This is a genomic window from Paenibacillus tianjinensis (genome assembly GCF_017086365.1).
GTDB classification, from domain to species: Bacteria; Bacillota; Bacilli; order Paenibacillales; family Paenibacillaceae; genus Paenibacillus_AQ; species Paenibacillus_AQ tianjinensis.
The window spans coordinates 1-230,686 of record NZ_CP070969.1 but is presented as its reverse complement, the minus strand read 5'-3'; the positions used below and the strand labels follow the sequence as shown (position 1 = coordinate 230,686).

Annotated in this window: 195 protein-coding genes, 12 tRNA genes, 9 rRNA genes, 4 other RNA genes, 7 pseudogenes and 4 riboswitches (1 of these 231 cut by a window edge); of the genes and pseudogenes, 37 read left to right on the top strand and 190 right to left on the bottom strand. The window is 49.6% G+C overall.

What is annotated here, in order from left to right; genetic code table 11:
• The 6 genes from JRJ22_RS01120 to JRJ22_RS01095 all read right to left on the bottom strand — a co-directional run.
• Positions 1 to 246, bottom strand: partial view of a glycoside hydrolase family 32 protein gene (locus tag JRJ22_RS01120; RefSeq protein WP_206102768.1) — the start only. Its footprint begins 1,230 nt before the window's first position; only the first 246 of its 1,476 coding nucleotides appear in the window; it begins with the start codon at positions 244 to 246; its stop codon lies beyond the left edge, outside the window.
• 103 nt (positions 247 to 349) lie between these two features.
• Positions 350 to 1,819 carry a sucrose phosphorylase gene (gtfA, locus tag JRJ22_RS01115; RefSeq protein ID WP_206102767.1) on the bottom strand — a complete coding sequence of 490 codons (1,470 nt, stop codon included), beginning with the start codon at positions 1,817 to 1,819 and terminating at the stop codon, positions 350 to 352.
• Complete coding sequence (locus tag JRJ22_RS01110) at positions 1,816 to 2,787, bottom strand: carbohydrate kinase family protein (protein ID WP_206102766.1); 972 nt, start codon at positions 2,785 to 2,787, stop codon at positions 1,816 to 1,818. The genes gtfA and JRJ22_RS01110 overlap by 4 nt, the downstream gene beginning before the upstream one ends.
• 60 nt (positions 2,788 to 2,847) lie before the next feature.
• The gene (locus JRJ22_RS01105; RefSeq protein WP_206102765.1) at positions 2,848 to 3,675 is read right to left on the bottom strand and encodes a carbohydrate ABC transporter permease; all 828 of its coding nucleotides are present in this window, start codon (positions 3,673 to 3,675) and stop codon (positions 2,848 to 2,850) included.
• The gene (locus tag JRJ22_RS01100) at positions 3,675 to 4,559 is read right to left on the bottom strand and encodes a carbohydrate ABC transporter permease (protein WP_206102764.1); all 885 of its coding nucleotides are present in this window, start codon (positions 4,557 to 4,559) and stop codon (positions 3,675 to 3,677) included. Before JRJ22_RS01100 ends, JRJ22_RS01105 begins: the two co-directional genes overlap by 1 nt.
• Before the next feature lie 110 nt (positions 4,560 to 4,669).
• Positions 4,670 to 5,983: an ABC transporter substrate-binding protein gene (locus JRJ22_RS01095; protein WP_206102763.1), complete on the bottom strand. Its 1,314-nt coding sequence runs from the start codon at positions 5,981 to 5,983 to the stop codon at positions 4,670 to 4,672.
• 106 nt (positions 5,984 to 6,089) lie between these two features.
• Here JRJ22_RS01095 and JRJ22_RS29050 point away from each other — a divergent pair.
• Positions 6,090 to 6,333: pseudogene (locus JRJ22_RS29050) on the top strand (transposase); the annotation flags it as partial.
• Between the two features lie 279 nt (positions 6,334 to 6,612).
• On the opposite strand, the gene JRJ22_RS01090 reads toward JRJ22_RS29050, so the two are convergent.
• Both JRJ22_RS01090 and JRJ22_RS01085 read right to left on the bottom strand, forming a co-directional pair.
• Positions 6,613 to 7,590, bottom strand: a complete 978-nt coding sequence (locus JRJ22_RS01090) for a LacI family DNA-binding transcriptional regulator (RefSeq protein ID WP_206102762.1) — start codon at positions 7,588 to 7,590, stop codon at positions 6,613 to 6,615.
• 137 nt (positions 7,591 to 7,727) lie between these two features.
• Positions 7,728 to 7,922, bottom strand: a complete 195-nt coding sequence (locus JRJ22_RS01085) for a hypothetical protein (RefSeq protein ID WP_206102761.1) — start codon at positions 7,920 to 7,922, stop codon at positions 7,728 to 7,730.
• A gap of 231 nt (positions 7,923 to 8,153) precedes the next feature.
• Here JRJ22_RS01085 and JRJ22_RS01080 point away from each other — a divergent pair, with 231 nt between their 5' ends.
• Positions 8,154 to 8,534, top strand: coding sequence for a hypothetical protein (locus JRJ22_RS01080; protein ID WP_206102760.1), 381 nt, complete (start codon positions 8,154 to 8,156; stop codon positions 8,532 to 8,534).
• Positions 8,535 to 8,843: 309 nt separating this feature from the next.
• Entirely contained in the window at positions 8,844 to 9,020 is a 177-nt protein-coding gene (locus JRJ22_RS29610; protein WP_206104928.1) for a helix-turn-helix transcriptional regulator, read from the top strand.
• 136 nt (positions 9,021 to 9,156) lie between these two features.
• On the opposite strand, the gene JRJ22_RS01070 is transcribed toward JRJ22_RS29610, so the two are convergent.
• From JRJ22_RS01070 to JRJ22_RS01060, 3 genes and pseudogenes are all read right to left on the bottom strand, one after another.
• Positions 9,157 to 9,510: a nitrous oxide-stimulated promoter family protein gene (locus JRJ22_RS01070; protein ID WP_206102759.1), complete on the bottom strand. Its 354-nt coding sequence runs from the start codon at positions 9,508 to 9,510 to the stop codon at positions 9,157 to 9,159.
• A gap of 167 nt (positions 9,511 to 9,677) precedes the next feature.
• Positions 9,678 to 10,032: a transfer-messenger RNA gene (ssrA, locus tag JRJ22_RS01065) on the bottom strand.
• Positions 10,003 to 10,353: pseudogene (locus JRJ22_RS01060) on the bottom strand (Rpn family recombination-promoting nuclease/putative transposase); the annotation flags it as partial. The gene ssrA (JRJ22_RS01065) and the pseudogene JRJ22_RS01060, both read right to left, overlap by 30 nt.
• A gap of 75 nt (positions 10,354 to 10,428) precedes the next feature.
• Between JRJ22_RS01060 and JRJ22_RS01055 the strand changes: the two are divergent.
• The 4 genes and pseudogenes from JRJ22_RS01055 to JRJ22_RS01040 all read left to right on the top strand — a co-directional run bounded on the left by JRJ22_RS01055 (position 10,429) and on the right by JRJ22_RS01040 (position 16,445).
• Positions 10,429 to 11,464, top strand: a pseudogene (locus JRJ22_RS01055) (IS630 family transposase).
• An 854-nt stretch (positions 11,465 to 12,318) separates the two neighbouring features.
• Positions 12,319 to 13,398, top strand: coding sequence for a GGDEF domain-containing protein (locus tag JRJ22_RS01050; RefSeq protein WP_206102758.1), 1,080 nt, complete (start codon positions 12,319 to 12,321; stop codon positions 13,396 to 13,398).
• A 97-nt stretch (positions 13,399 to 13,495) separates the two neighbouring features.
• Positions 13,496 to 14,791, top strand: a complete 1,296-nt coding sequence (locus JRJ22_RS01045) for an IS110 family RNA-guided transposase (RefSeq protein WP_054940686.1) — start codon at positions 13,496 to 13,498, stop codon at positions 14,789 to 14,791.
• 1,456 nt (positions 14,792 to 16,247) lie between these two features.
• Entirely contained in the window at positions 16,248 to 16,445 is a 198-nt protein-coding gene (locus JRJ22_RS01040) for a hypothetical protein (protein ID WP_206102757.1), read from the top strand.
• A gap of 791 nt (positions 16,446 to 17,236) precedes the next feature.
• Here the strand turns inward: JRJ22_RS01040 and JRJ22_RS01035 are convergent.
• Positions 17,237 to 18,140, bottom strand: a pseudogene (locus JRJ22_RS01035) (IS256 family transposase); the annotation flags it as partial.
• Between JRJ22_RS01035 and JRJ22_RS29045 the strand changes: the two are divergent.
• From JRJ22_RS29045 to JRJ22_RS29035, 3 genes and pseudogenes are all read left to right on the top strand, one after another.
• Positions 18,108 to 18,782: pseudogene (locus JRJ22_RS29045) on the top strand (recombinase family protein); the annotation flags it as partial. The pseudogenes JRJ22_RS01035 and JRJ22_RS29045 overlap by 33 nt on opposite strands.
• Before the next feature lie 164 nt (positions 18,783 to 18,946).
• Positions 18,947 to 19,036: pseudogene (locus JRJ22_RS29040) on the top strand (hypothetical protein); the annotation flags it as partial.
• A 138-nt stretch (positions 19,037 to 19,174) separates the two neighbouring features.
• Positions 19,175 to 19,603, top strand: coding sequence for a hypothetical protein (locus JRJ22_RS29035; RefSeq protein WP_232381232.1), 429 nt, complete (start codon positions 19,175 to 19,177; stop codon positions 19,601 to 19,603).
• A gap of 227 nt (positions 19,604 to 19,830) precedes the next feature.
• Here JRJ22_RS29035 and ssrA (JRJ22_RS01025) read toward each other — a convergent pair.
• From ssrA (JRJ22_RS01025) to JRJ22_RS00995, 7 genes and pseudogenes are all read right to left on the bottom strand, one after another.
• Positions 19,831 to 20,160, bottom strand: a transfer-messenger RNA (tmRNA) gene (gene ssrA, locus JRJ22_RS01025).
• Positions 20,161 to 20,175: 15 nt separating this feature from the next.
• Positions 20,176 to 21,828: pseudogene (locus JRJ22_RS01020) on the bottom strand (reverse transcriptase domain-containing protein); the annotation flags it as partial.
• Between the two features lie 392 nt (positions 21,829 to 22,220).
• A complete protein-coding gene (locus tag JRJ22_RS01015) occupies positions 22,221 to 23,495 on the bottom strand; it encodes a DUF6602 domain-containing protein (RefSeq protein WP_206102756.1) in 1,275 nt (424 codons plus the stop codon).
• Between the two features lie 27 nt (positions 23,496 to 23,522).
• On the bottom strand, positions 23,523 to 26,504 hold the full coding sequence (locus JRJ22_RS01010) for an AAA family ATPase (protein WP_206102755.1): 2,982 nt from the start codon (positions 26,502 to 26,504) through the stop codon (positions 23,523 to 23,525).
• Between the two features lie 288 nt (positions 26,505 to 26,792).
• Positions 26,793 to 26,936: a hypothetical protein gene (locus tag JRJ22_RS01005; protein ID WP_206102754.1), complete on the bottom strand. Its 144-nt coding sequence runs from the start codon at positions 26,934 to 26,936 to the stop codon at positions 26,793 to 26,795.
• 160 nt (positions 26,937 to 27,096) lie between these two features.
• Positions 27,097 to 28,695 (bottom strand): recombinase family protein, encoded by a 1,599-nt coding sequence (locus tag JRJ22_RS01000; RefSeq protein WP_206102753.1) that lies wholly within the window; start codon positions 28,693 to 28,695, stop codon positions 27,097 to 27,099.
• A 101-nt stretch (positions 28,696 to 28,796) separates the two neighbouring features.
• Positions 28,797 to 29,645, bottom strand: a complete 849-nt coding sequence (locus JRJ22_RS00995) for a recombinase family protein (RefSeq protein ID WP_206102752.1) — start codon at positions 29,643 to 29,645, stop codon at positions 28,797 to 28,799.
• 423 nt (positions 29,646 to 30,068) lie between these two features.
• On the opposite strand from JRJ22_RS00995, the gene JRJ22_RS00990 reads away from it, so the two are divergent.
• Positions 30,069 to 31,136 (top strand): hypothetical protein, encoded by a 1,068-nt coding sequence (locus JRJ22_RS00990; protein ID WP_206102751.1) that lies wholly within the window; start codon positions 30,069 to 30,071, stop codon positions 31,134 to 31,136.
• Between the two features lie 45 nt (positions 31,137 to 31,181).
• Here the strand turns inward: JRJ22_RS00990 and JRJ22_RS00985 are convergent, their stop codons facing one another.
• The 4 genes from JRJ22_RS00985 to JRJ22_RS00970 form a co-directional block, all read right to left on the bottom strand.
• Complete coding sequence (locus tag JRJ22_RS00985) at positions 31,182 to 33,827, bottom strand: ATP-binding protein (protein WP_206102750.1); 2,646 nt, start codon at positions 33,825 to 33,827, stop codon at positions 31,182 to 31,184.
• A 476-nt stretch (positions 33,828 to 34,303) separates the two neighbouring features.
• Positions 34,304 to 34,585: a hypothetical protein gene (locus JRJ22_RS00980; protein ID WP_206102749.1), complete on the bottom strand. Its 282-nt coding sequence runs from the start codon at positions 34,583 to 34,585 to the stop codon at positions 34,304 to 34,306.
• A 27-nt stretch (positions 34,586 to 34,612) separates the two neighbouring features.
• A complete protein-coding gene (locus JRJ22_RS00975; protein WP_206102748.1) occupies positions 34,613 to 34,861 on the bottom strand; it encodes a hypothetical protein in 249 nt (82 codons plus the stop codon).
• A 67-nt stretch (positions 34,862 to 34,928) separates the two neighbouring features.
• On the bottom strand, positions 34,929 to 35,540 hold the full coding sequence (locus JRJ22_RS00970) for a hypothetical protein (protein WP_206102747.1): 612 nt from the start codon (positions 35,538 to 35,540) through the stop codon (positions 34,929 to 34,931).
• Between the two features lie 113 nt (positions 35,541 to 35,653).
• Here JRJ22_RS00970 and JRJ22_RS00965 point away from each other — a divergent pair, with 113 nt between their 5' ends.
• A complete protein-coding gene (locus tag JRJ22_RS00965) occupies positions 35,654 to 35,986 on the top strand; it encodes a helix-turn-helix domain-containing protein (protein WP_206102746.1) in 333 nt (110 codons plus the stop codon).
• A 148-nt stretch (positions 35,987 to 36,134) separates the two neighbouring features.
• On the opposite strand, the gene radC is transcribed toward JRJ22_RS00965, so the two are convergent.
• From radC to JRJ22_RS00905, 12 genes are all read right to left on the bottom strand, one after another.
• Entirely contained in the window at positions 36,135 to 36,743 is a 609-nt protein-coding gene (gene radC / locus JRJ22_RS00960) for a RadC family protein (protein ID WP_206102745.1), read from the bottom strand.
• Between the two features lie 291 nt (positions 36,744 to 37,034).
• Positions 37,035 to 37,253: a hypothetical protein gene (locus tag JRJ22_RS00955; protein WP_206102744.1), complete on the bottom strand. Its 219-nt coding sequence runs from the start codon at positions 37,251 to 37,253 to the stop codon at positions 37,035 to 37,037.
• A 1,098-nt stretch (positions 37,254 to 38,351) separates the two neighbouring features.
• Positions 38,352 to 38,716: a transfer-messenger RNA gene (gene ssrA / locus JRJ22_RS00950) on the bottom strand.
• Positions 38,717 to 38,916: 200 nt separating this feature from the next.
• Positions 38,917 to 39,396, bottom strand: coding sequence for an SsrA-binding protein SmpB (smpB, locus tag JRJ22_RS00945; protein ID WP_206102743.1), 480 nt, complete (start codon positions 39,394 to 39,396; stop codon positions 38,917 to 38,919).
• Between the two features lie 182 nt (positions 39,397 to 39,578).
• Positions 39,579 to 42,479 carry a ribonuclease R gene (gene rnr, locus JRJ22_RS00940; protein ID WP_206104926.1) on the bottom strand — a complete coding sequence of 967 codons (2,901 nt, stop codon included), beginning with the start codon at positions 42,477 to 42,479 and terminating at the stop codon, positions 39,579 to 39,581.
• Positions 42,480 to 42,723: 244 nt separating this feature from the next.
• Positions 42,724 to 42,957: a preprotein translocase subunit SecG gene (secG, locus tag JRJ22_RS00935; RefSeq protein ID WP_206102742.1), complete on the bottom strand. Its 234-nt coding sequence runs from the start codon at positions 42,955 to 42,957 to the stop codon at positions 42,724 to 42,726.
• 213 nt (positions 42,958 to 43,170) lie between these two features.
• Positions 43,171 to 44,457, bottom strand: a complete 1,287-nt coding sequence (eno, locus tag JRJ22_RS00930; RefSeq protein WP_068721706.1) for a phosphopyruvate hydratase — start codon at positions 44,455 to 44,457, stop codon at positions 43,171 to 43,173.
• Between the two features lie 59 nt (positions 44,458 to 44,516).
• Positions 44,517 to 46,061 carry a 2,3-bisphosphoglycerate-independent phosphoglycerate mutase gene (gpmI, locus tag JRJ22_RS00925; protein ID WP_206102741.1) on the bottom strand — a complete coding sequence of 515 codons (1,545 nt, stop codon included), beginning with the start codon at positions 46,059 to 46,061 and terminating at the stop codon, positions 44,517 to 44,519.
• 2 nt (positions 46,062 to 46,063) lie between these two features.
• On the bottom strand, positions 46,064 to 46,819 hold the full coding sequence (gene tpiA, locus JRJ22_RS00920; protein WP_206102740.1) for a triose-phosphate isomerase: 756 nt from the start codon (positions 46,817 to 46,819) through the stop codon (positions 46,064 to 46,066).
• A 28-nt stretch (positions 46,820 to 46,847) separates the two neighbouring features.
• Positions 46,848 to 48,029, bottom strand: a complete 1,182-nt coding sequence (locus JRJ22_RS00915; RefSeq protein ID WP_206102739.1) for a phosphoglycerate kinase — start codon at positions 48,027 to 48,029, stop codon at positions 46,848 to 46,850.
• A 110-nt stretch (positions 48,030 to 48,139) separates the two neighbouring features.
• On the bottom strand, positions 48,140 to 49,150 hold the full coding sequence (gap, locus tag JRJ22_RS00910) for a type I glyceraldehyde-3-phosphate dehydrogenase (protein ID WP_206102738.1): 1,011 nt from the start codon (positions 49,148 to 49,150) through the stop codon (positions 48,140 to 48,142).
• Positions 49,151 to 49,266: 116 nt separating this feature from the next.
• Entirely contained in the window at positions 49,267 to 50,319 is a 1,053-nt protein-coding gene (locus JRJ22_RS00905; RefSeq protein ID WP_206102737.1) for a sugar-binding transcriptional regulator, read from the bottom strand.
• 331 nt (positions 50,320 to 50,650) lie between these two features.
• Between JRJ22_RS00905 and JRJ22_RS00900 the strand changes: the two genes are divergently transcribed.
• Both JRJ22_RS00900 and clpP read left to right on the top strand, forming a co-directional pair.
• Positions 50,651 to 50,725 (top strand) — tRNA-Arg (locus JRJ22_RS00900).
• A gap of 192 nt (positions 50,726 to 50,917) precedes the next feature.
• On the top strand, positions 50,918 to 51,514 hold the full coding sequence (gene clpP / locus JRJ22_RS00895; RefSeq protein WP_036690083.1) for an ATP-dependent Clp endopeptidase proteolytic subunit ClpP: 597 nt from the start codon (positions 50,918 to 50,920) through the stop codon (positions 51,512 to 51,514).
• A 98-nt stretch (positions 51,515 to 51,612) separates the two neighbouring features.
• Here the strand turns inward: clpP and JRJ22_RS00890 are convergent, their stop codons facing one another.
• The 23 genes from JRJ22_RS00890 to JRJ22_RS00780 form a co-directional block, all read right to left on the bottom strand.
• Positions 51,613 to 52,254 (bottom strand): GDSL-type esterase/lipase family protein, encoded by a 642-nt coding sequence (locus JRJ22_RS00890; protein ID WP_206102736.1) that lies wholly within the window; start codon positions 52,252 to 52,254, stop codon positions 51,613 to 51,615.
• 110 nt (positions 52,255 to 52,364) lie between these two features.
• Positions 52,365 to 53,465 (bottom strand): PdaC/SigV domain-containing protein, encoded by a 1,101-nt coding sequence (locus JRJ22_RS00885; RefSeq protein WP_206102735.1) that lies wholly within the window; start codon positions 53,463 to 53,465, stop codon positions 52,365 to 52,367.
• A 288-nt stretch (positions 53,466 to 53,753) separates the two neighbouring features.
• Positions 53,754 to 54,512, bottom strand: coding sequence for an SIMPL domain-containing protein (locus tag JRJ22_RS00880; RefSeq protein ID WP_206102734.1), 759 nt, complete (start codon positions 54,510 to 54,512; stop codon positions 53,754 to 53,756).
• 204 nt (positions 54,513 to 54,716) lie between these two features.
• Positions 54,717 to 54,986, bottom strand: coding sequence for an HPr family phosphocarrier protein (locus JRJ22_RS00875; RefSeq protein WP_019914358.1), 270 nt, complete (start codon positions 54,984 to 54,986; stop codon positions 54,717 to 54,719).
• A 97-nt stretch (positions 54,987 to 55,083) separates the two neighbouring features.
• On the bottom strand, positions 55,084 to 56,013 hold the full coding sequence (gene whiA, locus JRJ22_RS00870; RefSeq protein WP_054943369.1) for a DNA-binding protein WhiA: 930 nt from the start codon (positions 56,011 to 56,013) through the stop codon (positions 55,084 to 55,086).
• 36 nt (positions 56,014 to 56,049) lie between these two features.
• Entirely contained in the window at positions 56,050 to 56,985 is a 936-nt protein-coding gene (locus JRJ22_RS00865) for a gluconeogenesis factor YvcK family protein (RefSeq protein ID WP_206104925.1), read from the bottom strand.
• 57 nt (positions 56,986 to 57,042) lie between these two features.
• Positions 57,043 to 57,942: an RNase adapter RapZ gene (gene rapZ, locus JRJ22_RS00860; RefSeq protein ID WP_206102733.1), complete on the bottom strand. Its 900-nt coding sequence runs from the start codon at positions 57,940 to 57,942 to the stop codon at positions 57,043 to 57,045.
• A 46-nt stretch (positions 57,943 to 57,988) separates the two neighbouring features.
• Positions 57,989 to 58,939, bottom strand: a complete 951-nt coding sequence (locus JRJ22_RS00855) for an ROK family glucokinase (protein WP_206102732.1) — start codon at positions 58,937 to 58,939, stop codon at positions 57,989 to 57,991.
• Between the two features lie 325 nt (positions 58,940 to 59,264).
• On the bottom strand, positions 59,265 to 60,524 hold the full coding sequence (locus JRJ22_RS00850) for a DUF438 domain-containing protein (protein ID WP_206102731.1): 1,260 nt from the start codon (positions 60,522 to 60,524) through the stop codon (positions 59,265 to 59,267).
• Positions 60,525 to 60,554: 30 nt separating this feature from the next.
• Positions 60,555 to 60,782 (bottom strand): DUF1858 domain-containing protein, encoded by a 228-nt coding sequence (locus tag JRJ22_RS00845; protein ID WP_206102730.1) that lies wholly within the window; start codon positions 60,780 to 60,782, stop codon positions 60,555 to 60,557.
• Positions 60,783 to 60,970: 188 nt separating this feature from the next.
• Positions 60,971 to 62,656, bottom strand: a complete 1,686-nt coding sequence (thiC, locus tag JRJ22_RS00840; protein ID WP_206102729.1) for a phosphomethylpyrimidine synthase ThiC — start codon at positions 62,654 to 62,656, stop codon at positions 60,971 to 60,973.
• Positions 62,657 to 62,776: 120 nt separating this feature from the next.
• Positions 62,777 to 62,883, bottom strand: a riboswitch (TPP riboswitch).
• 75 nt (positions 62,884 to 62,958) lie between these two features.
• Positions 62,959 to 63,912: a thioredoxin-disulfide reductase gene (gene trxB / locus JRJ22_RS00835; RefSeq protein ID WP_206102728.1), complete on the bottom strand. Its 954-nt coding sequence runs from the start codon at positions 63,910 to 63,912 to the stop codon at positions 62,959 to 62,961.
• A gap of 171 nt (positions 63,913 to 64,083) precedes the next feature.
• A complete protein-coding gene (locus JRJ22_RS00830; RefSeq protein WP_206102727.1) occupies positions 64,084 to 65,832 on the bottom strand; it encodes a tetratricopeptide repeat protein in 1,749 nt (582 codons plus the stop codon).
• A 247-nt stretch (positions 65,833 to 66,079) separates the two neighbouring features.
• A complete protein-coding gene (locus JRJ22_RS00825; RefSeq protein ID WP_206102726.1) occupies positions 66,080 to 67,030 on the bottom strand; it encodes a ribose-phosphate diphosphokinase in 951 nt (316 codons plus the stop codon).
• A gap of 16 nt (positions 67,031 to 67,046) precedes the next feature.
• Positions 67,047 to 67,880 carry a histidinol-phosphatase HisJ gene (gene hisJ / locus JRJ22_RS00820; protein ID WP_206102725.1) on the bottom strand — a complete coding sequence of 278 codons (834 nt, stop codon included), beginning with the start codon at positions 67,878 to 67,880 and terminating at the stop codon, positions 67,047 to 67,049.
• Positions 67,881 to 67,897: 17 nt separating this feature from the next.
• Complete coding sequence (hisIE, locus tag JRJ22_RS00815) at positions 67,898 to 68,599, bottom strand: bifunctional phosphoribosyl-AMP cyclohydrolase/phosphoribosyl-ATP diphosphatase HisIE (protein ID WP_206102724.1); 702 nt, start codon at positions 68,597 to 68,599, stop codon at positions 67,898 to 67,900.
• The gene (hisF, locus tag JRJ22_RS00810) at positions 68,596 to 69,354 is read right to left on the bottom strand and encodes an imidazole glycerol phosphate synthase subunit HisF (RefSeq protein ID WP_206102723.1); all 759 of its coding nucleotides are present in this window, start codon (positions 69,352 to 69,354) and stop codon (positions 68,596 to 68,598) included. The genes hisIE and hisF overlap by 4 nt, the downstream gene beginning before the upstream one ends.
• A gap of 261 nt (positions 69,355 to 69,615) precedes the next feature.
• Positions 69,616 to 70,353, bottom strand: a complete 738-nt coding sequence (gene hisA, locus JRJ22_RS00805) for a 1-(5-phosphoribosyl)-5-[(5-phosphoribosylamino)methylideneamino]imidazole-4-carboxamide isomerase (RefSeq protein ID WP_206102722.1) — start codon at positions 70,351 to 70,353, stop codon at positions 69,616 to 69,618.
• A 41-nt stretch (positions 70,354 to 70,394) separates the two neighbouring features.
• Positions 70,395 to 71,018 (bottom strand): imidazole glycerol phosphate synthase subunit HisH, encoded by a 624-nt coding sequence (hisH, locus tag JRJ22_RS00800; RefSeq protein ID WP_206102721.1) that lies wholly within the window; start codon positions 71,016 to 71,018, stop codon positions 70,395 to 70,397.
• A 1-nt stretch (position 71,019) separates the two neighbouring features.
• On the bottom strand, positions 71,020 to 71,631 hold the full coding sequence (gene hisB, locus JRJ22_RS00795) for an imidazoleglycerol-phosphate dehydratase HisB (RefSeq protein WP_206102720.1): 612 nt from the start codon (positions 71,629 to 71,631) through the stop codon (positions 71,020 to 71,022).
• Positions 71,621 to 72,931 carry a histidinol dehydrogenase gene (gene hisD, locus JRJ22_RS00790; protein ID WP_206102719.1) on the bottom strand — a complete coding sequence of 437 codons (1,311 nt, stop codon included), beginning with the start codon at positions 72,929 to 72,931 and terminating at the stop codon, positions 71,621 to 71,623. The genes hisB and hisD overlap by 11 nt, the downstream gene beginning before the upstream one ends.
• 47 nt (positions 72,932 to 72,978) lie before the next feature.
• The gene (gene hisG, locus JRJ22_RS00785; RefSeq protein WP_206102718.1) at positions 72,979 to 73,623 is read right to left on the bottom strand and encodes an ATP phosphoribosyltransferase; all 645 of its coding nucleotides are present in this window, start codon (positions 73,621 to 73,623) and stop codon (positions 72,979 to 72,981) included.
• A 103-nt stretch (positions 73,624 to 73,726) separates the two neighbouring features.
• A complete protein-coding gene (locus tag JRJ22_RS00780; RefSeq protein WP_206102717.1) occupies positions 73,727 to 74,944 on the bottom strand; it encodes an ATP phosphoribosyltransferase regulatory subunit in 1,218 nt (405 codons plus the stop codon).
• Positions 74,945 to 75,299: 355 nt separating this feature from the next.
• Here JRJ22_RS00780 and gnd point away from each other — a divergent pair, with 355 nt between their 5' ends.
• The 4 genes from gnd (at position 75,300) to gntK (ending at position 80,093) form a co-directional block, all read left to right on the top strand.
• Complete coding sequence (gene gnd, locus JRJ22_RS00775) at positions 75,300 to 76,199, top strand: phosphogluconate dehydrogenase (NAD(+)-dependent, decarboxylating) (RefSeq protein ID WP_206102716.1); 900 nt, start codon at positions 75,300 to 75,302, stop codon at positions 76,197 to 76,199.
• A gap of 130 nt (positions 76,200 to 76,329) precedes the next feature.
• A complete protein-coding gene (locus JRJ22_RS00770; RefSeq protein ID WP_206104924.1) occupies positions 76,330 to 77,001 on the top strand; it encodes a GntR family transcriptional regulator in 672 nt (223 codons plus the stop codon).
• Between the two features lie 160 nt (positions 77,002 to 77,161).
• A complete protein-coding gene (locus tag JRJ22_RS00765; RefSeq protein WP_206102715.1) occupies positions 77,162 to 78,523 on the top strand; it encodes a GntT/GntP/DsdX family permease in 1,362 nt (453 codons plus the stop codon).
• A gap of 22 nt (positions 78,524 to 78,545) precedes the next feature.
• The gene (gene gntK, locus JRJ22_RS00760) at positions 78,546 to 80,093 is read left to right on the top strand and encodes a gluconokinase (RefSeq protein ID WP_206102714.1); all 1,548 of its coding nucleotides are present in this window, start codon (positions 78,546 to 78,548) and stop codon (positions 80,091 to 80,093) included.
• A gap of 85 nt (positions 80,094 to 80,178) precedes the next feature.
• Here gntK and JRJ22_RS00755 read toward each other — a convergent pair whose 3' ends face one another.
• The 35 genes from JRJ22_RS00755 to rpoE form a co-directional block, all read right to left on the bottom strand.
• Complete coding sequence (locus tag JRJ22_RS00755; RefSeq protein WP_206102713.1) at positions 80,179 to 81,330, bottom strand: acyltransferase; 1,152 nt, start codon at positions 81,328 to 81,330, stop codon at positions 80,179 to 80,181.
• A gap of 287 nt (positions 81,331 to 81,617) precedes the next feature.
• Positions 81,618 to 82,130, bottom strand: a complete 513-nt coding sequence (locus JRJ22_RS00750; RefSeq protein WP_206102712.1) for an acyltransferase — start codon at positions 82,128 to 82,130, stop codon at positions 81,618 to 81,620.
• Positions 82,127 to 82,783: a pyrophosphatase PpaX gene (gene ppaX, locus JRJ22_RS00745; protein WP_206102711.1), complete on the bottom strand. Its 657-nt coding sequence runs from the start codon at positions 82,781 to 82,783 to the stop codon at positions 82,127 to 82,129. The genes JRJ22_RS00750 and ppaX overlap by 4 nt, the downstream gene beginning before the upstream one ends.
• An 8-nt stretch (positions 82,784 to 82,791) precedes the next feature.
• Positions 82,792 to 83,823, bottom strand: coding sequence for a prolipoprotein diacylglyceryl transferase (lgt, locus tag JRJ22_RS00740; RefSeq protein ID WP_206102710.1), 1,032 nt, complete (start codon positions 83,821 to 83,823; stop codon positions 82,792 to 82,794).
• A 12-nt stretch (positions 83,824 to 83,835) separates the two neighbouring features.
• Positions 83,836 to 84,774, bottom strand: a complete 939-nt coding sequence (gene hprK / locus JRJ22_RS00735) for an HPr(Ser) kinase/phosphatase (protein ID WP_206102709.1) — start codon at positions 84,772 to 84,774, stop codon at positions 83,836 to 83,838.
• Positions 84,775 to 84,992: 218 nt separating this feature from the next.
• Positions 84,993 to 86,114 (bottom strand): ABC transporter ATP-binding protein, encoded by a 1,122-nt coding sequence (locus JRJ22_RS00730; protein WP_206102708.1) that lies wholly within the window; start codon positions 86,112 to 86,114, stop codon positions 84,993 to 84,995.
• 109 nt (positions 86,115 to 86,223) lie between these two features.
• A complete protein-coding gene (locus JRJ22_RS00725) occupies positions 86,224 to 87,327 on the bottom strand; it encodes a PucR family transcriptional regulator (RefSeq protein WP_232380999.1) in 1,104 nt (367 codons plus the stop codon).
• 103 nt (positions 87,328 to 87,430) lie between these two features.
• Positions 87,431 to 88,387, bottom strand: coding sequence for an NAD(P)/FAD-dependent oxidoreductase (locus JRJ22_RS00720; RefSeq protein ID WP_206102707.1), 957 nt, complete (start codon positions 88,385 to 88,387; stop codon positions 87,431 to 87,433).
• Between the two features lie 145 nt (positions 88,388 to 88,532).
• Positions 88,533 to 88,605, bottom strand: a tRNA-Lys gene (locus JRJ22_RS00715).
• A gap of 7 nt (positions 88,606 to 88,612) precedes the next feature.
• Positions 88,613 to 88,698 (bottom strand) — tRNA-Tyr (locus JRJ22_RS00710).
• A gap of 3 nt (positions 88,699 to 88,701) precedes the next feature.
• A tRNA-Phe gene (locus tag JRJ22_RS00705) sits at positions 88,702 to 88,777 on the bottom strand.
• Positions 88,778 to 88,801: 24 nt separating this feature from the next.
• Positions 88,802 to 88,879, bottom strand: a tRNA-Asp gene (locus JRJ22_RS00700).
• 16 nt (positions 88,880 to 88,895) lie between these two features.
• A tRNA-Thr gene (locus JRJ22_RS00695) sits at positions 88,896 to 88,971 on the bottom strand.
• A 29-nt stretch (positions 88,972 to 89,000) separates the two neighbouring features.
• Positions 89,001 to 89,076: transfer RNA gene (locus tag JRJ22_RS00690), tRNA-Val, on the bottom strand.
• An 8-nt stretch (positions 89,077 to 89,084) separates the two neighbouring features.
• Positions 89,085 to 89,161 (bottom strand) — tRNA-Met (locus JRJ22_RS00685).
• A 26-nt stretch (positions 89,162 to 89,187) separates the two neighbouring features.
• Positions 89,188 to 89,279: transfer RNA gene (locus JRJ22_RS00680), tRNA-Ser, on the bottom strand.
• Positions 89,280 to 89,362: 83 nt separating this feature from the next.
• Positions 89,363 to 92,288, bottom strand: a 23S ribosomal RNA gene (locus JRJ22_RS00675).
• Positions 92,289 to 92,472: 184 nt separating this feature from the next.
• Positions 92,473 to 92,548: transfer RNA gene (locus tag JRJ22_RS00670), tRNA-Ala, on the bottom strand.
• Positions 92,549 to 92,577: 29 nt separating this feature from the next.
• A tRNA-Ile gene (locus JRJ22_RS00665) sits at positions 92,578 to 92,654 on the bottom strand.
• Between the two features lie 44 nt (positions 92,655 to 92,698).
• Positions 92,699 to 92,815: ribosomal RNA gene (rrf, locus tag JRJ22_RS00660) — 5S ribosomal RNA — on the bottom strand.
• A 114-nt stretch (positions 92,816 to 92,929) separates the two neighbouring features.
• A 16S ribosomal RNA gene (locus JRJ22_RS00655) occupies positions 92,930 to 94,477 on the bottom strand.
• Together the 16S, 23S and 5S rRNA genes with 10 tRNA genes alongside form the textbook arrangement of a ribosomal RNA operon.
• Before the next feature lie 301 nt (positions 94,478 to 94,778).
• Entirely contained in the window at positions 94,779 to 95,045 is a 267-nt protein-coding gene (locus tag JRJ22_RS00650) for a pro-sigmaK processing inhibitor BofA family protein (protein WP_206102706.1), read from the bottom strand.
• Between the two features lie 32 nt (positions 95,046 to 95,077).
• Positions 95,078 to 95,335 (bottom strand): DUF2508 family protein, encoded by a 258-nt coding sequence (locus JRJ22_RS00645; protein WP_206102705.1) that lies wholly within the window; start codon positions 95,333 to 95,335, stop codon positions 95,078 to 95,080.
• 205 nt (positions 95,336 to 95,540) lie between these two features.
• Positions 95,541 to 96,137: a recombination mediator RecR gene (recR, locus tag JRJ22_RS00640; RefSeq protein WP_206102704.1), complete on the bottom strand. Its 597-nt coding sequence runs from the start codon at positions 96,135 to 96,137 to the stop codon at positions 95,541 to 95,543.
• Positions 96,138 to 96,173: 36 nt separating this feature from the next.
• On the bottom strand, positions 96,174 to 96,485 hold the full coding sequence (locus JRJ22_RS00635) for a YbaB/EbfC family nucleoid-associated protein (protein ID WP_054944059.1): 312 nt from the start codon (positions 96,483 to 96,485) through the stop codon (positions 96,174 to 96,176).
• 49 nt (positions 96,486 to 96,534) lie between these two features.
• Positions 96,535 to 98,313, bottom strand: a complete 1,779-nt coding sequence (dnaX, locus tag JRJ22_RS00630) for a DNA polymerase III subunit gamma/tau (RefSeq protein ID WP_206102703.1) — start codon at positions 98,311 to 98,313, stop codon at positions 96,535 to 96,537.
• Positions 98,314 to 98,448: 135 nt separating this feature from the next.
• Positions 98,449 to 98,717, bottom strand: an RNA gene (gene ffs, locus JRJ22_RS00625) — signal recognition particle sRNA large type.
• Between the two features lie 212 nt (positions 98,718 to 98,929).
• Positions 98,930 to 99,127, bottom strand: a complete 198-nt coding sequence (rpmE, locus tag JRJ22_RS00620; RefSeq protein WP_206102702.1) for a 50S ribosomal protein L31 — start codon at positions 99,125 to 99,127, stop codon at positions 98,930 to 98,932.
• 114 nt (positions 99,128 to 99,241) lie between these two features.
• Positions 99,242 to 100,519 carry a radical SAM family protein gene (locus JRJ22_RS00615; protein ID WP_206102701.1) on the bottom strand — a complete coding sequence of 426 codons (1,278 nt, stop codon included), beginning with the start codon at positions 100,517 to 100,519 and terminating at the stop codon, positions 99,242 to 99,244.
• A 25-nt stretch (positions 100,520 to 100,544) separates the two neighbouring features.
• Positions 100,545 to 101,903, bottom strand: coding sequence for a transcription termination factor Rho (gene rho / locus JRJ22_RS00610; protein ID WP_054944063.1), 1,359 nt, complete (start codon positions 101,901 to 101,903; stop codon positions 100,545 to 100,547).
• Between the two features lie 134 nt (positions 101,904 to 102,037).
• Positions 102,038 to 103,291 carry a UDP-N-acetylglucosamine 1-carboxyvinyltransferase gene (locus tag JRJ22_RS00605; protein WP_054944064.1) on the bottom strand — a complete coding sequence of 418 codons (1,254 nt, stop codon included), beginning with the start codon at positions 103,289 to 103,291 and terminating at the stop codon, positions 102,038 to 102,040.
• A gap of 207 nt (positions 103,292 to 103,498) precedes the next feature.
• On the bottom strand, positions 103,499 to 104,353 hold the full coding sequence (gene fba, locus JRJ22_RS00600) for a class II fructose-1,6-bisphosphate aldolase (protein ID WP_206102700.1): 855 nt from the start codon (positions 104,351 to 104,353) through the stop codon (positions 103,499 to 103,501).
• Between the two features lie 208 nt (positions 104,354 to 104,561).
• Positions 104,562 to 104,948, bottom strand: coding sequence for a response regulator (locus JRJ22_RS00595; protein WP_206102699.1), 387 nt, complete (start codon positions 104,946 to 104,948; stop codon positions 104,562 to 104,564).
• Between the two features lie 272 nt (positions 104,949 to 105,220).
• The gene (locus JRJ22_RS00590; RefSeq protein ID WP_206102698.1) at positions 105,221 to 106,828 is read right to left on the bottom strand and encodes a CTP synthase; all 1,608 of its coding nucleotides are present in this window, start codon (positions 106,826 to 106,828) and stop codon (positions 105,221 to 105,223) included.
• A 293-nt stretch (positions 106,829 to 107,121) separates the two neighbouring features.
• Complete coding sequence (gene rpoE / locus JRJ22_RS00585; RefSeq protein ID WP_206102697.1) at positions 107,122 to 107,682, bottom strand: DNA-directed RNA polymerase subunit delta; 561 nt, start codon at positions 107,680 to 107,682, stop codon at positions 107,122 to 107,124.
• A 498-nt stretch (positions 107,683 to 108,180) separates the two neighbouring features.
• Between rpoE and JRJ22_RS00580 the strand changes: the two genes are divergently transcribed.
• The gene (locus JRJ22_RS00580; protein ID WP_206102696.1) at positions 108,181 to 109,356 is read left to right on the top strand and encodes a S8 family peptidase; all 1,176 of its coding nucleotides are present in this window, start codon (positions 108,181 to 108,183) and stop codon (positions 109,354 to 109,356) included.
• A 220-nt stretch (positions 109,357 to 109,576) separates the two neighbouring features.
• On the opposite strand, the gene ltrA (JRJ22_RS00575) is transcribed toward JRJ22_RS00580, so the two are convergent.
• From ltrA (JRJ22_RS00575) to JRJ22_RS00540, 8 genes are all read right to left on the bottom strand, one after another.
• Positions 109,577 to 110,968 (bottom strand): group II intron reverse transcriptase/maturase, encoded by a 1,392-nt coding sequence (gene ltrA / locus JRJ22_RS00575; RefSeq protein WP_206101524.1) that lies wholly within the window; start codon positions 110,966 to 110,968, stop codon positions 109,577 to 109,579.
• Between the two features lie 468 nt (positions 110,969 to 111,436).
• Positions 111,437 to 113,122: an arginine--tRNA ligase gene (gene argS, locus JRJ22_RS00570; protein ID WP_206102695.1), complete on the bottom strand. Its 1,686-nt coding sequence runs from the start codon at positions 113,120 to 113,122 to the stop codon at positions 111,437 to 111,439.
• Entirely contained in the window at positions 113,119 to 113,562 is a 444-nt protein-coding gene (locus JRJ22_RS00565; RefSeq protein ID WP_206102694.1) for a YwiB family protein, read from the bottom strand. Before JRJ22_RS00565 ends, argS begins: the two co-directional genes overlap by 4 nt.
• 142 nt (positions 113,563 to 113,704) lie before the next feature.
• Positions 113,705 to 114,379 (bottom strand): GNAT family N-acetyltransferase, encoded by a 675-nt coding sequence (locus JRJ22_RS00560; protein WP_206102693.1) that lies wholly within the window; start codon positions 114,377 to 114,379, stop codon positions 113,705 to 113,707.
• A gap of 27 nt (positions 114,380 to 114,406) precedes the next feature.
• Positions 114,407 to 115,075, bottom strand: a complete 669-nt coding sequence (locus JRJ22_RS00555) for a GNAT family N-acetyltransferase (protein ID WP_206102692.1) — start codon at positions 115,073 to 115,075, stop codon at positions 114,407 to 114,409.
• A gap of 18 nt (positions 115,076 to 115,093) precedes the next feature.
• The gene (locus tag JRJ22_RS00550; RefSeq protein ID WP_206102691.1) at positions 115,094 to 115,951 is read right to left on the bottom strand and encodes a carbon-nitrogen hydrolase family protein; all 858 of its coding nucleotides are present in this window, start codon (positions 115,949 to 115,951) and stop codon (positions 115,094 to 115,096) included.
• Between the two features lie 333 nt (positions 115,952 to 116,284).
• Complete coding sequence (locus JRJ22_RS00545) at positions 116,285 to 117,607, bottom strand: IS4 family transposase (protein ID WP_206101841.1); 1,323 nt, start codon at positions 117,605 to 117,607, stop codon at positions 116,285 to 116,287.
• Between the two features lie 211 nt (positions 117,608 to 117,818).
• Complete coding sequence (locus tag JRJ22_RS00540) at positions 117,819 to 118,991, bottom strand: beta propeller repeat protein (RefSeq protein ID WP_206102690.1); 1,173 nt, start codon at positions 118,989 to 118,991, stop codon at positions 117,819 to 117,821.
• 273 nt (positions 118,992 to 119,264) lie between these two features.
• Here JRJ22_RS00540 and JRJ22_RS00535 point away from each other — a divergent pair, with 273 nt between their 5' ends.
• From JRJ22_RS00535 to JRJ22_RS00525, 3 genes are all read left to right on the top strand, one after another.
• Positions 119,265 to 121,334 carry a transglycosylase domain-containing protein gene (locus tag JRJ22_RS00535; protein WP_206104922.1) on the top strand — a complete coding sequence of 690 codons (2,070 nt, stop codon included), beginning with the start codon at positions 119,265 to 119,267 and terminating at the stop codon, positions 121,332 to 121,334.
• A gap of 101 nt (positions 121,335 to 121,435) precedes the next feature.
• Entirely contained in the window at positions 121,436 to 122,125 is a 690-nt protein-coding gene (locus JRJ22_RS00530; protein WP_206102689.1) for a DNA-3-methyladenine glycosylase, read from the top strand.
• Between the two features lie 221 nt (positions 122,126 to 122,346).
• Positions 122,347 to 122,811, top strand: a complete 465-nt coding sequence (locus tag JRJ22_RS00525; RefSeq protein WP_206102688.1) for an AbrB/MazE/SpoVT family DNA-binding domain-containing protein — start codon at positions 122,347 to 122,349, stop codon at positions 122,809 to 122,811.
• 111 nt (positions 122,812 to 122,922) lie between these two features.
• On the opposite strand, the gene JRJ22_RS00520 is transcribed toward JRJ22_RS00525, so the two are convergent.
• On the bottom strand, positions 122,923 to 123,429 hold the full coding sequence (locus tag JRJ22_RS00520; protein ID WP_206102687.1) for a YwhD family protein: 507 nt from the start codon (positions 123,427 to 123,429) through the stop codon (positions 122,923 to 122,925).
• A gap of 105 nt (positions 123,430 to 123,534) precedes the next feature.
• Here JRJ22_RS00520 and JRJ22_RS00515 point away from each other — a divergent pair, with 105 nt between their 5' ends.
• The 6 genes from JRJ22_RS00515 to JRJ22_RS00490 all read left to right on the top strand — a co-directional run bounded on the left by JRJ22_RS00515 (position 123,535) and on the right by JRJ22_RS00490 (position 129,522).
• Entirely contained in the window at positions 123,535 to 125,550 is a 2,016-nt protein-coding gene (locus JRJ22_RS00515; RefSeq protein WP_206102686.1) for a M1 family metallopeptidase, read from the top strand.
• Positions 125,551 to 125,594: 44 nt separating this feature from the next.
• Positions 125,595 to 126,392, top strand: a complete 798-nt coding sequence (locus JRJ22_RS00510) for a hypothetical protein (protein WP_206102685.1) — start codon at positions 125,595 to 125,597, stop codon at positions 126,390 to 126,392.
• A 234-nt stretch (positions 126,393 to 126,626) separates the two neighbouring features.
• Positions 126,627 to 126,765, top strand: a riboswitch (cyclic di-AMP (ydaO/yuaA leader).
• Between the two features lie 72 nt (positions 126,766 to 126,837).
• The gene (locus JRJ22_RS00505) at positions 126,838 to 127,266 is read left to right on the top strand and encodes a C40 family peptidase (RefSeq protein WP_206104921.1); all 429 of its coding nucleotides are present in this window, start codon (positions 126,838 to 126,840) and stop codon (positions 127,264 to 127,266) included.
• Between the two features lie 383 nt (positions 127,267 to 127,649).
• A riboswitch (cyclic di-AMP (ydaO/yuaA leader) is annotated at positions 127,650 to 127,794 on the top strand.
• A gap of 5 nt (positions 127,795 to 127,799) precedes the next feature.
• A complete protein-coding gene (locus tag JRJ22_RS00500) occupies positions 127,800 to 128,291 on the top strand; it encodes a C40 family peptidase (protein WP_206102684.1) in 492 nt (163 codons plus the stop codon).
• Between the two features lie 261 nt (positions 128,292 to 128,552).
• On the top strand, positions 128,553 to 129,038 hold the full coding sequence (locus tag JRJ22_RS00495) for a GNAT family N-acetyltransferase (RefSeq protein ID WP_206102683.1): 486 nt from the start codon (positions 128,553 to 128,555) through the stop codon (positions 129,036 to 129,038).
• A 127-nt stretch (positions 129,039 to 129,165) separates the two neighbouring features.
• Complete coding sequence (locus JRJ22_RS00490; RefSeq protein ID WP_206104920.1) at positions 129,166 to 129,522, top strand: c-type cytochrome; 357 nt, start codon at positions 129,166 to 129,168, stop codon at positions 129,520 to 129,522.
• A gap of 88 nt (positions 129,523 to 129,610) precedes the next feature.
• Here the strand turns inward: JRJ22_RS00490 and JRJ22_RS00485 are convergent, their stop codons facing one another.
• Positions 129,611 to 129,898 carry a 4a-hydroxytetrahydrobiopterin dehydratase gene (locus JRJ22_RS00485; RefSeq protein WP_206102682.1) on the bottom strand — a complete coding sequence of 96 codons (288 nt, stop codon included), beginning with the start codon at positions 129,896 to 129,898 and terminating at the stop codon, positions 129,611 to 129,613.
• A gap of 236 nt (positions 129,899 to 130,134) precedes the next feature.
• A complete protein-coding gene (locus JRJ22_RS00480) occupies positions 130,135 to 130,428 on the bottom strand; it encodes a hypothetical protein (protein ID WP_206104919.1) in 294 nt (97 codons plus the stop codon).
• A 206-nt stretch (positions 130,429 to 130,634) separates the two neighbouring features.
• On the opposite strand from JRJ22_RS00480, the gene motA reads away from it, so the two are divergent.
• Together motA and motB are read left to right on the top strand one after the other, a co-directional pair.
• Positions 130,635 to 131,435, top strand: coding sequence for a flagellar motor stator protein MotA (motA, locus tag JRJ22_RS00475; RefSeq protein ID WP_206102681.1), 801 nt, complete (start codon positions 130,635 to 130,637; stop codon positions 131,433 to 131,435).
• A complete protein-coding gene (motB, locus tag JRJ22_RS00470; RefSeq protein WP_206102680.1) occupies positions 131,419 to 132,234 on the top strand; it encodes a flagellar motor protein MotB in 816 nt (271 codons plus the stop codon). Before motA ends, motB begins: the two co-directional genes overlap by 17 nt.
• Positions 132,235 to 132,323: 89 nt before the next feature.
• Here motB and rluF read toward each other — a convergent pair whose 3' ends face one another.
• Both rluF and JRJ22_RS00460 read right to left on the bottom strand, forming a co-directional pair.
• Positions 132,324 to 133,025, bottom strand: a complete 702-nt coding sequence (rluF, locus tag JRJ22_RS00465) for a 23S rRNA pseudouridine(2604) synthase RluF (protein WP_206102679.1) — start codon at positions 133,023 to 133,025, stop codon at positions 132,324 to 132,326.
• A 20-nt stretch (positions 133,026 to 133,045) separates the two neighbouring features.
• Positions 133,046 to 135,343, bottom strand: coding sequence for an ATP-binding protein (locus tag JRJ22_RS00460; RefSeq protein WP_206102678.1), 2,298 nt, complete (start codon positions 135,341 to 135,343; stop codon positions 133,046 to 133,048).
• 323 nt (positions 135,344 to 135,666) lie between these two features.
• On the opposite strand from JRJ22_RS00460, the gene tadA reads away from it, so the two are divergent.
• Positions 135,667 to 136,170 carry a tRNA adenosine(34) deaminase TadA gene (gene tadA / locus JRJ22_RS00455; protein ID WP_332461362.1) on the top strand — a complete coding sequence of 168 codons (504 nt, stop codon included), beginning with the start codon at positions 135,667 to 135,669 and terminating at the stop codon, positions 136,168 to 136,170.
• A gap of 66 nt (positions 136,171 to 136,236) precedes the next feature.
• Complete coding sequence (locus JRJ22_RS00450; protein WP_206102676.1) at positions 136,237 to 136,809, top strand: GNAT family N-acetyltransferase; 573 nt, start codon at positions 136,237 to 136,239, stop codon at positions 136,807 to 136,809.
• Positions 136,810 to 136,874: 65 nt separating this feature from the next.
• Here JRJ22_RS00450 and JRJ22_RS00445 read toward each other — a convergent pair whose 3' ends face one another.
• From JRJ22_RS00445 to spoIIE, 35 genes are all read right to left on the bottom strand, one after another.
• Positions 136,875 to 137,966 (bottom strand): hypothetical protein, encoded by a 1,092-nt coding sequence (locus JRJ22_RS00445; protein ID WP_206102675.1) that lies wholly within the window; start codon positions 137,964 to 137,966, stop codon positions 136,875 to 136,877.
• Positions 137,967 to 138,071: 105 nt separating this feature from the next.
• Positions 138,072 to 138,221 carry a small acid-soluble spore protein P gene (locus JRJ22_RS00440; RefSeq protein WP_206102674.1) on the bottom strand — a complete coding sequence of 50 codons (150 nt, stop codon included), beginning with the start codon at positions 138,219 to 138,221 and terminating at the stop codon, positions 138,072 to 138,074.
• A gap of 13 nt (positions 138,222 to 138,234) precedes the next feature.
• Positions 138,235 to 138,576, bottom strand: a complete 342-nt coding sequence (locus JRJ22_RS00435) for a hypothetical protein (protein WP_206102673.1) — start codon at positions 138,574 to 138,576, stop codon at positions 138,235 to 138,237.
• Between the two features lie 180 nt (positions 138,577 to 138,756).
• A tRNA-Ser gene (locus tag JRJ22_RS00430) sits at positions 138,757 to 138,845 on the bottom strand.
• Positions 138,846 to 138,909: 64 nt separating this feature from the next.
• Entirely contained in the window at positions 138,910 to 140,199 is a 1,290-nt protein-coding gene (gene serS, locus JRJ22_RS00425) for a serine--tRNA ligase (protein ID WP_206102672.1), read from the bottom strand.
• A gap of 84 nt (positions 140,200 to 140,283) precedes the next feature.
• A complete protein-coding gene (pdxT, locus tag JRJ22_RS00420) occupies positions 140,284 to 140,868 on the bottom strand; it encodes a pyridoxal 5'-phosphate synthase glutaminase subunit PdxT (RefSeq protein WP_206102671.1) in 585 nt (194 codons plus the stop codon).
• Between the two features lie 19 nt (positions 140,869 to 140,887).
• Entirely contained in the window at positions 140,888 to 141,769 is an 882-nt protein-coding gene (gene pdxS, locus JRJ22_RS00415) for a pyridoxal 5'-phosphate synthase lyase subunit PdxS (RefSeq protein ID WP_054944095.1), read from the bottom strand.
• A gap of 112 nt (positions 141,770 to 141,881) precedes the next feature.
• Positions 141,882 to 143,282, bottom strand: coding sequence for a D-alanyl-D-alanine carboxypeptidase family protein (locus JRJ22_RS00410; protein WP_408637883.1), 1,401 nt, complete (start codon positions 143,280 to 143,282; stop codon positions 141,882 to 141,884).
• A 120-nt stretch (positions 143,283 to 143,402) separates the two neighbouring features.
• Complete coding sequence (gene guaB, locus JRJ22_RS00405; protein WP_206104918.1) at positions 143,403 to 144,860, bottom strand: IMP dehydrogenase; 1,458 nt, start codon at positions 144,858 to 144,860, stop codon at positions 143,403 to 143,405.
• 356 nt (positions 144,861 to 145,216) lie between these two features.
• Positions 145,217 to 145,333: ribosomal RNA gene (gene rrf / locus JRJ22_RS00400) — 5S ribosomal RNA — on the bottom strand.
• 53 nt (positions 145,334 to 145,386) lie between these two features.
• A 23S ribosomal RNA gene (locus JRJ22_RS00395) occupies positions 145,387 to 148,313 on the bottom strand.
• Positions 148,314 to 148,583: 270 nt separating this feature from the next.
• Positions 148,584 to 150,131, bottom strand: a 16S ribosomal RNA gene (locus JRJ22_RS00390).
• A 385-nt stretch (positions 150,132 to 150,516) separates the two neighbouring features.
• Entirely contained in the window at positions 150,517 to 152,031 is a 1,515-nt protein-coding gene (gene lysS / locus JRJ22_RS00385; protein WP_206102669.1) for a lysine--tRNA ligase, read from the bottom strand.
• A gap of 183 nt (positions 152,032 to 152,214) precedes the next feature.
• Complete coding sequence (greA, locus tag JRJ22_RS00380) at positions 152,215 to 152,694, bottom strand: transcription elongation factor GreA (RefSeq protein WP_020425624.1); 480 nt, start codon at positions 152,692 to 152,694, stop codon at positions 152,215 to 152,217.
• A 226-nt stretch (positions 152,695 to 152,920) separates the two neighbouring features.
• Positions 152,921 to 153,937 (bottom strand): tRNA dihydrouridine synthase DusB, encoded by a 1,017-nt coding sequence (gene dusB / locus JRJ22_RS00375; protein ID WP_206102668.1) that lies wholly within the window; start codon positions 153,935 to 153,937, stop codon positions 152,921 to 152,923.
• Positions 153,938 to 153,982: 45 nt separating this feature from the next.
• Positions 153,983 to 154,177: a helix-turn-helix domain-containing protein gene (locus JRJ22_RS00370; RefSeq protein WP_408637860.1), complete on the bottom strand. Its 195-nt coding sequence runs from the start codon at positions 154,175 to 154,177 to the stop codon at positions 153,983 to 153,985.
• Complete coding sequence (gene folK, locus JRJ22_RS00365; RefSeq protein WP_206102666.1) at positions 154,144 to 154,695, bottom strand: 2-amino-4-hydroxy-6-hydroxymethyldihydropteridine diphosphokinase; 552 nt, start codon at positions 154,693 to 154,695, stop codon at positions 154,144 to 154,146. The genes JRJ22_RS00370 and folK overlap by 34 nt, the downstream gene beginning before the upstream one ends.
• 10 nt (positions 154,696 to 154,705) lie before the next feature.
• Entirely contained in the window at positions 154,706 to 155,068 is a 363-nt protein-coding gene (gene folB / locus JRJ22_RS00360; RefSeq protein WP_206102665.1) for a dihydroneopterin aldolase, read from the bottom strand.
• 51 nt (positions 155,069 to 155,119) lie between these two features.
• Positions 155,120 to 155,977 (bottom strand): dihydropteroate synthase, encoded by an 858-nt coding sequence (gene folP / locus JRJ22_RS00355; protein ID WP_206102664.1) that lies wholly within the window; start codon positions 155,975 to 155,977, stop codon positions 155,120 to 155,122.
• Positions 155,974 to 156,855, bottom strand: coding sequence for an aminotransferase class IV (locus JRJ22_RS00350; RefSeq protein ID WP_206102663.1), 882 nt, complete (start codon positions 156,853 to 156,855; stop codon positions 155,974 to 155,976). The genes folP and JRJ22_RS00350 overlap by 4 nt, the downstream gene beginning before the upstream one ends.
• Positions 156,852 to 157,433, bottom strand: a complete 582-nt coding sequence (gene pabA / locus JRJ22_RS00345) for an aminodeoxychorismate/anthranilate synthase component II (protein WP_206102662.1) — start codon at positions 157,431 to 157,433, stop codon at positions 156,852 to 156,854. The genes JRJ22_RS00350 and pabA overlap by 4 nt, the downstream gene beginning before the upstream one ends.
• The gene (locus tag JRJ22_RS00340) at positions 157,430 to 159,034 is read right to left on the bottom strand and encodes an anthranilate synthase component I family protein (RefSeq protein WP_206102661.1); all 1,605 of its coding nucleotides are present in this window, start codon (positions 159,032 to 159,034) and stop codon (positions 157,430 to 157,432) included. The genes pabA and JRJ22_RS00340 overlap by 4 nt, the downstream gene beginning before the upstream one ends.
• A gap of 384 nt (positions 159,035 to 159,418) precedes the next feature.
• A complete protein-coding gene (gene cysK / locus JRJ22_RS00335; RefSeq protein ID WP_206102660.1) occupies positions 159,419 to 160,357 on the bottom strand; it encodes a cysteine synthase A in 939 nt (312 codons plus the stop codon).
• Positions 160,358 to 160,599: 242 nt separating this feature from the next.
• Entirely contained in the window at positions 160,600 to 161,544 is a 945-nt protein-coding gene (locus JRJ22_RS00330; protein WP_206102659.1) for a peptidylprolyl isomerase, read from the bottom strand.
• Positions 161,545 to 161,552: 8 nt separating this feature from the next.
• Complete coding sequence (gene hslO, locus JRJ22_RS00325; RefSeq protein ID WP_206102658.1) at positions 161,553 to 162,437, bottom strand: Hsp33 family molecular chaperone HslO; 885 nt, start codon at positions 162,435 to 162,437, stop codon at positions 161,553 to 161,555.
• A gap of 49 nt (positions 162,438 to 162,486) precedes the next feature.
• Positions 162,487 to 163,254, bottom strand: coding sequence for a type III pantothenate kinase (locus tag JRJ22_RS00320; protein WP_206102657.1), 768 nt, complete (start codon positions 163,252 to 163,254; stop codon positions 162,487 to 162,489).
• Positions 163,251 to 164,126 carry a carboxylating nicotinate-nucleotide diphosphorylase gene (gene nadC, locus JRJ22_RS00315; RefSeq protein ID WP_206102656.1) on the bottom strand — a complete coding sequence of 292 codons (876 nt, stop codon included), beginning with the start codon at positions 164,124 to 164,126 and terminating at the stop codon, positions 163,251 to 163,253. Before nadC ends, JRJ22_RS00320 begins: the two co-directional genes overlap by 4 nt.
• Positions 164,116 to 165,732, bottom strand: coding sequence for an L-aspartate oxidase (gene nadB, locus JRJ22_RS00310; protein WP_206102655.1), 1,617 nt, complete (start codon positions 165,730 to 165,732; stop codon positions 164,116 to 164,118). Before nadB ends, nadC begins: the two co-directional genes overlap by 11 nt.
• Before the next feature lie 39 nt (positions 165,733 to 165,771).
• Entirely contained in the window at positions 165,772 to 166,710 is a 939-nt protein-coding gene (nadA, locus tag JRJ22_RS00305; RefSeq protein WP_206102654.1) for a quinolinate synthase NadA, read from the bottom strand.
• Positions 166,711 to 167,020: 310 nt separating this feature from the next.
• The gene (gene ftsH, locus JRJ22_RS00300) at positions 167,021 to 169,075 is read right to left on the bottom strand and encodes an ATP-dependent zinc metalloprotease FtsH (protein ID WP_206102653.1); all 2,055 of its coding nucleotides are present in this window, start codon (positions 169,073 to 169,075) and stop codon (positions 167,021 to 167,023) included.
• 110 nt (positions 169,076 to 169,185) lie between these two features.
• Positions 169,186 to 169,725, bottom strand: coding sequence for a hypoxanthine phosphoribosyltransferase (hpt, locus tag JRJ22_RS00295; RefSeq protein ID WP_206102652.1), 540 nt, complete (start codon positions 169,723 to 169,725; stop codon positions 169,186 to 169,188).
• A 45-nt stretch (positions 169,726 to 169,770) separates the two neighbouring features.
• A complete protein-coding gene (tilS, locus tag JRJ22_RS00290) occupies positions 169,771 to 171,213 on the bottom strand; it encodes a tRNA lysidine(34) synthetase TilS (protein ID WP_206102651.1) in 1,443 nt (480 codons plus the stop codon).
• Between the two features lie 82 nt (positions 171,214 to 171,295).
• On the bottom strand, positions 171,296 to 172,234 hold the full coding sequence (locus JRJ22_RS00285; protein WP_206102650.1) for a protein kinase domain-containing protein: 939 nt from the start codon (positions 172,232 to 172,234) through the stop codon (positions 171,296 to 171,298).
• Positions 172,224 to 172,970 carry a vWA domain-containing protein gene (locus JRJ22_RS00280; protein ID WP_206102649.1) on the bottom strand — a complete coding sequence of 249 codons (747 nt, stop codon included), beginning with the start codon at positions 172,968 to 172,970 and terminating at the stop codon, positions 172,224 to 172,226. The genes JRJ22_RS00285 and JRJ22_RS00280 overlap by 11 nt, the downstream gene beginning before the upstream one ends.
• Positions 172,971 to 173,377: 407 nt before the next feature.
• Positions 173,378 to 175,888 carry a stage II sporulation protein E gene (gene spoIIE / locus JRJ22_RS00275; RefSeq protein WP_206102648.1) on the bottom strand — a complete coding sequence of 837 codons (2,511 nt, stop codon included), beginning with the start codon at positions 175,886 to 175,888 and terminating at the stop codon, positions 173,378 to 173,380.
• Between the two features lie 126 nt (positions 175,889 to 176,014).
• On the opposite strand from spoIIE, the gene JRJ22_RS00270 reads away from it, so the two are divergent.
• Positions 176,015 to 176,218: a hypothetical protein gene (locus tag JRJ22_RS00270; RefSeq protein WP_206102647.1), complete on the top strand. Its 204-nt coding sequence runs from the start codon at positions 176,015 to 176,017 to the stop codon at positions 176,216 to 176,218.
• 15 nt (positions 176,219 to 176,233) lie between these two features.
• Here JRJ22_RS00270 and JRJ22_RS00265 read toward each other — a convergent pair whose 3' ends face one another.
• The 13 genes from JRJ22_RS00265 to pth form a co-directional block, all read right to left on the bottom strand.
• A complete protein-coding gene (locus JRJ22_RS00265; RefSeq protein ID WP_206102646.1) occupies positions 176,234 to 176,734 on the bottom strand; it encodes a S1 domain-containing RNA-binding protein in 501 nt (166 codons plus the stop codon).
• A 124-nt stretch (positions 176,735 to 176,858) separates the two neighbouring features.
• Positions 176,859 to 177,194: an FtsB family cell division protein gene (locus tag JRJ22_RS00260; RefSeq protein WP_054944021.1), complete on the bottom strand. Its 336-nt coding sequence runs from the start codon at positions 177,192 to 177,194 to the stop codon at positions 176,859 to 176,861.
• 21 nt (positions 177,195 to 177,215) lie between these two features.
• Complete coding sequence (gene yabQ / locus JRJ22_RS00255) at positions 177,216 to 177,779, bottom strand: spore cortex biosynthesis protein YabQ (RefSeq protein ID WP_206102645.1); 564 nt, start codon at positions 177,777 to 177,779, stop codon at positions 177,216 to 177,218.
• Complete coding sequence (yabP, locus tag JRJ22_RS00250) at positions 177,776 to 178,060, bottom strand: sporulation protein YabP (RefSeq protein WP_054944023.1); 285 nt, start codon at positions 178,058 to 178,060, stop codon at positions 177,776 to 177,778. Before yabP ends, yabQ begins: the two co-directional genes overlap by 4 nt.
• A gap of 191 nt (positions 178,061 to 178,251) precedes the next feature.
• Positions 178,252 to 178,530: an RNA-binding S4 domain-containing protein gene (locus tag JRJ22_RS00245; RefSeq protein ID WP_038584395.1), complete on the bottom strand. Its 279-nt coding sequence runs from the start codon at positions 178,528 to 178,530 to the stop codon at positions 178,252 to 178,254.
• The gene (locus tag JRJ22_RS00240) at positions 178,530 to 178,802 is read right to left on the bottom strand and encodes an HU family DNA-binding protein (RefSeq protein WP_054944024.1); all 273 of its coding nucleotides are present in this window, start codon (positions 178,800 to 178,802) and stop codon (positions 178,530 to 178,532) included. The genes JRJ22_RS00245 and JRJ22_RS00240 overlap by 1 nt, the downstream gene beginning before the upstream one ends.
• 334 nt (positions 178,803 to 179,136) lie before the next feature.
• Positions 179,137 to 180,633, bottom strand: coding sequence for a bifunctional methyltransferase/pyrophosphohydrolase YabN (gene yabN, locus JRJ22_RS00235; protein WP_206102644.1), 1,497 nt, complete (start codon positions 180,631 to 180,633; stop codon positions 179,137 to 179,139).
• A gap of 103 nt (positions 180,634 to 180,736) precedes the next feature.
• The gene (locus JRJ22_RS00230) at positions 180,737 to 182,428 is read right to left on the bottom strand and encodes a putative polysaccharide biosynthesis protein (protein ID WP_206102643.1); all 1,692 of its coding nucleotides are present in this window, start codon (positions 182,426 to 182,428) and stop codon (positions 180,737 to 180,739) included.
• A 137-nt stretch (positions 182,429 to 182,565) separates the two neighbouring features.
• On the bottom strand, positions 182,566 to 183,108 hold the full coding sequence (gene spoVT, locus JRJ22_RS00225; protein ID WP_054944026.1) for a stage V sporulation protein T: 543 nt from the start codon (positions 183,106 to 183,108) through the stop codon (positions 182,566 to 182,568).
• 284 nt (positions 183,109 to 183,392) lie between these two features.
• The gene (locus JRJ22_RS00220) at positions 183,393 to 184,457 is read right to left on the bottom strand and encodes a peptidylprolyl isomerase (RefSeq protein WP_206102642.1); all 1,065 of its coding nucleotides are present in this window, start codon (positions 184,455 to 184,457) and stop codon (positions 183,393 to 183,395) included.
• Entirely contained in the window at positions 184,444 to 187,968 is a 3,525-nt protein-coding gene (gene mfd, locus JRJ22_RS00215; protein ID WP_206102641.1) for a transcription-repair coupling factor, read from the bottom strand. Before mfd ends, JRJ22_RS00220 begins: the two co-directional genes overlap by 14 nt.
• A 134-nt stretch (positions 187,969 to 188,102) precedes the next feature.
• Positions 188,103 to 188,333: an anti-sigma-F factor Fin gene (locus JRJ22_RS00210; protein ID WP_054944028.1), complete on the bottom strand. Its 231-nt coding sequence runs from the start codon at positions 188,331 to 188,333 to the stop codon at positions 188,103 to 188,105.
• A 91-nt stretch (positions 188,334 to 188,424) separates the two neighbouring features.
• Positions 188,425 to 188,985 (bottom strand): aminoacyl-tRNA hydrolase, encoded by a 561-nt coding sequence (gene pth, locus JRJ22_RS00205; protein ID WP_206102640.1) that lies wholly within the window; start codon positions 188,983 to 188,985, stop codon positions 188,425 to 188,427.
• 92 nt (positions 188,986 to 189,077) lie between these two features.
• On the opposite strand from pth, the gene JRJ22_RS00200 reads away from it, so the two are divergent.
• On the top strand, positions 189,078 to 189,278 hold the full coding sequence (locus JRJ22_RS00200; RefSeq protein WP_206102639.1) for a hypothetical protein: 201 nt from the start codon (positions 189,078 to 189,080) through the stop codon (positions 189,276 to 189,278).
• Between the two features lie 113 nt (positions 189,279 to 189,391).
• Here JRJ22_RS00200 and JRJ22_RS00195 read toward each other — a convergent pair whose 3' ends face one another.
• The 13 genes from JRJ22_RS00195 to JRJ22_RS00135 form a co-directional block, all read right to left on the bottom strand.
• Complete coding sequence (locus JRJ22_RS00195; protein WP_206102638.1) at positions 189,392 to 190,345, bottom strand: ribose-phosphate diphosphokinase; 954 nt, start codon at positions 190,343 to 190,345, stop codon at positions 189,392 to 189,394.
• A 99-nt stretch (positions 190,346 to 190,444) separates the two neighbouring features.
• Positions 190,445 to 191,836: a bifunctional UDP-N-acetylglucosamine diphosphorylase/glucosamine-1-phosphate N-acetyltransferase GlmU gene (gene glmU, locus JRJ22_RS00190; protein ID WP_269751864.1), complete on the bottom strand. Its 1,392-nt coding sequence runs from the start codon at positions 191,834 to 191,836 to the stop codon at positions 190,445 to 190,447.
• A 170-nt stretch (positions 191,837 to 192,006) separates the two neighbouring features.
• On the bottom strand, positions 192,007 to 192,294 hold the full coding sequence (spoVG, locus tag JRJ22_RS00185; protein ID WP_020425826.1) for a septation regulator SpoVG: 288 nt from the start codon (positions 192,292 to 192,294) through the stop codon (positions 192,007 to 192,009).
• A gap of 210 nt (positions 192,295 to 192,504) precedes the next feature.
• Positions 192,505 to 193,332 carry a pur operon repressor gene (gene purR, locus JRJ22_RS00180; protein WP_054944033.1) on the bottom strand — a complete coding sequence of 276 codons (828 nt, stop codon included), beginning with the start codon at positions 193,330 to 193,332 and terminating at the stop codon, positions 192,505 to 192,507.
• A 140-nt stretch (positions 193,333 to 193,472) separates the two neighbouring features.
• Positions 193,473 to 194,327, bottom strand: a complete 855-nt coding sequence (ispE, locus tag JRJ22_RS00175; RefSeq protein ID WP_206102637.1) for a 4-(cytidine 5'-diphospho)-2-C-methyl-D-erythritol kinase — start codon at positions 194,325 to 194,327, stop codon at positions 193,473 to 193,475.
• Positions 194,328 to 194,526: 199 nt separating this feature from the next.
• The gene (locus JRJ22_RS00170; RefSeq protein WP_206102636.1) at positions 194,527 to 194,703 is read right to left on the bottom strand and encodes an alpha/beta-type small acid-soluble spore protein; all 177 of its coding nucleotides are present in this window, start codon (positions 194,701 to 194,703) and stop codon (positions 194,527 to 194,529) included.
• Between the two features lie 153 nt (positions 194,704 to 194,856).
• A complete protein-coding gene (gene veg / locus JRJ22_RS00165; protein WP_019914493.1) occupies positions 194,857 to 195,132 on the bottom strand; it encodes a biofilm formation stimulator Veg in 276 nt (91 codons plus the stop codon).
• 268 nt (positions 195,133 to 195,400) lie between these two features.
• Positions 195,401 to 196,300, bottom strand: coding sequence for a sporulation peptidase YabG (yabG, locus tag JRJ22_RS00160; protein WP_206102635.1), 900 nt, complete (start codon positions 196,298 to 196,300; stop codon positions 195,401 to 195,403).
• A 98-nt stretch (positions 196,301 to 196,398) separates the two neighbouring features.
• Positions 196,399 to 197,283 carry a 16S rRNA (adenine(1518)-N(6)/adenine(1519)-N(6))-dimethyltransferase RsmA gene (rsmA, locus tag JRJ22_RS00155; protein WP_206102634.1) on the bottom strand — a complete coding sequence of 295 codons (885 nt, stop codon included), beginning with the start codon at positions 197,281 to 197,283 and terminating at the stop codon, positions 196,399 to 196,401.
• Complete coding sequence (gene rnmV, locus JRJ22_RS00150; RefSeq protein WP_206102633.1) at positions 197,280 to 197,831, bottom strand: ribonuclease M5; 552 nt, start codon at positions 197,829 to 197,831, stop codon at positions 197,280 to 197,282. The genes rsmA and rnmV overlap by 4 nt, the downstream gene beginning before the upstream one ends.
• 150 nt (positions 197,832 to 197,981) lie before the next feature.
• A complete protein-coding gene (locus tag JRJ22_RS00145) occupies positions 197,982 to 199,136 on the bottom strand; it encodes a resuscitation-promoting factor (protein ID WP_206102632.1) in 1,155 nt (384 codons plus the stop codon).
• A gap of 292 nt (positions 199,137 to 199,428) precedes the next feature.
• Positions 199,429 to 199,655, bottom strand: a riboswitch (cyclic di-AMP (ydaO/yuaA leader).
• 198 nt (positions 199,656 to 199,853) lie between these two features.
• On the bottom strand, positions 199,854 to 200,624 hold the full coding sequence (locus JRJ22_RS00140; RefSeq protein WP_206102631.1) for a TatD family hydrolase: 771 nt from the start codon (positions 200,622 to 200,624) through the stop codon (positions 199,854 to 199,856).
• A 54-nt stretch (positions 200,625 to 200,678) separates the two neighbouring features.
• Positions 200,679 to 201,962, bottom strand: coding sequence for an HD domain-containing protein (locus tag JRJ22_RS00135; RefSeq protein WP_206102630.1), 1,284 nt, complete (start codon positions 201,960 to 201,962; stop codon positions 200,679 to 200,681).
• Positions 201,963 to 202,268: 306 nt separating this feature from the next.
• Here JRJ22_RS00135 and JRJ22_RS00130 point away from each other — a divergent pair, with 306 nt between their 5' ends.
• Positions 202,269 to 202,523 (top strand): AbrB/MazE/SpoVT family DNA-binding domain-containing protein, encoded by a 255-nt coding sequence (locus tag JRJ22_RS00130; protein WP_019914502.1) that lies wholly within the window; start codon positions 202,269 to 202,271, stop codon positions 202,521 to 202,523.
• 404 nt (positions 202,524 to 202,927) lie between these two features.
• Here JRJ22_RS00130 and rsmI read toward each other — a convergent pair whose 3' ends face one another.
• The 10 genes from rsmI to JRJ22_RS00080 all read right to left on the bottom strand — a co-directional run bounded on the left by rsmI (position 202,928) and on the right by JRJ22_RS00080 (position 210,563).
• Positions 202,928 to 203,833, bottom strand: a complete 906-nt coding sequence (gene rsmI, locus JRJ22_RS00125) for a 16S rRNA (cytidine(1402)-2'-O)-methyltransferase (protein ID WP_206102629.1) — start codon at positions 203,831 to 203,833, stop codon at positions 202,928 to 202,930.
• A 6-nt stretch (positions 203,834 to 203,839) separates the two neighbouring features.
• Positions 203,840 to 204,607: a tRNA1(Val) (adenine(37)-N6)-methyltransferase gene (locus JRJ22_RS00120; RefSeq protein WP_206102628.1), complete on the bottom strand. Its 768-nt coding sequence runs from the start codon at positions 204,605 to 204,607 to the stop codon at positions 203,840 to 203,842.
• A 71-nt stretch (positions 204,608 to 204,678) separates the two neighbouring features.
• Positions 204,679 to 205,044 carry an initiation-control protein YabA gene (locus tag JRJ22_RS00115; protein WP_054944045.1) on the bottom strand — a complete coding sequence of 122 codons (366 nt, stop codon included), beginning with the start codon at positions 205,042 to 205,044 and terminating at the stop codon, positions 204,679 to 204,681.
• A 30-nt stretch (positions 205,045 to 205,074) separates the two neighbouring features.
• A complete protein-coding gene (locus tag JRJ22_RS00110) occupies positions 205,075 to 205,875 on the bottom strand; it encodes a PSP1 domain-containing protein (RefSeq protein ID WP_054944046.1) in 801 nt (266 codons plus the stop codon).
• A 142-nt stretch (positions 205,876 to 206,017) separates the two neighbouring features.
• The gene (holB, locus tag JRJ22_RS00105) at positions 206,018 to 206,992 is read right to left on the bottom strand and encodes a DNA polymerase III subunit delta' (RefSeq protein ID WP_206102627.1); all 975 of its coding nucleotides are present in this window, start codon (positions 206,990 to 206,992) and stop codon (positions 206,018 to 206,020) included.
• Between the two features lie 18 nt (positions 206,993 to 207,010).
• Positions 207,011 to 207,454, bottom strand: a complete 444-nt coding sequence (locus JRJ22_RS00100; RefSeq protein WP_054944048.1) for a YaaR family protein — start codon at positions 207,452 to 207,454, stop codon at positions 207,011 to 207,013.
• Between the two features lie 35 nt (positions 207,455 to 207,489).
• Positions 207,490 to 207,819 (bottom strand): cyclic di-AMP receptor DarA, encoded by a 330-nt coding sequence (locus JRJ22_RS00095; RefSeq protein ID WP_054944049.1) that lies wholly within the window; start codon positions 207,817 to 207,819, stop codon positions 207,490 to 207,492.
• Positions 207,820 to 207,897: 78 nt separating this feature from the next.
• Complete coding sequence (gene tmk / locus JRJ22_RS00090; RefSeq protein WP_206102626.1) at positions 207,898 to 208,539, bottom strand: dTMP kinase; 642 nt, start codon at positions 208,537 to 208,539, stop codon at positions 207,898 to 207,900.
• Entirely contained in the window at positions 208,540 to 210,165 is a 1,626-nt protein-coding gene (locus tag JRJ22_RS00085) for an aminotransferase class I/II-fold pyridoxal phosphate-dependent enzyme (protein ID WP_206102625.1), read from the bottom strand.
• Between the two features lie 212 nt (positions 210,166 to 210,377).
• Entirely contained in the window at positions 210,378 to 210,563 is a 186-nt protein-coding gene (locus JRJ22_RS00080; RefSeq protein WP_054944052.1) for a sigma factor G inhibitor Gin, read from the bottom strand.
• A gap of 208 nt (positions 210,564 to 210,771) precedes the next feature.
• Here JRJ22_RS00080 and JRJ22_RS00075 point away from each other — a divergent pair, with 208 nt between their 5' ends.
• Entirely contained in the window at positions 210,772 to 211,296 is a 525-nt protein-coding gene (locus JRJ22_RS00075; RefSeq protein WP_206102624.1) for a hypothetical protein, read from the top strand.
• Positions 211,297 to 211,433: 137 nt separating this feature from the next.
• Here JRJ22_RS00075 and ltrA (JRJ22_RS00070) read toward each other — a convergent pair whose 3' ends face one another.
• The 7 genes from ltrA (JRJ22_RS00070) to gyrA form a co-directional block, all read right to left on the bottom strand.
• A complete protein-coding gene (gene ltrA, locus JRJ22_RS00070) occupies positions 211,434 to 212,825 on the bottom strand; it encodes a group II intron reverse transcriptase/maturase (protein WP_206102623.1) in 1,392 nt (463 codons plus the stop codon).
• Between the two features lie 448 nt (positions 212,826 to 213,273).
• Complete coding sequence (locus JRJ22_RS00065; protein ID WP_206102622.1) at positions 213,274 to 213,690, bottom strand: hypothetical protein; 417 nt, start codon at positions 213,688 to 213,690, stop codon at positions 213,274 to 213,276.
• A 263-nt stretch (positions 213,691 to 213,953) separates the two neighbouring features.
• Positions 213,954 to 214,070, bottom strand: a 5S ribosomal RNA gene (gene rrf, locus JRJ22_RS00060).
• A gap of 57 nt (positions 214,071 to 214,127) precedes the next feature.
• Positions 214,128 to 217,054, bottom strand: a 23S ribosomal RNA gene (locus JRJ22_RS00055).
• A gap of 236 nt (positions 217,055 to 217,290) precedes the next feature.
• Positions 217,291 to 218,838: ribosomal RNA gene (locus tag JRJ22_RS00050) — 16S ribosomal RNA — on the bottom strand.
• 384 nt (positions 218,839 to 219,222) lie between these two features.
• Entirely contained in the window at positions 219,223 to 220,323 is a 1,101-nt protein-coding gene (locus tag JRJ22_RS00045) for an HD-GYP domain-containing protein (protein WP_206102621.1), read from the bottom strand.
• A 236-nt stretch (positions 220,324 to 220,559) separates the two neighbouring features.
• Positions 220,560 to 223,106, bottom strand: coding sequence for a DNA gyrase subunit A (gene gyrA / locus JRJ22_RS00040; RefSeq protein ID WP_206102620.1), 2,547 nt, complete (start codon positions 223,104 to 223,106; stop codon positions 220,560 to 220,562).
• A gap of 309 nt (positions 223,107 to 223,415) precedes the next feature.
• Here gyrA and JRJ22_RS00035 point away from each other — a divergent pair, with 309 nt between their 5' ends.
• Complete coding sequence (locus JRJ22_RS00035) at positions 223,416 to 224,291, top strand: YheC/YheD family protein (RefSeq protein WP_206102619.1); 876 nt, start codon at positions 223,416 to 223,418, stop codon at positions 224,289 to 224,291.
• Between the two features lie 67 nt (positions 224,292 to 224,358).
• Here JRJ22_RS00035 and gyrB read toward each other — a convergent pair whose 3' ends face one another.
• The 6 genes from gyrB to dnaA all read right to left on the bottom strand — a co-directional run bounded on the left by gyrB (position 224,359) and on the right by dnaA (position 230,686).
• On the bottom strand, positions 224,359 to 226,269 hold the full coding sequence (gyrB, locus tag JRJ22_RS00030) for a DNA topoisomerase (ATP-hydrolyzing) subunit B (RefSeq protein ID WP_206102618.1): 1,911 nt from the start codon (positions 226,267 to 226,269) through the stop codon (positions 224,359 to 224,361).
• A gap of 46 nt (positions 226,270 to 226,315) precedes the next feature.
• Positions 226,316 to 226,564: an extracellular matrix regulator RemB gene (gene remB / locus JRJ22_RS00025; RefSeq protein WP_206102617.1), complete on the bottom strand. Its 249-nt coding sequence runs from the start codon at positions 226,562 to 226,564 to the stop codon at positions 226,316 to 226,318.
• Between the two features lie 16 nt (positions 226,565 to 226,580).
• Positions 226,581 to 227,699: a DNA replication/repair protein RecF gene (gene recF / locus JRJ22_RS00020; RefSeq protein ID WP_206102616.1), complete on the bottom strand. Its 1,119-nt coding sequence runs from the start codon at positions 227,697 to 227,699 to the stop codon at positions 226,581 to 226,583.
• Between the two features lie 23 nt (positions 227,700 to 227,722).
• Positions 227,723 to 227,950: a S4 domain-containing protein YaaA gene (yaaA, locus tag JRJ22_RS00015; protein ID WP_206102615.1), complete on the bottom strand. Its 228-nt coding sequence runs from the start codon at positions 227,948 to 227,950 to the stop codon at positions 227,723 to 227,725.
• 49 nt (positions 227,951 to 227,999) lie between these two features.
• Positions 228,000 to 229,142 (bottom strand): DNA polymerase III subunit beta, encoded by a 1,143-nt coding sequence (gene dnaN / locus JRJ22_RS00010; protein WP_054942654.1) that lies wholly within the window; start codon positions 229,140 to 229,142, stop codon positions 228,000 to 228,002.
• Between the two features lie 197 nt (positions 229,143 to 229,339).
• Positions 229,340 to 230,686 (bottom strand): chromosomal replication initiator protein DnaA, encoded by a 1,347-nt coding sequence (gene dnaA / locus JRJ22_RS00005; protein WP_054942653.1) that lies wholly within the window; start codon positions 230,684 to 230,686, stop codon positions 229,340 to 229,342.

Genomic DNA, 230,686 nt, shown 5'->3' with positions numbered 1-230,686 from the left:
GGAAAAAATCATTCCATTCTGATCCGGCGCAAGTGCGACCGGAAGATGCTGCCAGTGAACCAGGTCGATACTCACAGCATGCCCCCAGTGCATCGGTCCCCAGGTTGACCCTCCTGGATGATACTGATAGAACAAATGATATTCTCCCTCAAAATACACCATCCCGTTTGGGTCATTCATCCAATTGGCAGGTGGGGTAAAGTGAAATTGCGGCCGATAATGATCGTGATTCATTACGTCTGTCATGCTCTCGCCCCTCCATGGTATTGCCGTACGGCCGGAAACAAAGATAGAGAACTCCAACGAGCCGTTGATGTCCTCTATCTGCTAGGAAACTGCTAGATACACTTTAAATCGTGTAGATTTTCTGATTTCCATTATCATCCACATAGTCGATCATGGTATGGTTGCGAATCAAATCCACGTGTAGCATACACTTCCTGTTCTCTTTGACCCACTCGAGCCGAACCTCTTGTGGCGATGAATCCAGTACGCGGAACTCACCCTGAAAAGCTTCGTATTCGTTACGAAAACGTATCAGTTGGAGCAGCCTCTGTACGACTTCCTGTTGAAGGGACCCTTCGATTTCTTCCAGGCTGTAATTGTGCCGGTTAATCTCGCGGCCCTCCCCCGTCTGTTTGACCCGCTCTTCGTCGTTTTTGCCAGCCAGCAGCCCTACATAATACACTTGAGGAATACCGGGAGTAAAGAACTGGATGGCCCGTGCAGCCAGATAGGCGTCATCGTCCTCGTTAAGCACGGAGTAGTAGGAGCACCGTATCTGATGGACGTCAAAACCATCCTCGCTTTTATGTTCATCCGACAAAATCAGGCTGAGATTGGATCCCCGTTCTGTGCAGATGTCTACTAACTCTTTTGCCTTTTTCGTATCGATCAGTCCGTCGAGATCCGGTTTGACCGGAATTCCGTCATGGCAGTCCAGCATGGTGAACTGCTTTGCCGGCCGATTCTTCAAATAGTCGAGCAGACCTTCGCTGGACTTGTTAACAAGAGTGTCCAGAATACGATAGGGCAGGATAAAGTCATAAATCCAGAAGCCGTGTTCCGCCAGCTTGTTTTGAACACTATGGTGGGAGTGAACTTCTGGCAGAAGCTCAATGCCGAGCGAATCGGCTAGTCCCTTAATCCAGTCGAGGAACTCGTAAATGTCCGGCTCTACAAAGAAGCAACTCGTCCCAAGCTTTTTAATGACATAACCGACCGCGTCAAGCCGGACGATTTTTATATTGTTTTTTTTGAAATTAGTAAAGAAATCGGTTAGCAGCTGCTTGACCTGATCGGATTGAACATCCAGATCAATTTGTTCGGATGGGTCTGTCTTTCCGAAGGTTGTCCAGACCCGTTCAACCTCTCCAGTATCCTTAATGGTAAACGCCGAGTAAGGAAGCGGCCGGCGGAGGAACATTTTCTCAATGTCTGCTTGGACTGGCTCACCATTCTCCCAAAGCTTGTCAAGGGTGATAAATAAATCTGCGTATCGAGATTGGCGGCCCTTTTCCAGAAAATCCTGAAAGTACGCCGACTGCCTGGAAATATGATTCACCATAAGGTCCACGAGGACGTCAAATGTTCCGCCAATCTCTCTAATATCCTCCCAGCTCCCGAATTCCGGCTCGATTTCGAGGTAAGTAAGCGGGGCGAACCCTCTGTCTCCGGAGGAAGGAAACGGGGGAAGGATATGTACCCCGCCTTTAAAAATATCGGTAAAATGTCTGTTCAAAACGTGGTTCAGTGCCTTCAAATCACCGCCCATCGAATCGGGATACGTAATAAGTTGTACTTGATTTTTAACTGTCATTTTCTTGCCTCCTGAATATCGTACAATCGTCCGATTTCCTCAAGTGTCTGCAGGGGGGCAACGGCCCCGGTGAATCTCAATTTATAGGCACTGACGGCAAAACCGAGATGGAGTGACTGACGTATCGTATAGCCCCGAATGAGTGCCGTATAAAAGCCGGACCAGAATGCATCGCCGGCTCCGGTTGTGTCTTTCACTTCCGTGGCCAGTGTATCAAACCTAAGCGTTTCGCTGCCATTCGAGACGAGGGCGCCGTCCGCCCCCAGCGTCATAATGACCAACTTCGCCCCCAACTCCAGGAACTTTTCGATTTGGTTCTCGGGCGAATCCTTGCCGAACAGCCGCTCTGCATCATCCTCGGACGGCTTGATGATGTCTACTTGGCCGACAAACGATTTGACGATTGCAATGCCGTCCTCTCCCCTCTGCCAAATCAACGGATGGTAATTGGGGTCAAAACCGATCAAAACGCCGTTATCCCTGGCTTCGCCGATAACCCGCTCAATCGTGGAGCGGGCTGTCGGAATCGAGATGGGCCAGCATGAAAAATGTACGATCTTCGTGCATTGCAGCGCAGCTCTCAGTGACGGCGAGAAGGTAAGCTCTTGATCGGCCCCCCTATAGAAAATGGGAATCGGGGTGGATCTGCTCTTCGTGACGACGACCATGCTGGTGGACGCATCTGCTTGCTGCAAGAGATCGGTTTCAATCCCCGCCTTTTTCAACTGATTGATCAGAAATGTTCCGAAGCCGTCCCTGCCTACTGCCGCTGCGACTAAAGGACGAATGCCCAGCTGCTTTACATTCATTGCGATATTGGATGGAGAGCCGCCGAAAAACTTCTGATATGCGCCACTTTCGAAGGTGTCATCATACTCTTCCGAGATCATATCGACCAGCATTTCCCCTACCGTCAGGATGTCGCTCCCCCGCTCTTTGAACGCCAAGCGATTTTCGTAATAAAACACAGTATTCCTCCAATGCGCCCATCTCCGGTGCTGCTGTTATTTGGCTTCAGGCATAGCGCCTTATTTGATGGAGCCCTGCATGACTCCTTGAATGATATACCTCTGGGCAAATAAGTAAACCACCATAATAGGCAGAATGGTCAACACAAGACCAGCCATAAGAGGGCCGTAATCTACCGAATAGGTTCCGTAGAAACTAAACGTGGACAACGGTAGCGTCCGGTTTTCTGGACTTATCAGCACCAAGGATGGAAGCAGAAAGTCGTTCCAGATCCAAAGTACGTTAAGAATTGAAATTGTGGCCGTTGTGGGCATGAGCACTGGGAAGACAATTCGAAAGAATGTTTGTGTACGTGTACAGCCATCGATCATCGCAGCTTCCTCCAGTTCAGCCGGTACGCCTTTCACAAAACCATGATAGATGAAGACTGCAAGAGAGCAACCAAATCCAACATACATATAGATCAGCGACCAGACATTATCCAGCATGTCAAGCGAGCCGTATATTTTCACCAGCGGAATCATAATTGCTTGGAACGGTATGATCATAGAAGCGACCATAAGCAGGAATGTATATTGATTGAACTTCGTTTGGTTGCGGACAAAGTAATGCGCAGTCATCGCCGATACCAGTGAAATCAGCAGGACAGCCAACACGGTAATGATTAGGGAATTGGTAAATGAACTAAGGTACCCCATTTTTTCGAACGCCGTGGTATAGTTTTCCATACTGAATTTTTGCGCGAATGCCAATGGGTTTGATGTAATTTCTGTATTTTCTTTAAATGAGTTGATGAGCAAAAAGAGAAAAGGAAAGATGAAAAGAAATAGAAGAACAGTGAGCATTAGCCCTTTTAGCAAGGAAGAAGAAGCTCTTGTACCGACCATTATGCCTCCACCTCCAATTTCTTGCTGAAGTAAACTTGCAGCAGCGTAATAGCGGCAACAAGCAGAAACAGAACCAGCGCCTCGGCTTGACCGAGGCCATAATCACGGGAAAGGAATGCTTTTTCGTACACATGCATCGATACCATCTCCGTGCTTTTAAAGGGGCCGCCCTTCGTGAGGGACAGGTTGACATCATATACCATAAACCCGCGCTGAAGCGTAAGAAAGATGCATACGATAAAGGATGGCACCATGAGCGGCAGTATCATTCGGCTCATACGCGTCCAGCCGCTCGCACCATCGATGCTTGCTGCCTCGAGAATATCGTTCGGTACGCTCATGAGACCGGCGATGTAAATCACCATCATGTAGCCGGCATATTGCCATACTGTGACGATTACCAGACTCCAGAACGCTTTATCCGGGTCGGCAAGCCACGAAGTAGAGAGAATGGGGATCCCTGTCTTTTGGCCGACATACACTAACACATTGGAAAATATGAACTGCCAAATCAGGCCAAGGACGATCCCTCCGACCAGGTTCGGAATAAAGAAACCGGCGCGGAATACATTCTGTCCCTTTATGCCCCTCGAGAGGCTGTAGGCCAAGAGGAACGCGACTGCATTTACGAGAATAACGGTGAATGCGACATACTTGAGTGTCAGACCAAAGGTCTTCCAGAACACAATATCCTTAAAGACCGCTGAATAGTTCTGGAAGCCCACCAGTGAATGGGTCGTCGAGATGCCGTCCCAGTTTGTAAACGTTAAATAGATACCATACAGGAAAGGAACCATCATTACCGTTAGAAAAGCGAACAGGGTTGGACCCGTAAAAAGCAGCCGGGTGCGTATCCGGTTCCATTTCCCCTTTTCCTTAATCATTTAAACCCCTCGCCATCTTGATAGGTTAAGTAATCTGGTGTAACAGAAACAATGGATAAGGCCATTAAGACCTTACCCACTAAATAATAAGGCTGGTTGGACGTCTATCTTTACTTCACACTCTTCCAGTACTCTATAATTTCATTAGTCAACATAGCCCGATCGCCCGATTTGCTCAAATACTTTTGCATCGAGGCACCGACTTTTGCCCAATGGTCAGCCGGCAGCGTACTCATCGATTGTTCGGATTTGCCTTTCGCAATGTAGTCCTGGATCGATTGGCCAAGCGGATCGGCGGCTGGCAACGTAATGTTTTTAAAAGCTGGAATGATGCTGGCCTTGTTGACAAGGAAATCCTGTCCCTTCTGATCGTAAACCATCCAGTTCAGGAAGTTCTTGGCTGCCTCCTGCTGTGCCGGAGTGCTCTTTTCCTTGTCGATAATGATCCGTTTTGATACTGCCGACGAAATTTCCTGGTTCCCGTAATCTGCTGCATTGTTGCTGATCGGTACAGGAAGGAACCCGTAAGTGCCGTTTGCGGTATCAAAGCTCTTAATTTGCGGCCATGCCCAGTTGCCCTGGAACCAAATGCCCACTTCGCCTTTGCCAAGCATCTCTCCGCCGCGCTCATACACGCCGGAAAGCGGGGAGTTTTGGTCGATGTTGTATTTCATCATGACATCGAATGTATCCATCAGGCCGTTAAAAACGTTGTTCGTAGAAAGGTCGGCCGTACCAGCTTTCAGTCCGTCGATAAATTTATTCACTTCCGCCATGTCCTTGTTTTGTCCCGCATAGGCAAGCGGGAGAAAGTGGGCGCCGAGTGACCAGTCCATTGGAGAAATGATCAGCGCCTTTTTACCGGAGGCTTCAATCTGCTTGAACAGATTTTCCATGTCGTCTCTCGTCTTAATTGTAGAAGGATCAAAGTTTCCGCCTGTCGCTTTATCCAGTACCGCTTTGTTATAAATGAAGCCGTAACCTTCTATGGCGAGAGGGAAACCGTAGTTCTTACCATCAAATGTGGTGAGCACAGTCGCGTTCTCAACAGCATCGGCATTCCACTTTTCACCGCTCAGATCCAAGATGCGGTCCTTAAACTTCTCAACATCTCCGGTATCCATAATCAGCATGGTCGGCGGGTTTCCGGAAGCATATAAAGTTGAGGCTCGCTCGAAAGGGGATGTTCCTGCAGGTGCCGCCGTAACCTCGATTGTGATGTTCGGGTTATCATTATGGAATTCCTTGACAGCATCTTCGAGCTGTTGTTGAATTTCACCCTTCGAGTTCAAAAGCGTGATCTTCACTTCTTTTCCTTCCGACCCTTCACCCGGTGTGTTCGCATCCTTACTATTGCCGCATGCGGAAAGCACGAGCGAAAATGCTACCACGGAAAGCAAACCTTTAAACCATTTCTTCTTCATCCCACTTACTCCCCCATAAAAAGTTTTGAAATCGCTTGCATTCACTTGCAAATACGATTATATGTCAAACCTTTGACATATTGAATTTGCAAAAAAAATATTCGTTTCCGAGCGTCAATTGAAGCGGGGAATCCAGCCCAATCTGGCTTACCGCTTATTTCTGGCTGGAATTGACCGACAAGGTTCCGGACCGTACAACCATTAACTGAAACCGTCGAACCCGGTTTAAAGATACGAACCTCTTCCAGAATATCTTCGATGAAATGGTCCTCCAAGCGATTTCGCACTGGGTGGTAAGCGGAAGTGTGCTCATTACCGATTCAACTCATGTTAAAGCTAACGCGAATAAACACCATATACGAAAGAACAGATCCTGCAACATACCAAGATCTACCCTGACGAGCTGAATGCCGCCGTTGGTGAGACTGTGCACGCAGTCACGGAACCACCGAAAGGTGGTGACCTGGCATGCTTGGGAGGAAAGCTAGGGATTGGTACTGCGCAACAACCGGCTCAGCAAGTCCGGTATACTTTATTTGACGGACCTGATTAGCAGAATGCAAAAAAAGAAACCCAAGGTCATAAATGACCTGGGTTTCTCGACACTCTGAGAACCGGACTTGTTCGGTTCACGTCGTTGCGCGTTCAATTAACTCCACGGGCAAAATGTTTTCAAAGGCCACCAGCTCATCATCCATTTGCATGCGAAGGAGCTTGATGGCCATTTTGCCCAAGGCATCAATCGGCTGGCGTATGGTCGTCAGCTCGGGCCGAACCCATCGTGATGCTCCCACATCGTCATAGCCGACGATCCGGATATCCTCTGGAATTCTCTTCCCTGCTTTCAAGCTTTCTTTAATTGCATAGGCACCTAAAATGTCGCTGGTGGCAAAAATGCCGTCAATATCGGGGTGCTCTTGAAGCAATTGTCCCAGCAATTTCTCATACTTGTTCTCGTCAAAAACGTTTAATCCCGTCTCGACGACCAAACGTTCAACGCCATGCTTTATGGTCACGTCAAGAAAAGCATCCGTTCTCTGATTGGACAGCATCTGAAGCTCCAGGTTACCACAAATATGCGCGATCTTTCGGCATCCTTTTGCCACAAGAAGTTCTGCGGCCAGTTGGCCTCCCCGATAATTGTCAGAGCTTATGTAAGGAATATTGTTATGAATTTTCCTGTCGATGGTGACGATAGGCGAATTCAAGCTGCGATATTCCTCGACTTCCAGCGTGTGACTGCCCATGATTATGCCGTCTACCCGATTTCGTTTAAGCATATCGATGTAATCTCTCTCTTTATCTGGATCCATCTGAGAATTGCACAGAAGAACCTTGTATCCCTCGAGATACGCGTAATATTCGACCCGATCCGCAAGTTGACTGAAGAAGGGGTGGGATACATTAGGGATAATAAGACCAAATAAATTTGATTGTTTACGGAGCAGAGAGCGGGCGATTTCGTTCGGCTGGTAACCCAATTCCTCCATCGCGCCGGATACTTTTGTTCGGGTCATTTCACTGATATATCCTCGGTTGTTTAGAACTCTCGAGACGGTTGTGACCGATACACCTGCCTTGAGTGCCACATCATGAATAGTTGCCATTTTCCCACCACTTTTTGGTATCTTGTTTAATCCAACTATAACGAAAGATACATCATTTCACAAGTTAGTATAAAAAAACGCTTGCGAAGAGAACACTCCTGCAGTGAGGAAAGGTCGTTATTAGCTGAAATTCCGAATCACAAGCGAATGGCATCCTGGCACACAAAGAGGCGACCAGTTTTGAGCATTTTTTGATGATCATAAGGTATCTCTGATCTTTGATGCCCATATTCCAAATGATATGTGTGATTGATATTGTCGAAGAAGGGGCCGTAACGCCCCTCAGAACAGAAGAAACCGGGAACCCCTGAAAGATCACTTGGTTCGCTCAAGCGGTTGATGACGTTTTTGCATCCTTATAACGTTCCTGAGCCGGCATGCTTCGATACTCACGTAACCGAATCGCCTTCTCCTCGAAACCACGGTCTCGAAGCAGATGCTCAAAATGATTGGAGCCGGGAAGGACCGGCGTCTATTCCGGTTTGCAATGTCCCCATATTATTCAGGAGTCACTGCAATCCTCCAAGCACAAGCTGCAGACAGTAGATATGGGGGACGATCACATGGCATTTGCCTTATCCGCTCCATTGTCCGAAGAATATGCGAAGAAGCTGCAAGTATCCCAACAGTTAATAGAGCAGTATTTGTCAGTTGGAACAACCGTCGCTTGGGGTAGAATGCTGCCCAGCCTGACCGACATGCATGAGATCTATATGGAGACGTATGAACTGACACAGGAACGGTTCCGGTTCGGACACAGAGCGCTCATCGTGAAAGCATGGCTGCCCGTCACGACCGGAGAACTGTATCATTTGCCTGTGAACAAAGAGCGGCAGATCGCCCAGGCTCTTTCCAAGGGGAATGCGGAACGGTTCTGGAAGTCATACGCTCAGCCGTGGTCAAGCTGCGGGAAATGTCCTATTTTGAATGTAAAATCTAACTGATTACCTTGTTTATGGATATACGCCGGCTCATGCAGGAGCACTCCGGCCAGCCGCTGCCCAGTTCATGGGAGCTGACTTCCATCGAGAAACAGATCATTTAGCAGGAGACGACGGTAAATGTAGTGCCATGGATGGAAGCATTGGTAACCAGGACACTTGAAGACATTGTGACTGCCCGAACAATTAACCGATCCGAACTTGTCCGCAAAAATGCTGGCCGATCATTTGGAATTGTCCGTGAATTATTTCCGCAGTTTATATAAAGCGGAGACAAACTAGTCCATTACGAACAAAATCTAGGAGAAGCGCCTGAATTTCATCTGTCAGGAGTTAATTGCCCCCGATTCTCCTATTGAGCCCATCGTGCAAAATTTCGGATTTTCGTCGCTGAACACTTTTATTCCAGCTCCACAAAAGGTGTATGGAATGACACCGGCCCAATACCGGAGGAAACATCGGAATGGCAATACCATGGAGAAGGTGTAGAGCATCTGGTTTGCGGGAAGTCAAAGCAAGTTATATTACTTGGGCTGCCAGCTACCAAAAAGGGCCTTGGTTGCCGCTTCACAGTTCCATTCCTTTGTGTTACAGACCTGAGGTCTGGAGCAACTCGTTAAGATAACTATCGTGAGCTTGATTTTCTTAACTTATTTGGTATTGGGATATGCCTTATGGACTCAACCGGATGATATAGCAGCATCCACGGACCTGAAAAACGCATAATCCCCTTGATTTTTTGCCGGTAAACCGGTTTATAGCAATGAATAGGACACTTCGCACAAGCTGTCTTCTCTTCACCGAATTTGCAGCGGGAAAGTCTTTTTATAGCATAATCGTTTATGTTCTGACATTCTTCACAGAGCTCAGTTTGATGATGTTTTTTCTTACAATAAATACGAATCATTTTGGCCACAATATCTTTTTCTTTGCGAATCTGGGGACCATCGTTCAGCTGCTGATCTGCTTCTTTTCTCATATAATGAAACCTCCCTGCTTATAAATAATACATAAGGCTTGCTTATCTATTAATATATACTTTTGTGCGTATCATGCCGAGCAGTTGTCGAAGGAGAAAGCAGCAAGTCTGCAGACAGACACTAAATGAAAAAAGGACACCCCTAAAGGTGTCTTTTACATTACTCTATATGGAGCCGAGGGGATTCGAACCCCTGTCCGAAGATAACGGCACATAAGCTTCTACGAGTGTAGTCACAGTTTTGATGTCACCCGAGTATCGCCCCGTAACCGGCTATACGTTGGGTCAGCCTGATTATCTTCTTCCGTTGACCCCAGGCGGAGACCAAGCGGCGTATCCCACTACTAGTTAGCCCCTATCCCTGTCACATGGGCGATGCAGGGTAGAAGCACGCACACAGTTTCTTAGGCTGCGAAAGCGTAGTTTGTTTGTTGTTTGCCGTTTAATAGGCTTTAGCGTTGATAAATCTTCTATCACCAAACAGGCAACATATTAAAGCTTGATAGATTTGATTTCATCCTCACTTAGACCAGTTGCTTTAGCAACAGCCGCATAATCCATTCCCATAACCAACAAGTTCTGAGCAACTTCTATCTTCCCTTTTTTTATACCTGCCATTTCCGCACTACCCAGCATGGAGGCTTCATCATGAAGATATTTCTGTCTAGCTTCATACAGCCGTCTGGCCTCTGAATCCTGACTCAAATATTGCAAAGTATCCATGGCCTTCTGTAGTCCCGGTTCGTTCATCTTCAGCACCTCCCATTGCGATGTATCGGCACCTTTCAGGAACAGTAACCAATTGATTAATCCACCTTCAGACGGAACACTATATTCATCTATATAAGTTGAACTATTTTATCAGACATGAAAATAATGGGTAATTAATTTAGACCATAACCAAAAGAGGTGAGGTCTATGAAAACTCGGAAAACAGAAATTGAATCTCTAATTGAGGCTATGCGAAAGACTCAAAATAAACGATTGTACGAGCGATATCAAGCCGTTTGCCTTCATTTAGAAGGGCGAAAAACAAAAGATATTTGTGCTGTTGTCAAACGTAACCGACAAACGATCGAACGGTACATCCAGGCTTTCAAGCAACATGGAATCTAAGGGTTGGTCCCTGGTTATTCCACAGGAAGGCCCCATAAACTAGGGCCCGATCAAGAGAAGCAGTTGGCTCAAACCATTCAGCAAGCAACCTGTAGATGTTGGATTTGAAGCTCAATATAATTGGACGCTACGTCTGGTGGTTCATTATATTCAGCGGGAATTTGGTCAGAACTTTACGCAACGGGGAGCATCTAAAGTCCATCATTACTTAGGCTTTAGCTATACAAGCCTACGTACACGCTCGCTCGTGCAGATCTAGACAAACAGAGAGCGTTTAAAGAAGAGATTTTCCCCGCTTTAAAAAAAAGTCCTGAATAACGAAATTGATCACCTTTTGTTCGAAGATGAATCGATGATCCGGGATTACCAAGCTCTGCAATACAATTGGTTTCTCAAAGGGAAGCAACGAAAAATAAAAACACATGGACAACATCGAGGAGCCAAGTTGCTCGCTACGCTAAACTATGAAACGGGTCAAATTGTTTGTCATGAAGCCGAAAATTACGATATGTTGACCTTTGAATCTTTTCTAAAGCGTGTACTGCAGACTTATCCCGAAGGTAATATTGTGATGATTTTAGACAATGCTCGTATTCATCATGCGAATCACATTCAATCTTTCCTGAAGGAACATCCACGGCTAACTTTTGTCTTTTTACCGCCATATAGCCCCGAATTAAATATGGTCGAAGGTTTATGGAAATGGCTCTGAAGTGATGTTATTAACAACGTGTTTTTCGGGAAATTTTATTATATCCGTACTCACGTCCGTGAATTTATACAGAGACTAAACCGCTCTTCCCAGGAGGTTATTGATCGATTGTGTGTGCGGTTTTAATCTTTTGTTCAACTTATATAATCACAGCCTCCCCCCATTAAATAATAGAAATAATTGGGACATCTGCATTGATCCTTGGAAACTACTCATTGAGACTAATCGTTATTATGAGATTAAGCCAGAAGATGGCAAGTGAAAAGACTCTACAAAGAAAAGCTTAACTCTATAGTTGATGAAACAAAATCTTATAAAAATGGACATCTTTACAGTTCTGCCTTTTGTACTAAAGATCACATCGATGATATGCATAGAGAAATTGTAAAGAACCTGCAAAGCCAAATTACAACTTATCTAAGCGATCTTCATTTAAACCAAAGGATTGTTGAACAGCAGCTCATTCAATCCGAGAATGGTATAGCGTATAAAAGTTAACATTCATTTTAGAAAAATGGGGAAAAACCTCAAAGTCATGCACAAAGATGGTTAATAAAAACGAAAAAGATTATCGTACTTCTGTTTGTTTTTGGACTGTTGTTTGGTGGGAATGCTAATGCTGCAACCTCAAAAGAACAAAACCTATAGAAGTTTACATGGACGGTGAACGCACACCGTTTGTCTGAGGTTTGTTTCATTGCTGTATTCAACCGTGCAATCTCTTTGGTGCTCATTTTCATCTCCGCCTCGGATTCATGTACAATGTGTTACCCATTTTGGCGACCCTAAAGACTTTCTTAGATTATTAATTACGCTCGATATAGCATTTTGAGTAATCTTTTAACTACCATCGAATACGGATTGTACCATTAAATTAAATAGAAACTCTAATAAAGAACCACTCCATACTCAAGAAGAAATGGTATATTTAATGAAGAGACTAAAGAAATGATGACACCAATGGATTGGATGCGATCCCTTTGACAAAAGGACAAGAACTGTTTGAAGATGTAGGAAAATGGCAGAGAAAAATTATGAACGGCTATTGGATTGTGGTTTTGATTTCCTTAGTCGCAGAGATTGTTGCCCTTATTATTAAGATGAAACTCGAACCGGAGAATGTTCAATATTACTTGATTTATACGATGGTTATTCCTACCTGCGTGCAAGTCACTCTCGTCACGGCAAATGAACTGTTGGAAAGGTACTATAGAAAATCACGCCCCTACACGATTATCTTAACAGGTACCCTAATTGGTGCCGTTCTGATTTACAGCAATACGACGGTGATCGGCATACAGTATGTCATGATGATTCCGATGTTGATCGCAGCCTTTCAGTTTACAAAAAAGCATCTAACCTTCGCTTTTTTGATGGTAATCGCCGAGCTGGCGATTATGTATATTCTGTTTCCATTGATTTGGACCCATATGACGATATTTGAACGGTTTACCCTGTTCTATATTCTGAGCGGAGAGTATTTGATCCTGGTTCAACTGCTCCACAGAGGGAGTGACATGCTGGAAAGACTAATCAGGACTTCGCGTTCTGAACATGACTTGCTGATCAAAAACACCATCATGGAACGGTTAAGCAAAACCGACGCGTTGACAGATCTATACAACCATAGGACCTTTCATGAATATTTAGACCATTTGATTGATTATTGCGCGACAAACACAATACCACTCCAAATTGCAGTTATCGATATCGATAATTTCAAATCTATCAACGATACTTACGGACATACGGTCGGAGACATCATCTTGAAGAGAGTGGCCGACATTCTACAGCAGTCGCTTACTTCGGATGAAATTATCGCCCGATACGGTGGAGAAGAATTCGCCATCATTTTTCCCGCGAAAACCTTGGAGCAAGCCTTCGATATATGTGAACATGCTCGAGAATCTATCAGTCAGATCGATCACATGGAAATGGAAGGACGCCGCGTCACGGTCAGCATCGGATTGTCAGGATACGTTCATGGTATGAGCAAATCCCGTTTTTTCAGTGACGCGGATTCCTTGCTCTATCAAGCCAAAAAGGAGCCATTCCTGTAATGAATTAAATTGAGGTTTGAACAAAAAAAGCGCCTCCTGTATGCTGGGTCTCGAATGCAGTCACATTCATGCCCGAATTAAAAGGAGTACGCTCACTATGAAGTATAAACAATCGAAGAAACAGAATCAACGAATCATTCGAATTTCCGAAAATACCCTTGTGGTCGGCGCAGATATCGCCAAAGAAACCCATGTGGCCCGCGCTATCGATTTTCGCGGGATTGAACTGGGGAAGGATTGTGTGTTCTCCAATACCCGTACCGGGCTAGAGCAACTGGTTCAGTGGATGAAGGAGCTTCAGCGGGAGCATGCCAAGAGCGACGTCCTCTTCGGCATTGAGCCCACCGGACACTACTGGTTTACACTGGCGGAATATTTAGGGCGGCAGGGCATTCCTTTGGTCATTGTGAATCCCCATCACGTACACAAAAGTAAAGAACTTGAAGACAATTCACCCACCAAAAACGACTATAAAGATGCCAAAGTCATTGCTGATTTGGTGCGAAACGGGAAGTACAGCGAACCTAAACTGCCGACGAGCGTTTACGCCGACCTGCGGATTCTCATGAATCTTCGGGAGAAAATCATGGTGAACTTCGGACAGGTGCAAAGGCGGGTGCAGAACTGGCTGGATCGCTTTTTTCCGGAGTACACGCAGGTATTTAAAGACTGGGAAGGCAAGGCTTCACGCATTACGCTTGGCGAGTTTCCAACGCCAGGTGAAGTCGTAGAGATGGGCACAGAGGCCATTGTACAGCGGTGGAAGAAAGACGTGAAACGAGCCGTAGGAGCCAAACGAGCTCAGTACCTCATGGAAACGGCGAGAAGTTCCATCGGTCTAACCGAAGGACTTCCTGCAGCAAAAATAGAGATTAAAATGCTTCTGGAACAGTACGAAATGTTCGCAAGACAACTCGAAGAGATTCTGGCCGAGGTGGAGCGTCTACTTTCTCAAATCCCAGGAACGGAGGAGATGCTCACCGTGCCGGGCGTGGCCGTGGTCACCTTGGCGGGGTTCCTGGCGGAAGTCGGGGATCTGAGCGGTTACGAGCATGGACAGCAGATTATTCGGCTCGCCGGACTGAATCTCAAAGAGAACAGTTCAGGAAAGAAAAAAGGCAAATCCAGCATTACCAAACGTGGACGCGCAAGGCTAAGGGCCCTGCTGTTCCGGGCAGTGATGCCCATGGTAGCAAAGAACGCCGAGTTTAAGGCGCTGCACCAGTACTTCACCAAACGAAGTCAGAATCCACTGAAGAAAAAGCAATCCATTGTGGCGTTGTGTGGGAAACTCATACGTGTCCTGCATACGCTGGGCACCAAGCAAATTCCGTACGATGCAAACGACGTTTTAGGGCCGGTACGTCAGGCCCAGTTACAGATGGCAGCTTAAGAAAAACCGAAATCACGTTTCTCACCGGACTGAAATGACCAAAGACAATGGAAGCACGGAGCAGCCGTAGGTTTTTCACCATAAGGGCAAAGACCCTGTAAAGGAGCAAGAAACGGCGTCCACCTTTTGAGAGGCAGAACGAAGGAATGTAAGGGCAACGACCCCGCGTGACATGGGAGGGTAAGCCGTCAAAAGAAGGTGTGGATATCCAAAGTGCGATCAGTGGAAGTATCCATGGGCTGGGGACAAGGTTCCCCAATCTCTATTCCCGCCACCGGCTCCACCAGAAAATATTGTCATCCTTACATGACTTCTCCAGCCCTCATCAAGTCAATGGCTGAAAATCTAAGAACGAGTGAGTAAACGAGAGAAAATATTAATTTATAGTGGGAGGGAAAAAATAAAACTGTCTATCCGCATGACAAAAAACTTCCCGTTCACTTGGGATTTTAATGGCTATTGGGGTTAGCTACATCTGAATTAGCATATCAAATCATGTTAGATACCGAAGTTATGTTGCTAGTGCTACGCGGAGAGCCGCTTAGCGGACGACAGACCACCCTATCCGAAGGTCCGCTATTCAGGCGGACCTTCAATTCATTTTCCCGAAATAACTGCCGCAGTACTCACGTTGCGAATTTTACATTTTGTCTCACCCTAAATATTGTGATAATTCTGAAATTACTGGACCATTACACTCTAACATAACCAGTCTTACCGTTTATGAGAAGAGAACATTAGAGTTATTGAACACTGGTTCCAGATCCGCTCCTCGTCCGTAACTGCGACATTCCTACCTTATAGTATGGAAATTAGCTTTTTATCGGTTTTCAGCTCTCGTAGACACGTACGTATATGTAAAGGTGAGTGCGAATGTATCGACCAGTAAAAGATTTGTTATAATTCCTTAGAAAAGCGCCGTTACTACATGGATCCAGGTATCAACCTGTAAAAAAGGAATTAGAACAAGTGTTCGGTATCCAGGGAGAATCTCCTGAATACAGGGTCCGTATTTCGCTAAGTGTTACAGTATTCTAGCTTCAATACTCACAAGTAAGGAGCATTATACGCCGCCTATTACTCTTTCAATATAGCCTTCACGTTTAGCTGTTTATCATTTTTCCATCTTATAATACACTTACGTTTACATAAACGTAAGTGTATGTGAATGGTAAAGTTAATAACGGCATCACGGTTGTAAATTGTTATGACAGAGAAGTTCAGAACTTAAGTCTTGAACAAATCGTCCATTTCCCGGTATACCTTAATGAATTCTTTTATGATAATGTTGAACCTCTCAGCACAGTTTTTGGGAGTAAAGGAGTATTATTTGGATAATACCTACTATTTATCACAATCATCGCTCATATAGCTAATCACAACACCTCTCTCTATATACAAATAGTTCCAGATAAGTATAATGAGGTTTATACTTATGCTGAGGGGGTTCGATTGAATGAAGGCATCTTCCGAATTTATAAAGCAGTTGGAGTTATTGTTCGAGCAGTATGAGAAAGAGGTTTTGGAGAAGCAGCAAGACGGTATTCTTGAAGAAAAGACAGCTAAGACATACCTTCTCCACTCTAATAACTTTGTAAGATGGTGTCGAAATGATTTTGTGCCAGGGGCAAGGAAAGCCGGTATCCGTAAATAGAGGAGATGTTCAGATAAATATTGGGCAGTTCTTAGACTTACATCGCTTTGCCATCGAGCAACAGGTTGAAATTCTCGCAGAGTATTAACAACGACTTGCAAATGCGTTGACGAACGATATTGGTGGAAGTGGACTAACTCCATTACAATTTGTGGAACAGCAGAAAAGCGGAATTGACCAGATCTGTGGTTTAATTCTTTAATCAGCGGAGTAAGGTATCTCAACTATTCACCAAGGTTTAGCATGGGCAATGGAGGACCATTAAGCGTGAAATAATTTTACGAATTGCTGACCAAATGTTGACCGTGCAAAAGGAAGCTAACGCTTAGGTAAAGCGACCCCTTTCGTCCTCTTAAGGGGAGACGCAGGGAGAAAGCCCCCTGCAACCCTCACTCGCCGTGCGGCAACCCCAGCATAGTCTGCTGGGGGATTAATGAGAGTGATTCCGACCATCGGATTCATGGTTCATTTTTTTCCGGAGGGCTGGCCCAGCTATGGCCGGAATTGCAGCTCTATTTCATCGTAATATTCAATTACAAAGAAAACAGCCAGCCTCCCTAGTATCTTGACGGGAGAGTTGGCTGTTTTTGATCTTAAAATTGATTTCGATAGAGTAAAGCTCATGTGTTAGGAATAAAGTTTTAGGAACAGCCTATAGAGCGTCCTTGCTGCTTCTCCCCTAGTTACAGTAGACTGAGGATTCAATTGGCTATCCGACGATATTTGGGTCTGTAAAATATATTGTGTAAACTCTTTTAAGCACAGATTTCCCCGAGGAGGAAGTCGCGATTCTAACGCAAGTGTTGACCGACCCGATCGGGGAAAAAGACCGAAAGGACGTCGACGGTGGCCCGATAGAGCATTTTGAGCAAAGCTTCATCCGTGGAAAAGATGCTTTTTCCCTTCGTCACTTTTCGAAGCTGACGTTGGTAACTCTCGATCATATTGGTGGTGTAAATGAGTTTACGGATCTCGGGCGGGTACTTGAAAAAGGTAGCGAGCTCGTCCCAATGGGTCCGCCAAGAATGGATAATGAGGGGGTACTTCGCTCCCCAGACTTCCTCGAAACGGTCGAGTTCAAGCAAGGTGCCCCTCGGTACCTGCCTTGTAAATGGGCTTTAAGTCGGCAGTCACTTTCTTAATGTCCTTGTACGACACGTACCGTGTAGAACTGCGGATTTGGTGAATAATACATTTCTGGATTTCGGTTTGGGGGTAGCAGGCTGCAATCGCTTGAGAGAACCAAGTCAGGTTATCCACGCAGATAATAAGAATGTCCTGAACCCCGCGATTCTTCAGTTCATTCAGCACACTCAGCCAGAACTTGGAGGACTCATTCTCACCAATCCACATGCCCAGCACGTCTTTGTTTCCGTCCAGATCAATGCCAATGACCATGTAGGCAGCTTTGTTGATAATGGCCCCGTCCTGTTTGACCTTGAAGTGGATCGCATCCAAATAGACGACCGCATAGACGCCTTGCAGAGGGCGGTTCTGCCATTCTTTAATGAGAGGAACAATTGTATTCGTGACATTGGAAATGAGCGTAGGCGAGACCTCAATACCATACATCTGCCCTAGATGATCCTGGATTTCCCTTGTGCTGATCCCTTTGGCGTATAGGCCGATGATTTGCTCTTCGATGCCGGTTACATTGGATTGATGCTTCTTGACGACCAAGGGCTCAAATTCACCCTCGATGACCGTGAAGTGTTTCAGAAGATGATTGCCCTTGCCAAGCGCTCTAACCGACCTTTTGACGCTATCCTTGTCCATAAGTTTGACCGATTCTCCCGTAAGCGTGATGATCATGTGTTCTACAAAGCGCTGTTAGCCCAATTGGGTGTAAAAGTTATATCTGTAACGGAGCAAACAGAGGCAGATTCGCCGCAAGACAAGCTGCTAGAGGGAATGCTGGAGGTGATGTCCGAGTTCTTTAATGCCAACCTTGCTGTAGAGGTACGTAAGGGAATGTCGCAGAATGCCAAGCAAGGCTTCAACAATGGCGGTACGCCACCATATGGTTATCGGACAGAACATATAGCGATCAGTAATCAAAAAACTAAAGCAGTATGGGTACATGGTCCACGTGAAGAAGTGGATATAATCCGCTGGATATTCAACCAGTACGCTCATGAGAATATGGGATACAAGAAAATCTCTAGCATGCTGAATGAAAAGAGAGTCCCCACGCAAAAAGGTGGTCAATGGTCTGCAAGCACGATCCGTGCAATCATCTTCAACGAGTCTTATATTGGGCGGCGCTGCTGGAACAAGCAGGATTATCAGACCAGCGGTAAAAAGTGGCGTGACCGTTCAGAGTGGATCATTACGGAGAATGCACATCCAGCTATCATTACCGAGGAGCTTTTCAACTTATGTCAGGACAGAGCTAAAGCGAAGCAAAACGGAGGCGGCGTGACACACCATCCTTTCCAGCTCAAACCTTGTTCTCCCTTCTGGCTACGCAGCTTCTTCTTCTGCGAAAATGCGGTTCCAAAATGTTGGGGCACTCTACTTCAACCACACGCAAGTATGGAGGTCAATGTTACTATGTCTGTGGCGGGTATATGCGGAAAGGGAAACAGTTCTGTGAGTACACAAGCTGGCGTAAGGAAAACATTGAACGCATTATTACAAGCAAGCTACGTACAGCCGTCCTTCGGCTGACACTGGATAACCAGCTTGAGCAGGCAATCCTCAGCTACCATCAGGAGGCAAACAAGCAAATGCTGAGTGCCATATCAACACTGGAAACCGAAATCGAGTTCCTGAGAAAGAAGACAACGGATATGCAAGCAGACATCAATTCAGGGAGGGCCAAACCCTTCTATAAAGACTTGCTGGAGGAGATGAACAGCGAGCTTCAGGTCAAAGAAACCGAGCATACAGAGGCGCTGAGAGGCTATAAACCAATGGTTTTGGAGGTGGGAACACTTCAATTAATACAGCTTGAATTAATGAAACTAATTGAACTTCTGGACGATGAAATGCCTAGTGTAGAGCAGCTGAATATCATGGTTAGTAAGTACGTTCAAAAGCTCATTGTGCAGCGGGAGACTAAGACTGTGCATCTTACATTTCATATTGTGCATGATGGAAACACACTTTATGAGAAGTCTATAGCAGCAGATTGGGACGTTTCTTCCCGTCTGTAGCGACTGTTTGCGGGGCATCAACCACTGTGTTTTTGCCCCCTTATCTCTCGCATATTCATAGCGGTTTATGCAGCACAGAATAAACCTTATGAGAGAGACTCATGCTATTCATAGCCAGCACTGCTCAAAAACCCAGTAGTATCAAGGTATTGTAGTCGCAATGTACCCCTGATTATCTCCTGAAAACATGAAAAAAGAGTACCAATTAAGGTACTCTCTCATACTCCATATGGAGCCGAGGGGAGTCGAACCCCTGTCCGAAGATAACGGCACATAAGCTTCTACGAGTGTAGTCACAGTTTTGATGTCACCCGAGTATCGCCCCGTAACCGGCTATACGTTGGGTCAGCCTGATTATCTTCTTCCGCTCGACCCCAGGCGGAGACCAAGCGGCGTATCCCACTACTAGTTAGCCCCTATCCCTGTCACATGGGCGATGCAGGGTAGAAGCACGCACACAGTTTCTTAGGCTCACTCAGTACTTATTATATTAGCGATTTTCTTTTAGCTAGTCCAATCACTTCAGATATTGGTATCACTTCATTTGGTACGACTCCGTTCATTGTAGCTCCCTTTACAGCAACTGCAATGACTTCACTTGTTTCATTAACAATAGGCCCACCGCTGTTTCCGCCATAAATAGTAGGAGTTATTTCATAACGCCTATGGGTAACTGTTTTATCACTGCTATCAATATGCATCCTGATGCCCCTTACAAAACCATTGTCCACTCTTATTTCTTGACCTCTTCTGTAATCTGGATAACCGACTAATTCAATAAGTTGATCTGTTTGTATGGCTTCACTATAACTAAAACCTTCTTTATTATGATCTAGGCTTTTTGATCTTAGAATCACAATGTCTTTTTCGGTATCAAAACATTCGATTCGCATCATATGAACATTAAAGTCCTTAGAGTTGAATCCCCTCACATAATAGGGTATTGGGATCAGCATCTCAAGTTCAATTGCACTTACTAAGTCTTTTAAAACGTGAGCATTTGTAACCATTCCAATTCCTTTTAATAAAAATCCAGTCCCTTGATTATGGTAGATATGTTCGAATTCAGTACTTTCTTTAGAAACCAACGCTACAACAGGCTTTTCCTGCTCAATCACAAAAGTATAATCTTCATACATTTTCCGTTTGTTAATCTGTTTTTCTACAGACTTAATAACCTTCTGCTCCGGAGATACACTATTAAAACGATTAGCTAATTTCAAATAAACTGGGTCGCTCGTACCTTTCACATGACCTACATGATTAATCATACCTCGCAATACTGAGAACATTTCTGGTTGATTTACTTTCGCTCTCTGTCGAAATGGATATCTACGAATAAAAATTTCTCTAGCAGCATCAAGATCATTATTGTTCTTTTCAATACAATTCAGTATGGAACGAATTCTACGAATATATGTCCTGCTGACATTTAATTTCTCATTCACTACTATTCCAGTTACAGATTGATTACTTTGACGATCTTGTAACCTTATTTTTTGTTCATTCACATTAAACCCATTGTTTTCAATAATTCGTAATAACTTCTCACTTAATACTACATGACTATCCTCATTTAAAAACGCGATATTTCTAGGGAAATCCTTCTTATTTGTAGAGAATGTAATATCATCGGCATATCGTGTGTACTTAACCCCCTTACTTTCAACGGAGAGTTGTTTAAGTTCTTTATCCAAACTCTTAGCAATAATATTGGAAATAATCGGAGACGTCGCCGCCCCTTGAGGCAAAAAACCCTCTGGATGGCTGCATATATTCGCAAGAGTTGTGGCTACTACTCCACTTAACTTAAAGTAAGAAGCAAACATCTTCCTTACCCTAGCAAAAGATATACTTTCAAAAAAGTTCTCCAGGTCTATATTTAATACAAAAGATTTTTTTAAGTGTTCAGAAGCATTAGTGACAATACTTCGCTTTTCTATAAAACCATGTGCTCGGTTATGGGGATTGAACTGTAGAGAGAGGACATAGGCAAGCTTTTTTTGAAGAATTGCTAGGTTTGAGGAAGGAGAATGAATTGTGCGATAGCCACCACTTTTTTTACTTATGGGAAATGATGTATAGTTATTTGGCTTGTCCCTTATAAGAATTTTCCAAAGAAACTCGGTGGGAATTTCCAAAAGTAATGCTACGTCTTCAAAATCAATTAAGTTTTTAAATTTATTCTTTATTTCTTCATCTGAGCATTGTAACGTGGATTGCATTGAAGTACTGATGATAGGTCACCTCTATTAAAGAAGTAGACAAACAAGTGCATTTCTACCTTTCTAAATCACCGCGTAGATACCATGTGAGACAATTGGATCCAACAATGAGAATAGTGCAGAGAGATGTGTAGATACATTAAAATATAAGATAGCGATTATCACCATCAAAAGTTCAAATGCAACTTGTTTGCTTACAATATTATACTATATCTCATATCTCCTGTCTCGTTAATACCTAATTTATATTCAATATATTGGAACGTCATACACCAATATTCTTATACCATGAAGTTAAATATCAGAAAATTTGCCGGACGCTGTGTACAGGAGTTTTATTACAACTCATCAGCTATATTCGAATCAGGTTATTAAGCTGTTCTAAACACTAACTACATTTGCTTCTTAACCCATCTAGCTAAACGACCACTGTTGTTTTCAGCGGCATAAGCCTGTCCCTTTACAATAACTACCGCACACTCATTTGTTGTAAGTTTTAGCAGTCTATCATCTTCTAAATAAGCCAACCTTTTTTCTTTCAAACCCTCAATTACATCATTTATTGTTCTACCCTCGTCATTTAGCCATTTAGTAAAATCAGCTTCATTTATATCAAGTTCTCCCTTATTACAGAGCCAATTTATTATCATATACTCTTGATCGTCTAACGCGGCAGGCTCCCATTCAAAAAAATCTTGAGTAATATTCTCTAGCTTCTCTTTGCTCACAACATAATAAGAATATTCCCATCCAATTTTATCTTCTACAACAACCGCCCTTGCTGATATAAATTTTTTTATAACTTCTGTTTCCAGGTCTTCTCCAAATAAAACATTAGGAACCCCATATTTATATGAAATCCTTGTCCAAAAAAGCTCTAAAAATATTAATAGAGGATTTACACTTGAAGAAGCATATAATTGCCACATGCCATTATCTATTCCCCCAACATAAGGCATTGCATTCATTTTTAAGAGAGATGAACCGTTGGATACGATTAAGTTAGGGAAATTATGCGGCCCAAAGCCCATAGTAGCATTGGATAAATCTTCAGAAACATTTTCAAAAAGATAATTATAAAAAGCATCTCGCAATCCATATTCTGATGAATAACCCTCATAACCAAAAACAATTCTTAATGGTAGGCACTCTTCAACTATTAAAGTATGATATATCATCTGCTCAGTTAAATTTAACTTTTGTAATGCCTCCTTTGATTCGGGGATTTCATGTTGTGTAATTTGCATGTATGCATCACGTACAGCTTTATAGCTTACGTCAACAGGGCCACTTATTTCAAAAATACGCCGCATCTTTTGGTATGAATCGATTAATTCATTCTTATATAAATTCTTTTTGACTTCAAATATCACCAAAACTTGGGAATGGTGATACAAGAAATCTTTTGAATGAGGCAGTTCAACACCTTCTCCGTTCACAATCATACAATCCACTTGATTGCTCAATTCACCTTGATCGTTAGTTATCATTCCGGAAACAACACGTAAATTTAAACTATCAGGTAAAGTCTTTTCAAGTATGGATGTCGTTAATCCTTCATACATATTCCCTATCATGGGACCATGCTTAATAAATTCATATTTTTTTATAATTTCCTGCTCTTTCTGTAACAGATCATTTAAAAGCCCCGCGACATTTTTTATCAAAGCGAGTTCCCCTCTCCATGTATATAATCATGTAATAGATATTATACTTAGACGATGTTGGAGTGTACTACGGATAATGGCCATGTTATCAATAACTTTCCCTGACATTATTTTATTTACTTGCTGAATCTGGTTTTTAAATATATTTTTTCTTTCGGAACAGCCATGATGGCTATTCTGTAAGTCTGCTTCTATTAACTTGAGGGCTTCAGTCAGTTGAACAACCTGTATAATTCCGTAGTGCTGGTCATCAGAATAAGCCTTCTCAAGTTTCTTTATAAGAGGACCTAAAGTATCCCTTGCTAATGATGGAGAACTAGCCCAAATCAAAATATCTTTGAGCTCGTCTTCACACCACTCCCTAGCAGCCGCAACATAGTCTCGTCCTAATTCAATATCCGTACTGTCATCCATCCATCTATTCCACTTCACTTCCAATTGTCCTGTCCAATCCGATAATCTTACTGACTCTCTTTGTGAGGAGATTCCATAGCAATTGATAAAGTTGGCAGCTATAGAATGACTTTGAGAAATATTTTGTAATTCTCGCGGCCATCTTAGGTCGTGTGAGGCTACGATGACCTGTTTTTGATCATCAGCGTTAAAGATTAGTTGTGCAAAATTTCGTTGATGTTCTTGATCTAAAGATGTTAATGGTTCATCAATGACCATAAAATCTAACCAATCCCCGCTGGAATTTGTCGTTCCTACCTTTGCTAAAGAAAATACATAAGACCAAAGCAATGCACGTATCCTTGAAGCATTAAGAATCCCACCTGCTTCAACTAACATATCTTTGAATCCAACCCAGAAGGAAAGAGAGAAATTCCGCCCACTACTTGTTGGGATTATTTTCTTCAGGATTAAGTCTTCTCCTCCATACAGTTTTTTATATGTTTCATACAACTCAGTTTCTACTCTCTTTAGATCCTCAAGTAATAGTTCATTAGATATAGTAGTAAGCCTGGCCAAATCCACACAGGCAGTCTTAGTCCTTGTAGCTACATTGAGTTTAGTATCGACTTCTTTTTTTTGTTGAAATAAATCTAAGACTTTTTGAAGTTGGTCTACGCAAGTTTGAACTGGCTTAGCTGAAATCGCTATATTATTTGCCATTGTAAGCTTACCCAACATACTTGTCTTTACCATACTCTTATAACCTAATGCAAATTCCATATCATCAGTCAACTGCTTTAGATGTTGGGAAGCCCATGAAATCAACAAAATCTTTTTATTATACTCATCAAATTTCTTCTCAAATGCCTCAAATTGTTCTATGACGGCTGGATCATCAATCAATGCGAACTTAAGACTTGAGAATCCAGTCTGAGAATCCAATAATGGCTCCTCAAACACTAATAAATCATTGACTGACTTATAGCCTATATCCCTAACCGATTCTAACTTCCCTTTTAAAAATCGACCAATGTTACTCTCATAACTATTAGTAATAACTTCTTTAATTGTGCTGGCCTTAATGCGTTTAAAAGAATCAGGAAATGATCTGTCCAATTGGATATTTAAAGAATTTAAAATCTCACCGACGCTTTTCAAAGCTAATCCATCAGTTTGCTTTAGTTCGGCCAGTTCCGTTCTCAACGAATGATTGTGATCCAGTTTTTGCTCACACAATGGGCATAAATTAAAATCATCCTCTTTTATAAGTTGTGCCGCTACAATTTTCAATCTAAGATTCTCAGTTTGCTTTAGTTTCAAATACCAGTCGATAGATAGTTGTAAGTTTTGTTTGACGATATCTTGTGTATTACTCCAAGCTGATTCCGCCTCTTCTCCCCAATCTTCTATAGCCCTAAATAATGACTGAACTTCCCCCCACTTTGAGGGGACTGTTGTTTTTAAATTTTCATGGGCAACTAAAATTTCTTTGCCTAAATTAATTAATTGTTGATCTGGTAGTTCTTCTGAGATATTAAAGAGATCTGATAATTGATTGAGACGTAAAACCTCATTATCTTTTAGCCAATCAATTCTACTAACTGCCCTGTTAATTGGATTATCCTCAGTTACAGCAACTTGTTCATAAGCCTCCTTCATATCAAGTGGTAGATTCTCATTGAAGATTCTTGTTTCATCAGTTAACTGTTGTTTTAGATTTTGGGATTCTTGCTGTAATCTATTTATCTGTGTTGTGAGAGATCTCCCCATCCCATTATTACTTGTAAAAACGCCATACTTATTCAGTGCATTCAGTCCGCTTATTTGAAAAAAAAGATTTCCAATTTGTGTATCATTATTTAATTGAATATGATTAACTCTACCAGGCATTAAGAGAGCAAGTTCTATGCTTAAATAGTCCAGTGAATCCATACCTGTGACCGACTCTTTATTTGTACTGTATTCTCTTCTAACTACTACTGGGAGATCTTCTTCGCCATCAGTAAGTTCCAACTCTACCCAACAATATGGTTTTGCTGTGCCAATCGACTCCAATGCGGGTATTGAAACTTGTATGGGCCAATTATTTTTGACAGTCTTAGCAGTATTTGAATCATCTGTGATTTTTATATCTACTCTTTGAGGAACACTCGGCATTGTTCTATCCCATAGTAGATGCCCTGTCAAACACCAGACAATTGCATTCAAAACAGAGGTCTTTCCTGCTCCGTTTACCCCAGTTAATAAATAAGGCTGTGACTTGAAATCATATGTAAAAATAATGCTATTATAGTTTTGAAGACCTCTGAAATTATACGCAGATAATTTCTTTAGTCGTAACGTTCTATGTGGGGAATCTATGGCTTCACCTGAATGTTCAGGTAAATCTAAGACTTCTTGGGATTCAATTATTTTTTGCGAAAAATTAATTAGCTCTAAAGCTTTGTCTTGTCCAATTGGAGGTTCTATTATTTTCTCAGAGAGAGTTCTTATATGCTGCAGGAGTTTTCTTGAAAATTCATCTTCTATTCTGTGATTCTTACCATTAATAGCAACGTTTTTCCCATTGGCTAGATCGTCCAATAGTTTTCTTTCTCGTACAGACTCATTCAAAATAATCTCCCCCATTCAATTATCTTATTCTACTCGCCCTCTATGTTTGCTAATTTATGTCTGACTCACCAACTTAAACTGTGGTATAACAGCATCAAGAACCCCTGCCCACCACAACATCTCACCCTGTCCAAGCACAAGATTGATTTGCTAAAGGAATTCTTCCTATATATTCACGTTGACGAGCGGTAACCGTCTCAAAATAGGATTTACTAACACTTTCAGGGATCCCTTAGTTTGAACCCAGTTTACTCGCAACGATCTGATCAACAATTCGATTATTTTATGCTACAGCTTGCTCAGCATTAAGCAGGATTTCTTCCCAGTCAATATCAAGGCCTGAGATTCGAAGAATACCTTCATATACCGCTGCTCCCACTGCTCTCCATATACATTCTCGTAATAAGCAAAAATATGTTCCGCTTTGTTCACAAGTCGGCCAGATGGGCGGATTCTCGCCTTGAATGCTGATACGAAGCTCGGCCGACAATTGCAACAACTCCTTCAATATATTGGAATGAGATATACCAATATTCCCATACCATGAATTGACTGTCAAAGCATTTTGTCGGCCGCTTCATACAGGACTTTATTAGATTTCTGCAACTATGTTCTTCTCAAATAAAGTCTCATCCACATTTATAAACTGCACTGTCATATGAAGCTTTCCCATCTCCCTGTGCACCGTCACATTCGAAACAAACTTCTTCACCCACTCATTCATCAACTGCGGACTCGGTGTTTCCTCATCCAACAAAGCAATCATCGTCTTAATGTCTTGCTGAAGCGTCTGTAAGCTCTCCTGCGATACATTAAAGGCTTGATTGGCTAATTGGTGATCGGCATGCTCTCTTCGCTTCTCCGTCAATTCTGAAGACATTTCGGCAATCATCTCTGCGTAATACGCCTTACCGCTGCCAGATTGTACTTCCTGCTGCATCTGTTCAATCCGTTTCTCCAAGAAATTAATCTCGGCCTCCATGTTTGCTGCGGATACGATCTGGTGACGATTGGCTTCATCATGACACTTTCGAATCTCTTCCTCCAATTGATTGTCGAATGTAAGCCGCAGTAACGCACTACGAAGCTTGTTGACGACGATCTGTTCAATACGATCTTTCCTCCAGCTTACATAGGGGCAGAACTCTTTGCCCTTCCGCATGTAGCCACCGCAGACATAATATTTCTGGCCCCCGTACTTCTTTGTGGTTGATGTTGAGTTGCCAACCATTCTTGACCCACACTTATCACATGTAAAAATACCTCTGAGCCAAAATGGTGAAGCTGGCTTGATTTGATATGGATTATGAGTCACGCCGCCCCCATTATGCCTCTTCTCGGAACGCTGCTGACAGAGCTTAAATAATTCTTCATTAATAATGGCCGCATGTGCATTCTCCGTAATGATCCATTCAGAGCGATCCCGCCACTTCTTCCCTTTAGTTTGATAGTCCTGCTTGTTCCATATTCTACGGCCTAGGTACGATTCATTATGGATAATGGCTTGAATAGTACTGGCCGACCATTTCCCGCCTTTTTGCGTTGGAACATTACTCTCATTCAGGAGCGAGGCTATTCGCTTGTAGCCCATCTCTTCATAGGCATACTGATTGAATATAAAGCGGACTGTATCAATCTCTTCCCGTGGTCCAAGTACCCATACTGCTTTCGTCTTTTGGTTACCGAGTGCGATATGTTCAGTACGGTAAGCATATGGAGGCGTACCACCGTTGTTGTAACCTTGCTTCGCGTTCTGAGCCATGCCTTTACGGACTTCTACGGCCAGATTAGCATTGAAGAACTCCGAGATCACTTCTAGCATCCCCTCAAGCAGCATATCTTGCGGAGAATCAGCTTCTGTCTGTTCAACAATAGAGATTACCTTAACCCCGTATTGCTTCAGCAGAGCCTTGTAAAGCACATGATCGTCACGATTACGTGAAAATCGATCAAACTTATGGACTAGAATAGCCTCAAAAGAACGATTTGTACGTTTCGCCATTGCAATCATTCGCTGAAACTCTGGACGATCATCTGTCTTGGCTGACTTGCCTTTTTCAATGAATTCATTAACAATAGTCCACCCCTTGCCTTGGCAATATTGCTGCATAGCTTTGAGTTGGGCTGGGATTGATAGTTCCTTCTCTGCTTGACGTTCCGAAGATACTCGTGCATATACGACTACTTTCATTACATTCAATCTCCTTTGTGTGGATTATTTGGACACAAAAAAAGCAGGTACACCGTCAATGCGGCATACCTGCTTGGGGAAAGCTTTCGATTGGGTATTTCTCATTTGAACTTTGTTGGCCTACGAAGCTCCAAAACCGACTGAGCAGCATTCCAGAGCTTATCATCTATGATTGCGGGATGAGCTTCTTTTACAACGATCCATTCAACCTCAGCATTTCTGGTGCCTTCAACGATGCATTTCTTATTCCATATGCGATAACCGCGATAAGCTTGGTTGCTAAGAATGGAAAGAACAGTGGAGGGTGTCCATCGTCTCCCACCAGCACCCATACGATTGAGTTCACGCATAATGCGTTTTCCTCCCCAACCTTCAGCAGCCAACTCAAAAATAGTCCGAACAATTCCAACCTCTTCATTTGGTCCCAGGCAATAAGTGACTTTAACGCCTTCACGCTTCCGGCGATAGCCAAACGGAGCACGACCTCCGCAATGATATCCCTGTACTGCATTCTCTCTCATGCCTTTAAGCGTCTCATGTCTGAGATTGACGTTATAAAACTCGCTGATAACCTCCAGCATCCCTTCCAATAAAACACCATGCGGCGTATCTGGCTCTGTCGGCTCTGATGCGGAAGTTACGATAACGCCTTGTTTCTTCAACAACGCCTTGTAAATGACATGATCTGCACGACTTCGGCTAAAACGGTCAAACTTATGCACTAAGATCATCTGGAAGCCCTTATCGCTTTTCTGGGCAGCGGCAATCATCCTCTGGAACTCTGGACGGGCATCGGTTTTAGCCGATTTGGCTTCGTCAATGTATTCCTCTACAACAGTCCAACCTTTTTCCTCTGCATATTTGAATAATGCTTCTCTCTGTGCTGGAATGGACAGCTCTTTATTGGCCTGTTGCTCACTGGACACTCTCAGATAAGTAACTATATTCATGGTTAATTGGCCTCCTATGACGATGTGGTGTTACGCAGATACCTCCAGAACGCAAAAAAGAGCCAAGGGGTAATCCCTTGACTCAGCTTGTCTTTCTTACACTCTATCTTATTTCAATTTTTTAAAGACTGAATCTCCCTTCGCAGCACCTCGTAGTATCTATATAATCAGCATGAGCTATGCTGGTATTTTAATAGCTGAACTTGATTCATTAACGGGAAGGTATTGGAGCATAAAAACAAAATTCACAAAATAGACACTTCTAAAATGTTGTATATAATGTGGATCAACTCGTAATGGAGAACAAACAACATCTACACAATCACGATATGTTTCCTGTACGATTTCCTCTTGTATTCCTTGCTACGCAAGGGGTTAAAGCATCCAGAGGTTTTACCGAAACCATACTACCTTGAAAGTGAGTTGACCACCATGCTCCACACCTTGCTATTAACCACCCCCTTAATCAATACACTGTATGAAGATGTCGCTTCAGTTCTTAGATTACCTACTACTCCAGGTCGCCATTCTTATCCCTACTTCTCTCAAGCTGGATTCAGGGAGATCACACTGATATATGCTCGTTCTCCCAAAATGAAATACCGAGGCCTAGAGATCAGATTGAATCCACAAGTGCTGCTCTGTCCAGATAGGGTCATTCATTCTACCTCCGCTTCCGAAATCAGCAAGATACCGGACATGTTTGCTATTCAACTTCGTCATCTTCTTGGCCCTCTGAGCGATCATCTACCGCATTTTAACGATTGGACGTGTAAACGGATAGATTACTGCGTCGATATCCGTACAGAGCATGTCAGCGACTATATCCGCCTATTCCAACGTTCCAAAGTTCCGAACCGCTTTTTCCAAGCCAAGAACAAGCTAGACGGAAGTGCATATGCTAAGTCCGGTTCGGTTACTTTGAACTTCTACGATAAAGAAGATGAACTTCGCAAACGAATTTTAAAATCAGATACACGGATTAATGAACAGCATCTTGAGGAAGCCCATCATCTACTACGTATAGAAGTACAATGTGAGTCCCGGAAGACGAACTACCTTAAACAGCGATACAGCTTTTACAACAAAGGCGTGTACAACTTCTTGCATGCTCCTATAGCAGAAGAGTTACTCCTGGGCTATTACGATAAAAGCATTGGAGCGGGTGACTTCTACAGCCTTTATGAAGCTAGGAAGATTATTCGGCAAGCAAATATTCAAGAGAGGACCAAAGAAGCAGCAAGACAAACGCTGGAGCTAATTGCACAGGTAAGAAGCGTAGATGGTGCCAGGAAGCAGTTTATAGATGGAGTTGTTTTAGAGCAATCAGGATTCATTCAAGGCAGCAGCGTAACCTTCAGCCGATATGTGAAGTTACTTCGAGAGTTGGGAATTAATCCAATAACAATACCAAGGGGATGGAAGATTCATCACCTTCCCAATCTGCGGGAGAACATTGTTCAGATACTTCATGAGGAGCTTACCATTTAGAGAAAAGGAAGGCTGGCATGCTTCTATTAGCATCCAGCCTTTATACTACTTGTTATTCAAAAATGTAATATCCAAGCAACCCGGCGGATAGTTGGAGTATATACGTATAATACATTCGTTATCAATTGGCCGGACTCTCCCTAACGCCTGAATCATTTCACTTTCAATCATCCACATGTGTATTTTACGGAACTTTTCGTGGTCAGCTGTCCGAAAATAAAATCTGTATCCACTATTAGAAACCAATTGTCTAGAATATTCGGGTACGGATTCCAATTTATCATTTGGATAAAGGGCATTAACATAAAGAGCATAAGCAAATGAAGGAATGTTGGGTGTGCCAAATACAGCAACATTCTTTCCTTCATGCTCATTCACACTCGTTACACTCCCGTAGTGGAGCGTAGTATCAAACCCCTGAGTATTGAAGAATTCTTCGTATTCGCTAAACGTAACTATTAACGGCTGCTTTGGTTGATATCTTTGTTCAAGTGATCGCGATATGGGATTAAGCCTGTAATCACGAATAAATCGCACAAAGGCTGTTTTCTCCCATAGCTGTTCCCTTTCCTCCATATTCTCTATACTGGTTCTGGAGAATGAGTAATCATGTATCATGGATATGCGGGCTCTTAAACGTGGAAGATCAAACTCAAGAAACCTCACCTTATCTGCTCTGAAGAGTTGCTCATATATTTCTTGATCAGCCGTGGCTGACATTACAAACACTTTGCAAGCGAATGCCGGAAGCTCTCGTTTGCTTACAAAGTTGATAACAGGGATGGTAGCTCTGTTTTCACGTATCCATAGCGTATTCACATACTCCGAAGCAATAAATAAGTGGTCAACAGTCCTGCTGCTAATTGAACCAACCTGCGAATCATTTATTATCTTCAATACTTCTTTCTTTTCACTTTGAGGTTCAAAACGTTCCAGACTACCCAGCTGATTTTTAGATGCTCGAAGAATAGTATCTATTCTTTGAATAACTCGCTGCTTATACCGTGATTGCATATTACCTTCAATCAGACCTTTCAATCTAATAATTTCCTCTCGTTCTACCTGATGTTGCTTTAACATAGCAAATACAATATCTTCATCAACAATGACCACATCAGGTTCTATATGACCGAGACTGAACAACCTGTCGTGAGTCGTAAACACGATCTTTCCCTGAGTATAGTCTTGATCACGTAAGCTATCTGTTACTTGAAGATATCTTTCCAATTGTTGCCTCTCATCGTTAAGCTCTCCGTTGCTTGCCCCAATAATTTCGTTTAAGCGATCTTCCATGAGTCTTCGTGCACGTTTGTATTCCCCGTTGGCGTAATAGCTTTTAATCAATGCATCAAACTCATGCTCAATATTAGGCACCTGCGGTACGTTTATTAATTTGTCTTCAATTGATTCTGCATCAAGAAACTGTGATAACCGCCCAAACACATCATTTTTAGCAACATGGGTCGGAAAGGCGATTAACACTGTTTTATCTTCGGCAATAAAATCAGGTATATGTGCAAGATACAAGCTTGTCTTCCCAGCTCCAACAAAACTCTTATACACTGTGATACCAACATCATCGGAATTCAGATCAGTATTGAACTGTTCTTGCATTTGCTCACGAATTGCTGTGATGCTCTGATTACCAATTCGCCTGTTTCTAAGTGTTATAATTTTATTGGAGGGCTGACGCAGTAAGTCAGTGATATGACCAAACTTGATCTCATTGTTTTGTCTACACTCAACTACTAGGCCACAGAAAGACTTGCAAGCTAATTCGTTTTGGTCATAACCCATCCTTCTGTACCGACTCATTAATCTCCCCATGAGCGTTAATTGTATTGATTCGTAATCACCTGAAAGCTCCATTCTTTCCTTTAAGATCGTTTGAGCACCTTGGACATTGCAAAGTGACTTGGCTATCCCGTTTATTTCGTACATACTAAGGCGTCTGTTTCCAGAGCAGAGATCAGCCAGTAACTGACAAGCAGACGGATCGGCTATTAAGGAATTAATCTCCCTTTCGTCCCACGAAGGGTCAGTTGCATTGTTTACCGTCTTTTCAGGAAATATTCGTTCTCCATTAAGCTGCCTCACCATACCATGGCTATTAATAGCAAAATAGATTTTTACGAATTCATATCCGGTGTCTATTATATATATTAGCGGGTCGGACGAATTCGTGATTTCTTCCTGCGGGTTCATAGATCGTTTCGTAATCTCTATAAACGGGTGGGAATCGATCTCTTGTATGTTAATAGCTTTTAAGAATCCTCTTACTGCGACCGCCCCATTGTTATTCTTTGCCTCGTTATTGATATGAAAGCATGTAACTTCTAATAAATACGCAATATCCAATCTGTCTTCGGTGGCTGAAGATATAGCAATACCTGCTCTCAGATCGTTCAGGGCATCGTACTCAAGCTTCAATTCTTTTTTAAACTGCGACAAATTCTTCCCAGAATGCTCAAACAACTTCTTTAGACACCCTTGGACAGCATAGCTCATTCTGGCATCGTCTAATGGACTTGTTGTCATAAAGACCGCATATGTATTTGATTGCCCGTCGATTCGAGATTTAATAGCTGGAACAATGCCATACAAGTTGCTGATCTCTTCAAAGTGATCCTTGTTGTCTATTCTTACGAAGAAAGTATTCTCCATAATTCCGCTTGCTAAATTATTCTCCATCTAGCGATCCTCTTTTCAAACTGGACTACTTACCTCTATATCAAGTATCGCATAGAGAACATTATCCGGCAGTAGCATGTCTAACATTATTCTTCATGCTTCATTGCTGAGCTTGCAGTTACGTACAGCAAAAAACCGCAATCCATAGGACCGCGGCTCTTCACTCTTATTATGCTGGCTTAATCGTAGAGTACTCTTTGAGCAAGAATGCAGTAGTGTCTTTCTTCATCCTTACTAATTTCCGGTTTGTTACTGGAATAGAAGTAAAGGGCCTTCCGAATTTCCCGTAGTTCCTCCACAGTTAAGTCATCGGATAAGTTTTTAGTCCACATTTGATTTCCTCCTCTCCTATAAAGTATCTATGTAATCAGAAGCTGAATTTCCTCTGCTGATTTATTATTACGTCTTCAACACGTTCATGCACACAGTAAAAAAGCCCTCAACTCAAAAACTCAGTCAAGGGCTTATCTCAGATATCAGAACCAATACACAAAACCAAATCGGACAAGCGGTGCGGCAACAATAACTCCAGGCCCCAGGAAAGCTCCTGCAATAAGGCCAACTGTTGTGCCGCAAATCCAGTTTGTCCAGAATCCTGAAGCTTTCAAATGAGCACGCTTCTTATGCAGCATATACCCAATCCCTATCATTACCAGCTCAGCAAAGAAGTATAGACCGCCAAACGCCAGCATCGCAATACAGATGCCAATATATAGAACAGTGCCTATTACTACGTAACTCTTTAAGAATCCGTTCAAGTTCACCCTCCTTTTCTTGAACTGCTATCATTGCTTTCGACTCAGAACAATGAATATCATTCCGACCACGCCACCGATAATACCGCCTATACCATAACCAGTCATTTTATCGTTTTGCATCTCTTGACGGCCAATTTCAGTCGCGGCTTTGTACTTAGCAGATCCGGTGTTCTCAGCGATCTGAGACATAACAGAAATAGCTACTTGCTTCTGGTCGCTATTCCGTGTACCGATAAGTCCACCAATAAAAGCCCCTAGAACAACACTGACGATCATAATTACGATGTGCCTTCTACTCATAATAGTCATTCTCCTTAATGAGTCCTGTCATATTGAACTCTGTTCAAATCAAACCATCTATATCGGCTCTTGGATCTATCGCCAGATTCTTCGCGTCAGCACTATAATCTGCTAGTAGTTTGTCCGAAAACGGAACGCTCTCCTTTTGTTTATCTAACATTAGAAAGGTTTTTCCGTCCACGCTAACATAGACATTCGTAATGTGTGTTTTATCATGAGATGAAGAGGTTATCTCAAAAACATAATACTTCTGTTCGTTAATCACTTTTAATCTTCGAAGGTCTGTAATAATGGTTGCTTTGTTAAGCATCAGCATTTTTATTTTTGTCTCAAGCATTTCAAGAGCCTTGCCTCTGGATATATCTGTAAAGAAGGCCACTAATAACTCTGGAAGAGATACTCTTACTACTTCTGACTCTCCCGATTTCCCTTCGCTTGTTAAACTCCCATACGCAGATAATAAAAGAAGCAAGCCAGTAACAATCAAAATAACAGCAGCAACAAATGCCATGATCACTTCAGAGTGTACTTGATTTCCGTACATACCTTCAAAATAGGCTTCTTCCTTATATTGATCTGATTTTGTAACCATAATTGCTGCGACTCCCGCCCAAGCTCCAAGCAGTAGAGTGATCCAACCAACAACTTTTTTCATAATAATCCCTCCCAGTTTTTGTGCAATAATTCTAATAGTAGTTCTATATAAGTCTTGTAGTCAATTAATATAATTGCACTATTCCTCTACTGTTTGAGTAGAGGGGATGAATCATGAACTATATCGAATTAGGATTAAAGATTCGGACTGAACGCAACAGAATCGGATTGACTCAGGAGAAACTTTCGGAGCTTGTTGGCATTTCCGAGTCTTATCTTGGACACATTGAACGCGGCGACCGGAAGCTCTCTGTAGAAACACTGATCAGTTTGGCCTCTGTTCTTAATGTAACTATCGACTCCTTGCTCTATGAAGAGATTAGCGAAGAAAGTGACATCTACATCAACCAATTCAAATATCTTACTAACAAGCTTGCTCCCAAGCAAAAACAAATAGTGATTGATGTTGTAAAGACACTTACATCACATCTGGGTGCTGAAGAGTAGGTACTTAACGCTAAAGCCCTTTATACGGAGGGGTCGCCATGATAGGCTGATGCCTTGGTGATGCTGGTTCATAGCATCGCCTTATCGCCGTGTATCGTGGCGACAGAGGCTCCGTATCAAGGGCGGCTCGAACATAACAGTGAAGGAGTTACATCAGGCCACGCTCTTTCATTGAGCAGTAGTTTTCATTAGCGATAATTAGATGATCCAAAAGCTGCACTCCCATAATCTCTCCTGCGTTCACCAGACGTTCGGTAAGAGCGATATCCTCCTGTGATGGAGTTGGGTCTCCTGAGGGATGGTTGTGAATGGCTATGATTGCAGCAGAGCTTCTTTTAACAGCGGCTTTATAGACCTCGCGTGGATGGACAATAGCTGAATCCAGTGATCCGATAGCAATTGTCTCTTTACCAATCACTCTGTTCTTTGTATTCAGAAAGAGCAGTACAAAGTGCTCTCGTTGCAAGTGGGCGAGCTCCGGCATCATGAGGTCTGCTGCATCTTTAGGAGAGCGTATGGTGTATACCTCTTGAGTTGGTGCATTCAAGATACGTGCCAGTTGCAGGACAGATATGATCTGGCGGGCCTTAGACTTGCCAATCCCTTTAATGGTTAGCAGCTCATGTTCGTCCACATCCAATAGTTCAGGCAAAGTAGTATAGCGGTTGAACAACTGCTCCATCACGTATCCCTCTGACTTTTCGCAGAGCGTATTTGCCAGTAGGGCTTTCAGGTTGTTCATTTGATATGATTGCATGTCATTAACCTCCGTATTGTTAAAATGCCAATAGAAGAGACCGTGGTGGCCTCTCCTGCTTGTGAGCGAACTATATTTTTGTTAAGCTGTTCTTAGACGTATTACTTGGTGTGCTCCATTTGTGGGCCACCTTTTTTTGTTTGGTTTATCTTCATTTGATGCAGAACAACTTGAACGAGTAGTCGCATGTACTGACGGCTTTCAGGCGAATCAAGACAAAGTGGACTCTCTATCCGACCCGAGCCTGATGATGAGTGACGCATGGATGACTCCTTTCACACTTAAAATAGATCATACTTTGTTAAGCTTGTGTAGGTATCTCTGCAACTGCGAAGCGAAATACTTTTCAAAGTAACGCCGCATGTAGTACGCTGCATGTTCATCATCCAGTTTCCAGCACCTGATAAAGTACGTGTACAGAACAGTGCCAGCCATACGTATGTGGCCGTTCATGACTAGCTGCCGCATCAGCACGGTTATGTCTTCAGGTAATCCTCGCTTCTCGACCATTGTTATCACCTCCTTTCAAGCTGCTTTCCGTTTTGGAATGCAGTTCTCCCCATAAATGGGGAAAAGCTGTTGATCAGAAAATCAGAAGGGGTTTTCGCCATTTTTGGCGTAAAGTCTAAATACTTTCACCTTCTTACGTATTGCTCGTTCCCCAGATTTGAGGAATGTGCAAATTATCGTTTATGTTCTTATGTCTTCTGGTAATGCTCGTTACTTGTTCATTGATATCACCTCCTTTCAAGAGCGTTCTCTTCCTTGAGTTGTCCCAGGGCTCAACCCTTTTCACCAGAATCGGGGGAAAGTCATGAATCAAACTCAGGAGAGCTGTCCGCCAATTTTGGCGAGCAGCCTCGATGTTTCCCCTTCTGTAAACTCAACTGTAAAGTTGCAAGTTCTACCTTCCTCACTGTTTTACGCAAACAGAACACAAAAGGCCTGCATCACTAAGTGCATAGACACAAGTCGCAAATGGCACCCCCCGGGCAGTAATTCTTAATAGATCCTTCTTTATAATTATCCTAGAGGGGTCAGGAAATTTTTCTCATTTTCAATTTTGTAGTAAGCATTTTCAACAGGTAAACATAGAAAATACAGCACAAAAATAGCCGTTTCTCCAAAACGGAAAAACGACTGGTTTAAAGCAAAATATTATGTTTTTTTATTTGGAATCCTAAAATAGCAAGCATTAGCAGGTGTACGTCCACAATGAAATGAACACTCCTGTGTATTATGGAGTATTGAACAGTAATATACTCTTCAGCAGTTTAGGAAAAAAAACAAGTGCAGTAGGAGTAATCGAAGAACTGAGATACTTTAGAGCCTTTAGTGAGGTAGCTTTGAGAAGTTGTTTTAACGAAGCGAAGTAAGGATGATGAGGCATGGGGGGCAAAAACACACGCCGAAGGGGATCATATTTATCACTGGTTACGTGGCGGCCAATGCCTTCTGTCTCCGTATAGGCTCAGTGAAACTCACTGTATCCATTAACAGCAAGTCTCAGAAACCGCGTAGTGGCAAGCTTTTTAACCACCATGTATCGCCCAAAACATCCGCTGAAATGAGAAAAGACACCGATTAAGGTGTCTTCACTGATACTCCATATGGAGCCGAGGGGAGTCGAACCCCTGTCCGAAGATAACGGCACATAAGCTTCTACGAGTGTAGTCACAGTTTTGATGTCACCCGAGTATCGCCCCGTAACCGGCTATACGTTGGGTCAGCCTGATTATCTTCTTCCGTTGACCCCAGGCGGAGACCAAGCGGCGTATCCCACTACTAGTTAGCCCCTATCCCTGTCACATGGGCGATGCAGGGTAGAAGCACGCACACAGTTTCTTAGGCTGCGAAAGCGTAGTTTGTTTGTTGTTTGCCGTTTAATAGGCTTTAGCGTTGATAAAGCGGACGCGTCCCCACTACTCGCTACTCATGCTCGAACTACCCCCGTCGAATCCAAGAACGGCCCCTCATTAGAAAGGGCGCTTCGGATTAAGCGGACCAGCGAGCAAGAAATGATCCGGTCTACAGCTTTCTTGATCAAGAAGGCTGTTCTGAAGCAATAAGCTTTACTTACACAGTATAGCACATTTATCAACACTTTAACATGTGGGTTAAAGGAATTGCAGGAGCAATCTGGAACTTTGGGCTTCGGCTAACGCCGGCCCTGCTACCTGGCGATCTTCTGCTTATCGCGCAGTACACGCTGGATATCGCGCTGTGCATCGCGTTTGGCGGCCGAATCACGCTTGTCGTATTCTTTCTTCCCTTTACCGAGGCCGATCAGCAGCTTGGCGTAGCCGTTGCGCACATAGACCTTGAGCGGCACGATCGTAAAGCCCTCGCGTTTGGACTGCCCCAGCAGCTTATGGATCTGCTCCTTGTGCATCAGCAGCTTGCGGGTACGTGTCGGATCGGTAGGGTTGGCACGGTTCCCCTGTTCGAACGGGCTAATATGCATGTTGTGCACAAAAATCTCCCCGTTACGAATGGTGGCAAAAGCGTCCCCGATATTAGCGCGTCCGTTACGCAGCGATTTGATCTCTGTGCCGGTCAGCACCAATCCCGCTTCATAAGTATCCTCAATGTAATAATCATGGGAAGCTTTTTTGTTCTGGGCGAGCACTTTCCCGTCTGCTTTTTTACCCATGAAAGTCACTCCTTAAATTCTATTCTCCGAACATCAGATCTTTATTGTATCAAAAGGAATCCGCTGAACGCAAGGAAGTAAGCCCCTAACGTTTGCCAAGCATTTTGACATATGTATGTCAGTAAGCTCTAAAAAAGCGCTATTCCCCTTCCAGGGAATAGCGCCCATTTATCACCCTCAGCCTATTCCTGAGGCTTTTTCTTCTTTTTCTTCCGGCGGACCGCACTTTCGGCGTTGCTGCCGTTGTCGCTGCGCTTAGCAGAAACGTTATCCGACGTCTCCACATTGCCCGGCGTCACCGAAGCGCCGATGAAGGGGCCGCCTTTGTTCTTCTTGCGGCGGCCCTTGTTCTTGCCTTCCGAGCCGCTGCCGCGGCTCTCGAACCCGCGATCCTCCCGGCTGCTGAACCGGGTGTTCGCATCAACGCCGCGCAGCTCGCCGCTGCCGGCATCGCCGCCTGTCGGCGCGCCGTAGCCGCCCTTGCCGGAGCCGAAGCCGAAGCTGATGCCGCGTCCCCCGGCACCGCCTCCGGCCTCTCCGCCGCGGCCACGCCCACCGCCGCTGCGCTCACGCGGCGCACTGCTGCCGCCCGCTTCGCTGTTCAGGGCGGCAAAGGCCCGGCGCGCAGCCTCAGCCGGGCCGCCCCCGCGCTTGCCGCGCGCAGGCGCACCTGCGGGTGCGCCGCCACCGGTCGCCGCATCATTGCGCGGCGTTGTCTCCCAGGCGCCGGTCGCTACCGCGCCGCCTTTGCGTTTGCCGGCGTTCCCTGCGCCGCCGGCCTTGCCCTTGCCCGCGCCGCCTGCAGCGCCGGGCTTGCCTTTCCCGCCGCGGCCCTTGCCGCCGCTGCCGGCTTTACCGCCGGACGGCTTGCCGAAGCCGCCGGCCCCCGGACGGCCGCCTTTGCCGCCGCGGCCGCCATAGCTGCGGTGCTCGCCTGCCGCGCGCGGCTTCATGTCGACCAGCTCGAAGTCGATCGTGTGGTCGTCCATGTTAACCTTGGCAACGCGGATCTTCACCTCATCGCCGATGCGGAACACCTTGGAGGTGCGCTCGCCGATGAGCGCCATATGGGCCTCGTCGAAGTGGTAGTAATCATCGCTCAGCGCGCTGAGACGTATGAGACCTTCGACGGTGTTATCCAGCTCGATGAACATCCCGAAGCTGGTCACACTGCTGATCATGGCCTCGAATTCCTCGCCTACCTTATCCTGCATGAACTCGCACTTCTTCAGCTGCTCCGTATCGCGTTCCGCCTCAACCGCCACACGCTCGCGTTCTGAGGATTGCTGGGCGATATCCGGCATCCGTGTTGCCAAGTATTCCTGCCGCTTCTCAGTCAGGGCTCCGCCGTTCTCAAGCACCTCACGCATGACCCGGTGAATAACAAGGTCAGGATACCGGCGGATCGGTGAAGTGAAGTGGGAATAGTATTCGGCAGCGAGGCCGAAGTGGCCTGTACTCTCCGCATCGTATTTGGCCTGCTTCATCGACCGCAGCATCATCGTGCTGATAACCGTCTGCTCTTTCGTGCCCTGAATCTGCTCCAGCAGGTCCTGCAGCGCACGCGGATGAACCGAGTTGCCCCGGCCTTTGACATGATAGCCAAAGTTCGCGGCAAACGCCATGAAGTTCTGTAGCTTCTCCGGATCCGGATCTTCATGAATCCGGTACAGGAACGGAACCTTAAGCCAGTGGAAATGCTCAGCCACCGTCTCGTTGGCCGCCAGCATGAATTCCTCGATGATCTGTTCAGCCACGGAGCGCTCGCGTTTTACAATATCGATCGCCTTGCCGGTTTCATCGACGATAATCTTGCTCTCTTCAAAGTCAAAGTCTACCGCCCCGCGCCGCATCCGCGCATCGCGCAGCTTCATCGCCAGCTCTTTCATCAGACGGAAATCCTCAATCAGCGGGCTATAGCGCTCCAGCAGCTCTGGATCTTCATCCTCGACGATTTTGCGGACATTGGCATAGGTCATTCTTTCCTTGGTACGGATCACACTCGTAAAGACATCATGCTTCACGACCTTCATATGCTCATTGAATTCCATCTCACAAGACATCGTAAGCCGGTCCACCTGCGGATTAAGACTGCATATCCCGTTCGACAGACGGTGCGGCAGCATCGGAATTACCCGGTCCACCAAGTACACGCTGCATCCCCGGTCATAAGCTTCCTTATCAAGCTCCGAGCCTTCGCGCACATAATAGCCCACGTCGGCAATATGAACCCCCAGCTTATAGTGCCCGTTCTCCAGACGCTCGACATTGACTGCATCATCAAGGTCTTTGGCATCTGCGCCGTCGATAGTAACAATGTTAAGCCCGCGCAGATCACGGCGGCCCTGCTGAATAATCTCTTCTTCCGTAATGGAGTCCGGCGCTTGCTCTGCTTCTGCCATCACTTCAGCCGGAAAAGCTTCCGGCAGCTGATGCTTGCGGATGACCGACAAAATATCAACGCCCGGGTCATCCTTATGCCCCAGTATTTCAATAATCTCGCCTTCTGCCGCAGAGCGGCCTTCTGGGTAATTTACGATACGGACGACAACCTTTTCACCGTCTACCGCCCCTTTAAAGGACTGTTTCGGGATAAAAATATCGCGGTTAATCCGCTTATCATCAGGCAGCACAAATCCGTAGGTCTCCAGGCTTTGGAATACACCGACGGTCTGGAGTACGCCTCTTTTGACGATGCGCACTACTTCACCTTCCATGCGGCCGCCTGACGGACTCTTGGACGTGATTCGGATCAGGACGATATCTCCGTTCATAGCCCCTTTAAGATCGTTGGCATGAATGTATACATCGGGATGGTCGCGGTCATCTGGAATCAGAAAAGCAAAACCCTTCGCATGGGCCTGCAGTCGTCCACGCAGCAAATCCATCCGCTCCGGTACGCCATAGCGGCTGTTCCGGGTCAATACAATCCGGCCGTCCTGTTCGAGCTCGACCAGCAAGTCCTCAAACGCCTTAAACGAAGCGCTGTCCTCTAATGCAAAGTGGCTTACCAATTCATCGTAAGTTAGCGGCTTATAAGCGGTTTCCCGCATGTAATCAAGTAATATTTCCTGTGTTATCAAGTACGTCACCTCGGCCCTCCGCAGCATTCGTATGCCGCTGGCATATATGTATGTCTTGTCCTTTACTGCCCGAAATCATTCAAGTAAATTTTACCTATATATACTCATACCCTAGTATACACGAAATCAATCCCGACCATCCCTGTTATGATCATCAGAAGGTTAAAGCATTCATAAATTTTCATAACAAAAAAGCCCCCGCCCCATTCCATCCAGAACAGAGCGAAGGCTTAGTGTATGCAATTTAGTCAATGACGATGGCAACGATGATCGACATGATGAAGAATCCAGCCGCCAATGCGACTGTTACACGCTGAAGTACGAGTTCCATACCGCGTGCTTTAGTTTTACCAAAGAGATGCTCAGCACCGCCGGAGATGGCACCGGAAAGACCTGCGCTTTTCCCCTTTTGCAGAAGAACGACCGCAATCAGACCGACGGAAAAAATCAGGAGCAATACTTTCAAAAAGATATCCATTCACTTCCACCTCCTACGTCCAAGCATCACTATCTATGCTAATTTTAATTTCACGATTTCATAAACAGCATTTTTATTTTATCATAGCGCTCCAGCGAATACAACCTTCTTGCTACGAATCTATCTATAAATGGAAGAACCCTATATCCAGAAAAGCAAAAAAAGAGCCTGCCGAAAAGCGGCAGGCTCTTATGAAGCTAATATCAGAAGATATTATCTTTTGAGGTTGTAGAAGGATTTCAGGCCGTTGTATTGAGCCAATTCACCCAGTTCGTCTTCGATGCGAAGCAATTGGTTGTATTTAGCAACACGGTCTGTACGGGAAGGAGCACCAGTTTTGATCTGGCCAGCATTGGTAGCTACAGCGATATCAGCGATTGTGCTGTCTTCGGACTCACCGGAACGGTGGGAGATAACAGCAGTGTAGCCAGCGCGTTTAGCCATTTCGATAGCATCGAAAGTTTCAGTCAATGTACCAATTTGGTTAACCTTAACCAGGATGGAGTTACCGATACCTTTTTCGATACCTGTAGCAAGACGCTCAGTGTTTGTAACGAACAGGTCGTCACCAACCAATTGAACTTTGTCGCCCAATTTTTCAGTAAGCAATTTCCAGCCTTCCCAGTCGTCTTCGGACATACCGTCTTCGATGGTGATGATTGGGTACTTCTCAACCCATGAAGCCAGAAGGTCTACATACTCAGCGGAAGTGTAAGATTTACCTTCGCCAGCAAGTGTGTATTTACCGTCTTTGTAGAACTCGGTGGAAGCAACGTCCATACCCAGGAATACGTCAACGCCTGGTTTGTAACCAGCTTTTTCAATCGCTTCGATGATTGTAGTGATTGCTTCTTCGTTCGAACCAAGGTTTGGAGCGAAACCGCCTTCGTCACCTACAGCTGTGTTCAGGCCTTTGGACTGCAGTACGGATTTCAGGTTGTGGAAGATTTCAGCACCTGTACGAAGAGCTTCTTTGAAGCTTGGAGCGCCTACTGGCAGAACCATGAACTCTTGAACGTCGATGTTGTTGTCAGCATGCTCACCACCGTTGATGATGTTCATCATTGGTACTGGCAGTGCTTTAGCGTTGAATCCGCCCAGGTATACATACAAAGGAATATCCAAAGCTGCTGCAGCTGCACGAGCTACGGCCATGGATACAGCCAGGATTGCATTAGCGCCCAGCTTGCCTTTGTTAGGAGTTCCATCCAAAGTGATCATCAATTTGTCGATGCCCACTTGGTCAAGAGCGTCCATACCGATTACTTCTGGAGCGATGATTTCATTTACGTTCTCAACAGCTTTCAGAACGCCTTTGCCCATGTAACGGGATTTGTCGCCATCACGAAGCTCAACAGCTTCATGAGCGCCTGTGGAAGCGCCGGAAGGAACGATAGCGCGGCCTTTAGCGCCGGATTCCAGATAAACATCAACCTCTACAGTAGGGTTACCGCGGGAGTCAAGGACTTCGCGTGCATATACATCAGAAATAATAGTCATGTAAGTTAATCTCCTTTTAAATAGGGTTTTGGTATTCATTAGATTGCTTAGGGTCTTGCTTATTTACGGCTGGCAATCATGGATTGTCCGGTCATTTCCGCAGGCTGCGGGAGTCCCATCAGATCAAGGATTGTCGGTGCCACATCGGCAAGGATACCGGATTCGCGCAGAACAACATTCTCAGTCGTTACGATGAAAGGAACCGGGTTCGTGGTATGAGCCGTGAACGGACGACCGTTCTCGTCAAAGACCATATCCGCATTACCATGGTCGGCAATGATGATTGCCACGCCGCCTTTGGCAACAACTGCATCCACAACTTTACCCACACATTCATCTGTTACTTCAACGGCCTTGATGGTAGGCTCCAGCATGCCGGAGTGTCCAACCATATCAGGGTTCGCAAAGTTAAGGATAATCGCATCCTGTCTGTCCGCTTCGATTTCCGCAACGCAGGCCGCCGCCACTTCGTATGCGCTCATCTCAGGCTTCAGGTCATAGGTTGCTACTTTTGGCGAGTTGATCAGGATACGGGTTTCGCCGGGAAGCTCTTCATCGCGTCCGCCGCTGAAGAAGAAGGTTACGTGCGGGTACTTTTCAGTTTCCGCGATACGCAGCTGCTTCTTGTTGTTCTGTACAAGCACTTCACCCAGGGTATTATCCAGGTTCTTCGGCGAGTACGCCACATAGCCTTGCACCGTTTCGCTGAACGTAGTCAGACATACGAAGTGCAGACCCTGCGGGAACAAGGGACCACGGTCGAAACCGCGGAAATCGGAGTTGGTGAATACCTGCGACAGCTGAATCGCGCGGTCAGGACGGAAGTTCAGGAACACGACGGAGTCGCCGCTTTCCACTACCGCAACCGGCTTATCATTGCTGTCCACGATAACACTTGGCTCAACGAATTCATCATATACCGAATTCTGGTAGGATCCAGTGATCGCCTGCAGAGCATCGGTATATTTAGGGCCTTCGCCATATACCATAGCACGGTAAGCCTTCTCTACACGTTCCCAGCGCTTGTCGCGGTCCATCGCGAAGTAACGTCCGGATACTGTAGCGATTTTACCTACACCCACTTCTTCAATCTTCGCGATGAGATCCTGAACGAACTTCTGTCCGCTGTCAGGAGGTACGTCGCGTCCGTCCATGAAAGCATGGATATACACTTCGTGCATATCTTCTTTCTTGGCCAGATCAAGCATGGCGAACAGGTGATTAATATGACTGTGTACGCCTCCGTCGGAGACCAGTGCATACAGGTGAAGCTTTTTGCCGGTAGACTTAGCGCTTCTTACAGCAGCAACCAGCGTTTCGTTCTCGAAGAATTCCCCGTCACGGATCGACTTGTCGATACGGGTCAGATCCTGGTATACGATCCGGCCTGCGCCGATGTTAAGGTGACCCACTTCCGAGTTGCCCATTTGTCCTTCAGGCAGACCTACAGCTTCGCCGCAAGCGGTAAGCGTAGTGTTCGGATATTGTTTCAGGTAACGGTCATAGTTGGGCTTATTAGCCTGGGCAACCGCGTTGCCTTCAGCTGTATTCCGCAATCCGAAACCGTCCATGATGATTAGAGCTACAGGTCTTGGAGCTGACATCCTTATTTCGCCCCCTCAACGAGTGAAACGAAGGAAGCAGGCTGCAGGCTGGCACCGCCGACAAGAGCGCCGTCGATGTCGCTTTGACTCATGTACTCCGTTACGTTCTCAGGCTTCACACTACCGCCGTACTGGATACGAACAGCTTCAGCTGTTGCTTCATCGTACAGGCCTTTTACAAGGGTACGAATGTAAGCAATAACTTCGTTGGCATCTTGGGAAGTAGAGGATTTACCTGTTCCGATAGCCCAGATAGGCTCATAAGCAATAACCACTTGAGCTGCTTGTTCAGCACTCAAACCGGCAAATGCCGCTTCGGTTTGAACCTTGCAAACATCCTTAGTCTGGTCAGCTTCGCGCTCTTCGAGCTTTTCGCCGACACATACAATAGGAGTAATGCCGTGGCGGAAGGCCGCATGCATTTTTTTGTTCACAATTTCATCCGTTTCGCCGAAATAAGCACGACGCTCGGAGTGGCCGATGATCACGTAGTCTACGCCAAGATCCTTCAGCATTACGCCGCTGATCTCGCCAGTATAAGCTCCGTTATCTTCGAAGTGCAGGTTCTGTGCACCGATTTTGATACTTGATCCTTTAACCGCTGCAACCAGAGCAGGCAGGTTAGTAAAAGGAGCGCAAATAACAGTTTCAACGCCTTCTACTTCTGCTTGGCCTTTGATTTCAGCGATGAAACCTTCGGCTTCCGGAACAGTTTTGAACATTTTCCAGTTGCCCGCAATAATAGGTGTTCTGCTCATAATCTTGAATTGCCTCCTTCTTCGCGTCTTACTTGTCGTTCAGTGCCTCTACGCCAGGAAGTGCCTTACCTTCCATGAACTCCAGGGATGCACCGCCGCCTGTGGAGATGTGATCCATTTGGTCAGCCAGGTGGAATTTCTCAGCTGCAGCTGCGGAATCTCCGCCGCCGATCACAGTATAACCCTCAGTTGTTGCGCAAGCCTTCGCTACGGCAATTGTACCTTCAGCAAAGATGTCGATTTCGAACACGCCCATAGGACCGTTCCAGACAACCAGCTTGGAGTTTTTGATAATATCAGCATAGATTTCACGAGTCTTAGGACCGATGTCCAGACCTTCCCAGCCCTCAGGAATTTCAGTTACATCTACAATTTTGGTGTTGGCATCTGCGCCGAACTTGTCAGCAACTACAACGTCAACCGGAAGCACGAAGTTTTTGCCCAATTTTTCAGCTTTCTCAATGAATCCGAGAGCAGCATCAATTTTATCGTTGTCTACCAGCGAGTTGCCGATTTCATAACCTTGAGCTTTGGTGAATGTATAGGAAAGGCCGCCGCCGATCAGAACATTGTCAGCCAGGTTCAAGAGGTTGTCGATAACATCGATTTTGTCCTTAACCTTGGAACCGCCGATGATGGCAGTGAAAGGACGCTCAGGGTTGGACAGAGCTTTGCCCAGTACGGACAATTCTTTCTCCATCAGCAGACCGGATACAGCCGGCAGGAAGTGAGCGATTCCTTCAGTCGAAGCATGTGCACGGTGAGCCGCGCCGAATGCGTCGTTGACGAACAGGTCAGCCAGTTCTGCGAACTGCTTAGCCAGTTCAGGATCGTTCTTTTCTTCACCCGGATAGAAACGGACATTCTCAAGCACAAGCACATCGCCATTGTTCAGTTCAGCGATTTGTGCTTTCACTGCATCACCCACAGCTTCATCAGCTTTGGCTACCGGTTTGCCGAGCAGCTCGGACAAACGAACAGCAGCACCGGTAAGGCGCATGGAATCAACGAATTGACCCTTCGGACGGCCCATGTGGCTGGCCAGAATGACCTTTGCACCGTTCTCGATCAGGTATTTAATCGTTGGAAGTGTTTCGCGGATACGGGTATCATCAGTGATCTTACCGTCTTCCACTGGCACGTTGAAATCTACGCGTACGAATACGCGTTTGCCTGTTACTTCTACATCACGGACGCTTTTTTTGTTCATGATTAGTTTCCTCCACACCCAAAATTGGTTCATGCGAATCCCATTTAGAAAGAGCGGAAACAAGGAAGTTCTGTTTCCGCTCTATAAATGCTGCTTATATTAAATCAGTCTTACTGAGCAAGTTTTGCGAATTTTTCCAAAGTACGAACGAGTTGTGCAGTGTAGGACATTTCATTGTCGTACCAAGCAACGGTTTTAACCAGTTGTTTGTCGCCAACAGTCAGGACTTTAGTTTGTGTTGCATCGAACAGGGAACCGAAAGTCATACCCTTGATGTCGGAAGATACGATTTCATCTTCAGTGTAGCCGTAAGTTTCTGGATCGGAAGCTTCTTTCATAGCTGCGTTGATTTCTTCAACAGTAACATTCTTATCCAGAACAGTTACCAGCTCAGTCAGGGAACCAGTCGCTACAGGCACACGTTGTGCTGCACCGTCAAGTTTGCCTTTCAGTTCTGGGATAACCAGACCGATTGCTTTTGCAGCACCGGTAGTGTTAGGGATGATGTTCTCAGCAGCAGCGCGGGCACGTCTGAAGTCGCCTTTTGCGTGTGGAGCATCAAGAGTGTTCTGGTCACCTGTGTAAGCGTGGATAGTAGTCATCAGGCCTTCAACGATACCGAACTTGTCGTTCAGAACTTTTGCCATTGGAGCCAGGCAGTTAGTTGTGCAAGATGCGCCGGAGATAACTGTTTCAGAACCATCAAGGATGTCATCGTTTACGTTGTAAACAACAGTTTTCATGTCGCCTGTAGCTGGAGCAGAGATAACTACTTTTTTAGCTCCGCCTTTAAGGTGTTTTTCAGCAGCTTCTTTAGTTGTGAAGAAACCTGTGCATTCCAGAACGATGTCTACGCCAAGCTCTCCCCAAGGAAGTTCTTCAGGGTTGCGGTTAGCCAGAACCTTAACGTCTTTGCCGTTTACTTTGAAGAATCCGTCATGAACTTCAACTTCACCTTGGAATTTACCTTGAGTTGTATCATATTTAAGCAAATGAGCAAGCATCTTAGCGTCAGTCAGGTCGTTGATTGCTACCACTTCGATACCTTCTACATTTTGAATACGGCGGAATGCAAGGCGTCCAATACGTCCAAAACCGTTAATACCAACTTTTACACTCATTGAATAGTTCCTCCTAGATTTCGTTTTATTTATTCAAGACAAGCCGTGAAGCTCGTCAAGACAACAATGTTAAGTATAATGCAAAATAACTGCGGGCGCTCCCCATATCCTGGAAGCTATAGAACTTGCTGCAACTGTTTGTCGATGTCTTTGCCGATTTCGACGGCAGCAGCCTCATCTGTAACAAGAATGTCCTCTTGCCCGAATCGCAGCATTGCGTGGATTGCTTTGGCCTTGCGTTTGCCCCCTGCTATACCGACAACAACTTCCGTACGGATGATATCCTCTAATCGGAGCCCCATCGTAAGCATGGTATGGACAACCTGGCCAGCTTCGTTAAAATAATAGCCGAACGATTCGGCAACCGCGCCCTCTGCCTGGATCTCTGAGACTGTCGTCTCATCCAGCTTGCGGCGGCGGGTCATTTCAATGGCATCACCGATTCCATGAACAATAATACGCGATCTGCGGATGATTTGCACGATCTCCCCAATGTTCGAGTCATGCGCCAGAGACTGGTAAGCATCCTCACTGAGCAGATCCGGCACATGCAGCAGACGGTAATTCGCCCCGATCCGCTTAGCCATTGTTGAAGCAATCGTATTCGCCTGAATTTCCATGCTCTCTCCAAGTCCTCCGCGTGCAGGGACAACCCATGCATTCTTATAGGAAAGGGATAAGGGCAAGGTCAGCTGATCGGCCATCTCAGCTAATGTAGAGCCGCCTGTTACGGCAATGGTATCGTCGCTGCGCAGCACTCCGAGAAATGCCTTCGCACCTGCACGTCCCAGCTCACGCTTCGTGAACGGCGATGTCTCGCAATCTCCGGGCACAATAATTACTTTATTAAGACCATACGTTGAGCGAATCTTCTCTTCCAGATCATCCAGGCCAAACAGACTCTTGGCGATCGGCTCTAGCAGGTCAAGCGTTCTGCGACCGGCATCGCTAATACGCATGCCGACACTCTCGATCTCAATGAGCCCTTGCGATTTCAGAAGATCCGTCTCGGCACGCAGCACACGCTCGGTCATATCCAGCGAGGCAGCCAGCGTTCTGCGCCCAATAATATCGGACAGCATGATCTGATGTAGAATCGTGTAACGTCTCTTAAGGGTTTCCATGAGATCCGGCAGAAGCTGCTTTTGGATTTCCAATAAATTGCGCATGCTTTCACTCCTGCAACTTCGTCTTTCTCTATTCCCTTGTTCGTGGTCTCAAAATGTCCCGGGCTAACTTTTTAAGTCCCACTCATATTCTAACCAAATATTACGCGGAGTGCAAGTCATCCGAGAGTATAATTCTCAACCACTGTTCATCTTATACATCTAACAAGGCATGGAAAGACCCGAAAGCAGGGTTGAAGGCACAGAAATGCCCGGTCTAGGCCTGTTTCTGGTAGGGCTATACCTTGTCGCTGTATGCCGGCAAAGATATTTTCTGAACACTGACGCTGATCCATTGCATTTGTACAATAAATGTATTATAATAATTTTTGTTGCGCCCGTGGTCCAATGGATATGACGTAGGCCTCCGAAGCCTGAGATCCAAGTTCGATTCTTGGCGGGCGCGCCATTATTTACTTATTTGTACATAATTTAGCAGTCGTCATACTGTTAATTAACCAAAGAGCCACTTGATGGCTCTTTTTTTTGAAACTAAGTTTGACTTTCTTTGACTTTTTGTTTGAATTTGTTTATCATGTGGTTAATACGGTAACAGTAAAAATGAACACATTCGAATAGCCAATTCAAGGAGGTTTTCCACGTGAGTTATATCCCTATGGTAGTAGAACAGAGCAATCGCGGCGAGCGCGCTTATGACATCTATTCCCGCCTGCTGAAGGACCGCATCATTTTCCTTGGAACAGAGGTCAATGACGTGGTTGCCAATTCCATCATCGCACAAATGCTATTCCTGGCGGCTGAAGATCCGGATAAGGATATTCACCTGTATGTGAACAGCCCCGGCGGTTCCATCACGGCAGGCATGGCTATATTTGATACAATGCAGTACATTAAACCGGATGTTTCCACAATCTGCGTGGGCATGGCCGCTTCCATGGGAGCTTTCCTGCTGAACGCCGGTGCCAAGGGCAAACGTTTTGCGCTGCCAAACAGCGAAATTATGATTCACCAGCCGCTTGGCGGTGCCCAAGGCCAGGCTTCGGATATCGAAATCCGCGCCCGCCGCATCATCAAGCTGCGCGAGAAGCTGAACCGCATCCTGTCCGAGCGTACCGGCCAGCCGCTGGAGAAGATTGAGAAGGATACCGACCGCGACTACTTCATGAGTGCTGCCGATGCAGCTGAATATGGTATTGTCGATAAAGTCATCGAGAAGACATTGCCAACAGGCGTGTAACAGAAGCAACAGCAAAAAGGCTGCCGGGACCCTAAAGGGCCCCGGCAGCCTTTTTGTGCAGTTCTATCAATTAATTGATGCCTATACATTAAGCAAACCTACCCCAAACGGCCATACCCCAGGCCATCCAGTTTGTCTGCAATAACCCGGTACCCCTTCCCGTTCGGGTGAATATGATCAATAAACAGCAGGCCGCGTTCATTGCCGGCAAACTCATTATAGATGGAGGCAAACCCGAAGACCCGGCTGCTGTATCCAGCAGTATACCGGTTGAATTGCCGGACCCAGTCCGTAGCTTCATCAATTTGCGGATAAGGATTGTACAGTCCGACCATGCGGATGATATAGGGCCTTGGCATACCTGCCTTGAGCTGTGATAACGTACTCATAATGTCACTGATGTTCCGTTTGCAATTGCGCAGCGCCTTCTGGAGCAGCGGCGACAGATCACCTGGGCGGGTGCCTGCCGCCTTAGCGGCCTTGATCAGATCATTGCCGCCGATCGATATCGTAATCAGGTCCGCATCGCTGACCGCCAGCCGGAAGTTGTAATCCGCTTTAAGACGCTGCTCCAGCCCGTCTGTTGTCAGCCCATTTACGCCTAAATTGGTTAAGCGGATGGGCGTACGCAGGCGCGCCTCCGCCATTCTGCGGTAAACCGGAACAAATCCGTTACCGGGCAGCGCTCCAAACCCCGTCGTCAGGGAATCACCAATAGCGGTGTACTGATAGCTCATCATATTTCCCTCCCATCCACTAAGCTGCTTTCTTTGTTTAGCTTATGAATGGAGCCGGTACCGGGGAACGGCGGGATACCTATAACCCGCATTGGCGGAGCTTCTGATTACCGTTACTTCAGGGCTGCAAACGGGCTGCTTCCATCCGGCAGCATTTCCTTAAAGGTGAAGGTGAACTGGGGGAACCCGGCAGCATAAGCTGTATACTCGTATAACTGGAAGAATAAGACTACCTTGCCTTCCTTCAAGTAGAAATATTTTTCTGTATTCAGCCCGGCGAATCCGCCGAGATACCCTCCATCAGCTTTTAAAAGCTTGGTCAGCTTGGCGTTCAGCTCTTTTTTATAATTAGGGTTAGCACCGAACAGGTCACCCAGCAGGAGGCGTTTACCATCCTTCAGCGAGAAGGTGAAGGCGTTGCGGTAGGTCATTCCATGGGCCCCGCCGGTATAACCGTATTGCTGTGTGACAAGGCTGAGTACACCGTTCTGATTGTAGGTAACCACATAGCCGCCCTCAAATTCGTACGGCCGGTCATCCTCCGATTTGTTCGCGATTTGATTCTCGGCATCTGCCGCAAACTTTAGGATCGTCTGTTTAATTGTATCATTGATCGCTTTCTGGGCCTCGGCATTCTCCAGGCCGCTCACCTGCGGATAATCCAGCTTGATGGGCGCATCTTCCCGTTCCTTAATGAAGCTCTCCGTCTTAATGGTGATCGCATTCTGCACCTGCTTCATTACATTGAGCCGGCCCGAGGGTGCATTCCAATCCCCCTTGTAACCGAGATAATCGGTCAGCAGGTCGAAAGGAACATACAGGCGGTTATTGATATTTTTTCCTTCATAATCTCCAAGGAAATAATTATTCACTGAAATGGAAATGCCGTAATCCGAAACCATCAGTTTGGTCAGCGTGTTTCCTTTGCCAATCGAGTAAATCTTTTCTGCCTTATCATACGATACTGGCATGTTCAGGCTATCACGCAGGAAGCTGACAGGTACCCATACCTTTCCGCCGCTATAAATCCCGGTCTGCTGTGTAATGTTTCCGTTCCATTTCAGCACGACCTGCGTTTGCTCCGCCTTAGCTACCGGTTTGGCCACTGCTGCCTCACTGGTCCCGGCCGGCAATATGCCTCCGCCAAGCAGCATACCTGCTGCCATCAATCCTGCAGCCCATTTACGGGCTTGTTCCTTCGATATAATATTCATGAATGATTTCCCCTTCCGCTGGCACGATGATTGATTTTGTTGTAATTCCCTTTGACCCGGAAGCTTAACGGTCCCGGCCCGCTCATACCATTATAGTGAAAACAGAAGCCACTATTGTTACAATGACGCTTACAGTTTCTTAAGTTTTCTTAGCCATTTTAAAGGGTCTTGTTACAATTCTTTAAACAAAATGAGAGATTTCATATCTCACAGGGGGCCTGAGTAAGCTGAAAAAGAGGCCCTGCTGCGCCGTAAGCGGCAGAAGCAGAGCCTCCCATCTTCTGTTTCTTATTTCAGTTCGTAAACAACGTTAAGCTGTGTGGAAACCTTAACTTCACCAGGCTCTACCGAAGTCCCGCCGGCTGTATCCGCAGCTGCTTTACTCATGGCTGCATTCTCCATGTAAATGACCGGGTGGTTGCCGTCATCGTTCTGGATAACCGTAACAACCGAGCCGAGACTGCGCTTAGCTGCTTTAGCAATTGCGGCCGCTTTTGCATCGGCATTTGCCATCGCTTTTTCAATGACCTGAGCTTCAAATGCCGAAGGATCTTCTATCGCAAACTGCGCATTACCGATGTTGTTCGCACCCGCTGTGGAAGCAGCATCCAGCAGAGCGCCCACTTTGGCCAGATCACGGTAAGCTACCTGCAGGGTGTGCTGTGCGATATAACCTTTCACCTGCTGTCCGTCTTTTTCACTATAGGTGTAGTTAGGCTGTACGCTGAATTGTGTGCTCTGGATATCCTTGTCGGCAATGCCCCAGGTGGTCTTGAGCAAAGAGGTCAGCTTGGCGATTTTGGCTCCGTTAACCTTTTGCGCATCCTGTGCCGTTTCTGCAGACGAAGTCACACCAATCGACAGATATACGATATCCGGCTTGATGGCCAGTTCGCCCTTACCTGTTACGCTGACAATATTTCTTTGAATATCCTCAGCCGCGTAAGCCTTTTCAGGACCTTTAAACACTCCGCTAAGCCCCATCCCCCCTACAATCAAACTTCCTGCCAGCAGCACCGCTCCGAATGATTTGCCCCATTTCTTCATGCTTGTTATCCCCTTTCAATTCTTATTAATGTTTGGTACCCTCTAGACGGGCCTGTTTGGTAAAAGTTGCATCTGTTGCCGCACTTGCGGAACTTAATTTTTAAATTATTATTTCCTTAAAACTGTTGGTTGGCATACCCGTGCAAATAAAAAAAGCCCCGAAGGGCTTTTTGTCATACAGAATAAGAAATCTGGGTAGAAATCTTATTGGTTCTCCAGTTCTTCCTTACTAACAAGACTTGTCAAAGCGGTTACAGCTTGATCCGCATCGGCGCCATCCGCGCTAATATAAATCTCCGTGCCGGAACTGATCGCCAGGCTCATAATGCCCATGATGCTTTTGGCGTTAACCTTTTTATCGTCTTTTTCCACGAAAATCTCCGACGAAAACTTGTTGGCTTCTTGCACGAACAATGCTGCCGGCCGAGCGTGGAGCCCCGTCTTCAACCGTACAACTACCGGGTGCTTTGTCATGAAACGCTTACCCCCTATTTGAGATCTGCCCAAAAATTTCACATTAATTTTATAATATTATATCATTATAACCGCATCCACACTAGAAAAAAAATAATCAGCCTCCGCGGACTTTATCCGCCAGCTCATCAATTTTGCGTAAACGGTGGTTTACTCCCGATTTACTGACCGTTCCCTTGAGCATTTCGCCCACTTCCTTGAGGTTAATGTCCGGATGTGCCAGTCTGATTTCCGCAACCTCACGGAGCTTATCCGGCAGACTCTCCAGACCCACCTCGCGCTGCAGCAGCTTAATGTTCTCAATCTGCCGTACCGCAGCACTAATCGTTTTGTTCAGGTTAGCCGTTTCGCAGTTAACGATCCGGTTTACGGAATTGCGCATATCGCGCATAATCCGCACATCCTCAAACTTGAACAGCGCTTGATGCGCACCGATCAGGCTCAGGAACTCGATGATCTTCTCGCCTTCCTTAATGTATAGAATAAAGCCTTTCTTGCGCTCGATGCAACGGGCGTTCAGGTGAAATTCACCAGCCAGCTCCACCAGTGCTTTGCAGTGCTCTTCATACATGGAAGCGATTTCCAAATGGTAGGAGGAACCCTCGGGATTGTTCACCGATCCGCCGGCCATAAAGGCTCCACGGAGGTACGCCCGTTTGCAGCAGTTCTTTCCGACGATCTCCTCATCGATCCCGTCGGTAAAGATGAAGCCTTCGGAGACAATCCGCAGGTCCTTCAGGATTTCCTGCACGCGGTTTGGAATTCGGACAATATAGACGTTATTCTTCTTCAAACGCATTTTTTTACGCACGAGCAGCTCGATATGGACCTGGTAATATTTCTTAAGCAAAGAATATACCCGCCTTGCAATCGCGGCGTTCTCCGTCGAGATATCAAGAACCACCTTTTTGCTCGAAAGCTGCACAGAACCGTTCATCCGGATCAGCGCTGACATCTCTGCCTTCTCGCAGCATGGCTGGCTCTCCACCATCGTCAGCTCTTTTTTGGTAAGGGCCGCAAAAGACAAGGGGCTCACCTCTTTCATGTTCATTAAACCGTGAATCTATCTGGATATCCAGTCCTCTACCAGCTGGTAGATATGATGACTGAGCTTATCCGTATCATGCCTTAAATAGGTCTTAAATAATACCAGCTTATCCGCAATAACCTTGTATCCGTTGCCGTCGAGTGCATCCCGGTCAAGCAGCACGGGGCGTGCGCCCTTCTCAGCATATTTGACCTGGACCTGCTCCGGAATCTCCCCGTCGTTGACAATCACATAATCGAACAAATGCAGGCCGATATGGTCATACACGGCTTGAAGGTGGTCGCTTACGGTGTAATTGTCTGTCTCTCCGGGCTGGGTCATCACATTGCAGACAAAGATTTTAATCGCGTCAGACTCTACAACGGCTTCTGCCAGCTTCGGTACGAGCAGATTGGGCAGAATACTCGTATACAAGCTGCCTGGCCCGCAAAGAATGGCGTCCGCATTCCGGATCGCCTCCAGCGCCTCCGGCAGCGGTTCCACATCAGCCGGCTCCAAAAAGACACGTTTGATCCGGCCTCCGGCTTCCGGTATTTTGGACTCTCCGGTAATAATGGTACCATCAGACATTTCGGCGTGCAGCACCACGGCATCCCCCGCGGCGGGCAGTACCCGTCCGCGGACGGCGAATACCCGGCTAAGCTCACGGACAGCGGTGACAAAATCACCGGAGATGTCCGTAAGCGCCGCCAGAATCAGATTGCCGAGGCTATGCCCGGCCAGTCCTTCTCCGGTACTGAAGCGGTATTTCATAATCTGTTCCATCAGCGGCTCTACATCCGCCATGGCTGTCAGGACGTTGCGGATGTCACCCGGAGGCGGCATCTGCAGCTCGCTCCGCAGAATCCCGGAGCTGCCTCCGTCATCTGCCACAGTCACTATCGCTGTGATATCGAGCGGCTTTTCCTTCAATCCGCGAAGCATGACAGAGAGTCCCGTACCTCCGCCCATAACGACGATACGCGGACGTTTGTCTTGTTCTTCAGCCACAATTGACCCCTTCTCTCGTTAATGCCGATCACGCTCGGAATCCCGATGGCTGACCGCTACCGTCTCCGTTTCACTGACTCCCAGCATTTTGCCCAGGTACTCTGCAATCGCTACTGAGCGGTGTTTGCCGCCCGTGCAACCGATGCCGATAATAATCTGGGATTTGCCTTCCTTACGGTACTGGGGAACCAGGAAATGAAGCATATCCAGCAGCTTGGTCAGAAAAACTTGCGTTTCAGGCCATTTCATTACATATTCGTAAACATCGTTGTCCTGGCCAGTCTTGGGCCGCAGTTGATCCACATAATGCGGATTAGGCAAAAAGCGAACATCAAACACGAGGTCTGCATCAATCGGAATACCATACTTGAATCCGAACGAAGTAATGTTAACGGAGAGTGTACTTTTTCCAAGATGAGAAAATCTTGAAACGATCTTCTCCTTAAGCTGTACAGGCTTCATACTGCTTGTGTCCAGACAGAGAGTAGCCGAATTCTTCAGTTCCTCCAGCATTTGGCGCTCCAGGCGGATGCCGTCAAGCGGCATGCCCTTCGGAGCCAGCGGATGATGCCTCCGGCTCTCCTTGTAGCGCTGCACCAGCACGGAATCCGTGGCATCCAGGAACAGAATTTCGCAGCCGATCGTTGACTCGTTCTTGATGTAGGTCAGCGATTCTGATAAAGCCGTAAAAAACTCCCGCCCCCGCAAATCAATTACAAGCGCTACCTTGGCGATCTTCCCCTTCGACTGCTCAATCAGCTCGGCGAACTTCGGAATTAGCACCGGCGGCAGATTATCGACACAGAAGAACCCCAGGTCCTCCAGACTTTGTACAGCAATGGTTTTGCCTGCACCCGACATGCCCGTAATAATGATCAGGGTGGCACTAGCCGCTCCGGATTGCTCCAATTCGGTCATGAAAGCGTCCCCTCCCTAAGAATAGTATATGAATAATTCCAGTCTATTAAGAACGCAGCAGCAGACCTGCTGCACCAATAATCCCCGCATCATTTCCAAGCTCGGCCGGTACAATGGTCACGCCCTTTTGCAGCGGTTCAGGAGCCAGCTTGGCGAACACACGGCGAACCTCATCAAACAGAATGTCACCAGCTTTAGAAACCCCGCCGCCAACGATAAACACTTCCGGATTGAGCACCGCCGCTACTGCAGCCATCGATTTACCCAGGTAGAATGCTGCACGGTTAACGATGCGCAGAGCTACTTCGTCGCCGGCCTTGGCAGCATCAAATACTTCCTTCGCAGCAATCTTCTCCACCATGGAGAGCGAGGTGCGGTCTCCGCGGGCTACAGCATCATTAGCCATGCGGATAATGCCGGTAGCAGAGGATACGGTTTCCAGGCAGCCCATGTTGCCGCAGCCGCATTGAATGGCTTCCAGATCAGGCACAACGGAAATGTGGCCAAGCTCTCCGGCCAGACCGGCGAAGCCCTGGTATACCTTGCCGTTAATGATGATCCCGCCGCCGACACCGGTTCCCAGCGTATAGCAGACACAATTCTCGATGCCGCGTCCTGCGCCGCTCCAGGCCTCGCCCAGTGCAGCCACATTGGCGTCATTGTCTATTTTGACTGGCTTGTTAAGGCGTCCTTCCAGAATAGAACGGATCGGCACATCTCTAAATCCTATGTTAGGCGCAAGAATGATGATTCCTTCACGAATATTCGTAAATCCGGCCAGGCCTGCTCCTACACCGGCAAGCTGTTCCCAAGAGTACGGGGATTCTTCCACAATCTGGCGCACATACTTCTCGATATTATCGATAACGGCATCAACGCCATCTGCAGTCCCCGTAGGTCCCTCAAAAGTGTGAAGCAGGGTTCCCTCGGCATTGCAGATTCCAACTTTAATCGTGGTTCCACCTAAATCCACGCCAACGTAGATAAGTTCAGACATGTAACAAGCCACCTTTTTCTATGCTAAAATAGTTAATCCTACGTACCCACTATAATAGAAGCCTTCCCTGCGGTCAAGGAATGACGACACACCCGGGTGTATCCTTTGTCCCAAGCACAGAATAATCAAATCCGGACAGGTCTAAGAGAACACTTGCAAGGCCCTCCCCAGTCATATTAACGTTGTATGCGCTATCACCTGAATCTATGACCTGTTCATCCGGTCAGGCTCTTTAACCCCAAATGAATTCTTCCGCTCATAAAGTGCACAAAAAGGCGCGATCTGTCATGCACCGCACCTTTTGTACTTCTGTAAAGTTGTGGCCTTATTCCGACAATATCCGTTTCTGGCCTTCCAGCGCGCGGATTGGGGCGATATTCTGGGTAAATTCCAGTGTCCCCATGTAGCGGCCCGCTTCATCGCGGACAGCGAAATAACGGATATAAATAAACTTATCCTTGATAGCAATCCAGAAATCCTCTGCATCCTTGCGTCCTGCCTTGAAGTCCTCCAGCAGCTTCTCTACCACATGTACGCTTTGCGGAGGATGACAGTTCTGAACCGTACGGCCAATAACGGCCTTGGTCCGGGCGAAGATCCGTTCTTTACCATGTGAAAAATAACGGACAACGTCATTTTCGTCAATAAAGGTTAAATCCACCGGCAGATGGTTCAGCACAGTCTCCAGCTGATGGAGCGAGAGCAGGCCTGTTTCAAAGCGGATAAAGCCCTGCGGGCTTTCGCCTGCAGATTCTTCCTGCACAGCGGCTCCTTCCGGCTCAGCAGCACGCTCCGGGATCCACTCCTGCTCCGGTGAGGTCAGGCAGAAGCCGATCTCGTCACTTTCCCGGGCGATTTTGACCCATTCGTCTTCGGTCAGCTTATCGAGCGCCATGGGCAGCAGAATATTCTCTTCCTTAAAGATCATCTCGTTTACTTCCTTGATGATTTCAGCTAACTGGGCACCAATCTCTTCCTTATTACCGCTGTATGGGCTGAGTGCCGCTTTGGCTGCTTTGATCATGGCCCGGATGCCGTCATCGACTCCCCACATTACCTTAGTCGGACCGTAAATCCCGTACTTCTCCAGATAAGGGAACAGCAGATTCTCCTTGCGGCTGTAATGCTTGTCGAGATCCAGCAGCAGGCTGAGATCCTCCAGCAGCTTAAAGATGATCTCCTCGCTGTCATTCTTCAGAAACTTGCCGGCATGCAGCTCCAGACGGAAGTTCACCAGCCGCTCAATTTCGCGGTTCTCCAGCTTGAAGGTGTGCACCGGATGGCCTGGCTGCTCCTGCGGCTTCGTGGAACGGTGAATCTGTTCGATCGAGCCCTTGAAGATGGCCGTATGCACCGAACACAGCCGCTGCACCTCTGCTACCGGAATGCCCTCCTCTGTCATCAGCGAATGTTCCATTGCCGAAATTTCCGCCACCGTCACATCGCCCACTGCTTCCGCAAAACGCGCTTTGACTTCCTCTACACTTTTACCGGCGTGCAGCTCTTTAATGATCTCCTTCAGCATCGCCTGGCGGCGGGTCTGTTCCGGTACGTCCACTTCACGGTTATTGATCAGTTCACTCATTGGTATCTCTCCTTATCATTATGGTTTGCTCTATTCAAGAACCTCGAACCCATGGCGTTGAAAAGTCTGCCGCACGGTATCCGGGTCCATTCTCCGCAGCTTAATTCCCTTCGACAGGGTCATGAACCGGCCTGCTGTCTGCAGCATCCCCGGCTTCGCAATATCATGAAACCCCAGCTCCACCATAATGCCGGTAACCTCAGGATGCCGGCTTACCAGCTCGAATATGGATTCATCCATTCTCAGCACTTTGTTCATGTGTACCATTCCTTTTTTAGTGAGAATTCTTCTCAACAACAGCTTAGCATAGGCCATACAAGACAATAGTGATTGCAATCACTAAGTATAAAAAGAAGCTTCCCAGCCTCTGAACCACAACTCCGGACAAAAAAAGGCCGTCTCCCTCAGCCTTTTACAGCCTGGGAGACAGCCTAGTATTTCACCTGTTAGGTGAGCTGGTTCATTGATTCTTGAATGCCGTGGGAAATCCGCATGCTGCAGAAGTTCGGACCGCACATCGAACAGAAATGCGCCGTCTTGGCCCCTTCTGCGGGAAGAGTCGCATCGTGATACTCCAGTGCCCGCTCCGGATCGAGCGCCAGATGGAACTGGTCGCGCCAGCGGAATTCAAACCGTGCTTTGGACAGCGCATTGTCACGGTCCTGGGCACCCGGATGCCCTTTGGCCAGATCGGCTGCATGGGCAGCGATTTTGTAGGTAATCACACCTTCGCGCACATCATTTTTATCAGGGAGTCCCAGATGCTCTTTGGGGGTCACATAACAGAGCATCGCCGTTCCGAACCAGCCGATCATGGCAGCGCCAATTGCTGAGGTGATATGGTCATAGCCTGGAGCAATATCCGTGGTTAACGGGCCCAGTGTATAAAAAGGGGCTTCCCGGCAGATGTCCAGCTGTTTATCCATGTTTTCCTTGATTTTATGCATTGGCACATGCCCGGGACCCTCCACCATAACCTGAACATCATGCTTCCAGGCAATTTCCGTAAGCTCTCCCAGCGTTTCCAGCTCAGCAAACTGGGCTTCGTCATTGGCATCGGCAATCGATCCCGGCCGCAGTCCGTCGCCCAGCGAAATGGCGATATCGTAGGTCTTCATAATTTCACAAATGTCCTCGAAATGCGTATATAAGAAACTCTCCTGATGATGGGCAAGACACCAGGCGGCCATAATGGACCCGCCCCGGGAGACAATCCCGGTCATTCGTCCGGCCGTAAGCGGAATATAGCGCAGCAGCACTCCGGCATGAATGGTAAAGTAGTCCACACCCTGCTCCGCCTGTTCAATGAGGGTGTCGCGGTATATCTCCCAGGTCAGATTTTCAGCCTTACCGTTTACCTTTTCAAGTGCCTGGTAAATTGGAACGGTGCCGATCGGTACTGGAGAATTGCGGATAATCCATTCACGGGTGGCATGAATTTTTTTACCGGTGGAGAGATCCATTATGGTGTCTGCCCCCCAGCGGGTGGCCCATCTCATTTTCTCCACTTCCTCTTCGATAGAGGATGATACTGCTGAATTGCCGATATTGGCGTTAATCTTCACCAGGAAATTACGGCCGATGATCATCGGCTCACTTTCCGGGTGGTTGAGATTAGCAGGTATGATTGCACGCCCGGCAGCTACCTCGTCTCTCACAAATTCAGGACTCATGTTCTCGCGGATCGCAATATATTCCATCTCCGGGGTAATGATTCCCTTCCGTGCATAATGCAGCTGGGTTACATTGGTACCTGGACGCGCTCTTAAAGGCCGCCGCTGCAATCCCGGAAAGGTCTCTGTCACGCAGGCCGCGGCATTTCCTTTTCCCTCATCCTGCGGGGCTGCTCCCTCGTACTCCTCCGAATCGCCGCGTTCTGCAATCCAGGCTAACCGGTGAGGCGGCAGGCCTTTCCGTATATCCGTTTGTTCAAAGTCATCGGTATATAGCCCGCTCGTATCGTACACACGCACTGGCGCATTCATTTCTTCGCCGGCGCTTCCCCTTGTAGGGGTAAGACTAATCTCACGCATCGGGACTTGGATGTCCGGGCGTGAACCCTCTACATAAACTTTACGGCTCCCCGGAAATACCGAAAGATTTACGTTTTCCTGCTTCACTGTTCCTGCCATTGTTTCTCCTCCTCAGATTGGTGTGTTCACACGTGGTCTTTGAATAAGAATATGCAGCAAAAAAGCCGCTCCACCTGGAGCGGCTTTATCTGGGAACAGCCAAAGAAGGCTATACGAAATAAAAGTCCGGCTCCACTTTCCTACGCTGGTATGATCCAGATCAGGTTCAAGGGTCCGGAAATTCACTTTCTCCGTCTCAGCCAATTCAGGCTCCCCTAGTGGGCATCTTATTAAATTACATTAAATCTACTCTACCCGGATATACTCTGTCAACGGCTGGATGTAAAGGCGAGGGTTCATCCTCATTTATCCAGCGTTTCACTCCAATCATGCACCATGGTGCCTTCCAGGAACTTCTCGGCATCCATAGCTGCCATGCATCCGGTTCCGGCTGCAGAGATCGCCTGACGGTAACGGGTATCCTGCACGTCTCCGCAAGCAAAGACGCCCGGAATGTTCGTTTCGGTCGTGCCCGGGTTGACGACAATGTACCCGTTAGCATCCGTCGTAATCTGTCCGCCCAGGAATGCCGTGTTCGGTGTGTGCCCGATTGCCACGAACACACCATCCGCTTCCAGCAGTTCTTCCAGACCTGTCTCATTGTTGCGCACAGTCAGCCCTTTGACTCCCGTGTCGCTAACGGTCACTTCCAGCGGTGTACGGTTAAGCGCCCAGGCCACCTTGCTGTTCTCACGCGCCCGGTCCTGCATAATCTTCGAAGCGCGCAGCTCCTCGCGGCGGTGCACCAGGGTTACACTTGAGGCAAAGCGGGTCAGGAAGCTGGCTTCCTCCATCGCGGAGTCTCCGCCGCCGACAACAATAATTTTCTTGCCGCGGAAAAAGAAGCCGTCACAGGTAGCGCATGTGCTGACCCCGCGCCCCACATTCTCCTGCTCGCCGGGGATACCCAGATATCTTGCCGAAGCCCCGGTAGAGATAATAACCGACTCTGCCTCCAGTACACCAAGCCCATCCACGGTTACTTTGAAAGGCCGCTGCGAGAAATCCACAGAATCGACCCAGCCGTTCTTAAACTCTGCACCGAAACGTTCAGCCTGCTTGCGCATGTTGTCCATCAGGTCGGGTCCAAGAATGCCTTCAGGAAAGCCCGGAAAGTTCTCCACTTCTGTCGTCGTTGTTAGTTGTCCTCCCGGCTGCAAGCCTTCAATTACGAGCGGGTTAAGGTTGGCACGTGCCAAATAAATTGCGGCAGTCAGCCCTGCCGGGCCTGTTCCGATTACAATTGTTTTGTACATCACATTGGCCTCCTTACAAGTGGGTGATTATTTACTTTGAAGAAACGGCTGTGGGGGCTTCCATGAAGCAGCCTTATCCGCGTTTCCGGTGAACAATATAAGGATGCAGAATCGTGCATCATTTATTCCTGGTTGCTTATATTACTTACTTGAGGGCATCGGTTCATGCCCTTATATCTTCTCTGTGGAAGGGGACAAGTCTCCCGGCTCCGCAATCAGATTCAAGGTGCCGCACGCGCTGTCGATCCGCCGTGCATACCTGCTGACCATCGAGGCAGAGACATCATAGCGCTGGGCCACCTCACGGTAAGTCACCGGACGGCTGTGCAGCTTGGCTGTTAAGTATTCCAAAGCAGCACACCAGCCTTCTGTATGGCTGAAGCGGGGCACATCGGGATACAGACTGCCGATGAACTGCTTCCAGAGATTCTCCGCATCCTTTTTCTGAAGGGCATCGTATCTCCGGTCCATCACGGCCAGCGTATGATCCACAATCCGCTGCCAGTCCTCTTTCCACTCCGGCAGACCCTTATGAGACGGAGCCGGTGCGGCCACCGGCTCTTCCTTAAGAGCCACGTTCTCCTCCGGACCGCTGCCGATCAGCCGCTGCAGGCTAAGCAGCGCTGCCTCCTGCAGCTTATCCTCCTGAAGCGGCTCCTGCTCCAGCAGTTCCCGCAGCACTTCGGACATCTCCTCATCCTCAATCCAGCGGAGCGCCTCTGTGACCTGCAGCTTGGTACCGGAGTCACCGTAGCGAAGCGCCCAGAAGAACGACGCGCGCAGCAGCGGATTACTCCGGACTTCTGCTGTGAAGCTGCTGGTATTGTCTTTCCATTGTTTAAGCTGCTCCTGAAAAGGCAGCTGGTAGTTATAGCTGACCGGCGACATCGTCCGGTCTTCAGCCAGTGCCTGCTGCAGCTGTGACAGGAAGAATCCCGGCACCGCTGATTCCGGATCGAGCTTCGCGGCCTGCCTCCAGCAGCGCAGCGCCTCACCGTAGAGCCCGCTGTTGCTTGCGGCAGCGGCACAGTAATGATAGAGGCTGGCATCTCCGCCCACCTCTTCATCCTTCAGCAGACGGCGGAAGTGGCCGTAGGCTGTTTTGTGTCTGCCCAGGATGCCCATCGTTGTAGCCATTTTGAAGACATGCTCCTGATGAAAAGGCACCGTTGCTTCCAGCATCCGCAGCAGGGCGGCAAGCTCCTCCTGATCACCTGCATACTGCAGGAAAATCGCCATATTGCAAAGAGCGTGCAAATTGCCCGGGTCCTGCTTCAGCACCTCGCCCAGACACTCCTTGGCTTTGACGAACCGGCCCATGTAGAAATAGGCCAACGCCAGATTGTTGTGCGCTGCAAGAAAGTCCGGCGTGTTCTTCACGATCTCTTCCAGCAGCTTGACTGCCTGCGGAAACTTTCCTTCCTCCAGCAGGCTCCGGGCACGGTCATGCTCCACGACCCCTTCCCGGCTGCGGATGCGGATCAGCGGCGCAGGACGGTCAAGCTCATATTGCAGCAGCTCCATCAGTTCCTCAGACTCTGCCAGATACTCACCGGCTGCATCTTCTTGCAGATACGTGACCAGCGAGCGTTCTGCTTCTTCAAAGCTCTCCATATTGGCATAATTGTTAGCCATATAGAAGTGGCATTCCGTCATTGCGGGATCAATCTTTTCCAGCACATGGGTCAAAATATCATTGGACGCTTGATAATTGCCCATCTCAGATAATATACCCGCCATGTTGCAGTGATTCACCGGATTGTCCGGCTCATATTCGACGGCTTTGCGAAAATTCTTTAATGCCTTATCATATTGAAAGCGGTCCAGCGACCGTACGGCTCTTTCAAAGAAAAAATTGGCATCCAGAGTAACCGGAATTACATTGCAGGGCTCCGTGTCATCTGAAGTTCTCTCAATCATGGAAGCAAGGCACCTCCCTTTATAAGCTTCCTTATCCTCACAAAAATAGGAGAGCAGCGCCTAAGCGGCACCCCGAGCTCCCACCTTAAGCATTCTATCGTTTCCATTTCTGGCCGTAGCTGCCTTCACACAGTATACCACATGTGGCAGGGGGATTCTCAAGCTAAGGGAAGCTGCCCGGCAGGAAAAAAGATGAAGCGGTCAGCACGGCCGCTTCTCTGCCTCATTTCAGCAAAAAACACGGGAATTAAATCCCCGCGTCTCTGAATAATTTATCGATTGAACCGCCTTCAATAATAATCCGTGTGGCTTCAGCCAGCATCGGTGCTACCGATAGCACCTTGTACCGGGTGGAATGATCGTCCGGCAGTGCAATCGAATCCGTGACGACCACTTCATCGATATTCTCGTGGTCCATGCGGGCCAGTGCATCACCGGAGAATAGACCATGTGTTGCACAGACGATGCTGTTCTTGGCTCCACGTTCCTTCAGGCCTTCCACCACATTCACAATTGTCGTACCGGTGTCGATCAGATCCTCGATAATAACCGGTGTCCGTCCCTCGACATCGCCAATCACATGGGTGATGACCGATTCATTGTGCGCCGGACGCTTCTTGATCATAATGGCAAACGGCGAGTCCAGCCGGCTGGCGAGCTTCTCGGCCATGGAGGCGCGTCCCGCGTCAGGTGATACGACCACAGGATTGGAGATGCCCTTCATCTTCAGATAGCCGCTGATCAGATCGAGTGCGGTCAGATGATCCACCGGAATATTGAAGAAGCCCTGGATCGCCGCCGCATGAAGGTCAATTGTAATCACACGGGTAGCGCCTGCAGTGGTCAGCACATCGGCAACCATTTTGGCCGAGATCGGCTCGCGTGGTGCGGATTTGCGTTCCTGCCGGGCATAGCCGTAATAAGGGACAATAATATTCACCGTTCTGGCTGAGGCGCGTTTGGCCGCATCAATCATAACGAGCAGCTCAACGAACAGCTCATTAATAGGATGAGCGAGGGATTGCACCAAAAATACGTCGCAGTTCCGGATGCTCTCTTCATAATGCACATAAATCTCGCCGCTCTTGAAACGGGTCAGCTTAATTTGGCCGAGGGGTGCACCAAGACGCTCCGCAATGTCTGCGGCCAGCTTCGGATTCGACGAACCGGAAAAAATACGCAATTGATGATGATGCATAGTACCCTCCTGGGGATCATAATTTTAGCTCAAACGGAACGGATGTCCGGCGCCGGCTTTCAAACACCGCCAGCTCACGGAAGCCTGTGCGCCACAGCAGGTCGCGAGCTTCCTGCAGCCCGTCTCCCAGCTTAGCCGGGTCATGGGCATCGGAGCCTAGTGTAAGCGGTATAGCTAGAGTATGTGCCTGCTGCAGCACATGCTCCGCCGGAAACATTTCAGCGCATGGCTTGGACAGCCCGGAAGCATTAAGCTCCATGGCGATTCCGCTGGCGGCTATCGCTTCCAGGGCACTTCGCTCCAGCTCTCTCGCTTCAGCTTTGTCCTCCTGGGTCTGCGGACCGAACCCGAACCGTTTTATCACATCCATATGTCCTATAATATCATATAATCCCGATAACGCCGACTTCCTTACAGCATCATAATAACGGCGGTATACCTCCATTACATCCTTGCCTTCCCAGCCATGGGTCTGCCGGTGATCCGTGATATCCCATTCCCCGAGAAAATGCACCGAACCGATCAAATAATCCCACGGATAAGGCGACAAAAGGTCACGGATCTGCTCCTCATAGCCCTCAATATAATCCGCCTCCAGCCCAACCCGCAGCTCAATGACCCCGCGGTAGCGTTCTTTCAGTGTCAGGCATTCTTCCACATAGCGCGGCAACTCGGCGAGCGGCATAGCCATCTCCGGATAGTAATTCTCCGGATCGACATGAATCAGCGGCAGATGATCAGACAAGCCCAGCTGCTGAAGCCCAAGCTCGATACCGCGCTGCACATACTCCTCCAGCTTCCCAACGGCATGCCCGCAGCGCTCATGATGGGTATGATAATCGATATGCATGCTGTAACGACTCCCTTCTAGTCGCGGCGCGGCCGTTCGTGGCGGGCACTCAGCTCATCCATTATCTCATCCAGCGGGAGCTTGCGCTCCTGAAGCAGCACGAGCAGGTGATAGATTAGGTCACTGACCTCCAGGCGCAGCTCTGCATTGTCTTTATTTTTGGCGGCGATAATCGTTTCAGACGCTTCTTCGCCCACCTTCTTCAGAATCTTGTCTACACCTTTATCAAACAGATAGGTTGTATAGGCACCCTCCGGACGCTCGATTTCCCGCTCAGCAATGACCCGCTCCAGCTCGCCCAATACAGCGAATCGTCTTTCGTCAGCCAGTTCGGCTGCGGTCCTTGCTGGTTCCGCCTTTTGCGCCGCAACTGCCGGATGGCTAAGCGGAATCTCGCGGTAAAAGCAAGTATTCTCCCCTGTATGGCAGGCCGGGCCCTCCGGCAGCACCTTCACAAGCAGGGTATCACTATCGCAATCATAATGGATGGAAGTAATAGACTGGGTATTGCCGGAAGTTCCGCCTTTATGCCACAGCTCGCTGCGCGAACGGCTCCAGAACCAGGTCTGGCCGCTCTCCAGCGAGAGCCGCAGCGACTCCGGATTCATATAGGCAACCATCAGCACCTCCAGGCTGCGCGCATCCTGTACCACAGCAGGCAGCAGTCCCGATTCATTCCAGCGGATACCTTCAATAATGTCTTCTTGTTCTTGGCTCATCGGATCTCTACCCCTTTAGACTTCAAATCTGCCTTCAGATCATGAATGGCAATCTCTTTATAATGAAAAATCGTGGCCGCCAGTCCGGCATCGGCTTTGCCCTCGATAAATACATCGTAAAAATGGTCAATATTCCCGGCGCCGCCCGAAGCGATTACAGGAATGCTTACCAGATCACTTACAGCAGATGTCAGCTTTAAGTCGAAGCCGTCCTTAGTCCCGTCAGCATCCATACTGGTCAGCAGGATCTCTCCGGCACCCATGGTTTCGGCTTCTTTTGCCCATGCCAGCGCCCGGATTCCGGTAGGCTTGCGCCCTCCGTGCGTGTACACTTCCCATTCGCCCCACGCCTCATTATATTTGGCATCCATTGCCACCACAATACACTGGGAGCCAAAGCGGCGCGCGCCTTCCAGAATAAGCTGCGGATTATTCACTGCGGCTGTGTTGATGCCGATTTTATCCGCACCGGCGCGCAGAATCCGCTTCATATCATCCACGGTCGATATTCCGCCGCCAACGGTAAAGGGAATCGCGATCTCCCCCGCAGTCTGCCGCACCACCTCTACCATCGTAGCCCGCCCTTCCACCGAAGCGGAGATATCCAGAAACACCAGTTCATCGGCACCTTCGCGGTCATACAGCGCCGCCAGCTCCACCGGGTCCCCGGCATCACGCAGATTAACGAAATTCACGCCCTTGACTACCCGTCCGTCCTTCACATCAAGACAGGGAATGATGCGTTTGGCTAACATCTAGCAACACCTCCAGAGACTTTTCAATTTTAAAACCTTTTCATGAAAAAAAGCTTTTCGATCCCCCTAAATCCCCCTTAGCCAAGGGGGACCCCAAGGGCCCCGGCCCTCTGGACACCCGGAATTGGCGTGAGAGCAGAAATCGGCGCATGGACCGGTCTGATGGAGCAATGAGCGCTTTCGTTCCCTGCGGGAACACGCTTTACGGCGGCGCTCCTGAAGGAACCTTTTCCAAGATATACTTATTGAAACTGAAAACCCCTATTTCTGCCCCAGCGCCGACAGCGCTTCGGGAAGCTTTATATTGCCGGTATACAGCGCCTTGCCGACAATCGCTCCGCCAATACCGCTGCCGCTATGTACATTAAGCCGCAGCAGATCATCCAGGCTGGTAACACCGCCGGAGGCGATAACCGTCCGTCCGCTCGCAGCGGCCATCGAGAGAATACCCTCTATGTTCGGACCCTGCATCATGCCGTCGCGGGAGATATCTGTATAGATGAACGTCTCAGCACCCTTGGCCGCGAGCTCTTTCGCTAAATCTTCTGCCCGAACTTCAGAGGTATTCAGCCAGCCGTGCGTGGCCACATAGCCGCCCCTAGCATCAATGCCAATGGCCACTTTATCGCCGTATTTGGCCAGCACAGCCTCCGTAAAGGCATGGTCATTAATAGCCGCTGTCCCGATAATCACCCGGCTGACGCCAAGGCCCAGCAGCTTCTCCACATCAGCCAGCGTACGCAGTCCGCCACCGACCTGCACGGGAACACCCGCATTACGGGCGATGGCGCCGATGATGGCATCATTAACCGGATGTCCGGCCTTCGCTCCGTCCAAATCAACGAGATGGATGAACTGGCCGCCCTGCTCTTCCCACGATTTTGCCACCTGCACCGGGCTGTCGTTATATATGGTCTCCTGGGCGTAATCGCCCTGCTGCAGTCTTACACATTTTCCATCCCGGATATCAATCGCCGGATAAACGATAAATGAAGACATCTGATGTTCCCCGCTTTCCCTACAATATATTTATAGCGGGCTTACGCCCGCTCTCGCTTCAGCTCCAAAAAATTGCCCAGCAGTTTCATGCCCAATTCTCCGCTCTTCTCCGGATGAAACTGCATTCCGAAGACATTATCCCGTCCGACCACCGCCGTTACCGGATGCCCGTAATCTGTAACAGCGAGCAAATCGCTTGTTTGCCCCATCTGCACATGATAAGAGTGGACGAAATAAACATGTCCCTCTGTAAGATTGGTTAACAGCGGACTCTGCGGCTGCAGGAAGCTCAGCTTGTTCCAGCCCATATGCGGCACCTTGTAGCCATCCCGGGGGGCAAACCGCACGACAGAGCCGGGCAGAATGTCCAGTCCGGTGTGCTCGCCGTGCTCCTCACTGCTGCTGAACAGCAGCTGCATCCCGAGGCAGATACCCAGCAAGGGCTGGCCGCCGGCAGCGGCCTCCTTGACTATAACATCAAGACCGCTGCTGCACAGCTGATCCATTGCATCACCAAACGCGCCGACTCCGGGCAGAATGACACTGTCAGCTGCAAAAATCTCCTCCGGATTGCCCGTCACCAGGCTCTTATAACCGAGCCGCTCCACCGCTTTACTGACACTGTGCAGGTTACCCATGCCGTAATCGACGATTGCAACGGTCATGCTACAGCACTCCCTTCGTAGAAGGCACACCCTTTACACGCGGATCAATCAATGTCGCTTCATCCAGCGCCCGACCGAGCGCCTTGAATACCGCTTCAATCATATGATGGGTATTGGAGCCGTAGTGCACAATGACATGCAGCGTAATCCGCGCCTCCAGCGCGAACTTCCACAGAAACTCATGCACCAGCTCCGTGGAGAAGCTGCCCACCTGCTGTGACGAATACTCCGCCCGGTATTCAAAATGCGGCCGGTTACTGATATCGATAACCACCTGAGCCAACGCTTCATCCATCGGAATGAACACACTTGCGTAACGCTTAATGCCCTTTTTGTCACCCAGCGCTTCACGCAGCGCCTGCCCCAGACAGATTCCGATATCTTCTACGGTGTGGTGATCATCAATATCTATATCGCCCCGCGCCTGTACCGAAAGGTCGAATTGGCCGTGCTTTGCGAACAAATCCAGCATATGGTTCAGAAAGGGCACATCCGTCTCCAGCTCGGAAATGCCGCTTCCATCTACGCCGAGAGAGAGGGTAATATCCGTTTCATTGGTTTTGCGGCTAAGACCGGCTTTGCGCTCCGCCAGCTCGTTGTTGTTATTCTCCATCTTCTTCTGCTCCACCCTTCGCTTCGTTCTCCAGTCTGATTTGAATCGCTCGGGCATGGCCCTCAAGGCCCTCCCGTCTGGCCAGCTCCATAATTGTCTCCCCGTCGCGCAGGAGCGCTTCCTTACTGTAATAGATCAGGCTTGATTTCTTAATAAAATCATCCACATCGACCGGTGACGAGAAACGTGCCGTGCCGTTGGTCGGTATGATATGATTCGGTCCGGCAAAATAATCGCCGACCGGCTCCGAGCTGTAGGGGCCGAGGAAGATGGCTCCGGCATTCTCTATGCTGCCAAGCAGTCCCATCGGATCCTCCGCCACAATCTCCAGGTGCTCCGGCGCCAGCCGGTTGACTACGGCGATGCCCTCCTGCAGCGATTCCACGACGATAATCGCGCCATGGTTCTCGACGGACGCGCGTGCTACCGCCTCGCGCGGCAGTTCCCGCAGCTGCCGTTCTACTTCGGCAGCCACGGTATCCGCCAGGCTCTGCGATGGCGTCACCAGGATGGCCGAGGCCATGATATCATGCTCGGCCTGGGAGAGCAGGTCGGCCGCGATGTAGGCCGGCTCGGCGGTATCGTCGGCGAGGACGACGATCTCGCTCGGTCCGGCGATGCTGTCGATATCGACAGCGCCATAGACTTCGCGTTTGGCCAGGGCCACGTAGATGTTGCCCGGCCCGCAGATCTTATCGACCGGCGCGATGGATTCCGTGCCGAAGGCGAGTGCGGCAACCGCCTGAGCGCCGCCCACCCGGTAAATCTCGCTCACGCCTGCCTCCGCGGCGGCGACAAGGATGTAAGGATCGATGCCCACCTTCCCGCCGGTAGCCGGCGGGGTGACCATCACGATCTCCGGTACGCCGGCAATCTGCGCCGGGATAACGTTCATCAGCACGGAGGACGGATAGGCTGCCGTGCCGCCAGGAACATAGACGCCCACCCGCTTAAGCGGGCGGATGATCTGTCCGAGGATCGTGCCGTCCGGCTGCAGATCCATCCAGGAGCTGCGCTTCTGACGGGCATGAAATGCCCGGATATTGGCTGCGGCAGCGCGGATCGCAGTGACGAACGAATCCTCCACCCGGCTGTAGGCAGCCTGGAGTTCTTCTTCGGTCACCCGCAGTTCCGACGCTGTAAGCGTCGTACGGTCAAACCGCTCCGTATAACGTAGCAGCGCAGCGTCGCCTTCTGTTTTGATATCAGCTACGATTTGTTTTACCGTTTCATTCTGCTCCGGCGTTCCGTATTCCACTTCCCGCTGCAGCTTGAAATCCTTGCTCGATTGTACCTTCACCGCTGCTTCCCCCTTTTACAACCTCAGCTGCTTATGGCTGTCCCTATTTATCTCAACTGCAAACCCGGCTCGCCGATAACCGCCTGCAGACGGTCGCACAGCTGCTGGATTTCTGCATTCTTCATCCGATAGCTGACCCGGTTGGCCACCAGCCGGCTAGTGATCTCGAAGATGCTCTCCATCTCCACCAGACCGTTATCCTTCAAGGTCTGCCCGGTCTCCACCATGTCCACAATGCGGTCAGCCAGGCCGATCAGCGGTGCAAGCTCGATCGAGCCGTTCAGCTTCACGACCTCCACCTGCTGGCCCTGCTCGCGGAAATACCGTGAGGCGACATTCGGATATTTAGTAGCCACCCGCTGCTGAATGCCCGGCTGCCAGTTGGGCAGGCCGATAATAGACATCCGGCAGCGCGCGATGCCCAGATCAAGCAGCTCATACACATCGCGGTCCTCTTCCAGCAGCACATCCTTGCCGACAATCCCGATGTCCGCTACGCCGTACTCCACATAAGTAGGCACATCCACCGGCTTAGCCAGAATAAATTCCATGCCCGCTTCCGGCAGTGAAATCACCAGCTTTCGCGATTCCTCCCCATCCGCAGGAATCGGTAATCCCGCCTGGCGGAACAGATCTGCCGCTTTGTTGTAAATTCGGCCTTTCGGCATGGCTACCTTGAGTATTTGCGCCATTGTAGTTAACCTCCGTTTCATATCCGCCCTGCAGAGATGAACTCATCTTCTCCGCAGCTTCCATCTATTACACACTTTATTATCAATCATTCGTAGCCCATTCTCAGCCATGCTCGCTGACAAAAGACACGAATGTATAAATTTCTCCGTACTCTTCACCATCTGCCTCCACGGTCTCGGGGTCCAGCCGCTTCACGGTCTTAAGGTCTTCCGGCCCCGCCGCCAGTCTCGTTACGACAATCTGGCCTTCCGACCGCAGCCGTGCCGCTTCCTCCAGCCCTTCGGTGCGCCGCAGCGCATCGTATTGAATCAGGACCGGCAGCTCCTCCTCTTTCGGCATTCCGGACACTCCGTCCAGAATCCGGTTGGTCTTGAGAGAGAAGCCGGTTGAAGGCGTCGGCCGCCCGAATTGCTGCAGGAGATTGTCGTACCGGCCTCCGCTGCATACCGGAAAACCGAGTTCGGAGGCATAGCCCTCAAAAGTCATGCCGGTATAATAGGAAAAGTCTCCGACCATCGTCAGGTCAATCAGCACATGCTGGGATACCCCGTAGGATACCAGCACCTCCCATACCTTGCACAGATGCTCAATGGAGGTGCGGGCCAGCGGATGGCTGCTAAGCTCCAGAGCCTGTCCGCAGATTTCCTTGCCGCCGCGCAGGCGAAGCAGCCCGTACAGTTCACTCTTCTGTGCTTCCGGTAGCTCAAGCTGCCGCAGTGTATCACGGAAGGCAACATAATCCCGGCCCAGCAGATGGTTCTTCAATTCCTCCTGAACCTCCGGCAGACCGGGGACCGCTTCCTGGAACAATCCGTCGAGGAAGCCCACATGGCCCATGGCGATCTTGAAAGACTTCACCCCGGCAGCCTGCAGCGAGGAGATAGCCAGCGCTACGACCTCGGCATCGGCCTCGGGAGAGTCGTCGCCGACAAGCTCCACTCCGGTCTGGAAGAATTCTGCTTCCCGTCCCGCTTCCTCCTCAATCGCCCGGAAGACATTGGCATGGTAAGACAGGCGCAGCGGCAGCGGCTCATCCTTCAATAAAGAGGATACGACCCGGGCCACCGGAGCAGTCATTTCAGAACGCAGCACCAAGGCCTGACCCCGGTTGTTGAGCAGTTTATAAAGTTTTTGGTCGGATGTGGAGCTGGCCACACCAACCGTATCGTAATATTCCAGGGTAGGGGTAATCACCTGCTTATATCCCCAGCGGCTCATACAGTGCAGCACATCATTCTCAATCTTGCGCAGCTTCGTCACTGCGCGCGGGAGATAGTCGCGCACACCGGCCGGCTTTTCAAATCCCTTCGGCTTGGACATCTTCATTAGTCACCTCGTCAGATAGCATAAGAACAGACTATATTATAATTACACTTTATTATGGTAAAGTGGTAGTAAAGTAAAGCAGTGGCAATATCGTATCACGGACGGTCCTTTTACGTCAATAATCCCCCTACAACAGCATAGCATTTATTGCCATATAAGATGAACATTCTACATTGGTAATAAAGTTCCCTGCTCTACACCATTATGGTACACCAGACCTTCATTAAAATAAAATCGCTTACAAATTTACTCTTTACAAATGAACAAGAACCGAAGTAAGATACAAGGAAAGTTGTATACAAGTATACAACTAGCGCCATCCAAATTCTGATTGAGGAGTGTAGAAGCTATGAAATTAGGAATGATCGGACTTGGCAAGATGGGCTTCAACCTGGTTGTTAACCTGCTGGGCCATGGACATGAGGTAGTTGTAAGCGATATCAATCCGCAGAGGGGCGAACAATTAGCCGGGCTTGGTGCACAGCCTGCCTCTTCTATTGAAGAACTGGTTATGAAGCTGGAGCATCCCCGGATCATCTGGATTATGGTGCCCGCCGGCGCCGTTGTTGATAACGTAATCGATAAGCTCTCCGGTCTGCTGGAGGCGGGAGATATTATCATTGAAGGCGGCAACTCCCATTACAAAGACTCTGTGGAGCGTGCAGAGAAATTGAAGGAACGCGGCATTCACTTCTTCGATACCGGTACTTCCGGCGGAACCAGCGGGGCTGAGTATGGAGCCTGCTTCATGGTTGGCGGGAATCAGGAGGTCTTCACTGCCGTTGAGCCTTTATTCCGCGATCTGGCAGTGGATCGGGGGTATCTGTATGCCGGAGAATCCGGGAGCGGGCATTTCCTGAAGATGATTCATAACGGCATCGAATACGGCATGATGCAGTCCATCGCCGAAGGTTTCGAGCTGCTTGAGAAAAGCAGTTTTGACTTCAACTTTGAGGATGTTGCCCGCCTGTGGTCTAACGGCTCTGTGATCCGCGGCTGGCTCATGGAGCTTGCGCAAAATGCTTTTGCCAAAGACCCGCAGCTGGCTGGAATCCGCGGGGTGATGCAGAGCTCGGGGGAAGGCAAATGGACTGTACAGACTGCACTTGACCTGCAGGCCAGCACCCCGGTTATTGCCCTGTCCCTGCTGATGCGTTACCGGTCTCTTGAGGAGGACACTTTTCACGGCAAAGTTGTTGCCGCGCTCCGCAATGAGTTTGGGGGCCATGCCGTTGTGCAGGAGAGCTAAGCAGTACTGCGCATAGTCCCGGCCCCAGCGCATCATTTTAAAGCGATGACCCTGCGGGAATTGTATGCTAAAATCGTTAAAGTACCACAACTAGCGTACTATTCAATCCTGCATAGAGGAGTCGTTTATGATGCAATACCCCTCCGCCTGGCTGCAAGGTGCTTCTCTCGGAGAAGCGATCGCCTGTGAACTTCGGCTGCAAATTATAGATGAGAAAATCAAGCCCGGAGAAGTGCTCTCCGAGAACCGGATCGCAGCAGACTTCGGTACCAGCCGCTCCCCTGTCCGGGAAGCGCTTAAATCGTTATCCATTGAAGGGTTAATCCGTCTTGAACGGATGGGTGCTGTTGTTGTCGGCCTGAATCTGAAGGATGTTGAGGAACTGTATGATGTACGGTATCTTATCGAAAGCTTTGCCCAGCAGAGACTGGCTGAAGGGAATCACGAAGCGCTCATCCAACAGCTCGAACAAATCATCGACAAGATGAAGCTGGCCGTCAAACACAATGATTTTGTCGAGTTTGCGTACCAGGATTTTTCTTTCCACGAAGCTATTGTCACTGAAGCCAAACACACCCGGATACTGCATTTGTGGAAGAGTATTCGTCATATCGTCATGACCGTCATCCTAATTACCACCGAAAAAGGCTTCGACAACGGGGAAGAACGGATGAACTGGGTAGCTGATAAACACCGGACGGTAGTGGAAGCTCTGCGTTCCGGAAATGCGGAGACCATCCGTAAGGTCGTTCAGGCCTATTTTGCCGACTCGGGAGAAACGCTGATCCGCAGCCTGCCCTAAGCAGGCTGATGCTACAAGGGGGCTGGACGATGCTCTTTTTTCCGCCACAACTTGTCGACAAGTATACTGGATTTTCGTTTATGGAAAACACTTTAGCAGGTTATGTTATAGGCAATAACTATTTCCCAAGAATCCACCTATAATGGAGGCATCGTTTACTATGCAAAATTTGCTTGGACTCAGCCACAACGCAACGTTGCTCTTTTGGACATTGCTTGTCATTGTTTTTCTGGTTATGCTTATCGCCAGATACAAATGGAATCCTTTTGTCACGCTGCTTCTCTCTGCGCTGGTCCTGGGCCTGCTTGCAGGAATGGAATATCAGACACTGATTAAATCGGTCACGGGCGGTTTAGGCGGCACTCTTGGAACAATTGCCATTGTAATCGGTCTCGGGACGATGCTGGGAAAAATGATGGCCGAATCCGGCGGTGCTGAACGTATCGCTAACACGCTGGTGGATCGTTTCGGGGAGAAGAACGTTCACTGGGCGATGATGCTGGTAGGATTCGTTGTCGGGATTCCCGTATTTTTTGAAGTCGGCGTCATCCTGCTTATCCCTGTGGTGTTCATGGTTGCCCGCAAAACCAAGATGCCGCTCCTGCAGATCGGAATTCCGATTCTTGCCGGTCTGTCGACTGTCCACGGGCTCGTTCCGCCGCATCCGGCACCCATGATCGCCATTGGTGCCTACGATGCAAATTTGGGTAAAACGATTTTATATTCTATCCTTGTTGGTTTGCCTACAGCGATTATTGCAGGACCGCTGTTCGGTAAATTTATAGGAAAACGCATCCAGGTAACCCCTCCCACGGAGCTGGCTGAACAATTCGCGGCCAAAAGTGTCCGGGAACTGCCAGGCTTCGCCATCACGCTGCTGACGATCCTGCTGCCTGTTATTCTTATGCTGATGGGTTCAGTTGCGGATATTCTGGATCCGTCCGGCGTTCATGCCTTTACACCCTTCGCCAAATTTATTGGTCATGAGGTTATCGCCCTGCTCATCGCAGCGGTCTTTTCCTTCTTTTCGCTGGGGTTTGCCCGCGGCTTTAAGAAAGAGAATATCTCACGGTTTACCAGCGAGTGCCTAGCGCCGACAGCGTCCATCATCCTCATCATCGGAGGCGGCGGTGCCTTTAAGCAGGTGCTGATCGACAGTGGAGTCGGCGGTGCGATCGCTGCTGTTGCTACTCAATCCCATGTGAATATTATATTCTTTGCCTGGCTGGTAGCTGCACTGATCCGCGTGGCTACAGGTTCCGCTACAGTAGCCATGACAACGGCTGCAGGCATTGTTGCACCGGTACTGGCCGTAAGCACTGGCGTAAATATCGAGCTCGTAGTGCTGGCTACAGGCGCCGGTTCACTGGTACTTTCACACGTCAATGATGCCGGGTTCTGGATGATCAAGGAATTCTTCGGAATGTCGGTAGTGCAGACACTGAAGACCTGGACCGTAATGGAGACTATTCTATCCGTAGTAGGCCTGGCTTTCATTATGCTATTAAGTGTCTTTGTCTAATTACAACTGAAAGAAGGGCTGCATGTTGAGAACATCCTATATGATCGGCGTTGATATTGGAACTACAAGCACCAAGGCCGTTCTCTTCAAAGAGAATGGAAGCATCGTCACTCAGGCAAATGTAGGATATCCCCTGCATCAGCCTTCGCCTTCAGTCGCTGAGCAAGACCCGGAACAGATTCTGAACGCTGTTATCCATACGATAGCAACGGTGATGCATACAAGCGGCATCCAGCCGGCTGATCTGCTGTTTCTCTCGTTCAGTTCAGCCATGCACAGCGTAATTGCTGTTGATGCTGCAGGCAAGCCCCTCACCGCCTGTATCACATGGGCCGACAACCGGAGCAGTGCCTCAGCTGCCCGCCTCAAAAATGAGCTGGGCGGACATGAACTGTACCTGCGCACGGGAACACCGATTCATCCGATGTCACCTATCACCAAGCTGATGTGGCTGGGCGAGGAGCAGCCGGACCTGTTCCGGCAGACCTATAAATTTATTTCCATCAAGGAATACGTCTTCGCCCGGCTGTTTGGTGAATATATCATTGACCATTCGATCGCCTCTTCCACAGGCATGTTCAACTTGGAGAAGCTGGCCTGGGATGATGAAGCCCTGCGTATTGCCGGGATTACGGCAGAACACCTATCCAGGCCTGTCCCCACTACTGAGGTTGTCCAGGGGCTGCTGCCGGGCTTTGCAGAGCAGCTTGGACTGCTGGCCTCAACGCCCTTCGTTGTGGGAGCCAGCGACGGTGTGCTCTCCAATCTCGGCGTAGGCGCCATCCAGCCGGGTGTCGTGGCGGCCACCATCGGCACAAGCGGTGCAATCCGCACCGTGGTCGACCGCCCGCTGACCGACCCGAAGGGCCGGATCTTCTGCTACGCCCTGACCGAGAAGCACTGGGTCATCGGCGGACCGGTGAACAATGGGGGTATGCTGTTCCGCTGGGTGCGCGATGAATTCGCCGCCTCGGAGGTGGAGACCGCGAAGCGCCTCGGGATTGACCCCTATGAAGTCCTGACGCGTATTGCCGAACAGGTACCTCCGGGGAGCAACGGCCTGCTGTTCCATCCGTATCTGACCGGTGAGCGTGCTCCGCTGTGGAATCCGGATGCCCGCGGCTCCTTCTTTGGACTGAGCATGACCCACCGGAAGGAGCATATGATCCGCTCTGTGCTGGAGGGTGTTATCTTCAATATGTACACCGTGCTGCTGGCCATGGAAGAGCGGATCGGGCGTCCGGGCAAAATACTGGCCACCGGCGGTTTTGCCCGCTCGTCCCTGTGGCGGCAGATGATGGCAGATATTTTTGATCAGGAGGTTATCATCCCGGAGAGCATCGAGAGCTCCTGCCTCGGAGCAGTCGTGCTTGGTCTATACGCAACCGGACGGGCCAGCTCCTTCGATATCGTTTTTGAGATGATTGGCTCCACCCACCGGCATCAGCCGATTGAAGCACACGCCAAGGTCTATAAGCAGCTGCTGCCCATTTTCATCTCCGTTTTCCGCAGTCTGGAGAGCCAGTATGAAGCCATTGCAGAATTCCAGCGCGGGCAAGCCGGAGAATAGGCTGCAGGTCTATCCTGAACCCATATATAAAAAGCGCCGACGAACCCGCATTTGCAGGCTCTCGGCGCTTTTTATATTCAACTTATTACACCATCGCTTTGCTTTTTGGCTTCTGCGGGGCAGACCCGAACAGCACCCAGGCCGGCTTCACATAACGGAAGACCAGTGCCACGACCAGCCACGATCCCACTAGTGCAACCAGCCAGCCTCCGGCAATGGCTGCCGTATAGGCCAGCGAGCCGCCGTGAAACGGCAGCTTTCTGTATATGAACAGCAGGGCTGGATGCAGCAGATAAATGCCGAACGAGCAGGCGCCTATCGAGATCAGCATCCGCGTCAGCAGACTGCGTCCGGCTCCATACAGCAGAAAGGACAGCTGCAGGAGTACCACACAGGAGAGCAAGGCATGAAGATTGGAGAATCCCTCATACCAGAGGCTGTTAATGACCGTTTTCTTCGTATAATTGTTAAACCACAGCTCTACATGAATAATTCCTGCAGCCGCCCATAACAGCCATAGCAGGATCCAGACTCCACCTTTACCCGATCTCCAGCCCTCGCGGGACGGGATGAGCCACCTTTTGAGAGACCCATAATAGACAGCAATTGCCGCTCCCAGCAGGAAATAAGAGAAATAGGTGATCGCCAGGCTGCCTTTAGACAGCTGCCAGTACCCGTGGTTCGTCATATACTTGTTCAGCAGAACGAATCCCCACTGCAGTGCAAGCCCAATGACCGGCGCCCAGGCGGCAAGCCGGCGGACCTTTTGCAGGCACCACAGCAGGAGCGGGAACAGCAGATAGAACTGGATGATGATAATGATATAGTAAAGATGGGTATACGCCGTACCGGTCCAGAGATACTTCCACATCTTGGCCGTCATATCACCCAGCGGCATGTCCCAGGTATGGCCAAATGTCATTTTCAGTGCAAAGTACATGAACGAAAATACCACATAAGGCACAATAATATAGATCATCCTTCGGCTATAAAACTTGCCCAGCGTTTTCCCGCTCAACGGGCGGTCAATGTAGTTATAGAACAGTACAAACCCGCTTAAGAATACAAAAGACGGAACCGCAAACTGGCTGAATTTGTTAATGAACAGAAACGGATGAAACATGGATGTGTCCAGTGTCTCTGCCAGGGTGCGTGAAGTAGCATGAATGGCCAGTACCGCAAAAATAGCAATCGCCCGAAAAATATCCAGCTGTGGAATTCTTTCTTTATTTCCCATGAATGTTCCTCCTGTTAAGCTCCATATCCTAGAGTGCCAATAACTTTATTAATATTCCTGTATTAATCTGTATAACTTGAACCTATCAGAAAGCCTGCACCCGGCTGATTATTCATCCTCTAAATACAAGTATAACGTTTCTTTGGTTCCGGCGGCACTTAAAGCTTGCTTAATTTTTTTAGAGTACCTAAGCACACTCCAGCTCTATACCCCTTTACGCTAAAAGACCCCGCAGCTTCTGCGCCGATACACGCAACCTGAAACTGCAGGGTGTTACAATTGCTGGCTCATTCATCTGCTTGCAGCGCATCTTCCGGGGTAGCCGGACGTAATTCCCTAAGCGGATTTCCGCCAACGAACGAGCCGGCTGCCACATCCTTATGCACTACTGAGCCTGCGGCCACAACTGCCCAGTCTCCTATGGTTACACCGGGAAGAATTGTCGTATTGGCCCCGATCAACACATTTTCACCGATAATGACCTCACCGAGACGGTATTCTTTAATGAGGTATTCATGGGCGAGAATAGTTGTATTGTAGCCGATCACAGAATTTTCACCGACCGTTATCAATTCCGGAAAAAAAACATCGACCATCGCCATCAGCCCAAACGCCGTATGCTTGCCCACCTTCATGCCGAGCAGCCGGCGGTAAATCCAGTTCTTGAGTGACAGGATCGGACAATAGCGGGCAATCTGGATAAAAATAAAATTGCGCACGCCCTTCCAGGGACTTACCGTACGATAAATGTACCAGAGCGAGTTATGGCCCTCCACCGGATAACGGGTTACTTTTCTCACGATTCATTCGTCCCTTGCTCCACAATAGTCAATAAATCGGTCATGTCATGAATGATGAATTCGGGATCATATTTGCGCAGCGTTTCTTCCCCTTTAAGCGACCAGGAGACTGCCGCCACACGTACACCGGCTGCTTTGGCGGATTGAATATCAACCACGCTGTCTCCAACCATAAGGGTTTTGCGCGGATCAACATTCAAGTTGCGGATAGCGGTTAGCACAGGCTCCGCATGAGGCTTCGGATGAACAACATCGGTCACAGTGACAATGGTCTCCATATACTTCAGCAGATCAAACCTCTCCAGCGTCTTAAGCGTTGTTGGCCGAATCTTTGTAGTGACGATCCCCAGCTTAATCCCGCGCCGCGACAGCTCATCCATCGTTTCATTCACACGCGGAAAAGAATCAACCATTTCATCATGATGCGCATTATTATATGCACGGTAAGACCGCTCAAGGACGCTGACATCCTCTAGAATACCTGAGAACTCTCTCAGCTGCTGCTCGAGTGTTGTGCCCATATGAGGAATAATCTGCTCCCGGGTCAACGGAGGCAGATTATTCTCCTTCAAGGCATGCATGAACGAGCCTATGATCAGCTCGTTCGTATTTACAATTGTTCCATCCAAATCAAAAAGAACACATTCAATCATTTCAATAATTACTCCTTTGGTTCTCCATTCTCCGTCTTCTCCTCTTCAGGCTGTACCACCTGTGGAGTATTCTGCGGAGTATTAACAGCATGATCCGGCACAACCGAGTCGGCGGCAGCAGCTTTAGTGCTGACAATAGGATCGGAGTAATATGCACTGGACTGGCCAGTCACCCTGCGTACGACAATCAGAGCAATCGCTACAAGGATAATGAGCAGCGCCAGAAGCTGGGAAATCCGGATATTGCCATAGGCGGGATCAAGATAACCCTGCTCAAAGCCCATCCACTTCATCGGACTCCACAGACCGTTTATGAGTGATGCTACACCACTGCTACCGTTGAAGCCCAGACTGTCCGTACGCAACGCTTCAATGAAGAAACGACCGATGGAATACCAGATGAAATAAGACAGGAAGATTTCACCCGCACGCACAAATTTCTGGCGGCGCAGCACCATAAGCAGCAGAATGCCAAGCAGGCTCCAGAGTGACTCATACAGGAATGTCGGATGATGAAAGGCATCCCCTATGTACATTTGATTGACAATAAAGTCGGGCAAGTGCAGCTTGTCGCGCAGGAACGACTCCTCCACAACACCACCGTAGGCCTCCTGATTAATAAAGTTACCCCAGCGGCCGATCATTTGTCCTGCGAGCAGGCCAGGTGCACAAATATCCACGATACGCCAGAACGGGTATCCTTTATAACGGAAGTAGATAATCCCGCAAATAATCGCGCCAATTAATGCGCCATAAATGGCGATCCCGCCATTCCAAATTTTAAAGACATCAATAAAGTTATCCTTATATTCATCCCACTTAAAGGCTACAAAATAAATCCGGGCGCCAATGATAGCAGAGGGCACTCCAAGCAGCAGGAGATCCATAAAGAATTCCTGTGGAATATTAAATCGTTTACCTTCCTGTATAGCGAGAAATAATCCTGCAAGTGCCCCGACACCTAGGATAAGCCCATACCAGTGCACTGGCAGCGATCCAATGGAGAATACAATGGGATTAATCGCCAAAGAAAAAAACATAGTCTCACACTCCTAGTCCAGATCATCCATGTCTTCAGAGATGGTAGCTGTAAGTTTATTAGTAAACTGTAGAGCTGCGTTATAGCCCATTTGCTTCAGGCGGTAGTTCATTGCTGCAACTTCAATAATAACAGCAAGGTTTCGTCCCGGACGTACGGGAATCGTTACAAGAGGAACATCTGTATCGATAATCCGCGTAGTTTCTTCATCAAGACCGAGCCGGTCGTATTGTTTGTCCTGCTGCCATGCTTCGAGCCGTATGACAAGCGTAATACGCTTATGGTTACGGATAGCCCCAGCACCAAAGAGAGTCATTACATTAATAATCCCCACCCCGCGGATTTCCAGCAGATGGCGGATCAATTCCGGTGCTGTACCATGGAGCTGATTGTCGGAGGTTTGGCGAATCTCCACTGCATCATCGGCAATCAGGCGGTGTCCGCGCTTAACCAGCTCAAGGGCTGTTTCACTCTTACCAATCCCGCTGCTGCCTGTAATCAGCATCCCCACACCGTATACATCGCAGAGCACTCCATGAATCGTCGCGGTAGGAGCGAGTCTGCCTTCCAGGAAGCTGGTTAATCTACTGGAAAAAATGGTTGTAGCCATCGAGCTGCGCAGTACAGGGAGTCCCTTCTCGTTGCTGATATCAATCAGCTCCTGCGGCACATCCAAGGCTCTTGTAATCACAATACACGGCGTATTATCATTACAGATCCCGCGGATCCGGCTTTTACGCTCTTCTTCAGGAAGCATAGAAAAGAACGCCAACTCCGTCTTACCAAGCAGCTGCACACGTTCTTCGGGATAATATTCGAAATAACCGGCCATTTCCAGCCCGGGACGGTTCAGGTCATCCACTGTAATCGGTCTTTTTAGCCCTTCATGCCCGGAAACCACTTCTAATTGAAATTGCTGTACCAATTCAGATACTTTTACCTTCTTAGCCATGTATGCTCTTCCTTTCGTCACCTGCGGTTTAGTCCGCCTTCCCGCGTCTGGTAAGCAACTCTTCCCTATCCCATCCGTAGGTAATTCTCCTGCTATCTTAATGGATAACGTCTATGAATGCAATCTTAATACCTGTTAGTCCGTAGTACCGGGAAGATAGAAGCAAACAAAAAAGCCGCCCTTTCAGGCGGCTTCTCTAAACGGGAAAGCTGTATATCTTATCCCAGCAAAATGTTCAGTTCAGACTCTTTATCAAAGAGGTGAATTTTGTTCATGTCGATAGCGAGTTTTGGCTTGCTGCCTTCACGGGTAGTGGAACGTCCGTCTACACGGGCAATTACAGTTCCTGTGCCAACTCCGCTCAAGTAGAGGAGCATTTCGTGACCAAGGTTTTCTGTAACGTCTACCAGGGAAGTAAAGATTGTGTTCGGGGAAGCTTCCAGGAATACTGGCTCTTCATGGATATCTTCCGGACGAAGTCCCATGATAACTTCCTTACCGATGTAACCTTTGCTGCGCAGGATTGTTGCTTTGCCGCCTGGAACCTCAACATCAAGGTTTTCAGCGCGGAAGCGTACAGAACCGTTAACTTCACTCAGTGTACCATTGATAAAGTTCATTGTAGGGGACCCGATGAATCCGGCTACGAACAGGTTAGTAGGCTCATTGTACAGCTCTTCAGGAGAAGCAGCCTGTTGAATGATACCGTCGTACATAACTACGATACGGTCACCCATTGTCATAGCTTCTGTCTGGTCATGTGTTACATAGATACAAGTGGTTTCAAGACGTTTAACCAGTTTAGTGATTTCTGCGCGCATTTGACCACGAAGTTTAGCATCCAAGTTGGAAAGAGGCTCATCCATCAGGAAGACTTGCGGATCGCGGACGATCGCACGGCCCAGAGCGACACGTTGACGTTGACCACCGGACAGAGCCTTAGGTTTACGTTCCAGCAAGTGCTCGATATCGAGGATTTTCGCTGCTTCGCGCACTTTCTTGTCGATTTCTTCTTTCTTTACTTTACGCAGTTTCAAACCGAATGCCATGTTTTGGTACACGCTCATGTGCGGGTACAGGGCGTAGGATTGGAATACCATCGCGATATCGCGGTCTTTAGGAGCAACGTCATTGACTACACGATCGCCAATGTACATTTTACCTTCGGAGATTTCTTCCAGGCCTGCGATCATACGCAGTGTTGTGGATTTACCGCAACCGGAAGGTCCAACCAATACGAGGAATTCCTTATCTTTAATATCAAGATTGATATCCATTACTGTTGCTTTATCTGAACCCGGGTATTTTTTGAAAATATGCTCTAAACGTACGCCTGCCATTGTATTTCCCCCTCGAGTTTATTATTAGAATAAAAAATAAATCGCTTTCTTGTACATTTATCTTACCCCAGACGTGCCGTGCTGGCTATTTGTAACGTTCACAAAAAACCTATTTTCTTTTCGTCACTTTATACAATAACATTGCTAATTTCACAATCGCCGCATCGCCAAAGCTCCGCACATCGGCCCCGGTCTCCTGTTTAATTTTATCAAGCCGATACAGCAGTGTATTACGGTGGATGTAGAGTTTCTTCGCCGTCTCGCTCACATTACAGTCCATTTCGAAAAAAGTCTCCAGTGTAAGCAGCATTTCCTTATCCGCCAGTACAGAAGAATAGTCACCGATCTGTCCCAGCAGCTGTCTGCGCCGTTCATCTGGAATACTGTTTATCAAACGCTCCATATGCAGCTCCCATGGAAGGTGGATATACTCGCCTACCTGAAAAATCCGGCCGAGCACAATCGTCTCCCTTAGCAATGCGACCGAACCAGTCAAACCTTTTACCGGAATGATAGCCGGTGCCACAGCCAGATGAAATACACCGACCCACTCGCTGGCGATCAGTTCGTGCAGCCCCATACTGGTCTGAGCCAGGAGCTCATCTTCACTTTCTTCCTCATCTTCCTTATCATCCCCGCCGGTGAGCAGTTCTTTACGGGCTAAAATTAACCATTCTTTCTCCTGCAGGGGGATAAGTAAAATCTCATTCTCGAAATAATTGCGCAACAGCTTCATCAGCGACCGGTAGGTCAGCTGCGGATTATGCACATTCTCACTGACCAGCAAAAAAGGGACCATATCCCCGAATAGGCGGCCCTTAAGCGTCATATCATCAGGAATTTCAGCATCATTCTTCTCTTGCTCGAGCTGTGAGTTAAGCCAGCCGCTTAGCTGACGGGCTTCGACCTCGCCCTCTTCTTTTAGGCCGGTAGCCTTAAGAGCAATAGCATAATTGCGCGCCGCATAATTGACCAATTGCAGCTCAAGACCCGTAAGGCCTTCCATCTCCACCCATACCGCAGTGATCCGGCCTTCATTCTCATATAAAGGAACCCATAGATAACCATCGTGCGTAACAGGCTGTTCCTGCTCTTCCGTGCCAACGCCAAATAGGGAAGCTGAATGCTGCCGTCCGAGCTGTTTGATTCCGGCTCTCTTTCCGGTGAGCTGCTCCAATTTTTGACGCAATGCCTCACTATCCATCGTCACCATTCTCCACCACTTTTGCTCTTTTCGCCTATTTTATCATATTCTGCAGCATTGTGCGGCCAGGCCTATCTGAATGATAAGTGAAACTTGATCCTCTCCTGGAAAATCAGCGTTTCTTCGTACTCAAAGCCGCGGACCTGGATAATGGCAATACAATGGGGTTTATTTTTTTCAATTCTTTATGCATCCAGATCCCAGCTATCGCCCCTTCACCCATAGCCACCGTAGCTTGCTCCGCATGAACGGCAACGTCGCCGGCTACCCACAAATGCTCCACATTCGTCATTAAGGAACGTCTATTTACCTCAATATGTCTGTTTTTATGAAGCGTGACCCCCAGCTGGGCGGCAAGCTCGGAATGAACCGCATTTCTCCCGAAGGCAATAAACCCGCGCTCTGCCGGAAGGTGAGTGCCATCCTGTAAAGCCACTTCTATAATCATCCCGTCATTCTCTTGTACGATCTGGGTAGCAGCTTGTTCAATATAGGTAATTCCCTCTGCCTGGAGGCGTGTGAGATTGTCCTCAGACACTGGCTCATGCTCATGATTAATGTAGGTCAGGTCTCCCGTACGTTCCCGCAAAATAAAAGCCATATGGGCCCCAGCATCACCAGAACCCAGCAGCACCGTCTGACGGTCCTGTATCTCAAAGCCGTCACAGTCAGGGCAGACGTAGACAGATTTGCCAAGTGTCGGTACAAGTCCCGGCAGTTCTGGAAAGCGATCCATTACCCCTGTAGCCAGCAGTAAGGTTTTGCTTTCGTATTGTTGGCCTCGCTCTCCTGTTAAGAGAAAGAGCTGTCCATACTTATCCGCTTTAACGACCTTGTCTGAGATGAATTCCACACCGGCCAATTCAGCCTGCCGCCGGCCTCTTGTACGTATTTCCTCACCCGATACTCCATCCGGCCAACCCAGTATATTATGATAGGTCCGGCAAAGATTTGATCTGCCGCCTCCTGCATCAATTACCAGCACCCGGTGTGCGGAGTACCGTCCTAATTGAATCGCCGCCTGAAGTCCGGCAAATCCGCCGCCAACAATAATTGCATCATATATCATAGAAATCACTCATTTCTGCTCAGCATTATAAACTTATAATTAAACGAAGCAAGAAATTTTAAACTTGATGACTACAAAAGGGCTGATTTGAGCTCTGAAAACACAAAAAAGCCACCATCCGAAGATGATGACTTTTTGTTTGGAATGAGCCATGAAGGACTCGAACCTTCGACACCCTGATTAAAAGTCAGGTGCTCTACCAACTGAGCTAATGGCTCGTAAAACTGGTGGAGGCTGATGGATTCGAACCACCGAACACGTACGTGAGCAGATTTACAGTCTGATGCGTTTGGCCACTTCGCTAAGCCTCCATATGGTGGCGCGGGAGGGAATCGAACCCCCGACACAAGGATTTTCAGTCCTTTGCTCTACCGACTGAGCTACCGAGCCAAAAACAAGCCTTAAAACATAAAATGGCGGAACCGACGGGATTCGAACCCGCGATCTCCTGCGTGACAGGCAGGCATGTTAGGCCAACTACACCACGGTTCCGCATTTGTGAAAATAATGGTGCCGGCGAGAGGACTTGAACCCCCAACCTACTGATTACAAGTCAGTTGCTCTACCAATTGAGCTACACCGGCACAGTGTGAAAATATTCTTATAATGAAAATGGTGGAGGCTGAGGGGTTCGAACCCCCGACCCTCTGCTTGTAAGGCAGATGCTCTCCCAGCTGAGCTAAGCCTCCGGGAAATATGGTAGCGGCAGAGGGGATCGAACCCCCGACCTCACGGGTATGAACCGTACGCTCTAGCCAGCTGAGCTACGCCGCCACAATAATTAGGTTTTGGATTTAAAATGGCGGAGAGAGAGGGATTCGAACCCTCGCACCGCTTACGCAGTCTAACCCCTTAGCAGAGGGTCCCCTTATAGCCACTTGGGTATCTCTCCAAACGATATGGTGCCATGTAAATCCATTCAGGAACCTTAATTCCTGAAAACTGAATCCGAAACAAATCTGCGTTCTTCGAAATTTGGATAAGCCCTCGACCGATTAGTATTGGTCAGCTCCATGCATTACTGCACTTCCACCTCCAACCTATCTACCTCGTCGTCTTCAAGGGGTCTTACGTGTTGGGAAATCTCATCTTGAGGGGGGCTTCACGCTTAGATGCTTTCAGCGCTTATCCCGTCCGTACGTAGCTACCCAGCCATGCTTCTGGCGAAACAACTGGTGCACCAGCGGTACGTCCATCCCGGTCCTCTCGTACTAAGGACAGCTCCTCTCAAATTTCCTGCGCCCACGACAGATAGGGACCGAACTGTCTCACGACGTTCTGAACCCAGCTCGCGTACCGCTTTAATGGGCGAACAGCCCAACCCTTGGGACCTACTTCAGCCCCAGGATGCGATGAGCCGACATCGAGGTGCCAAACCTCCCCGTCGATGTGGACTCTTGGGGGAGATAAGCCTGTTATCCCCAGGGTAGCTTTTATCCGTTGAGCGATGGCCCTTCCATGCGGTACCACCGGATCACTAAGTCCGACTTTCGTCCCTGCTCGACTTGTAGGTCTCGCAGTCAAGCTCCCTTATGCCTTTGCACTCTTCGAATGATTTCCAACCATTCTGAGGGAACCTTTGAACGCCTCCGTTACTCTTTAGGAGGCGACCGCCCCAGTCAAACTGCCCGCCTGACACGGTCCCCGTACCCGCTTAGGGTACCAGGTTAGAACCTAGATACGATCAGGGTGGTATCCCAACGGCGCCTCCGCAGAAGCTTGCGCTCCTGCCTCTACGGCTCCCACCTATCCTGTACAGATCGTACCCAAATTCAATATCAAGCTGCAGTAAAGCTCCATGGGGTCTTTCCGTCTTGTCGCGGGTAACCTGCATCTTCACAGGTATTAAAATTTCACCGGATCTCTCGTTGAGACAGCGCCCAAGTCGTTACGCCATTCGTGCGGGTCAGAATTTACCTGACAAGGAATTTCGCTACCTTAGGACCGTTATAGTTACGGCCGCCGTTTACTGGGGCTTCGGTTCATAGCTTCGGGTTACCCCTAACCACTCCCCTTAACCTTCCAGCACCGGGCAGGCGTCAGCCCGTATACTTCGCCTTGCGGCTTCGCACAGACCTGTGTTTTTGCTAAACAGTCGCTTGGGCCTTTTCACTGCGGCCCCCTCGGGCTATTCACCCTACCGAGGCACCCCTTCTCCCGAAGTTACGGGGTCATTTTGCCGAGTTCCTTAACGAGAGTTCTTCCGCGCGCCTTAGAATTCTCTTCTCGCCTACCTGTGTCGGTTTGCGGTACGGGCACCTTCTCCTGACTAGAGGCTTTTCTTGGCAGTGTGAGATCATGACCTTCGCTACTATAATTTTCGCTCCCCATCACAGCCCAGCCTTACGATGTGCGGATTTGCCTACACACCAGCCTCACTGCTTAGACGGACATCCATCAGTCCGCGTCACTACCCTCCTGCGTCACCCCATCGCTCATAGCGGATTACGGTGGTACAGTAATTTCAAACTGTTGTCCTTCGACTACGCCTTTCGGCCTCGCCTTAGGTCCCGACTTACCCTGAGCGGACGAGCCTTCCTCAGGAAACCTTGGGCTTTCGGCGGATCAGATTCTCACTGATCTTTTCGTTACTCATACCGGCATTCTCACTTGTATGCTGTCCAGCGCTCCTTACGGTACACCTTCAACCCACATACAACGCTCCCCTACCCCAGATGCAAAGCATCTAGCCATAGCTTCGGTGGTGTGTTTAGCCCCGTTACATTTTCGGCGCAGAGTCACTCGACCAGTGAGCTATTACGCACTCTTTCAATGGTGGCTGCTTCTAAGCCAACATCCTGGTTGTCTGTGCAACTCCACATCCTTTCCCACTTAACACACACTTGGGGACCTTAGCTGATGGTCTGGGCTGTTTCCCTTTTGACAATGGATCTTAGCACTCACTGTCTGACTCCCGGCAAGAAGTAAATGGCATTCGGAGTTTGACTGAGCTTGGTAACCCTTGCGGGCCCCGCACCCAATCAGTGCTCTACCTCCACCACTCCATTCACCGAGGCTAGCCCTAAAGCTATTTCGGGGAGAACCAGCTATCTCCGAGTTCGATTGGAATTTCTCCGCTACCCCCACCTCATCCCCGTATTTTTCAACATACGTGGGTTCGGGCCTCCAGTGCGTGTTACCGCACCTTCACCCTGGACAGGGGTAGATCACACGGTTTCGGGTCTACGTCCACATACTTAGTCGCCCTATTCAGACTCGCTTTCGCTGCGGCTCCGGCTTCTCACCTTAACCTTGCATGTTAAACGTAACTCGCCGGTTCATTCTACAAAAGGCACGCCATCACCCCTAAAACGGGCTCTGACTTTTTGTAAGCACACGGTTTCAGGTTCTATTTCACTCCCCTTCCGGGGTGCTTTTCACCTTTCCCTCACGGTACTGTTTCACTATCGGTCGCCAGGTAGTATTTAGCCTTAGCAGATGGTCCTGCTGGATTCATACGGGGTTTCACGTGTCCCGCACTACTCGGGATCCGTCTCGGAGGGAACACAGTTTAGGTTACAGGGCTTTTACCTCTATCGCGGGCCTTTCCAGACCTCTTCACCTACCATACTCCTTTGTAACTCCATATGAGACGTCCCACAACCCCAAGGGGCAAGCCCCTTGGTTTAGGCTGTTCCGCGTTCGCTCGCCGCTACTAACGGAATCACTATTGTTTTCTCTTCCTCAGGGTACTTAGATGTTTCAGTTCCCCTGGTCTGCCTCTACACACCCTATGTATTCAGGTGTGAGTAACTGCGAATTACCACAGCTGGGTTTCCCCATTCGGACACCCCCGGATCAAAGCTTGCTTACAGCTCCCCGAGGCAGTTTCGTTGTTCGCCACGTCCTTCGTCGGCTCCTGGCGCCTAGGCATCCTCCGTGTGCTCTTATTAGCTTAACCGCAATTTTCTCCGGAGGAGAAATATTGAACATTGCTGTTCTTTACTTTCCTACCCGATCAATTGTTTCAACTAATAACTATTTCAACTTGCTTACACAAGTTTCAGCTAAAAGATGTTCTAAAACGCAAATTCGTTTCGGTATCCAGTTTTCAAGGATCAAGATAATGCAAGTAATGAAATTATTGGTGGAGCCAAGCGGGATCGAACCGCTGACCTCCTGCTTGCAAGGCAGGCGCTCTCCCAGCTGAGCTATGGCCCCATAAAAGGTATGAAGTTATAATTGTTATATGGTGGGCCTTGGTGGACTCGAACCACCGACCTCACCCTTATCAGAGGTGCGCTCTAACCAACTGAGCTAAAAGCCCATATAACATATACAACATTTGAACCAACCAATGAATGATTGTCCGCTTGGCAGCGTCCTACTCTCCCAGGACCCTTCGGTCCAAGTACCATCGGCGCTGGAGGACTTAACGGTCGTGTTCGGGATGGGTACGTGTGGAACCCCTCCGCTATCGCCACCAAACGCATACGAAAGAGACTTGCTCTTTCAAAACTGAACACGAGTGAGTGTTTGAAGCTATTTGGAAGTTATACTTCCGATTTGAATGTTCTCATTGCAGAGAACGATTCTCCATAGAAAGGAGGTGATCCAGCCGCACCTTCCGATACGGCTACCTTGTTACGACTTCACCCCAATCATCTACCCCACCTTCGGCGGCTGGCCCCCTTGCGGGTTACCCCACCGACTTCGGGTGTTGTAAACTCTCGTGGTGTGACGGGCGGTGTGTACAAGACCCGGGAACGTATTCACCGCGGCATGCTGATCCGCGATTACTAGCAATTCCGACTTCATGCAGGCGAGTTGCAGCCTGCAATCCGAACTGAGACCGGCTTTGCTGGGATTGGCTCCGCCTCGCGGCTTCGCTTCCCGTTGTACCGGCCATTGTAGTACGTGTGTAGCCCAGGTCATAAGGGGCATGATGATTTGACGTCATCCCCACCTTCCTCCGGTTTGTCACCGGCAGTCACTCTAGAGTGCCCAGCCTTACCTGCTGGCAACTAAAGTCAAGGGTTGCGCTCGTTGCGGGACTTAACCCAACATCTCACGACACGAGCTGACGACAACCATGCACCACCTGTCTCCTCTGTCCCGAAGGCCGCCTCTATCTCTAGAGGATTCAGAGGGATGTCAAGACCTGGTAAGGTTCTTCGCGTTGCTTCGAATTAAACCACATACTCCACTGCTTGTGCGGGTCCCCGTCAATTCCTTTGAGTTTCAGTCTTGCGACCGTACTCCCCAGGCGGAGTGCTTACTGTGTTAACTTCGGCACCAAGGGTATCGAAACCCCTAACACCTAGCACTCATCGTTTACGGCGTGGACTACCAGGGTATCTAATCCTGTTTGCTCCCCACGCTTTCGCGCCTCAGCGTCAGTTACAGCCCAGAAAGTCGCCTTCGCCACTGGTGTTCCTCCACATATCTACGCATTTCACCGCTACACGTGGAATTCCACTTTCCTCTTCTGTACTCAAGCCATCCAGTTTCCAGTGCGACCCCAGGTTGAGCCCAAGGTTTAAACACCAGACTTAAACAGCCGCCTGCGCGCGCTTTACGCCCAATAATTCCGGACAACGCTTGCCCCCTACGTATTACCGCGGCTGCTGGCACGTAGTTAGCCGGGGCTTTCTTCTCAGGTACCGTCACTCCGGTAGCAGTTACTCTACCGGACGTTCTTCCCTGGCAACAGAGCTTTACGATCCGAAAACCTTCATCACTCACGCGGCGTTGCTCCGTCAGGCTTTCGCCCATTGCGGAAGATTCCCTACTGCTGCCTCCCGTAGGAGTCTGGGCCGTGTCTCAGTCCCAGTGTGGCCGTTCACCCTCTCAGGTCGGCTACGCATCGTCGCCTTGGTGAGCCGTTACCTCACCAACTAGCTAATGCGCCGCAGGCCCATCCCTCAGTAGCAGATTGCTCCGCCTTTCATCCTTTCTTCATGAGAAAAAAGGAATTATCCGGTATTAGCTACCGTTTCCGGTAGTTATCCCAGTCTGAGGGGTAGGTTGCCTACGTGTTACTCACCCGTCCGCCGCTAAGCTTATCCCGAAGGATAAGCTCCGCTCGACTTGCATGTATTAGGCACGCCGCCAGCGTTCGTCCTGAGCCAGGATCAAACTCTCCAAATTGGTATTTAGAAAGAGCGATTGCTCATTTTGAAACATCTGACGAGAATTTGCATTCTCTAATTTTGGATCTCACCGAAGTGATCTCCCACTCACTCGTTGTTCAGTTTTCAAAGATCAATGTCTTTTTTCGTTGTCGTTGCTTGTCAGCAGCGACCTTTATAATATATCATAGCACCTTTGTTTAAGTCAAGCGTTTTTTTCAATTTCTTTTTTCGCTCGTCTTCCGAACAAGTTATCAATGAATAGCTTGTCCAAAGGGCCGAGACTTAATGTATCATAAATCTTCGAGCCCCGTCAACCATTAAAACAAAGTTATTTTTAAACCGAGCAGCATAATCACTCCCGGAAGCCCCAAAACCGTTACTGCGCCTATGGTTGCAGGGTTCAGCGGAATATAGATTTCGGTTAGCAGTCCGGAGAAATTGACTATATAAATGCCGAGTGCAGCAAGAATAAGATGAGTGCCAAATAAACTGAGCCAGGCCCAGCCCAACTTTTTTTGGAATACAATCAGGGTAAGCAGAATTGCCGATCCAATCAGAACACCTATTGCAATCGTTCTTAGCATACCGCTCCTCCTTCGCTTTTACTAAAACGGGCTTACATCTGACTGCGATTGATACCCAAACTCTTTGCATGCTTAAGATGAATCTGATATTTACGTTCAGCCGCTTCTAGAATATAAATGGCGTAATCAATCTGATCCTGTCCCAGAGCCTCATCGAACATCAGATACGCTCTTTCCCATTCCGCCTGCGCCTTACGCACGTCCAGGAACACATGCCGATCCTCATTTAACTTAGACTCTCTGAGCCTTTTTTCGCTGCCCCATTGCCATTTGCTACTCCACCATCCCATAATGATTCCCCCTTAAGAACCTCATTACTATGCGCTGCCTCTGCATCGCTACATATTCTCATTCATATCGGGGTAGGGACAAACTTAGAACTAAAATCAGCATCATCCTGTGGCGCAGGTTAGGGAAAAGGGAACGGGCAAAAAAAAGAAGCCCTACCGGGCCTCTTTTAGCATAGATGGTTATGGATATCTGTTTCAAGACAGCTCACAGCTCACGACGGCCTTCCAGCGCTTTGGAGAGAGTTACTTCATCCGCATACTCTAAATCGCCGCCTACGGGCAAGCCATGGGCTATTCTGGTGATCTTAATATCGAAGGGCCGGACAAGGCGTGAAATATACATAGCAGTAGCTTCACCCTCAATATTCGGGTTAGTCGCCATTATAAGCTCCTTCACCCTCTCGTCGCTCAAACGAGTCAACAGCTCCTTAAGACGGATATCCTCCGGACCTATACCCTCCATTGGCGAGATCGCACCCTGCAGGACATGATAATAACCGTCAAACTCCTTAGTGCGCTCTATGGCAACAAGATCCTTGGAATCCTGAACCACGCATATCACTGAGGTATCACGGGTTTTGTCCTGGCAGATCCGGCATGGATCAGTATCAGTAATGTTACAGCAGACAGAGCAATAATGAAGATTTCGTTTGACGCTGACCAGCGCCTTGGCAAAATCAATAACTTCGTCCTCTTTCATGTTGAGCACATGAAAAGCCAGCCGGGCTGCTGTCTTCGGCCCTATTCCGGGCAAACGCGTAAAAGCATCAATCAGCTTGGCTAGCGGTTCTGGATAATACAAAGTGATGATTCTCCTTTGGGCTAGAGTGTTGCCGGCCTAGAATAAGCCCGGGATCTTCATTCCGCCAGTGAATTTCCCCATATCATTGTTAGCCAACTCTTCTGCTTGTGTAAGCGCATCGTTCACTGCTGTGATCACGAGGTCCTGCAACATTTCAATATCTTCCGGGTCAACAGCCTCAGGCTTAATCTGAATGGACAGCAATTTCTTGTGGCCATTAACCTGCACTGTAACTACACCGCCGCCGGATGATCCTTCAATGGTCTTGCTGCCCAGCTCTTCCTGTGCCTTGAGCATTTGTTCCTGCATTTTTTTAACCTGTTTCATCATTTGATTCATATTATTCATAGTTACTCTCTCCTTTGAAATGCGCTGTATGCGCTAATAGACTAAAGCATTACTCTTTTATGACAACAAGGTCTTCTCCAAAGAGCTGGATAGCCTCGTCAATCCATGGTTCGGTCTTCGCCTCGGCTTCTTCATGCTCATGCTCCAGACGTAATTCCTCTGTGCCCGGTTGGGCTACAGACTTCTGGGCGGCCTCATTCCAGTCCCGCTGCATGATTGTCACCAGCCGGTAAGGCTTGCCAAGGCGTGCAGCAAACACATTCTCGATCACTTGCCTGTTGGCCGGTTTCTCGGTAGTATCGCGGTGAATTGTGTTCTTAAACGCTACAAGCACCGCATCCTCCATAACGGACACCGGCTCACCGTCAACAAACCATGCGTGTACTGTTACTTTCTCCTCTTTGACTCCCTGCAGCACCAGACTCCACTGCTTATAAACCGCCGCGAAATCAGGATTATCCTTGCCGGCGATGAATTTGCCAAGCTGCGGAGGCAGCTTGGAAGGAGAGGAGATACGCGGAGCCGAGCTTGCTGCAGATGCCCGCGGTGCAGGTGCTGCATCGCGTCCACCGCCCGAGACTCCTCCCGACTGTATGGCCTGTTCCAGCTTCTTCTCTAAAGCAGCAATCTGCCGCTTCAAAACCTCTAATTCTCCCGCATCCGCAGCCTGACCACCGGTTGACGGTTCAACCCGTATAGCACCGGCTACCGGTGCGGTCGCATGCAAGGATGGCCCGGCTTCCTGCTGCATGCTGCACAGCTTCATAAGTGCTACTTCAAACAATGTCTGCGGATGTGTCGCATATTTCATTTCTCCAAGATAGCGGTTTAAGGTTTCTACAATCTGAAACAGCCGCTCCCGTGAAAATGCAGCCGCCATGTCCCGGAATTCAGCCGGATTCAGTACCCGGTCTGTTAATTGATCAGCCCCCGGGACCATTTTGATCATCAGCAAATCCCTGAAGTAATAAAGCAGGTTCTCCAGGCATTTGTCCGCACTCTTGCCTTCCTGCATCAGCTGCTCTACCAGTTCCAGCAGCCGGCCCATATCACCTTCCAGAATGGCTGTTGCCAGGCGGGCAAACTGTTCGGAAGGGATCCCCCCAGTCATGCCCAGTACCTTCTGATAAGTTACATTACCGTCTGTAAAGGAGGAGATCTGGTCCAGTATACTCAGCGCATCACGCATCCCTCCGTCAGAGAGACGGGCGATATACTGCAGAGCATCTGCATCCGCAGTAATGCCCTCCTTCTGACAGATCTCAGCGAGCCGACCGCTCTGCTCCTCCAGAGATACACGGCGGAAGTCAAAGCGCTGACAGCGTGAAATAATCGTAGCCGGCAATTTATGAGGTTCTGTCGTCGCCAGTATAAACATGACATGCGGCGGCGGTTCCTCCAGCGTCTTAAGTAGAGCGTTGAACGCTTCTGTTGTCAGCATATGCACTTCATCAATAATATACACTTTACGGCGCACTTCGGTAGGTGCATATTTCACCTTATCCCGCAGGTCGCGTATTTCTTCCACCCCGCGGTTCGACGCCGCATCAATCTCCTGCACGTCCATAACGTTGCCCGCGGTAATCCTTAGGCAGGAAGGACATTCGTTGCATGGCTCCGGGCCAGGTCCCCGCTCGCAATTGACTGCTTTGGCCAAAACTTTGGCAGCACTCGTCTTGCCGGTCCCGCGCGGGCCGCTGAACAGGTAGGCATGCGAAACCCGCTGTTCACGAATTGCATTCTGCAGCGTCTGGATAATGTGCTGTTGCCCTACCATGTCCTGAAACGACTGCGGCCGCCAAGCACGGTACAGCGCGATATGTTCCACTATGCATTACCCTCTCTTAGGCTGCCGCTTTCCGGCATTTGTCGCTAATTTATTATACTATATTCCCCAGACTTTGACCAAAAACAAAAAGCATCTTCGCTTGTGGCAAAGATGCTATCATTAACCGAATATAAACCGTGCACCTGTTATTGATGGCTGCAATCCAAGCGGCAACCCTACGAGACTGCTCGGGCTAGGCCACCCTCCGGCACAAGAGTAAACTTGCTTATGGCTGCTTCCTTCCGGACCTGACCAGGTTCACAAGCACTCATTGCGGAGGACCCAACCGTCAACACAGCCCATAGGGACCAAGGCCTCACATCGACAGCACCTCTAACAGGAATTCAACCTCGCTACAGCGGATTGCGAGTTACAGGGCACCGCTACCTCCCCGTCTAGCACGGCGAAGATAAGTATAGCTCACACCCCATTAAAAATCAACCCGTCCACAAGAAACCGACTTAAATTTTGGTAATATATGGATCATCTAATAATTCTCATGATTGAAAACATGCCGGAGAGACGCGCATCCTGCTTATTCGGGTAAATAAAAACTCCCCGGATATACCATCCGGGGAGCAGTCCAATCCTTAAGCCGCAAACGCGGCAAGGGCGATTAGATACCGTATTTCTTCTTGAATTTATCGACGCGACCACCGGCATCAAGGAACTTCTGCTTGCCAGTGAAGAATGGATGGCAGTTCGAGCAAATTTCGACGCGCAGCTCTTGTTTAACAGAACCGGATTCGAAAGTGTTGCCACATGCGCAGGTTACCTTAGTGATATTATACTTTGGTTGAATGGCTTCTTGCATTTGAATTTCACCTCTCATGCCCTAGGACTCATGCGGACCCAGAGTTATTAAAACACACAACGACATTCTAGCACGAAATAATAGTCTCTGCAATAAATTTAAATCGGGTACCGATTAGAGCCGTACACGGCGCTCTTTGACCCGTGCTAAATCGGCAGGGGGGACATGTGTATACGAACCAATAACTACCTCCGGCAGTTCCTCGCGGAAGATATCAAGCATGGTCTTCATCCCCAGAATTTCTCCCCGGGCCGGTGGGATTAGTTCCAGATAGCTCTCCGGGTCAATATTAAGGTTACGCATCTGTATCAGCTTCAGATCCGTACGTCTGACAAATTCGACCATGGCTTCAATCTCCTCCTCCCGGTCTGTTACTCCAGGGAAGATCAGATAGTTAATCGAGGTATACACCCCCTGTGAAGCAGCATATTTCAGCGACTTCTCCACATTGGCGAGGGTATAGCCCCGGGGCTTGTAATAGGCATTATAATGATCATCCAGCGCACTGATTGTGCTGACCCGCATAAGATCAAGTCCAGCGTCTACAATCCCGCGGATATGATCACTCAGTCCGGCATTGGTGTTGATATTGATATAGCCCATGTCGGTAATTGAGCGCACTTCACGGATCGACTCAATAATCAGCTTAGCTTGGGTGGAAGGCTCGCCTTCGCAGCCCTGGCCGAAGCTGATTATCGACTGCGGTGTCTTCAGATGCTCCAGCATCACTTCTGTGATCTCGCTGACCGTAGGACGGAAGTTCATCCGTGTCTGGGGAGAGACAAATCCGCTGTCGTCAGGCTGTTCTGATATACACCCGAAGCACCCGGCATTACACGAATAAGAAACAGGAACGGCGCCCTCCCACCGTCCAAGAAACGTATTGGAGGACGTAAGGCATTCATAACCCAGCGCACAGTTAGAAAGGTGATCGTATAGTCTGTTTTCCGGATACTTAGCCGTTAAGGCACCTACCCCTACTTCTACATCCTCGCGGTCACAGTTGAGAGGATTCCACTGCTCCGGATCATCTGTAAGATCTGCAGCGACGTAGAATCCGCCATCCTTCCACACTACAGCGGAATAGCCAAAGAGCGGGAGCTTATACGACTTGTCTGTCTTGACATAGCCTGGCAGGCATAATCTAGTAAAGCCTTGCGGAAGCAGAGCCCCAACAGCCTGGGACCCTTCCGGCAGCGGCAGCATTTCACCTGTCTCGGGATTCATACCCACTGCCCGTGTGCTTGGTAGGCCAACTAGGGTAGCCCCTTCCGGCAGCGGGATTAATTCTTCTTCCAGCATCTCAACAATCATATCCCCGCTGCGGGCCAGGCCGTACAGCTCAGGATGATCATATACGTTACCTTGTTCATCGGCATATACCAAATACATGTTATTCTCCTCTTGTTATCTATTCTCAGGTTGTAGGGACAGTGGGTGTCTTGGGACGCGGGGTCCGGCGCGCGGATGAGCCGCTGTTGGAAGTCCCTCCACTGCTGGCAGTTCCGCTCGGTGATGAGGAATCCTTACTTCCGGCCACATCAAATGAGGCGAGGAACTCTGCGTTAGTCTTGCTGTCACGGAGCTTCTTAAGGAAACCTTCCACGAAATCATACGATTCGTTCATATTCTTGCGGATAGACCAAATCGTATCCAGCTCTTCCTTGCTCAGCAGCACTTCTTCGCGGCGTGTTCCCGAACGGCGGATATCGATAGCCGGGAAAATCCGGCGTTCCGCCAGCTTGCGGTCCAAATGAAGCTCCATATTGCCCGTACCTTTAAATTCTTCATAAATAATATCATCCATACGTGACCCGGTATCAATCAGCGCTGTAGCGAGTATTGTCAGGCTGCCGCCCTCTTCCACATTCCGTGCAGATCCAAAAAACCGCTTCGGTCGATGGAATGCTGCTGGATCAATCCCTCCGCTAAGCGTACGTCCGGATGGAGGAACTACAAGGTTATAAGCGCGTGCCAGCCGGGTAATGCTGTCCAGCAGAATGACAACGTCTTTCTTATGTTCAACCAGACGGAGTGCCCGCTGCAATACAAGCTCTGCAACTTTGATATGGTTCTCGGGAAGCTCATCAAAAGTTGATGCAACCACTTCGCCTTTTACCGAACGCTGCATATCCGTTACTTCCTCAGGACGTTCATCAATCAATAATACAAACAGTGCAATCTCGGGATTGTTAGTGGAGATACTGTTGGCAATTTCTTTTAGGAGGAGCGTTTTCCCTGCTTTGGGAGGTGCTACAATCAAACCGCGCTGCCCGAGGCCTACAGGAGCGAGCAAATCCATTATACGGGTAGACAAATGAGTAGGGGATGTTTCGAGCGGCAGCTTGTCTTGCGGATAAAGAGGCGTTAGTGCCGGGAAATGCAAGCGCTCCGCTGCGCTGGCAGGATTCTCGCCGTTGACGGCGTTGACTTGAAGCAAACCGAAGTAACGTTCATTTTCTTTGGGTGTGCGGCACTTTCCTGATACAAGGTCGCCGCTTCTAAGATCAAATTTACGAATTTGAGAAGCTGAAATATAAATGTCTTCCGCACTGGGCAAATAGTTAATCGGCCTTAGGAAACCGTAGCCTTCAGGCAAAATTTCGAGCACGCCTTCCATAAACATGAGCCCGCTCTGCTCCGCCTGCGCCCGCAGGATGGCGAAGATCAACTCCCGTTTCTTCAGCTGCCCGTAGTATGGAATCTGGTATTTCTTGGCCAGCTTATACAGATCGGTCAGCTTCATTTCTTCCAGATCGGAAATTTGAAGATCCATGTAATAACCACCTATTCAATTTTATATAAGTATAAGTCTATTAAAATGCTTATTAGGATAGGATTACCCAATTTGGAAGGAGATATGCAGTATCCCTGCAAATTCGCTCCTTCCAATAGCAGATAATCTGAATCCTATTCCTCTTCGCGCCAAATCTCAGCGCCCAGATCGCGCATGTTGGTTACTAAGTTATCATAGCCGCGGTCGATATACTCCACACCCGTGACTTCAGTAATTCCGTCTCCGACCGTCAGTCCGGCAATGACCAGCGCCGCACCGGCCCGCAGATCGGCAGCTTTAACCTTGGCAGCATTAAGCTGGCTGCCTTCGATGATTGCCGAGCGTCCTTCAACACGGATTTTCGCGCCCATCCGCACCAGTTCCGGCACATGTTTGAACCGGTTGCTGTACACAAAATCACTTAATACACTGACCCCTTCAGCCTGGGTCAGCATGCTGGTCATCGGGGATTGCAGATCGGTGGCAAAGCCCGGGTATACCAGAGCTTTTACATCGGCATGCTCGTATCTGGCTCTGCCGATGACCCGGATGCTCTCATCCAGTTCTTCAATTTCAACGCCCATTTCCAGCAGCTTGGCGGTCAAAGCCTCCAAGTGTTTGGGGATAACGTTATCTATCAATACATTGCCGCGCGTTGCTGCTGCAGCAATCATATATGTTCCTGCTTGAATCCGGTCAGGAATGATGGAATGGCGGCAGCCATGCATCTCTGTAACGCCTTCGATCCGGATCGTTTCTGTGCCGGCGCCTTTAATAACAGCGCCCATAGAGTTCAAAAGGGTAGCTACATCTATAATCTCAGGCTCTTTAGCCGCGTTTTCGATAATTGTAGAGCCTTTGGCCCGTGAAGCCGCCAGCATGATGTTAATAGTGGCCCCTACGCTGGATACGTCTAAATAAATCTTCGCACCGCGCAGTTCCTTGGCATACAGGTGAATAGAACCGTGATCATTGGTTACAGTTGCTCCCAGTGCTTCAAAGCCCTTGATATGCTGATCAATCGGACGGGGCTCAAAATTGCAGCCGCCGGGAAGGCCTATCGTCGCTTCTTTGAATCTCCCAAGAAGCGCTCCCATCATATAATAAGAAGCACGAAGTTTCTTGACTGGTCCGTTAGGCATAGGGATGGATACGATACGGGAGGGGTTAATTCTCATCTGGCTGCCTGACCATGAAACAGTCGCGCCAAGCTCTTCCAGAATTTCGGAGTAAACGGCTACATCACTAAGGGACGGCAAATTATCCAGAACAACTTCAGATTCAGCTAAAATAGCTGCAGGAATAAGCGCAATCGCGCTATTCTTAGCTCCGCTGATGGTCACAACGCCCTTTAGCGGACGTCCACCGCCAATCATTAATTTTTCCATAGATTTATCTGGTTCCCCCTACGTGTATTGCAGCTTGCCCTGGCAATACCTGCTGTGGCTTTTTTGGTTTTTAAGTGTTTTAAGAAGAAGAAACGGCTGCGCCGTCCTTGGAATAAGGACGGCACACGTTTCAAGAAGAATATATCCATATCAAACTATGCAGCCGGACAGCCTGAAATAACCTGTCCAGCTGCAGCAGCGTTAAATTTACGCTTTGTTGCTGGAACCGAACTCGCGGATTTTACCGATAACGGTTTGTTTGATGGCTTCGCGGCCTGGTGCGATGAATGTACGAGGATCATAAGCATCCGGTTTAGCAGCCAAAACTTCACGTACCACTTTAGCAAATGCGATTTGATTCTCAGTGTTTACGTTGATTTTGGAAGTTCCCAGGGAGATGGACTTCTGGATATCGTGCAACGGAATGCCTGTACCGCCGTGAAGCACGAGCGGAAGCTTAACTGCATCGCGGATTTCTTCCATTTCTTTGAATCCGAGGTTTGGCTCGCCCAGGTAAGGACCGTGTACGGAACCAAGCGCTGGAGCCAAAGTGTCGATGCCAGTTTCTTTAACGATGCTTACACATTCGTTAAGATCTGCATATTGGATGCCGCCGATAACGTCATCTTCTTGTCCGCCTACAGTACCAACTTCTGCTTCAACAGAAACGCCCTTTGCATGTGCATACTCAACAACTTTTTTAGTCATTTCAATGTTTTCAGCGATTGGGTGGTGGGAACCGTCGATCATTACGGATGTAAAGCCGGCATCAATAGCTTCTTTACATTTGTCAAAGCTGGAACCGTGGTCCAGGTGAATCGCTACAGGAACGGTGATTTTCATGTCGTGAACAAGGCCTTCAACCATCTTCACTACAGTATAAAATCCGCCCATGTGACGGGCTGCGCCTTCGGAAACACCAAGGATTACTGGTGACTTTTCTTCTTCTGCTGCACCAAGAATCGCCTGAGTCCACTCAAGGTTGTTGATGTTGAACTGGCCAACTGCATATTTTCCTTCAAGTGCTTTGTTTAACATGTCTGTCATAGATACTAATGGCATGGTTTCAATCCTCCTAAGAATGTTGGGTTGCTTATATTTAAACCGACATCACATACAGGCTTATTATAGCACATCCTGTGTAAAATACTAAATAGGATACACAAAAAAATGTCCCGGTGGGACGATATTTAGCCAGCCTATGCCGCGGGGCAAACTCAACCTTCTTATATTATCCATAACAGGACTTTGCCAAACCATAAATCTCAGGTTAGCCTAGGTGGTCCACTGGCTTGTCCTGAAGATGCATATTCACTGCTACCCGCATCTCATCAATGTCAAACGGCTTGGTAAAGTGCATAAGCGCCCCCAGTTTTGTCGCTTCCTTAATCATGTCCAGTTCTCCGTATGCCGTCATCATAATCACTTTAATAGCCGGATTAATCTCCTTCAAATGCTTAAGGATTTCCAGCCCATCCATTCCCGGAATTTTCATATCGAGCAGAACCAAGTCTGGGGATTCTTTCTGGACAATTTCGATTGCTGTTTTACCGTTAGCCGCTTGATAGGTGGTATACCCTTCGCTATTAAACACTTCCATGAGGAGAATTCGGATTCCGTTCTGATCATCGACAATTAAAACTTTCCCTTTTTTCATATCATACCCTCCCAGATTTAAGGCAGATTGTCTATACCGCGCCCTCTCACAGCTAACGGTTTACAATGATTTAATCTATACGAAACCTATTATTCGTGCTTTATAGTCAAAATCCTGCTAATTGGGTAAAATGGGTAAATTCATCCCAAATAATGGTGGGTAGCTTGTGCGGTTTTCTATGTGATTGCTGACAGCTGAATCTCCATATTTAAAAGAAAGCCCCCAGATGGAGGCTTTCTAAAGATCCTTACCGGACCTGTTTATTTTATTGGTTACAGCTGCTCGGAATGGGTCAGAGAAGCTTTGACAAATTCACGGAAGAGCGGCTGCGGGCGATTCGGACGGGAAGTAAATTCCGGATGGAATTGTACCGACAGGAACCACGGGTGTCCCGGAAGTTCCACGATTTCTACCAGACGCCCGTCCGGTGATGTTCCAGAAAACACAAGGCCTGCTTTTTCCATCTCATCCCGGTAAGCATTGTTGAATTCATACCGGTGACGGTGACGTTCATAGACCAGTTCATCGTCATAGCAGGACATTGCCAGGGAATCCGGCAAAAGCTTGCAAGGATACAGGCCAAGACGCATCGTGCCGCCCATATCTTCGATGTCCTTCTGCTCAGGCAGCAGATCAATTAGCGGATGCGGTGTAGCCGGATCGATCTCCGAGCTGTTCGCCCCAGCCAGTCCCAGCATGGAACGGCCGTACTCGATTACGGATACCTGCATACCCAGGCAAATACCGAAGAAAGGAATGGACTGCTCACGGGCATAACGGATTGCGGAGATTTTCCCTTCAATCCCCCGGTCCCCGAAGCCGCCGGGAACGAGAATCCCGCCGATTCCGCCTAGCAGTTCGTCCACATTCTCATCTGTAACCTGTTCCGCATCGACCCAGCGGATCTTCACTTCCGCGTTGGCTGCGAAACCTGCATGCGAGAGGGACTCTACTACGCTTAAGTAAGCATCATGCAAAGCTACATACTTGCCGACAATGGCGATTTCAACTGTGCGTTCCAGCTTCTGGATCCGCTCCAGCATGCTCTCCCATTCACGCATATCCGGTGCTGGTGTGGTCAGCTTCAGGTGATTGACTACAATCTCATCCAATCCTTCATCACGAAGGTTAAGAGGAACCTCATACAGCGTTGAAGCATCGCGGCATTCCACTACGGCATTCGCATCGATATCGCAGAACAACGCAAGCTTGGCCTTCATATCTTCGGTCAGAGGATACTCCGTACGGCATACGATCACATTAGGCTGAATCCCGATGCTGCGCAGCTCTTTCACGCTATGCTGTGTCGGCTTGGTCTTCACTTCCCCTGCAGCCTTGATATATGGAATCAGGGTTACGTGAATATACATTACATTTTCCCGGCCGATGTCACTCTTGATCTGACGGATGGCTTCCATGAACGGCAGGCTCTCAATATCGCCTACAGTACCGCCGATTTCAGTAATTACTACATCCGAACCTGTCTCGCGGCCCGCACGGAATACGCGTTCTTTGATCTCATTCGTGATATGCGGGATAACCTGAACCGTTCCGCCCAAGTATTCGCCGCGCCGTTCTTTGCTGATCACAGAGGAATAAATCTTCCCTGTCGTTACATTACTGTTCTTGGACAGATTAATGTCAATAAACCGCTCATAGTGTCCAAGGTCAAGGTCAGTCTCCGCACCATCGTCGGTCACAAATACTTCCCCATGCTGATAAGGACTCATGGTTCCAGGGTCTACGTTAATGTAAGGATCAAATTTCTGGATCGTCACCTTCAGACCTCTGTTTTTGAGCAGCCTGCCCAGCGAAGCGGCGGTAATGCCTTTGCCAAGGGAAGACACAACGCCACCCGTTACAAAAATATACTTTGTCACTGTAAAACCCTCCTAAATAAAGTCCAGAAATTCAGGCGACGCTTTTGTTTATCGTAACCCTTTTTTCCATCATCAAACCGGGGGAAACCAAAAGTTACTTCCGCCGCCCAAAATGAAAGGCGAGCTCTTCGCAATCACGGAAAAACCATCTAAAAAAACAAAAAAGTGACACCCGTAGAGCCGGGGCACTTTTTATTTTAGAAAACATATTAACTTTCATTATAAGCCCATGCAATAGTTTACTCTGACGATCCCACCCATGTCAAGGGAGGAATTACGCCCGGCTTATGATTCTAATAATCGTCGTCTTCGTCCTCGTCGGCATCATCAATATCACCGTCTTCGGAGTCTTCATCCGTGTCGTCTTCGTCAATGTCGTCGTCTTCATCAATGACAACATCTTCGTCCACTTCTTCTTCGCTGTCGTCGTCGGAATAGAGGTCATCGCGATCTTCGTCGATAGCGTCGAAATCCTCTTCCTCAGCAGCATAATTCTCTTCTTCTTCCGTGAAGTCGTCATCTTCCAGATCGTCGTCCTCATCGTTAATGATGCGCACGCGTTTGGTATTGCCGACAGGATCATCAGAGCGTTCCAGCGGATACCAGCGTTTCAGTCCCCACAGGTTGGTTCCGACACAGGCAAACCGTCCGTCGATGTTAATCTCGGTATATAACTGAGCGATAGTATCTTGGCTTTCTTGATCGGTCATACCGCGCAGCTTGGCCACTTCGACCATCAGATCACGATAATAATAAGGTGTATTGGCTGCTTTGAGCACCAGGAAAGCCAGGTCCACCATCGGCATTTCTTTAACTTTCTCAGGGTCCAGCTTTAAATTGAGTGGCGTACTCACTAAAGGACACTTCCTCTCACGCATTGTTCACATTACCGTTAATTTCTATTTCATAATATCCATTAACAAAACTAAGTAAAACCTATTTGAGGGCAAAATGCAAGTCAAATGCAGCAAGAGGCAGGAAGATTCCCGCGGTGCAACAGGTAAAGAGGGGACGGAGCCCCGGCAGAGTCAGCTTCCCCTTCCTCGGGCAGCATAGCCCCGTCCGGAGAGAATGAGCACGGTCATTTATTATGTAAAACATACGAATGATTATTTATATTAAAAAAGGCGGAGGAAATCCCTCCGCGCATGACTGTATCCACGCCAAGGATCGGCTCCTTACGGGATGTTGCAAAGAGAGCTAAAGTCTCTTCTGTTTATTTTATGTGAACCTCCGCCTTTTGACACGATGGGCAGCCCATTTCGCTAAAAAAGGGCAAGTTCCCATTCGGACGTCCGCCTCCTCTCATACTATATGGCAGCACGGCAGCAAGGAGGGGGACGGCGTAACCTATGGATTATTACGGATTTTGGCAGTTGCTGCTTGAGGAGATATCGGCTGCCTCCAAAAATACGGAGCGGCGTATTGTGACCTTCAATGATGATCGTCAGTATGCCGGAGCGCTGTCACAGTGGAAGTCGCTGAAGGCGAAGCTGCCGGGGCTTCGGCAGGTTCAGGTTTCTAATCTGATCAAAGCCATTTTTGTACCCGCCGCAGGGGCGGAAAGGCTGATGGACAAATTCGCCTCCTCTTTAAGGATAGAAGAAGACCTGCGGATAAAGGTTCACTCTGTCCCAGGGGAAAAAACTGGCACCGCCATGCTGCCATGGGGCGTGAAAGCGATTCATGCCCCGCAGGCCTGGTCCAAATCAACCGGCGTCCACGTGAAGATCGGTGTCATCGACACAGGCGCCGATTACCGGCATCCCGATTTAAAGCATTCCCTCGCTTCGGGTGTAAATCTGCTTCACCGCGGTATGCTGCCGCTCGATGATAACGGACACGGCACACATATTGCCGGTACGCTGGCGGCAGCCGGCGGTACACGCGGCATGATGGGCGTAGCTCCGCGGGCCCTGCTCTATCCGGTCAAGGCCTTTGACCACAGCGGCTCTGCCTATGTCTCCGATATTGTACTCGGCATCGACTGGTGCGTGCAGAACAAGATCGACATCATTAATATGAGCTTCGGTATGAAGACCCGGAGCAAAGCGCTGCATGATGTGGTGATCAAGGCCTACCGGGCCGGGATCGCCATCATCGCCTCCTCCGGCAACGACGGCAAACGCGGCGGAGATTATCCCGCCCGCTATCCCGAGACGATTGCCGTCGGGGCTCTGGACCGGAGGCACCGCGTAGCGGCCTTCAGTAACCGCGGGACGTATATCGATGTATACGGCCCCGGCGAAAGCGTGCCCTCCTGCTGGCTGCGGGAGGGCTACAAAGAAATGAGCGGCACCTCTATGGCGACCTCGCATGTCACCGGTGCCGCGGCACTGCTGCTCGCGCTGCGCCCGGCGCTGACCCCGCGCGAGCTGAAGCTGCTCTTGCGCCGCACGGCCATGCCGGTGCGGCTGCGCAAGGGCCAGCGCCGCGCGGCCCTCGGCGGCGGCGCAGCCGATGCCCTGCGCCTGCTGCGTGCAGGCGCGCGGGCCAAGCGGGCCGCCGCCGCTGCCGCGAAGGCGTAGGCCCGCCATTTGCCGCAGGGCGTGCTGCGCACCGCCCCGGCGGCAAAGGCTTCGGCCCGGCCGCAGGCGGGCCGGGCCGGCATGGCGGCGGGCGGCAGCGCCCGCTGCGCCGCACAAGTGCTGCCCGTGCAGCGGCAGCAAATCGAGTAGGAGGGGGCGGCTAACCCCCGTCCTCTCACACCACCGTACATGCGGGTCCGCATACGGCGGTTCCAAAAGGTTAACAAAGCTCCAAGTAACGTGAAAGCAAACTTTTCAGCCCTTTCCCTTCCCAGTAGGAAGTGGGAAGGGCATTATTTGTGTTCCGGGACATTTCCCATGCGCCTCGCCGTGAGTTTGCCATTGTGAAACAGGCCCACTCGGGCACCCCAAGCGCCCGGAGTTCGCGGATTCGTGTGCGCACTCGTTTCCATTGTTTCCACAGGCACATTCGCAGCCTCCTCCGAATCCATTGGTCCAGCGTTTGGAGGTGTTTCTTCGCCGACGCCAGATGGAAATAGCCAAGCCACCCCATCACATACCGGTTCACTTGGCGAATTCGCTCTTCCATGGAAATGGACCACGTTCGATTCGTTAGTTCACGGATTCTTTCCTTGAATCGCGAGATTGTTTTCGGAGCTAATCGAATCGTTGCCTGCTTCTGACTCAGGAAACTGAAACCTAAGAACTTTCGGTGCCACGGTCTTGCTACCGCACTTTTATCCCGGTTCACTTTCAGTTTCAGCTTTCCTTCTACAAATCGGCTAACCGATTCCATGACCCGTTCGCCCGCTCGTTTACTCGCCACAAAGATATTACAGTCGTCCGCATAGCGTACAAAACGCAGCCCGCGTCCGGCCAATTCCTTATCCAGATCGTCCAGTAGAATGTTTGCCAAAAGCGGACTGAGCGGACCGCCTTGGGGCGTTCCTTCCCGGCTACGTTCCAGCTTTCCGTTCACCATAACTCCGGCGTTCAGATACGCACGAATCAGGATCAGTACTCTTTTGTCTATCACTTTCCGCGCCACTCTTGCCATCAGCATGTCGTGGTTTATCCGGTCAAAGAATTTCTCCAGATCGAGGTCTATGACCCACCGGAGGCCACTTTGGATATATCTTTGCGCTTGTTTCACGGCGTCATGTGCACTTTTCCCCGGTCGAAAGCCATAGCTATACCAGGAGAACTCTGCGTCAAAGATCGGGTTCATGACTTGTAGAAGCGCCTGCTGGAGAAAACGGTCCATAACGGTTGGGATGCCTAGTAGCCTTACACCGCCTCCGGGTTTGGGGATTTCCACCCGTTTGACTGACGCAGGTCTGTAAGCCCCCGCTAGAAGTTCGGCTTTCACCGATTCCCAATGTGTTTTCAAATAAGCTTGTAGATTCGCTACCGTTACATTGTCCACACCGGGCGCTCCTCCGTTTTGTACCACTCGTTTATACGCGAGCCGAAGGTTGTCTCCTTCGAGCATTCGCTCCAGCAAGTTGCTCTCTGCTTCGCGAGAGGAAGGGGCGATTTGTGCCGACGAAGAACTCGGCGCTCCGGCATACCCTGGCGGCTTCACCGCTTCTCTTTGCCGTAAGCTCTCTTGCGAGATATTCTGCTGTCTTTGCACTTCATGCGAACGCATCGGTTTCCTCTCTCCTTTCGGTTCAGCCCTTCCGTAAACGCTGCAGCAGTTTACGTACTATGGCCTCTGCTGACTCCTGCCGGTTCAGCGCAGCCTCTCGGCTACGGTTACAAGTTTTTTTTTTTTTTCCTTGCCCCTCCGGCAGGCCTCCCCAGATAAGAACGTCATCTTTCCGCCCGCACCTGCCCAAGTTTACGGCTGCAGCCCTTGGCAGCTTTGGATTTTGTCATGTATGGGTGACTCATCCGGCTGCAACCGCCTCAAATTGGATTCGTGTACCTCAGGTCGTGCTTTTGCCTCCGGCTTCCTTCAGATTCCGCCTCACGGTGGACACCCTTGCCCTTGGCTAACGGTAGGCGCTTGCCAGCCCCCGCTCGGGACTTTCACCCTAGAGATGACGCCCATGCTGGGCGTACCACCAAAAAGCTCCGCCCCCCTGGCATGGGAGGCGGAGCTTTGGGTGTGTGGTTACATCCGGTCAGGCGCTGTAACGCCGACAAGACGCAGCACGTTAGCAATCGTCGTGCGCGCTGCACCCAGCAGGGCGAGACGGGCTACGGTCTGAGCGGCATCCTCGGTGATGACACGCTCTGCCTTGTAATAGCTGTGGAACAGCGCAGCCAGATCGTATACATAGCGGATCAGGCGATGCGGTGCATAGCTCTCTGCAGCAACGGTGATCTCGGCAGGCAATTCGCCGATTTTGCGCAGCAGGTCATATTCATGAACGGCTGTCAGCTTGGTAAAGTCAATCTCGGCTACATCCGGAAGCGTAATCCCTTGTTCCTCGGCCTGGCGGAAGATGCTGCAGATCCGGGCATGCGCATATTGAACGTAGAACACCGGATTCTCATTGGATGTGGAAATCGCCAGATCCATATCAAAGTCAAGATGGGAATCCATGCTGCGCATTGTGAAGAAGTAGCGGATGGCATCCAGGCCGACTTCTTCCATCAGGTCTTCCATCGTCACGGCTTTGCCGGTACGCTTGGACATTTTGACCTTCTCGCCGTTCTGGAACAGGCTGACCATCTGGGCAATCAGCACGACCAGCTTCTCGGAGTCATTGCCTAGTGCAGACATGGCCGCTTTCATCCGCGGGATGTAGCCATGGTGGTCGGCACCCCAGATATTGATCATTTTATCGTAGCCCCGGCTGTACTTATCACTGTGATAGGCAATATCCGGTGTAAGGTAGGTATAGGTTCCATCATTCTTGATCAGTACGCGGTCCTTGTCGTCGCCGTATTTGGTCGTCTGCAGCCAGGTTGCCCCGTCCAGCTCGTACACTTCTCCGCGGTCGCGCAGCTCATCCAGTGAGCGCAGCACCTGGCCGTTCTCATACAGCGAGGTCTCGCTAAACCAGATGTCGAAGTTAACGCGGAAGCGGCCAAGATCGCGTTTGATTTTGTCCAGTTCCTTCGTAAGACCGTAAGTGCGGAAGAAGGCGGCGCGGTCTCCCGGCGTCATCTCCAGCAGTGCATCGCCTTTCTCGGCCACAAGCTCCTTGGCAAATCCCTTAATGTCCTCGCCATGGTAGCCGTCCTCCGGCATTTCCGCCGGCTGGCCCAGCTCCTGCAGATAACGGGTCTCAATCGATTTGCACAGATTGTTCACCTGATTACCGGCATCATTAATGTAATACTCCCGGGTCACCTGATAGCCGGCAAAATCCAGCACATTACACAAGGCATCACCAACTGCTGCGCCGCGGGCATGTCCAAGGTGCAGGCTGCCGGTAGGATTGGCGCTGACAAATTCCACTTCAACCTTCTGCCCCTTACCGGCTTCGATGCGGCCATAATTGTCGCCCTGCTCGGCAACCAGCGCGATCACCGGATAAAGATAGCTCTTGGAGAGGGTAAAGTTGATAAAGCCGGGTCCGGCAATTTCCGCTTTTTCAATCATTGCTGCGGCCGGGTCCAGATGCTCAATAATCGCCTCGGCGATTTGACGCGGATTGCGCTTGGCAATTTTGGTCAGCTGCATGGCAGCATTGGTAGCCAGATCGCCATGGGCTTTGTCTTTGGGCACTTCCAGCACAATGGCCGGAAGCTCTTCCTTTGTTACCAGGCCGGCGGATAGAATAGCACCTGCAATGGCCTCTTTCACCCGTTCATTGGCTAGCTGAAGCGGATTTTGACTTTGTGTCATGATTGTGGTTCCTCCTGTATATACAAACTGATAGCGAACTGTCCCGATAGCTCCCCGTAAACGTACAAGTCATATTCCCACGAGACATTCAGCGAACGTCCCTCGCGCGTAATATCCAGCTTCCTCGTATCGGTGGAGAGATTAAACTGTGTGTACGGCGAGCGGTAGAATCCCGGCAGGCGGCGCCCAAGGACAAAAGACTGCTCGGACTCAATGCTCCCGTGCCGGATCAGCTTCAGCTCACTGCCTGAAATCTTTATAGTGGTGCGGACGGAAACCGTTTCTCCCCGAGGGCCCTGCTCTGCTTCCTCATAGCGGATATACAGCTGAGGCCCTCTGGCCATAACTTCCCCGGCTGCTTTCATCACATTCCTCTGTCCGTCCTGCAGGCTCTCCAGCGTAACGGAAGCACCGTATTTGTCGGACTGTATTTCAGACATCACATGTTCCTCGCTTACTCTTTCTATTCATGAATCAAAGGCATATTCGCTTACCCATTGTACACTATATCCAGTTCCGGAGAGCAATTCAATGGAGAATTCGCCTATTGTATTTTTTAAGTTCATTGTATATTGCAAATAATTATAGCGGCAACAGCCGTAATGTATCTCTCTGGCGCAGCTGATCAACCATGGAGTGCCAGGCTTCCGGCTTATCTCCCAGCACCGAATAATAGCGGGTCAGGAAGTCAGCAACCAATGAGGCCTCCACCGTCTCCAGCCCCTCCTGTCCCGGCATAAAGCACAGATCCAGCCCTGTCACCGCTTCACCGTCGCCTTGCCAGGATGGGTGCACATAAGGAAAATCAAGCCGTTCATAGCCGAGATGGGACAGTACTTCACGCCGGACAAACGGGTCCATGGGTTTGACGCCGCCAAAGGTGAAATCCGCTACCCGGTAGGGGTCGTATATTTCTGCAAACATGCCGAACAGCTCTTTACCCCCGTTATCCGCAGCAAGGCTCTTGAGGTCATTTAGACGGTTCCGGGCCAAAAAACGCCCGATTCCCAAGCCTTCGCGGCCAATGATGGTGAAGTCGGTCATCGCCACATTCCAGTCCGGGTAATAGCGGTATTCCGTGGTGCCGACAACCTCACCCTGATGAACGGCTGCAAATACGCGGATTCCCGGATCTGCCAGCGGCTCCTGCCACAGGCTGAATTCCAGCACTTCCTCCGGCGGGAATACTTCACTCAGCAGATTATGTACTTGTCTGAACAATGGATCGGAAATGTCGGTTATTCTTATATACTCCATCTTCAATGTCTCCTCCAGTACTGTCTTCTATTGAAAAGGATTGCGCCACTCCATCAGTGCAGCATAATTGCAGGATTCCTCGTCTTCCAGATATCCCTCCACTACACCAACCGGTGTCCGCCCGCAGCGCAGCAAAAAGGTGATTACCGGATCAGTCAGACTACCGGCAGTAACCTCTGCAAGATACGCCTCCGCAGAGATCCGGGACGCTTCTGTATGGTAGCCCGGCATCCGTCCTGCGCCAAGCAGCCGTTCCAGTCCCTGTTCTACCACCACATGATACAGCGACTGCACCAGCTCTTTACCGAGCCCAAGCTTGCGGTATTTGGGACGCACACACAGATCGGCAATATACAGCGTGTTTCCGTCCGGCTGGTGCGTAGTGATGTATCCATCCGCTGTAACCTCGGACCAGGTATGATGAACCTGCGGTGTATCGGGATCAAAATGAATCTTTAGACCCGTGACCGAGCCGGCCAGCTCCCCGTTCACTTCAACACATAACGCACCCTCCTGAAAAAGCTCCACATGATTCTGGAGCTGCTCCCGGTCCCACCATAACTCGGCAGGATAGGGGGGCGGAAAGGCTTCAGACTGAATCGTGATCAGCTCATCAAAATCCGCTGCCGTGTAATTGCGTACGACCGCCGGGACCGGCGTTTTGCCGTCAAAGGCATAAAAGGTCTTATAATACATCTCTTCCCCTGCCTCCCTTTACGTCCAGTCCGTATAAAGGTCTGTTCTCCGGTCGCGCCAGGTGGTCACGGACCCGCGTTCCCGCACACGGTAGAGCAGCTCCAGATCCAGATCGGCTGTAATGATCATATCATCATTAATTTCGCCTTCGGCCAGCAGCCCTTTTGGCGGGAAGGGAATATCATTCGGTGTAATTACTGCAGCCTGGCCGAAGTTGGCGCGCATCAGATCCACGGTAGGAAGTGATCCGACGGTTCCCGTCAGCACAACGTAGATCTGGTTCTCAATGGCACGGGCATGACTGGTATAGCGGACCCGGTGAAATCCGTGTCGGTCATCGGTGCAGGACGGGCAAAAAATTACATCAGCGCCCTTGGCTCTGGCCATGCGGACAATCTCCGGGAACTCAATATCGTAGCAGGTCAGCATGGCAATAGTGCCCTTCTCCGTCTGGAATACCTCAAGCCCTTCTCCGGCACCCATATTCCAGCCCTCTACCTCAACCGGTGTAATATGAAGCTTGGCCTGCTCGGCGATTCTTCCGTCAGGATAAAAGAGATGTGCTACATTATAGAGCTTATCATTCCGCCGCAGCACATGGGTCCCCCCAATAATATGGACGTTGTACTTCCGGGCATACCCCGAGAACATGTCTCGGTATTGTTCAGTAAACAGAGGCAAGTCCTCAATCCTTAGGGCATTGCCCTGTCCGTCTCCGATAGACATCAGTTGGGTCGTAAGAAACTCCGGAAACAGTATGAAGTCCGTGCCGTATTCTTCGGCTGTCTTGATATAGTGCTCGCACTGGGCGGCAAATTCCTCAAACGAGGAGATTGTATGCAAATGATATTGAACGGCGGATACGCGGAAAGCCATTCTCCAGTCCTCCTAAGGTTCGTCTGCAGGTTCTGCGTTTACACACGACAGTCCTGATAAAGTAACTAAAATTTTACCATACTGACGGCCAAAAGCACACTCAGCCGGGATTATAGCGACAAAGTTAGGGTTCTGTCATTTTACAGGAAAAAGCGGCCCCTAAAGGACAATGTCATTAAGATAAGCTCAAAGATAAGACTCGCAATAAAATGGAATCCAAAACGGCATGGGGAAAAGCCCTGTGTCGTTTGTTTTTTGTGCAAACAAGGAAAAAAGCGTACAACAAACAAAGCGCATAAAATATCCGCTTAAAAAATGTTCATATGAAATGAATTATGCTACTCTGTAGACGAAGCTAACGACTGATTTCCAGCGGATTTTGCGCGTATTCTGCTGTCCTGGGCGAAGGGATCGAATCGGCAAAATGTTTTTTCGAATCAGTGCTTCGACATCGGGCGGGGGTTCATCGTCCCGTGAGCGCAAGAAATGTCTACAAACATGAACGGCAACCGTGAAGTTGACTTGGTAAGGGTGGCGTTTATCCGTTTGGGAAATGACTACGTGCGAGGTAGTCATTTCAACGAAATTGTACAGGATCATTCTTGCGAATATCTCTTGGGCGATGGACTCTTGTTTCTTTGCGTGAAAACTCGTCAGTCCGACGGTATATTTTAAGGCCCTAAAAGAGGTTTCAATACCCCATCGCATGTTATAAATCGATTTGATCTCACCGGGTGGAAAATCAGCGGCAGAAAGATTCGTAATGACCGTTTCATAAACGCCGCTCGGCAGGATGAAACGAACTACCCGAAAGGAAATCGGGTAAAACAAGTTCTCCCGCAAATCCAAAAAATCAAAGGTAGATGTGGAAGGGACGAACTTGTATATTTCGGGAAGAGCCTTGACTTCTTTGGTTTGTTTTTTGGTAAGTGTCAGATGAATGTCAATATCAAACGCTCCACCAGAGGGCAGGCACAATCCGGATAGAATACCATTCGAACTCAAATCCTTAACCCGGACAACATAGTTCCACCCTTTGCGTTCCATATGCGCAAAATTGTTGTAACTTTCATACCCTCGATCGGCGATAACAATCGTTTTTCCTTGAATCGGGGAACGGTCAACCATAGCAGCCAGCGCCTTTCCCTCGTTACACAATCTTCGTGGCTGAACGATGGCATCTACGTAAAGTCTGTTGCATAAGTCATAGGCTGCGTTCAAATGCAGAAGGTTGTAGCCTTTCATATTCGGTTGACTTTGGAAATAGGTGTCCGTATCCGACCGGTCCGTTGCGATATGCAAATCCGAACCGTCAATGGCCAGTAATTGATACCCTCGGTAGCGCTTGATATCCGTATAGGACTCTGTAAATTTGTGAAACAAGAATTCTACAGCAGAGGGCAGGATTTTATTCCTCTGCTGGACAAAAGCAGAAGTGGTTGCGGTGGATACGTCGTAGCCCTGCGATTCCAAGAGTTCCTTATATAGGCTGTTTCCTCCCATAGAAATCAGGAGGTGCATAACCGTTTCAAAGGGCAGCTTTTTCTTTCGGGTAAAATCTTTTTCTGGGTTTTTGACAAAAGGTGCGGGTTCGGCTGACATTTCTCGGATGAGGGATGTCAGCGTTTCTTTTAGCGCATTTGCGTACTCATTCATTGGCGTAACCTCCTTGTTGTTTCAAGGGGCTTCGCCACACATTTTTATTTTTTTGTCAAGTCTTATTCTTCTTTTTGTGCAAAAAAAGAGCGGGCTATCTTTTCGATAACCTGCTCTTTTTCATAATTTTTGGCTCTATGCTTTAACTTAATGACATTGCCCTAAAGGAGCCGCCTTTCTTAGTCCGTGCCGATTAAGTTTAGTTAAGATCCTACTGTTCTGTTCCCTTGAAAGTAAACTTAACCTTCCAGGTCGCGCCGCCGTCTTTAGTAGCATACAGGGAGGAGCTGTTCTGGCCCCGGACAGCCATCCAGCCGTCCTTGCTGCCCGGGAAGGAAATCATCCCGTCAAAACCGGCAATAGGCGGAAGATTCGTCCACTGTTTGCCCCCCGTAAAGGTACGGCCGACGGCAACCTTTTCGCCTGCGGGAGAGTAACCGACCAGAAAGGCTGTGCTGTTGCCGACCAGCTGCATATTGCCAGGCTTGCCTGAAGCAGGACCTTTCTTAAGCAGTGCTGTGCCGCTGCCCGGTGCCGGTCCGCCGCCTGCCGTATCTTCAGCAATCACACGGTTCCACTTTCCCCCTTGATTGCTGCTTGCGTACAGGGAATAAGAGGTCTGGGACATCCCTGTTCCGCCATACAGAAGCGCGTACACCTGATCACCTTTGGCATATACTCTTCCGTACTCCGGGTAGGCATAGGCTGATTTCAGGGAAAGCTTCCATGATGCCCCGCCATCCGTGGTTTTCATGATCCGATAACCTTCTCCGGGCGCTACCACCACAGCCCAGCCGTTACTCCGGCTGCTGAACTCTGCCCCGCGTGTATTCGCCGGGGTCTTAATCTGGCTCCAGCTGAGTCCTCCGTCTTCTGTGTAATACGTAAAGGCACGCACGTAACCAAAGCCGTGCTTGTTGTCCGTAAATGCAATTCTTTCAAACCCCACTGCCGTTTCCGAGATTCTCTTCCAGGTTGAACCTCCGTCAGTTGTAGCGATGAGATAGGCATCGGTACCCTCCTTAACGGAAGCCAGAGCCCAGCCATGCACATTATCCGGGAAAGTGATTTGCCGGAAATTCCATTGGCCTTCATAAATTTTTTGGAAATGGCAGCCGCCATCTGAGGTACCGATCATAAAGCCGCTGCCTGCAGCCCGTCCTGTATCTCCGCTGAGAAATTGGATATCCGTAAAACTGAGCGGCGTTTCCTCTGCAGCCGAATGCTTGGCCTGCAGCTGCTGCAGCAAACCATGGTCCCCGCTGCCGCAGGCCGGTGCTGCTGCTGCCTGAGCCGGCACTGGTGTTCCCCAGACCGAGGCAACAAGAAGCCCGCATGAGAGAAGAGTTAGCACTCTTAAGCGTATATTTTGGGTCCAATTCATGATGACACCTCCTGTGGTATATATACCCTTTAAAACTGACACTACTCTGTTATACTCTCCGCCCGCTCCTCTATCTACCCGGAGAAGATCACAAAAAGAAAACAATTTGGTTACCGTTTTGCCAGGTCCGCTGATAGGCTTCCTTTTTGCATAAAGTATCGCAGCCTTGAATATCTGAGCCCTGCCTTCCCCATAATGAAAACTAACCAGCCAAATCTTTGCCAAGATACCCATGGCCGTTTCGTAATTTTGAAGGACAAGGAGCCTGAAGCCATGCCGCGTGATTCCGCTAAACCCAAAGTCAAGAGACACCGCCTCCGCCGGCTGGTCCGGCTGCTGGCCGCCATGGCCGTACTGTTCCTGCTGGCTGCCGGAGCACTACTAGGCTATCTATACAACAAACCGCTTCCGCCGATCGACGATGATATCCGCTCCAAGCTGCTCGATTCCCGGGGTAATGTACTGACCACGTTTACCACGGACGGACGCAGCCGGGACCCTGTTGCACTGAACCAGATCGCCCCGCAGCTTATCCAGGCTACCCTGGCCGTGGAGGACCGGAAATTTTATGATCATTCCGGTTTTGACCTGAAAGGAATGGCACGGGCTGTGCTTGCCAATGTGGAGGCGGGAAAACGCACGCAGGGAGCCAGCACCCTGACCCAGCAGCTCGCGCGCAATCTTTATCTTACCCATGAGAAGACGTGGACCCGCAAATCAAAGGAAGCCCTTTACACGATGCAGCTGGAGATGAAGTACAGCAAAAATGAAATTCTGAACATGTATTTAAATGAAATCTATTATGGTCATGGCGCATATGGAATTGAAGCGGCGGCCCGGATGTATTTCGGCAAAGCAGCTGCAGATCTTACTCTGGCAGAGAGTGCAATGCTTGCCGGAATTCCTAAAGGGCCCACCTATTATTCACCGTATACCCACCTGGAGAATGCCAAGAAACGGCAAGGCATCATCTTATCAGCCATGGTAGAGGTGGGTGACATCACAGCCGTACAAGCCCGGGCGGCAGCACAGGAGACCTTAAGCTTCAAACCGCAGGGCCAGAAGAATACCACCGTTCTCGCGCCTTATTTCCGTGATTATGTGCGCGGGCTTGTCCTGGATACACTCCATATCAGCAGTGATGAGCTGGAGCTTGGCGGACTGAATGTCTATACCACCCTTGATCCCGATATGCAGCAGGCTGCTGAGGAGGCCGTTGATAAAGAAATGGATGCCGCCAGTGAACTGGAGACAGCGCTGGTATCCATCGATCCCCGCACCGGCTATATCAAGGCAATGGTGGGCGGGAAAAACTATCGCACCAACCAGTTCAATCATGCTCTGGCGACGACCCGCCAGCCGGGGTCATCCTTTAAACCAATCATGTATTTAACTGCCCTCTCTTCAAAGACGATGACCGGCCTGTCGGTATTCAACAGCCAGCCGACGCTGTTCCATTATGACAATAACCGCAAAACCTACCAGCCCAAAAATTTCGGCGATAAATACCTTGGGGAGATCAATATGCGCCAGGCTATCGCCGCTTCCGACAATATCTACGCGGTAAATACGATTATGAAAATAGGCGCAGATAAAGTCGCAGAAATGGCCGCCCGGATGGGAATCGACAGCCCGCTGCAAAGCGTTCCTTCCCTGGCGCTCGGCACTTCTCCGGTAAGTCCGCTGGAGATGGCCTCTGCCTTCGCTGTGATCGGCGGCGGAGGCATCAGGCAACCGGCGACTGCCATCCTCAAAATTACCGATTCCAAAGGTAATCTGATCTATGAGGCTCCGCAGGATCAGGGAGAAAAGGTTGTGGAGCCGGCAGCAGCGTATGTCCTGACCCGGCTGATGGAAGGGGTCTTTGAGAGCGGCGGCACAGGCAACCGCGTAGCATCAATTATTAAGCGTCCTGTGGCCGGAAAGACAGGAACGACTGATACGGACGGCTGGATGGTCGGATTTACGCCCGAGCTGTCCACAGCGGTCTGGGTAGGATATGACAAGGGCCGCGATATCGCTACGTCCGATGGGCGGCGGGCCGCACCGATATTTGCTGAATTCACAGAAAAAGCGCTGGCCAACGTGCCTCCGAAGATTTTTCCCATTCCTGACGGGGTGGTCAGCGTGTATATCAATCCGCAATCCGGCAAGCTCGCCACAGCTGCTTGTCCTGAAAAAGAGCTGGAGACCTTCATCAGCGGCACAGAGCCCACGGAGTATTGTGACCAGCACGGCACCGGCGGGGAGACTGCTCCGGCTGAAGGCTCCCCAGGTACAGCTGACCCGGGCAAGGAAGAGCATTCTCTGTGGAATGACATCAAACGGTGGTGGATGAACTAGCCCCTGTTGCAGACTCAATAATTCTGGGTATACGATGGGGACATCACCGGCATGGCGTAATGCCTCAGAGCCCGCTTTGCCAGGAAAGGGGCATCCCAACTATGGACTGCAATGAACACGAGGACAGATCGAGCCGCGAAAGCATCCGCCCTCGGCGTCTGCTGTCACCCGATTTATACAGGCTACCGGCACTGCAGGCTGCACCTCTTCTCCTGGGCCAGCATTTGGTCCGGCGTACAGAGGACGGAGAGATCCGCTGCCGCATCGTAGAGACAGAAAGCTACGGAGGGATAGAAGACAAGGGCAGTCACGCCTTTGGCGGCCGCCGGACCGCACGCACTGAAGTGATGTTCAGCTCCGGCGGGACAATCTACATCTACCTGATATACGGCATGTACCATTGCCTCAATGTGGTTACTGCCGGGGAAGGCGACCCGCATGCCGTGCTGATCCGGGCGGTTGAGCCGCTAACACCTGGTGATGCGGCGCAGATGTCGGCCTACCGCGGCATTGCTTACAGGAATCCTTCCGGGCTCTCAGGAGGCCCGGGCAAGCTATGCCGTGCCCTCCGGATCGACAAAAGCCTTAACGGCCGCCGGCTGGATGTACCAGGCAGTCCCCTCTGGCTGGAACAGGGGGACCCGGTGGAGAGCCTGGATATTGTCCAGGCCCCGCGCATTAATATTCCTTACGCAGAAGAATACACACAGCTTCCCTGGCGCTTCTATCTCAGGAATAACCCTTACGTTTCAGTAAAGGATAAGCTGGAGCAGCCCTTCAACCTGAGGTAAACAAGATCAGGATGTATTCTATGGTTTCTGCACCGGTTTATTGGGTAAAAAGAAGAGAACCCTAATAGGCCTCCCGCCTTGGCATTCCAAAACGGGAGGCCTTTCCTGCGTTTCTTCAATGTTATAAATGAATGCGCTTTCCCCGTTCTCTAAACTTACAATAACTGCTATAATCGTATATATCCGCAAAAAAATATATTGATGTAAATGAGGGACATGAGATGAAGGATACAGGCATGATCCGGAGTTTGGACAGTCTTGGCAGAATTGTGGTTCCCGTAGAAATCCGCATGACACGAAATATCGACATTGGGGACCCTATCGAATTTTTTATCCTGAATGAGGAGATTATCGTTCTCCGGAAGTACACATCAACAGAATGCACCTTCTGCCGGAGCCTCGACCACGTGACCTACTACAAGGATCAGTTTATCTGCAACAATTGCCTCAAGGAGCTGGGAGATCCGGGCCGCCTCTCTGCGGAACCCGAACCGCTTGAAGACCCTGCTGAAGATGAATCTATCCGTAACAGCCGGAGAACGAAAACTGAAGAAATGAGCCAGCGTCTGGAGAAGGCTATGGCGGAGCACCCGTACGCCAACCAGAAGGAGCTCGCCGGAGTGCTTGGCATCAGCCAGGCCAGAGTAAGCCAGCTCAAGCGAAAGATCAGTACGACTGGCAAATAGCGTTCTGTTACAACATCCTTGATCCCTCATCCAATATAACAAAGGCTTGGACCTTCTAATCACGAAGGTCCAAGCCTTTTTCATGTTAATCTTGCAGAATATTACCTGCTGCTATTCAGCCAGTGCAGACTTCAACTCATCGGAAGAAGCTGCCCACCATTCCTCATTGTGGGAGATCAGCAGTGATTTCAGCGCTGCCTTGTCCGCTGCACCCAGTCCATCCAGAATAATCTTGCGCTTCAGGGCGGCATCCAGCTTATTCACATGATCGGCAAGGATCTTCCAGCCGCGGCGCGCCTCAGAGTCAATCCACATCTCGCAGGCGGTAATGCCTCCGTAGAGCTGGCCCTCCGGCGTACGGTCCACCGCTACCCACACCACCCAAACCTGCCTTCCAGCCGGAACATCCTCACGGTTCGTAGAGAATTTAATTCCCTTCTCCACTTTGCTCTTGGCATGCATGGCACCGATATCGATAACTGCTTCACCGCCGTCAATGATGACTGGCGATACGTTGTTCAGATCAATGGACCCGGCGCCGAAGCCTTTATGCTTGCTCTTCGCGTTCACAATATTCAAAGCAATCTGCTTCTTGCCCTCCGGTTGTACGTTATCCACATGTGCACATCCTTCCCTTTCACTAATAATTTAATTTTAGCTAATAATGCGGCGAATGCAAACATATACATCCCGTAGATGCTTGTCACGGGAGGAATCACAGTTATGAAGCCACTGTCATTAAGGTACATGATCATCTCTGCGACCCTGGCCGCCCTCGCCCTGCTGGGAGGCGCCATATGGGTTCTTTCAGGGCACAGCCCTGCCGCACTGTCCGCGGCTGCGCCAAAAGCGGCCAAGTCCCCCGCTGCCGCGCCTCAGTCCAAAGCTGCGCAGCCACATCTTCCCGAGAGTAAGCCGCTTCCCGTTTCTGAGGCCTTAAGCCAGCGTGTTGCCGAGTATCATATCGATGTACGGCTGATCCCGGATGCAGCCCTACTTGAGGCCTCCGAGACGGTAACCTGGACCCACCCTGGTTTAAAGCCCGTACAAGAGCTCTATTTTCACCTCTATCCCAATGCCTTTGCTTCAGAAAAAACTACGTTTATGAAGGAATCCGGAGGCGAGCTGCGCGGGGACACGATGCCAGCGGACGGATTCGGCAGCATGGCCATTACCGACCTGCGGACCACTGAAGGAGTCTCACTTATGCAGCGTCTGCAGTATGTGCAGCCCGATGACGGAAATGTACACGACAAGACGCTTGTAAAGGTACATCTTCCGCAGCCGGTGAACGGCGGAGAAAGCGTAACCCTCAAAATCCGGTTTGAGGTCAAGCTTCCGAAAATATTCGCCCGCATGGGAACTGCAGGAGACTTTGTAATGGCAGGGCAGTGGTTTCCCAAGCTTAGCGTCTACGAGCCTAAAGGGACTAGGGGAGTAAAGGCGGAAGGCTGGGATTTACACCAGTACCATGGCACTTCCGAATTTTACAGCGACTTCGGTATTTACAACGTTACCATTTCAGTCCCCGCAAACTACACCGTTGGGGCAACCGGCTTTCCGGTAAAGGCTGCCCAGATCAAGCAGGACCGGAAGATCTATCAATTTTATGCAGATGATGTTCACGACTTCGCCTGGGCCGCTTCCCCGGATTTCGTGGTTGCTGAGGAAGCCTTCTCCGCCCCGAACGTACCGGGTGTACGCATCAAGCTATATCTGGACCCGCTGCACAAGGATCTTAAGGAGCGTTATTTCCAGGCCGCCAAGGCCGCGTTGACCGCTTTTAGCAAGTGGTACGGGCCGTACCCTTATTCCACATTGTCGATTATCGTACCGCCCAAAGAGGGGAATGGTGCAGGCGGAATGGAGTATCCGACCCTGATTACCGCCTTCGGCGCAGCCGAAAGCTCCCCTGGCACCTCGCTGGAGCGCACTGTCATCCATGAGATTGGCCATCAATATTTTTACGGCATGGTGGCGAACAACGAGTTTGAAGAAGCCTGGCTGGATGAAAGCTTCACCTCCTATGCGGAGGACCGCCTGATGGAGCAGGAATACGGTGTCTCCTCCAATATTGGCCTGCAGGCCAGTCTTGTGTCCACCTCGCAGCCGCTTAATCTGGAAACCTGGAAATACACGACCGCCGACGGGTATACCCGTAATGTGTACATCCGCGGCAAGCTGGTACTTAAGGATATCGAACGGCAGACCGGAACCAAAACCATGGACGCTATAATGCTGGCGTATGCCCGCAAGTACAGGTTTCATCACCCTTCTACTGAGGATTTCCAAAAGATCGTAGAGAAAGTAACGAAAAAATCATGGCAGGCTTATTTCGACCAATATGTTTACAGCGGCGGGTCTCCTGATTTCTCTGTGGACCATATAAAGACCAGCATCGCCAAGAGTAGCGCAGAGGGAGAAAACGGCCGCTATAAAATCATGGTAAAGGTGAGTAACAAAGGCAGCCAGTATGGTGATGTACCCATCAAATTCACCTTTTCGGACGGATACACGGTAAGGAAAATTTGGAATGGCGGGCAGAAGGCGGCCAATTTTCAGCTAACCTACAAAGCGCCTCTTATGTCCGTAGAGATTGATCCTGACCACTCCATTCTGCTGGAGAGCAAGCACCTTAATAATTTCATGCTGGCGGAGCTTGCGCCGAAGACACTCTCCCGCTGGACGCTAGTATCAACCAAACTGCTTGAAACTCTGCTCGGAACTCTTGTCTGGTGAGGTGAAGGATTGTGAAAAGTGCGATATCCCGCGGCTGGCTCAGCATGAAGGAGCAATTTTATATTCTGATTCTGCTATTTATCTACCGGCTGCTCTGGGGCTATTTTTTGTACAGGTTCATCAGGTCAGCTATCATCCCGGTGCTTCTGCGTTATCCTGATATCCACGCCGGAGGCAGCGGTATCGGGAGGCTGCTGTATTATATCGAGGGGCAGTTCGCGCTCAGCAGCGATCCCGGTGTCCAGCGCTGGCTCTGGATGCTATTGGCATTATCCGCGCTGCGGCTGCTGCTCTCCCCGTTCATCCGTGCCGGGCTGCTGCATGAGCTGCATCAGGAGCGTAAAGGAGAACGAGGACTGTTCTTTTTCCCCGGTATGAAGCTTTACGGGCTACCGGTTCTGGTGTTCAGCCTGTCCGAATGGTTTCTCTCAGCGCTGCCGCTCTATTGGCTGTTGCCCAAAATGTACACGCTGCTGTTAAGCGGTATTTTTGACTATAAGCTGCTGCTGAGGCTGGTTCCGTACCTGCTTGCCTGGCTGCTCTATCTATACTGCATCCGCATAGTTCTGTTGTACATGCAGTTCGGCTACACCGCCGGAACCGGCATGTTCTCCGCAGTGCTGGCTTGTCTGAAGGTGCTGCTTCCCTCTACCGGCGCTTCCCTCCTCCTTGGTTCCGGCGGACTGGTTACCCTTTTGCTGGGTTTTGCAACTTCATTGCTGTGCCCCGGTATGTCAGCCCTGCTGTTCCGGCAATTCTCGCCGCTCCCCTCTACGCTGTTCAAAATGTGGGGAATTGCCGCACAATACCACCTCTGGAGCAGTAAAACATTCCCACAATAATTCAGCTGTTAAAACGGCATATTAAAAGAGTCACTATCCCTGACACAGGGGTGTGACTCTTTTGCCCGTTAATGGGGAGTTCAGCGGAGATTCGGGGGATTTGCAAAAACATAAAACCTCTGATACAATGATGCCTGTACCACTGGTAACAACTTTGTAATCTTTTGAAACTATTTTGACTAACTGTATGTACCTTAATCACTTTAACATTGTCGATACGCAGTCACTGTTCTGGTGCATAAATCGCCAAATTCCCAGCACCGGGAAGTGGGGGAACCATATTTTGGGTGAATTGATCTCGCTTTAGAGGGGTCATAGGGGAACCTTCTACCGAATCCTTAAGCTAACCTCGCAGGCCTTGGAAGGAGTACATCTTTTGACAAGTCACAATTTTTTCCGCACCAATCTTAAGAAGAAATGCACCGCAGCAGCGCTAGGTCTTGTGATGGTATTCACACTGGGGGCAGGAAGCGCATTTGCCGACTCCAAAATGGATACCGTGATTACAAAAACGCTGGGAACGTCGTATAAAACCGGGGGCACAAGCACTGCCGGCTTTGATTGTTCTGGATTCACCAAATACGTATTTAAGAGCGTCGGCCTTACCTTGCCGCGCACTTCTAAAGCACAATTCAGCGTAGGAACCGCCGTTTCCAAGAGTAATCTCCGTTCCGGTGACCTTGTATTCTTCAATACCTTGGGCAGTGGGGTATCCCATGTCGGCATTTATGTCGGAAACGGGAAGTTTGCACAATCATCCAGTTCCCGTGGTGTTACTATCACTTCGATGAGCAATTCTTACTGGGCCAACCGCTACGTTGGGGCCAAACGTGTAATGAGCACAACAGCTTACCAGGCTGTCGCTTACGATTGATCCTTCTCCTCAATTTCGCCTCTAACAACTAAATGTAACTTATACAGGCCCGGAAGCTGATTATTGCCGTAATCATTTCCGGGTCTTTCCTTTTTTATTTCCTTATTCTACCTTTTACACCGATTCGGGGTCCATGAAACACCTTTTTACTTAAAATTCCAACCTATTCAGAGAAATAGCTTACGCCGGGCGTAAATATGCGCCCTTTTTAGCAGATATGACTCTTAAAAAGTGCAAATAATATGCATTAATATGTTTTAAGTGATTGCCAACTGGCTCTGTCTTTGTTACAATTATCGCAGTGAACTTATAGTAACATTTTTGTAATTATTCAAATGGGTTTTACAAAAGTTTTGTCATATTGATTGATCAGCTAATCCTAATCAACAGTCATGCCGAGTTCCCTTCTTCATAAGGGAAACGGGGGAACCAATTTTTGGGTGAATTGACCTCCTATTCACAGAGGGGTCATAGGGGACCTTCAACCGAACCCTTAAGCTAACCTCGTAGGCATTTGGAAGGGGTATTTACTTTTGAAGAAGAAGTTAGCAGCCGCATTATTAAGTTTTTCTATCATTCTTACCATTGGAGCAGGAAGCGCTTTCGCCGATTCCAAAATGGATAAAGTCATCGACAAAGCCATCGGAACTAAATACGTATCCGGCGGTGTATCGACAAACGGCTTTGATTGCTCCGGATTTACCATGTACGTATTTGACAAGATCGGCATTAACCTGCCGCATCAATCCGGCTCCCAATACCAGATGGGCACTGCCATCTCCCGTGACAATCTGCGGGAAGGCGATCTTGTATTCTTTAATACAAGCGGCCGTGGCGTATCCCATGTAGGCATTTATGTCGGTGACGGCAAATTCGCACATGCTTCATCTTCTAAAGGTGTAACTATCAGCTCGCTGAGTGACAGTTACTACGTCAACCGCTACGTTGGCGCCAAACGCATCATGAGCACGGATGCTTATCAGACTGTAGCAACAGATTCACAAGATAATGATGATGTGCAATAAAGGGTTATGAGAGAGGCGCTTTTCCAGGATTTTTGCCGAAATCTTGGGGAAGGCCTTTTTTTTGTCTATAAAAATATTTACCCCTCCCCTCATCTGTAAAACACCTATTCCCCTCAATTTTCGCCATTTCATAAAATATTTTTTTGGGTTTGTCAAGTTTCTCCTGTTTTTGAAAAATAGCTGAGTTGACTGGGGCCTGTTTTGTATATAATTAAGTATATGGATAGAGTATTGTCCTCTTGAAAGGAGGCCTGTGCCATTATGATCAGTTCCCCTGTTACCTTTCATGTTGTTCCTATGGAACCCAGCCATGCCGAGAATATCTGTGAGTGGATTTATAAGCCGCCCTATAATATCTACGGATGGATGCCCTGGGAGCAAATGCAGGCGCTCGGTATTGAATTCGGAGATCCGGTTTTGCGCAGTCAACAGTATGTATCCGTAGTGAACGAGCAAGGAGACCTTTGCGGCTTCGCACAGCTGTTCCCGATGGAGGGTGTGGTCAGGCTCGGCATCGGCATGCGGCCGGACTTGTGCGGTCGCGGAATGGGCCATTTGTTCATGGAAGCCATTGTGCAGGCTGCCCTGAAGCGTTACCCGGAACGGGAAATCGATCTGGAGGTGTTGACCTGGAACCAGCGGGCTATTCGAACATACCAGAAATGCGGCTTCACCATCACCGACACGTATGAACGCCGCACTCCAAGTGGCGATAGGCCCTTTTATTGCATGGTCTATGATAAATAACACTAAATACAGGTAACTTTTAAATTATGCAACGAAAATCGTTCCTTTTTTTGACACAAACTCTATGACAACGCTTTACCATTCGGTATAATGAAGAAAGCAGCTTACATGGAGGGGACGGATGGAGATGCAGAAATGGATCATGAGCGGTTTGTTTTTCGCCGCCTGCGCCTTTGCGGTAGTGCTCTTGTTCACACTGCCAGGCAAAGCAGAGGTCGCAGAAGAAAGTAAGCCGACGATGCCGCAAGTCACACTGGATGCCGCAAGTGCAGAAGCAATCGTTACAGCCAATTGTATTTCTTGCCATGGCGATCAGCTTCAGGGTAATGTAGGACCGAGTCTGCAGCATGAGGGCAGCGAACACGATGCTGAAGGCATCTACAGTATCGTCTCCAAGGGACGTGGGCAAATGCCTTCCTTTAAGGATAAGCTGGCTCCTGAGGAAATCGCAAACGTCGCCCTATGGCTTGCAGAGAAGAAGTAACTGGCCCACTATACAAAATGCCCGTGTGAGGATAAACGGATTATCCGCAAGCACGGGCATTTTTATATGCAATATATTGAACAGTGTCCTAGCGGTTTTTCTCAAAGGCTTCATTAAATTCATGGGCCTGGCGGAAATCAAGCGCTCCGAGGCCGCTCTCTTCTTTTGCCGATAAGCGCAGGATCACAGTCTTGTAGTCAATGGTAATATGCGGATGATGATCGAAGGCCTCAGATATGGCGGCTACTTCATCCACAAAGGCAATGCCCTTCATATATTCGTTGAACATATATTTGCGCACCACAACCTCCTGCTCCAGCTTCCACCCCTCCAGCTTACTTATCTGCTCACGCAGTTCTTCCTCTGTAAATTGCAATTTGCTTCCTCCCTTACTAAATTAGCAGTAAAGTCCATACAGCCCAGTTCTTTACCTACTCTATGAAGCCTTAAACAAAACATCCCTCAGCTTCTAAAAGACCAAGGGATGCGCCAGGATGAAGGCTTTTTTTCGGTTTAATGTATTCTCAATTCCCGGCAAATAGCACTCGTTAGCCTCAATTTTACCACGTGCTGCAGCCGCCGGGCAAACTTGCTGCCTGCGCTGCATCCGTTCTAGACAAGAACTACCGAAGCCAAGTCTTCCTCACCAAGCAAAATGTTGATCCGGTGCGTCTCCTTATCGTAGATCACAACACCGCTGCCCACCTGAATCATAGGCTCATTGCCAAGCGCATAAAACAGATCCTCTGCCAGTGCTTCCCATACTTCCATCTTCGATTCCTGCGGCAGCTCCTGCCATTCGTCCGGCTCCATTTCAAAGAATAGATACCCGTCCGAAATACGCCCAACGGCTTCCGTCAGTTCATTTAAAATCTCGCTGTAATCTCTTCCGTGCTTAACACCCACATCTATCACTCCGTTTTCTCCACAGATGAATAATAACTTACCTTACCCATTATAGCCGAAAAAATGACTTCACAAAAAAGGGAATGCTGACGATAAATAAGAATATACGTGATTTTATTACACACAGGGTGTCCCGCCGCTGTTCACGGATGATATATGCGGCTATAAACGGATCACTTCTTAATTCTCATGGACGAGGTGCATAAATGGAAATTTCAACAATACTTGGTTTGGTCTTTGGTCTGATTGCAGTCCTTTATGGGATGGTGCTCAAGGGTGCTCCGCTTGCAAGCTTGAACACTCCCGCAGCTTATCTCATCATTTTTCTCGGTACAATCGCATCTATTTTCATGGCCTTTCCCATGTCGGAAATCAAAAGCATTCCCAAATTGTTCAAGCTGCTCTTCATTCAGCAGAAAATGGTGCAAAAGTCTGATCTGATCACTTTGTTTATGGAATGGGCATCCATTACCCGGCGTGAAGGACTGCTGGCGCTTGAATCCAAAGTAGACGAAATTGAAGACGATTTTCTGAGAAACGGGATGCGCATGATTATCGACGGCAACGATCAGGAATTTGTCCGTGATGTTTTGATGGAAGATATCCATGCTACAGAAGATAGACATAAAGCCGGAGCACTGATTTTCTCCCAGGCGGGTATGTACGCTCCAACACTTGGTGTACTCGGGGCCGTTATCGGCTTGATTGCCGCACTTGCGGATATGAGTGATATGGAAATTCTGGCCCACGCGATCGCCGGTGCATTTATAGCTACGCTGCTCGGTATATTCACCGGTTATGTATTGTGGCACCCGATGTCTAACAAGCTCAAACGAATCTCCAAAAAAGAAATACAAATCAGACTGATGATGGTGGAGGGGCTGCTGTCCATCCAATCAGGGGTTTCAACCATCGCTATTAACCAGAAACTGTCTGTCTTCCTGACTCCTTCGGAGCGTGCCAAGCTAAGCAGTAAGGAGGGCGGCTCGAGTGAGCAAAAAGACTAGACATGAAGAACACGAAGAGCATGCCGACGAATCCTGGCTATTGCCCTATTCTGACTTAATGACACTGCTGGTCGCCCTGTTCCTCGTTATGTACGCCATGAGTGCTACAGATGCCAAGAAATTTGAAGAAATGAGCCAGGCCTTCAGCAACGCGCTGAACGGCGGAACAGGCATTCTCGACCAGCGGTCAGCAACGCCTACCCAATCCCAGCTCGATCAGGGCAAGCATGATAAGATGGACAACGTTGTTGCCGAGAATACAGGAGAATCGGATATCTCAAAGCTTCGTAAACAGGAACAAGAAGACCTCGAGAAGCTGAAGAAGCAGTTCGATCAGTATATTGATAAAAACGGGCTTAGCGATCTGCTCAGCACGAAGCTGAACCAGTCACAGCTGATGATTACGATCAGCGACAACGCCCTGTTCGCGTCAGGACAGGCAGAGGTAAAAGATGAGTCGCGCCAGCTGGCCAAATCGATATCAAGCATGCTGCAGCAATTTCCCGATTATGATGTACTGGTGCAGGGACATACGGATAACATTCCGATTTCCAACAGCAGCTACTCGTCCAACTGGGATCTCAGCGTAGACCGTGCACTTCATTTCATGAAAATCCTGCTGCTGAACCCGAATTTGAATCCCGTCAAGTTCAGCCCGATCGGATACGGGGAATATCATCCGATTGCCCCCAATACTACTGCGGCCGGACGGGCCAAGAACCGCCGTGTAGAAGTCTCCATTCTTCGTAAATATCAGGAGGCAACGAATACTACAACCGTTGTTCCTCCCGGCAAATAAGTGCCAGTGTACAAATTAAAGAGCTGTTCTTCGGGTCTCCCCCGCCGGAACAGCTCTTTATTTGTGGCTATTGCCCCGTTTCCTGGCCGCTACTGTAGTTCATAATTCAGCATGGCTCCCAGCTCCTGCTTCTCCTGTGCCGATAATTCGCGCCATTCACCGGTTTGCAAGGCGCCCAGGCGAATGTTCATAACACGGATACGCTGCAGGCGTCTTACCTCATAGCCGAAGGCACTGCACATACGGCGGATCTGCCGGTTCTTGCCTTCGGTTAGAATAATGCGGAACACCCGCTCACTTATCCGTGTCACTTCACAGGGAAGCGTCTTGCCGCCAAGGATCTTGACTCCACTCGACATCCCTGTGATAAAGGATGGTGTAACCGGTCTGTCTACCGTTACAACATATTCCTTCTCATGTTTACCTTCAGCACGCAATATTTTATTGACGATATCGCCGTCATTCGTAAGCAGGATTAGGCCTTCAGAATCTTTATCGAGCCGGCCTATCGGGAAAATACGTTCATGATGTCCCACAAAATCAACGATATTGCCCTGAATATGGGCTTCTGTGGTGGAGGTGATGCCCACGGGTTTATTTAGAGCGATATAAACGACCTGGCTGCCCGTTTCAAGCGTTTTCCCATCGATCAGGACCTTATCACCCGTAGAGGCCTGGCTGCCCAGCACAGCACGCTCTCCGTTGATGGTCACCCTCCCGCTCTCAACCAGCTTGTCTGCTTCACGGCGTGAACAGTATCCTGTCTCACTGATGAATTTATTAATTCTCACTTCTGTCTTCACTCCGTTCTTTAATCAATCCTTGACTGGGGTCCCGGCTCACGTGCTGCAGGCAATATAATTGTAATTTCAGCCCCGCTGCCATATTCACTGCGAATTTCCATACTGCCTTTATGGGCCTGGATAATCCGCTGGCTGACCATCAGCCCAAGTCCTGTTCCTGTCTCCTTATTCGTAAAGAAAGGCTCACCCAGCTTCGGCAGCATATCCTCAGGGATTCCCTCGCCTTCGTCCGAGAGTACAATGATAACAGAATTCTCATCCATCTGCTGCTTAACGGTGATTGTGCCGCCTTCAGGCATAGCTTCAATTGCATTTTTAACGATATTTATAAATACCTGCTTCAATTGGTTCTCCTCACAATGCACCATGGCAGGCTGCTCAGAGAACTGTGACTCAAATTCGATACCGAAGAGATGGGCTTGGCTGCCCAGCAGGGAAATTACATCATTCAGAATGTACCGTACATCCTTCTCCTGGAAGTGGACAGCCTGCGGCTTGGCCAGAATCAGAAATTCACTCACAATCATATTAATCCGTTCCAGTTCTGAGAGCATCAGATCAATATGGAGCGGTATAAGAAGACCCTTCTCTTTCTGGAGCTGCAGGAATCCGCGGAGCGTCGTAAGCGGATTACGAATTTCATGGGCTACCCCAGCGGCAAGCTGGCCAACAGTAGTCAGTTTTTCAGAGCGTCTCAGCAGTTCTTCAATCCTGTTGCGTTCGGTCATATCCCTGGAGACATGAACAAACGATTGCGGACGTCCATCTTCATCACGAATGATCGAGGTGCTTACGCTGACCTCCACAATTGATCCGTCACGTTTGAGTCGGTACGTCTCTATCGGCGGCAGAACAGCACCATTCTTCAGCTCCTGCAGCCTCGCCTCTTCCTGCTTCTGCGCCGTAGCCGGCACCAGATAAGGCATCTTAATTTGTGCATCAGCCGCATTCCATCCATACAGCTCTTCAAAAGCCCTGTTGGTGCTAGTGATCCGGCCCTCCATGTCTACGGTGTGGATGGCATCCGAGGTGCCGTTAATGACCGACTCCAGATGTTCTTTAACCGCCCTGTTCTCTTCTAGCGTCTTGCCCAGCTGATTCGTGTGCTGAAGCAGGTGTGAGGTCATGGCATTGATCCGGCTGGCCAGCTGCCCCAGCTCGTCACGGCTGGCTACATTCAGCGGGGACTCAAACTTGCCAACAGCAACATCACTGACCTTTCGCAGGATATCCTGAATAGGACGGGTGACAACACCAGCCAGTGCATAGCTGCATACGAAAAAGATGACTAACAGCAGCACCGAGGTCGTAATATTATTAACCAGCTCCTTCTTGATTACCGAAGAGATTACCGAATAATCCATTACCACACATATGACATAGTCATCGATGCCGGGTTGGCTGATCGGGATAAAGCTTTTGAGCACTCTTTTGCCCAGCGCTTCTGTTTCCAGTGTAACTGGGGCATCCTTGCTCAGCGCCGCCATAATCGCTACCCTATCTTCTTCAACGTTACCATAAGTATAGGTTCCATACTGAATCGGACGGTTTTGCAGCTTATAATTGACGCTGTCGGAGCCATCAGGCTGCATGCTCTCCGAAGCAAAGCTTTTGGGGTTAATTCCTGTGATCTCTAAAAGTCCCGAATTAACCTCCTTAGAGCGCTTGATGAGCTCCTCGGGCTCCATAATTCTCACATAGTCACTCACTGCCGTACTGCGGATATAAGGATCGATGATATAGTTTCTCGACGGATCGCGGTAATATCCCCATTTCTCGATGTACTTGGGAGTGGAGGTAGAGAATTCAAAGGGCCCTGACCAGAAATCCTCAAGGGTCTGGCCCTGCCTAACCGATACTCTTTGACCTGCGAACAGCTCAAGCAAAGCTACATACCAATAATCCATGCCTCTGGTAGACAGCCCAAGCTCGGCAGGATCGGAGGATTTAGCCACTACAATGTCATCATCAGTTTTGACAAGAAGTGAAATATTAGACACACCAAGCTTTTTTGCCAGCCTCTTCAGCTGGTTGTTGTTCACATTCTTAATATCCGGATCAAGCTCCTCAGCGGCGAGTATGGCAGCCAGCCGAAGATTCTGGGCCATTTGTTGCTGTACATAATTGGAGCTGTAGTTGCTTTGCTCGACGGAGACCGCGATCTGCATAGCGGTCATCCTCATATTATTTTCGCTTTCACTGCGCAGGTTATTGCGGGCTGTATAAAGGTTCAGCGTTAAATTGAGCGCCAGGATTAACAATACCGAACCAAAAATAATAGCTGATAATTTAGTTTTTATGGACAAGCTGCTTTTTCACCTCTTATCCGCTGGTAAAAAAATCAAGCGGAGTGTTCATGAATATCATACCTTTTGCCTAACCATTTGAAAAGACATTTCAAATCTGGGTTTCCTCCATAAAACATTGAATTTTAAAGGCGGTTTCTCTACAATAGCAAGAAGAAAAGGTGAAAACCATCCACAGGCTATTCACATATAAACAATTTATTAAATGGCGCTGTGCACAATATTGTGCATAAGTCGGCGGTTATCCACAGAGTTATGCACAATTTGTTAAGATCGAATATTTGTTCGTTGTACAAAGAGGGTTATTAGGAGGGAAGATGAGCTTGAATATTCAAACCGGTGAACTGTCGGCAGAAGAGCTGGCGATTCATGAATTATGGATGAGAGAGGCCATTGCGGAAGCCCGAAAAGCTGAAAGCTTGGGCGAGGTGCCCATCGGCGCAGTGGTTGTACGTCACGGCGAGATTATCGGACGCGGCTACAATCTGCGGGAAACTACGCTGGACTCTACTGCGCATGCCGAAATGGTGGCTATCCGGGAAGCCAGTACAGCGCTGAATTCCTGGAGACTGCTTGACTGCCAGCTGTATGTAACGCTGGAGCCCTGCCCCATGTGCGCAGGGGCGATGGTTCAGTCCCGGCTGCCGCTAACTGTCTATGGCACCACAGATCCCAAAGCGGGCTGTGCCGGCACACTTATGAATCTGCTAGAAGAAACGAGATTCAACCACCGGACCGAGGTTATTCAAGGTGTTCTGCAGGAAGAATGCGCAGAGCTGCTTACTTCCTTTTTCCGCCGGTTGCGGCAAAGCCCGTCAAAGCTCTAGCCCATTTTGTACAAAAGGTAATACAAGTCATGTACACTGCTATTTGCGGATAATAGGAGGATCACCATGTCATTTAAGCTTTACGATAATGCTCAGGGCATCTACCTCGCCCTGCTGCAGAAGCAGGACGCAAATGATCTGCTCCAGCTGCGTCTGCGCAACAGAGAACATCACCAGCCGTTTGAACCGCAGCGTGAAGCTGATTATTATACACTTGAAAGCCAGGAGCTGCTGATCAGCCAGCGTATGAACGATGCAGACCAGGACAGGGCCTATATGTTCGGTATCTTCCTGCTGGACGGGCAGCTGGCCGGACAGATCACTATCTCCAATATCGTACGCGGTGTAGCCCAATATGGCGACCTCGGCTATTTTATCGATCATACCCTCCAGGGCAAGGGTTATACAACTGCTGCCGCCAGACTGATTCTGGACTATTCCTTCCGGGCCCTTGCGCTTCATAGGGTGCAGGCAGCTATCCTGCTTCATAATGCTGCCTCACGCCGGGTACTGGAGAAAAACGGCTTCCAGGCTGAAGGTATCGCCCGCCGCTACCTTAAGATCAACGGGGAATGGCAGGATCACCGGACCTATGCCATCCTGGCAGACGACTTCCTGGCGGAAAAAGTCCAACCCTAATACGCAAAAAACCTGCAAGAGTGCGAGCGATTCGCATTCCTGCAGGTTTTTCTCATTTTAAAAGATTAATAAGTGCTCATTCCGCCAAACTGCTGCTGAAGCTCTTCCATTGTAATGACATTCTCACCCTCAGGTATACCAATCGTGAAGGTTTGTTTCTCATTGATCTTACTGTATTGATTGCTTCCGGTTAGTGACAAGCTGACATTCTGGCCTTGCTCCGGATCCTTAACCACAATGTCCATCAGCAGATCCTGATACACCGGGAAATCATCCTTGTTGACTGCAGTGTTCAGCTGGAACTTGTTAACTGTAAGATAGTTGCCCAAGTCTGCCAAATTTTTATCGAATTCAGCCCGGGTCTCGCTGGATTGCAGCTCTTCCTTGGCTTTGGCCAGATCAGCCTCATCAATTTGCAGCATTTCTTTGTATTCTTCTTTACTCAGGATATCAATAATCTTAGGCAATGCATTATTTACAAGAATTGTAATTGCTTCTTTGACGTTATCATTAGTGACCTGGAACCGGACAACCTGGTTGGCTTCTACACCCTCAGGCAATGCGGCATCCTTAGGCTTCACGTCAGAAAAATAGGTCTTCTCATCATACTCACCCAGGAGCGTGCTCAGCACTTCATTGGTGAGATCCTGTGCTTTCTTAGTATCCAGCGAATCAGGGTTGAACTCTACACCTTCCTGTTCCGCCAACTCCTTCAGATCCATCTTCAGGAACTTGCCTACAATCGTCTCAGGAAGCGGTAAGAGCGGAATTGAAGGTATTTTGACATACAAAGTTTCCCCGGTCATCACCATCGGGATGTTGAAGGTCATGGCCATATCGCCCTTCAGATTCAGCACCAGCGTTAATTCAGTCTGCCTCGGATCGGCCTGATAAACTCCGTTCACGGAAATATCCGCATTCTTCAGCATATTTAGCACCATGCCCGTAGTTCCATCGGTTTCCCCTGCAGGTGCATCAATAGTCAGATTATTCACTGTGAGCTTGCTCTGCATTTCATAAGATGTCATTGTCATGGCTTTGGTTGCAGCCGACTTCAACGCCTCTTTAGGCGCCTGTTCTTTACTTGCACATCCGGGTAAAATCACTGCAGCTGTAAGCAACAATGCAGCAGCTGACAACCCCCATTTTTTAATCATTATTGTTCTCCTCTCCCATGTAAAGAAATTATTTCCCCTCCTAATGATAAACCATTTCGCAAATACGAGAAACATTACGTTTCATTCGCGCCTCTGGTTTCAATCTTATCCCTGCCGGTTGTGATGATCCACATGGTTAGCCTGCTTTACCTTTTTAGAACCGGATAACGGCTTAGGCCCGGAGGAGTGATGCTCCTCCCTAGGCTCATGGTTAGTCTCTACGCCGGGAACCGGCATACTTTTGGGTTTGCTCATCTCACTATTCCTCCTATGGATTGGTCAGATTCTGCAACGCCTGGGCGCACTCATGAATCTGTCTAGTATATTGCTGCGCAAGCTGCTGTACGGCATCAGTACGTTCGTCAGTATGGCGCCCTCCCTGCTCCACATCAATCAAATCTACGGCAACCTCCCGGCTGTCCACATAGGTACAACGGAAATCAAGGGAATAGGCCTGATGGCCGGCAGCGTTAAAATGAATCAACAGACTCTTCGGGTCTGCTGCATCCCCCTGCAGGCTAAAGCTGTCCCCATCGTCCATTAGAGCAGGCAAACGCTCCTGCCACGCCGAAACCAGACTATTCTGGTCCAATTGCATTTCTCGGTTCATTGTTATAATCACCCTCCTTCCCTAATACATTGCGGAGAAATGGGTTTTTTTATTCCTGCTTGCTGATCACTCACTCCACTGCCAGCCATATTCGGATATTTGTAGGGGCAGAAGAGCACAAAAAAAGCCGCCTTCCGGAGAAGATGGCTTCTATCTGCAATTCATTAGTTTATAAGGATATGGCGGAGAGGATGGGATTCGAACCCATGTGGGCTTGCACCCTAACGGTTTTCAAGACCGCCCCGTTATGACCGCTTCGGTACCTCTCCAATGCATCAAAATTTCACATGCATTAGGAATTGTATCACATTATCCTAATAATACGCAAGCATATTATTGAGAAATTTTCGGACTAATCGATTTCACATTACGCATGTATGGCTGGAGTGCTTCCGGAATCAGCACACTGCCGTCTTCCTGCTGGTAGTTCTCCAGAATAGCTGCCACGGTCCGTCCTACAGCTAATGCGGAACCATTTAAGGTATGAACGAATTCAGGCTTTGCCTTAGGCTCCTTACGGAAACGGATATTAGCCCGGCGCGCCTGGAAGTCCTCTGTATTGGAGCAGGAGGAGATTTCACGGTACATGCCGCTCTCAGGCAGCCAGACCTCCAAATCATACGTCTTAGCTGCTGTGAAGCCCATATCTCCGGTACACAAGCCCAGCACCCGGTACGGCAGCTCCAGAAGCTGCAGTACGCGTTCAGCGTCAGCTGTCATCTTCTCAAGCTCCTCATATGAGGTCTCAGGGGTAGTCAGCTTTACAAGCTCTACCTTATTGAATTGATGCTGACGGATAAGCCCGCGGGTGTCCCGGCCTGCTGAACCCGCTTCAGAACGGAAACAGGAGCTGTAAGCAACATGATATTTCGGCAGATCTGCAGCTGTCAGAATCTCCTCACGGTAGTAGTTCGTTACCGGTACTTCGGCTGTAGGAATCAGGTAATATTCGGTGTCCCGCAGCTTGAACAGATCCTCTTCAAACTTCGGCAGCTGACCTGTACCATACAAGCTGTCCTTATTTACGATATATGGCGGCAGCATTTCCTCGTAGTTATGCTCTCCGCTGTGAAGATCCATCATGAAGTTGATCAAGGCGCGCTCCAGACGGGCGCCAAGACCTTTATAGAACACAAATCTGGAACCTGTAACCTTGGCAGCGGCTTCAAAATCAAGGATATCCAGCTGCTGTGCCAGCTCCCAATGGGATTTGGGCGTAAATCCGAACTCTCTTGGCTGCGACCAGCGCCGCACTTCAACGTTCTCTTCCTCGGATTTGCCTACCGGCACCGATTCATGAGGAATGTTCGGAATGCTCATGGTCAGCTCATCGATTTGTGTTTCGAGTTCGCGGACTTCATCATCCAGCTCCTTGATCCGGTCGGATACCGTACGCATCTCAGCAATCAAGTCTTCTGCCGGCTCGCCATTCTTTTTCTTCTTAGCCACGTCGCCTGAAACGATGTTACGGCGGTTCTTAAGCCCTTCAGTCTCTTGCAGCAGTTCACGCCGGCGCAAGTCAAGCTGTGGAAAGCCTGCAATCAAATCAAGTGATTTCCCGCGTTTATTAAGCGCCTCTTCTACCTTGGCATAATCACTGCGCAATACTTTTACATCTAGCACAAAGTTTCCCTCCTGAAAACAGCCTAAACTCTTTCAAATTGCTGTTGCAGCATTGAAAGAGTCAGGATGTTCTTGTATGCAGTTCTATTGTTTAGCTTCTACACTAGCCTTCACCATATCGGCAAAATATTGATGCAGGCGGTAATCATCGGTCAGCTCCGGATGGAAAGAGGATACCAGCAGGTTGTCCTGGCGCGCCGTTACGATCTCATCATTATAGACCGTCAGGACATCGACATCCGGACCCACTTCGTTAATGAGCGGAGCACGGATAAAGACGGCACGGACCGGCTCATTTATCCCTTTTACATCCAGATCACACTCAAAGCTCTCCCGCTGGCGGCCAAAAGCGTTCCGGGCAACGGTAATATCCATCAGCTCAAGATGTGAAGGTTCGCCACCGGCAATTCTCTTCGCCAGCACAATCATTCCCGCACATGTACCGAAAATAGGCTTACCCTGGGCTGAGAAATCACGAATGGCTTCAATGAAGCCGTATTTGCGCATCAGCTTGCCGATCGTAGTACTTTCTCCGCCAGGGATGATCAGTCCTTCAACTTCCTCAAGCTGCTCTACGCGCTTAATGGGAAGGCCCTCGGCTCCGGTTTTCTCTATACTGACAATATGCTCTGTTACAGCGCCTTGAAGCGCCAACACTCCTATTTTCATCCGGGAAACCTTCTCTCTATTAACGGCCACGCTCCGACATGCGTTCTGACGGAGCCAGCGTTGCAATATCAATCCCCTTCATCGGGGTGCCGAGGTTCTTGGATACTTCAGCAATCAGTTTGTAGTCGGTGAAGTGTGTTGTTGCTTCAACGATCGCACGGGCAAACTTCTCCGGATTATCCGATTTGAAAATACCGGAACCTACGAATACACCATCCGCACCCAAATGCATCATCAAGGCTGCATCGGCAGGAGTAGCTACACCGCCTGCTGCAAAGTTAACAACCGGCAGTTTGCCAAGCTCGTGAACTTCAAGCAGAAGCTCGTAAGGAACTCCAAGAGTTTTGGCTTCATGATACAGCTCGTCCTTGGACAGGTTAGTCACCTTGCGGATTTGGCTGTTAATGAAACGCATGTGACGAACAGCTTCAACGATATTGCCTGTTCCTGGTTCGCCTTTGGTACGGATCATAGAAGCCCCTTCATTAATACGGCGAAGTGCCTCACCGAGGTCTTTTGCGCCACATACAAAAGGAACTGTAAATTCACGCTTGTCGATATGGAAAACTTCATCAGCAGGAGTCAGAACTTCACTCTCGTCCAGATAATCAACGCCCAGCGACTCCAGAACCTTAGCTTCTACATAATGGCCGATACGTGCTTTAGCCATTACTGGAATGCTAACTACCTTGATAACCTCTTCTACAATTGTAGGATCAGCCATCCGTGCTACACCGCCTGCTGCGCGGATGTCGGAAGGAACCCGTTCCAGAGCCATTACGGCTACTGCACCCGCAGCCTCAGCAATCTTTGCCTGTTCTGCATTCATGACGTCCATGATGACGCCGCCTTTTTGCATTTCTGCCATACCTCTTTTAACTCTCGATGTACCAGTTTCCATGTCCAAGCCTCCCGAATAATCTGACTGAATCTAAATAATAATTCTACCGCAGGGCGGTTATATATACAACCCATTTACTCGGATATCTGTCTGCCTATAGTCATTGCTGGCTCTAGAACAGATCTTTAATTCCTGTAAACAGATCACCAAAAAAATCGCCTATTGCCCGCATCAGCAGTTTGAACCATCCGGCTTTCTCTGCTTCCTCAGCTGTAATCAAATTGACTGTCTTCTGCTGGACCTGAGACATGCCTTCAACCTTATAAGTATACGTTACCTTACCGACTGCTGTAGCATTGGGGATTGGAGCCACCAAAGTTGATGGATCATTCACCGTAACGGCAGTTTCGATTTGTGGTGAAACCGTTCCTTTAGGGACCATGAAGGTTACACCTGCATCTGTAACCACAGATACACTTTTGTTTTTGCCTTTTTGTACAGGCACAGTTTCGTTGCCGGTGATTACTGACTTAGCGGCCACGACCTGCTTGATCTCAAAGTTATTGAAACCGAAATCAAGCACTTTCTTAGTTTCGGTAAACCGATGCGCTTCTGAATCTGCCCCCATAACTACACTGATCAGACGCATGCCGTCTCGCACGGCCGTACCAGTGAAGCAGTTGCCGGCATTGCTAGTATGTCCCGTCTTCAGTCCGTCAAGACCCGGGTAGGCGTATGCTTTAAAGTTGGCAATATCCTTATTAGCCTCAAGCATCCAGTTGTAGTTAACCATAGGTTTGGTATCCCGGTCACGGAATTTATAGGACTGTATGGTTGTGAATTCAGTAAAATCAGGATGATCAGTTACAATATACTTCGCAAGAATAGCCGCATCCATCGCAGACATAACCGTTTCGCGGTCTGTTTCCGGACGATACTTAGCCGGCATATCTGCCCGGTCAAGACCCGTTGAATTGATGAAATACGCTGTCTTCATCCCCATCTTCTGGGCAGTTTCGTTCATCAGTGTCACGAATTGCTGTTCAGAGCCGGAAACCAGTTCCGCCAAAGCAACCGTAGCATCGTTAGCTGAGCCAACTGCCATAGCTATGTACAGCTCTTTAACTGTATGTTCATCACCTTGTGCCAAAAAGATTCGGGAACCGATTTGCTGGGCGGCATTCTCCTGCACAATGACCTTCTGGTCCCAGGTAAGCTGTCCATTCTTCACGGCTTCGGCTACAAGATACTCTGTCATCATCTTCGTCATACTCGCCGGGGGCAGAGCTTGATCTGCATTATAAGACAACAGCACCTCACCGGTGGTAGGTTCAATTAATACTGCTGAGCTCACGTTAAGTCCTAGCGACTCTACAGATGGTATTTTGGCTACAGCTGCTTTGGCTGTTGCAGTGCCTGTGGCAGCAGTACCTGCTTCTGTGGTAGCCGGGGTCTTCACCGCATCGGCCAGTACTGAACTTGCAGGAGAAGCTAACATATTTAAAAGCAGACCTACTGTCGCTGTCTTGATCACAAATTGTTTACTGCTGAACTTCCGCTTGTGCTTCAAAATTACTACTCTCCTTTGGTTCATATCCATTGCTTGTTCTATTCTAACACAGGGGTACCTGCAAAAAAAGACAGACAGGACGAATTTCGCCCTGTCTGTCCGTAATTTAGCGAATTTGGCCGATTATAAGGAATAGTTAGGTGCTTCCTTAGTAATCTGTACGTCATGCGGATGACTCTCGCGTAGTCCGGCACCGGTAATCCGGATGAAGGAGGTATCGTTACGCAGCTCAGTCAATGTCTTGGTACCGCAGTACCCCATACCTGAGCGGAGTCCGCCGATCAGCTGATGAACTGTGTCGGACAGTGATCCTTTGAAAGCCACGCGTCCTTCAATCCCCTCAGGAACAAGCTTCTTATCATCATCCTGGAAGTAGCGGTCCTTACTGCCTTGCTTCATCGCACTCATGCTGCCCATGCCACGGTATACTTTGAATTTACGTCCTTGGTAAATTTCCGATTCCCCTGGACTTTCTTCGGTACCGGCGAACAAGCTTCCCATCATAACCGCCGAAGCGCCAGCTGCGATAGCCTTAGTAATCTCACCCGAGTACTTAATCCCGCCGTCAGCGATGATCGGCACGCCATACTCACGGGCAACCGTTGCACAATCGTAGATTGCTGTAATCTGCGGTACACCGATACCGGCAATAACACGGGTGGTACAGATCGAGCCTGGACCAATACCGACCTTAACTATCGAAGCACCTACTTCAATCAGCTCCCGTGTAGCCTCTCCAGTCGCTACATTGCCGGCAACAATGGTAAGGTCAGGATACTGGGCACGCAGATTGCGTACTGCTTCAATAATATTGATATGGTGTCCGTGTGCGGAATCAACTACGATCAGATCGACACCGGCCTCAACCAAAGCTTTTGCCCGTTCCTGTGAATCCTTGGAGATACCAATAGCTGCGCCTACTAGAAGACGTCCTTGGGCATCCTTAGCGCCGTTAGGGAACTGGATCGCTTTTTCGATATCTTTAATAGTAATAAGACCTTTAAGAATCTTATTATCGTCCACTAGCGGCAGCTTCTCGATCTTATGACGCTGTAGCACCACTTCAGCTTCCTGGAGTGTAGTTCCTACAGGAGCTGTTACCAGGTTGTCTCTGGTCATATATTCACTGATCGGAGCGCTATAGTCATGAATGAAGCGCATGTCACGGTTAGTAATAATGCCAACCAGTTTATTGTTATCGTCTACAATCGGAACGCCCGAAATCCGGTATTTGCCCATCAGCCGTTCGGCGTCGGACACCAGATGATCAGGTGTTAGGGAGAAAGGATTGGTGATAACGCCGCTTTCGGAACGTTTAACGCGGTCTACCTCTTCAGCCTGCTGCTCCACGGACATATTCTTATGAATAATGCCCACTCCGCCTTCACGGGCAATTGCAATTGCCATTGCGGCTTCAGTTACGGTATCCATCCCCGCGCTCATAAGCGGAATATTGAGCTTCACAGTTTTACTCAAAACTGTAGACAGATCCACTTCCTTCGGCAGTACCTCAGATTTACGCGGCACCAGCAGCACATCATCAAAAGTCAGTCCTTCTTTACCAAACTTATCTTCCCACACCTGGGTCATTCCTCCTCGAATGTCTTTATTCTAAACGTCCGCAAACTTTATAAATGAAGAAACTCCGGCTAAAGTCCATATCCGATAGACACAGACAATTACAGCGAAGTTAGGCACAATGAGATCTTCAATTAAGGTTTGAGATGCTTGTCCAAAAATATATTATTGCCATCTTAGCAAAGGCTTTTTGGCCTGTCAAGAATATTACATCATCAGAGGAGGTATTCAGAAAAAGGCCACAGAGTAAGCGAATTCTTGGACGAAAGTCCGTACGGGGTGGACATTAAGATCATTTCACAATCTCCATATTGACAACAAAAAAAGCCATTGTCGATGACTCAACAATGGCTTCATGTGCTTGGCGGCGTCCTACTCTCCCAGGACCCTTCGGTCCAAGTACCATCGGCGCTGGAAGGCTTAACGGTCGTGTTCGGGATGGGTACGCGTGGAACCCTTCCGCTATCGCCACCAAACGGCAGGCTTAATCGCCTGAAAACTGAATCCGAAACAAATCTGCGAATTAATATTGGATAAGCCCTCGACCGATTAGTATTGGTCAGCTCCATGCATTACTGCACTTCCACCTCCAACCTATCTACCTCGTCGTCTTCAAGGGGTCTTACTAGTTGGGAAATCTCATCTTGAGGGGGGCTTCACGCTTAGATGCTTTCAGCGCTTATCCCGTCCGTACGTAGCTACCCAGCCATGCTTCTGGCGAAACAACTGGTGCACCAGCGGTACGTCCATCCCGGTCCTCTCGTACTAAGGACAGCTCCTCTCAAATTTCCTGCGCCCACGACAGATAGGGACCGAACTGTCTCACGACGTTCTGAACCCAGCTCGCGTACCGCTTTAATGGGCGAACAGCCCAACCCTTGGGACCTACTTCAGCCCCAGGATGCGATGAGCCGACATCGAGGTGCCAAACCTCCCCGTCGATGTGGACTCTTGGGGGAGATAAGCCTGTTATCCCCAGGGTAGCTTTTATCCGTTGAGCGATGGCCCTTCCATGCGGTACCACCGGATCACTAAGTCCGACTTTCGTCCCTGCTCGACTTGTAGGTCTCGCAGTCAAGCTCCCTTATGCCTTTGCACTCTTCGAATGATTTCCAACCATTCTGAGGGAACCTTTGAACGCCTCCGTTACTCTTTAGGAGGCGACCGCCCCAGTCAAACTGCCCGCCTGACACGGTCCCCGTACCCGCTTAGGGTACCAGGTTAGAACCTAGATACGATCAGGGTGGTATCCCAACGGCGCCTCCGCAGAAGCTTGCGCTCCTGCCTCTACGGCTCCCACCTATCCTGTACAGATCGTACCCAAATTCAATATCAAGCTGCAGTAAAGCTCCATGGGGTCTTTCCGTCTTGTCGCGGGTAACCTGCATCTTCACAGGTATTAAAATTTCACCGGATCTCTCGTTGAGACAGCGCCCAAGTCGTTACGCCATTCGTGCGGGTCAGAATTTACCTGACAAGGAATTTCGCTACCTTAGGACCGTTATAGTTACGGCCGCCGTTTACTGGGGCTTCGGTTCATAGCTTCGGGTTACCCCTAACCACTCCCCTTAACCTTCCAGCACCGGGCAGGCGTCAGCCCGTATACTTCGCCTTGCGGCTTCGCACAGACCTGTGTTTTTGCTAAACAGTCGCTTGGGCCTTTTCACTGCGGCCCCCTCGGGCTATTCACCCTACCGAGGCACCCCTTCTCCCGAAGTTACGGGGTCATTTTGCCGAGTTCCTTAACGAGAGTTCTTCCGCGCGCCTTAGAATTCTCTTCTCGCCTACCTGTGTCGGTTTGCGGTACGGGCACCTTCTCCTGACTAGAGGCTTTTCTTGGCAGTGTGAGATCATGACCTTCGCTACTATAATTTTCGCTCCCCATCACAGCCCAGCCTTAATAGTGTGCGGATTTGCCTACACACCAGCCTCACTGCTTAGACGGACATCCATCAGTCCGCGTCACTACCCTCCTGCGTCACCCCATCGCTCATAGCGGATTACGGTGGTACAGTAATTTCAAACTGTTGTCCTTCGACTACGCCTTTCGGCCTCGCCTTAGGTCCCGACTTACCCTGAGCGGACGAGCCTTCCTCAGGAAACCTTGGGCTTTCGGCGGATCAGATTCTCACTGATCTTTTCGTTACTCATACCGGCATTCTCACTTGTATGCTGTCCAGCGCTCCTTACGGTACACCTTCAACCCACATACAACGCTCCCCTACCCCAGATGCAAAGCATCTAGCCATAGCTTCGGTGGTGTGTTTAGCCCCGTTACATTTTCGGCGCAGAGTCACTCGACCAGTGAGCTATTACGCACTCTTTCAATGGTGGCTGCTTCTAAGCCAACATCCTGGTTGTCTGTGCAACTCCACATCCTTTCCCACTTAACACACACTTGGGGACCTTAGCTGATGGTCTGGGCTGTTTCCCTTTTGACAATGGATCTTAGCACTCACTGTCTGACTCCCGGCAAGAAGTAAATGGCATTCGGAGTTTGACTGAGCTTGGTAACCCTTGCGGGCCCCGCACCCAATCAGTGCTCTACCTCCACCACTCCATTCACCGAGGCTAGCCCTAAAGCTATTTCGGGGAGAACCAGCTATCTCCGAGTTCGATTGGAATTTCTCCGCTACCCCCACCTCATCCCCGTATTTTTCAACATACGTGGGTTCGGGCCTCCAGTGCGTGTTACCGCACCTTCACCCTGGACAGGGGTAGATCACACGGTTTCGGGTCTACGTCCACATACTTAGTCGCCCTATTCAGACTCGCTTTCGCTGCGGCTCCGGCTTCTCACCTTAACCTTGCATGTTAAACGTAACTCGCCGGTTCATTCTACAAAAGGCACGCCATCACCCCTAAAACGGGCTCTGACTTTTTGTAAGCACACGGTTTCAGGTTCTATTTCACTCCCCTTCCGGGGTGCTTTTCACCTTTCCCTCACGGTACTGTTTCACTATCGGTCGCCAGGTAGTATTTAGCCTTAGCAGATGGTCCTGCTGGATTCATACGAGGTTTCACGTGCCCCGCACTACTCGGGATCCGTCTCGGAGGGAATACAGTTTAGGTTACAGGGCTTTTACCTCTATCGCGGGCCTTTCCAGACCTCTTCACCTACCATATTCCTTTGTAACTCCATGTGAGACGTCCCACAACCCCAAGGGGCAAGCCCCTTGGTTTAGGCTGTTCCGCGTTCGCTCGCCGCTACTGACGGAATCACTATTGTTTTCTCTTCCTCAGGGTACTTAGATGTTTCAGTTCCCCTGGTCTGCCTCTGCACACCCTATGTATTCAGGTGTGAGTAACTGCGAATTACCACAGCTGGGTTTCCCCATTCGGACACCCCCGGATCAAAGCTTGCTTACAGCTCCCCGAGGCAGTTTCGTTGTTCGCCACGTCCTTCGTCGGCTCCTGGCGCCTAGGCATCCTCCGTGTGCTCTTATTAGCTTAACCGCAATTTTCTCCGGAGGAGAAATATTGAACATTGCTGTTCTTTACTTTCCTACCCGATCAATTGTTTCAACTAATAACTATTTCAACTTGTTTACACAAGTTTCAGCTAAAAGATGTTCTAAAACGCAAATTCGTTTCGGTATCCAGTTTTCAAGGATCAAGGTACTGCTGAGAGCTTAAACTCTCAAAACTGACCAACGAGTGAGTAACTAACCGACCGGTTAGATTTAAAATTTGAATGTTCTCATTGCAGAGAACGATTCTCCATAGAAAGGAGGTGATCCAGCCGCACCTTCCGATACGGCTACCTTGTTACGACTTCACCCCAATCATCTACCCCACCTTCGGCGGCTGGCCCCCTTGCGGGTTACCCCACCGACTTCGGGTGTTGTAAACTCTCGTGGTGTGACGGGCGGTGTGTACAAGACCCGGGAACGTATTCACCGCGGCATGCTGATCCGCGATTACTAGCAATTCCGACTTCATGCAGGCGAGTTGCAGCCTGCAATCCGAACTGAGACCGGCTTTGCTGGGATTGGCTCCGCCTCGCGGCTTCGCTTCCCGTTGTACCGGCCATTGTAGTACGTGTGTAGCCCAGGTCATAAGGGGCATGATGATTTGACGTCATCCCCACCTTCCTCCGGTTTGTCACCGGCAGTCACTCTAGAGTGCCCAGCACTACCTGCTGGCAACTAAAGTCAAGGGTTGCGCTCGTTGCGGGACTTAACCCAACATCTCACGACACGAGCTGACGACAACCATGCACCACCTGTCTCCTCTGTCCCGAAGGCCGCCTCTATCTCTAGAGGATTCAGAGGGATGTCAAGACCTGGTAAGGTTCTTCGCGTTGCTTCGAATTAAACCACATACTCCACTGCTTGTGCGGGTCCCCGTCAATTCCTTTGAGTTTCAGTCTTGCGACCGTACTCCCCAGGCGGAGTGCTTACTGTGTTAACTTCGGCACCAAGGGTATCGAAACCCCTAACACCTAGCACTCATCGTTTACGGCGTGGACTACCAGGGTATCTAATCCTGTTTGCTCCCCACGCTTTCGCGCCTCAGCGTCAGTTACAGCCCAGAAAGTCGCCTTCGCCACTGGTGTTCCTCCACATATCTACGCATTTCACCGCTACACGTGGAATTCCACTTTCCTCTTCTGTACTCAAGCCATCCAGTTTCCAGTGCGACCCCAGGTTGAGCCCAAGGTTTAAACACCAGACTTAAATAGCCGCCTGCGCGCGCTTTACGCCCAATAATTCCGGACAACGCTTGCCCCCTACGTATTACCGCGGCTGCTGGCACGTAGTTAGCCGGGGCTTTCTTCTCAGGTACCGTCACTCCGGTAGCAGTTACTCTACCGGACGTTCTTCCCTGGCAACAGAGCTTTACGATCCGAAAACCTTCATCACTCACGCGGCGTTGCTCCGTCAGGCTTTCGCCCATTGCGGAAGATTCCCTACTGCTGCCTCCCGTAGGAGTCTGGGCCGTGTCTCAGTCCCAGTGTGGCCGTTCACCCTCTCAGGTCGGCTACGCATCGTCGCCTTGGTGAGCCGTTACCTCACCAACTAGCTAATGCGCCGCAGGCCCATCCCTCAGTAGCAGATTGCTCCGCCTTTCATCCTCTTCTCAGGAGAGAAAAGGAATTATCCGGTATTAGCTACCGTTTCCGGTAGTTATCCCAGTCTGAGGGGTAGGTTGCCTACGTGTTACTCACCCGTCCGCCGCTAAGCTTATCCCGAAGGATAAGCTCCGCTCGACTTGCATGTATTAGGCACGCCGCCAGCGTTCGTCCTGAGCCAGGATCAAACTCTCCAAATTGGTATTTAGAAAGAGCGATTGCTCATTTTGAAACATCTGACGAGAATTTGCATTCTCTAATTTTGGATCTCACCGAAGTGATCTCCAGATACTCACTCGTTGTTCAGTTTTCAAAGATCAAGCTCGTTGTCAGTGATGATTAGCTCGTCACCAGCAACTCTTATAATATATCACATCCTGCCGTTCAATGCAAGCTCTTTTTTTAATTTCTTTTTTCGAGCTCGGCGTTGATGTTTCTCGGCCAGAAATAGAATATATCATGGATAGTGTTTGATTGCAAGCATTATTTTAAAATAGTATGTTCATTCCACCATTCCACCATTGAACCAAGGAAACTGCCTGTGCAGCTTCCCTGGTTATTGTGGTTTTGGGATCAGGACTTTATTCAGTCTTTGTTACGCATATGCGGGAACAACAGAACATCACGGATAGAAGCCGCGTTGGTAAGCAGCATGATCAGACGGTCAACACCGATTCCGAGTCCGCCTGTAGGAGGCATACCGTATTCCAGCGCACGGATGAAGTCATCGTCCATCTCATGGGCCTCATCGTTACCCTGTTCTTTTTCGTGAATCTGAGCTTCGAACCGCTGACGCTGGTCAATCGGGTCATTCAGCTCACTGAATGCATTTGCGTGCTCACGGGCAACAATAAATAGCTCAAAACGGTCAGTAAACCGCGGATCCAACTCATTCTTTTTGGCCAGTGGCGAGATTTCAACCGGATGACCCATTACAAATGTAGGCTGAATCAGTGTTTCCTCAACAAATTGTTCGAAGAATGCATTGAGGATATGGCCGAAGGTCATGTGCTTCTCAACCGGCACACGGTGCTCCTTCGCCAGACGCTGGGCTTCCTCATCAGTCATATGAACGCCAAAGTCAACACCAGTTACTTCTTTAACGGCATCAACCATGGTTACACGGCGCCATCCCGGGGAGAGGTCGACTTCTTGTCCCTGATAGTTAATCTTCTGGCTGCCAAGAACCTCCTGTGCGATGTGGGCGATCATGTTCTCCGTCAGCTGCATAATGTCTTTGTAGTCAGCATAAGCTTCGTACAGCTCGATCATAGTGAATTCCGGATTGTGTCTTGTTGAAATCCCTTCATTACGATAGACGCGGCCGATTTCGTAGACTTTCTCCAGACCGCCGACAATCAGGCGCTTCAGGTGGAGCTCGATAGCAATACGCATGTACAGCTGCATATCCAGTGTATTGTGGTGGGTAATGAACGGACGCGCAGCAGCCCCGCCGGCAATTGCATGCAGAGTCGGAGTTTCAACTTCAAGATAGCCCAGCGAGTCCAGATAACGGCGCATCGACTGGATAATCCGTGAACGGGCAATAAACGTCTGCTGTACCTCTGGGTTGATAATCAAATCTACATAGCGCTGACGGTAGCGCAGCTCTACATCCTTCAGGCCGTGATATTTCTCAGGCAAAGGAAGCAAAGACTTGGACAATACCTCGAGGTTGCTCGCTTTAATCGACGTTTCACCTGTTTTGGTCTTGAACAACGTTCCGCGGACACCGATGATGTCGCCCAAATCAAGAACATTAAATGCTGCATATTGCTCTTCAGGAATGCTGTCCTGGCGCACATAAATCTGGATTTTACCGCTTAGGTCCTGGATGTGGGCGAAGCTGGCTTTTCCCATTACCCGTTTACCCATGATGCGGCCGGCAATGCTTACATCCAGAGCAAGCTCATCCAGTTCTTCTTTGGTTTGTCCGTCATACTTAGCCAGAAGGTCTCCGGCTCCTGCAGTACGCTCATACTTCTTGCCGAACGGGTCGATCCCCAGTGCACGCAGCTCGTCCAATTTCGCACGGCGGATCTGCAGCAGCTCGCTAAGCTCTTTTTCCGTGCTCTCCACGGTATTCAATTCCTCGGTCATGTTCGTTCATCCTCTCTAAAACCATCATGTCATATACATAAGAAGAAACGGCTCCCCGCGGGCATTGAGCGAGGGCAGTCCGTTTCAGTACAAAATATAAGCTATATATGTTCACCCATATTTTTCGCTTGTTATACTTTGAAAAAAGCTTCCCTAAGGAAGCTTTCGGGGTACAACTGTAAGTTACTTCATTCTAATATCGAGAATTTTATATTGAATGACGCCTGCAGGAACACTAACATCGACGATTGTGCCGACTTTTTTGCCGATAATGGCTCTACCTACCGGGCTTTCGTTAGAGATTTTATTATTTAACGGATCGGATTCAGCTGTGCCGACGATGGTATACTCCATCACGTCGCCATATTCCAAATCTTCAACGCTAACCGTAACCCCGATGCTTACCACATCAGTAACAATCTCGTCGCTGTTGATGATTCGGGCGTTGCGGAGCATTTTTTCCAGAGTAATAATACGGCCTTCGATAAAAGCCTGTTCGTTCTTCGCGTCTTCATACTCCGAGTTCTCGCTGATATCCCCGTAGCCGATTGCTACTTTAATCCGCTCGGCCACTTCGCGGCGTTTCACGGATTTGAGGGTCTCCAGTTCTTCTTCCAGACGCTTAAGTCCGTCCGGCGTAAGGATGACTTCTTTATCGCTCATCTCAACCGATTCTCCTGTCGTATACATTTATTGAAAACACCATACTATATGCGAATCCGGAGGGATAAGAACCCTCCCTGCTGCATTAACGCTTGCTGTAACGGCGATTTTATACTGTGAAATTATATTGGAACCGCTACTAAATGTCAATGACGCCCCATATAAAGTTCAGTGTTATCCGATAATGTAAGCAGAAGCATGGAAATCCCCGCTGCCGGAGCGGAAATTATACTGCCGAAAGAGAAGGGCTCAGGTCCTCCTTTTCCTCTTCACCTCTAAGCTGTACGACAAAATCATTCAAAATCCGCACCATTCCGTCGCGTCTTGTTTCTTCCATAATGACATCCTTCACACGGGCGGCAGCTTTCAGACCCTTCAAATACCAGGCCATATGCTTGCGCATTTCACGAACGGCCACCGCTTCCCCCTTAAGGGCCACCAACCGGTCCATGTGAAGAATCGCTACTTTGATTTTCTCTTCGACTTCAGGCTCAGGCATCAGTTCGCCAGTATTCAAATACTGCACCGTACGGTACAGCATCCACGGATTGCCCAGTGCGCCGCGGCCGATCATGACTCCGTCACAGCCGGTCTGATCAAGCATTGCCCGCGCATCCTCAGGTGTATTCACGTCCCCGTTACCGATAACAGGAATCGAAACAGCCTCTTTGGCCATTTTGATATACTTCCAGTCTGCATGTCCGGTGTACAGCTGCTCACGTGTACGGCCGTGCACACTGACCGCCTGACCTCCTGCCCGTTCTACAGCACGCGCATTCTCTTCTACAAAGATGTGCTCACTGTCCCAGCCGATGCGCATTTTTACGGTGACAGGCTTATCCACGGCTTCCACGACAGCCGACACCATCTCGTAAATTTTGTCAGGATTCAACAGCCAGCGGGCGCCGGCATCACATTTGGTCACTTTAGGGACAGGACAGCCCATATTAATGTCGATAATATCAGCATTGGTCTCTTTATCCACCACTCTTGCCGCTCCAACCAGCGATTCACGGTCGCCTCCAAAAATCTGCAGGCTCAGCGGTTTCTCCCGCTCATCCACAAACAGCATTTCGCGTGTACGCTTATTGCCGTGCAGGATTGCCTTGTCACTGACCATTTCTGCGCAGACCAGACCTGTGCCAAACTCTTTAGCGATCAGACGAAAAGCGGGATTGCATACGCCAGCCATAGGCGCCAAAACCACCTGGTTCTTCATTTCAATACCGCCAATTTTCAGCACGTTCTTTCACTTCCTTTACTCTTTGGTTTATATAAAAGCTCCGTCTCACGGGGAGGGATTAGCCAGCTCTTCGGCTGAAATACCGAGAACGTCCGCAATTTTATTTAAAATTTTATCTTCCAAACGGCGATTGCCCCTCTCCACTGCGCCGAGCACAGCGAGGGAAATTCCGACAGAATCCGCCAGCTCCTGCTGGGTATACCCCTTTAGCTTCCGGAATGCTCTGACCCGCCGTCCCATTCGTTTGATGTCCACAAGCGCATTCCTTCCTTTCCGTCCAAATCTTGAAGCGCTACAGCAATCATTCCGTAAAGTCCGAACGATGCATCATTCTGCGGAACAATATCACTTAGCGGAATTAGCACAAACGCCCGCTCCATCATCCGGGGATGCGGAAGCGTTAACTCGGGGGTGTCCAGACTCCGGCCTTCTACCCAGAGCAAATCCAAATCGACGGTTCTCGGTCCGTACCGGATATCCCGGACGCGGCCGAGCTGTGTCTCAATCGCCAGCATGACATGAAGCAAATCCTCCGGCGCAAGCGTAGTACGCAGGGCGGCAGCCATATTCAAAAACTGCGGCTGATCCAAATAGCCGACCGGCTCGGTCTCGTATATTCTGGAGCAGCGTACGACTTCAATTCCCTCATGCTGGTTCAGCCTGTTCAAAGCTTCCTTCAAGGTTCCCTCACGGTCACCCAAATTAGCCCCTAAAGCAATATAAGCCTCTGATGCCTCAGAGGTGGAATGTATGTTCATGGACCTAGTCTCACTTTCTCGTTCTGCGCAGTTCTACGGTCACTCCCTGAAAATGAATGTCGAACGGCGGATGCGGCTTGGTCACTTTGACCGTTACTGCATTGATAACAGTATAAGTGTCCAGTAACACGGATGCAATATGTTCCGCCAAAGCTTCGATCAGCTTAAAGGACTTTGTTTCGACAATATTTTTAACAGTTTCATGCACTTCGGCATAGTTCACGGTCTGCGTCAGATCATCATTCAGTCCTGCAGTCTGCAAATCAAGCTCCAGCTCCAGATCCACATAGAAGCGCTGGCCAAGCTTGCGTTCCTCTTCAAACACCCCGTGATATCCGTAATATTCCATGCGGTGCAGCGTCATTTTATCCATTACAGTACCTGCTTTCTTATTATAAAAATAGTCAGCCGCAGCAGGCCTAACCTACTTCCGCACTTGCGGGGAGGCGGCATACAGCATAGCGTCGCACATTTGAACGGTTCGTTTAATTAAGGATACATCATGCACCCGCACGATCTGACAGCCTTGGGCAATGCCGAACGCCACAGTCGCAGCGGTTCCCTCCACTACATCATCTGCCGGGAGGCCGAGTGCAGTCCGGATGAATTTTTTGCGGGAAGTGGCCAGCAGCACCGGATATCCCAGCTCAGTTAAGCTGTCCAGCGCCATCATCGCCTGCAGATTCTCGGTATAATCCTTGGCAAACCCGATACCCGGGTCAAGAATGATGTTCTCAGGCTTTACACCTGCAGCCAGTGCCAAATCAATACTCTCTTTTAGATCCGCAGACATATCTGCCGCCAGATCCTTATAATTACGGTCATGACGGTTATGCATCAGAATAAAGGGGCACCCGGCTTCTGCAGCTACAGCGCCCATATCACGGTCAGCTTTGCCGCCCCAGATATCATTAATAATGTGCGCCCCCGCCTGAACAGCCTGCCGGGCTACCTCGGCCTTGTACGTATCTATCGAAAGAACCAGATGGGGCGCTGCGCGGTGAATGCTCTTAATTACAGGAAGCACCCGCTCCAGCTCCTCCTCCATACTCACCGGCTGATGGCCGGGACGCGTGGATTCACCGCCTATATCAATAATATCGGCACCTTCAGCCGCCATCTGGAGTGCATGCTCTACCGCTCTATCCGGCTCATTCCACAAGCCCCCATCGGAAAAAGAGTCAGGGGTTACATTCAAGATGCCCATAATCAAGGTACGGTCGCCTAATACCAGTTCACTGTCCTTAAACCGGTAGTTCCGTCTATAAATAACAGGTTTCATTTCAACCCTTCAGTCCTTTCCCTGTACAACCTGATCAATTCAGCCGTGTTCTTGCCGCTTCGCCCGCCGCTAACCATCAATGACTCCGTACCGTGCCAAAGTGTCGTCACCGGAACAATCTCCTGCACCGAGTTCGTTAGAAATATTTCCTCGGCGGCGAGCAGCTGCTCCCAGCGGTAAAATCCCTCTTCTGTACGCAATCCTGCCCCAGGGGCCAGTTCCAGCACCATTTCCCGGGTAATGCCGGGCAGGATACCTGCAGCTATATCGGGAGTATGGAGTATCCCGTCTTTGATGTAAAAGAGATTGCTGACGATGCCCTCCGCAATAAACCCTTTATCCGTCAGCATCAGCCCTTCCGCACCGCCCGCGGCTGAGGCATATCCGGCAAGCTCACGTTTGGCCAGAATGTTATTCATATAATGCAGCGACTTCAGCCTAACCGGCCCTTCCGGGGTATTGCGCGGTATGTGAAGCAATTGCAGCGGCTTGCCTTCCGTGTAAAGGGACGCAGGCACCTTGGGCAGCTCTTTGACATAGAGCAATTGATTAGGCTGCGTATACGCTCCGGCCGGAAGCCCCAAAATATCCTCGCCTGCGGTAACTGTATAACGGATATAAGCCTCCTGCAGCCTATTCGCTGCCATTACTTGTCCGATCCATTTACGCAATGAGTCTTCATCTGCCTCAAACGGAATTCCCAGCTGTTTGCAGCCGTCCGCCAGCCTATCCAGATGGCGCCGCAGCAGAAAAGGGACGCCTCCATAAGTACGGAAGGTTTCAAACAGGCCCATGCCGTACAAAAAGCCGTGATCCAGAGCGGAAACCACGGCGTCTTTGGCCTCGACTATTCTTTGATTGAGTCCGATATAATTCATGCCGGTTCTCCGGCTCTCCGTTTCAGGAAGTTGCGGAGCATGGTGTGCCCATGATCGGTGATGATAGATTCCGGATGAAACTGGACACCTTCGATCGGATACTCTTTATGACGCAGTGCCATAATCTCACCTTCCGCCGTCTCTGCCGTAATCTCCAGGCAATCCGGCAGGCTCTCGCGTTCCACGATTAACGAATGGTATCTTGTAGCGGTAAAGGGCGATTCCAGTCCCTCAAAAACTGATGTGCCGTTATGGTAAATCGGCGATGTTTTGCCGTGCATTAAACGTTCGGCACGGATGACGTTTCCGCCAAAGGCCTGCCCGATGGCCTGATGCCCCAGACATACGCCGAAGATTGGAATAACGCCCTTGAAATGCTGCAGCAGCTCCAGACTGATACCCGCTTCATTCGGGGTGCAGGGTCCCGGTGAGATCAGAATATGATCCGGAGCCATCTTCTCAATCTCCTGAACCGTAATTTCGTCGTTGCGGTGCACCTTCACTTCTTCCCCCAGTTCGCCTAGATACTGCACCAGGTTGTACGTAAAGGAATCATAATTATCGATGACCAAGATCATAGTGTTGCTCCCCCTTTGGCGCCGCCGGTGATCCGTGATTCCTGCTGAAGCTCACTGCAGAGAACCGCCTTCACTACCGCTTTGGCTTTGTTATGGCATTCCCGGTATTCGCGGTACGGATCAGAATCGATCACGATACCTGCGCCTGTCTGAATATATCCTACTCCGTCCTTGACTGCCAGCGTCCGTATAATAATATTTAATTCCATATTGCCGTTATAGTCAATCCAGCCCATTGATCCGGTGTATGGGCCGCGGCGAACCGGTTCCAGCTCTTCGATGATTTCCATTGTGCGCACCTTAGGCGCGCCGGTGATGGTGCCGCCGGGAAACAAGGCGGCCATGACATCATAAGCATCGCGGCCGGGGGCGATGCGCCCTTCCACCTGCGAGACGAGATGCATGACATGCGAGTATCGCTCCACGGTCAGCAGCTCCGGCACGCTGACCGATCCATACGCAGCGACACGGCCGATGTCGTTGCGCTCGAGATCGACAAGCATAATATGCTCGGCGATCTCCTTCTCGCTCCCGCGCAGCTCCGCCTCCATGGCGGCATCCTCCGCGGGAGTGAACCCCCGGCGCCGGGTACCGGCAATGGGACGGGCGCTGACCTTGTCCCCGTGCAGCTTGACGAGCAGCTCCGGCGAAGCGCTGGAGAGCGTAAAGCCGGGCGAGCGGAGCAGCCCCATGTACGGGGACGGGTTGAGCCCCCGCAGCCATTCATAAACATCCTCCGGCGGGGCTTTCAGCTGCGCCTCCTGGCGCAGCGAGAGGTTGACCTGGAATACGTCGCCCTGGCGGATGTATTCCTGAACATCGAGCACGGCCTGCTGGAAGTGCTCTGGTGAAAAGGCCGAACTCATGCCAGGCCACTCTCCGGACAGGTTAATGCTCTCCTCAATCACAGTGACAATCCTGTCCATCTCCGCTGCCTGGTTCTGTGCTTCCGGTTCTGCAGCAGAACCGATCAGACGCCACTGTTCAAGCATCTTCTCCGCCCGCTGTACAGACTCGGAATAGAGAAGTCTGAGTTCAGGCAGATCAAATTTATTGCCGGCAGTCACCGGGACATGGACAGTACAATAAAGCATGTCCTCCTGGTGGTCGTAAATCCATAGCTCTTCAAAACGCATAAACAAATAATCAGGAAATCCGGGATCATCCTCGGCCAGTGAAGGCAGCCTCTCCAGGGAGCGGACTACGTCATAGCTAAGATAGCCCACACAGCCGCCATGAAATGGCGGTAATCCTGAAATCTCTGTGCGCGGGGAAGTGAATCCCTTCATCCATCCCTGCAGCACATCCAGCGGTTTGCCGTGCAAATCATCCCTTGCAGCAGTTTCCTGTGTGAAATCGGTTGCTGCCGCTTGTTCACCTTTGCCTTCTATTACGGAGACAGGGCTTAGCCCCAGGTAGGTATAGCGGCCGCCCTTCCCGCTCTCCAGTACCACTGAATATGGGGAGGCTTGCTCCCAGGCCTTCATCCAAGAAGCCGGCAAGCCGGAATTATTCTGTGGTGATTGTATAATCAAGGGAAGAAGGCTCCAGTTCTCATCTGCCCATTGCTCCCAGTCCTGCCACGCCGTTAAGATTTCCAAAGCTATCCTCCTTAAAGTTTTGTAAAGCTGATGCTTCTTTGACGTTTCTGCGCAACAAAACTCGCTTCGTAAGCATTCGCTTAAGTTTTGTGAAGCTACAGCTTCTTTGACGTTCTACGCAATAAAACTAGCTTCGTAAGCATTTACTTAGTTTGTGAAGCTTACATGGTTATCATCGTTTATTGCCTGTCAGTATACTGTACTTCAGGACGCTTTGAAAACCCCGAAGATTGGAATTATGTGAAATAATCCTTTTTCCGCATTCAAAACGCATCAACAGCTCTAAATATCGCCACATCATCTTTTCTAACAGCATGCACAAAAAAGAGCCTTCACTATCCCTGAATGAGCGGAGAGGAAGACTCTTATAAGAAACATCAAAAATTATACTTCGAAGTTATACAGCGGAGTGCTGAGGTAGCGTTCGCCGTTACTTGGAATGATGACAACGACTTTTTTGCCTGCACCCAGCTCTTTGGCTACTTTAAGCGCTGCAAATACAGCGGCACCGGAAGAAATACCGGACAACACGCCTTCTTCTTTGGCAACACGGCGAGCAGTTTCGAAGGCTTCATCGTTCTCCACATGAATGATCTCATCGTAGATGTTCTGGTTCAGGATGTCCGGAATGAAGTTAGCGCCAATCCCTTGAATTTTGTGAGGGCCTGGTTTGCCGCCGGCCAGGATAGGTGAAGCAGCTGGCTCTACCGCATAAATCTTCACATCTGGATATTGCTTCTTCAGTACTTCGCCAGCGCCGGAGATAGTTCCGCCAGTACCTACGCCTGCAACGAACGCATCCAATGGTCCACCGATCGATTCAATCGCTTCTACGATTTCAGGACCGGTAGTTTCCAGGTGAATCTTCAGGTTAGCTTTGTTCTTAAACTGCTCAGCAAGGAAATAATCCGGATTCTCGGCCAAAATCTGCTCAGCTTTCTTAACCGCACCGTTCATACCTTCCGATCCCGGAGTCAGTACGAGTTCGGCACCGTAAGCACGAAGCAGGTTACGGCGCTCAAGGCTCATCGTTTCAGGCATAACAATAACTGCCTTGTAGCCTTTGGCAGCTGCAACAAGGGCTAAGCCGATACCAGTGTTACCGCTGGTAGCTTCTACAATCGTTCCGCCCGGTTTCAGGAGACCATCCTTCTCAGCTTCTTCTACAATGCTGAGGGCAATACGGTCTTTAACGCTGGAACCCGGGTTTTGGTATTCCAGCTTCAAGTAAATATCTGCGGAACCTTCGGGAGTGATCCGATTCAAACGAACAAGCGGTGTGCCACCGATCAAATCTGTTACGCTGTTGACGACTTTAGCCATGAGCAAAAACCTCCTTGGAATGTTTATTAATCTATGAGTGCATAACTTGTGACATAAGTCTTCAGCATGTAATTCCGGGTGTTTGATGTATTGTGTCTTATCTCTCAAGGGGACGATTGAGTCTGCACCAGGATATTCAATACCGCAGCGTCAAGTTATACGCTGTAAGGCGGCCATTTTGTGTAATCCATAGTCAGTTATTCCCGACTAAAACGGTAGGTTTTACATTTAACCTCATATTATCAATCTTGCAGGCCGTTGTCAATATATATCGCTGTGTCATATTTAGTGCGCAGATCGCTTTCTACCTGCTGTAACGGGGCAGCCTGCTCCAGTGCCAGCTCCCGGCGAACCTGCTCCCGGATTTCCGCTTCATCCGGTTTAGGGGGATCAATTATTTTCTCGAGCCGGATTACGGCATAAGCTTCACCGGTCTGCAGCGGCCCGGCGATATCGCCCGCCTCAAGTCCTGCGGCGGTTTGCAGCAAATCCCCGGGCCAGAAAGGATCATCCTCCTCCACCATTCCGATGCTGCCTCCGTGCTCCCTGCTCTCGTTATCGATGGAGACCTCCCTGGCTACAGCAGCAAAATCCTCTCCCTGCTCCAGACGGTTCATCACCTGGTCTGCCTCATCGTAGGTCTCCACCTTGATCATCGAGAGCTGCATTTGCTTCTTGGGTGTGAAGCGTGCGGAATTCTCCGCTAAATAATCATCGATTGCCGATTCACTGATTATAACGTCCTTTGTGGCTACCGCCTGAAGCGTGAGCCGGTAAGCCGCCTCCTCACGCACCTCCTGACGGGAAAGTCCCAGCTCAGACCGCATTTGCGTGTAATACTGCTCCTCTGAGCCATAACCGGCCATACTGCGCTGAAGCTCCTGCTCGATGTCTGTGTCTGTCACGGTAATGCCAAGTGCCTTGGCTTCCTTATCGACTACAATGTGATTGAGTTTTCCCAGAAGCACCTCATCACCGTGCTTTTTTTTGAGTTCATCTATCCATTCCCGGTCCGTTACCGGCTGTCCGCCTGCGGTGGCGATATCAGCGGATTCACCCTCCGCAGCCTCACCCTTCAGAATGTACATGGCCCGCAAACTCCAAAAGAGCAGCCCTCCAAGGACTAAAGTGCCGACAGCAAGTATAACAACGGCATTGCGCAGCACGCGCTCCTGTCTAGTCATCATCGCATGCCCTACGATTTCGCTTGATCCAGGATAACCTGAAGTTCATCCTTATTAAATAAATAGGCCTCGTTGCAGAAATGACATACAACCTCCGCCTGATCGTCTTCTTCGATTAAACGCTCCAGCTCGTGCTGGCCCAGACTGATAAGTGTTTGTTCTACCCGCTCCCGCGAGCATTGGCAGACAAAATTAATATCCAGTTCATCCAGTACTATGGCATCCGGTAAAAGATAACGCAGCATTTCCTCAGGCTCAAGTCCCTGATCCAGCAGGGTAGTAACAGATGGCATAGCGCCTACAGCCTGTTCAATCTCAGTAATTTCAGCATCGGTAAGACCGGGAAGCAGCTGGATAATAAATCCTCCGGCGACACTCACAGAGTTGTCCGGTTCAACCAATACACCCAGTCCGACCGCCGCAGGTGTCTGCTCGGAAACGGCAAAGTAGTAGGTGAAATCATCGCCAAGCTCACCTGAAATAATAGGTACGCTTCCGCGATAAGGCTCCTTCATCCCCAAATCCTTGCTCACATCAATAAATCCTTCGGTGCCTACAGCACCGGCCACATCTAGTTTGCCAAGACTGTTGCTGGGCAGATGCACATGCGGATTGCTTACGTAGCCGCGCACTTCCCCAAGAGCATTCGATTCAGCCGTAATCTGTCCAATCGGGCCGTTTCCTTTGACCATAATCGCCAGCTTCTCTTCACCTTTGAGCATAGCGCCCATCATGGCTGCTGCGGTTACTGTACGGCCCAGTGCGGCTGTAGCCGTCGGGTACGTATCATGTCTGCGCCGCAATTCATCAACGAGTGCTGTCGTGCGGACAGCAAATGCCCGGACTCTTCCGTCCAGTGCAGTCCCCCGGATCAGCCGGTCTTTTTTTGTTTCCATTGGGTGCTTATCCCTCCACTCTCTTAGCCTCGTTCAGGCTTCTTTATCTTTATTGGTTACGGTCATAAATAATACGCAGGCCTTCCAGTGTCAGCATAGGGTTAACTTCATCTATACAGTCCGTCTCCCCGGCAATAAGCGTAGCAAGCCCGCCTGTTGCTATGACCTTCAGTACCGGCGCATTCATTTCCTGCTTGATTCTCCGTACGATTCCCTCAACCTGGCCGGCATAACCAAAAATAATCCCGGCCTGCATAGCATGCACCGTATTGCGCCCAATGACCTTCTTGGGTTTCTCCAGCTCGATTCTCGGCAGTTTGGATGCCCGCTGATACAGGGCCTCTGTGGAAATACCAAGCCCCGGTACAATAGCCCCGCCAAGATAATTGGCACCGGCATCAATACAGTCGAAGGTAGTTGCAGTCCCGAAGTCCACGACCACTAGCGGGCATTTGTATTGTTCGATAGCTGCAACAGCATTCACAATCCGGTCAGCCCCTACTTCACGGGGGTTTTCATAACGAAGATTAAGACCGGTCTTGATTCCGGGACCAACCAGCAGCGGATCTTTGCCGATATATTTTACACACATCTCAACGATTACTTGGACAAGTGGAGGGACAACTGAGGAGATAATTACGCCCTCCACATCTTTAAACGATATGTTCGACATATGGAACAAATTATGAATCAGCACGCCATATTCATCGGCCGTAGATTGACGCGCAGTGCTGAGCCGGAAATGGTGCAGCAGCTCACGCTTCCGGTAAACACCGAGCACAATATTGGTATTGCCGATATCGACCGCCAGTATCATGAGAGAGGCGCCTCCTTCTTGGCATTCAGATCCAGACTGATGTCCAGACTAGTGAAGGAATAGGTCAGCCGTCCAACAGAAATCACATCCACGCCTGATTCAGCAATGCTGCGAACAGTCTCCAGGGAAACATTCCCTGAAGCTTCGGTTTTGACATGCGGTGATTTGGTTTTAATTCTTCTTACGGCTTCTTTCATCAGCTCAGGCGCCATATTGTCCAGCATGATAATATCTGCTCCTGCAGCTAAAGCTTCCTCAACCTGCTCAAGGCTCTCGGTCTCCACTTCAATGGTCATGGTATGCGGAATATTCGCCCGGGCCCGGCCTACAGCCTGACGAATGCCTCCAGCCCCCTTGATATGATTATCCTTGATCATCACAGCATCGTACAAGCCGAACCGGTGGTTCGCCCCGCCGCCAACGCGGACAGCGTACTTCTCCAGCATCCGGTGTCCCGGTGTAGTCTTGCGGGTATCAACAAGTCGTGTAGGCAGACCATTCAGCGCTTCTACAAAAGCGGCTGTCCGTGAAGCAACACCGGACAATCGCTGCATCAGGTTAAGCGCAAGCCGCTCCCCGGTTAGAATTGCGTGTGTGCTTCCTTCCACCTCCGCAATTACCGTTCCCTTTGACACGGTCTGGCCTTCTTGCACCAATGCCGTAAATACAAGCGACGGATCCACAACTTCAAAAACCAGCTCTGCCACAGGCAAGCCGCAGATCACACCGGCTTCCTTCGCATGGATAATTCCCTTGGATTCGTGTCCTGCCGGAATCGTCGTCCGTGTTGTAATATCACCCGAACCGACATCCTCCTGCAGCCAGCCCTTGATTAATTGCACTAATTCTTCGTTGTATCCATTAAACATCATCACTTAATTCCTCCACTATTCCGAGATCGCGAATCTGGAGCAAATGTTTCTGCCACTTCGCATCATCCCTTAGCGGATAATCCTCACGGTAATGTGCTCCACGACTCTCCTGCCGCGCCAAAGCCGATTCTGTAATCAGCAGACAGCAGGTAAGCATGTTGGCAAACTCATATTCCTCACGTTTGGTCAAAGCAGATCCAAAAATCGGCAGCTGCCGTTTTAGTTCTTCCAGCCCTTTTTCCAGCATTTCCTCATTCCGCCGGAGTCCGGCATAACGCACCATTACCTTTTGCAGCTTAAGCCGCCGTTCTACAATAGCCTGGGTCGGTGATTCCACCCGCCCTTCATCACACTTTGCGGATACGATATCCCGTCCAAGCGGCGGAAGCTGGCGGATGCGTTCAATAATCCGCCGTCCAAATACAATGGCCTCGGATAAGGAGTTGCTGGCCAGGCGGTTTGCTCCCTGTACTCCGGTCGAAGAAACCTCGCCGCAGGCAAACAGCCGGGCGATATTGCTTTCTCCGTTCAGATCAGTCTTGATGCCCCCCATCATATAATGCGCAGCAGGAGCCACAGGAATCCAATCACTTGTAATATCGAGCCCGTAACTCATACATGTCTCATAAATTGTCGGGAACCGGTGTTTAACCATATCTGCAGGCTCATGTGTAATGTCGAGGTATACGAAAGTTGACTTGGTTAGCTCCATTTCACTGATAATCGCCCGGGCTACGATGTCACGGGGTGCCAATTCCAGCAGCTCATGATAACGCTCCATGAACCGTTCGCCATTAATATTCCGTAGGACAGCTCCCTCACCGCGTACAGCCTCGGAGATTAGAAACCGTGGTGCTCCGGGATAACTCAGTGCTGTCGGATGGAACTGGATAAACTCCATATCCCGCACATGGGCTCCAGCCCGGTAGGCTATTGCTACCCCATCCCCGGTCGCAACCTCGGGATTCGTAGTATAGCGGTACAGTTGCCCCGCTCCCCCTGAGCAGAGAATCGTGGCATCGGCTTGCAGGAACAGTCTTCCGCCGCCTGGACGCTGCACCAGCGCACCTACGCATTCTCCCCGGTCAGTAATAAGATCTATAACAAAATGGTCATCCCAGATTTCAATATTCTCATGCTGCTGGACTTGTTCCGCAAGTGCACGGACAATTTCATAGCCGGTAGCATCCCCATTCGCATGAAGGATACGGCGGTGGCTGTGTGCTGCTTCCTGAGTTAAAGCCAGTACACCGTTTTCCTTATCGAATATGGTGCCGAGCCGGATCAGTTCACGCACCCCCTCAGGACCTTCATGCACCAATACATCCACTGCTGCGGAAGAGTTAAGCCCCGCTCCTGCCATTAGGGTGTCCTGGCGGTGGTAGACTGGTGAATCATCTTCTGAGAATACTGCAGCAATTCCGCCCTGTGCATACCGGGTGTTGCTCTCCATCAGCGATTTCTTGGTAATCATAATAACCTTCCGGTCTTCACTGGCTTTAATTGCTGTGAACAATCCGGCAATCCCCGAGCCGATTACAAGGCAGTCTGTCTTTACTGTAGGAAGCTCGCGAAGATCGAAATCTACTAAATATTGTGGAATCATGACCGCTTTTCACCTGTTTCAACGAAAGAGTAGCGCATGCTACCGGACTTGTAGCATGCGCTCTAGGGAGGTTCTGGCTTTGTCGGCGACAGCGGGCGGTACGTAAATCTGCGGCTTCATCGTCTCCAGGCATTTTACCAGTTTCTTTAGATTATTAACTTTCATATTAGGGCAGACAAGGAATTTTGTCGCAAAGTGGAATTCCTTATCCGGACTGTCTTTGCGCAGCTGGTAGCCAGTGCCGTCCTCTGTTCCAACGATAAACTGCCGGCGGTCCGATTTCCGGCAATACTCAATGATCGAGGTGGTGCTGCCTACATAATCACCCATCGCAACTACTTCAGGGCGGCATTCCGGATGTACCACAAATTCTGCTTCCGGATACTTAGCTCTCATTTCAATAACATCTTTAACCGTGAGCATATCATGAGTGTTACAATAGCCTTCCCAGATAATCAGCTTCTTGCCGGTCTGTTCCTGAACATAATTGCCCAGGTTCTTGTCCGGCACCCAGATGATTTCCTCCGCGTCGAGCGATTCAATCACCTTGACGGCGTTGGCTGAGGTACAGCAAATATCCGTTTCCGCCTTAATCTCAGCCGACGAGTTAATATAGGTGACCACCTTGGCGTTCGGATGCTGGGCCTTGAGCTTGCGGAGCCCATCCACATTGACCATATCCGCCATAGGACAGCCGGCACGTTCATCCGGAATCAGTACGGTTTTGTTCGGGGCAAGAATCTTGGCGCTTTCGCCCATGAAATGCACACCGCAGAATACAATAACCTCCGCATCGGTCTCCGCTGCCTTTTGAGCCAGTAAAAAAGAATCCCCCCGGAAATCCGCTACCTCCTGAATTTCATCACGCTGATAATAATGAGCCAAAATAATTGCATTCCGTTCCTTCTTAAGCTGTTCGAGGCGCTCACGAAGTTCACGGTTCTGTTCCTGCTTGCGCTCAAGCGCCAGAGCTTCCACGGTCTGTTCTCCCCCTTAATTCTTATGGCTAATCAAAGCCGGACATTCATTATACCAGTTACCCGCTGCATTCAGATATGCAAAGCCACTCAGCTCTGCTATTTCAAGGACTATTTATTATTTAATATTTAATCACTAATGTACACAACGTTCCACCCCCTGTCAATGTGACCAGGCAAGCAGCAGCGCCCTGCATAGGCTGCACAAAGACATAGAACCCCGGGCATATCCATGCTTAAATTACAAAAAAACCGGAGAACCCCTGGGTTCTCCGGTTGAGCTGTATACTCTTTATTCGGTCATATGCAACTTAGACCAGGCTTCCGCCGCCGTCTTTATTGCCGCCGTTCGGATCATTTCCGTCCTCGGAATCCGTTTTGTTCGGGATATCCTTGGTCAGATCAGGCAGTGTAGCTGAATCATCATCGGTTTTGCCCTGAATGCGAACACGCACATCACCGATAGAATCAATGACTGGCTCCCCAGCTTCATGAGTCACCCCAGAAACTTCTTCCGGTTTGCCATCCTCAGTCAGGTACCCTTGCTCAATCAGTTCTTTGATCTGATCAAGTTCCAGCGTTTCCTTCTCAAGGAGTGTGTTAGCAATCAAGTGCATTTCCTTAGAATACTTAGTAAGCAGCTCACGGCAGCGCTCGTAGCAGCTGCGGATCATGCTCTGCATTTCCTGATCGATTTCATAGGCAATGGAATCACTGTAGTTCTGCTCGTGTCCGATATCGCGGCCAAGGAATACCTGGCCTTGGGAGGTGCCGAACTGCATAGGTCCCAGCTTATCACTCATACCGTATTGCATAATCATGCTGCGCACGATGCTTGTTGCCTGCTGAAAGTCACTGTAGGCCCCTGTACCAATCTCGCCGATGAACATTTCTTCGGCAACACGTCCGCCGAGGAGTCCGGTTACCCTATCAAGCAATTCCTTCTTGGTAACAAGCATGCTGTCTTCCTTCGGAAGCATGATAACATATCCGCCTGCGCGTCCGCGCGGGATAATCGTTACCTTGTGAACCATATCAGCATGTTCTAGGAAGTAGCCGGCAATGGTATGACCTGCTTCATGGTAAGCGACAATACGCTTCTCACGATCACTGATTACTCGGCTGCGCTTCTCGGTACCGACAATTACACGGTCGATGGCTTCATCCACTTCACGCATGCCGATATCTTTGCGGTTACGGCGGGCAGCGAGGAGTGCCGCTTCATTCAGCAAATTCTCCAGATCGGCACCGGTAAACCCGGTAGTACGCTTTGCAATAACATCAAGTCTTACGTCCTTCGTAAGCGGTTTATTGCGGGAGTGAACCTTCAGTACAGCTTCACGGCCTTTCACATCAGGGCGGTCAACCGTAATCTGACGGTCAAAACGTCCCGGACGAAGAAGCGCCGGATCAAGTATGTCTGCGCGGTTAGTAGCCGCGACGATGATAATTCCTTCGTTGCCTCCAAAGCCGTCCATCTCGACGAGCAATTGGTTGAGCGTCTGTTCGCGTTCATCATGTCCGCCGCCGAGTCCGGCGCCGCGTTGACGGCCCACTGCATCAATCTCATCAATAAAGATGATACATGGAGCATTCTTCTTGGCATTCTCGAATAGGTCACGTACACGGGAAGCACCGACACCGACGAACATTTCTACAAAGTCGGAGCCGGAAATACTGAAGAAAGGAACGCCTGCTTCACCGGCAACCGCGCGGGCCAGCAAGGTTTTACCAGTCCCTGGAGGACCGACCAGCAGTACCCCCTTAGGAATACGGGCACCTACTGCAGCGAACTTACGCGGATCCTTCAAGAACTCGACCACTTCGACCAGTTCCTGCTTCTCTTCATCAGCACCAGCAACATCCTCGAAGCTGATTTTCTTCTTCTCTTCATTGTACAGGCGGGCTTTGCTCTTGCCGAAGTTCATCACTTTACCGCCGCCGCCCTGTGCATTATTGAACAGGAAGAAGAACAGGATGAACATAATCACCAACGGAATAATGGAAGAAAGGAATGTCAGCCAGATGCTATCGCCTTCCATTTTCTTCTGGGTTAACTCTACGCCATTGGAATCGCTGGCGGATATGAGTTCATTGATGGCTGCATCAGTAGGAGGAACATATGTGGAGAAGTTTTTCGATTTAGCATCAGTCGGCAAATTTTTGTATTCACCGGTAACCAGAAATGCGTTACCTTCAAACTGAATCGTCATGCTCTTCACATTGTTAGTTTTGATCTCCTGCCGTAACTCATCGTATCTAGGGAAATCGGCGGATTCATTTCCATTGCTGACAAACTGGACAATGCCCACCACGACTAAAAATAAAATCAAATAAAAACCAGAATTCCGGATGAACCGATTCATCCCCTACCTCCTCTCACAACGCTCAAGTTATTGTACCATAGCCTGCCCGGAGTCCTCAAATAACATCAGGCCCGGGAATCTGATCCGTAGATCTAAGGCTGTCGATTGGTTCATTTGGAATAAATTTCAGGCTTCAGCACACCGACATAAGGGAGGTTCCGATATAGCTCGGCATAGTCCAGTCCGTAGCCGACCAGGAATGCATCAGGAATCACAAAACCGGTAAATTCGGCTTCAAGATTAACTGCACGGCCTGACGGTTTGTCGAACAGGGTGACTACTTTGACAGAAGCAGCGTTGCGGCCCTGCAGCATGTCAATCAAATAGCTGAGCGTAAGACCGCTGTCGATAATGTCCTCCACAATCAGAACATCGCGGCCTTCAACTGATGTGTCCAAATCCTTGATGATTTTGACAATACCGGATGATTTGGTCGTACCACCGTAGCTGGATACTGCCATAAAGTCCATTTCAACGGGTACTGTAATGACTTTAACCAAATCTGCCATAAAGATAAACGCGCCTTTTAGCACACAAATCACTAAAGGCGTGCGTCCTGCATATTCTTCGCTCAGCTGGGCGCCGAGCTCCCTGATTCTTTGTTGAATTTCCTCTTGGCTGATCAAGATTTCCTGAATATCGTTCTGCAACTTGCGAACCTCCTAAGTTATACTATGAAAGACTTACAGCGGCCATTACGTTTCTCTGCTTTTCTCCAGTTCTTCCAGAGTTAAGAGCAGAACCGAGGCCGTGTGCCGCCCTACTGCGGCATGCATCGAGCGTCTTACGCCCGGAATCCAGACGATATTGCCCGAACCATCACAAACGAGGGGAATTCTAGAACGTTCGGAAGAAGGTATTTTATCATCAATGTAAATATCTTTTACCTTTTTGCTTCCGTTTAATCCCATAACCCTTATGGTATCTCCAGGCAATCGGGAACGGACGGTCAGCGGCAGCACCAGCTCATCACTGTCAAACCAGGCTGACATCTTCCCGGAATCCTCCCCCTGTAAAGCAAAACTTTCCCTCTCCAGCACCGTCATTGTCATTGCTTTTCCGATTTCCCATAACTCAAGGCGGGAGTCGGGCAAAGACAGCCGATATGTATAGCTAACCTGCTGCTGCGGAGGCTTGGACGAGAACAAAATGGTATCGTATTGCCGCACACAAATCAGCCCCCCACCCAAATCCAGACTCCATACGGTGGGATGTTCCTGCAGCGTCCCCCGGCGTACTGCTTCGATCTTGGAAAAATCCAAGGTTTGTGAATCCGCCGACAGATAATTTAATATTAGTTTAATCAAACGCCGTTGTAAAGCGGAGGGCACGGCCGCAAATGAAGCTCTCTTAAAGGTGTATTTTCCATGCTCGAACAAAACTAGCTCTTCGAAGCATTTTAACGCATTCGCCTCCATAAATTCATCTTCCGCTCCGGCAATTTCGGACAGCTGCAGAAGCGACTGCTTTACTTTGGGGTTATACTTCTCCAGCATCGGCAGCACCTCCAGCCGAACCGCATTCCGCTTATATTTCATAAGCAGATTACTGGCATCCATGGCATAAGCAAACCCTTCACTCTGACACAGCCCGATAAGAGCTGTTTTGTTAATACGCAGAAAGGGGCGGATGAGTTCCACCTTTTTTTCGGTTCTTTTCCAGCGCATCCCGGCCAGTCCCGAAGGACCGCTGCCGCGCAGCAGCCGCATCAGCACCGTCTCCGCCTGATCATCGGCATGATGAGCCAGTGCGACGGCGCGCGCCCCGTGCCGCTTAGCTGTTTCAATCAGAAACTGATAACGTTTCTCCCGCGCTGCCCCCTCCGGTCCCAGACCGCTTTTCTTCACAATAGAGGGAATATCGAATTCAGCCAGCTCAAAGGGTATACCCAGCTCATCCGCCAGCGCGCGGACAAATTCAGCCTCCTCCTGCGACTCTGCTCTAAAGCCATGGTTCACATGGGCGCATATCAGATTTAGGTGTGTCCGGTTCACGGATATTTCATGCAAAATACGCAAAAGAGCCACAGAGTCCGGTCCTCCGGAAACTGCGACTACAATGGTGTCATGGGGTGCCCACAGCTCATGCTCGGCCGCGGACTCCATTACGTACTGCACGAGTTCATTCATTTGCTCCATCTGCGGCTTCCTTTCCTGCCTGTTAAATACAAGAGCTCTGAGCGGCATATTTGGCCCTGGATCGTATGTAATATGTATAATGTCAAAAACGGAGCACCCAGTAAATTGTAAAGGCCAGCACAAACAAAGAAAGTGCAAAGGCATTCTTCAGCCAGCGAGGAGTTGCCATGACTTCCTTAGCAGGTTTACGCTGATTATAGATATGATGCTTCCACGCTGCCGCTGCCGCCGCCGATCCGGTAAATCCACCCTTCAGCGCCAGACACAGCCAGGAGGAGAGCTTTTTGTCCGGCAGATTTTTGGCCAGTCTGGTCAGCTCATCCACGCTCCGGGTCTGCGGAAGCTGCTGGGCACAAGCCTTCAGCCCGTCCTCATCAAGCAGGCGAAGGCACAGCACGGCAAAGGAAAAGAGGTCGTAGCTCTCATCACCCGTTCGGCTCCCAGCGTTCCAGAACCCGCGGTCATGCCATTCGGTAAATTGCTTGACACTGCGTCCCATAGGGCTCGCACCGCCATAATCAATCAGCTCGGCTTCCCCGTAATCCGATACCATCACGTTCTCCGGCTTCAGGTCCCCAAACACAAAACCGCATTCGTGCAGCAGTTGCAGTTTCTCCAGCAGCTTCAGTCCGACCAGCCCCAGCCAGGAGGCACCGTTTTTGGCCAAAAAAAGATGCAGCGGCCGTCCCTCCACATAACGCATGACGTAAAACGGCTCATTGTTGCCGCCTTTAAAGTCATCCGATTCCAGCAGATAAGAGGAGAGCGGAGATTCACGGCGTGCCCGGTACTCACTGCGCTTACGGCAGGATTGAAGAGAAGTCAGCACATTAATTTCAGACTGCAGTTCAAGCGTGTCGTTTCCGACCTTGAGCGCATACTTCTCCCGTCTGCCTTCTCTTTGCACGAGATATACGGTTCCGTTCGCCCCTTTTCCCAGCAGCCGCTCGACAACATAGCGGTTCCCCCGCCATTTGCCTGAAATTACGGTGCCTACCGGATAGGGTGGATTAGACGACATACCCACCAATCATCCCTTCTCGTTCACCCTGGTCCTCGCTGACGTAGCGGTCACGGTGTTCATCCAGTTTATCATAACGGTAATGCTCAAGCACCTTGAAAATCGCCGGTCCTGTCGGTGTAGCTCCCCTCATCTTCAGCCTGCTGAACAGGGAGCGGACTTCGGATACATCGCTGCTCCAATCCATATCGAGCATGGCATCCTCGCTGCTGGAACGTCCGGGAAAATGGAACACGGCAAGCTCGCTGCGTCCTTCCCGCGCCTCCAGGCTAAGCGCCAAATCACGGATTGCCTCCTCAACTGCACCCAGCTTAGGCTTCATGCTTGCACTTGCATCTATGAGTAGTGCAATGCGAAGCGGTGTGGTCTCCGTAAGCTCATCTACCACAGTAACGACCTGCGAACGTTTAAGTGGAGGAAGCTCTTCCAGCGAGCCTTCACCGAGTATTTTTTTTACCTCTTTATTAACCGCCTGCTGAATCGTCTGAACCACGGTTTTCCGGGTCATCATCTGCATCGTCTGCGCCAGCTGCGGCGTACCGACGATCCGGCTGAGTCCGCCGCCGGCTTTGGCGATATCCGCAATCTCCCGGCTCCCGAGCTCCCCGATCGTCCCGTAATCTACTACGCCAACGACATTTACGGTGATTCCCTCCTGCCGGGCATGCGCCGCAGCCATCACCGGACTTTCCCCCACGTTCGAACATCCGTCAGTAATGAGCAAGATCTGTCTCATACCTGTTCACTCCCCTTTGCCTTGTTCTGTTTCTAGCATATCCAAGGTTGAGAGATTTCAAACGCCGCTTTGGCGGAAAATTCATATAAAAACTATTAGAGTGAACATAGGGGAACTGCGAGGAACTTTTGGGCTTCCGATCGCTGTTGTCCTCCGATTTCTTTAATTGAACCGTCCATCGCGGTTGAAATCGGAGAACAAAGGCGAACGCTAACGCTTCTACAGCTCCAAAATTCCTCTCCGTTCCGTCAGTTCACTTGTTTTGAACTCTATGAGTACGCCGCTGAACCAGCGGCTTTTGAAACAGGGCGGCGCAGGACTGGGCGAGTCTAGTGAATGAATCGCCTAAATTTGCTGAGGCTCGGATTATTCATCATTTTAATGATAGATTACCTCACCAAATCTTATTAGCTTACGGTGCGCGGACGCTCCATCCGGCCGATACCGGGCATATGCAGGCTGGACCACTCCGGATGGAAATGATCAAGGCGGGTGACAACAATGGTCATGTCATCATGTATCTCATTGCCCTGATAGCGGATTACCTTATCCAGCAGCTCGTCGGCCATATCCTGCGGATCATCGCCTTCAAGCTCCTGAATCAGCCGTTTCATCCATATCTCTTTATTAACGGCATATCCGGGCGCATCATAAATACCATCGGTCATCATAATAAGAATATCGCCCGGGCGCAGCTGCATGCTGATCAGGTCGACTTCAATATCTTTTATAATCCCGATGGGCAGATTGCTTGAAGTAATAGGAATGACCTCGCTGCCCCGGCGGATAAAGCTTGGTGCAGAAGCAATCTTCATAAAGGTCGTCTGCGCCGAATACTGGTCTATCAGCGCCATATCCACCGTCGCATAGAATTCATCCGGTGAACGCAGCAACAGAATAGAATTGACAGATTTCACGGCCAGCTTCTCATCCATTCCCGATTGCAGGAGCTTCTCCAGCATCGACAGCGCAGCGCTGCTCTCCATCCGTGCACGTTCGCCGTTGCCCATCCCGTCGCTTATCGATACAGCAAAGGTGCCATTGCCCAGCTCTACCGTGCTGAAGCTGTCGCCGGAGAGCAAATCTCCTCCCTTAGCCGCTCCGGCCACACCTGTGCTCACTTCATAAGCTTTCGCCGAGCCGAACGTGACCATGGACAATCCCTCACACGGATGGACTGCCGTTTCACTGACGACGGCAATGTTCTCCTCCAGAATGTCAGAGAGCAGCGGCGCGATCATTTTACGGCATTCATCAAATCCCCGTGTATAGGCATGGACTACCTCAATCTCTACCCGTCCGGGATCAAGACTTAGAATCTCAATGCTGTGAATGGACAGTCCCAGCTTCTCCAATGCTTCACGGATCTGGCTTTCCTGCCGGTACATAGCTTGTCCCTCACGTTTAATCTCTTTAGCCAGATCCTCCATAACCTGGGAGACGCCGGATAATTGCTCAGCAACAAATTGGCGGCTGTCGTATATTTGTCTTTTCCAGCGCATATCATGCTGGTAAAGATCATATTGGCCCTTCATGACCTCCAGCACCTCGGCCGTCTTGCCGCAAATCCGGTTCCACTCTGGAGGAAGCTGGGCGGCTGTTATATCCGGACACTCTTCTACCGTAGTCATCATATCTGTCATGTATCTATAGGTCTGATAGAACTTGGCATCCCAGCAGTGGGTCCGGCGGATGCAGCCGGCGCAGGCGCCTTCGGTTACGGTGCTCATGAAATTCTCCATTTCACGATCCGTCTTCCCCGCTTCCCCGGCCCGGGGAATTTGGCCGAAGCTGCTGGACAGCTGTTGGAATACTTGAGAAAACTGCGTAACCCGGTCTGCCGTAATATCTCTTACTCTACGGGCATATTCATGCTGCGACCGGCTGTGATCGGCAGTGCCCGGTACATATTTGGCAATGGCAGAAATAATGCCTTTAGGTGTGAGAAGAAACAACAGCACAGCCGCACTGGTCTCCCAGGTTGAGGCCATTACATCACCCGGACCGAGAAAATAAACGGACAGAATAGTTGATCCGAGCAGCATTCCCATGGATACCGCCCCTTTGCGCCCGGACTGCATCATACCGGCCAGCATGCCGGAGAAGGCCAGCAGGCTCATCTGGTAGATGGCCCCGATATCGGCGAGACTGAGAATTAGACCTGTCACTACCCCAACGGCAGCGCCGAGTGGAGCACCGCCGGCCAGCGCAAACAGCAAAATGAGGTAACGGGATAATATATGTTCGAGCGACAATCCGTCTACGGTCCAGCCTACAAGACCGGTCATTACGGAAGCGAGCAGAATGATCAGACATAGGATCTCATCACTGCGCAGCGCCCGGCTTTTCTGCTTAAACGTAAAGAGCGGAAGCGCCTGCAAGAACACTAGCGTCAGCACAAACCCGAGGAGTGCATCAATGACGGACATCATCAGCGGATACCAGGCGATGGACGGCCCAATCACCACCCGGAACAGGCCGACCATAAACGAGGATACGAATACCATCAGCGGTGCATAAGAGAGGTCTACGCGCTGAAAATTCTCAAGTCCTTTATAGATCAGGAAAAAAATAATCAGTTCAGATGCAACTACAATAGCACCAGGAAATGGAGTGAACAGACTGCCAAGAACGATAGCCGCGGCCACGGGCAGCATAGAGTCTCTCCGCATAAACACAATGACTGCAAAGTAAGCTGCAGCAAAGGGTGACAGTTCGTCCAAAATCATGGCCCGTCCCAACAGAAAGCCCATAAGACTCAGCAGCAGCATCCATTTCTTGACTGTGATAAGCTGGAAAAGCGGCTGCTTCAACCCCCAGTTCTTAAACCGCATACTCCAGGCTTCTTGCTTCTGCGCCTTGTCCTTGCTTCCTGCTTTGGCCCACTCCGGCAAATTCACCACATTGCTTTTATTCATTTCCTTTGCACCACCCGTTTGAGAATTTATGGTTCTCATTATAAGCGGGCGGTTCTATTAAAGTTTGTCAGAAACAGAGAGCAGCGCTCAAGAAATTTCCGACAAAAAAGCCTGCGCCGACATTTTATGGAAATTCAGGACTATCCCATACGGGTCAGCGGATTGATAGACTTTAAGATTGCGCTCCTCCCGAAGATCGGAAAGCGCTACCGCAGACATTCGTCAGCGATTGCCTTGGAGTTATGTGAGATTGGCAAGGATGCTGTCGGCAATTTGTGTACCAGCGACAAAAAAACCGCAAGGGGCGATTGCCCCTGCGGTTATTTATGATGTACAAGTATTGAATTATACGCGCTTAGCCCCACGGCCGCCGCGCTTTCCTTCTGTGTTCTTCTTGATCGAAGATATCCGTTCTTCGCTGTCTTTCAGGAAGCGTGACATTTTATCCTCGAATGAAGGTTTACCGGCTGCAGGCTTGAATGGACGCCCACCCCGTTCACGATTGTAACCACCGCCGCCGCCTCCACTGCCGCCACCGCCGCCGAAACGGTCTCCGCCGCTTGGACGTTCTGGTCTTGGAGCTCTAGGGGGACGTACTTCCGATGCCGGCTTATCTACAGCCTGCTTAATGGAAAGCCCGATCTTGCCGTCCTTGTCAACATTGATCACCTTGACGGTTACTACATCACCAATCTTTAAATGATCGTTAACATCCTTGACGTAGTTATCGGCGATTTCCGAAATGTGAACGAGACCTGTGACACCTCCTGACAGATCCACAAATGCTCCGAAATGCGTGATGCCTGTCACCTTGCCCTCTAACTTGGTGCCCACTTCAATTGCCATAGAATAAAATGATCCTCCCTTAAAAATATACAGACGAATATAAAGTCCATCCTGTCTGCGGTGATTTGATTATACAGTAAAGAGCAAAGCAAGGCAACACAGCGAAAGCCTTATTTGGCCTGCTTTATTGCCCTGATTGCTCCGTACGAATTGGCAGTTCTCCCGGGAGATACATATTGTACCATTTCCGCGCCAATTGGCCGATATACTCATCTTCATTTAGCCTCGACACTTCGTATTTCAGCTGATTGAGAGAGGCCGTAACATTCTCATTACTTGCCTGCTTCTTGGCAAGCACCTCTTTCTTGTCCGCAATTGAAGCGCTTTGGTCAAAGAAAATGTAGCCGGACCAGCCAAAAAACACAGCCATCACGAGGAGCCAGATGAATTTTCTTCTCTTTGCGCCTGCGGTCAAAGCTTCGCTTAGATTTCCCTTGTCTTCCGCAGATAATCTGCTCATACGTCGTACCCCCATTAAAGGTCAGCGTTTCCGCCATGCGTTTATCCATTCAATAGATCTCGTAATCCAGGCGGAATGATAGAGCCGGGACAAATACGGAGAGATCCACCTTACTGGAAGTACCCAAATTGGCTTCGTTAGACGCAAAAGCAGCTTCAGGATAAATAACAGGATACGGCCTAGCAGCAGCAGCGTCCCTATTAGAAGGCGCCATAGCCAGAGCAGCGGTACACCTATTAAGGTTTCCAATATTCTCCATAGTAGTCTGCATGTGTACTGTACCGACTGAATTAACATTACCACAAAACGCCGCACCGTAACACTGAAGATCAAAAAATAGATCCATACGCCTAAGAAGAGGCCTAAAAAGACATAAAACCTCAATTGCCCCTGATTTCCGGCATACAGCATTCGAAAGACAAGCAGGGCCGCCCATACCCAATAGAGCAGATCCAGCAGCGCATTCAGCCATTTGGGAAAGCTTAGCTTCAGCGACAGCACCCGGTAGCTGTCATAGGTCAATCCCATAGCTGTGCCGGCCAGCATCATATAGAGCAGGGTCATCCATTGAACCGCGGGGTTCATTTAAACAGCTTGCCGAGTATGCCCTTGTTTTTCCCCTGCGATCCGGGATCGAGATAAATCAGGGAATGGACATTGCCTTCCAGGGACAGAATACCGTTCTCGAGGCTTAGATTTTTGATATGTAAATGATTCCCGCGAATGGTGAGATGGCCAAGTTCTGTCCGAAGCAGAAACTCCTCGCTGTCGAAGCTCTCTACATTCTGCACGCCTGTAAGTTCCAATTGCTTGCGGCTGCGCATGTGCAGATCGTGCTGTTTGTTGACTTTGACTGGCTCGATCATAGCATGTACCCCTCCTTCTTGATTCTAATCTATGGTGATCAGAAGGGTTATAGAACACAGGGAAATACAATTTAAGACCATACCTCAAAGTCATTACGCAAAATGCACAGGATCAAGAAAAAGTATAAAAAGAGCGCAGACTTTACCTAATCGTAAAGCCCGCGCTCTTTATTCTGTTCAGCTATTAGCTCTTACCAGTCAAGACCGCTGCTCTTGGCAACAGGCTCTTCACGGAGCAGTGTGTACATACCGGCTGCTTCATCCTTGCGGGTGGTTTCAACCAGCTTCTCCACTTTGACCGTTACGAGCTTTTGACCAAATTGCACCGTAATCTCGTCACCGATTTTTACTGTGCTGCTTGGTTTGGATTCTTTCCCGTTAATCAGCACCCGGCCTTGTTCGGACACATCCTTGGCCACAGTGCGGCGCTTTATCAGCCGGGACACTTTCAAAAACTTGTCCAAACGCATTAGTTAACGGCTTCTTTGAGCTTGTTGCCAGCCTTGAAGGCCGGTACAGTCGATTCAGGGATTTCAATAGGTGTGCCCGATTGCGGGTTGCGGCCGGTACGGCCGGAACGTTTGCGGGTTTCAAAAGTACCGAAGCCAATCAGCTGCACTTTATCCCCTTTGGACAAAGCTTCTGTAATTTCGCTAAGTACGCCGTTCAGTACCGCTTCTACATCTTTTTTGGCCAATCCGCTTTTTTCGGAAATGTTGTTTACCAGATCTGTCTTGTTCATAATTTGAAGTTCCTCCTAGGATACGAAAAAATAAATGAAATGCGATCCATGCTGCCAGAATCTGGCGCAAATCGTCATTTCGTCTTTATGATATTCTTGATGCCGCTCTGAAATCCTGCCACAACGACCTTTTTTTTAAAAATATAGTAGTTTTCCAGGCTCAAAGCACTACTACATTATAAACCGCTCACTGCATTTGAAACCAGGGAATTAAGCCTCATTCACAGCATTGCCGCTTCTTGTCGCACCTATACGGCAATATTCAGGAAAATATACCATTCTCCGAAGCAGCCCGGACAGGCGGGTATTGAGAGTTTTACCCGGTTCAGCCGGGTTATTTCCGCTCCTCCGCCTTCGCTTCCTGCCATAATTGCTCCATAACCTCCAGGCTGCTCTCCTTCACACTTGAACCCCGGTTCAGCAATTGCTGCTCGATGTAAGCAAAACGCGACACAAACTTGCGGTTAGTGCGGGTCAGTGCCTCCTCCGGGTCCGCTCCGATGAAGCGGGCAATGTTGGTCGCTGCGAACAGCAGATCGCCAAGCTCCAGCATCTGTTCTTCAGCCGTTGCGCCGGTCTCAATCGCTTCCTGAAGCTCATCGACTTCCTCGCGGATTTTGGCCAGAACGTCGGTTGTATTATCCCAATCGAAGCCCACTTTGGATGCCTTCTTCTGCAGCTTGTAGGCTTTCATGAGTGCAGGCAGATCGCGGGGAACACCGCTAAGCGCCGACTCTGCTTCAGGCTTTATACCTTTCAGCCGCTTCTCTTCAGCTTTCATGCCTTCCCAGTTTTTCAGCGCTTCTTCGGCATCTGCAGCGTTTTGGCCGCCAAACACATGCGGATGACGGAAGATCAGCTTGTCATTCAATCCTTCAATCACATCATAGACACTGAAAGTGCCCAGCTCCTCTTCCATCTGGGAATGAAGCATGATCTGCAGCAGCAGATCCCCCAGCTCTTCCTTCATATGGTCCGGATCGTCCTCATCGATCGTTTCCAGCACCTCATAGGTTTCCTCGATCAGATTCTTACGCAGCGATTCATGCGTCTGCTCACGGTCCCAAGGACAGCCCTCCGGGCTTCTTAAGGTGTCCACAATTTCATGAAGGCGGGCAAAGGTGCGTTTACGCGCATCCTCCGAACGGTTCGCCGGGACATAGACCAGCGAGAGGTTGCCATACCCGTCCAGCCGGTCCAGCTCATACAGCGGCACCCGGAGAATACGCTCCTCCTGTTCTACTCCAAGCGCATGGCCCACGATCACTTCGTACTCCGGCGGGTATAGCTCCATCAGACACAGCTTCGTTTCCGATGCTGTAAAGCTGTCATAGACCTGGCCAATCAGGGTATGCAGCTCCGGCTGCAGCTGGGAGCTGCGGATCCCGGAGGCATCCAGCAGCTGAAAGCCTTCAATCGGATCGAAGCCGAGGCGTACAAATGCCTCATCCAGGAAGCTCTCCCCGCCGAGAATCTGCAGCTCAATGCCCGCTTCCGGGCAGCGCTGGCGCAGGAGGGATACCGCCGACTCTGCGACCATAGGATGGCCCGGAACAGCATAGACGATCTCAGTACCCTGCGGCGCGGACAGCGCTTCTCCGATTAATCTGGAAGTAATCGCTTCATATACCTCCGGAAAGGAGTCCAGCGATTCATATAACCCGTCAAAAGACTGTGAATGAATCTCCAGCTCCTTGAGCGCCGCCATCACCGGATGCTCAGCGGTCCGTACGTAAACGGTTGCTGCTGCCTTTAGTTTCTTGATTATCCCCAGCGTCAGCCGGTCCGGGTTGCCTGACCCCAGGCCAACCACTGTTAATGTTGCACTCATGCCGTTCCACTCCTTCTTGGGCAGCGTATATGCCTGTGCACCAGGCAGCCGCTTATCTTGCTCTATAAGTAATATCTAACAGCATACTCTGTCTGTCCGCTTCTTAGGGGAACAGGCGCAGCTTCTTCAGCTTATCCGCCAGCTTCGGGCCGAAGCCCGGCAGCTGGCGCAGCTCGCTCTCGCTGAGCAGCCGCAGGGCTACTGCGCCTGCGGCAAAGACGGCGCAGCCCGCCAGCACGCCGAGCAGGCTCTGCGCGAGGCTTGCGGTCCGCCCGCCGCCGAAGCCGGCGGCAGCCGCAGCAAAGCCGGCGCCGGAGCTCACAGCGGCGGCGGCTAAGGCTAGGCCCGCGAGCAGCAGCGCGGGCTTCACCAGGGCATCTGCGAAGCGGAGCCGCAGATAGCCCTGGCGGTGCAGCAGCAGCACGTTCAACGCTGCTGCGAACAGATGCGCAGCCACGCTGGCGATGGCTGCGCCGGTAATGCCCTGCTGCGGCACGAGCAGCAGGTTGAGGGCCGCCTTAAGCACAGCTGCGGCCAACAGGTGCAGCGCCGGCGCACGCACGGCGCCCAGGCCCTGCAGCAGCGCGGCCGAGATGATGCTGACCGTGCCGCCGGCGGCGGTGAAGGCCAGCCAGATCATCGTGCTGCTGCCGGCGGAATCGCCGTACAGAGCCGTGTTAATCGGCTCTGCCAGGACTGCCAGGCCGGCTGAAGCGGCCAGGCCCAGCAGCCAGAACCAGCGCAGCGACAGGCTGCAGCGGGTTCTTACAAGCCCCTCGTCCCCGCGGTACTTGGCCTCGGCCAGTGCCGGTATGAATACAACTGACAGTGAGGTCGCCAACATCGTCACGATCTGCACAAGCGGCAGACCGCGGTTGTAAATGCCGAACTGCGCCATTGAAGCCGCTTCACTGTAGGATGACGACAGCAGCCGGGGGACTGTAAACACATCGACCAGTCCGACCAGCGGCACGGCTAATGCCCCCAGCATTACCGGCAGCCCGTAGGTGAGCAACTGCCGGGCTTGGATGCCTTTGTGCCGCCGGCCCCCGGCCGCCGCGCTGAAGCCGGACTGTCTACCTGCTGCAGTCTCAGCAGCGGCGGCGGATAATTCGGATGCAGCTTCCGGCAGTAATGCGGAGACCTTATGGCGGTGGCGCCGCCAGAACAGCAGCATGACAAGGAGCCCTGCGGCTCCGCCTCCGGCTGAGCCGAGCAACGCGCCAGCCGCTATACTGGCTGCGTCCGCACCATTTCTTGTCAGATACAGCAGCAGTGCGATCATCACAATAACGCGGACTGACTGCTCTACAACCTGAGATACAGCCGTCGGCACCATATTATGCAATCCCTGAAAGTAGCCGCGCATGGCTGCCATCAGCGGTACAACTGCCAGCCCCCAGGCGCTGGTATGCAGCGCTGGTATAACATGCGAATTTCCGACCCACCTTGCAATGACCGGAGCACCGGCATAGGTAAGCACACCGATAACCAGGCCGCTGATGGCTGTAAGGATTGCCGACAGCCGGAGTACCCGGCGTCCTTCTGCCTCATCTCCTCCGGCGGAAGCCTCGGCTACAAATTTGGATATGGCGGGCGGCAGACCCACCATCGCGACCGTGACAAGCATCGTATACAGCGGATAAACCGTATTATAAATGCCGAAAACGGCATCCCCGCCTAAATTTTGCAGCGGGATCTTTTGCAGCGTACCAATAAGCTTGGAGACAATAGCTGCTGCACTGAGAATAAATGCTCCTTGCAGCAACTTGGAGCCTTGCGGGTTTAAGTTCATGGTTTACCTGCTTCTACAGCTATAACTGTCATAATGGGATGAATTCCTAATATTATAACGCATGCAGGCAGACGACAAAACCCCGCTCTCCCTTTGATGTACATCAAAAGGAAAGCGGGGCACCTGGCGCCAATCGGTTACTGCTCCATCTGCTTGCCCAGGAAGGCGGCAGCGGTCTCGGCCATTTTCACTTCCATCTGCGCCATTTTCACTGAATCATCTTTATTCAGCAGAACTACGCAGCCAATCGGATCGCCGCCGGAAATAATGGGGGCAGCTACATAGCTGGACAACATCTCCGCATGATCTTTTCCGATGTCGTAATTCCCGGCATTTGTTTCAAGCACCGTCTTACGGCTTTCCATAACCTTTTCGAGCAGCACTCCTACTTGTTTTTCCAGGTAATCTTTTTTGGAGCCGCCGGCAAGGGCGATGAAGCTGTCACGGTCAGTAATCATTGTGATATGTCCGGTGCCTTCAAAGAGGGATTCCGCATATTCCTTGGCGAAATCGCCGAGCTCCCCGATCGGGGAATATTTCTTCAGTATGACTTCACCGTCACGATCGACGAAGATTTCCAGCGGATCGCCTTCACGGATACGCAGAGTGCGTCTAATCTCTTTAGGGATAACAACTCGGCCGAGGTCATCAATACGGCGAACAATACCAGTAGCTTTCATTTCACATGTTGCCCCGCTTTCTTAAGAAGTATGGTCCAACTACTGTCCATTATGGGAAAGGATAATCCCAGTGATTTATCGTAATATCTGACCATAGTATTCATCTCTTCCCAGTTCCTTATACATGCTAAGGCCTGCATAAAATATAATATCCAAATCCTCGCGGCTACCGGATATTTGTTCCAAGGATGCGCCTGTTTCCACTAAATTATACCAACTGGAGATAACAAAAAAACCATCCCTCGCTTGGAAGCGTCAGGATGGCTTGTCTGTTCTTTATTTGGTTATTCAGCGGCTTCTGTGGCAGCCGGTGATGCACTTGGAGCTTCAGTAGCCTTAGTTCCGCTATTGGTTGATCCGGTTTCATCTGCAGCGGCAGAGCTCTTAGGCAGATCGATCTTGATATCAAGCGATTCGAGATCCTTGTCCAGGAAGGATTCAAGATTCTTGGAAGCCAGCGTGCTCTTGACGGTTTCCTTCTGCTCGTCGGTCAGCTTGTCGAAGGTGGTCTCTGTACGTGATTCCACTTTCATAATGTGATAACCATAGCTTGTCTTCACCGGATCACTGATGGTGTTCAGCGGCAGGGTTTGCGCGGCCTTCTTGAACTCTTCTACATAAGTACCCAGGGTAGCATCCTTATATTCGCCCCCCTTGTCCTTCGAAGCAGTGTCATCGGAGAACTCTTTGGCAACTGCGGCAAAATCGGCACCGCCGTCAAGCTTGGCCTTTACTTCTTTAGCCAGCTTCAGTGCATCTTCATCCGTCCGCTCTTTACCGGCGGCATCGGTCAGCCCGATCAGCACGTGGCGCAGTGTCGCCACCGTGAAATCGCCTTTGGTCGCTTCAAATTCAGCCTTTACCTGATCGTCGGTAATTTTGAGCAGCATGTCCTGATATACGGTAAGCACACGCACCATATACGTACGGATCTCAGCTTCGGTCAAATTCTGCTCCTTCAGCGAGCTTTCATAGGTGTCACCAAGCGCGGTCTTGAGCGAAGTCACCTGCACTTCTGCTTCTTTCTCCGCCTGGGTCTTTGCTTCATCCGTCGCTTTACCGGCCAGATATTCGAATGCAACCTCCTGCTTCAGAATCGACTCCTTAAAGGCGTCAATTTCCAGATACTGTGCCTGCTGCGGAGACAGGAACTTCATAACACGGGTATCCAGATCGAATTCCTTCTCGGTGATTGTTCCGTCTTTATAGGTTGCTACAGCCTTGCTGTTATCTTCAGCAGCGCTATTGTTGTTATTATTGCTGCTGCAGGCAGATAGCATAGAGAAGGAAACGGCCGCGGCTAATGACACCAGCAGCACTTTCCAGGATTTTGTTTTATTTAACGACATTGTGTAGTTCTCCCTTCGATTTTAACGACTGTTTCGCTGCCGCCAGAAACTGTTCCAGCAGATCAAGCAGCTCTTTGTCACTGAGATCCTTAGCTTTAATGCGGATGCCTGCTTTGGCATCTCTATCAAATTGTACACGTCTTTCGAAGCTATTTCCAACTTTCGCGAGTTTTGCCGTGTCAAACGCCGCCGTGCTGCCTTCATGGAAATTGAGTGCAACCTCGTCGCCGCGCCGAACCATAGATTCCATGCCGTAAAGTTTACCGTATACCTTAAGGCGTGCTACCGACAGCAGATTAATCACCGCCTCTGGTAATTCGCCGAACCGGTCAAGCAGCTCATCCTCCAGCTCGCCAGCATCCTCAAAGGTGGCTACCGCTGCAACTTTTTTATAAATTTCAATCTTCTGAATGCTGTCGTAAATATACTCGGACGGCAGATAGGCGTCAATCGACAAATCAATGATGGTGTTGCCCTGCTTGAGCGAAGTATCCTCTTCCCCAAGCACCGTAACCTTCCGCTTACGGATTTCTTCAGCCAGCATTTGCGAATACAGATCGAATCCGACAGAGGCAATGAATCCGTGCTGCTCTGCGCCAAGCAGATTTCCGGCACCGCGGATGGACAAGTCACGCATAGCTATTTTGAAGCCGGAACCCAGCTCCGTAAATTCCTTGATCGATTGCAGGCGTTTTTCCGCTACTTCTGTCAGTACTTTATCCCGCTGGTAGGTGAAGTAGGCATAGGCAATCCGGTTGGAACGGCCCACCCGTCCGCGCAGCTGATACAGCTGGGACAGCCCCATTTTATCGGCATCATGCACAATCAGTGTATTGACGTTAGGGATATCTACCCCGGTCTCAATAATGCTCGTACTGACAAGCACATCATATTCCCCGTCAAGGAAATCAAGTATCGTTTTCTCCAGCTCCGACTCTGACATCTGGCCATGGCCGATGCCCACCCGCGCTTCCGGAACAAGCATAGAAATCTGTGCAGCCATCTCCTGAATGCCCTGTACACGGTTGTACAGATAATAAACCTGACCGCCGCGGGCCAGCTCACGCTCCACCGCCTCACGCGTAAGCGTCTGGCTATGCTCTACCACATACGTTTGTACGGGAAAGCGGTTCTCTGGTGGAGTCTCAATGACTGACAAATCCCGCACCCCGAGCATGGACATATGCAGCGTACGCGGAATCGGTGTTGCTGTGAGGGTGAGAACATCCACATTCGTCTTCAGCTTTTTGAGCTTTTCTTTATGGGTTACACCGAATCTTTGCTCTTCATCCACAATCAGCAGGCCGAGATCCTTGAAGACCATATCCTGTGACAGCAGCCGGTGTGTCCCGATGACGACGTCCACGGTTCCCTGCCGCACGCCCTTGATCGTCTCATTCTGCTCCTTACGGCTGCGGAACCGGCTGAGCACCTGAATGTTCAGCGGATAATTGGCGAACCGTTCCCGGAACGTCTCGTAATGCTGCTGTGCCAAAATGGTGGTCGGTACAAGAACAGCCACCTGCTTGCCTTCAATCGCAGATTTGAATGCGGCACGTATCGCCACTTCAGTCTTGCCGTATCCTACGTCACCGCACAGCAGCCGGTCCATTGGACGGTTCTGCTCCATGTCCTTCTTGATTTCCTCAATCGCCCGGAGCTGGTCACGCGTCTCTTCATAAGGGAACATTTCCTCGAATTCGCGCTGTTCCTGGGTGTCCTTCTCGAATCCGTAGCCAAGCGCACTCTGCCTCTCCGCGTAGAGCTTAATCAAATCATCCGCGATATCCTGCACAGAGGAGCGTACCTTGCTCGTAACTCTCGTCCATTCGTTACCGCCCAGCTTATAGACCTTCGGCTCTTTGTCCTCCGAACCGACATATTTCTGGATCAGATCAATTTGTTCAATCGGCACAGACAGCTTGTCACCGCCGGCATACATAATATGCATATAATCACGGTGAATGCCGCTGACCTCGAGCGTACCGATCCCCATGTATTTGCCGATCCCGTGATTCTGATGAACGACATAATCACCGATTTTAAGCTCAGTGTAGCTCTTAATCCGCTCGGCATTGTCGATTCCTTTGGACACCTTGCGCGCTTTGCGCTGCTTCTGGGAGAACATTTCCCCTTCGGTAATTACCGCCAGATGGATGGAAGGCAGCTCGAAGCCGGACCCCAGGTTACCTTGCAGCAACGTAGGCTCCTCAATACCGTAGTCATCAAGCACCCGGCGGACCCGTTCCATCCTTTCCTCACTGCTCGCAAGCATCACTACCTGTACACCTGATTTATGCCAGCGCTCCATCTCGGATTTCAGTACATTCATCTGTCCATGGAAATCCTGCATGCCGCGGCTGATGAAGCCAAGGATGTTCTGGGGCTGGATATGGGGAACCTGACGCAAAAAGATCGACATAAACAGGCTCTGGAACGGCCGGCGGTACATAATTACATCATTGTCCACAGAGAGATGGAGGTCCGGCAGATTCTTGCCGTTCTGCAGCAGATGCAGGTTCCATTCAGACTCATCGCGTTCCAGCTGTTTCGCAGTCTCCAGCAGTCTTGCAGGCTCATCCAGCACCAGCAGCGTATCCTGCGCCATGTAATCATATAAATGAGTACGTTCAGGATATAAGAGACTAATATATTTATAGATTTCAGGAAAATAAGTGCCTTCCCGCAGCATCTCCAGCTCACGGCCCATTTCCTCACGCAGACGCAGCTTGGCCTGCCGGTCGGTCATCTTCTCCAGCTGGCGTTCCAGCATGTCCGCAGCCGCTGAAGCCGCCGACTCCAGACGGGACCGCTCGGCAATAATCTCTTTGGCAGGTGTAATCTTCACACCGCGAACCTTGTCAATGGAACGCTGATCTGCCGGGTCAAAGGTCCGGATGGAGTCCACCTCATCATCGAACAGCTCCACCCGGTAAGCCAAAGCAGAGGTCATCGGATAAAAGTCGATGATGCCGCCCCGTACGCTAAGCTCGCCGCGGTTCTCAACCCGCTCTACCCGTTCATATCCCATCCCGATCATGGATATCAGGAAATCCTCCAGAGAGAGGGTCCCATCCTGCGAAATGGTCAGCTGGGCTTCGGCCATCACATGCGGCGAGGGAAGCAGACGGCGGACGCCGGAGTAAGGAACCACGACAATACCACGGAAGCCTTGCGCGCATTTGGTCAGCACATCGATCCGCTGGGCAAGCGTCTCCGGACTGGATACCGCTGCTTCAGCGGCTACCAGCTCATTGGCAGGGTATAGCAGCACGCGATCAGGAGAAAGCGCTTCCTGCAAGTCCTCAGCCATCTTCTGGGCTGAGAACATATTATGGGTCACTACGAGCAGCGGGCGTGCAGTCTCTTCATGCAGCGCCGCCAGCATAATTTGTCTGGCCGAGCCGGACAATCCCGAAATGAGCTGCTCCTTCATGCCTGCAGCGACACCACGGGTGACAGATTGGAAATCAGGATCTTTGGAGAATGCTTCTATAAGACCGTGTAACAACTAAAGACACCTCTCTTACTGAACAGGCTGACGGTGATTATGAAATCACCGTCACCTATTATGATTGGAATCGAAAACAAGCCTCAGCGTAAAGCCAAGGCTTGCGGATGACGACAGAGACAGGCGCTTCCACCTTACTGAAGCGGACTGGACAGCAGGCTGAGCTCGGGATTGTTATCCAAGGCTTGCTTGCAATAATCGCAAGTTACCTTTACCGTGATTTCGCCGTCTGAATCATACGCTATGATATCTCTGCGTTCCGCAGGGGTTAAGGAGTGAAGGCCCAGCTGCATTTCTGTAGTACTGCTTCTGTCGATGCTTCCCAGAAATGTCCGGCAGTGCCTGCACACGTAGTGTATTGCCATCTATATGCCTCCTGAAGGTAGTATATACCCTTCAGTATGCCCCGGCCCGAGCGCGTTTAGCCTGGAATCGTGAGCCGGGGCCTTCCATCCATTAGCCGTTGAATTTGGCCATCGTCTGTTCAAATGTATGCTGGAGACTGAACTCCAGGGCATCGCATGTATCCAGAATCATCGTCTTCAGCTTATCTCCATCCTTCTTCGGAAAGGTAGACAGCACATAATCCACTATAGCAAAACCCGGCTCAGGACGGGAAATGCCCATCCGCACCCGGTTGAAGGTTTGGGTGCCTGTACGCTGGATGATTGATTTGATTCCGTTGTGGCCGCCGGCGCTGCCTTGATACCGCAGCCGGATCTTGCCAATTTCGGTATCCAGATCATCATACACCACAATCAGGTCCTCCAGCGTTACTTTATAATATTCCATATAGGCGCGTACTGCTTCTCCGGACAGGTTCATAAAAGTCATGGGCTTAATCAAAACGGTTTTGACCCCGCCGATGACCCCTTCACCAATTACGGATTTGCATTTGTTCTGGTTAAAGGTAATCCCATTCCGGGCTGCGAGCTCGTCGAGCGCCATAAATCCGACGTTATGCCTTGTTTTGGCATATTGCGTTCCCGGATTCCCGAGTCCAACAATCCATTTCATGATCGGCCGATCCTTTCCATCCGCTCTCTTAGCAGAAGAGTTACGTTTTTGGTACAATAAGTTTTATATACTCCAGAGACAGGTGATGAACGATGCCACATCAGGGCGATATCTTAACGCTTCAGCGCCATTTCCAGTATCACATTCAGTATGCTGTGCCTGTCGAAATCTACAAGGACGACATGTTCGTGGCTATCGGTGTAGTGACAGCCGTGGACGAGGGTTTTGTAGAATTGCAAGGCACTCTTTACAACCGCGGCCTGTTCACCTTTATCTCCCGTCCGGGGTACTAGGGGCCGGCATACGCCGACAAGGGTTACATCTTCCATGATCGGAGGTGTAACCCTTTTTTTGATATGAAAAGTGCCTCTGCGAAGCACCCGTATTCAAAGCGTGCTTGCCTGTCCTATTCGATCTCGAACAGTTTACTGATTGACAATTCCTCGTGAACGCGAATGATCGCCTCGCCCATCAGTGGAGCCACGGACAACACCTTTAGTTTGGAGGTTGGATTGGCGCTGCGGATCGGAATCGTATCCGTCACGATAATTTCTTTGATTGGAGAGTTCTCCAGACGTTCATGCGCAGGGCCGGACAATACAGGGTGGGTACAGCAAGCGTACACTTCCTTTACGCCGCCTTCCATCAGGGCATTTGCCCCCAGTACAATTGTACCGGCTGTGTCGATAATGTCATCGATCAGAATTGCCGTCTTGCCTTCGATGTTACCGATGATATTCATTACTTCGCTGACATTCGGCTCCGGGCGGCGCTTGTCGATAATCGCCAGCGGGGCGTTAAGGAAGTCGGCAAGCTTTCTTGCCCGCACTACACCGCCATGGTCCGGCGATACTACAACCGGGTTCTGTATCTGTTTGGAGCGGAAGTACTGGGCCAGAATCGGAACACCCAGCAGATGATCCACCGGAATATCAAAGAAGCCCTGAATCTGCATCGCATGAAGGTCCATAGTAATGACACGGTGCGCGCCTGCCTTCTCAATCAGGTTCGCTACCAGCTTGGCCGTAATCGGATCACGGGAGCGTGCCTTACGGTCCTGACGGGCATATCCGTAGTAAGGAATAACCACGTTGATGCTCTTGGCTGAGGCACGTTTGAGCGCATCTACCATAACCAGAAGCTCCATCAGGTTATCATTGACCGGGCCACAGGTGGATTGAACAATGTAGACATGACAGCCCCGGACACTTTCCGAAAGCTTGACCTGAATTTCTCCGTCACTAAAGCTCGTGGTGTGGGACTCACCCATCGGAATGCCGATATAATCGGCAATTTGACTGGCCAGCTTAGGATTAGAGTTGCAGGTAAAAATCTTTAATTTGGAATCGCAATAAGTCATAAAATATAAACCCTCCGTGACGGAATTTAACTTCCAAGCAGCGCCGGCGCTTAAAACTTCAGCTTCATCCGGCGCTTTGGCATTGGCCTTTACGATGGACTAAAGCTGGTCTTTCTTTGCTTTAGCGCGGGCACGGATCTTCTCCGCATATCCCGGCTTGTTCTCCTGTCTTACTCTGGCTACAGCCAAATCATTCTCCGAAACAGAACGTGTGATGGTTGACCCCGCTACAACAAAAGCACCCTTGCCGACCGTTACCGGGGCAATCAGATTGACATTGCTGCCGATAAAGGCGTCATCTTCTATCGTTGTCTTAGCTTTATTGAATCCGTCGTAATTGGCGGTAATGGCACCGCAGCCGACATTAACGTTCTTACCGACTGAAGCATCGCCGATATAGCTTAAATGCGATACCTTCGAGCCGTCACCAATCGTGGCATTCTTGACCTCGACGAAATCGCCGATTTTGACTTCTTCCCCAAGCACCGTGCCTGGACGCAAATAGGCGAATGGCCCAACGGATGTCCGTGCGCCGACGGTTGCCTGGCTCAGCACAGAATGCTTCACTGCAGCTCCGTCCATAATCGTGCAGTCCTCGATTTCACTGGAAGGCCCGATGACGCAATTCTCCCCGATGACGGTCTTGCCTTTAAGCAGCGTTGCCGGATAAAGAATCGTATCTGCTCCAATGACAACATCAGCCTCAATATAGGTGGAGGCAGGATCAATGATCGTTACCCCGTTAAGCATATGAGTCTTGTTGATCCGCTGGCGCATGTGCCCCTCTACCTCGGACAGGGCCAGCCGGTCGTTAACGCCAATAGACTCCGCAGCGTCATGAGCCTGATATCCTAGTACGATATCACCCTGTGCCCGGAGTATGCCGATACAATCGGTTAAATAGTATTCCTGCTGGTTGTTATTGTTCTTAACCTGCTCAAGTGCGGCAAACAGCTTGGCGTTATCAAAACAATAGGTACCTGTATTGATCTCGTTTACTGCAGCTTCTTCCGCATTGCAGTCCTTCTGTTCAACAATCTTCAGCACACCGCCGTCTTCACCGCGGATAATCCGTCCATAGCCTGCAGGCTGGTCCATCACAGCAGTCAATATCGTTGCTGCCGCCTGCTGTCCTTCATGCAGCGCCATCAGTCCTTCAAGCGTTTCGGCTGTAATAAGCGGTGTATCTCCGCAAATAACAATCGTTGTGCCCTCTTCAGCGCCGAGAAGATCCTTGGCCTGCTTCACAGCATGACCGGTTCCCAGCTGCGTTTCCTGCAGCACATATTCAGCATCCTGGCCTATATAAGCTTTAACTGTCTCTGCGCCGTGTCCGACTACTACAATCCTGCGATCACATCCGGTCGCTTTTACGGTATCAAGCACATGCCCTACCATCGGTTTACCGCAGACGGGGTGCAGTACTTTATATAATTTAGATTTCATGCGCTTGCCTTGACCTGCAGCAAGTACAACAGCCATTCTTTTCAAGAATGCCAACCTCCTACTTCTTGAGCTCACTACTGAATATATCTCATTCCGGGCAAAAAGAAAAGAGAACCATGCTGCCATGGTTCCCTTTTCTTCGAACCCCAATTGAAAACGGCTTGACCTTACGCCGCCCGCAAAGGGCAGGCGTTCATTAGAGACAGCGCTTTAACTTATGCTCCCTCTTCGATGACTTCTTCTTCTTCCGTAGCGGCGCGATCGTACTCGGCCAGAACCGCGGATTGAATCTTCTCGCGTGTTCCCGAAGAAATCGGGTGTGCGATGTCGCGGAATTCACCGTCCGGTGTACGCTTGCTGGGCATTGCAACGAACATCCCGTTATTACCATCGATGACGCGAATGTCATGAACAACAAACTCGTTATCGATTGTAATGGATGCGATTGCTTTCATTCTCCCCTCAGAGTTGACGCGGCGGAGTCTGACATCCGTAATTTGCATGTGTGTGTTCACCACCTTTTTCCATCAGAGACTTGGTGTATAATTCCACACAGCAAAGCGAATTCCTTCTTTTTGATTCCAAAAAATGACTGTTGAAGAAGATTATTTTTGCAGAACCATTGATTTCGACACACTTCGTGCTGTTTTCTAATAGTTCCTCATGTTTTCGACACTTTCCTCCCCAGTCTGGAGCTGGGTAAACAGTCTTGCCTAAGAGGAAAAATAGTTGCCGGGATGCGCTGAAATCCTCCGTACTTTGGAGTCCACCTCGGTTAATTTTACCAGCGACACGTAGTCATGCAGCAGGCGTTCTTCCGTCTCGACAGCGCCTGACTCCACAAGTACGCCAACGCCGGCCACTTCCGCATTGAACTCCCCGAGCAGATCCACCATGCCGCGCACGGTGCCGCCGGCCTTCATGAAGTCGTCCACGATCAGAACCCGTGACTTCTCCCGCAAAGCCCGTCTCGACAATGACATGGTGTGAATGCTCTTGTGGGATCCGGACACATAGTTAATGCTTACTGCCGAGCCTTCCGTTACCTGATGGTCACGGCGCACCAGCACTACAGGCAGCCCCAGCTGCGCAGCTGTTGCATACGCAAGCGGAATCCCTTTGGTCTCCACTGTCATCACTACATCGATCTCCACGCCGTAGAATGCCGTTGCAATGATTTTGCCGGCCTGTTCCATTACCGAAGGAAGTCCCAGCAGGTCTGACATATACAGATAGCCGCCAGGCAGAATCCGGTCGCTCTTTTCAAGTTCTCCGCACAAGTGATTCACGAATGCTAAGGCCATATCGGTGGGCATCCGCGGAATATAACGTACTCCGCCTGCCGCACCGGCCAGCGTCTGCAGCTCGCCCATACCTTCGCCCTCAAATACCTCTTTTATAATAGCCAAATCTTCACTGACGGATGATTTCGCTGCTCCGTACCGGTCAGCAAATGTAGACAGCGGCAGCAAATCATGCGGTTTCTCCAGTAAAAATTGGGTCATATCAACCAAACGTTGGCTTCTTTTAAGTTTTTTCACGGAATGCTCCTCGCCAAAACCGAATATTATTAAAAATAATATCACTTTTGTACGGAATTATACAAGAAGAAACGGCTTTGCCGTCCTTTCGGGGCCAGTAATTCCGTTTCTTCAGGGAATAATTGAATTATTAATAGCGTTTAGCTCAAAGAGCGTACAGCATAGACTTCCTTGCAGAACCCGCGCAGCCCGTTGTAAATTCTCGCAACCTTAGACTGCTTGGAGACCAGCCCGAATACAGTAGGTCCGCTGCCGGACATCAGCACCCCGTCCGCGCCGAGCTTCACCATGGCTTCCTTCAGCTGCTGGACCTCCGGATACAGCTTCAGGGTCACATCCTCCAGCACGTTGCCAAGGTTCGCACACACCGCCCCGAAATCGCCTGCTTCGATAGCTTCCTGCATGCGCTGCGCCGACGGATGCACGGCAATCTGATTGGCCCGTACACGTCCGTACACTTCAGCCGTCGAGACATTGATCGGCGGCTTCGCCAGGACGACCCAGCACTGCGGCGGATTCTCGATCGGCGTCAGCCGCTCTCCCCTGCCCGTAGCAAGGGCAGTCCCGCCTGTAACGCAGAACGGTACGTCCGAGCCCAGCTCGGCGCCCAGTTCCTGCAGCTCCTGCGCCGGGATATTCAGGCGCCAGAGCCGGTTCAGGCCGCGCAGCGTAGCCGCGGCATCACTGCTGCCGCCAGCCAGGCCGGCAGCGACCGGAATTCTTTTATCCAGGTGGATATGTACTCCGCTCTTCACATTATAGCGGTCTTTAATAAGCCTGGCTGCCTGAAAGGCCAAGTTCTTCTCATCCAGCGGAATATATCCCGCCTGGCTTGATATTATAATCGAATCCCGCTTCAGCTCCGATAACTCCAGACGGTCTGCGAGATCGACCATGGTCATAATCATTTCCACCTCATGAAAACCGTCAGCGCGCTTGTGAAGCACATCCAGCATCAAATTGATCTTGGCCGGCGCTTTTTCATACATTTTCAAGGCGTTCACCCACCTTCAGCTTTTCCCGTAAAAACAACTTAACATATTATATGAGAAACTTGTAACGAAGTCCATGATCAAAAGTTCTGTGAGATAAAGATGGATACTTTATGGCTTATAAATTCTTATTTCATAAGTAAAAAAGGGAGCCCCGCCTCAAGGACGGTCCCCCCTTTGCCACCCTCTTCTAGCCTGCGCTCTACAGCTGTGACTTCCTTGCAGCCTGCTCGGCAAGCTGAATGGCCCGCTTCACCATATTCCCGGCAGCCCGGATTCCACCCCAGCCGTCCCGTTCCACCGTTTCGTAGAAGCCAAGCTCCTTGGCCAGCTCCGTTTTCAGTTCTTCGGACATCATGCCTCGTCTTCTTCGGCTCATGTGCTGAAATTCCTCCCTTGCGGTAATAGATGATGAGCTTATTGCCCCTATAGTATGCTGCTGCAGGCTGCTGGCCATTCGGGACAATTCAAACCCCGCAAAGAAATTCAAAATAAAAAAGCAGCCTCCATCCGGAAGGCTGCCCTGTGATACTTAAGCTTTAATATACATAATCCGCATCTGCCCATCATCTTCACAAACTGTGATTTCCACAGATTCGGTAAGTATATCGGCATAGCTATAGGAGACACGCTTGAAGGTTTGCTGCTCCTGATCCAGTTTGACAATAAATACAGAAGGGTACGTTTCTTCCAGGACACCGGTACGTTCCACGGTTTTACGACGACCACCGTTAGCCCGTAACGTGATCTTATGACCGACGTGAGCTTCGAGACTGCGTTTAATTTCCAACAGCGCGTTATTAGCCATTGCCTGACGACCACCTCTTTCCTTGTCCATTATACAACTTTTCACAAACTTTGTCAAAGCAAATAAATAATTATAGATGATGCTAAAATAGTTGTCAACGGAATTTTTTTAGAAGAGTAGAGTCCCGGTGAATCACCCTTGTTATCGGCAACAGATGTGCCGGCAGGTAACGGCAGACTGCATGTCCGCTACGGGTATAACAAAGAGAGAAGGACAGCATTAAGCTTATCCTTCCCCTCTTGTCTTCCTGTCATTCCATAAATTATTACTACACAGCCGAAGGCGTAACCTTTAATGTGGACAGATTCTGCAGACGCGGCATGCCAATCCGGAAGCTGCCCCTGGTCTCGATTCCGCCCATTCCCTGATTGCCGCTGATGGTATGGTTTAGCACATCCCCCAGATTCACGGTATCGCGGATGGAGGTGAAAGATGCCTTGGCGGCGATATACACAGGGTCCAGTGCATGGATCAGAATCCTTCCCGGAGAACTGGCAAAGTTTGCACCCGTCCCCAGAAGGGCCTCGAAATGCGACTGGCAGGCCCCCGCTACAATCGTCAGAGCATCGAAATTCTTCTCATACTCCCGGGCCACCCGGATCGCTGCCACAAAATTCTGCGAATTTTTGTAGCTGTTCAGGCTGTATAAATCATAAGTATTTGACTGCTTCAGCACACCGTCATGGCCCGTAATCACTACAATATCTGGACGGACACGGGGAAGGAGCCGGTACAACGTCTCCGCCATTTTGGATTCATGGACATGATGACCTTCTGCCGGAATCCGGAGCTGTTCATATAAGCTCAGACTTTTGCTCAAATAAAGCGCGTCGCCGTCCAGGTGCAGGACCTTGCCGGGCACCTCGAAATAGGGCGCTTCCTTGGGAGCCTGCGGCCAGCCGCCTAATGCACTCTCCCCGCTGCGCTGGCTCTGCTCCTGCCGGTCCTTGCGCAGCCTTGTTAACGATTCTTTGGCTTTGATCTGTGCCTGTTGTCCCCGCTCCGTAATTCGGCTTGGAGGCACCTGAATCAAATCGTCCAGGGGAGAATCCGCGAGCAAGCGAAATTCTGTGCCTTTAATTACGGCTGCGTTCTGCACTATGTTTTCTACCCGGAAAGTCACATCTCCGCCATATGATTTTCGAACGACCAAGTCTCCTAAGTTCATTACAACACCACCTCTACCCCCATCGTATGGGCAAAGGTCACGGTTGGTTCATAAACAGGCGCATTTTCAAAATACATCAGGCTTTGCGGCAGATCAGCCTATGCAATTCCTGCAGCCAGCAGCACAGCGCTTAGCCGTGCATATTCGGCGATACTAAGCGTCTCCCCCCGGCGTGTTGGCTCTATTTCAGCCTCAGCCAGTAGCGCCTCCAGACGCTCCCTGCCTTCACCCGGGAAGAAGCGGGCTTTAAGGTTGTTGGCAATCGTCTTACGCCGCTGTGTGAACGAAGCCTGCACCACTTCAAAGAAATGCTTCTCATCGGCCACCTCAACCGGCGGACGCTCCCGCACCTTCAAGCGGATAACCGCCGACTCCACATTCGGCTGGGGAATAAACACTGTGCGCGGTACAATGCAGACCAGCTCAGGCTCGCTGTAATATTGCACGGCAATGCTTAAGCTGCCATATTCCTTGCCGCCCGGGGAAGCCGCCATACGCTCGGCAACCTCCTTCTGGATCATGACGACAATATTATCAAGCGGAAGCTTCTCCTCCAGCAGTTTCATGAGGATAGGCGTCGTCACATAATACGGCAAATTGGCCACAACACTAACTTTCTCCACGGAAGCGAAATCTTCAGCAAACAGCTCCTGCAGATTCACTTTCAGCACATCATCATTGCGCACCTTGACATGCGGATAAGCAGCCAGCACATCCCGCAGGATCGGGATCAGACGACGGTCAATTTCTACCGCAGTAACCGCCCCTGCCTCCATGGCGAGCCGCTCCGTTAACGCGCCAATACCCGGGCCGATCTCCAAAGCGCCTGACGAAGCGCTAAGCCCCGCGGCTTCAACAATTTTATCCAGAATATTCTGGTCGATCAGAAAGTTCTGACCCAAGCTTTTTTTGAACGAAAATCCGTAGCGCTGAATGATTTCCTTAGTCCGTGTTGGGGATGAGATGTTCTCATGTCCGCTCATGTAGTAATGCCTCCCTGATCAATTTGCGCGAGGGCTGCTTCGAATTCCTCCCGCGTAATACCAAACATCGCCAGCCGCTTGAAAAGCTGCTTGCCGTTACAGTAGCCAATGCCCAGCGCATTGCCGAGTGCCATTCTCCGTTCTGCCGCTGCCGGATGCACCAGCATTCCGGCTGCCATCAGATCATCAAGCCCGATTAGAGCCGGTGCCCCCTCAAAGGACGTATGCACATGCTCAAGTGCATGGCGGATCGCTTCTGGCGAAGCATTCTCTACACCGATATCGCCTCTTCGGGTAGCATCCTTCTCCGGTATAAAGGCATGCTTGCAGCCCGGTACCTTGGACGATACAATCTTGCGTATGCGTTCTCCAGCATGGTCAGGATCCGTAAGGATTATAACCCCTCTGCGCTCCATCGCCAGCGCAATTTTGGCAATGACCTTGCGGTCTACTGCGGATCCGCCCGTCTCTATCGTATCGGCCTCTACCGCCCGTTTAACGGCTACCGTATCACTTTTGCCTTCCACCACAATTAATTCCTTGATCATCGTTACGCTCCTTCCAGGTGCAACACAAAAAGAAGAGGATTCGCTCCTCTTCTTTTTGGCTAAAGAATGTATAAGTGATGAGCTAGACCGTTCGTAAAGTGCTACCCTCACTATATCGTATTAATCACTAATTTGCAAAATACAGCCGCCTTAATTCAGCTCCGGCTTCACAGGTCCGATCACATAGATCGTACGGGATTTCCGGCCGAAATTACGGGCGTTACTCAGTGAATCGTAGTATACATCGATCTTGTTGCCTTGGATGGCACCGCCTGTATCCTCTGCACGGCGAAACCCTAATCCCTCAATGTACACCCACCAGCCGATAGGTATTACATCTGGATCAACAGCAATAGTACGGCCTTCCGTTACGCGTGTTCCGGAAGCTGTTTTTGTTCCAATTCCCGGCTCTTCGGAAGAATAAGCGGTCATGGAGACATTTTTGATCATTCTCTTATACTCAAAATCTACGCCTGCCTTGTGCACGACGTTGCTTGCTGCAGTAGTTTTGGCTGAACTGGAGGTAGTTTTTTTGGTGGAAGTTGCTGCAGCTACAGTTGCTTTGGGAAGTGCCTTAGTTCCAACGGCAATAACCTTGTCTTTGGTAACCGTCTGAACTTCCTTGCCGACCATGCTCATGGATACCAGCTTACCGTCCTGATAAGTCTTTTCGATATGCTGGATGATCGCGCCTGGTTTGCCTGCCTGTGCCACTCTTACGTCTCCCTTGTACAGGGAAGGGTCTGCGGTTTTGATGACCCGGAAAGGCAAGCTTACGGTCCGTTCCACCATTTGTTTGGTGACACGTACAATCTTAACTTCCATACCGGGTGAAACTGCGGTTTCAAGCGAAGGGAAAATCTTGTCATTGCTCTCCAGGCTATAACCTAGTTTTTGGATGGCCTCACCGAGTTTATCCTCAGTGGTGTACAACGTTTTGGTTGTACCATCTGCAGTAAGCGTGAGCTTCTGCGCTCGGGTAATTACGACACGGTCGCCGTCTTGTATTTCATCACTAAGGCCAATGGATACTTCATCATGCGGCAGCAGCGAAATTTGTTCTTTTGCCAGCACGTCGCTGAGCAGCGCTTCACGCGTCTCCAGCGTCAGTACTTCACCGTCTATTACTAAATTTATAACTTTATTGCCTTGACCGTGTACGTACAGCAGAATAAGCAGCGCGATAACGATTGATACCACACCTGCAAGCGAAAGTACGCGAGGATTCACTTGCTTCCACCGTAATGCGAAAGACCTGCTGGATGATTGCGAATCATGGGATACCTCTGGTTGGAATACGCCCACTCTCTCCATCCTCCTTACATAGCCCCGTCGTCCAAGTAGTATATCTAAGAAGACTGAATGATTTCAGACGAAACTAAGTTTGAGATTGCAACAGGATACGCCCGCATTGCTTCAGCGTTTCCTGCTCATGGATCGCCTGCTCGGCATAGCAGCTCCAGATCACCTGTTATACAACAGTATGCTGGGGACATTCACATTATTCAAAACAAAAGAAGCCTAAAAAGAGTTCATAGAGGACTCTTTCGTGGCTTCTCCGGATGTCAGAATACGCGAGAATGTTTATGCACGAGGTTTCCTCTCTTACTGGCGCTTACGAGGTTAGCTGTCGGGTTCGGGCATAAGAGAGACGCCCTATCTCAGGTCACCCGCTCACGGCGGTTGCCCTCAAATTCACCCCGAGACCACATAAAGAAATCAAATAGTGTCTGCGGCATTTCGTGTTGTACTCTATGTACGTTCATGCGGCAGTGCAATATTGGTTCCCCCGTTCTCCATACGGAGACTCAGCGAGACGATCCATGAATCAGTGACTGTTACACTAACAACAGCTCACTGCACTGAAAAGATGATATCCTGTTTTGATGCATGTTGTAAAGGACGATTCAACAACGTTTACGCAGAAATATGGTTAAAATATTGTAATAATCAGCCATTTTGAGATTAAAAAAGTTTAATATATCGGCTATACTTCTTTTTTCACCGGTTTTCCTCCCGATTTCAGACAATCCCAAATCGTACCAGTGCGTTCGCATACGTAATTTCCGCCAATTCCTGTAAATCAATCCCTTTTATTTCCGCGGCTGCTTCTGCTACCAGCCTGACATAACCGCTCTCATTTCGCTTCCCTCTGAAGGGGTGCGGGGTCAAATAAGGCGAGTCCGTTTCAATCAGCAGACGGTCCAGCGGAGTCTTCTCAAGCACCTCTTTGGGAACCCTTGCATTCTTGAAAGTAATGGGTCCGCCGAAGGACAAATGGAAGCCAAGATCCAGGCACATTTTGGCGGTTTCCCAGCTGCCGGAGAAAGAGTGCATTACTCCGCCGACCTCGTTTGCTTTCTCTTCGCGCAGAATCCGAACCACATCCTCATGGGCATCCCGGTTATGAATACAGATCGGCATTCCCAGTTCCCGGGCTAGCCCGATTTGCTTGCGGAGTACTTCCTGCTGTACCTCTTTGGGGGAGGTATCCCAGTAATAGTCCAGTCCGATTTCGCCGATGGCGACTACTTTGGGATGGCTGCATAACGAAGCGATCCATTCCAGATCCCCGTCCTTCATGTCAATGGCATCTACAGGATGCCATCCGACGGCTGCATAAATATAATCATAGGTTTCCGCCAATTTCATGGTCGTCGGGATCGTTTCCCGGTTAAATCCGATATTGATCATTTTAGTCACTCCGGCTTCCAGCGCACGCGCGATTACCTGTTCACGGTCCTCGTCGAATTGCGGAGCATCCAAATGGGTATGGGTGTCAAATAATTGCATAACGCAGCTTCCTTTCTGTCATCATTTCTATGATGAATTCCAACTTTTTTTGTATTATTTTGCAAAAATCCCTGCTACGGAGGACGGTAGCTGTGAAAGTGCTTTCTGCAGCTTATCCTGCGGGAAATACAGATGATATCTGCCGCGGTGAATCCCGCTGATGGAGCGTACAATATCCGATACCTCCGAGATTTCCCTTAGCTTGTCGTGACGGTCGAGCAGCAGGATCTGCTTGCTGTCAAAAGCGTCCCCGGGACGGAATACATCATAGGGAAGATCCGTTGGAAAATCGATTTCCAGGTCATACTCGGCATTCAGTCCAGCTCCGGCAAAACTGCGGCGGATTTCGTCAATTGTCTCAGAATCAAGATTCTCCATCTCTACATATTTATACAGTTTACGATGAATAAAACGGCTGCACAAGTCGCTCAGCAGTTCATCCGCTTCCAATGTCCACTGCATAAAGGCCGTTTGAATCATTGCTTCATCCAGCAGCAGATATTGCTCTACAGTCACTTCACCCCTGAATAAATCACTTAATGGATCAATCATGAATCCAAAAGTATAGCCGTTCTTAAACAGCTCCTTCGCCCTGCGTAAAATCTGCCGCAAAATAATCTCCGAGCTGCGGGTCACCGGGTGAAAATACACCTGCCAGTACATTTGGTAACGGGACATCAAATAATCCTCAATCGCATGCATGCCCGACTCTTTAACTACCACCCTGCCGTCATAAGGCCGCAGCATTCTAAGAATCCGGTCAATATCGATTGTGCCGTAGTTGACACCGGTGTAGTATGCATCACGCAGCAGGTAATCCATCCGGTCCGCATCAAGCGGTCCTGACACCAGATTGACAACAATCTCATGCTCGTAGGTTTTGGAGATTACCGAGGCCACTTTTTCCGGAAAATTCTCTGATACATCCTTCAGTATCGCTGTAATTTCTGTATCCTCCAGAATGATCCGGCAGGTCCAGTCCTCATGATTCATCTCGAAGGCTTCTTCTATAGAATGGGAGAACGGTCCATGCCCCAAATCATGCAGCAACGCGGCACACAGGGTGAGCAGGCTTTCCTCCGGCATCCAATCCTTATACCCGCTCCGTTCAAACTGGGAAATAATCCGCCGTGTAATTTCATAGACTCCAAGCGAATGTGAGAACCGGCTGTGCTCCGCACCATGAAAAGTAAGATAAGAGGTGCCAAGCTGGCGGATCCGCCGTAAACGCTGAAATTCCCTGGTATTAATCAGCCGCCAAATAATGGTTTCCTGCACGTGGACATAATTGTGAACCGGATCTTTGAAAACCTTCTCCTCTGATAGCAGTTGCTTCATGAGATCAACTCCTTTGAATTCATTTCGTTCGAAACGGGCTGGAACATAGCGTATAATAATGAAATATGTCGTACTTTGTCGATTAATGACAATTAAACAATTTACAAATCGACAAATCTTTTTTGAGGACTGATACGGGAAATTGGCCTAATCGCAGGCCACACAAAAGTTTATTAAAAAAATTCCTTAAAATTGGCCCCAAAAAAGGTTGACTGTTTTGGGAATGGTTGGTATTATAAGTATCATAAAACGGTGAACAATGTCGAAAAATGACGTTTTGGAACTTTGAGAGGAGCAACGATTGTAATGATGAAATCAACTGGAATTGTAAGAAAAGTAGACGAGCTTGGACGGGTTGTTATTCCAATTGAATTGCGCCGTACGCTTGGCATTGGAGAAAAAGATGCGCTCGAAATTTACGTGGACGGTGAGCGGATCATGCTTAAGAAATACGAGCCTGCCTGCATCTTCTGCGGCAACGCCGAGAACGTAACCTATTTCAAAGGAAAAATTGTTTGTCATGAATGCATTTCTGCTATCCCTACCCCTGTGACAAATTAAAATAAATAGGGTATAATAAGAACTAATCAAATTGTTAATTCTAACCTTTTTATATCTCCTTGGCCTCCCGTTATGCGGGAGGTATTTTTTTTGCCAGCTTCGAGGTGGTAGGCGGAAGAATGGCCCTTTCCCGGGCACGCCCTCAGGGCCTTGCCTTTCACATTTGGGGAAATTGGCTAAATGCATTCTCTGCAGTTATTTCATACCATATCGTTAGAAATAATATTTTAGTTGTATTTCATACAATTATAACCAGTTAATTCCTCGTTACTATCCTTTTTCCATAAATATAAATGTATAAAGTACATCTAAAACTAATATAAGGAATAATTCACTCCAATTAAATGTAGGAAATACAATTATTCCTTATATTTATACCGATTATCAGTAGCTGTATTAACTTCTTATTCCCGCTCCAGCAATGCGTTATAAATATCCCGCTTGGCCAGTCCGCGGTCGGAGGCCGCTTTTTTCATAGCTTCCTTGCGGGCCAGCCCCGAATTTTCATAGTGCTCCACATGCTGCTCTATACTCAGCTCACGCCACCAGGAGGATTCAGCAATTTCTGCTTCTTCCTTGCTCTCCCCCTCAACTACTACAACATATTCACCAAGCGGCGGATGCTCCGACAGCCAGGCTATACACTCCTCAATGCTTCCACGCAGAAACTCCTCATATCTTTTGGTCAGCTCACGGGCCAGGACCACCCTGCGATTGCCGAATGCCTCCTGCAGGTGACCTAATGTCTTAGCTACCCTGTGCGGGGATTCATAGAACAACAGGGTTCCTTGTACGGCACGAAGACCGGATAATACCGCGCGGATATCTTTGCGTTCTCTCGGCAGAAAACCAATAAAGGTGAAGCTAGCAGTCGGCAGTCCGGACGCTATCAAAGCTGACAGTGCTGCGTTAGCCCCCGGGATCGGAATGACCGGAATTCCATGACTGACGGCGAGGGCAACCAGGTCTGCACCAGGGTCCGAAATGGCCGGAAGACCCGCATCGCTGACAAGGGCCAGATTTTTTCCTTCTATTATATAACGTATCAGCTCAGGGCCGCTGGCCGCCTTATTATGCTCATGATAACTGAACAGCATCGAAGGTGTTATTTCAAAATGGCTCAGCAGTTTGCGTGTCTGTCTCGTGTCCTCGGCTGCAATAATCTCGCATTCCTGCAAAGTCCGCACCGCGCGATAAGTCATGTCTTCCAGATTGCCGATCGGTGTAGCAACCAGGTACAGACACCCGCTTCCTTCCGGTTTATCTGTTTCATGGTTTCGTTGAAAGCTGCTTTGGCATGTTATCGTCATTGGTGGTTACCCTTCTTTGTTTCCATAGTAAATATCCATTATTTCTGAACAGTATTGATTGTCATCATTATATACGATGAGCGGAGGTTGTAAACGCACCTCCGGTTTCCCGTCACGTGCAGCTTCAATCAATACCATATTCGCCTCCAGATGTGCCCGCGGATGGACAAAACGGATCTGCTTCGGCTCCAGCCGGTACTGTCTCATTAGACTTATAATATCCACTAAACGCTGGGGTTTATGAACCATACTTACCTTGCCCCCGGTACGCACCAGCCGGACACAGGCCTGAATTACCTCTTCCAGAGTACAGCCAATCTCATGGCGGGCCATTGCCTGATGTGTATTCAGCTTAAGATCACTTCCGTTAAGCGGCATATAAGGCGGATTAACCGTGATCGCATCATATACGCCATACCCTGCGACCGTATGCAGCTCGCGCAAATCCCCCTCATGAATAGTTACCCGCTCTTCCAGTCCATTCATAGCAACACTGCGCCGGGCCATATCGGCCAGAAGGGGTTGGAGTTCAATCCCTTCTATAGAAGCTTTAGTCCGTGTAGTGAGCAGCATCGGGATTACTCCATTCCCGGTACACAAATCCAGCACTCTCCCCCGTGGCGGGATACTGGCGAAGCGGGCAAGCAATACGGCATCCATGGAGAAGCTAAATACCTCATCACTCTGAATAATCCGCAAATCATGAGTCAATAAGTCATCAATCCGCTCTGAGGGAAGCAGCGGCACAGGTATTTCATTATAAGAATTCGTCATTGTAATCTCCTAAACGTTTGTTAGAAATTCAAAAAAAACCGTAGGCGTAAATCTCCTACGGCTGGATATCCTTATTTATTAAGAAAAGAAAGACAGAACAGACAATCACCCTCTGTACGCAAATGCCCAAAATAGACATTACAGATGTGAAAGCCTTCGTGATACAGCCGGGCCAGGTTATCGTAACCTTCCCCGACAACCTCCTCTGTTCCTTCACTGGCAGCCAAAAGTGCTTCCGCCTCAGCCGTATCCACGGCAGGATCCAAAGGTGTGTCCCTTTTCAATATTTTGCGGAGTTGTTCATTTTCCAGACTGAGCCTTTGATTGGCCTCCATTAATTCCTTAACGGTCTGTTTCCAATCTCCGAGACTTGCGCGCATCGTTTCCATCTGCGCTTCCATCTCCTGCATGTGTGCAAATATATTTATCTTCTCCAAGTTTCCACCCCGAAAGTAACCTTATATGGTTTACTTGACGACAACATCATCCATTGGAAGTTCCTTAACTTTGCCCACTTCAAACAACTGCACATGGACCGTGCGGTTTCCGGCATTAATTCCTACCACCTTACCGTCGCCCAGTGAGGTTACGACGATTTTGCCTACCGCCGGCATTTCTTCTTTTGTACTTTCGTAATTATCATGCTCAAACTTCAGGCAGCACATCAGCCGTCCGCACAAACCGGAGATTTTGGTCGGATTGAGCGAAAGATTCTGATCCTTAGCCATTTTTATCGATACCGGCTCGAAATCCCCAAGCCAGGAGGAGCAGCACAGCACCCGCCCGCAAGGTCCAAGTCCACCCAGCATCTTGGCTTCATCGCGTACACCGATCTGACGCAGTTCGATACGGGTACGGAATATACTCGCCAGGTCCTTGACCAATTCGCGGAAATCGACGCGGCCCTCGGCGGTGAAATAAAATATGATCTTGTTGCGGTCAAACGTAAACTCTACATCCACTAGCTTCATTTTGAGGCCATGATCGCGGATTTTATTTAAACAGGTGGTGAAAGCGTCCTTTGCTGCACCTTTGTTCTCCTCCACCACACGTGCGTCGGTTTCTCCGGCGATCCGCATGACTTTCTTGAGAGGTAATACAACATCGGCTTCCTGCACCTCTTTTTTGCCAACGACAACTCTACCGTATTCTACCCCTCTTGCTGTCTCCACAATAACGCATTGATCACGTTCAATCGGGAAATCAAGTGGATCGAAATAATATATTTTACCCGCTTTTTTAAAGCGGACGCCTACTACGCTGTACAAAAATTAACCCCCTTGTTTGCCGGTAAAAGGAACCCTTAAGCAAATCCGCTCCCTGGTGATCGATGCTTGTCCTTCCTTATCCGTTAAACCCATACTTCCAGGCTGAAGCGTTGATCCGGAGGATGATATCACAACTAAGTCTTTAACTTTCCAATCGGATTAAAAACTGCTCCAGACACAATTGGGCGTTAGCATTAGAACGGAGCCTGCGACTACTCTCCGCTGCGAATTCCATATAAGCCACCCATTGCTCCGTACTCCGCTGACGGGCATGTCTGGAAATAAAGTCTAACTGATCTATGAAAACGATGCTTTCGTGTCTTCGGTACAGGAAGTAGAGCATATCTTTAAACCAAAGATGGAACATGCTGAAAAGAGTATCCAAATGTTCACCGAGCCCGGTCTTGAACAGCTTCTGTCCGGCTGTTGCCACTGCAGAGCTGCCTTTGCCCATAGACTCCTTTGCTAATTGTAACACTAGATTTCTCATTTCTGCAAACCAATTCTGTGCCAAAAGTTCCCTGCACCCATCGAGCCCTGAAGTCAGTGATACTGCACACCGTGCCAGGGGTACCGGAACCCCCTCCCCCGACAAAGCCTGAAGCATAATATCAGGATGCAGCGGGCTGAAAGGGATACGCTGGGTTCTCGACTGGATGGTTGGAAGCAGGGAACTGCTATTATCGGAGATCAGAATACCGACTGCCGGAGCAGGCGGCTCTTCCAAAAATTTAAGCAGACTGTTGGCGGCCTGCACCGTCATTTTGTCCGCTCCCTCTATAATGTAAACCTTCGGATTAACTCCTTCAGACCGGTAGGAAAAAACACGCTGCAGCTCACGGATCTGATCGATCTTAATACTTGCCCCGTCAGGCTTCAGTAAAGTCAGATCCGGATGGTTGCCATGCTCTACCTTGCGGCATTCCAAGCACTCCCCGCAGGCATCATCCTTAAGCTTTGTGCAAAATATCGCCTGGGCAAACATGAGTGCAGTTGACATCTGTCCGCTTCCGGCTGGGCCGGTGAACAAATACGCATGACTGACTGCATCCTTGCGCAGTGCATTCTGCAGCAGGCGTTTGGCATCCTCCTGGCTTAATATATCATGAAAAGGCATAAATTCCTCCAACTTCTTTTAGAAAGAAAGGTTAATCAGCATACCGCGGATTTCTCCAACCCGGCCCAGCAGATCAATCCGGCCCTGCTCGCTCTCCAGCAGCTCATCGGCCAAATTCAAGAGTGCCGCGTCAATCTCCTCCAGCAGCTTGTAACGTTTGCCTCGGCCACGGCGGTCCCAGCCCTTTGTCTCCTTGAGGATAACGCCGCGCCGCGCAGTCTCTTCCAGAAAACGTTTAATAAGATTTCTGTATATCGCAAGCTCACGGACGGTCATTGATTTGGCCAGCCGATCGCCCTGCTGCTGAATATCTTTAATCTGGCGGTTCAATTCATCAATGGTTTTCTGCTGTCCCTGCTGCTGAAAAACATCGCTAAACGTCTTCTGCTGGATAGGCCTGCGTTCCGCATCAGCGTTCGGGAGTTCACTTTTTAAGGGCCTGTAGCCCGGGTTAATCTTCAAAGTATCTACCGCCCTTATCGTTTACTCTAGTATGCTCAGTAATGCTCAAAACGATCGACAGGCAGTACAAATACTGTAGCTCCACCCACCTGGACCTCTACAGGAAGCGGCAAATAGGAATCCGTCGTACCACTCATCGGAGTAACCGGGGTAACCAGCTGCTCGCGCACCTTACAGCTATTGCGGATAACACTCAGCACGGGTTCAACCTGGCTATCATCTACACCAATCAGAAATGTTGTATTGCCTGCCCGCAGGAATCCGCCTGTACTGGCCAGTTTAGTGGCACGGAAATTGGCTTTGACGAGTTCACTGGACAACCGGTTACTGTCTTTGTCCTGGATAATAGCAATGATTAGCTTCATCTTCGCATTCCTCCTAAAAGTTTGGTTAGATAACTCACCTATAATGCTGCCCACTTAAGATATATTAGACAATATGCCTTAAAAACCCTTTAATATCCGCTCCTTCAGCGTATGCACGATGTCCTGCTCGACCATATGGATCGGACGGTTGGCATCAAGAACGACAATACGGCCAGGATCGGACTGAGTCACCAGCTGATAGCCTTCACGAACCTTCTGATGGAAGGCGAGACTCTCCAGATCAAGGCGGTTAACCTCGCGGTCCTGATTGGCAGCAATTCTAGAGAGGCCTACCTCCGGCTCTACATCCAGGTAAAACGTAAGATCCGGTGTGCGGCCGCCGGTTGCAAAGTCATTAATGCTCCGCACTTTTTCGATTCCAAGGCCCCGTGCAAAGCCCTGATAGACAAGGCTGCTGTCGACAAAACGGTCACAAAGCACCGTAAGGCCTTCTTTGAGTGCCGGCTCCACGACCTCCGCCAGATGCTGGCTCCTTGCCGCTGCATACAGCAGCGCTTCGGTCCGCGCATCCATTGCGGTATGGGCTGGATCAAGAATAATGGAGCGGATCTTCTCGGCGATTTCAATGCCCCCCGGTTCGCGGGTAATGATATAAGGCATGGAGTGATTCTGCAGATAAGCTGCTACCCTGCCCAGCACAGTTGTTTTTCCTGAGCCATCGCCTCCCTCCAAAGTAATGAAAAAACCTTCACGTCCCACTTATACTTCTCCGCCCTTCTTATTGTTGTAAACCACTATACGCCGTAAGGCGGGGTCTGTGCAGGCCTGAAACTTAGCCCCTCCCTGACGGAGCGCTGACAGCCTTCTGCATGCTGCTTCGCTTATGACTTCTCCCGGATACAAGAGCGGAATGCCAGGCGGATAAGGGATTACCATCTCTGCCGCTACTCTCCCTACACTGTATTCGAGGTGTATGCTTTCGGTTTCACTTGCTGTCACCGGCTTCAGGGAAAACGCCACCGGCTGTGAAATAAGTGCTTGAATAGAATTGTTCCACGTGGAAACTTCAGCGGATGGAGATTGATTTTCCTCTGCCCTATTGAAGGATGAGGGGCTGGAGAACGGTTCAGCCGCCTCCCTTAGATTAGAAAGGGCAGCAGCCGCCATTTCGGCGTCTATTTCCCGCAGCGCGGCCAGCAGCGTGAATGTATCCTCCGCCTTCGAGCCGAGGCTGAAGGCAAGCACTACGTGCCGGTCGTCGCTCATCTCCGGCACAATGCCCTTCTCTTCGAGCCTGCGCTGCAGCTCGAAGCCCCCCAGGACCCCGGCGGCGTCATAAATGACCGCCTTGAAGGGGTCCTGGGTAGTGTACGCCGCCGCTTCTGCCGGCAGCGTGTCCATTCCGGCGGCTGTGCCAGCGCCGCCGTGAGGCTGCAGCGGCTGAGCCGGCTGCAGCAGCCCGAAGCGCGGCAGCGAAGCTAAGCCGCGCTTCAGCACGTCCACGGCGGCGAGCCCCGCCGTGAAGGCGCCGGCGCCGCCCAGGTGCACCAGCCGCCGGGCCAGGTCGAGCGAAGCCATCACCGGGTAGGATGGGCTGGAGCTCTGCACCATGGCCAGCCGCTGCCGCAGCAAGGCGCGGTTAAGGCGCGGCCCCTGCACATGCAGCATGGCGCCCATCGTCAGCGCCGGCAGCATCTTGTGCGTGGACTGCACCACGCCGTCCGCGCCGCAGGCAAGCGCCCCGGCCGGCAGCGCCGGGTGCAGCCCGTAATGCGCCCCGTGCGCCTCGTCAACCAGCAGCGGAACGCCGCTGTCGTGACAGATGCACGCGAGGGGCGCCAGGTCTGTGCCCATGCCGTAGTAATTCGGCATGGTGACCAGCACGGCGGCGGCCTCCGGGTAGGCTGCAAGTGCAGCCTGCACCGCTTCAGCCGCCGGAGCGACCGCGAGGCCGCTGTCCGCATCCAGCTGCGGTTCGAGGAAGACTGCCCGCACGCCAGCCAGCATTAAGCCGTGAATCACCGACTTATGGACATTACGCTGCAGAATCAGAACCATCCCGGGTTCCGGGCAAACGGTTAAGATAAGTGCCAGATTGCCGGCGGTACTTCCGCCGACCAGCAAAAAGCTTTCCTCCGCCCCAAAACAATCCGCAGCCAGCTGCTGCGCCTCCCTAATGACCCCTTCCGGGTGGTGAAGATCATCCGTTCCGGTAATTTCCGTTACGTCGTACCTCATGATCTCATCCAAATATCCTGCCCCTTCAGCTCCGCTATAGGCCTCACCGTTCTTGTGGCCAGGCACGTGATAAGATATATTACCCTTAAGTCTATATTGTTCCAGCATCTCATATATCGGTGCCCTGCCAGGCTCTAAAATGTTCATGTTCTTATCCTTCCCTGGGGGTTACCTCTATTTTAACGCAAATATGCCTAAACGCCTATTATTCCGCTTAAAAGCATCATCCGCACAACAAAACGGCCCCTCCCGCCACAACACGGGGAAGCCGTTAAATGAATTGCTTATAATGCAGCCATTGCGACACAGATCCACCGCCCGCTCTCTTTACACTGTTGTTACAAATGCCTTCACTCGGATCAGGCGTTCTTTTGGAGTCCGATTTTCTTCATCCGGCCAATGAAAAAACGGTACTTGATGTCCTCAGCATCCGTACGCACCATTTCGCTCTCGCAATCTTCACAAATGAAATGCGAGACAATAACAATACCTTCTTCTTTCATCTGCCCGCAAATAATGCAGGACTGTCCGGTTTGCTGTTCCATATCCATCCCACCTTGACTCTTTTAAGAACAGTATGTTACACCTTCTATCATTTTAAACCTTTTCATAGTTTTTTCCTATCCGGGTTACTCAAAATATATATATTCTGTGATCGCCAGGCTGGTGATTCTCCCGCTGAAGTTTAATAAAACGCCGCAGACAGCCGATATTATTAACATGAGAACACACGAGGAGGTCTGAACTTTCTTTATGGAACCCAACACCAAAGGTGCAGCTACATTCTATCAATACAAGCTTATTAAAAAAATAAACCTGACTACTGCCAAGCTGCGGATCTACATTACGCTTCCTTTAATATTCGTAGTACTGGAGACCATATTCCTCTCCTGGTGGAGCCTGTTATATATGGTTGTTGCGGCTCCCGTTGTATTATGGGTCCAGTATGTCATCTCACGATCCGTCCTCCTTATCACCGGGCATCCCATCGCTAAACGGTGGAAGGTGTCTCTGCGTCTGCCTTGGCTCGGCTATATGCCGGATCAATATATCAGCTACGGCATCTTTCGTAAGGTGCAGCTGCATAATTTCTGGATCGGCCTATGCATTGCTGCGCTTTTTATTGTGTGGGCTCCTCCGGCGTTCACAACCTCCTTGGCAATCTGCCATCTCTGGCTGCTCTTGCCCCGGCTGTATACCCTGCTGAGACTGCGCCGCGATGATAAAGGCGGGATGCTGAAATTCAATCCTGCAGACGTTTCTTATTACGCTCAATAATTGCAGAACCGCATACATACGTTCATCACCTACAGACATCAGCAGTCCCTTATGCAGAATCGAGTAGGAGGGGGCGGCGAGCCCCCGTCCTCTCACACCACCGTACATGCGGGTCCGCATACGGCGGTTCCAAAAGGTTAACAAAGCTCCAAATAACGTGAAAGCAAACTTTTCAGCCCTTTCCCTTCCCAGTAGGAAGTGGGAAGGGCATTATTTGTGTTCCGGGACATTTCCCATGCGCCTCGCCGTGAGTTTGCCATCGTGAAACAGGCCCACTCAGGCACCCCAAGCGCCCGGAGTTCGCGGATCCGTGTGCGCACTCGTTTCCATTGTTTCCACAGGCACATTCGCAGCCTTCTCCGAATCCACTGGTCCAGCGTTTGGAGGTGTTTCTTCGCCGACGCCAGATGGAAATAGCCAAGCCATCCCATCACATACCGGTTCACTTGGCGAATTCGCTCTTCCATGGAAATAGACCACGTTCGATTCGTTAGTTCACGTATTCTTTCCTTGAATCGCGAGATTGTTTTTGGAGCTAATCGAATCGTCGCCTGTTTCTGGCTCAGGAAACTGAATCCTAAGAACTTTCGGTGCCACGGCCTTGCTACCGCACTTTTATCCCGGTTCACTTTCAGTTTCAGCTTTCCTTCTACAAATCGGCTAACCGATTCCATGACCCGTTCGCCCGCTCGTTTGCTCGCCACAAAGATATTACAGTCGTCTGCATAGCGTACAAAACGCAGCCCGCGTCCGGTCAATTCCTTATCCAGATCATCCAGTAGAATGTTTGCCAAAAGCGGACTGAGCGGACCGCCTTGGGGCGTTCCTTCCCGGCTACGTTCCAGCTTTCCGTTCACCATAACTCCGGCGTTCAGATATGCACGAATCAGGATCAGTACTCTTTTGTCTGTCACTTTCCGCGCCACTCTTGCCATCAGCATGTCGTGGTTTATCCGGTCAAAGAATTTCTCCAGATCGAGGTCTATGACCCACCGGAGGCCACTTTGGATATATCTTTGCGCTTGTTTCACGGCGTCATGTGCACTTTTCCCCGGTCGAAAGCCATAGCTATACCAGGAGAACTCTGCGTCAAAGATCGGGTTCATGACTTGTAGAAGCGCCTGCTGGAGAAAACGGTCCATAACGGTTGGGATGCCTAGTAGCCTTACACCGCCTCCGGGTTTGGGGATTTCCACCCGTTTGACTGACGCAGGTCTGTAAGCCCCCGCTAGAAGTTCGGCTTTCACCGATTCCCAATGTGTTTTCAAATAAGCTTGTAGATTCGCTACCGTTACATTGTCCACACCGGGCGCTCCTCCGTTTTGTACCACTCGTTTATACGCGAGCCGAAGGTTGTCTCCTTCGAGCATTCGCTCCAGCAAGTTGCTCTCTGCTTCGCGAGAGGAAGGGGCGATTTGTGCCGACGAAGAACTCGGCGCTCCGGCATACCCTGGCGGCTTCACCGCTTCTCTTTGCCGTAAGCTCTCTTGCGAGATATTCTGCTGTCTTTGCACTTCATGCGAACGCATCGGTTTCCTCTCTCCTTTCGGTTCAGCCCTTCCGTAAACGCTGCAGCAGTTTACGTACTATGGCCTCTGCTGACTCCTGCCGGTTCAGCGCAGCCTCTCGGCTACGGTTACAAGTTTTTTTTCCTTGCCCCTCCGGCAGGCCTCCCCAGATAAGAACGTCATCTTTCCGCCCGCACCTGCCCAAGTTTACGGCTGCAGCCCTTGGCAGCTCTGGATTTTGTCATGTATAGGTGACTCATCCGGCTGCAACCGCCTCAAATTGGATTCGTGTACCTCAGGTCGTGCTTTTGCCTCCGGCTTCCTTCAGATTCCGCCTCACGGTGGACACCCTTGCCCTTGGCTAACGGTAGGCGCTTGCCAGCCCCCGCTCGGGACTTTCACCCTAGAGATGACGCCCATGCTGGGCGTACTACAATAATAAACGCCGTCCACTTTGGACGGCGTTTATTTATTTACTCTTCAGCCCTTTTATGGAGGCTTTCTTTTCCTTCGGAATCATTACTGTGAAATAGCCGTCATGTACGGTTAAATGTACAATTAGTCCGTCCTTTTGAAAAACACGGGAGCTTCCCGCATCTTCATCCCCTTTTTGTTCCTCCCATCCCCAAGCTTTAATCGCTTTCAGGTAAGGCTCGGGTACACCCTCCTTTTCCTTAATTCCAGACAAGGAGTAACGAACATAGTCCATAGCAACATTTGTAGTAGCCCGGTCAGGAGAACTGGCTTCCTTGGGGACAGGAAAGCTTTTTTCATTAAGTGCTCCCTCAAAAGTATCCCAGTTGGGCTCTTTCGCTCCGCAACCAGTAAACATTACACTCACTATACAAACAATAAATAATATCCATAAGGGTCGGGTTAGCTTCATACCTTAAATCCTCCTTACCTCTACCATGCATCAAAAGACACAAGAAAATTCAAATTTAGAATTTATCAGTAGTTCATTCGTATTAAGGTGCTGCTTAATATTTGCACTTTTCTATTATACTTGGATATACCATGCCGTCGGTAACAAAAATGTCACTCAATTGAAAACGCTTTTATAATGAATTCATCTCTACAACCACTCTTTCTTTCCAGTTATATACAACAAAAAAAGCCATTGTCGATGATTCAACAATGGCTTCATGTGCTTGGCGGCGTCCTACTCTCCCAGGACCCTTCGGTCCAAGTACCATCGGCGCTGGAAGGCTTAACGGTCGTGTTCGGGATGGGTACGCGTGGAACCCTTCCGCTATCGCCACCAAACGGCAGGCTTAATCGCCTGAAAACTGAATCCGAAACGAATCTGCGTTCTTCGAAATGTTGGATAAGCCCTCGACCGATTAGTATTGGTCAGCTCCATGCATTACTGCACTTCCACCTCCAACCTATCTACCTCGTCGTCTTCAAGGGGTCTTACATACTGGGAAATCTCATCTTGAGGGGGGCTTCACGCTTAGATGCTTTCAGCGCTTATCCCGTCCGTACGTAGCTACCCAGCCATGCTTCTGGCGAAACAACTGGTGCACCAGCGGTACGTCCATCCCGGTCCTCTCGTACTAAGGACAGCTCCTCTCAAATTTCCTGCGCCCACGACAGATAGGGACCGAACTGTCTCACGACGTTCTGAACCCAGCTCGCGTACCGCTTTAATGGGCGAACAGCCCAACCCTTGGGACCTACTTCAGCCCCAGGATGCGATGAGCCGACATCGAGGTGCCAAACCTCCCCGTCGATGTGGACTCTTGGGGGAGATAAGCCTGTTATCCCCAGGGTAGCTTTTATCCGTTGAGCGATGGCCCTTCCATGCGGTACCACCGGATCACTAAGTCCGACTTTCGTCCCTGCTCGACTTGTAGGTCTCGCAGTCAAGCTCCCTTATGCCTTTGCACTCTTCGAATGATTTCCAACCATTCTGAGGGAACCTTTGAACGCCTCCGTTACTCTTTAGGAGGCGACCGCCCCAGTCAAACTGCCCGCCTGACACGGTCCCCGTACCCGCTTAGGGTACCAGGTTAGAACCTAGATACGATCAGGGTGGTATCCCAACGGCGCCTCCGCAGAAGCTTGCGCTCCTGCCTCTACGGCTCCCACCTATCCTGTACAGATCGTACCCAAATTCAATATCAAGCTGCAGTAAAGCTCCATGGGGTCTTTCCGTCTTGTCGCGGGTAACCTGCATCTTCACAGGTATTAAAATTTCACCGGATCTCTCGTTGAGACAGCGCCCAAGTCGTTACGCCATTCGTGCGGGTCAGAATTTACCTGACAAGGAATTTCGCTACCTTAGGACCGTTATAGTTACGGCCGCCGTTTACTGGGGCTTCGGTTCATAGCTTCGGGTTACCCCTAACCACTCCCCTTAACCTTCCAGCACCGGGCAGGCGTCAGCCCGTATACTTCGCCTTGCGGCTTCGCACAGACCTGTGTTTTTGCTAAACAGTCGCTTGGGCCTTTTCACTGCGGCCCCCTCGGGCTATTCACCCTACCGAGGCACCCCTTCTCCCGAAGTTACGGGGTCATTTTGCCGAGTTCCTTAACGAGAGTTCTTCCGCGCGCCTTAGAATTCTCTTCTCGCCTACCTGTGTCGGTTTGCGGTACGGGCACCTTCTCCTGGCTAGAGGCTTTTCTTGGCAGTGTGAGATCATGACCTTCGCTACTGTAATTTTCGCTCCCCATCACAGCCCAGCCTTAATAGTGTGCGGATTTGCCTACACACCAGCCTCACTGCTTAGACGGACATCCATCAGTCCGCGTCACTACCCTCCTGCGTCACCCCATCGCTCATAGCGGATTACGGTGGTACAGTAATTTCAAACTGTTGTCCTTCGACTACGCCTTTCGGCCTCGCCTTAGGTCCCGACTTACCCTGAGCGGACGAGCCTTCCTCAGGAAACCTTGGGCTTTCGGCGGATCAGATTCTCACTGATCTTTTCGTTACTCATACCGGCATTCTCACTTGTATGCTGTCCAGCGCTCCTTACGGTACACCTTCAACCCACATACAACGCTCCCCTACCCCAGATGCAAAGCATCTAGCCATAGCTTCGGTGGTGTGTTTAGCCCCGTTACATTTTCGGCGCAGAGTCACTCGACCAGTGAGCTATTACGCACTCTTTCAATGGTGGCTGCTTCTAAGCCAACATCCTGGTTGTCTGTGCAACTCCACATCCTTTCCCACTTAACACACACTTGGGGACCTTAGCTGATGGTCTGGGCTGTTTCCCTTTTGACAATGGATCTTAGCACTCACTGTCTGACTCCCGGCAAGAAGTAAATGGCATTCGGAGTTTGACTGAGCTTGGTAACCCTTGCGGGCCCCGCACCCAATCAGTGCTCTACCTCCACCACTCCATTCACCGAGGCTAGCCCTAAAGCTATTTCGGGGAGAACCAGCTATCTCCGAGTTCGATTGGAATTTCTCCGCTACCCCCACCTCATCCCCGTATTTTTCAACATACGTGGGTTCGGGCCTCCAGTGCGTGTTACCGCACCTTCACCCTGGACAGGGGTAGATCACACGGTTTCGGGTCTACGTCCACATACTTAGTCGCCCTATTCAGACTCGCTTTCGCTGCGGCTCCGGCTTCTCACCTTAACCTTGCATGTTAAACGTAACTCGCCGGTTCATTCTACAAAAGGCACGCCATCACCCCTAAAACGGGCTCTGACTTTTTGTAAGCACACGGTTTCAGGTTCTATTTCACTCCCCTTCCGGGGTGCTTTTCACCTTTCCCTCACGGTACTGTTTCACTATCGGTCGCCAGGTAGTATTTAGCCTTAGCAGATGGTCCTGCTGGATTCATACGGGGTTTCACGTGCCCCGCACTACTCGGGATCCGTCTCGGAGGGAACACAGTTTAGGTTACAGGGCTTTTACCTCTATCGCGGGCCTTTCCAGACCTCTTCACCTACCATATTCCTTTGTAACTCCATGTGAGACGTCCCACAACCCCAAGGGGCAAGCCCCTTGGTTTAGGCTGTTCCGCGTTCGCTCGCCGCTACTGACGGAATCACTATTGTTTTCTCTTCCTCAGGGTACTTAGATGTTTCAGTTCCCCTGGTCTGCCTCTACACACCCTATGTATTCAGGTGTGAGTAACTGCGAATTACCACAGCTGGGTTTCCCCATTCGGACACCCCCGGATCAAAGCTTGCTTACAGCTCCCCGAGGCAGTTTCGTTGTTCGCCACGTCCTTCGTCGGCTCCTGGCGCCTAGGCATCCTCCGTGTGCTCTTATTAGCTTAACCATGCGTTTTCCGTTAGGAAAATCGCCAGCATTGCTATAATTGAAACTTGTTTACACAAGTTCAGCTTAAAGAATGTTCTAAAACGCAAATTCGTTTCGGTATCCAGTTTTCAAGGATCAAGTAGAGAGCTTAAACTCTCAAAACTGACCAACGAGTGAGTAACAGGCCTAAACCTGAGTTTTGGAAGTTATACTTCCGATTTGAATGTTCTCATTGCAGAGAACGATTCTCCATAGAAAGGAGGTGATCCAGCCGCACCTTCCGATACGGCTACCTTGTTACGACTTCACCCCAATCATCTACCCCACCTTCGGCGGCTGGCCCCCTTGCGGGTTACCCCACCGACTTCGGGTGTTGTAAACTCTCGTGGTGTGACGGGCGGTGTGTACAAGACCCGGGAACGTATTCACCGCGGCATGCTGATCCGCGATTACTAGCAATTCCGACTTCATGCAGGCGAGTTGCAGCCTGCAATCCGAACTGAGACCGGCTTTGCTGGGATTGGCTCCACCTCGCGGCTTCGCTTCCCGTTGTACCGGCCATTGTAGTACGTGTGTAGCCCAGGTCATAAGGGGCATGATGATTTGACGTCATCCCCACCTTCCTCCGGTTTGTCACCGGCAGTCACTCTAGAGTGCCCAGCACTACCTGCTGGCAACTAAAGTCAAGGGTTGCGCTCGTTGCGGGACTTAACCCAACATCTCACGACACGAGCTGACGACAACCATGCACCACCTGTCTCCTCTGTCCCGAAGGCCGCCTCTATCTCTAGAGGATTCAGAGGGATGTCAAGACCTGGTAAGGTTCTTCGCGTTGCTTCGAATTAAACCACATACTCCACTGCTTGTGCGGGTCCCCGTCAATTCCTTTGAGTTTCAGTCTTGCGACCGTACTCCCCAGGCGGAGTGCTTACTGTGTTAACTTCGGCACCAAGGGTATCGAAACCCCTAACACCTAGCACTCATCGTTTACGGCGTGGACTACCAGGGTATCTAATCCTGTTTGCTCCCCACGCTTTCGCGCCTCAGCGTCAGTTACAGCCCAGAAAGTCGCCTTCGCCACTGGTGTTCCTCCACATATCTACGCATTTCACCGCTACACGTGGAATTCCACTTTCCTCTTCTGTACTCAAGCCATCCAGTTTCCAGTGCGACCCCAGGTTGAGCCCAAGGTTTAAACACCAGACTTAAATAGCCGCCTGCGCGCGCTTTACGCCCAATAATTCCGGACAACGCTTGCCCCCTACGTATTACCGCGGCTGCTGGCACGTAGTTAGCCGGGGCTTTCTTCTCAGGTACCGTCACTCCGGTAGCAGTTACTCTACCGGACGTTCTTCCCTGGCAACAGAGCTTTACGATCCGAAAACCTTCATCACTCACGCGGCGTTGCTCCGTCAGGCTTTCGCCCATTGCGGAAGATTCCCTACTGCTGCCTCCCGTAGGAGTCTGGGCCGTGTCTCAGTCCCAGTGTGGCCGTTCACCCTCTCAGGTCGGCTACGCATCGTCGCCTTGGTGAGCCGTTACCTCACCAACTAGCTAATGCGCCGCAGGCCCATCCCTCAGTAGCAGATTGCTCCGCCTTTCATCCTTTCTTCAGGAGAAGAAAGGAATTATCCGGTATTAGCTACCGTTTCCGGTAGTTATCCCAGTCTGAGGGGTAGGTTGCCTACGTGTTACTCACCCGTCCGCCGCTAAACTTATCCCGAAGGATAAGCTCCGCTCGACTTGCATGTATTAGGCACGCCGCCAGCGTTCGTCCTGAGCCAGGATCAAACTCTCCAAATTGGTATTTAGAAAGAGCGATTGCTCATTTTGAAACATCTGACGAGAATTTGCATTCTCTAATTTTGGATCTCACCGAAGTGATCTCCAGATACTCACTCGTTGTTCAGTTTTCAAAGATCAAGCTCGTTGTCAGTGACCACCATCTCGTCACCAGCAACTCTTATAATATATCACATCCAGCCGTTCAATGCAAGCTCTTTTTTTAATTTCTTTTTTCGAGCTCGGCGTTGATGTTTCGCGGCCAGAAATAGAATATATCATGTATAGCGTTTGATTGCAAGCATTATTTTAAATTTGTTTTCATATTAAAAGCTGTGTCTCCTCCCATCTTCAAAACAACAGAACCGGAAGGTAACACAGCTTTATACAATGCATGGAATGAAACTAGGCGATGATCTCCTGAATGTATAATTCGCGCTCAAGCATCAGATTTACAATTTTGCCTTCGACTTGAACCATTGGACGGGTAGGATTGCTGCGGTCAGTGAAAATAATTTCACCATGGCGTCCATCACTCAGCTTGATTCTGGTTCCATTGTATAAGTCGGTGGTTTTTTGAATAAAGGTCTGAACAATTACCGGATCAAGCTTACCGAAGCTTTCCGTCAGAATCTGCTCCAGCACCTTGTAAGGCGACTGTGCCTTCCTGTAGGCTTTCTCCAGCGTCATTGCGTGGAAGATATCGGCCACCGCAACAATCTTAGCGTAGAAATGAATCTGGGTACCCTCCAGGTGTAACGGATAACCCGAACCGTCTATTTTCTCATGATGCTGAAGTGCAGCGAGTCTGACTCCTTCATTAATGGCCGTAACATTACGGAGCAGCTGGTAACCATAGGTTGTATGTCTGCGGACCTCTTCTAACTCAGCACTGCTCAGCGGAGTCGGCTTCTGCAGCAATGAGACATCAACCTTAACATTTCCTATATCATGCAGCAAGCCGGCAAATGCAGCCTGCATCCAATCCTTCAGCGGATATCCGCACCATTGGGCTATTTTATAAGAGGTTAGAGCCGAAAGTACAGCATTATGATAATTGTAGTCCTGATCATTAATAACACGCGGAGTAAATTTTAAGACATGATAATCCTTGAGCTCGTTGATCAGTGCCTCTAACTGACTCCGCAGTTCATAAATAGGCAGCGGAGCTGCAGCAACAGAACGGTAGCTCTGCTTAACTAGGGCCAGCATTTTCTCATACTCATCATGAAGGGGAGAATTGCTCTTGGCAAGCAACGACTCATTGATGGTAGCACCTGTTTTAACCGAGACAGATTTCGTACCGGCTTTAGCCGGCTCAGAAGGCTTGTTCTCACCCGGGGCTCCCTCTATCTCCACCTGTTGAACCAGGAAAGCCTGCAAAATCTCAATATCCCGGGGTAATATGACCTTACCCTTAGAAAACAGCACGCTCCCCAAGGGGGTAACGACGTCTTTAATAATTTTCGAACCTGGTTTTACTTCTGCAACGGATATGTTTGGCATAAACTCAGCCCCTCTGTTTCTGTGAAACTTACGTCCAGGAATGCTGCTCTGCTGGAGAGACTGAACATTACCGGCCACCAATGCTACCTTGCGGCAACTAACCACCTAACTCTCTAATTATATTATGGATATCGGCAAGCGACTAGATAGTGTGCAGTTAATTCCTAAAATATATTGTTGTACATAAAAAAAGCATGAGCTCCTGGGATCAGAAACTCATGCTTCATTAGTTCATTCTACTCGTGACTATCCTCTTCACCTTCAACATCTGCTTCAGGCTCTGAATCAGTTACCGTTTCTACTTCGTCTACTATTGTACCTTGGATTTCTTCGCCATCCTCGTGCTCAGACAGATCTTCCTCTTCTTTGTCCGCTCTGCAAAGGGTAGCTACCGCATCATCCTCACGGATGTTGATCAGCTTAACGCCCTGCGCATAACGGCCCATTGTAGAAATACCATCCATGCTTGTACGGATTAATGTTCCGCTTGTCGTGATTATCATCAGGTCCTCATCATTCTTAACAACCTTCAGACCGACTACCGGGCCATTCTTATCCGTAAGATTAATCGTCTTAATCCCTTTACCGCCACGGGTCTGGGAACGGTAATCCCCGGCAGGTGTCCGTTTACCGTAACCCTTGGTCGTTACGATCAGCACTTCAAGCTCCTTGTCCACGCAATCCATACCGATGACATGGTCATTGTCATCAAGGGTGATTCCCTTAACGCCGGTTGCACTGCGGCCCATGGAACGTACATCGTTCTCGGAGAAGGTAATTGACATACCGCGTGCAGTACCAATAATCAGGTTCTGCTGACCGTCGGTCAGCTTCACTTCGATCAAGGAATCCTCTTCGCGGAGATTGATCGCAATCAGTCCGCCTTTGCGGATATTGTTGTAATCTTCCAGAGGCGTCTTCTTCACAATCCCCTCACGGGTCGCAAAGAACAGATACTTGTCACTGTCAGCTTCTTCAACCTGAATTACTGCACTGATCTTCTCACCCTGCTCGATCTGAATCAGGTTGATGATTGGTGTTCCCCGTGCAGTACGTCCAAGCTCTGGAATCTCATAAGCTTTAATCCGGTATACCTTACCCTTATCGGTAAAGAACATCAGATAATTATGAGAATTACTTACGAAGAGATGCTCCACGAAATCCTCATCCTTCGTGTCCATGCCAATGACGCCACGCCCGCCGCGCTTCTGGCTGCGGTAGGTGTTAACCGGAAGACGCTTAATGTAGCCGGTATGCGTAATGGTAATGACTACTTCTTCACGCGGAATCAGATCCTCATCGAGAATGCTCTCTTCCCCAACGGTGATTTCAGTACGGCGGTCATCGGAATATTTATCGCGAATTTCCTGAAGCTCATTACTGATAATCTCCAGTACAAGATGCTCGTTAGCCAAAATCTCACGGTACTCAGCAATCTTGGCCAGCAGCTCGTTATATTCATTCTCGATTTTCTCACGTTCCAGACCGGTCAGACGCTGCATCCGCATATCAAGGATCGCTTGTGCCTGCTCGATGCTAAGGCTGAAGGTCTCCATCAGGCCTTCACGGGCGATATCAGTTGTCCGTGAAGCTCTGATCAGGGCGATTACCTCATCCAGATGATCCAGCGCAATGCGCAGACCTTCCAGAATATGGGCCCGTGCCTCTGCCTTCTTCAGATCAAAGATCGTCCGGCGGCGGATAACTTCGATTTGGTGCTGCAAATAGTGATACAGCACATCACGAAGATTGAGAATCTTCGGTTCATTGCCCACGATTGCCAGCATATTGATGCCGAAGGTAGATTGCATTGCCGTATGCTTGTACAGGTTATTCAGTACAACACTAGGATTAACATCGCGTCTCATCTCGATCACTACACGCATACCGGTGCGGTCAGACTCATCACGCAGATCGGTAATACCCTCAATCCGCTTCTCGCGTACAAGCTCTGCAATCTTCTCAACCAGTCTAGCCTTGTTGACCTGATAAGGCAGTTCATGCACGATGATCCGGGCTTTACCATTGTTCTCTTCAATGGTCGCTTTGGCGCGCATCGTAACCGATCCGCGGCCTGTACGATAGGCCTGGCGAATACCCTCACGGCCTAAAATGTATCCAGCCGTAGGGAAATCCGGTCCTTGAATATATTCCATAAGTTCCATTGGTGTAATGTCCGGATTCTTAATCATTGCCTGTACGCCATCAATGACCTCTCCCAAATTATGCGGAGGAATATTGGTAGCCATACCTACTGCTATCCCTCCTACCCCGTTAACAAGCAGGTTGGGGTAACGGGCAGGCAGTACTACAGGCTCATGCTCTTCACCGTCATAGTTGGGTGCGAAATCAACCGTCTCTTTGTTGAGATCACGAAGCATTTCACCTGCGATTTTGGAGAGGCGTGCTTCTGTGTAACGCATCGCTGCAGCCATATCTCCATCGATCGAACCGAAGTTTCCGTGACCGTCCACGAGCATATACCGCATCGAGAAATCCTGGGCCATACGTACCATTGTCTCATAGACGGCAGAGTCTCCGTGAGGGTGGTACTTACCGATAACCTCACCGACGATTCTCGCTGACTTCTTGTGAGGTTTATCCGGAGACATTCCGAGTTCCGACATCGCAAACAAAATGCGCCGGTGAACAGGCTTAAGTCCGTCCCGCACATCCGGCAAAGCCCGGCTTACAATGATGCTCATCGCATAATCCATAAAGGATTCGCGCATTTCCTCACCAATGTCCCGATCTTTGATTTGCGGGTTATTTTGTTCAGCCATGAGTTGCTGGACCTCCTTCAGTTAAAAACCGCTACCCTTTATTATATTACTTTCACAAAAACAGCACAATTAAACACGGGTAGCCTTATATCTGCTATTATTCATTTCTTTCAGCACATGTAGGGGTATATGCCCTTTCCGCCAATGCCTTCAGTACATAGACTATACAGACAAGAGGAGTAGCTTTATGGCCCTATTTTCGCTCATAGAGGCATAACCTCATATCCTTATATTATAACATTATTTAGCTAGCTTGTCCTGACAATTAAGCATGCAAAATTCAATTAAGAATAGGCTAGGAGGAAGATAATGAGGATTCAACGGGTGTCCAGTAAATGGGCTAAAACAGCAGTCATCCTGCAAAACCGTCTGCTGGCGATCTTCATTCCGGAAACGCGAAAATATAAGATGGAGCATTTGTCTGAGCTGCTTGAAGTCTATGGCACGGTATATATTAAGCCTGACCGCGGTACCTATGGTACCGGGGTTATGCGGGCCGAACGGCGCACAGTACGCTTAAGCCCCAGCGGACAGCAACCGGATCTTGAGGATACAGCAGCAGACAGTAGTGTACCCGAGACACAGGAGCAGGTCATGTACATTTTACGATATGCCAAGGATGCGGAGGTATATAACTCGGTAGAAGAACTTCATGCTGCATTAATTTCCAAAATCAAGGGACGCCCATATCTGGTGCAGCAGGGAATCGATCTGCTGTGCCACCAGGGAAGGCCGTTTGATCTGCGCGTGCTCACGCAAAAAAATCCGTCTGGCGCCTGGGAGACCACAGGTATGCTCGGAAGAGTAGCTGCACCGCAAAAGGTGGTCACGAACTATCATAACGGAGGCAGCATAATCTCCGTGGAGGCATTGTTTAAAGAGCATATGAATCCAGGGGAAATGGCGAAAACGATTCAGCAGCTTAAATCGTTGGGAGTCAGAATTGGCGCACAGCTTGAAACGGCCTACCCCGGACTTAAAGAGATCGGGCTGGACGTGGCAATAGACCAGCATCATGACCTGTGGCTGCTTGAGGTTAATACACTCCCCGCGATCATGGTGTTCAAAATGTTTCCCGATAAATCCATTTACCGCAGAATTCACCGCTATGCTGTAGCCTATGGACGTTTAAAAAGAACCCGGCCGGCAACTCGCCCCCGCCGCAAACTTCTCTCCAAACTATAATAAAACCCCCGGCCTGCTATTCAATTACGAATAGAAGCCGGGGGTCTGTATCTGTAAGGGGGTATTATCAGATATCAAGGTTACGAACCGATTGCGCATGCTCCTGAATAAACTCACGGCGCGGTTCAACATTGTCACCCATCAGTGTATCGAAAATACCGTCAGCCAAAATAGCATCCTCAATCGTTACCTGCAGCATCATACGGCTCTCAGGGTCCATGGTAGTATCCCACAGCTGAGTGGCATTCATTTCTCCGAGACCTTTATAGCGCTGAACATTGACCTTAACATTCTCACCAAAGGAAGCGATAATTTCATCACGTTCCCTCTCGGTTTGAGCGTAGCGGATTACTTTGTTGCGCTCAATCTTGAACAGCGGCGGCTGTGCAATATAGATATATCCCGCTTCTATAATCTTCCGCATGTAGCGGTAGAAGAAGGTCAGCAGCAAGGTACGGATATGGGCACCATCGACGTCTGCATCGGTCATGATAACAATTTTGTGATAACGGGCTTTGGACAGGTCGAAATCATCGCTGATGCCTGTTCCGAGAGCGGTAATAATCGCCCGGATTTCGGCATTGGACAAAATACGGTCAAGCCGTGCTTTCTCGACATTCAGGATCTTCCCGCGCAGTGGCAGAATCGCCTGGAAATGGCGATCGCGCCCCTGCTTGGCGGATCCGCCGGCAGAGTCCCCTTCGACGATGTACAACTCGCTGATTGAAGCATCCTTGGACGAACAGTCAGCCAGCTTACCGGGAAGAGCGCTGACTTCAAGCGCACTCTTACGCCGGGTCAGCTCACGGGCTTTACGGGCCGCTTCACGGGCACGGGAAGCCTGCAGGGATTTCTCCAGCACACGCCGTGAAACCGCGGGGTTCTCTTCCAGAAACTCCTGGAGCTTCTCCCCGAACAGCGACTCTACAATTCCGCGTACTTCACTGTTGCCAAGCTTGGTCTTCGTTTGGCCTTCGAACTGCGGCTCAGGAATTTTAACGGAAATAATCGCCGTTAACCCTTCACGCACATCATCCCCGGTCAGGTTGCCGCTGCTATCCTTAATAACCCCGGTCTTGCGGGCATAGTCATTGATTATTCTTGTCAAGGCGCTCTTAAAGCCGGATTCATGCGTTCCGCCTTCATGCGTATTGATATTATTAGCAAAAGAGTAAATGTTCTCTGTATAAGAATCGTTGTACTGCAGAGCTACTTCTACTGCGATCATATCCCGTGAGCCTTCCACGTAGATAGGTTCCTCGTGCAGTGCTTCTTTTTTCTCGTTCAAATATTTCACATACTCAACGATACCGCCATCATATCTGAACGAGTTGGAAACTCCCGTCCGTTCATCCAGCAGCGAAAGCTCAATCCCCTTGTTAAGAAAAGCAAGCTCACGAATACGTGTAAGCAATGTAGAATATTCGAAAACAGTCGTTTCGGTAAAGATCTCCGGATCGGGGAGAAAAGTTGTAGTTGTGCCGGTTTCATCGGAATCACCGACGATTCTGATATCATACTGCGGGGCACCTCGTCTGTATTCCTGCTGATAGACATGGCCGTCACGCTTAACTTTTACAACTACCTTCTCGGACAAGGCATTCACGACTGAAATCCCTACGCCGTGCAGACCGCCGGATACCTTGTATCCTCCGCCGCCGAACTTACCGCCTGCATGCAGGACAGTCATTACAACTTCTAGCGTTGATTTCTTCAGCTTCACATTCTCGCCGACAGGAATCCCCCGCCCGTTATCAATAACGGTAATACTGTTATCTTCATGTATAATCACTTGAATCCGGTCGCAAAAACCTGCCAGCGCCTCATCGATACTATTATCGACAACCTCCCAGACCAAATGATGCAGACCTTTGGCACTAGTAGAGCCGATGTACATGCCGGGACGTTTCCGAACAGCTTCCAGCCCCTCAAGCACCTGAATCTGGCTCTCATCATATGTCGGTTGATTCATTGACATGCCTTCACCTACTTCTTTCAGATTATCTCTTGTAACCCAGATTAAACTATATCTCTAACAAGATTTTGGCTCTTTTTTTGAGAGTGGAGGAGGATATGGGGGAGTAGTATACCGTATTTTTGGTGACGACGATGGATTTTGCTTCCTCTTCACCGATTCGTTCCAATCTTTTGTCCTGGCCCGAATGAACGATGAACTGCTTCGACACCTTGGAGGATTTCTCAATCGATATATCAAATATAGCAATCAACTCTGAAGACCTAATAATCTTCTCCCCGCCTAAATGAATATACATGCTCTGCCTCCGCTCTTTAATTCTCCACTTTTCCATCATGAACATGAAACAGGCTTGCGTCCTTAAGCTTATCAGCATTTAAACTCTCCACACCGGTAGCGGTGATGAAGGTCTGCACCTTGCTCTGGAAAGTTTCGATAAGCTGGGTCTGACGGTAGGGATCAAGTTCGGACAAAACGTCATCAAGAAGCAGCACAGGATACTCTCCGATTTCCTCATGGATCAGTTCAATTTCCGCCAGCTTGAGCGATAAAGCTGTCGTACGCTGCTGTCCCTGGGAACCGTAGACCTGAGCTTCTCTTCCGTTGATAAAAAAGGACAGGTCATCCCTATGGGGACCCGTCAGCGTCATGCCGCGCCTGATTTCCTGTTCTCTCGTTTGTGATAACTTTAACATAAATTTGTCCAATAAGACAGCTTCATCTTCCTCTTCACGCTCTCCGAAGGAAGGAACATACAGCAGTTTAAGCTCTTCTCCGCCGTTCGTAATGCCCCGGTGAATGCTTTCTGCCCATATTTGCAGCTTCTTTATGAATTGTTTCCTTTTTTTGACGATTTTAACACCATGTTCTACAAGTTGGGCATCCCATATTTCTAAAAGCTCTCTGCCGGCAGCCTCCTTCCCCCATAGCTGCTTCAGCAAATTGCCTCGCTGGAGGAGGACTTTCTGATATTGCTGTAAGTGAAAAAGGTAGCTGGGCTGCACCTGCCCGATTTCCATATCGAGAAAACGGCGGCGGATACCCGGCGTACCTTTGACAATTTCCAAATCTTCCGGAGCAAACATAACTACATTGAGCGAGCCGACAAATTCACTCAGCCGGCGCTGCTCCAGTCCGTTAATCCTGGCTTTTTTGCCCTGGGCGGATAAGGTCAGCTCCAGCTTCAAATCCCCGTATTTGCGCTCTACTTCGGCAACAATTTGAGCAGATCCTCCAGGAGCATCAAACGAAATGAGCTCCTTGTCTTTGGATGTGCGGTGGCTTTTGGTCATCGCCAGGACAAACAGAGCCTCCATGAGGTTTGTTTTGCCCTGGGCGTTCTGGCCAAGAATCAGGTTTACATCGCCCAGGCTCTCCAGACGCAGCAACCCGTAGTTGCGATAATGCTGCAGACCGATATTTTTGACAAACACGAAGCTTAAGCCTCCCCGAAGTACTACTCTTTTATTCCGCCGCCTTCAACCTCAAAAACGCCGTTATCCTGTACCTCTATTCTATCACCCGGGTAGAGCTTTCTTCCACGCCGTTCTTCTTTTTCTCCGTTAATGAGCACATGGCCCTCCTGCAGCAAAGCCTTAGCCATCCCCCCTGTGGATACACAATCGGAGAGTTTCAGGAATTGGTCCAGCTTAATATATCCACTGTGGATAAGTATTTTTTTCATGTTTTTTTATCCTTTCCGCCACTTATCCACAGGTTCGTGAACAACGGCGTTAGTTAGTTGTGCGGTAAGGCAGAATCACATACAGGCTGCGGCTCTCATCTAGCGGCCGTAAGATGATCGGACTCATCATGCCCGTAAAAGCAATAACCAGCTGTTCGCTTTCGACAACCTTCAGCACATCCAGCATATATTTCGAGTTAAAGGAGATTTTCAGCGGTTCGCCTTTGAAATCAATGACTTCCAGTTCTTCCCGGACTTTACCCAGCTCTGATGAGCTGGAGGAAATCTCAACATCACCGTTATCCAAAGTCTGCATGCGTACAATATTTGTTTTTTCCTCACGGGACAGCAAATAAGCACGGTCGATGGATTCGCTTAATTTTTTTGTGTCGAGCGTTAGTTCTGTTTTGTAGTTGGTCGGAATAATTCTAGAAGTATCCGGATAAATACCGTCCAGGATGCGCGAATAGAACAGCACTTTATCGATTTTGAACAGAACCTGGTTATCGGCTACGACAATATCCACCAGCATATTCTGGTCCGGAATAATTTTACTCAGCTCGTTCAGCGTTTTGCCGGCAATTACGACATTCGCAAATTGTACACTTTCTGTGCCCTCCAGGTGCGCTGCTCTTGTAGCCAGGCGGTGGCGGTCAGTCGCTGTGAATTTGAATTCATTATCGCTCAAATTCCACAGGATCCCGGTGAGGATTGGTGTTGTTTCTTGGGTAGAGATGGAGAAAGCAGTTTGTTTGATCATATTCTTCAGCAGGTCGCCTGGCAGAGAGATCGTTTCATTCTCTTCAATGCTGGGCAGAACAGGAAATTCCTCAGGATCAAGGCCGACGATTTGAATCTCGGTGGATCCGGAGGAGATATAGGTTTGGAAGCCTTCCTTGACTTCCATGTGAATTTCTTTGGAGGGAAGCTTCTTGATAATCTCAACAAAGAATTTGGCAGGAAGCACTACGCTTCCAGGCTGTTCAACTTTTACGATCGTATGGCTGTCATTTTCAGCCGGAATGAAGGATTGAATCGAAATATCCGTGTCGCTTGCAGTCAATGTAACTCCCTGATGACTGACTTCAAACTTGATGCCGGTCAGAATCGGAATAGTCGTTCTGCTGGAGATAGCTTTGGATACATGCCCGATGGATTCGTTGAGTTCATTTTTAAGAATGCTTATTTTCATAATTTCACTCCTAGCTGAAAAGTTGGGAAATGGGCTTACGGTTATCCTCTTTGAAAACTGCTCTTAGAAGATGAATTATTATAGATCTTTAATAGTATTAGTAGTAGGGGCTCCGTTTATGTGGATAACTCCCGTAAACAGCATAAAATTAAGCCTACCCACATGTGTATAGATTGTGTATAGGCTCTTTGTTCCTCTTAGGAAGGATTTTTAATTTTCTCCGCAAGATTATTGACCACTTTGTACAACTCCTGATCGACCTTTAATGACTGTGTAATCTTCTCATGAGCATGAATTACAGTTGTATGATCGCGTCCTCCGAAGGCTTCACCAATCTTAGGCAGCGAATAATCCGTTAGTTCACGCGAGAGATACATCGCGATTTGCCGCGGAAAAGCGACGGCTTTGGTGCGTTTGCGAGCTTTGAAATCTTCCATGCGCAAATTGTAGTATTCTCCAACCTTTTGCTGAATATCACCGATGGTGATCATTTTTGGCCGGCTGGACGGGATAATATCCTTCAGTGCCTCGGCTGCCAGATGAGTGGTTACGTCCTGGTTGGTTAGTGAGGAGTAAGCTACAACCCGGATCAGCGCGCCTTCCAGCTCACGGATATTCGTATCAATCTGGTTAGCGATATACATCATGGCCTCATTGGGAATGTCAAGGTTCTCCGCTTTGGCCTTTTTGCGCAGAATGGCTATGCGTGTCTCCAGATCCGGCGGCTGAATATCGGTAATAAGTCCCCATTCAAACCGGGAGCGCAGCCGTTCTTCCAGTGTTGGAATTTCCTTTGGCGGACGGTCACTGGAGATGATGATTTGCTTGCGTTCTTCGTGCAGAGCATTAAACGTATGGAAAAATTCCTCCTGCGTAGACTCTTTGCCGGCCAGGAATTGAATATCGTCAATTAGCAGAATGTCAACATTGCGGTATTTGTTGCGGAAGCTTTCGCCGCGGTTGTCACGGATGGAATTGATGAACTCATTCGTAAATTTCTCGGACGAGATGTAAATAACCTTGTTGTTTGGGTTATGTTCCAGCACATAGTGCCCGATGGCATGCATTAAGTGGGTTTTTCCCAGTCCCACGCCGCCGTACAAGAAGAGGGGGTTATAAGCTTTGGCTGGCGCTTCGGCGACAGCCAGCGATGCTGCATGCGCAAAACGGTTGCCGGAACCGATTACGAACGTATCGAACGTATATTTCGGATTAAGCAGATGTGTCTGCGCTTCTTCACGCGATACTGCTGGCGAAGGTGCCATCTGTTGAATTACAGGCTCTGAGGGTTTGTTCTCCTCAATTACAAATTTGACGTCCACCTGTTGTCCGGTAACCTCATAAACTGTAGCTCCTACCAGTTTTGTGTAACGACTTTCCAGCCATTCTACGGCAAAAGTTGTAGGTGCCGAGATGATAAGGGCCTGAGAGCTAAACGATAATGCTTTCGTCGCTTTAAACCATGTATCAAAACTCGGTTTGCTTAGTTTAGTTTGAATAATCGATAAAATTTGCTGCCATAATTCGGAAGTATGGCTGTCCAC

Coding starts and splice junctions, on each gene's coding strand:
- gtfA (WP_206102767.1), bottom strand. CDS start 1,819: ATGACAGTTAAAAATCAAGTACAACTTATTACGTATCCCGATTCGATG.
- JRJ22_RS01105 (WP_206102765.1), bottom strand. CDS start 3,675: ATGGTCGGTACAAGAGCTTCTTCTTCCTTGCTAAAAGGGCTAATGCTC.
- JRJ22_RS01100 (WP_206102764.1), bottom strand. CDS start 4,559: ATGATTAAGGAAAAGGGGAAATGGAACCGGATACGCACCCGGCTGCTT.
- JRJ22_RS01095 (WP_206102763.1), bottom strand. CDS start 5,983: ATGAAGAAGAAATGGTTTAAAGGTTTGCTTTCCGTGGTAGCATTTTCG.
- JRJ22_RS01090 (WP_206102762.1), bottom strand. CDS start 7,590: ATGGCAACTATTCATGATGTGGCACTCAAGGCAGGTGTATCGGTCACA.
- JRJ22_RS01080 (WP_206102760.1), top strand. CDS start 8,154: ATGGCATTTGCCTTATCCGCTCCATTGTCCGAAGAATATGCGAAGAAG.
- JRJ22_RS01070 (WP_206102759.1), bottom strand. CDS start 9,510: ATGAGAAAAGAAGCAGATCAGCAGCTGAACGATGGTCCCCAGATTCGC.
- JRJ22_RS01045 (WP_054940686.1), top strand. CDS start 13,496: ATGAAGTATAAACAATCGAAGAAACAGAATCAACGAATCATTCGAATT.
- JRJ22_RS01040 (WP_206102757.1), top strand. CDS start 16,248: ATGAAGGCATCTTCCGAATTTATAAAGCAGTTGGAGTTATTGTTCGAG.
- JRJ22_RS29035 (WP_232381232.1), top strand. CDS start 19,175: ATGCTGAGTGCCATATCAACACTGGAAACCGAAATCGAGTTCCTGAGA.
- JRJ22_RS01000 (WP_206102753.1), bottom strand. CDS start 28,695: ATGAAAGTAGTCGTATATGCACGAGTATCTTCGGAACGTCAAGCAGAG.
- JRJ22_RS00995 (WP_206102752.1), bottom strand. CDS start 29,645: ATGAATATAGTTACTTATCTGAGAGTGTCCAGTGAGCAACAGGCCAAT.
- JRJ22_RS00985 (WP_206102750.1), bottom strand. CDS start 33,827: ATGGAGAATAATTTAGCAAGCGGAATTATGGAGAATACTTTCTTCGTA.
- JRJ22_RS00975 (WP_206102748.1), bottom strand. CDS start 34,861: ATGATCGTCAGTGTTGTTCTAGGGGCTTTTATTGGTGGACTTATCGGT.
- JRJ22_RS00970 (WP_206102747.1), bottom strand. CDS start 35,540: ATGAAAAAAGTTGTTGGTTGGATCACTCTACTGCTTGGAGCTTGGGCG.
- JRJ22_RS00965 (WP_206102746.1), top strand. CDS start 35,654: ATGAACTATATCGAATTAGGATTAAAGATTCGGACTGAACGCAACAGA.
- radC (WP_206102745.1), bottom strand. CDS start 36,743: ATGCAATCATATCAAATGAACAACCTGAAAGCCCTACTGGCAAATACG.
- JRJ22_RS00955 (WP_206102744.1), bottom strand. CDS start 37,253: ATGGTCGAGAAGCGAGGATTACCTGAAGACATAACCGTGCTGATGCGG.
- smpB (WP_206102743.1), bottom strand. CDS start 39,396: ATGGGTAAAAAAGCAGACGGGAAAGTGCTCGCCCAGAACAAAAAAGCT.
- secG (WP_206102742.1), bottom strand. CDS start 42,957: ATGGATATCTTTTTGAAAGTATTGCTCCTGATTTTTTCCGTCGGTCTG.
- eno (WP_068721706.1), bottom strand. CDS start 44,457: ATGACTATTATTTCTGATGTATATGCACGCGAAGTCCTTGACTCCCGC.
- gpmI (WP_206102741.1), bottom strand. CDS start 46,061: ATGTCAGCTCCAAGACCTGTAGCTCTAATCATCATGGACGGTTTCGGA.
- tpiA (WP_206102740.1), bottom strand. CDS start 46,819: ATGAGCAGAACACCTATTATTGCGGGCAACTGGAAAATGTTCAAAACT.
- JRJ22_RS00915 (WP_206102739.1), bottom strand. CDS start 48,029: ATGAACAAAAAAAGCGTCCGTGATGTAGAAGTAACAGGCAAACGCGTA.
- gap (WP_206102738.1), bottom strand. CDS start 49,150: ATGAGTGTAAAAGTTGGTATTAACGGTTTTGGACGTATTGGACGCCTT.
- JRJ22_RS00905 (WP_206102737.1), bottom strand. CDS start 50,319: ATGCGCAATTTATTGGAAATCCAAAAGCAGCTTCTGCCGGATCTCATG.
- JRJ22_RS00890 (WP_206102736.1), bottom strand. CDS start 52,254: ATGATGAGCTATCAGTACACCGCTATTGGTGATTCCCTGACGACGGGG.
- JRJ22_RS00885 (WP_206102735.1), bottom strand. CDS start 53,465: ATGAATATTATATCGAAGGAACAAGCCCGTAAATGGGCTGCAGGATTG.
- JRJ22_RS00880 (WP_206102734.1), bottom strand. CDS start 54,512: ATGAAGAAATGGGGCAAATCATTCGGAGCGGTGCTGCTGGCAGGAAGT.
- JRJ22_RS00875 (WP_019914358.1), bottom strand. CDS start 54,986: ATGACAAAGCACCCGGTAGTTGTACGGTTGAAGACGGGGCTCCACGCT.
- JRJ22_RS00865 (WP_206104925.1), bottom strand. CDS start 56,985: ATGGGCGGAGGTACGGGACTCTCTGTCATGCTTCGCGGATTGAAGGAA.
- rapZ (WP_206102733.1), bottom strand. CDS start 57,942: ATGACCGAATTGGAGCAATCCGGAGCGGCTAGTGCCACCCTGATCATT.
- JRJ22_RS00855 (WP_206102732.1), bottom strand. CDS start 58,939: ATGTCTGAACTTATCTACGTTGGCGTGGATTTAGGTGGAACCACGATT.
- JRJ22_RS00850 (WP_206102731.1), bottom strand. CDS start 60,524: ATGAGTGAACTGATCAATAACCGTGAAGTGGACGTACCGGAACAGACC.
- JRJ22_RS00845 (WP_206102730.1), bottom strand. CDS start 60,782: ATGAACAAAGTGCTGAGAATGGATGAATCCATATTCGAGCTGGTAAGC.
- thiC (WP_206102729.1), bottom strand. CDS start 62,656: ATGGCAGGAACAGTGAAGCAGGAAAACGTAAATCTTTCGGTATTTCCG.
- trxB (WP_206102728.1), bottom strand. CDS start 63,912: ATGTACAAAACAATTGTAATCGGAACAGGCCCGGCAGGGCTGACTGCC.
- JRJ22_RS00830 (WP_206102727.1), bottom strand. CDS start 65,832: ATGATTGAGAGAACTTCAGATGACACGGAGCCCTGCAATGTAATTCCG.
- JRJ22_RS00825 (WP_206102726.1), bottom strand. CDS start 67,030: ATGCATCATCATCAATTGCGTATTTTTTCCGGTTCGTCGAATCCGAAG.
- hisJ (WP_206102725.1), bottom strand. CDS start 67,880: ATGCATATCGATTATCATACCCATCATGAGCGCTGCGGGCATGCCGTT.
- hisIE (WP_206102724.1), bottom strand. CDS start 68,599: ATGAGCCAAGAACAAGAAGACATTATTGAAGGTATCCGCTGGAATGAA.
- hisF (WP_206102723.1), bottom strand. CDS start 69,354: ATGTTAGCCAAACGCATCATTCCCTGTCTTGATGTGAAGGACGGACGG.
- hisA (WP_206102722.1), bottom strand. CDS start 70,353: ATGTCTTCATTTATCGTTTATCCGGCGATTGATATCCGGGATGGAAAA.
- hisH (WP_206102721.1), bottom strand. CDS start 71,018: ATGACCGTTGCAATCGTCGATTACGGCATGGGTAACCTGCACAGTGTC.
- hisB (WP_206102720.1), bottom strand. CDS start 71,631: ATGGAGAATAACAACAACGAGCTGGCGGAGCGCAAAGCCGGTCTTAGC.
- hisG (WP_206102718.1), bottom strand. CDS start 73,623: ATGGCGCAAATACTCAAGGTAGCCATGCCGAAAGGCCGAATTTACAAC.
- JRJ22_RS00780 (WP_206102717.1), bottom strand. CDS start 74,944: ATGTCCAAGCCGAAGGGATTTGAAAAGCCGGCCGGTGTGCGCGACTAT.
- gnd (WP_206102716.1), top strand. CDS start 75,300: ATGAAATTAGGAATGATCGGACTTGGCAAGATGGGCTTCAACCTGGTT.
- JRJ22_RS00770 (WP_206104924.1), top strand. CDS start 76,330: ATGCAATACCCCTCCGCCTGGCTGCAAGGTGCTTCTCTCGGAGAAGCG.
- JRJ22_RS00765 (WP_206102715.1), top strand. CDS start 77,162: ATGCAAAATTTGCTTGGACTCAGCCACAACGCAACGTTGCTCTTTTGG.
- gntK (WP_206102714.1), top strand. CDS start 78,546: ATGTTGAGAACATCCTATATGATCGGCGTTGATATTGGAACTACAAGC.
- JRJ22_RS00755 (WP_206102713.1), bottom strand. CDS start 81,330: ATGGGAAATAAAGAAAGAATTCCACAGCTGGATATTTTTCGGGCGATT.
- ppaX (WP_206102711.1), bottom strand. CDS start 82,783: ATGATTGAATGTGTTCTTTTTGATTTGGATGGAACAATTGTAAATACG.
- lgt (WP_206102710.1), bottom strand. CDS start 83,823: ATGTTTTTTTCTTTGGCGATTAATCCCATTGTATTCTCCATTGGATCG.
- hprK (WP_206102709.1), bottom strand. CDS start 84,774: ATGGCTAAGAAGGTAAAAGTATCTGAATTGGTACAGCAATTTCAATTA.
- JRJ22_RS00730 (WP_206102708.1), bottom strand. CDS start 86,114: ATGGCAGGCGTACGTTTAGAGCATATTTTCAAAAAATACCCGGGTTCA.
- JRJ22_RS00725 (WP_232380999.1), bottom strand. CDS start 87,327: ATGGTGACGATGGATAGTGAGGCATTGCGTCAAAAATTGGAGCAGCTC.
- JRJ22_RS00720 (WP_206102707.1), bottom strand. CDS start 88,387: ATGATATATGATGCAATTATTGTTGGCGGCGGATTTGCCGGACTTCAG.
- JRJ22_RS00650 (WP_206102706.1), bottom strand. CDS start 95,045: ATGCTAAGAACGATTGCAATAGGTGTTCTGATTGGATCGGCAATTCTG.
- JRJ22_RS00645 (WP_206102705.1), bottom strand. CDS start 95,335: ATGGGATGGTGGAGTAGCAAATGGCAATGGGGCAGCGAAAAAAGGCTC.
- JRJ22_RS00635 (WP_054944059.1), bottom strand. CDS start 96,485: ATGAATAATATGAATCAAATGATGAAACAGGTTAAAAAAATGCAGGAA.
- rpmE (WP_206102702.1), bottom strand. CDS start 99,127: ATGCAAGAAGCCATTCAACCAAAGTATAATATCACTAAGGTAACCTGC.
- JRJ22_RS00615 (WP_206102701.1), bottom strand. CDS start 100,519: ATGTATTTGGTATATGCCGATGAACAAGGTAACGTATATGATCATCCT.
- rho (WP_054944063.1), bottom strand. CDS start 101,903: ATGGATCTTCAAATTTCCGATCTGGAAGAAATGAAGCTGACCGATCTG.
- JRJ22_RS00605 (WP_054944064.1), bottom strand. CDS start 103,291: ATGGAAAAATTAATGATTGGCGGTGGACGTCCGCTAAAGGGCGTTGTG.
- fba (WP_206102700.1), bottom strand. CDS start 104,353: ATGCCATTAGTATCTATGACAGACATGTTAAACAAAGCACTTGAAGGA.
- JRJ22_RS00595 (WP_206102699.1), bottom strand. CDS start 104,948: ATGAAAAAAGGGAAAGTTTTAATTGTCGATGATCAGAACGGAATCCGA.
- JRJ22_RS00580 (WP_206102696.1), top strand. CDS start 108,181: ATGGATTATTACGGATTTTGGCAGTTGCTGCTTGAGGAGATATCGGCT.
- ltrA (WP_206101524.1), bottom strand. CDS start 110,968: ATGCGTTCGCATGAAGTGCAAAGACAGCAGAATATCTCGCAAGAGAGC.
- argS (WP_206102695.1), bottom strand. CDS start 113,122: ATGACACAAAGTCAAAATCCGCTTCAGCTAGCCAATGAACGGGTGAAA.
- JRJ22_RS00565 (WP_206102694.1), bottom strand. CDS start 113,562: ATGTCTGAAATACAGTCCGACAAATACGGTGCTTCCGTTACGCTGGAG.
- JRJ22_RS00560 (WP_206102693.1), bottom strand. CDS start 114,379: ATGGAGTATATAAGAATAACCGACATTTCCGATCCATTGTTCAGACAA.
- JRJ22_RS00555 (WP_206102692.1), bottom strand. CDS start 115,075: ATGTATTATAAGACCTTTTATGCCTTTGACGGCAAAACGCCGGTCCCG.
- JRJ22_RS00550 (WP_206102691.1), bottom strand. CDS start 115,951: ATGGCTTTCCGCGTATCCGCCGTTCAATATCATTTGCATACAATCTCC.
- JRJ22_RS00545 (WP_206101841.1), bottom strand. CDS start 117,607: ATGAATGAGTACGCAAATGCGCTAAAAGAAACGCTGACATCCCTCATC.
- JRJ22_RS00540 (WP_206102690.1), bottom strand. CDS start 118,991: ATGAATTGGACCCAAAATATACGCTTAAGAGTGCTAACTCTTCTCTCA.
- JRJ22_RS00535 (WP_206104922.1), top strand. CDS start 119,265: ATGCCGCGTGATTCCGCTAAACCCAAAGTCAAGAGACACCGCCTCCGC.
- JRJ22_RS00530 (WP_206102689.1), top strand. CDS start 121,436: ATGGACTGCAATGAACACGAGGACAGATCGAGCCGCGAAAGCATCCGC.
- JRJ22_RS00525 (WP_206102688.1), top strand. CDS start 122,347: ATGAAGGATACAGGCATGATCCGGAGTTTGGACAGTCTTGGCAGAATT.
- JRJ22_RS00515 (WP_206102686.1), top strand. CDS start 123,535: ATGAAGCCACTGTCATTAAGGTACATGATCATCTCTGCGACCCTGGCC.
- JRJ22_RS00510 (WP_206102685.1), top strand. CDS start 125,595: ATGAAGGAGCAATTTTATATTCTGATTCTGCTATTTATCTACCGGCTG.
- JRJ22_RS00505 (WP_206104921.1), top strand. CDS start 126,838: ATGGTATTCACACTGGGGGCAGGAAGCGCATTTGCCGACTCCAAAATG.
- JRJ22_RS00495 (WP_206102683.1), top strand. CDS start 128,553: ATGATCAGTTCCCCTGTTACCTTTCATGTTGTTCCTATGGAACCCAGC.
- JRJ22_RS00490 (WP_206104920.1), top strand. CDS start 129,166: ATGCAGAAATGGATCATGAGCGGTTTGTTTTTCGCCGCCTGCGCCTTT.
- motA (WP_206102681.1), top strand. CDS start 130,635: ATGGAAATTTCAACAATACTTGGTTTGGTCTTTGGTCTGATTGCAGTC.
- JRJ22_RS00450 (WP_206102676.1), top strand. CDS start 136,237: ATGTCATTTAAGCTTTACGATAATGCTCAGGGCATCTACCTCGCCCTG.
- JRJ22_RS00445 (WP_206102675.1), bottom strand. CDS start 137,966: ATGATTAAAAAATGGGGGTTGTCAGCTGCTGCATTGTTGCTTACAGCT.
- JRJ22_RS00440 (WP_206102674.1), bottom strand. CDS start 138,221: ATGAGCAAACCCAAAAGTATGCCGGTTCCCGGCGTAGAGACTAACCAT.
- JRJ22_RS00435 (WP_206102673.1), bottom strand. CDS start 138,576: ATGAACCGAGAAATGCAATTGGACCAGAATAGTCTGGTTTCGGCGTGG.
- pdxT (WP_206102671.1), bottom strand. CDS start 140,868: ATGAAAATAGGAGTGTTGGCGCTTCAAGGCGCTGTAACAGAGCATATT.
- pdxS (WP_054944095.1), bottom strand. CDS start 141,769: ATGGAAACTGGTACATCGAGAGTTAAAAGAGGTATGGCAGAAATGCAA.
- lysS (WP_206102669.1), bottom strand. CDS start 152,031: ATGACCGAGGAATTGAATACCGTGGAGAGCACGGAAAAAGAGCTTAGC.
- greA (WP_020425624.1), bottom strand. CDS start 152,694: ATGAGCGATAAAGAAGTCATCCTTACGCCGGACGGACTTAAGCGTCTG.
- JRJ22_RS00370 (WP_408637860.1), bottom strand. CDS start 154,177: ATGGGACGGCGGGTCAGAGCATTCCGGAAGCTAAAGGGGTATACCCAG.
- folK (WP_206102666.1), bottom strand. CDS start 154,695: ATGAACATACATTCCACCTCTGAGGCATCAGAGGCTTATATTGCTTTA.
- folB (WP_206102665.1), bottom strand. CDS start 155,068: ATGGATAAAATGACGCTGCACCGCATGGAATATTACGGATATCACGGG.
- folP (WP_206102664.1), bottom strand. CDS start 155,977: ATGAAACCTGTTATTTATAGACGGAACTACCGGTTTAAGGACAGTGAA.
- JRJ22_RS00350 (WP_206102663.1), bottom strand. CDS start 156,855: ATGAATTATATCGGACTCAATCAAAGAATAGTCGAGGCCAAAGACGCC.
- pabA (WP_206102662.1), bottom strand. CDS start 157,433: ATGATCTTGGTCATCGATAATTATGATTCCTTTACGTACAACCTGGTG.
- cysK (WP_206102660.1), bottom strand. CDS start 160,357: ATGGCTAAAGTCGTCAACAGCGTAACAGATTTGATCGGTGGCACACCG.
- JRJ22_RS00330 (WP_206102659.1), bottom strand. CDS start 161,544: ATGATGACTAGACAGGAGCGCGTGCTGCGCAATGCCGTTGTTATACTT.
- hslO (WP_206102658.1), bottom strand. CDS start 162,437: ATGGAAACAAAAAAAGACCGGCTGATCCGGGGGACTGCACTGGACGGA.
- JRJ22_RS00320 (WP_206102657.1), bottom strand. CDS start 163,254: ATGATACTGGCGGTCGATATCGGCAATACCAATATTGTGCTCGGTGTT.
- nadC (WP_206102656.1), bottom strand. CDS start 164,126: ATGATGTTTAATGGATACAACGAAGAATTAGTGCAATTAATCAAGGGC.
- nadB (WP_206102655.1), bottom strand. CDS start 165,732: ATGATTCCACAATATTTAGTAGATTTCGATCTTCGCGAGCTTCCTACA.
- ftsH (WP_206102653.1), bottom strand. CDS start 169,075: ATGAATCGGTTCATCCGGAATTCTGGTTTTTATTTGATTTTATTTTTA.
- tilS (WP_206102651.1), bottom strand. CDS start 171,213: ATGGAGCAAATGAATGAACTCGTGCAGTACGTAATGGAGTCCGCGGCC.
- JRJ22_RS00285 (WP_206102650.1), bottom strand. CDS start 172,234: ATGTCGTCTAATCCACCCTATCCGGTAGGCACCGTAATTTCAGGCAAA.
- JRJ22_RS00280 (WP_206102649.1), bottom strand. CDS start 172,970: ATGAGACAGATCTTGCTCATTACTGACGGATGTTCGAACGTGGGGGAA.
- spoIIE (WP_206102648.1), bottom strand. CDS start 175,888: ATGAATAAAAGCAATGTGGTGAATTTGCCGGAGTGGGCCAAAGCAGGA.
- JRJ22_RS00270 (WP_206102647.1), top strand. CDS start 176,015: ATGGAAATTCAGGACTATCCCATACGGGTCAGCGGATTGATAGACTTT.
- JRJ22_RS00265 (WP_206102646.1), bottom strand. CDS start 176,734: ATGGCAATTGAAGTGGGCACCAAGTTAGAGGGCAAGGTGACAGGCATC.
- JRJ22_RS00260 (WP_054944021.1), bottom strand. CDS start 177,194: ATGAGCAGATTATCTGCGGAAGACAAGGGAAATCTAAGCGAAGCTTTG.
- yabQ (WP_206102645.1), bottom strand. CDS start 177,779: ATGAACCCCGCGGTTCAATGGATGACCCTGCTCTATATGATGCTGGCC.
- yabP (WP_054944023.1), bottom strand. CDS start 178,060: ATGATCGAGCCAGTCAAAGTCAACAAACAGCACGATCTGCACATGCGC.
- JRJ22_RS00245 (WP_038584395.1), bottom strand. CDS start 178,530: ATGCGTTTGGACAAGTTTTTGAAAGTGTCCCGGCTGATAAAGCGCCGC.
- JRJ22_RS00240 (WP_054944024.1), bottom strand. CDS start 178,802: ATGAACAAGACAGATCTGGTAAACAACATTTCCGAAAAAAGCGGATTG.
- yabN (WP_206102644.1), bottom strand. CDS start 180,633: ATGAGTGCAACATTAACAGTGGTTGGCCTGGGGTCAGGCAACCCGGAC.
- JRJ22_RS00230 (WP_206102643.1), bottom strand. CDS start 182,428: ATGAACTTAAACCCGCAAGGCTCCAAGTTGCTGCAAGGAGCATTTATT.
- spoVT (WP_054944026.1), bottom strand. CDS start 183,108: ATGAAAGCTACTGGTATTGTTCGCCGTATTGATGACCTCGGCCGAGTT.
- JRJ22_RS00220 (WP_206102642.1), bottom strand. CDS start 184,457: ATGTCGTTAAATAAAACAAAATCCTGGAAAGTGCTGCTGGTGTCATTA.
- JRJ22_RS00210 (WP_054944028.1), bottom strand. CDS start 188,333: ATGGCAATACACTACGTGTGCAGGCACTGCCGGACATTTCTGGGAAGC.
- pth (WP_206102640.1), bottom strand. CDS start 188,985: ATGAAATGGATTGTTGGACTCGGGAATCCGGGAACGCAATATGCCAAA.
- JRJ22_RS00200 (WP_206102639.1), top strand. CDS start 189,078: ATGCCACATCAGGGCGATATCTTAACGCTTCAGCGCCATTTCCAGTAT.
- JRJ22_RS00195 (WP_206102638.1), bottom strand. CDS start 190,345: ATGACTTATTGCGATTCCAAATTAAAGATTTTTACCTGCAACTCTAAT.
- spoVG (WP_020425826.1), bottom strand. CDS start 192,294: ATGCAAATTACGGATGTCAGACTCCGCCGCGTCAACTCTGAGGGGAGA.
- JRJ22_RS00170 (WP_206102636.1), bottom strand. CDS start 194,703: ATGAGCCGAAGAAGACGAGGCATGATGTCCGAAGAACTGAAAACGGAG.
- veg (WP_019914493.1), bottom strand. CDS start 195,132: ATGGCTAATAACGCGCTGTTGGAAATTAAACGCAGTCTCGAAGCTCAC.
- yabG (WP_206102635.1), bottom strand. CDS start 196,300: ATGAACTTAGGAGACTTGGTCGTTCGAAAATCATATGGCGGAGATGTG.
- rsmA (WP_206102634.1), bottom strand. CDS start 197,283: ATGAGCGGACATGAGAACATCTCATCCCCAACACGGACTAAGGAAATC.
- rnmV (WP_206102633.1), bottom strand. CDS start 197,831: ATGATCAAGGAATTAATTGTGGTGGAAGGCAAAAGTGATACGGTAGCC.
- JRJ22_RS00140 (WP_206102631.1), bottom strand. CDS start 200,624: ATGCAATTATTTGACACCCATACCCATTTGGATGCTCCGCAATTCGAC.
- JRJ22_RS00135 (WP_206102630.1), bottom strand. CDS start 201,962: ATGAAGCAACTGCTATCAGAGGAGAAGGTTTTCAAAGATCCGGTTCAC.
- JRJ22_RS00130 (WP_019914502.1), top strand. CDS start 202,269: ATGATGAAATCAACTGGAATTGTAAGAAAAGTAGACGAGCTTGGACGG.
- rsmI (WP_206102629.1), bottom strand. CDS start 203,833: ATGACGATAACATGCCAAAGCAGCTTTCAACGAAACCATGAAACAGAT.
- JRJ22_RS00120 (WP_206102628.1), bottom strand. CDS start 204,607: ATGACGAATTCTTATAATGAAATACCTGTGCCGCTGCTTCCCTCAGAG.
- holB (WP_206102627.1), bottom strand. CDS start 206,992: ATGCCTTTTCATGATATATTAAGCCAGGAGGATGCCAAACGCCTGCTG.
- JRJ22_RS00095 (WP_054944049.1), bottom strand. CDS start 207,819: ATGAAGCTAATCATTGCTATTATCCAGGACAAAGACAGTAACCGGTTG.
- JRJ22_RS00085 (WP_206102625.1), bottom strand. CDS start 210,165: ATGAACATTTTAGAGCCTGGCAGGGCACCGATATATGAGATGCTGGAA.
- JRJ22_RS00080 (WP_054944052.1), bottom strand. CDS start 210,563: ATGGAACAGCAAACCGGACAGTCCTGCATTATTTGCGGGCAGATGAAA.
- JRJ22_RS00075 (WP_206102624.1), top strand. CDS start 210,772: ATGGAACCCAACACCAAAGGTGCAGCTACATTCTATCAATACAAGCTT.
- ltrA (WP_206102623.1), bottom strand. CDS start 212,825: ATGCGTTCGCATGAAGTGCAAAGACAGCAGAATATCTCGCAAGAGAGC.
- JRJ22_RS00065 (WP_206102622.1), bottom strand. CDS start 213,690: ATGAAGCTAACCCGACCCTTATGGATATTATTTATTGTTTGTATAGTG.
- JRJ22_RS00045 (WP_206102621.1), bottom strand. CDS start 220,323: ATGCCAAACATATCCGTTGCAGAAGTAAAACCAGGTTCGAAAATTATT.
- gyrA (WP_206102620.1), bottom strand. CDS start 223,106: ATGGCTGAACAAAATAACCCGCAAATCAAAGATCGGGACATTGGTGAG.
- JRJ22_RS00035 (WP_206102619.1), top strand. CDS start 223,416: ATGAGGATTCAACGGGTGTCCAGTAAATGGGCTAAAACAGCAGTCATC.
- gyrB (WP_206102618.1), bottom strand. CDS start 226,269: ATGTCAATGAATCAACCGACATATGATGAGAGCCAGATTCAGGTGCTT.
- remB (WP_206102617.1), bottom strand. CDS start 226,564: ATGTATATTCATTTAGGCGGGGAGAAGATTATTAGGTCTTCAGAGTTG.
- yaaA (WP_206102615.1), bottom strand. CDS start 227,950: ATGAAAAAAATACTTATCCACAGTGGATATATTAAGCTGGACCAATTC.
- dnaN (WP_054942654.1), bottom strand. CDS start 229,142: ATGAAAATAAGCATTCTTAAAAATGAACTCAACGAATCCATCGGGCAT.